The organism is Streptomyces sp. NPDC020681, from assembly GCF_044334895.1.
GTDB lineage: Bacteria > Actinomycetota > Actinomycetes > Streptomycetales > Streptomycetaceae > Streptomyces.
The window spans coordinates 1-226043 of record NZ_JBIRTX010000002.1; the positions used below are offsets into that span (position 1 = coordinate 1).

General features: G+C 70.0%; 216 protein-coding genes, 2 tRNA genes and 5 pseudogenes (1 of these 223 running past the window's edge). 85 read left to right on the forward strand and 138 right to left on the reverse strand.

What is annotated here, in order from left to right; all coding sequences use genetic code 11:
* Positions 1-198: 198 nt before the first annotated feature.
* A complete protein-coding gene (locus ACH4YL_RS03435; RefSeq protein ID WP_398505573.1) occupies positions 199-1320 on the forward strand; it encodes a DUF5937 family protein in 1122 nt (373 codons plus the stop codon).
* Positions 1321-1371: 51 nt separating this feature from the next.
* Here the strand turns inward: ACH4YL_RS03435 and ACH4YL_RS03440 are convergent, their stop codons facing one another.
* The 3 genes from ACH4YL_RS03440 to ACH4YL_RS03450 form a co-directional block, all read right to left on the reverse strand.
* Positions 1372-2349, reverse strand: coding sequence for a zinc-binding alcohol dehydrogenase family protein (locus ACH4YL_RS03440; RefSeq protein ID WP_398504399.1), 978 nt, complete (start codon positions 2347-2349; stop codon positions 1372-1374).
* Positions 2350-2465: 116 nt separating this feature from the next.
* Positions 2466-3143, reverse strand: coding sequence for a response regulator (locus tag ACH4YL_RS03445; RefSeq protein WP_398504401.1), 678 nt, complete (start codon positions 3141-3143; stop codon positions 2466-2468).
* A 27-nt stretch (positions 3144-3170) separates the two neighbouring features.
* Positions 3171-4370, reverse strand: a complete 1200-nt coding sequence (locus ACH4YL_RS03450; protein ID WP_398504403.1) for a sensor histidine kinase — start codon at positions 4368-4370, stop codon at positions 3171-3173.
* A gap of 99 nt (positions 4371-4469) precedes the next feature.
* On the opposite strand from ACH4YL_RS03450, the gene ACH4YL_RS03455 reads away from it, so the two are divergent.
* Positions 4470-5444: an SAM-dependent methyltransferase gene (locus tag ACH4YL_RS03455; RefSeq protein ID WP_398505575.1), complete on the forward strand. Its 975-nt coding sequence runs from the start codon at positions 4470-4472 to the stop codon at positions 5442-5444.
* Between the two features lie 34 nt (positions 5445-5478).
* The gene (locus ACH4YL_RS03460) at positions 5479-6621 is read left to right on the forward strand and encodes an NADH-quinone oxidoreductase subunit D (RefSeq protein WP_398504405.1); all 1143 of its coding nucleotides are present in this window, start codon (positions 5479-5481) and stop codon (positions 6619-6621) included.
* Between the two features lie 52 nt (positions 6622-6673).
* On the opposite strand, the gene ACH4YL_RS03465 is transcribed toward ACH4YL_RS03460, so the two are convergent.
* The 4 genes from ACH4YL_RS03465 to ACH4YL_RS03480 form a co-directional block, all read right to left on the reverse strand.
* Positions 6674-7648, reverse strand: coding sequence for a hypothetical protein (locus tag ACH4YL_RS03465; protein ID WP_398504407.1), 975 nt, complete (start codon positions 7646-7648; stop codon positions 6674-6676).
* Between the two features lie 128 nt (positions 7649-7776).
* Entirely contained in the window at positions 7777-8748 is a 972-nt protein-coding gene (locus ACH4YL_RS03470; protein WP_398504409.1) for a glycine betaine ABC transporter substrate-binding protein, read from the reverse strand.
* A 24-nt stretch (positions 8749-8772) separates the two neighbouring features.
* A complete protein-coding gene (locus tag ACH4YL_RS03475) occupies positions 8773-9441 on the reverse strand; it encodes an ABC transporter permease (RefSeq protein WP_398504411.1) in 669 nt (222 codons plus the stop codon).
* Complete coding sequence (locus ACH4YL_RS03480) at positions 9441-10214, reverse strand: ABC transporter permease (RefSeq protein WP_398504413.1); 774 nt, start codon at positions 10212-10214, stop codon at positions 9441-9443. Before ACH4YL_RS03480 ends, ACH4YL_RS03475 begins: the two co-directional genes overlap by 1 nt.
* Before the next feature lie 128 nt (positions 10215-10342).
* On the opposite strand from ACH4YL_RS03480, the gene ACH4YL_RS03485 reads away from it, so the two are divergent.
* Positions 10343-11509 carry an ABC transporter ATP-binding protein gene (locus ACH4YL_RS03485; protein ID WP_398504415.1) on the forward strand — a complete coding sequence of 389 codons (1167 nt, stop codon included), beginning with the start codon at positions 10343-10345 and terminating at the stop codon, positions 11507-11509.
* Positions 11510-11564: 55 nt separating this feature from the next.
* Here ACH4YL_RS03485 and ACH4YL_RS03490 read toward each other — a convergent pair whose 3' ends face one another.
* Positions 11565-12674: an alpha/beta hydrolase gene (locus ACH4YL_RS03490; RefSeq protein ID WP_398504417.1), complete on the reverse strand. Its 1110-nt coding sequence runs from the start codon at positions 12672-12674 to the stop codon at positions 11565-11567.
* Positions 12675-12820: 146 nt separating this feature from the next.
* Here ACH4YL_RS03490 and ACH4YL_RS03495 point away from each other — a divergent pair, with 146 nt between their 5' ends.
* From ACH4YL_RS03495 to ACH4YL_RS03520, 6 genes are all read left to right on the forward strand, one after another.
* Positions 12821-14653, forward strand: a complete 1833-nt coding sequence (locus ACH4YL_RS03495; RefSeq protein ID WP_398504419.1) for a phosphatidylglycerol lysyltransferase domain-containing protein — start codon at positions 12821-12823, stop codon at positions 14651-14653.
* Between the two features lie 217 nt (positions 14654-14870).
* Positions 14871-15728 (forward strand): dihydropteroate synthase, encoded by an 858-nt coding sequence (folP, locus tag ACH4YL_RS03500; protein WP_398504421.1) that lies wholly within the window; start codon positions 14871-14873, stop codon positions 15726-15728.
* Entirely contained in the window at positions 15725-16171 is a 447-nt protein-coding gene (locus tag ACH4YL_RS03505; RefSeq protein WP_398504423.1) for a nuclear transport factor 2 family protein, read from the forward strand. The genes folP and ACH4YL_RS03505 overlap by 4 nt, the downstream gene beginning before the upstream one ends.
* 191 nt (positions 16172-16362) lie before the next feature.
* The gene (gene folB, locus ACH4YL_RS03510; RefSeq protein ID WP_398504424.1) at positions 16363-16722 is read left to right on the forward strand and encodes a dihydroneopterin aldolase; all 360 of its coding nucleotides are present in this window, start codon (positions 16363-16365) and stop codon (positions 16720-16722) included.
* Positions 16719-17330, forward strand: coding sequence for a 2-amino-4-hydroxy-6-hydroxymethyldihydropteridine diphosphokinase (gene folK, locus ACH4YL_RS03515; protein ID WP_398504426.1), 612 nt, complete (start codon positions 16719-16721; stop codon positions 17328-17330). Before folB ends, folK begins: the two co-directional genes overlap by 4 nt.
* Before the next feature lie 71 nt (positions 17331-17401).
* Positions 17402-17881 carry a DUF3180 domain-containing protein gene (locus ACH4YL_RS03520; protein ID WP_398504428.1) on the forward strand — a complete coding sequence of 160 codons (480 nt, stop codon included), beginning with the start codon at positions 17402-17404 and terminating at the stop codon, positions 17879-17881.
* Positions 17882-17891: 10 nt separating this feature from the next.
* On the opposite strand, the gene folE is transcribed toward ACH4YL_RS03520, so the two are convergent.
* The 6 genes from folE to dacB (ACH4YL_RS03550) all read right to left on the reverse strand — a co-directional run bounded on the left by folE (position 17892) and on the right by dacB (ACH4YL_RS03550) (position 25436).
* On the reverse strand, positions 17892-18497 hold the full coding sequence (gene folE / locus ACH4YL_RS03525) for a GTP cyclohydrolase I FolE (RefSeq protein ID WP_398504430.1): 606 nt from the start codon (positions 18495-18497) through the stop codon (positions 17892-17894).
* Between the two features lie 173 nt (positions 18498-18670).
* A complete protein-coding gene (gene ftsH / locus ACH4YL_RS03530; RefSeq protein ID WP_398504432.1) occupies positions 18671-20692 on the reverse strand; it encodes an ATP-dependent zinc metalloprotease FtsH in 2022 nt (673 codons plus the stop codon).
* A 187-nt stretch (positions 20693-20879) separates the two neighbouring features.
* Positions 20880-21419: a hypoxanthine phosphoribosyltransferase gene (hpt, locus tag ACH4YL_RS03535; protein ID WP_398505576.1), complete on the reverse strand. Its 540-nt coding sequence runs from the start codon at positions 21417-21419 to the stop codon at positions 20880-20882.
* A gap of 50 nt (positions 21420-21469) precedes the next feature.
* Complete coding sequence (gene tilS / locus ACH4YL_RS03540) at positions 21470-22561, reverse strand: tRNA lysidine(34) synthetase TilS (RefSeq protein ID WP_398504434.1); 1092 nt, start codon at positions 22559-22561, stop codon at positions 21470-21472.
* A gap of 198 nt (positions 22562-22759) precedes the next feature.
* On the reverse strand, positions 22760-23908 hold the full coding sequence (locus ACH4YL_RS03545; protein ID WP_398504435.1) for a zinc-dependent metalloprotease: 1149 nt from the start codon (positions 23906-23908) through the stop codon (positions 22760-22762).
* Between the two features lie 67 nt (positions 23909-23975).
* Positions 23976-25436 carry a D-alanyl-D-alanine carboxypeptidase/D-alanyl-D-alanine-endopeptidase gene (gene dacB / locus ACH4YL_RS03550; RefSeq protein ID WP_398504436.1) on the reverse strand — a complete coding sequence of 487 codons (1461 nt, stop codon included), beginning with the start codon at positions 25434-25436 and terminating at the stop codon, positions 23976-23978.
* A gap of 56 nt (positions 25437-25492) precedes the next feature.
* Here dacB (ACH4YL_RS03550) and ACH4YL_RS03555 point away from each other — a divergent pair, with 56 nt between their 5' ends.
* A complete protein-coding gene (locus ACH4YL_RS03555) occupies positions 25493-25987 on the forward strand; it encodes an inorganic diphosphatase (RefSeq protein ID WP_108151010.1) in 495 nt (164 codons plus the stop codon).
* A 144-nt stretch (positions 25988-26131) separates the two neighbouring features.
* The gene (locus ACH4YL_RS03560; protein WP_398504438.1) at positions 26132-27784 is read left to right on the forward strand and encodes a threonine/serine exporter ThrE family protein; all 1653 of its coding nucleotides are present in this window, start codon (positions 26132-26134) and stop codon (positions 27782-27784) included.
* A 63-nt stretch (positions 27785-27847) separates the two neighbouring features.
* Here the strand turns inward: ACH4YL_RS03560 and ACH4YL_RS03565 are convergent, their stop codons facing one another.
* Positions 27848-28543: a DedA family protein gene (locus tag ACH4YL_RS03565; RefSeq protein WP_398504440.1), complete on the reverse strand. Its 696-nt coding sequence runs from the start codon at positions 28541-28543 to the stop codon at positions 27848-27850.
* Positions 28544-28738: 195 nt separating this feature from the next.
* Between ACH4YL_RS03565 and ACH4YL_RS03570 the strand changes: the two genes are divergently transcribed.
* Together ACH4YL_RS03570 and ACH4YL_RS03575 are read left to right on the forward strand one after the other, a co-directional pair.
* Positions 28739-29104, forward strand: a complete 366-nt coding sequence (locus ACH4YL_RS03570) for a YbjQ family protein (RefSeq protein WP_398504442.1) — start codon at positions 28739-28741, stop codon at positions 29102-29104.
* Positions 29105-29212: 108 nt separating this feature from the next.
* Positions 29213-30631: a glutamate decarboxylase gene (locus ACH4YL_RS03575; protein WP_398504444.1), complete on the forward strand. Its 1419-nt coding sequence runs from the start codon at positions 29213-29215 to the stop codon at positions 30629-30631.
* 39 nt (positions 30632-30670) lie between these two features.
* On the opposite strand, the gene ACH4YL_RS03580 is transcribed toward ACH4YL_RS03575, so the two are convergent.
* The 3 genes from ACH4YL_RS03580 to ACH4YL_RS03590 all read right to left on the reverse strand — a co-directional run bounded on the left by ACH4YL_RS03580 (position 30671) and on the right by ACH4YL_RS03590 (position 33213).
* Positions 30671-31417 (reverse strand): ABC transporter permease, encoded by a 747-nt coding sequence (locus ACH4YL_RS03580; RefSeq protein ID WP_398505578.1) that lies wholly within the window; start codon positions 31415-31417, stop codon positions 30671-30673.
* Positions 31418-31446: 29 nt separating this feature from the next.
* Positions 31447-32448 (reverse strand): ATP-binding cassette domain-containing protein, encoded by a 1002-nt coding sequence (locus tag ACH4YL_RS03585; RefSeq protein WP_398504446.1) that lies wholly within the window; start codon positions 32446-32448, stop codon positions 31447-31449.
* A gap of 123 nt (positions 32449-32571) precedes the next feature.
* Positions 32572-33213, reverse strand: coding sequence for a PadR family transcriptional regulator (locus tag ACH4YL_RS03590; RefSeq protein ID WP_398504448.1), 642 nt, complete (start codon positions 33211-33213; stop codon positions 32572-32574).
* A gap of 40 nt (positions 33214-33253) precedes the next feature.
* Here ACH4YL_RS03590 and ACH4YL_RS03595 point away from each other — a divergent pair, with 40 nt between their 5' ends.
* Positions 33254-33904 carry a bleomycin resistance protein gene (locus ACH4YL_RS03595; RefSeq protein ID WP_398504450.1) on the forward strand — a complete coding sequence of 217 codons (651 nt, stop codon included), beginning with the start codon at positions 33254-33256 and terminating at the stop codon, positions 33902-33904.
* 17 nt (positions 33905-33921) lie between these two features.
* Here ACH4YL_RS03595 and ACH4YL_RS03600 read toward each other — a convergent pair whose 3' ends face one another.
* The 3 genes from ACH4YL_RS03600 to ACH4YL_RS03610 form a co-directional block, all read right to left on the reverse strand.
* A complete protein-coding gene (locus ACH4YL_RS03600; protein ID WP_398504452.1) occupies positions 33922-34470 on the reverse strand; it encodes a DinB family protein in 549 nt (182 codons plus the stop codon).
* Positions 34471-34580: 110 nt separating this feature from the next.
* Positions 34581-36038 carry an aldehyde dehydrogenase family protein gene (locus tag ACH4YL_RS03605; RefSeq protein ID WP_398504454.1) on the reverse strand — a complete coding sequence of 486 codons (1458 nt, stop codon included), beginning with the start codon at positions 36036-36038 and terminating at the stop codon, positions 34581-34583.
* Positions 36039-36096: 58 nt separating this feature from the next.
* Entirely contained in the window at positions 36097-36978 is an 882-nt protein-coding gene (locus ACH4YL_RS03610) for a helix-turn-helix domain-containing protein (RefSeq protein WP_398504456.1), read from the reverse strand.
* Positions 36979-37302: 324 nt separating this feature from the next.
* Between ACH4YL_RS03610 and ACH4YL_RS03615 the strand changes: the two genes are divergently transcribed.
* Positions 37303-37812 (forward strand): ATP-binding protein, encoded by a 510-nt coding sequence (locus tag ACH4YL_RS03615; protein WP_398504458.1) that lies wholly within the window; start codon positions 37303-37305, stop codon positions 37810-37812.
* 104 nt (positions 37813-37916) lie between these two features.
* Here the strand turns inward: ACH4YL_RS03615 and ACH4YL_RS03620 are convergent, their stop codons facing one another.
* The 4 genes from ACH4YL_RS03620 to ACH4YL_RS03635 form a co-directional block, all read right to left on the reverse strand.
* Entirely contained in the window at positions 37917-38159 is a 243-nt protein-coding gene (locus ACH4YL_RS03620) for a DUF397 domain-containing protein (RefSeq protein WP_398505580.1), read from the reverse strand.
* Between the two features lie 119 nt (positions 38160-38278).
* Positions 38279-38782 (reverse strand): SRPBCC domain-containing protein, encoded by a 504-nt coding sequence (locus tag ACH4YL_RS03625; protein ID WP_398504459.1) that lies wholly within the window; start codon positions 38780-38782, stop codon positions 38279-38281.
* Positions 38779-39141: an ArsR/SmtB family transcription factor gene (locus tag ACH4YL_RS03630; protein WP_398504461.1), complete on the reverse strand. Its 363-nt coding sequence runs from the start codon at positions 39139-39141 to the stop codon at positions 38779-38781. The genes ACH4YL_RS03625 and ACH4YL_RS03630 overlap by 4 nt, the downstream gene beginning before the upstream one ends.
* A gap of 36 nt (positions 39142-39177) precedes the next feature.
* A complete protein-coding gene (locus ACH4YL_RS03635; protein WP_398504463.1) occupies positions 39178-39480 on the reverse strand; it encodes a VOC family protein in 303 nt (100 codons plus the stop codon).
* 83 nt (positions 39481-39563) lie between these two features.
* On the opposite strand from ACH4YL_RS03635, the gene ACH4YL_RS03640 reads away from it, so the two are divergent.
* Entirely contained in the window at positions 39564-40046 is a 483-nt protein-coding gene (locus tag ACH4YL_RS03640) for a hypothetical protein (protein WP_398504465.1), read from the forward strand.
* Between the two features lie 100 nt (positions 40047-40146).
* Here ACH4YL_RS03640 and ACH4YL_RS03645 read toward each other — a convergent pair whose 3' ends face one another.
* The 4 genes from ACH4YL_RS03645 to ACH4YL_RS03660 form a co-directional block, all read right to left on the reverse strand.
* Positions 40147-41259: a DUF2786 domain-containing protein gene (locus ACH4YL_RS03645; protein ID WP_398504467.1), complete on the reverse strand. Its 1113-nt coding sequence runs from the start codon at positions 41257-41259 to the stop codon at positions 40147-40149.
* A 227-nt stretch (positions 41260-41486) separates the two neighbouring features.
* Complete coding sequence (locus tag ACH4YL_RS03650; RefSeq protein ID WP_398504469.1) at positions 41487-42326, reverse strand: nitrilase-related carbon-nitrogen hydrolase; 840 nt, start codon at positions 42324-42326, stop codon at positions 41487-41489.
* A gap of 91 nt (positions 42327-42417) precedes the next feature.
* Entirely contained in the window at positions 42418-43086 is a 669-nt protein-coding gene (locus ACH4YL_RS03655; RefSeq protein WP_398504471.1) for a lipoprotein, read from the reverse strand.
* Positions 43087-43142: 56 nt separating this feature from the next.
* The gene (locus tag ACH4YL_RS03660; RefSeq protein ID WP_398504473.1) at positions 43143-44051 is read right to left on the reverse strand and encodes an NADP-dependent oxidoreductase; all 909 of its coding nucleotides are present in this window, start codon (positions 44049-44051) and stop codon (positions 43143-43145) included.
* Between the two features lie 152 nt (positions 44052-44203).
* On the opposite strand from ACH4YL_RS03660, the gene ACH4YL_RS03665 reads away from it, so the two are divergent.
* The gene (locus tag ACH4YL_RS03665) at positions 44204-45493 is read left to right on the forward strand and encodes a LuxR C-terminal-related transcriptional regulator (protein ID WP_398504474.1); all 1290 of its coding nucleotides are present in this window, start codon (positions 44204-44206) and stop codon (positions 45491-45493) included.
* An 81-nt stretch (positions 45494-45574) separates the two neighbouring features.
* Positions 45575-47260 (forward strand): bifunctional 3'-5' exonuclease/DNA polymerase, encoded by a 1686-nt coding sequence (locus ACH4YL_RS03670; protein ID WP_398504476.1) that lies wholly within the window; start codon positions 45575-45577, stop codon positions 47258-47260.
* A gap of 12 nt (positions 47261-47272) precedes the next feature.
* Here ACH4YL_RS03670 and ACH4YL_RS03675 read toward each other — a convergent pair whose 3' ends face one another.
* The 3 genes from ACH4YL_RS03675 to ACH4YL_RS03685 form a co-directional block, all read right to left on the reverse strand.
* Positions 47273-48556, reverse strand: coding sequence for a hypothetical protein (locus ACH4YL_RS03675; RefSeq protein ID WP_398504478.1), 1284 nt, complete (start codon positions 48554-48556; stop codon positions 47273-47275).
* 73 nt (positions 48557-48629) lie between these two features.
* Positions 48630-49139 (reverse strand): SigE family RNA polymerase sigma factor, encoded by a 510-nt coding sequence (locus tag ACH4YL_RS03680; protein WP_398504480.1) that lies wholly within the window; start codon positions 49137-49139, stop codon positions 48630-48632.
* A gap of 110 nt (positions 49140-49249) precedes the next feature.
* The gene (locus tag ACH4YL_RS03685) at positions 49250-52117 is read right to left on the reverse strand and encodes a BTAD domain-containing putative transcriptional regulator (RefSeq protein WP_398504482.1); all 2868 of its coding nucleotides are present in this window, start codon (positions 52115-52117) and stop codon (positions 49250-49252) included.
* A 254-nt stretch (positions 52118-52371) separates the two neighbouring features.
* On the opposite strand from ACH4YL_RS03685, the gene ACH4YL_RS03690 reads away from it, so the two are divergent.
* Together ACH4YL_RS03690 and ACH4YL_RS03695 are read left to right on the forward strand one after the other, a co-directional pair.
* Positions 52372-53115 carry a hypothetical protein gene (locus ACH4YL_RS03690; protein ID WP_398504484.1) on the forward strand — a complete coding sequence of 248 codons (744 nt, stop codon included), beginning with the start codon at positions 52372-52374 and terminating at the stop codon, positions 53113-53115.
* A 46-nt stretch (positions 53116-53161) separates the two neighbouring features.
* Positions 53162-53881: a hypothetical protein gene (locus ACH4YL_RS03695; protein ID WP_398504486.1), complete on the forward strand. Its 720-nt coding sequence runs from the start codon at positions 53162-53164 to the stop codon at positions 53879-53881.
* Here ACH4YL_RS03695 and ACH4YL_RS03700 read toward each other — a convergent pair.
* The 4 genes from ACH4YL_RS03700 to tsaA all read right to left on the reverse strand — a co-directional run bounded on the left by ACH4YL_RS03700 (position 53843) and on the right by tsaA (position 56286).
* Positions 53843-54943 carry a hypothetical protein gene (locus ACH4YL_RS03700; RefSeq protein WP_398504487.1) on the reverse strand — a complete coding sequence of 367 codons (1101 nt, stop codon included), beginning with the start codon at positions 54941-54943 and terminating at the stop codon, positions 53843-53845. The two genes, ACH4YL_RS03695 and ACH4YL_RS03700, sit on opposite strands and share 39 nt — an antisense overlap.
* A 2-nt stretch (positions 54944-54945) precedes the next feature.
* On the reverse strand, positions 54946-55365 hold the full coding sequence (locus ACH4YL_RS03705; protein ID WP_398504488.1) for a hypothetical protein: 420 nt from the start codon (positions 55363-55365) through the stop codon (positions 54946-54948).
* Positions 55366-55429: 64 nt separating this feature from the next.
* Positions 55430-55873, reverse strand: a complete 444-nt coding sequence (locus ACH4YL_RS03710) for a pyridoxamine 5'-phosphate oxidase family protein (RefSeq protein ID WP_398504489.1) — start codon at positions 55871-55873, stop codon at positions 55430-55432.
* Positions 55870-56286, reverse strand: coding sequence for a tRNA (N6-threonylcarbamoyladenosine(37)-N6)-methyltransferase TrmO (gene tsaA, locus ACH4YL_RS03715; RefSeq protein WP_398504491.1), 417 nt, complete (start codon positions 56284-56286; stop codon positions 55870-55872). Before tsaA ends, ACH4YL_RS03710 begins: the two co-directional genes overlap by 4 nt.
* Before the next feature lie 202 nt (positions 56287-56488).
* Here tsaA and ACH4YL_RS03720 point away from each other — a divergent pair, with 202 nt between their 5' ends.
* The gene (locus tag ACH4YL_RS03720; protein ID WP_398504493.1) at positions 56489-57070 is read left to right on the forward strand and encodes a TetR/AcrR family transcriptional regulator; all 582 of its coding nucleotides are present in this window, start codon (positions 56489-56491) and stop codon (positions 57068-57070) included.
* 4 nt (positions 57071-57074) lie between these two features.
* Here the strand turns inward: ACH4YL_RS03720 and ACH4YL_RS03725 are convergent, their stop codons facing one another.
* The 4 genes from ACH4YL_RS03725 to ACH4YL_RS03740 form a co-directional block, all read right to left on the reverse strand.
* The gene (locus ACH4YL_RS03725) at positions 57075-58922 is read right to left on the reverse strand and encodes an FAD-dependent oxidoreductase (protein WP_398504494.1); all 1848 of its coding nucleotides are present in this window, start codon (positions 58920-58922) and stop codon (positions 57075-57077) included.
* Complete coding sequence (locus ACH4YL_RS03730) at positions 58919-60307, reverse strand: hypothetical protein (protein WP_398504496.1); 1389 nt, start codon at positions 60305-60307, stop codon at positions 58919-58921. Before ACH4YL_RS03730 ends, ACH4YL_RS03725 begins: the two co-directional genes overlap by 4 nt.
* Positions 60304-60990, reverse strand: coding sequence for a FadR/GntR family transcriptional regulator (locus tag ACH4YL_RS03735; RefSeq protein WP_398504498.1), 687 nt, complete (start codon positions 60988-60990; stop codon positions 60304-60306). The genes ACH4YL_RS03730 and ACH4YL_RS03735 overlap by 4 nt, the downstream gene beginning before the upstream one ends.
* 117 nt (positions 60991-61107) lie before the next feature.
* Positions 61108-62934: a helix-turn-helix domain-containing protein gene (locus ACH4YL_RS03740; protein ID WP_398504500.1), complete on the reverse strand. Its 1827-nt coding sequence runs from the start codon at positions 62932-62934 to the stop codon at positions 61108-61110.
* A gap of 208 nt (positions 62935-63142) precedes the next feature.
* Here ACH4YL_RS03740 and ACH4YL_RS03745 point away from each other — a divergent pair, with 208 nt between their 5' ends.
* From ACH4YL_RS03745 to ACH4YL_RS03755, 3 genes are all read left to right on the forward strand, one after another.
* Positions 63143-64021 carry an alpha/beta hydrolase gene (locus ACH4YL_RS03745; protein WP_398504502.1) on the forward strand — a complete coding sequence of 293 codons (879 nt, stop codon included), beginning with the start codon at positions 63143-63145 and terminating at the stop codon, positions 64019-64021.
* 72 nt (positions 64022-64093) lie between these two features.
* Positions 64094-64681 carry a TetR/AcrR family transcriptional regulator gene (locus ACH4YL_RS03750; RefSeq protein WP_398504504.1) on the forward strand — a complete coding sequence of 196 codons (588 nt, stop codon included), beginning with the start codon at positions 64094-64096 and terminating at the stop codon, positions 64679-64681.
* Complete coding sequence (locus ACH4YL_RS03755) at positions 64678-65520, forward strand: SDR family NAD(P)-dependent oxidoreductase (protein ID WP_398504506.1); 843 nt, start codon at positions 64678-64680, stop codon at positions 65518-65520. Before ACH4YL_RS03750 ends, ACH4YL_RS03755 begins: the two co-directional genes overlap by 4 nt.
* 14 nt (positions 65521-65534) lie before the next feature.
* On the opposite strand, the gene ACH4YL_RS03760 is transcribed toward ACH4YL_RS03755, so the two are convergent.
* Positions 65535-66110, reverse strand: coding sequence for a helix-turn-helix domain-containing protein (locus tag ACH4YL_RS03760; RefSeq protein ID WP_398504508.1), 576 nt, complete (start codon positions 66108-66110; stop codon positions 65535-65537).
* 81 nt (positions 66111-66191) lie between these two features.
* Complete coding sequence (locus ACH4YL_RS03765; RefSeq protein WP_398504510.1) at positions 66192-66836, reverse strand: dihydrofolate reductase family protein; 645 nt, start codon at positions 66834-66836, stop codon at positions 66192-66194.
* A gap of 385 nt (positions 66837-67221) precedes the next feature.
* Between ACH4YL_RS03765 and ACH4YL_RS03770 the strand changes: the two genes are divergently transcribed.
* Complete coding sequence (locus ACH4YL_RS03770) at positions 67222-67668, forward strand: SRPBCC family protein (RefSeq protein WP_398504511.1); 447 nt, start codon at positions 67222-67224, stop codon at positions 67666-67668.
* 76 nt (positions 67669-67744) lie between these two features.
* Here the strand turns inward: ACH4YL_RS03770 and ACH4YL_RS03775 are convergent.
* Positions 67745-67827: pseudogene (locus tag ACH4YL_RS03775) on the reverse strand (GntR family transcriptional regulator); the annotation flags it as partial.
* Between the two features lie 468 nt (positions 67828-68295).
* Between ACH4YL_RS03775 and ACH4YL_RS03780 the strand changes: the two are divergent.
* From ACH4YL_RS03780 to ACH4YL_RS03815, 8 genes are all read left to right on the forward strand, one after another.
* A complete protein-coding gene (locus tag ACH4YL_RS03780) occupies positions 68296-68700 on the forward strand; it encodes a WYL domain-containing protein (protein WP_398504513.1) in 405 nt (134 codons plus the stop codon).
* Positions 68701-68782: 82 nt separating this feature from the next.
* Positions 68783-69286, forward strand: a complete 504-nt coding sequence (locus ACH4YL_RS03785; RefSeq protein WP_398504515.1) for a DUF6907 domain-containing protein — start codon at positions 68783-68785, stop codon at positions 69284-69286.
* Positions 69283-69471 carry a hypothetical protein gene (locus ACH4YL_RS03790; protein ID WP_398504517.1) on the forward strand — a complete coding sequence of 63 codons (189 nt, stop codon included), beginning with the start codon at positions 69283-69285 and terminating at the stop codon, positions 69469-69471. Before ACH4YL_RS03785 ends, ACH4YL_RS03790 begins: the two co-directional genes overlap by 4 nt.
* Positions 69468-69683, forward strand: coding sequence for a hypothetical protein (locus tag ACH4YL_RS03795; protein ID WP_398504519.1), 216 nt, complete (start codon positions 69468-69470; stop codon positions 69681-69683). The genes ACH4YL_RS03790 and ACH4YL_RS03795 overlap by 4 nt, the downstream gene beginning before the upstream one ends.
* Complete coding sequence (locus ACH4YL_RS03800) at positions 69680-69877, forward strand: hypothetical protein (protein ID WP_398504521.1); 198 nt, start codon at positions 69680-69682, stop codon at positions 69875-69877. Before ACH4YL_RS03795 ends, ACH4YL_RS03800 begins: the two co-directional genes overlap by 4 nt.
* Positions 69871-70797, forward strand: a complete 927-nt coding sequence (locus ACH4YL_RS03805; protein WP_398504523.1) for a hypothetical protein — start codon at positions 69871-69873, stop codon at positions 70795-70797. Before ACH4YL_RS03800 ends, ACH4YL_RS03805 begins: the two co-directional genes overlap by 7 nt.
* A gap of 22 nt (positions 70798-70819) precedes the next feature.
* Positions 70820-70975: a hypothetical protein gene (locus ACH4YL_RS03810; protein ID WP_398504525.1), complete on the forward strand. Its 156-nt coding sequence runs from the start codon at positions 70820-70822 to the stop codon at positions 70973-70975.
* 86 nt (positions 70976-71061) lie between these two features.
* Positions 71062-73164: a zonular occludens toxin domain-containing protein gene (locus ACH4YL_RS03815; RefSeq protein WP_398504527.1), complete on the forward strand. Its 2103-nt coding sequence runs from the start codon at positions 71062-71064 to the stop codon at positions 73162-73164.
* Between the two features lie 152 nt (positions 73165-73316).
* Here the strand turns inward: ACH4YL_RS03815 and ACH4YL_RS03820 are convergent, their stop codons facing one another.
* From ACH4YL_RS03820 to ACH4YL_RS03860, 9 genes are all read right to left on the reverse strand, one after another.
* Positions 73317-75815, reverse strand: a complete 2499-nt coding sequence (locus ACH4YL_RS03820; protein ID WP_398504529.1) for a hypothetical protein — start codon at positions 75813-75815, stop codon at positions 73317-73319.
* Positions 75808-76155 carry a hypothetical protein gene (locus tag ACH4YL_RS03825; RefSeq protein ID WP_398504530.1) on the reverse strand — a complete coding sequence of 116 codons (348 nt, stop codon included), beginning with the start codon at positions 76153-76155 and terminating at the stop codon, positions 75808-75810. The genes ACH4YL_RS03820 and ACH4YL_RS03825 overlap by 8 nt, the downstream gene beginning before the upstream one ends.
* Positions 76152-76985, reverse strand: a complete 834-nt coding sequence (locus ACH4YL_RS03830) for a hypothetical protein (protein ID WP_398504532.1) — start codon at positions 76983-76985, stop codon at positions 76152-76154. Before ACH4YL_RS03830 ends, ACH4YL_RS03825 begins: the two co-directional genes overlap by 4 nt.
* Positions 76985-77206, reverse strand: coding sequence for a hypothetical protein (locus tag ACH4YL_RS03835; RefSeq protein ID WP_398504534.1), 222 nt, complete (start codon positions 77204-77206; stop codon positions 76985-76987). Before ACH4YL_RS03835 ends, ACH4YL_RS03830 begins: the two co-directional genes overlap by 1 nt.
* A gap of 11 nt (positions 77207-77217) precedes the next feature.
* Complete coding sequence (locus ACH4YL_RS03840; protein ID WP_398504536.1) at positions 77218-77922, reverse strand: head maturation protease, ClpP-related; 705 nt, start codon at positions 77920-77922, stop codon at positions 77218-77220.
* A 462-nt stretch (positions 77923-78384) separates the two neighbouring features.
* The gene (locus ACH4YL_RS03845) at positions 78385-78720 is read right to left on the reverse strand and encodes a hypothetical protein (RefSeq protein WP_398504538.1); all 336 of its coding nucleotides are present in this window, start codon (positions 78718-78720) and stop codon (positions 78385-78387) included.
* Positions 78721-78947: 227 nt separating this feature from the next.
* Entirely contained in the window at positions 78948-80033 is a 1086-nt protein-coding gene (locus ACH4YL_RS03850) for an AAA family ATPase (RefSeq protein ID WP_398504539.1), read from the reverse strand.
* Positions 80030-80563 (reverse strand): hypothetical protein, encoded by a 534-nt coding sequence (locus ACH4YL_RS03855; RefSeq protein ID WP_398504541.1) that lies wholly within the window; start codon positions 80561-80563, stop codon positions 80030-80032. The genes ACH4YL_RS03850 and ACH4YL_RS03855 overlap by 4 nt, the downstream gene beginning before the upstream one ends.
* Before the next feature lie 120 nt (positions 80564-80683).
* Complete coding sequence (locus ACH4YL_RS03860; RefSeq protein ID WP_398504543.1) at positions 80684-80878, reverse strand: helix-turn-helix transcriptional regulator; 195 nt, start codon at positions 80876-80878, stop codon at positions 80684-80686.
* A 120-nt stretch (positions 80879-80998) separates the two neighbouring features.
* Here ACH4YL_RS03860 and ACH4YL_RS03865 point away from each other — a divergent pair, with 120 nt between their 5' ends.
* Together ACH4YL_RS03865 and ACH4YL_RS03870 are read left to right on the forward strand one after the other, a co-directional pair.
* A complete protein-coding gene (locus ACH4YL_RS03865; protein WP_398504545.1) occupies positions 80999-81601 on the forward strand; it encodes a helix-turn-helix domain-containing protein in 603 nt (200 codons plus the stop codon).
* Positions 81601-82803 carry a tyrosine-type recombinase/integrase gene (locus ACH4YL_RS03870; protein ID WP_398504547.1) on the forward strand — a complete coding sequence of 401 codons (1203 nt, stop codon included), beginning with the start codon at positions 81601-81603 and terminating at the stop codon, positions 82801-82803. Before ACH4YL_RS03865 ends, ACH4YL_RS03870 begins: the two co-directional genes overlap by 1 nt.
* Before the next feature lie 93 nt (positions 82804-82896).
* On the opposite strand, the gene ACH4YL_RS03875 is transcribed toward ACH4YL_RS03870, so the two are convergent.
* From ACH4YL_RS03875 to ACH4YL_RS03925, 11 genes are all read right to left on the reverse strand, one after another.
* Positions 82897-82970 (reverse strand) — tRNA-Thr (locus ACH4YL_RS03875).
* A 132-nt stretch (positions 82971-83102) separates the two neighbouring features.
* The gene (locus ACH4YL_RS03880; RefSeq protein ID WP_398504548.1) at positions 83103-84656 is read right to left on the reverse strand and encodes an alpha/beta hydrolase; all 1554 of its coding nucleotides are present in this window, start codon (positions 84654-84656) and stop codon (positions 83103-83105) included.
* A gap of 95 nt (positions 84657-84751) precedes the next feature.
* Entirely contained in the window at positions 84752-85957 is a 1206-nt protein-coding gene (locus ACH4YL_RS03885) for a DNA polymerase III subunit delta' (protein WP_398504550.1), read from the reverse strand.
* A 210-nt stretch (positions 85958-86167) separates the two neighbouring features.
* Positions 86168-89173 (reverse strand): dTMP kinase, encoded by a 3006-nt coding sequence (gene tmk, locus ACH4YL_RS03890; RefSeq protein ID WP_398504552.1) that lies wholly within the window; start codon positions 89171-89173, stop codon positions 86168-86170.
* A 129-nt stretch (positions 89174-89302) separates the two neighbouring features.
* Positions 89303-92119 (reverse strand): type I DNA topoisomerase, encoded by a 2817-nt coding sequence (gene topA, locus ACH4YL_RS03895; protein WP_398504554.1) that lies wholly within the window; start codon positions 92117-92119, stop codon positions 89303-89305.
* 213 nt (positions 92120-92332) lie between these two features.
* Positions 92333-92530, reverse strand: coding sequence for a hypothetical protein (locus tag ACH4YL_RS03900; protein WP_398504556.1), 198 nt, complete (start codon positions 92528-92530; stop codon positions 92333-92335).
* A gap of 196 nt (positions 92531-92726) precedes the next feature.
* Positions 92727-94247: a methyltransferase gene (locus ACH4YL_RS03905; RefSeq protein WP_398504558.1), complete on the reverse strand. Its 1521-nt coding sequence runs from the start codon at positions 94245-94247 to the stop codon at positions 92727-92729.
* A 108-nt stretch (positions 94248-94355) separates the two neighbouring features.
* Entirely contained in the window at positions 94356-94922 is a 567-nt protein-coding gene (locus tag ACH4YL_RS03910) for a small secreted protein (RefSeq protein ID WP_398504560.1), read from the reverse strand.
* Positions 94923-95121: 199 nt separating this feature from the next.
* On the reverse strand, positions 95122-97527 hold the full coding sequence (locus ACH4YL_RS03915) for a sodium-translocating pyrophosphatase (RefSeq protein WP_398504562.1): 2406 nt from the start codon (positions 97525-97527) through the stop codon (positions 95122-95124).
* Positions 97528-97821: 294 nt separating this feature from the next.
* On the reverse strand, positions 97822-98268 hold the full coding sequence (locus tag ACH4YL_RS03920; protein WP_398504564.1) for an ATP-binding protein: 447 nt from the start codon (positions 98266-98268) through the stop codon (positions 97822-97824).
* 103 nt (positions 98269-98371) lie between these two features.
* On the reverse strand, positions 98372-98725 hold the full coding sequence (locus ACH4YL_RS03925; RefSeq protein WP_003967428.1) for an STAS domain-containing protein: 354 nt from the start codon (positions 98723-98725) through the stop codon (positions 98372-98374).
* Between the two features lie 79 nt (positions 98726-98804).
* Between ACH4YL_RS03925 and ACH4YL_RS03930 the strand changes: the two genes are divergently transcribed.
* On the forward strand, positions 98805-101471 hold the full coding sequence (locus ACH4YL_RS03930; protein WP_398504566.1) for a DEAD/DEAH box helicase: 2667 nt from the start codon (positions 98805-98807) through the stop codon (positions 101469-101471).
* Positions 101472-101511: 40 nt separating this feature from the next.
* Here the strand turns inward: ACH4YL_RS03930 and ACH4YL_RS03935 are convergent.
* The 7 genes and pseudogenes from ACH4YL_RS03935 to ssd form a co-directional block, all read right to left on the reverse strand.
* A pseudogene (locus ACH4YL_RS03935) lies at positions 101512-101856 on the reverse strand (Rv3654c family TadE-like protein); the annotation flags it as partial.
* Positions 101853-102281 carry a TadE family type IV pilus minor pilin gene (locus ACH4YL_RS03940; protein ID WP_398504568.1) on the reverse strand — a complete coding sequence of 143 codons (429 nt, stop codon included), beginning with the start codon at positions 102279-102281 and terminating at the stop codon, positions 101853-101855. The pseudogene ACH4YL_RS03935 and the gene ACH4YL_RS03940, both read right to left, overlap by 4 nt.
* On the reverse strand, positions 102268-102471 hold the full coding sequence (locus ACH4YL_RS03945) for a DUF4244 domain-containing protein (RefSeq protein ID WP_398505582.1): 204 nt from the start codon (positions 102469-102471) through the stop codon (positions 102268-102270). The genes ACH4YL_RS03940 and ACH4YL_RS03945 overlap by 14 nt, the downstream gene beginning before the upstream one ends.
* Positions 102472-102573: 102 nt before the next feature.
* Positions 102574-103344, reverse strand: coding sequence for a type II secretion system F family protein (locus ACH4YL_RS03950; protein WP_398504570.1), 771 nt, complete (start codon positions 103342-103344; stop codon positions 102574-102576).
* Positions 103341-104189: a type II secretion system F family protein gene (locus ACH4YL_RS03955; protein ID WP_398504572.1), complete on the reverse strand. Its 849-nt coding sequence runs from the start codon at positions 104187-104189 to the stop codon at positions 103341-103343. Before ACH4YL_RS03955 ends, ACH4YL_RS03950 begins: the two co-directional genes overlap by 4 nt.
* Positions 104189-105337 carry a TadA family conjugal transfer-associated ATPase gene (locus ACH4YL_RS03960; RefSeq protein WP_398504574.1) on the reverse strand — a complete coding sequence of 383 codons (1149 nt, stop codon included), beginning with the start codon at positions 105335-105337 and terminating at the stop codon, positions 104189-104191. Before ACH4YL_RS03960 ends, ACH4YL_RS03955 begins: the two co-directional genes overlap by 1 nt.
* On the reverse strand, positions 105334-106434 hold the full coding sequence (gene ssd, locus ACH4YL_RS03965; RefSeq protein WP_398504576.1) for a septum site-determining protein Ssd: 1101 nt from the start codon (positions 106432-106434) through the stop codon (positions 105334-105336). Before ssd ends, ACH4YL_RS03960 begins: the two co-directional genes overlap by 4 nt.
* A 466-nt stretch (positions 106435-106900) precedes the next feature.
* Here ssd and ACH4YL_RS03970 point away from each other — a divergent pair, with 466 nt between their 5' ends.
* On the forward strand, positions 106901-107800 hold the full coding sequence (locus ACH4YL_RS03970; protein WP_398504578.1) for an HAD family hydrolase: 900 nt from the start codon (positions 106901-106903) through the stop codon (positions 107798-107800).
* A gap of 325 nt (positions 107801-108125) precedes the next feature.
* Here ACH4YL_RS03970 and ACH4YL_RS03975 read toward each other — a convergent pair whose 3' ends face one another.
* Positions 108126-108956: an oxidoreductase gene (locus ACH4YL_RS03975; RefSeq protein ID WP_398504579.1), complete on the reverse strand. Its 831-nt coding sequence runs from the start codon at positions 108954-108956 to the stop codon at positions 108126-108128.
* Positions 108957-109058: 102 nt separating this feature from the next.
* Between ACH4YL_RS03975 and ACH4YL_RS03980 the strand changes: the two genes are divergently transcribed.
* Positions 109059-110054 carry an ATP-binding protein gene (locus tag ACH4YL_RS03980; RefSeq protein WP_398504581.1) on the forward strand — a complete coding sequence of 332 codons (996 nt, stop codon included), beginning with the start codon at positions 109059-109061 and terminating at the stop codon, positions 110052-110054.
* On the opposite strand, the gene ACH4YL_RS03985 is transcribed toward ACH4YL_RS03980, so the two are convergent.
* Positions 110032-111291, reverse strand: coding sequence for a hypothetical protein (locus ACH4YL_RS03985; RefSeq protein ID WP_398504583.1), 1260 nt, complete (start codon positions 111289-111291; stop codon positions 110032-110034). The two genes, ACH4YL_RS03980 and ACH4YL_RS03985, sit on opposite strands and share 23 nt — an antisense overlap.
* 284 nt (positions 111292-111575) lie before the next feature.
* Between ACH4YL_RS03985 and ACH4YL_RS03990 the strand changes: the two genes are divergently transcribed.
* From ACH4YL_RS03990 to ACH4YL_RS04015, 6 genes are all read left to right on the forward strand, one after another.
* Positions 111576-113891, forward strand: coding sequence for a bifunctional SulP family inorganic anion transporter/carbonic anhydrase (locus ACH4YL_RS03990; RefSeq protein ID WP_398504585.1), 2316 nt, complete (start codon positions 111576-111578; stop codon positions 113889-113891).
* Between the two features lie 199 nt (positions 113892-114090).
* On the forward strand, positions 114091-116046 hold the full coding sequence (gene acs, locus ACH4YL_RS03995; protein ID WP_398504587.1) for an acetate--CoA ligase: 1956 nt from the start codon (positions 114091-114093) through the stop codon (positions 116044-116046).
* A 219-nt stretch (positions 116047-116265) separates the two neighbouring features.
* Positions 116266-117666, forward strand: coding sequence for a Na+/H+ antiporter NhaA (gene nhaA / locus ACH4YL_RS04000; protein ID WP_398504588.1), 1401 nt, complete (start codon positions 116266-116268; stop codon positions 117664-117666).
* A gap of 39 nt (positions 117667-117705) precedes the next feature.
* Complete coding sequence (locus ACH4YL_RS04005; RefSeq protein ID WP_398504589.1) at positions 117706-118167, forward strand: phage holin family protein; 462 nt, start codon at positions 117706-117708, stop codon at positions 118165-118167.
* A gap of 99 nt (positions 118168-118266) precedes the next feature.
* Positions 118267-119196 carry an alpha/beta fold hydrolase gene (locus tag ACH4YL_RS04010; RefSeq protein WP_398504591.1) on the forward strand — a complete coding sequence of 310 codons (930 nt, stop codon included), beginning with the start codon at positions 118267-118269 and terminating at the stop codon, positions 119194-119196.
* Between the two features lie 152 nt (positions 119197-119348).
* Positions 119349-119537 carry a hypothetical protein gene (locus ACH4YL_RS04015; protein ID WP_398504593.1) on the forward strand — a complete coding sequence of 63 codons (189 nt, stop codon included), beginning with the start codon at positions 119349-119351 and terminating at the stop codon, positions 119535-119537.
* 37 nt (positions 119538-119574) lie between these two features.
* On the opposite strand, the gene ACH4YL_RS04020 is transcribed toward ACH4YL_RS04015, so the two are convergent.
* The 3 genes from ACH4YL_RS04020 to nth form a co-directional block, all read right to left on the reverse strand.
* Positions 119575-120774, reverse strand: coding sequence for a MarP family serine protease (locus ACH4YL_RS04020; protein ID WP_398504595.1), 1200 nt, complete (start codon positions 120772-120774; stop codon positions 119575-119577).
* A gap of 64 nt (positions 120775-120838) precedes the next feature.
* A complete protein-coding gene (locus tag ACH4YL_RS04025; RefSeq protein WP_398504597.1) occupies positions 120839-121555 on the reverse strand; it encodes an NUDIX hydrolase in 717 nt (238 codons plus the stop codon).
* A gap of 60 nt (positions 121556-121615) precedes the next feature.
* Positions 121616-122458 (reverse strand): endonuclease III, encoded by an 843-nt coding sequence (gene nth, locus ACH4YL_RS04030; RefSeq protein WP_398504599.1) that lies wholly within the window; start codon positions 122456-122458, stop codon positions 121616-121618.
* A 290-nt stretch (positions 122459-122748) separates the two neighbouring features.
* Here nth and ACH4YL_RS04035 point away from each other — a divergent pair, with 290 nt between their 5' ends.
* Complete coding sequence (locus ACH4YL_RS04035) at positions 122749-123423, forward strand: Crp/Fnr family transcriptional regulator (RefSeq protein ID WP_108150862.1); 675 nt, start codon at positions 122749-122751, stop codon at positions 123421-123423.
* 67 nt (positions 123424-123490) lie between these two features.
* Here ACH4YL_RS04035 and ACH4YL_RS04040 read toward each other — a convergent pair whose 3' ends face one another.
* The 6 genes from ACH4YL_RS04040 to ACH4YL_RS04065 form a co-directional block, all read right to left on the reverse strand.
* Positions 123491-124378: a prohibitin family protein gene (locus ACH4YL_RS04040; protein WP_398504601.1), complete on the reverse strand. Its 888-nt coding sequence runs from the start codon at positions 124376-124378 to the stop codon at positions 123491-123493.
* Between the two features lie 131 nt (positions 124379-124509).
* Positions 124510-125340 carry an MBL fold metallo-hydrolase gene (locus ACH4YL_RS04045; protein ID WP_398504602.1) on the reverse strand — a complete coding sequence of 277 codons (831 nt, stop codon included), beginning with the start codon at positions 125338-125340 and terminating at the stop codon, positions 124510-124512.
* A gap of 40 nt (positions 125341-125380) precedes the next feature.
* A complete protein-coding gene (locus ACH4YL_RS04050) occupies positions 125381-126244 on the reverse strand; it encodes an NUDIX hydrolase (RefSeq protein ID WP_398504604.1) in 864 nt (287 codons plus the stop codon).
* A 106-nt stretch (positions 126245-126350) separates the two neighbouring features.
* Positions 126351-129269, reverse strand: coding sequence for a PQQ-dependent sugar dehydrogenase (locus ACH4YL_RS04055; protein ID WP_398504606.1), 2919 nt, complete (start codon positions 129267-129269; stop codon positions 126351-126353).
* A 265-nt stretch (positions 129270-129534) separates the two neighbouring features.
* Positions 129535-130002: a RidA family protein gene (locus tag ACH4YL_RS04060; protein ID WP_398504607.1), complete on the reverse strand. Its 468-nt coding sequence runs from the start codon at positions 130000-130002 to the stop codon at positions 129535-129537.
* Positions 129999-130160: a DUF4177 domain-containing protein gene (locus ACH4YL_RS04065; protein WP_398504609.1), complete on the reverse strand. Its 162-nt coding sequence runs from the start codon at positions 130158-130160 to the stop codon at positions 129999-130001. Before ACH4YL_RS04065 ends, ACH4YL_RS04060 begins: the two co-directional genes overlap by 4 nt.
* 279 nt (positions 130161-130439) lie before the next feature.
* Between ACH4YL_RS04065 and ACH4YL_RS04070 the strand changes: the two genes are divergently transcribed.
* Entirely contained in the window at positions 130440-131402 is a 963-nt protein-coding gene (locus ACH4YL_RS04070; RefSeq protein WP_398504611.1) for an ArsA family ATPase, read from the forward strand.
* Positions 131399-132709 (forward strand): ArsA family ATPase, encoded by a 1311-nt coding sequence (locus ACH4YL_RS04075; RefSeq protein ID WP_398504612.1) that lies wholly within the window; start codon positions 131399-131401, stop codon positions 132707-132709. Before ACH4YL_RS04070 ends, ACH4YL_RS04075 begins: the two co-directional genes overlap by 4 nt.
* A gap of 17 nt (positions 132710-132726) precedes the next feature.
* Here the strand turns inward: ACH4YL_RS04075 and ACH4YL_RS04080 are convergent, their stop codons facing one another.
* The gene (locus ACH4YL_RS04080) at positions 132727-133071 is read right to left on the reverse strand and encodes a WhiB family transcriptional regulator (protein ID WP_177149633.1); all 345 of its coding nucleotides are present in this window, start codon (positions 133069-133071) and stop codon (positions 132727-132729) included.
* 408 nt (positions 133072-133479) lie between these two features.
* A complete protein-coding gene (locus ACH4YL_RS04085; RefSeq protein ID WP_398504614.1) occupies positions 133480-133788 on the reverse strand; it encodes a hypothetical protein in 309 nt (102 codons plus the stop codon).
* Positions 133789-133956: 168 nt separating this feature from the next.
* Between ACH4YL_RS04085 and ACH4YL_RS04090 the strand changes: the two genes are divergently transcribed.
* Positions 133957-136206 carry a transglycosylase domain-containing protein gene (locus tag ACH4YL_RS04090; protein WP_398504616.1) on the forward strand — a complete coding sequence of 750 codons (2250 nt, stop codon included), beginning with the start codon at positions 133957-133959 and terminating at the stop codon, positions 136204-136206.
* Positions 136207-136284: 78 nt separating this feature from the next.
* Here the strand turns inward: ACH4YL_RS04090 and ACH4YL_RS04095 are convergent, their stop codons facing one another.
* The gene (locus tag ACH4YL_RS04095; protein ID WP_398504618.1) at positions 136285-136749 is read right to left on the reverse strand and encodes a GatB/YqeY domain-containing protein; all 465 of its coding nucleotides are present in this window, start codon (positions 136747-136749) and stop codon (positions 136285-136287) included.
* A 233-nt stretch (positions 136750-136982) separates the two neighbouring features.
* Here ACH4YL_RS04095 and mptB point away from each other — a divergent pair, with 233 nt between their 5' ends.
* From mptB to ACH4YL_RS04115, 4 genes are all read left to right on the forward strand, one after another.
* On the forward strand, positions 136983-138440 hold the full coding sequence (gene mptB, locus ACH4YL_RS04100; RefSeq protein WP_398505584.1) for a polyprenol phosphomannose-dependent alpha 1,6 mannosyltransferase MptB: 1458 nt from the start codon (positions 136983-136985) through the stop codon (positions 138438-138440).
* On the forward strand, positions 138437-139708 hold the full coding sequence (locus ACH4YL_RS04105) for a glycosyltransferase 87 family protein (RefSeq protein WP_398504620.1): 1272 nt from the start codon (positions 138437-138439) through the stop codon (positions 139706-139708). Before mptB ends, ACH4YL_RS04105 begins: the two co-directional genes overlap by 4 nt.
* On the forward strand, positions 139681-140619 hold the full coding sequence (locus ACH4YL_RS04110; protein ID WP_398504622.1) for a metallophosphoesterase: 939 nt from the start codon (positions 139681-139683) through the stop codon (positions 140617-140619). Before ACH4YL_RS04105 ends, ACH4YL_RS04110 begins: the two co-directional genes overlap by 28 nt.
* 143 nt (positions 140620-140762) lie before the next feature.
* A tRNA-Pro gene (locus ACH4YL_RS04115) sits at positions 140763-140836 on the forward strand.
* 78 nt (positions 140837-140914) lie between these two features.
* Here the strand turns inward: ACH4YL_RS04115 and ACH4YL_RS04120 are convergent.
* The 3 genes and pseudogenes from ACH4YL_RS04120 to ACH4YL_RS04130 all read right to left on the reverse strand — a co-directional run.
* Positions 140915-141238: pseudogene (locus ACH4YL_RS04120) on the reverse strand (tyrosine-type recombinase/integrase); the annotation flags it as partial.
* Positions 141239-142078: 840 nt separating this feature from the next.
* A complete protein-coding gene (locus ACH4YL_RS04125) occupies positions 142079-142606 on the reverse strand; it encodes a hypothetical protein (RefSeq protein ID WP_398504624.1) in 528 nt (175 codons plus the stop codon).
* 432 nt (positions 142607-143038) lie between these two features.
* Positions 143039-143848, reverse strand: a complete 810-nt coding sequence (locus ACH4YL_RS04130; RefSeq protein WP_398504626.1) for a hypothetical protein — start codon at positions 143846-143848, stop codon at positions 143039-143041.
* Between the two features lie 710 nt (positions 143849-144558).
* Between ACH4YL_RS04130 and ACH4YL_RS04135 the strand changes: the two genes are divergently transcribed.
* Positions 144559-145131 (forward strand): GNAT family N-acetyltransferase, encoded by a 573-nt coding sequence (locus ACH4YL_RS04135; RefSeq protein WP_398504627.1) that lies wholly within the window; start codon positions 144559-144561, stop codon positions 145129-145131.
* A gap of 418 nt (positions 145132-145549) precedes the next feature.
* Here ACH4YL_RS04135 and ACH4YL_RS04140 read toward each other — a convergent pair whose 3' ends face one another.
* Positions 145550-145912 carry a hypothetical protein gene (locus tag ACH4YL_RS04140; RefSeq protein ID WP_398504629.1) on the reverse strand — a complete coding sequence of 121 codons (363 nt, stop codon included), beginning with the start codon at positions 145910-145912 and terminating at the stop codon, positions 145550-145552.
* A gap of 441 nt (positions 145913-146353) precedes the next feature.
* Between ACH4YL_RS04140 and ACH4YL_RS04145 the strand changes: the two genes are divergently transcribed.
* Together ACH4YL_RS04145 and ACH4YL_RS04150 are read left to right on the forward strand one after the other, a co-directional pair.
* Positions 146354-147838 carry an APC family permease gene (locus ACH4YL_RS04145; protein WP_398504631.1) on the forward strand — a complete coding sequence of 495 codons (1485 nt, stop codon included), beginning with the start codon at positions 146354-146356 and terminating at the stop codon, positions 147836-147838.
* A gap of 163 nt (positions 147839-148001) precedes the next feature.
* Positions 148002-148612, forward strand: a pseudogene (locus ACH4YL_RS04150) (DinB family protein).
* Between the two features lie 99 nt (positions 148613-148711).
* On the opposite strand, the gene ACH4YL_RS04155 reads toward ACH4YL_RS04150, so the two are convergent.
* Positions 148712-150916, reverse strand: a complete 2205-nt coding sequence (locus ACH4YL_RS04155) for an MMPL family transporter (RefSeq protein WP_398504633.1) — start codon at positions 150914-150916, stop codon at positions 148712-148714.
* 84 nt (positions 150917-151000) lie between these two features.
* On the opposite strand from ACH4YL_RS04155, the gene ACH4YL_RS04160 reads away from it, so the two are divergent.
* Positions 151001-151648 carry a TetR/AcrR family transcriptional regulator gene (locus tag ACH4YL_RS04160; RefSeq protein ID WP_398504635.1) on the forward strand — a complete coding sequence of 216 codons (648 nt, stop codon included), beginning with the start codon at positions 151001-151003 and terminating at the stop codon, positions 151646-151648.
* Positions 151649-151713: 65 nt separating this feature from the next.
* Here ACH4YL_RS04160 and ACH4YL_RS04165 read toward each other — a convergent pair whose 3' ends face one another.
* A complete protein-coding gene (locus ACH4YL_RS04165) occupies positions 151714-153315 on the reverse strand; it encodes an O-antigen ligase family protein (protein ID WP_398504637.1) in 1602 nt (533 codons plus the stop codon).
* 257 nt (positions 153316-153572) lie between these two features.
* On the opposite strand from ACH4YL_RS04165, the gene ACH4YL_RS04170 reads away from it, so the two are divergent.
* Positions 153573-154319 (forward strand): DJ-1/PfpI family protein, encoded by a 747-nt coding sequence (locus ACH4YL_RS04170; protein ID WP_398504639.1) that lies wholly within the window; start codon positions 153573-153575, stop codon positions 154317-154319.
* Positions 154320-154458: 139 nt separating this feature from the next.
* Here ACH4YL_RS04170 and ACH4YL_RS04175 read toward each other — a convergent pair whose 3' ends face one another.
* Together ACH4YL_RS04175 and ACH4YL_RS04180 are read right to left on the reverse strand one after the other, a co-directional pair.
* Positions 154459-155109, reverse strand: a complete 651-nt coding sequence (locus ACH4YL_RS04175) for an SRPBCC family protein (protein WP_398504641.1) — start codon at positions 155107-155109, stop codon at positions 154459-154461.
* Complete coding sequence (locus ACH4YL_RS04180; RefSeq protein WP_398504643.1) at positions 155109-155534, reverse strand: ArsR/SmtB family transcription factor; 426 nt, start codon at positions 155532-155534, stop codon at positions 155109-155111. The genes ACH4YL_RS04175 and ACH4YL_RS04180 overlap by 1 nt, the downstream gene beginning before the upstream one ends.
* A gap of 155 nt (positions 155535-155689) precedes the next feature.
* Here ACH4YL_RS04180 and ACH4YL_RS04185 point away from each other — a divergent pair, with 155 nt between their 5' ends.
* Positions 155690-156265, forward strand: a complete 576-nt coding sequence (locus ACH4YL_RS04185) for a TerD family protein (RefSeq protein ID WP_398504645.1) — start codon at positions 155690-155692, stop codon at positions 156263-156265.
* Positions 156266-156407: 142 nt separating this feature from the next.
* Complete coding sequence (locus tag ACH4YL_RS04190; RefSeq protein ID WP_398504647.1) at positions 156408-157091, forward strand: 4'-phosphopantetheinyl transferase family protein; 684 nt, start codon at positions 156408-156410, stop codon at positions 157089-157091.
* A 69-nt stretch (positions 157092-157160) separates the two neighbouring features.
* Here the strand turns inward: ACH4YL_RS04190 and ACH4YL_RS04195 are convergent, their stop codons facing one another.
* Both ACH4YL_RS04195 and ACH4YL_RS04200 read right to left on the reverse strand, forming a co-directional pair.
* The gene (locus ACH4YL_RS04195) at positions 157161-157535 is read right to left on the reverse strand and encodes a nuclear transport factor 2 family protein (protein ID WP_398504649.1); all 375 of its coding nucleotides are present in this window, start codon (positions 157533-157535) and stop codon (positions 157161-157163) included.
* A gap of 54 nt (positions 157536-157589) precedes the next feature.
* Entirely contained in the window at positions 157590-158426 is an 837-nt protein-coding gene (locus ACH4YL_RS04200) for a class I SAM-dependent methyltransferase (protein ID WP_398504651.1), read from the reverse strand.
* A 70-nt stretch (positions 158427-158496) separates the two neighbouring features.
* On the opposite strand from ACH4YL_RS04200, the gene ACH4YL_RS04205 reads away from it, so the two are divergent.
* Together ACH4YL_RS04205 and ACH4YL_RS04210 are read left to right on the forward strand one after the other, a co-directional pair.
* Positions 158497-160293, forward strand: coding sequence for a prolyl oligopeptidase family serine peptidase (locus ACH4YL_RS04205; RefSeq protein ID WP_398504653.1), 1797 nt, complete (start codon positions 158497-158499; stop codon positions 160291-160293).
* Positions 160294-160337: 44 nt separating this feature from the next.
* On the forward strand, positions 160338-161093 hold the full coding sequence (locus ACH4YL_RS04210; RefSeq protein ID WP_398504655.1) for an SURF1 family protein: 756 nt from the start codon (positions 160338-160340) through the stop codon (positions 161091-161093).
* Positions 161094-161282: 189 nt separating this feature from the next.
* On the opposite strand, the gene ACH4YL_RS04215 is transcribed toward ACH4YL_RS04210, so the two are convergent.
* The 6 genes from ACH4YL_RS04215 to ACH4YL_RS04240 all read right to left on the reverse strand — a co-directional run bounded on the left by ACH4YL_RS04215 (position 161283) and on the right by ACH4YL_RS04240 (position 166729).
* Positions 161283-162314: a hypothetical protein gene (locus ACH4YL_RS04215; RefSeq protein ID WP_398504657.1), complete on the reverse strand. Its 1032-nt coding sequence runs from the start codon at positions 162312-162314 to the stop codon at positions 161283-161285.
* Positions 162315-162385: 71 nt separating this feature from the next.
* A complete protein-coding gene (locus ACH4YL_RS04220) occupies positions 162386-163048 on the reverse strand; it encodes a SigE family RNA polymerase sigma factor (RefSeq protein WP_398504659.1) in 663 nt (220 codons plus the stop codon).
* Between the two features lie 253 nt (positions 163049-163301).
* A complete protein-coding gene (locus tag ACH4YL_RS04225) occupies positions 163302-164396 on the reverse strand; it encodes an aspartate-semialdehyde dehydrogenase (RefSeq protein WP_398504661.1) in 1095 nt (364 codons plus the stop codon).
* Positions 164393-165664 (reverse strand): aspartate kinase, encoded by a 1272-nt coding sequence (locus ACH4YL_RS04230; protein WP_398504663.1) that lies wholly within the window; start codon positions 165662-165664, stop codon positions 164393-164395. The genes ACH4YL_RS04225 and ACH4YL_RS04230 overlap by 4 nt, the downstream gene beginning before the upstream one ends.
* Before the next feature lie 265 nt (positions 165665-165929).
* Positions 165930-166262, reverse strand: coding sequence for a hypothetical protein (locus ACH4YL_RS04235; RefSeq protein ID WP_398504665.1), 333 nt, complete (start codon positions 166260-166262; stop codon positions 165930-165932).
* A 14-nt stretch (positions 166263-166276) separates the two neighbouring features.
* Positions 166277-166729 (reverse strand): hypothetical protein, encoded by a 453-nt coding sequence (locus ACH4YL_RS04240; RefSeq protein WP_398504667.1) that lies wholly within the window; start codon positions 166727-166729, stop codon positions 166277-166279.
* Between ACH4YL_RS04240 and ACH4YL_RS04245 the strand changes: the two genes are divergently transcribed.
* Positions 166728-167006, forward strand: a complete 279-nt coding sequence (locus tag ACH4YL_RS04245) for a hypothetical protein (RefSeq protein ID WP_398504669.1) — start codon at positions 166728-166730, stop codon at positions 167004-167006. The two genes, ACH4YL_RS04240 and ACH4YL_RS04245, sit on opposite strands and share 2 nt — an antisense overlap.
* Positions 167007-167016: 10 nt before the next feature.
* Here ACH4YL_RS04245 and ACH4YL_RS04250 read toward each other — a convergent pair whose 3' ends face one another.
* From ACH4YL_RS04250 to ACH4YL_RS04260, 3 genes are all read right to left on the reverse strand, one after another.
* A complete protein-coding gene (locus ACH4YL_RS04250) occupies positions 167017-167676 on the reverse strand; it encodes a DUF5063 domain-containing protein (RefSeq protein ID WP_398504671.1) in 660 nt (219 codons plus the stop codon).
* Positions 167669-168268 (reverse strand): recombination mediator RecR, encoded by a 600-nt coding sequence (gene recR / locus ACH4YL_RS04255; protein ID WP_398504673.1) that lies wholly within the window; start codon positions 168266-168268, stop codon positions 167669-167671. The genes ACH4YL_RS04250 and recR overlap by 8 nt, the downstream gene beginning before the upstream one ends.
* Positions 168269-168369: 101 nt before the next feature.
* Positions 168370-168705: a YbaB/EbfC family nucleoid-associated protein gene (locus ACH4YL_RS04260; protein WP_398505586.1), complete on the reverse strand. Its 336-nt coding sequence runs from the start codon at positions 168703-168705 to the stop codon at positions 168370-168372.
* A gap of 299 nt (positions 168706-169004) precedes the next feature.
* Between ACH4YL_RS04260 and ACH4YL_RS04265 the strand changes: the two genes are divergently transcribed.
* On the forward strand, positions 169005-169730 hold the full coding sequence (locus tag ACH4YL_RS04265) for an SLATT domain-containing protein (protein WP_398504675.1): 726 nt from the start codon (positions 169005-169007) through the stop codon (positions 169728-169730).
* A gap of 145 nt (positions 169731-169875) precedes the next feature.
* Here ACH4YL_RS04265 and ACH4YL_RS04270 read toward each other — a convergent pair whose 3' ends face one another.
* The 4 genes from ACH4YL_RS04270 to ACH4YL_RS04285 form a co-directional block, all read right to left on the reverse strand.
* The gene (locus ACH4YL_RS04270) at positions 169876-170820 is read right to left on the reverse strand and encodes a class I SAM-dependent methyltransferase (protein ID WP_398504677.1); all 945 of its coding nucleotides are present in this window, start codon (positions 170818-170820) and stop codon (positions 169876-169878) included.
* 105 nt (positions 170821-170925) lie between these two features.
* A complete protein-coding gene (locus ACH4YL_RS04275; RefSeq protein ID WP_398504679.1) occupies positions 170926-171576 on the reverse strand; it encodes a hypothetical protein in 651 nt (216 codons plus the stop codon).
* Between the two features lie 117 nt (positions 171577-171693).
* Positions 171694-174114 (reverse strand): dolichyl-phosphate beta-glucosyltransferase, encoded by a 2421-nt coding sequence (locus ACH4YL_RS04280; RefSeq protein ID WP_398504680.1) that lies wholly within the window; start codon positions 174112-174114, stop codon positions 171694-171696.
* Positions 174111-174791, reverse strand: coding sequence for a GntR family transcriptional regulator (locus ACH4YL_RS04285; protein ID WP_398504682.1), 681 nt, complete (start codon positions 174789-174791; stop codon positions 174111-174113). Before ACH4YL_RS04285 ends, ACH4YL_RS04280 begins: the two co-directional genes overlap by 4 nt.
* A gap of 138 nt (positions 174792-174929) precedes the next feature.
* On the opposite strand from ACH4YL_RS04285, the gene ACH4YL_RS04290 reads away from it, so the two are divergent.
* On the forward strand, positions 174930-175364 hold the full coding sequence (locus tag ACH4YL_RS04290; protein WP_398504684.1) for a hypothetical protein: 435 nt from the start codon (positions 174930-174932) through the stop codon (positions 175362-175364).
* Here the strand turns inward: ACH4YL_RS04290 and ACH4YL_RS04295 are convergent.
* Positions 175353-176348, reverse strand: coding sequence for a GlxA family transcriptional regulator (locus tag ACH4YL_RS04295; protein WP_398504686.1), 996 nt, complete (start codon positions 176346-176348; stop codon positions 175353-175355). The two genes, ACH4YL_RS04290 and ACH4YL_RS04295, sit on opposite strands and share 12 nt — an antisense overlap.
* A 121-nt stretch (positions 176349-176469) precedes the next feature.
* Between ACH4YL_RS04295 and ACH4YL_RS04300 the strand changes: the two genes are divergently transcribed.
* Entirely contained in the window at positions 176470-177408 is a 939-nt protein-coding gene (locus ACH4YL_RS04300; RefSeq protein WP_398504688.1) for an NADP-dependent oxidoreductase, read from the forward strand.
* Between the two features lie 53 nt (positions 177409-177461).
* On the opposite strand, the gene ACH4YL_RS04305 is transcribed toward ACH4YL_RS04300, so the two are convergent.
* Positions 177462-178811: an aspartate aminotransferase family protein gene (locus ACH4YL_RS04305; RefSeq protein ID WP_398504690.1), complete on the reverse strand. Its 1350-nt coding sequence runs from the start codon at positions 178809-178811 to the stop codon at positions 177462-177464.
* A gap of 182 nt (positions 178812-178993) precedes the next feature.
* On the opposite strand from ACH4YL_RS04305, the gene ACH4YL_RS04310 reads away from it, so the two are divergent.
* Positions 178994-179596: a type 1 glutamine amidotransferase family protein gene (locus ACH4YL_RS04310; protein WP_398504692.1), complete on the forward strand. Its 603-nt coding sequence runs from the start codon at positions 178994-178996 to the stop codon at positions 179594-179596.
* Positions 179593-180060: a MarR family winged helix-turn-helix transcriptional regulator gene (locus tag ACH4YL_RS04315; protein ID WP_398504694.1), complete on the forward strand. Its 468-nt coding sequence runs from the start codon at positions 179593-179595 to the stop codon at positions 180058-180060. The genes ACH4YL_RS04310 and ACH4YL_RS04315 overlap by 4 nt, the downstream gene beginning before the upstream one ends.
* Here ACH4YL_RS04315 and ACH4YL_RS04320 read toward each other — a convergent pair.
* Positions 180026-180514 carry a VOC family protein gene (locus tag ACH4YL_RS04320; RefSeq protein ID WP_398504696.1) on the reverse strand — a complete coding sequence of 163 codons (489 nt, stop codon included), beginning with the start codon at positions 180512-180514 and terminating at the stop codon, positions 180026-180028. The two genes, ACH4YL_RS04315 and ACH4YL_RS04320, sit on opposite strands and share 35 nt — an antisense overlap.
* Positions 180515-180658: 144 nt before the next feature.
* On the opposite strand from ACH4YL_RS04320, the gene ACH4YL_RS04325 reads away from it, so the two are divergent.
* Positions 180659-182299 carry a serine/threonine-protein kinase gene (locus ACH4YL_RS04325; protein ID WP_398504698.1) on the forward strand — a complete coding sequence of 547 codons (1641 nt, stop codon included), beginning with the start codon at positions 180659-180661 and terminating at the stop codon, positions 182297-182299.
* A 3-nt stretch (positions 182300-182302) separates the two neighbouring features.
* Here the strand turns inward: ACH4YL_RS04325 and ACH4YL_RS04330 are convergent, their stop codons facing one another.
* Positions 182303-182638, reverse strand: coding sequence for a hypothetical protein (locus ACH4YL_RS04330; RefSeq protein WP_398504700.1), 336 nt, complete (start codon positions 182636-182638; stop codon positions 182303-182305).
* A 229-nt stretch (positions 182639-182867) separates the two neighbouring features.
* Between ACH4YL_RS04330 and ACH4YL_RS04335 the strand changes: the two genes are divergently transcribed.
* The 3 genes from ACH4YL_RS04335 to ACH4YL_RS04345 are packed head-to-tail and all read left to right on the forward strand — an operon-like array spanning position 182868 to position 185319.
* The gene (locus tag ACH4YL_RS04335; RefSeq protein ID WP_398504701.1) at positions 182868-183704 is read left to right on the forward strand and encodes a Scr1 family TA system antitoxin-like transcriptional regulator; all 837 of its coding nucleotides are present in this window, start codon (positions 182868-182870) and stop codon (positions 183702-183704) included.
* Positions 183701-183934 (forward strand): DUF397 domain-containing protein, encoded by a 234-nt coding sequence (locus ACH4YL_RS04340; RefSeq protein ID WP_398504703.1) that lies wholly within the window; start codon positions 183701-183703, stop codon positions 183932-183934. Before ACH4YL_RS04335 ends, ACH4YL_RS04340 begins: the two co-directional genes overlap by 4 nt.
* Positions 183935-183951: 17 nt before the next feature.
* Positions 183952-185319 (forward strand): cytochrome P450, encoded by a 1368-nt coding sequence (locus ACH4YL_RS04345; RefSeq protein ID WP_398504705.1) that lies wholly within the window; start codon positions 183952-183954, stop codon positions 185317-185319.
* A 47-nt stretch (positions 185320-185366) separates the two neighbouring features.
* On the opposite strand, the gene ACH4YL_RS04350 is transcribed toward ACH4YL_RS04345, so the two are convergent.
* From ACH4YL_RS04350 to ACH4YL_RS04360, 3 genes are all read right to left on the reverse strand, one after another.
* Complete coding sequence (locus tag ACH4YL_RS04350; RefSeq protein WP_398504707.1) at positions 185367-185768, reverse strand: hypothetical protein; 402 nt, start codon at positions 185766-185768, stop codon at positions 185367-185369.
* Positions 185765-186028 carry a hypothetical protein gene (locus ACH4YL_RS04355; protein ID WP_398504708.1) on the reverse strand — a complete coding sequence of 88 codons (264 nt, stop codon included), beginning with the start codon at positions 186026-186028 and terminating at the stop codon, positions 185765-185767. Before ACH4YL_RS04355 ends, ACH4YL_RS04350 begins: the two co-directional genes overlap by 4 nt.
* A 249-nt stretch (positions 186029-186277) precedes the next feature.
* Positions 186278-187318, reverse strand: coding sequence for a glycoside hydrolase family 19 protein (locus ACH4YL_RS04360; RefSeq protein ID WP_398504710.1), 1041 nt, complete (start codon positions 187316-187318; stop codon positions 186278-186280).
* A 247-nt stretch (positions 187319-187565) separates the two neighbouring features.
* On the opposite strand from ACH4YL_RS04360, the gene ACH4YL_RS04365 reads away from it, so the two are divergent.
* From ACH4YL_RS04365 to ACH4YL_RS04390, 6 genes are all read left to right on the forward strand, one after another.
* Positions 187566-189104: a substrate-binding domain-containing protein gene (locus ACH4YL_RS04365; protein WP_398504712.1), complete on the forward strand. Its 1539-nt coding sequence runs from the start codon at positions 187566-187568 to the stop codon at positions 189102-189104.
* A gap of 376 nt (positions 189105-189480) precedes the next feature.
* Complete coding sequence (locus tag ACH4YL_RS04370; RefSeq protein WP_398504714.1) at positions 189481-189963, forward strand: hypothetical protein; 483 nt, start codon at positions 189481-189483, stop codon at positions 189961-189963.
* Positions 189964-190107: 144 nt separating this feature from the next.
* Positions 190108-190821, forward strand: a complete 714-nt coding sequence (locus tag ACH4YL_RS04375) for a hypothetical protein (protein WP_398504716.1) — start codon at positions 190108-190110, stop codon at positions 190819-190821.
* Positions 190818-191159 (forward strand): YbaY family lipoprotein, encoded by a 342-nt coding sequence (locus tag ACH4YL_RS04380; RefSeq protein WP_398504717.1) that lies wholly within the window; start codon positions 190818-190820, stop codon positions 191157-191159. Before ACH4YL_RS04375 ends, ACH4YL_RS04380 begins: the two co-directional genes overlap by 4 nt.
* A 188-nt stretch (positions 191160-191347) precedes the next feature.
* The gene (locus ACH4YL_RS04385; RefSeq protein WP_398504719.1) at positions 191348-191698 is read left to right on the forward strand and encodes a hypothetical protein; all 351 of its coding nucleotides are present in this window, start codon (positions 191348-191350) and stop codon (positions 191696-191698) included.
* Positions 191699-191756: 58 nt separating this feature from the next.
* Positions 191757-192074: a hypothetical protein gene (locus ACH4YL_RS04390; RefSeq protein ID WP_398504721.1), complete on the forward strand. Its 318-nt coding sequence runs from the start codon at positions 191757-191759 to the stop codon at positions 192072-192074.
* Between the two features lie 57 nt (positions 192075-192131).
* Here the strand turns inward: ACH4YL_RS04390 and ACH4YL_RS04395 are convergent.
* Both ACH4YL_RS04395 and ACH4YL_RS04400 read right to left on the reverse strand, forming a co-directional pair.
* Positions 192132-192356 (reverse strand): annotated as a pseudogene (locus ACH4YL_RS04395) (DinB family protein); the annotation flags it as partial.
* Between the two features lie 154 nt (positions 192357-192510).
* Positions 192511-194184, reverse strand: a complete 1674-nt coding sequence (locus tag ACH4YL_RS04400; RefSeq protein WP_398504723.1) for a serine/threonine-protein kinase — start codon at positions 194182-194184, stop codon at positions 192511-192513.
* A gap of 86 nt (positions 194185-194270) precedes the next feature.
* On the opposite strand from ACH4YL_RS04400, the gene ACH4YL_RS04405 reads away from it, so the two are divergent.
* On the forward strand, positions 194271-195107 hold the full coding sequence (locus ACH4YL_RS04405; protein WP_398504725.1) for a hypothetical protein: 837 nt from the start codon (positions 194271-194273) through the stop codon (positions 195105-195107).
* Between the two features lie 45 nt (positions 195108-195152).
* On the opposite strand, the gene ACH4YL_RS04410 is transcribed toward ACH4YL_RS04405, so the two are convergent.
* Positions 195153-196439 carry an adenylosuccinate synthase gene (locus tag ACH4YL_RS04410; protein ID WP_398504726.1) on the reverse strand — a complete coding sequence of 429 codons (1287 nt, stop codon included), beginning with the start codon at positions 196437-196439 and terminating at the stop codon, positions 195153-195155.
* 153 nt (positions 196440-196592) lie between these two features.
* Between ACH4YL_RS04410 and ACH4YL_RS04415 the strand changes: the two genes are divergently transcribed.
* Positions 196593-197411 (forward strand): diacylglycerol kinase, encoded by an 819-nt coding sequence (locus ACH4YL_RS04415; RefSeq protein ID WP_398504728.1) that lies wholly within the window; start codon positions 196593-196595, stop codon positions 197409-197411.
* Between the two features lie 31 nt (positions 197412-197442).
* Here the strand turns inward: ACH4YL_RS04415 and ACH4YL_RS04420 are convergent, their stop codons facing one another.
* Entirely contained in the window at positions 197443-197955 is a 513-nt protein-coding gene (locus ACH4YL_RS04420) for a GbsR/MarR family transcriptional regulator (protein ID WP_398504730.1), read from the reverse strand.
* A 93-nt stretch (positions 197956-198048) separates the two neighbouring features.
* On the opposite strand from ACH4YL_RS04420, the gene ACH4YL_RS04425 reads away from it, so the two are divergent.
* Together ACH4YL_RS04425 and ACH4YL_RS04430 are read left to right on the forward strand one after the other, a co-directional pair.
* Positions 198049-198999, forward strand: a complete 951-nt coding sequence (locus ACH4YL_RS04425) for an ATP-binding cassette domain-containing protein (protein WP_398504732.1) — start codon at positions 198049-198051, stop codon at positions 198997-198999.
* Positions 198996-200612 carry an ABC transporter permease gene (locus ACH4YL_RS04430; protein ID WP_398504734.1) on the forward strand — a complete coding sequence of 539 codons (1617 nt, stop codon included), beginning with the start codon at positions 198996-198998 and terminating at the stop codon, positions 200610-200612. The genes ACH4YL_RS04425 and ACH4YL_RS04430 overlap by 4 nt, the downstream gene beginning before the upstream one ends.
* A gap of 12 nt (positions 200613-200624) precedes the next feature.
* On the opposite strand, the gene ACH4YL_RS04435 is transcribed toward ACH4YL_RS04430, so the two are convergent.
* The 10 genes from ACH4YL_RS04435 to ACH4YL_RS04480 form a co-directional block, all read right to left on the reverse strand.
* Positions 200625-201830: a cytochrome P450 gene (locus tag ACH4YL_RS04435; RefSeq protein ID WP_398504736.1), complete on the reverse strand. Its 1206-nt coding sequence runs from the start codon at positions 201828-201830 to the stop codon at positions 200625-200627.
* 45 nt (positions 201831-201875) lie between these two features.
* Positions 201876-203480 (reverse strand): D-alanyl-D-alanine carboxypeptidase/D-alanyl-D-alanine-endopeptidase, encoded by a 1605-nt coding sequence (gene dacB, locus ACH4YL_RS04440; RefSeq protein ID WP_398505588.1) that lies wholly within the window; start codon positions 203478-203480, stop codon positions 201876-201878.
* A gap of 137 nt (positions 203481-203617) precedes the next feature.
* Positions 203618-204277 carry a response regulator gene (locus ACH4YL_RS04445; protein WP_398504738.1) on the reverse strand — a complete coding sequence of 220 codons (660 nt, stop codon included), beginning with the start codon at positions 204275-204277 and terminating at the stop codon, positions 203618-203620.
* Positions 204274-205635 carry a sensor histidine kinase gene (locus tag ACH4YL_RS04450; protein ID WP_398504740.1) on the reverse strand — a complete coding sequence of 454 codons (1362 nt, stop codon included), beginning with the start codon at positions 205633-205635 and terminating at the stop codon, positions 204274-204276. Before ACH4YL_RS04450 ends, ACH4YL_RS04445 begins: the two co-directional genes overlap by 4 nt.
* Before the next feature lie 76 nt (positions 205636-205711).
* A complete protein-coding gene (locus ACH4YL_RS04455; protein WP_398504742.1) occupies positions 205712-206533 on the reverse strand; it encodes an NAD(P)H-binding protein in 822 nt (273 codons plus the stop codon).
* 72 nt (positions 206534-206605) lie between these two features.
* Positions 206606-207472, reverse strand: a complete 867-nt coding sequence (locus ACH4YL_RS04460) for an alpha/beta hydrolase family protein (RefSeq protein WP_398504744.1) — start codon at positions 207470-207472, stop codon at positions 206606-206608.
* Positions 207473-207779: 307 nt separating this feature from the next.
* The gene (gene kynU, locus ACH4YL_RS04465; protein ID WP_398504746.1) at positions 207780-208982 is read right to left on the reverse strand and encodes a kynureninase; all 1203 of its coding nucleotides are present in this window, start codon (positions 208980-208982) and stop codon (positions 207780-207782) included.
* A complete protein-coding gene (locus ACH4YL_RS04470; RefSeq protein ID WP_398504748.1) occupies positions 208975-209796 on the reverse strand; it encodes a tryptophan 2,3-dioxygenase family protein in 822 nt (273 codons plus the stop codon). The genes kynU and ACH4YL_RS04470 overlap by 8 nt, the downstream gene beginning before the upstream one ends.
* An 89-nt stretch (positions 209797-209885) precedes the next feature.
* Positions 209886-210587, reverse strand: a complete 702-nt coding sequence (locus ACH4YL_RS04475; RefSeq protein WP_398504750.1) for a DUF3152 domain-containing protein — start codon at positions 210585-210587, stop codon at positions 209886-209888.
* A 170-nt stretch (positions 210588-210757) separates the two neighbouring features.
* Complete coding sequence (locus ACH4YL_RS04480) at positions 210758-211171, reverse strand: DUF3151 domain-containing protein (RefSeq protein WP_398504751.1); 414 nt, start codon at positions 211169-211171, stop codon at positions 210758-210760.
* 88 nt (positions 211172-211259) lie between these two features.
* On the opposite strand from ACH4YL_RS04480, the gene ACH4YL_RS04485 reads away from it, so the two are divergent.
* A complete protein-coding gene (locus tag ACH4YL_RS04485) occupies positions 211260-212024 on the forward strand; it encodes a hypothetical protein (protein ID WP_398504753.1) in 765 nt (254 codons plus the stop codon).
* Between the two features lie 19 nt (positions 212025-212043).
* Here ACH4YL_RS04485 and ACH4YL_RS04490 read toward each other — a convergent pair whose 3' ends face one another.
* The 8 genes from ACH4YL_RS04490 to ACH4YL_RS04525 all read right to left on the reverse strand — a co-directional run bounded on the left by ACH4YL_RS04490 (position 212044) and on the right by ACH4YL_RS04525 (position 220683).
* Positions 212044-213525, reverse strand: a complete 1482-nt coding sequence (locus tag ACH4YL_RS04490) for an MFS transporter (RefSeq protein WP_398504755.1) — start codon at positions 213523-213525, stop codon at positions 212044-212046.
* 50 nt (positions 213526-213575) lie between these two features.
* Positions 213576-214733 carry a MalY/PatB family protein gene (locus ACH4YL_RS04495; RefSeq protein WP_398504757.1) on the reverse strand — a complete coding sequence of 386 codons (1158 nt, stop codon included), beginning with the start codon at positions 214731-214733 and terminating at the stop codon, positions 213576-213578.
* Positions 214734-214856: 123 nt separating this feature from the next.
* Positions 214857-215879 (reverse strand): class II fructose-bisphosphate aldolase, encoded by a 1023-nt coding sequence (gene fbaA / locus ACH4YL_RS04500; RefSeq protein WP_398504759.1) that lies wholly within the window; start codon positions 215877-215879, stop codon positions 214857-214859.
* 219 nt (positions 215880-216098) lie between these two features.
* Entirely contained in the window at positions 216099-216647 is a 549-nt protein-coding gene (pyrE, locus tag ACH4YL_RS04505; protein WP_398504761.1) for an orotate phosphoribosyltransferase, read from the reverse strand.
* A gap of 9 nt (positions 216648-216656) precedes the next feature.
* Positions 216657-217448 carry an aldose 1-epimerase gene (locus tag ACH4YL_RS04510; protein ID WP_398504763.1) on the reverse strand — a complete coding sequence of 264 codons (792 nt, stop codon included), beginning with the start codon at positions 217446-217448 and terminating at the stop codon, positions 216657-216659.
* A gap of 9 nt (positions 217449-217457) precedes the next feature.
* Positions 217458-218435, reverse strand: a complete 978-nt coding sequence (locus ACH4YL_RS04515; RefSeq protein WP_398504765.1) for an SRPBCC domain-containing protein — start codon at positions 218433-218435, stop codon at positions 217458-217460.
* Positions 218436-218475: 40 nt separating this feature from the next.
* Positions 218476-220071: a polyamine aminopropyltransferase gene (locus tag ACH4YL_RS04520; RefSeq protein WP_398504767.1), complete on the reverse strand. Its 1596-nt coding sequence runs from the start codon at positions 220069-220071 to the stop codon at positions 218476-218478.
* A 63-nt stretch (positions 220072-220134) separates the two neighbouring features.
* Positions 220135-220683, reverse strand: a complete 549-nt coding sequence (locus tag ACH4YL_RS04525; RefSeq protein WP_398504769.1) for a DUF2617 family protein — start codon at positions 220681-220683, stop codon at positions 220135-220137.
* 780 nt (positions 220684-221463) lie between these two features.
* Between ACH4YL_RS04525 and ACH4YL_RS04530 the strand changes: the two genes are divergently transcribed.
* On the forward strand, positions 221464-222663 hold the full coding sequence (locus tag ACH4YL_RS04530; RefSeq protein ID WP_398504771.1) for a pyridoxal phosphate-dependent aminotransferase: 1200 nt from the start codon (positions 221464-221466) through the stop codon (positions 222661-222663).
* Positions 222664-222784: 121 nt separating this feature from the next.
* The gene (locus ACH4YL_RS04535) at positions 222785-224002 is read left to right on the forward strand and encodes a glycosyltransferase family 39 protein (protein ID WP_398504773.1); all 1218 of its coding nucleotides are present in this window, start codon (positions 222785-222787) and stop codon (positions 224000-224002) included.
* Between the two features lie 9 nt (positions 224003-224011).
* Here ACH4YL_RS04535 and ACH4YL_RS04540 read toward each other — a convergent pair whose 3' ends face one another.
* Together ACH4YL_RS04540 and clpB are read right to left on the reverse strand one after the other, a co-directional pair.
* Complete coding sequence (locus ACH4YL_RS04540; RefSeq protein WP_398504775.1) at positions 224012-224545, reverse strand: YbjN domain-containing protein; 534 nt, start codon at positions 224543-224545, stop codon at positions 224012-224014.
* 103 nt (positions 224546-224648) lie between these two features.
* Positions 224649-226043, reverse strand: partial view of an ATP-dependent chaperone ClpB gene (gene clpB / locus ACH4YL_RS04545; RefSeq protein WP_398504777.1) — the 3' portion only. 1215 nt of this gene lie beyond the right edge of the window; 1395 of the gene's 2610 nt are visible here — the last part of the coding sequence; its start codon lies off the right edge, out of view; the stop codon is at positions 224649-224651.

The window sequence follows — 226043 nt, forward strand, 5'->3', positions numbered from 1 at the left end:
CCCGGCCCACAACCTGACATCAGCAAGGTCCCCACCCATAACCACACCAACGACTGAACTGCCCAACCGTCACGGCAAACACCGTTGCAGTACTAGGGCCTGTCGTTTGGATCAGGCCCTGGGCGTCCTCCGATTGACGCGGGCCGTCAAGTGGTGGCGGGCTCGCCTCCCCGATCCCGCACCATGGAGCGCGTGAGCGTGACCATCGACATCGCAGGGCTCCCCCAGGAGCGCGTCGTCTTCGACATATCCCCACTCGCCGAGCTCGGCGTGGCGCTGCACGCGCTCGCCGAGCCCGCGCACCACCCGGGGCTGCACGGCTGGGCCACCGCGACCGCCGCCGCGCTCAAGCCCGATCTCGCCGACCGGATGCACGAGGCCGACTTCCTGTGGCGGTCGACGTTCTCGGACGTCTTCATGCCGTTCGCCGGACTGCCCGCGGGCGGAGCCGTGGGCGAGCGTGCGGGTGCCACGATCGCCGAGGAGCTGGATCTGCTCGACCGGCTCGACGACGAGCGGTTCGTCTCCGCCGCGCTGGAGTTCACCTGCGCCAGTAGGTACGGGACCGGCGCCCCCTCCGCCCTCAGCGACCCCGCCCGCCGCGAGCGGGCGCTCGAACTCGCCGCCAACCGAGGACCCACGCAGCTGGCCTTCACCCGGCGGCTGCTGGACGACCCCGCTTCCGTACGCGCCTGGGTGCGTCGCCTGTTCGAGGACTGCGACCAGGCCTTCTTCGCCGACACCTGGCGCCGGGTCGCCCCTGCGCTCGCGGCCGACGCCCGCCACAAGACCGATGTGCTGCACCGCAAGGGCCTGGCCGACGCCCTGCACGCCGTGTCGCCGGCGCTCACGGTGGACGAGGACGGGACCCGTATCAGCGCCGACAAGCTCGCGGACGGCCGGACGACGGCGGTCGACCCGGCCGTCGGCGCCGGGCTCACTCTCGTTCCGACGAGCTTCGGCTGGCCGCACCTGATGGTGCTGCACGCGCCCGGCTGGCGGCCGGTGATCCACTATCCGGTCGCCTCGCCCGGGCTGCCCGGACCCGCGCCCGTCGAGCTGCTGAAGCTGCGGATGGAGGCGCTGGCCCACCCCATGCGCATGCGCCTGTGCCGCAAACTCGCCCGCGCTGCGTTCACGACGAGCGAACTGGCCGACGTGTACAACCTCACCGCGCCCGAAGTCTCCCGTCATCTGGCCGTGCTGAAGAAGGCCGGGCTCATCTCCACGCGCCGGCGCGGCCGTTATGTACTGCACCAGCTGGACGTCGCCGCGGTGGCCCGCCTCGGCAGCGACTTCCTGGAGACGGTCCTGCGCTGAACGGTCCTGTGCTGAGCGGTCCTGCGCCAGGGCCTGTTCGGGACGAGAGGCCTAGGCGCCGATGCGCAGCAGGAGCTTGCCGGTCGTCGCGCGGCTCTCCATCAGCCGGTGCGCCTCCGCCGCCTCCGCGAGCGGCAGTTCGGCGGTGACGGGCAGTTCCACCTCGCCGTCGGCGACCAGCCGGAAGGCCCGCTCGGACAGCGTCCGCAGCGCCTGCGGCGCGGTCCCCGCAAGCGTCATGATCGAGAATGCGGTCACCGACCGTGCGCCGGGGGCGAGTTCGGCCGTGCCGAACTGCCAGGCAGCCTCGTCGCTCGTGTTGCCGAAGGACACCACCCGTCCGAACGGCGAAAGGCAGTCCAGCGCGTGGCGCAGTGCGTCACCGCCGATCGGGTCGAGCAGCAGGTCGACGCCGCGCCCGCCGGTGGCGTCCGCCAGCCGCGCCGCCCAGTCGTCGCCGACGAAGACCTGGTCGTAGCCGTGCTTCAGCGCGAACTCGGCCTTGGCGGGCGACGACACCACTCCGTACACCGTGACCTCGCCGACCCGCTTGGCCAGCTGTCCCGCGGCCGTGCCGACTCCGCCTGCCGCGCCGTGCACCAGCACGCTCTCGCCGGACCGCAGCCGGCCGGCCTCGTGGACGAGCGCGTGCGCGGTCGGCAGCACGGTCGGCAGGGTGGCGGCGGTACGCAGCGAGAGCCCGGCCGGTACGGCGAAGGTCTGCGCGGCCGGGGCGAGCGCGACCTCCGCATAGCCGCCGCCCACGGTGAAGGCGGCGACCTCCTGGCCGACGGCCAGGCCGGTGACGCCCTCGCCGAGCGTCCGGATGCGGCCCGAGACCTCAAGTCCCGGACGGAAAGGCAGGCTTGGCACGCGGTAGCCGGTGCGCCGTGCCTTGATCTCGGCGAAGTTCACTCCGGCGTACGCGACATCGACGGCGACCTCTCCGGGGCCGGGCTCGGGCGCATCCACCTCGGCCAGTCGCAGCACTTCGGGGCCGCCGTACTCCGTCACCTGGATTGCGCGCATGCCGGACTCCTCCGCCGGGAGCACTCAGAGAGTGTTCAATGAAAAGCGAACACTTTGAGTGTACGGGCGCCATCGAACACTGCGCAAGGAGGAAACGCTCCGGTCCGACGGTCGCGTCAGGACGCCGGCCCGCCGCCCGCCCGCACCAGGCCCGACTCGTACGCCAGCACCACCACCTGCACCCGGTCCCGCAGGTTCAGCTTCGTGAGGATGCGGCCCACATGGGTCTTGACCGTGGCTTCCGAGAGCACCAGACGGCCCGCGATCTCGCCGTTCGACAGGCCCTGCGCGACCAGCATCATCACCTCGCGCTCGCGCTCGGTGAGCCGCTCCAGCTCCTTGTTGCGGGGCTCGCTGCCGCTGCTCGGGAGCATCGGCGAGAAGCGGTCCAGGAGACGGCGCGTGGTGGACGGCGCGACGACCGCGTCGCCGCTGTGGACCGAGCGGATCGCGCCCAGCAGCTCGGCCGGCGGCACGTCCTTGAGCATGAAGCCGCTCGCGCCCGCCTTCAGCCCGGAGAAGGCGTACTCGTCCAGGTCGAAGGTGGTCAGGATCAGCACCTTCGGCGCGTCCGGCTCCGCACAGATGCGGCGGGTCGCCTCGACGCCGTCCAGCCGCGGCATGCGGACGTCCATCAGCACGACGTCGACGGCCGTCGAGCGGAGGATGTCGATCGCCTCCGCGCCGTCGCCCGCCTCCGCCACGACCTCCATGTCCGGCTGTGCGGCGAGCACCATCCGGAAGCCGGTGCGCAGCAGCACCTGATCGTCGACGAGCATCACGCGGATGGACATGTCAGTGGTGTCCTCGGTCTGTAGGGGCTAGTGGGCGGGCTTGAGCGGGAGCAGTGCGCTGATCCGGAATCCGCCGCCGGGCCGGGGCCCCGCGTCCAGCGTGCCGCCGACCATACCGACCCGTTCCCGCATGCCGATGAGCCCGTGGCCCTTGCCGTCGGCGCCGCCGTCCTCGTACAGCTCGTGCGCCGAGCCGCGGCCGTCGTCCTCGACCAGCAGGCCGAGGCCGTCGTCGAAGTAGACGAGCCGCACGCTGGCGCCGACCTCCGGGCCGCCGTGCTTGCGGGTGTTGGTCAGGGCCTCCTGCACGATGCGGTACGCGGTGAGCTCGACGCCGCTCGGCAGCTGCCGCGGCGTCCCCTCGATCTTGAAGTCCACGGTGAGACCCGCGCGGCGCACCTGCTCGACCAGGTCCTCGATCTGCTGCACGTCCGGCTGCGGGACGTACTCGCCGCCCTCCTGGACGTCGCCGGTGCGCAGCACGCCGAGCAGCCGCCGCATCTCCGCGAGCGCCTGGCGGCCGGTGCTGGAGATGGTCTCCAGCGCCTGCTTGGCCTGATCGGGCGCGGCGTCGAGCACATAGGCCGCGCCGTCGGCCTGGACGACCATCACCGAGACGTTGTGCGCGACGACATCGTGCAGCTCACGGGCGATCCGCGCCCGCTCGGCCGCAACCGCGACCTTCGACTGCGCCTCGCGCTCCCGCTCCAGCCGCGATGCGCGCTCCTCGAGCTGGGCGAAGTACGCCCTGCGGGTGCGTATCGAGTCGCCGAGCACCCAGGCCAGCGCGAACGGCACGCTCATCACGATCACTATGAAGACTCTGCCGGCGACGCCGGTGTTCTCCTCCGGCCAGCGCACCTGTGCCAGCGTCGCCGCCGAAAGACCTCCGAGCAGCGCGAAGCGGGCCGACCAGCGCGGCCCGTCGTGCGCCGCCACGGTGTAGATGATCACCAGCATCGCGAAGTCGGCCGGGTTGACCTCGATGTCCAGCACGAGCTGGGCCAGACCCAGCACACCGGCGAGGACCAGCATCTTCTCCGGCATCCGGCGGCGCAGCGCCACGACCAGACTCAGCAGCAGCGCGATCCCGGCCGCGATCCACTTGGCCTCGATCCCGACCGGAACCGTCGTGGCCCACAGCAGAGAGAACCCGAAGAGCACAACACCCCAGAAGGTGTCGACGCCCGTCGGGTGTCTGCGGAGGAAGTCATAGAGGAGCTGCACGTAACCCAGCGTAGGGAAGGCGGATAGGTGCAGGGGTCAACCGGGGGAGCGATCCTGCGGTCCGAAAGGTACTCCCCAAGGTGGAGACTTGGGCGCGTGATGGATGACGGGACGGCTGATACGTGTCAGTGGCGCGGCTGGCGGGAAGCCTCGGAGGCCGCGCTGTACGGGCCTGATGGCTTCTACCTGCGACCCGAAGGCCCTGCTGGACACTTCCGTACATCTGTCCACGCCTCGCCGCTGTTCGCCTCGGCCGTGGCGCGGCTGCTGCTCGCCACGGCCGAAAAGACGGAGAGTGAGATGGCTCTCGTCGACATGGGCGCGGGCCGCGGCGAACTGATCACCGGCGTGCTCGCGGCCCTGCCGTCCGGCTTTCCGGTACAGGCGTACGCCGTCGAACGGGCCGCCCGCCCTGCCGGTCTGGACCCGCGCATCGAGTGGACCCCTCAGCCGCCCGCCGGCGTCAGCGGACTCCTCTTCGCCAACGAGTGGCTGGACAACGTCCCGGTGGACGTCGCCGAAGTGGACCCGGACGGGGTGGTGCGCCGGGTCCTCGTACACGACGACGGCACGGAACGCCTGGGAGAGCCGGTCACCGGCGCGGACGCGGAGTGGCTGGCGCGCTGGTGGCCCCTGACGGAGCCGGGTGCCCGGGCGGAGATCGGCCGCCCGCGCGACGAGGCGTGGGCGCGGGCGGCAGGCACGCTGCGGTCGGGCCTCGCGGTCGCCGTCGACTACGCGCACACCGCCGGGTCGCGTCCGCCGTTCGGCACGCTGACGGGCTTCCGCGACGGCCGCGAGGTCCGCCCGGTCCCGGACGGCACGTGCGACATCACGGCGCATGTGGCACTGGACGCGTGCGCGCTGCCGGGCGCGGAGCTGGTCTCGCAGCGGGACGCGCTACGGAACCTGGGCATTTCGGGTACCCGCCCGCCGCTGGCCCTCGCGTCGACGGACCCCACGGGCTATGTCCGCGCGCTGTCCTCGGCGAGCGAGGCGTCGGAACTGACGGCCCTGGGCGGCCTCGGCGACTTCGGCTGGCTGTTCCAGAAGACCGGCCCCGGGACCGGGTAGCCGGGGCCTGGACCCGGCGAGAGATACTGGCGCCATGACGGAGACCACGGTCGGCATCGGCGGCGCGGCGGAGAGCACCGACATGGTGCTCAACATCGGCCCCCAGCACCCCTCCACCCACGGCGTCCTCCGCCTCCGCCTCGTCCTCGACGGAGAGCGCATCCAGCACGCCGAGCCGGTCATCGGCTATATGCACCGCGGCGCGGAGAAGCTCTTCGAGGCCCGCGACTACCGCCAGATCGTGATGCTGGCCAACCGCCACGACTGGCTCTCCGCCTTCTCCAACGAGCTCGGCGTCGTCATGGCCGTCGAGCGCATGCTCGGCATGGAGGTCCCGGAGCGCGCGGTCTGGACCCGTACGCTCCTCGCCGAGCTCAACCGCGTACTGAACCACCTGATGTTCCTCGGCTCGTACCCCCTCGAACTGGGCGGCATCACGCCGATCTTCCACGCCTTCCGCGAGCGGGAGGACCTCCAGCACGTCATGGAGGAGATCTCCGGCGGCCGGATGCACTACATGTTCAACCGGGTCGGCGGCCTCAAGGAGGACCTGCCGGCGGGCTGGCTCGGCCGTGCCCGGGCCGCCGTGGCCGAGGTCAACTCGCGGATGGACGTGTACGACCGCCTGGTGCTCGGCAACGAGATCTTCCGCGGCCGCACCCGCGGCGTCGGCACCCTCAAGGCGGAGACGGTGCATGCGTACGGAGTGAGCGGCCCCATCGCCCGTGCCTCCGGCGTCGACTTCGATCTGCGCCGCGACGAGCCGTATCTGGCGTACGGAGAGCTGCAGGACACCCTGAGGGTCGTCACGCGCTCGGAGGGCGACTGCCTGGCCCGCTTCGAGGTGCTGCTGGAGCAGACGCACAACGCGCTGGAGCTCGCGGACGCCTGCCTGGACCGGATCGCCGAGCTGCCGCCCGGCCCGATCAACCAGCGGCTGCCGAAGGTGCTCAAGGCGCCGGAGGGCCACACCTACGCCTGGACCGAGAATCCGCTCGGGATCAACGGCTACTACCTGGTCTCCAAGGGCGAGAAGACTCCGTACCGGCTGAAGCTCCGCTCGGCGTCGTACAACAACATCCAGGCCCTCGTCGAGCTGCTGCCGGGCACGCTGGTCGCGGACATGGTTGCGATCCTGGGCTCGCTGTTCTTCGTCGTCGGCGACATCGACAAGTAGCCGACGACGGCAGGCAGCCCCGGACGACAGGCAGTCCCGGGAACGGACCGTCCTAGGAGCTGACCGCGTTGCGCAGCTCGGCCACGTCGAGCTGCTCCGTCTCGTCGTGCGCCGTCAGGTCGATCACCTTGCCGACCGCGCGCGCATGGTCCGTACGCTCCTCGGCCAGTGCCTCCTCGCCCACCACATCGGCGAGGTCCTCCTCCTGCACGGCCTCGATCGCCTTCTGCGTGCCGAAGAAGTCGAAGCCGCCCTCAGGACGGCGCTTGGCGGGGCGGCACTGCGGCCCGTACGGAACGATCGCTGCCGCCGCCGGGACGGGACGCCTGGCGGGAACGGCGGACGTCGGGTGGCTGTGCTGCTCTCCCCCGGCGGCCGCCGCGTGCTTCCCCTGCGGCTCGTCCGCCTCCCGGGATCGCTCCGCGATATCGCGGCGCCGGGCTTCGTCGACGGTGCGCTGCGCCTCCTGCGCGGCCGCGTTGCGCGACAGGTTGTCCAGCGCCTTGTTGGCGCGCAGGAACGTGGCCGGGGTGGGCGTGGTCCCCGCCGGCGGCAGGGCCTTGGCCGGGGCGGCCGCTTCGAGCGCCAGCTGCCTGCGGTCCTCGAGCACGCCGGCCCGCTCGGTCTCGGCGGTCGCGTACCGCCGCAGCAGCGCGGCGTGCTCACCGCGCAGCGCGGCCAGCTCGACGCGCTTGGCGCGCAGCTTGGCGTCGAGCTTGACGCGCAGCTCGCGCGATTCGTCGATATCCGTTTCGAGTTCGGCTATGCGCTCCTCGGTCTTCCACGCGTCGCTGGCACGGGCGCGGGTGAGCTCGGCGACGGCTCGTCCGGCGGCCCGGTCCCAACTGCGCATCATGACCGCGCCGGTGACGGCGGCGGCTGTCGCGGCCGTGACCAGCGTGCGGAGCACTAGTGGCTCCGCCAGAAACCACGCGCCGGCGGCACACAAAACCGACGCTCCGGCGACCGCGGAAGGCGGCAGCAGCCTGTGAAGGGGCGGGGAATGGCGGTGGCGTCCACGTGGCATGGCCTGAAATTTACCGTGCGTAGACGCCGAATGGGGTGTCGGCCCGGCAAATCTCTGGTTCAAGAACGCCGGGCCGCACCTTAACCGCTCCGTGAGCACTTTCTTACTCCCCAGTACGCAGTCTCCGGCTACTTCGTGAGCAGGCTCTTGGACTCCAGATATGCCTTCGCCGCGTCCTCCGGCTTTGCCCGCTCGGCGTCCACCTTGCGGTTCAGCTCAGCGAGGTCCTCGGTGGTCAGCACCTTGGTGAGCTTGGCGAGGACATCGGCTATCTCCTTGCTGCCCGCGTCCTTCGCATTGACCACCGGCAGGACGTTGTCCGCGTTCTGGAGCTTCTTGTCGTCCTCCAGGAAGACCAGACCGTCGATCACGGCGTCGGTGGTCGTGGTCAGCACGAGCTGGTCCTTGCCGTCCTTGACCGCCTGCTTGGCCTGCGGAGTGCCGACGCCCAAGGGGTCGATGCCCGCCACATCGATGCCGTACGTCTTCTTCAGACCGGGCGCGCAGAAGGGCCGCACCTCGCACTCGTCACCCGCGGCGATCTTCACCTTGAGCTTCGACTTGCCGAGATCGGAGAGAGTCTTGAGCTTGTTCTTCTCGGCGAATTCCTTGCTCACCGCGAACGCGTTCTGGTCGACGGCCTCGCCGGCCGGCAGCACCTTCAGCCCGCGCGGCTCGGCGAGCTTGGTGAGCGCGGCGACCGTGGCGTCGACATCGCCGGACGCCACGGGCTTCTCCTCGGGCGCCTTCGGTCCGTTCGCCTTCGCGTTGAGGAATTCGGCGATCGTCGCGGCGTATTCCGGCACGACGTCTATCTCGCCCTTCTCCAGCGAGGGTTCGTAAAGCTCACGGTTCTTCACCGTGGTCACGGACGTCTTGTATCCGGCGTCGGCCAGGAGCTGGGCATACAGCTCGGCAAGCACCTTGGACTCGGTGAAGGACGCGGCGCCGACGACGAGCGAGCCCTTCTTGCCCGAGCCACCGGCCGGTGCCGGACCGCTCTTCTCCTTCTCCAGGCTGTCGCCGCCGCATGCGGCGAGAGAACCCGTCAGGGCCACCACACCGAGTACCGCACCCGCGATGCGCGAGGTCTTGCTCATCAGGTTCTCTCCGTCCAAGTGTTGTCACACGGTCTTACGGAGGGGGTTCAGCAGCCGGTCGGCCGCCACCAGCACCCCTTCCACGAGCAGCGCGAGCAGCGCCGCCAGCAACGCACCGGCCACGACCTGAGGTGTGTTGTACGTGTTGAAGCCCGCCGTGATGATGCGGCCGAGGCCGCCCTGGCCGACCATCGAGGCGATCGTGGCCGTGGCCACCACCTGGACGGCGGCCGACCTGAGCCCGGTCATCAGCAGCGGATACGCGAGTGGCAGTTCGACCCGGAAGAAGAGCTGCCCGCCCGACATCCCCATCCCCCGCGCGGCCTCCACCACGGCGTGGTCCACCTCCCGCATGCCGACATAGGCGTTCGTCAGCAGCGGCGGCACGGCGAACAGCACCAGCGCGATGATCGTCGGCGCATAGCCGGCGCTGCGCAGCGGCGTGAGCATGAAGAGGGCGAGGACCGCGAAGACCGGGATGGCCCGGCCCGCGTTCGAGACATTGATCGCGAGCGCGCCGCCCTTGCCGAGATGGCCCAGCCACAGTGCGATGGGCAGTGCGATCGCGCAGGCCAGGGCCAGCGACACCCCGCTGACGTAGACATGCTCGCCCAGCCGGTGCCAGGCGCCGCTCTCCCCCGACCAGTTGGACCCGGTGGTGAGCCAGGTCCACGCGTCGGCCACTACGCCCATCAGGCCGTCCCCTTCGCCGTGACGGTCGCCCCCGCACCGGGCGTACCGGTGCCGGTCGCCGCCGAGCCCGGCGTCCCCGTGCGCGTCGGCGACGTGCGTATTCGCGTCCAGGGCGTCAGCAGCCGCTGCACTCCGAGCAGGAGCAGATCCGCGACGGCGGCCAGCAGCACGCACAGCACGGACGCGGTCAGTACCTGCGCCTTGAAGGTGGTCTGCACGCCGTCGTCGATGAGATTGCCCAGACCGCCCTTGCCGACCAGCGCGCCGACCGTGGTCAGCGCAATCGTAGAGACGGTCGCGATGCGCAGGCCCGCCATCAACGCGGGCAGCGCCAGTGGCAGTTCGACCTCCCAGAGCAGCCGGCCCGGTCCGTAACCCATCCCGCGCGCGGCCTCCCGCGCGTCATCGGGCACCGCTTCGAGACCGGCCATGATGTTCCGCACGAGAATGGTGAGCGAGTACAGCACCAGGCCGGTCACGACCAGCGCCGCCGAGAGTCCGAAGACCGGCAGCAGCAGCGAGAACATCGCCAGCGACGGAATCGTGTAGAGCAGCGTCGTGAGGCCCAGCACGGGTCCCGCGAAGGCGGGCTTCGCGCGGGCCAGCAACGCCAGCGGGAACGCCACGGCCAGTCCGATCACCACCGACACCACGGTGATCCACACATGTTGGACGGTGGCGTCGGTCAACTCCTGGCTGCGGCTGCGGAGGTACTCGCCGCAGATCCAGTCATTGGCCGCCAGACAGCCCTGCGCAGCCTGCTGCAAGCTCATGCACTCCCACCTCCCCTGCCACGCCGAACGTATGTCTGGCGACCATATCCCTGGCCACTGACAATCGCCGAGAGCCGCCACATTGCAGCAACATGGCTTTCACACAACACCCGTCACAATGGGGAACCATGATCCGTTTCGAGCATGTGACCAAGCGATACCCGGACGGGACGACAGCGGTCGACGACCTGTCGTTCGAGGTCGCCGAGGGCGAGCTGGTGACGCTCGTCGGACCCTCCGGCTGCGGCAAGACCACCACGATGAAGATGGTCAACCGCCTCATCGAGCCGAGCGACGGCCGGATATTTCTCGACGGGGCCGACATATCCGCCATCGACCCCGTCCAACTGCGCCGCCGTATCGGCTATGTCATCCAGCAGGTCGGACTCTTCCCGCACAAAACGGTCCTGGAGAACACCGCGACCGTCCCTCATCTCCTCGGCTGGCAGCGCGGCAAGGCCCGTGAGCGCGCCGCCGAACTGCTCGATCTGGTCGGCCTCGACCCGAAGACGTACGGCTCGCGCTACCCCGAGCAGCTCTCCGGCGGCCAGCGCCAGCGCGTCGGCGTGGCCCGGGCGCTCGCGGCCGATCCGCCGGTGCTGCTGATGGACGAACCGTTCGGCGCGGTGGACCCGGTGGTGCGCGAGCATCTGCAGAACGAGTTCCTCAGGCTCCAGTCGCAGGTCCGCAAGACCGTGTTGTTCGTCACCCATGACATCGAGGAGGCCGTCCGCCTCGGCGACCGTATCGCCGTCTACGGACAGGGCCGGATCGAGCAGTTCGACCACCCGGCCGCGGTGCTCGGCACTCCGGCGACGCCGTACGTCGCGGACTTCGTCGGCGCGGACCGCGGCCTCAAGCGGCTCTCCGTCACTCCCATCGAGGAGGGCGACCTGGAGCAGCCGCCCGTCGTGCATCTCGACGACCCGCTGCCGCGCGAGCTCGGCTCCCGCTGGGCCGTGGTCCTGGACGCCGAGGACAACCTGCACGGCTGGATCTCCGAGGAACAGACGCGGGGCAGCGGCTCGGTGCGCGAGCACGCCCGCCGGATGGAGGCCTGGCTGCCGGTCGGCGCCACGCTCAAGCAGGCGTTCTCCACGATGCTCCAGCACGACGCGGGCTGGATCGCGGTGATCGACAAGGAGGAGACGGGCCGCTTCCTCGGCGTCCTCACGCCGGCCCGGCTGCACGAGGCGCTGCGCCGCTCGATCGACGCGGACGCCCAGGCCATCCCCCGTACGGAGGTCGACCTGGAGTCGATCGAGACGGTGGCGGGAGTCGCGAAGGGCCTTTAGGCCGCGGGGCTTTGGCCACAGGGCTTCAGGCCTCGGGGCTTTGGGCCTCGGGACTTCAGGCCTTGAGCCGGCCGGACATCCACACCAGCGCCGGCGGAATCTCGCGTCGCCAGGTGTTGAAGTTGTGCCCGCCGCTGTCGAGCATGATCGACGAGACGCGTGCGGGCGCCTTCACCTTCTTGATGAACTCCCGCGTGCCCTTGAGGTTGTGCTCGCCCGACTCGGAGCTGGTGACCAGGAAGGACGACTTCCCCTGCGGCAGGTGGTCCAGGCTCCAGAGCAGATTGGCGCGGCTCTTCGCCTTCTTGTCGCCGTGGAAGAGGTCGCCTGTGGTCGGGTCTTCGGCAGCCTTGTAGTACGCGGAGAGGCCCGCGGCCACCGAGAACTGCTCCGGGTGGTGCAGCCCGATCTTCAGGGCGCAGTAACCGCCGGTGGAGTTCCCGATGAAGCCCCAGTTCTCCGGCTTGGTCCCCACCCGGTACGTCTCCGAGATCGCCTTCGGCAGATCCTTGGCGAAGTACGTCTCGGTCTGCGGCCCGCCCGGTATGTCCACGCATTCGGTGTCCCGCGGCGGCGCGACGGTCGGCCGCAGCATGACCAGGATCATCGGCTGCATCTTGCCGTCCTTGGCCTGCTGATACGCCGTCTTCGGATACTTCAGCCCTTTGATCAGGTTCTCCGCGGTGCCGGGGTAGCCGGTCACCACCAGAGCCGCCGGAAAGTTGCTTTTCCGGTATTGGGGCTGGAAATACTCCGGCGGCAGATAGACATAGGCCGGGCTGTCGATCTTCGACTTCTCGCCGGCAATGACGACCTTCTGTATCTGGCCGCCCACCGCCCACCGCGCGCCGCCCGGCACGTCCAGCCGCTGCCGGTCGACGACCTTGATCCGCTTCCCGGCCGCGGAGTGGTCCACCACCACGCCCAGCTCCTGCTTCTGGCCGAAGAGGTCGGACCAGGAGCCGTAGAAGAGAAAGGAGTTGTTGGCCGCAAGGCCGACCGCCGCGAAGAGCGCGAACTGGGTCGCAAGCAGAAGGCCGATCCTTCCGGTGACGGCTCGCCAGCCGCGTTTCGCCAGCCGCGGCCAGAGCCAGACGGTGGCGGCGAACAGCACAACGGCCAGAAGGACGGCCAAGGCCAGAACTTTGTTACTGGTCAGACCCATGAGTCGCGTGAGCTTTCTTCCTTGAGAATTTCCTGTGAGTGAGTGAACCCGCCCCCCGGAAGTCCCGTCCTAGAGAGCGCAAATCGTCCAAAGTCCGCTGACTGCGGCCCACGGACACAGGATCTCTCGCGGAGTCACGGGAAGCGATGTCTGCAACGGTAGATGGGGACAAATCAGGGTTGGTTCCGGATCGGGTACGTCGCGTGCTGCGCGGCCCCAGCCCGGAGCGGGTCCCTTCGCTGGTCGGCACGGCATGCACACTCGTCGGCCTGATCGACATCGCCGCCGGGGTCTTCCCCCGGTTCCGGCACAGCCGTATGCACTCGATGGCCGAGGTGCTCCCAGGAGCCACCGGTCCATTCGCCGCGGCGCTCTCGCTGAGCGCCGGCGTACTGCTCCTGCTGCTGGCGCACGGCCTCAAGCGCCACAAGCGCCGGGCCTGGCGTGCCGCGGTGATTCTGCTGCCCGCCGGGGCCGTGGCGCAGTTCGTCTACCGGCACTCGGTCATCGGCGCGCTGGTCTCGCTGGTGCTGCTCGCGCTGCTGCTGCGTCACCGGAGGGAGTTCGCGGCGCTGCCCGATCCCCGCAGCCGCTGGCGGGCAGTGGCCAACTTCGTCCTCATGGGCGCCGGTTCCCTCGGCCTCGGACTGGTCATCGTCAGCGCGCATCCGGGCAAGGAGGTCGGCAGCCCCAGCCTGACCGACCGCCTGGAGCACGTGATGTTCGGGCTCTTCGGCTTCGAGGGCCCGGTCGACTATGCGGGCCGGGTTTCCTGGACCGTCGGCTACTCGCTCGGCGCGCTCGGCCTGCTGACCGCCGTCACCACCATCTACCTGGCCTTCCGGCCCGAACACCCGACCGCCCGCCTCACCGGCGACGACGAGCGCCGACTGCGCGATCTGCTCGCCCGGCACGGCGGCCGGGACTCTCTCGGCCACTTCGCGACCCGCCGCGACAAGGGCGTCGTCTTCTCGCCGAGCGGCAAGGCCGCGGTCACCTACCGCGTCGTCTCCGGCGTGATGCTCGCCAGCGGCGACCCGATCGGCGACGTCGAGGCGTGGCCGGGCGCGATCGAGCGCTTCATGGACGAGGCCAAGGCGCACTCCTGGACCCCTGCCGTCATGGGCTGCTCGGAGACCGGCGGCGAGGTGTGGACCCGGGAGCCCGGACTGGACGCGCTCGAACTCGGCGACGAGGCGGTGGTGGACGTCGCGGATTTCTCCCTCACCGGGCGCGCGATGCGCAACGTACGCCAGATGGTGAAGCGTATCGAGCGCAATGGCTACACGACCCGGGTGCGGCGCGCTCGTGACCTCTCCGGCGAGGAGCTGGAGGCCATCCGGCAGGCGGCGGAGGACTGGCGCGGCACGGACACCGAGCGGGGATTCTCCATGGCGCTCGGGCGGATAGGCGACCCGGCGGACGGTGACGCCGTCATCGCCACCGCGCACAAGGCGGACCCCGATTCTCCGTACGGCGACCTGAAGGCGATCATCCACTTCGTCCCGTGGGGCACGGACGGCATGTCGCTGGAGCTGATGCGCCGCGACCGCTCGGCCGACCCGGGCATGAACGAACTGCTGATCGTGGCCGCCCTGCAGGCCTCGCCCGCACTGAAGATCGAGCGGGTCTCGCTGAACTTCGCGATGTTCCGCTCGGCGCTCGCCCGCGGCGAGAAGATCGGCGCGGGCCCGGTGCTGCGGATGTGGCGCGGACTGCTGGTGTTCCTCTCCCGCTGGTTCCAGATCGAGTCGCTGTACAAGTTCAACGCGAAGTTCCAGCCGCGCTGGGAGCCGCGCTTCGTGGTCTTCCGCAACACCCGTGACCTGCCGCGCATCGGCTTCGCCGCGATGCAGGCCGAGGGCTTTGTCACGCTGGCCCTCCCGCGTCTCTTCGCGCGCCGCCGCCCGCCGCGCCAGGCCCGCCCGTGCGCCCACATCCTTCCCGCCACGGCGGAGCGCGAGGTCCGCGCTGCATAGGGCCTGTCGTTTGGATCAGGCCGGATCAGCGAGCGGGGTCTGGCGCGTGCAGCTGCAAGGCGGAGGAAGGAGCCACTGCGGAGCATTGGCGACTGACGACAACGCAGCAGGTGTGCGTGTCAGGGCACGCGAGCCCGGCAAGATCCGAACGACAGGCCCTAAGGGCCGGGCGGCTCCTGTGGGTGGGCATGACGCTGTGCGGGCCTAGGCTGGGCCTATGAGTACGTTGCGTGGACGCGGCACGGTCGGCGGCCTGCCCCAGTGGGATCGCTGTGCCGTCATGGGCGTCATCAATGTGACGCCGGATTCCTTCTCCGACGGCGGTCGCTGGTTCGACACCACCGCCGCCGTCAAGCACGGCCTCGAGCTCGTCACCGAGGGCGCGGACCTCGTGGACGTCGGCGGCGAGTCCACCAGGCCCGGTGCCAGCCGCGTCGACGAGGACGAGGAGCTGCGGCGCGTCATCCCGGTCGTACGCGGTCTCGCCGCCGAAGGCGTCACCGTCTCCGTGGACACCATGCGCGCCACCGTCGCCGACAAGGCCGTCGCGGCCGGTGCCGTACTCGTCAACGACGTCAGCGGAGGTCTCGCCGACCCCGCCATGGTCCCGGCCGTCGCCGCGGCCGGCGTCCCCTTTGTCGTCATGCACTGGCGCGGCTTCAGCCAGGACATGAACAGCCGCGCCGTCTACACCGACGTCGTCGCCGAGGTCGTCGCCGAGCTCCGCGACCGCATGGACGCCGTGATCGCCGGCGGCATCGCGCCCGAGCGTCTCGTCGTCGACCCCGGTCTCGGATTCGCCAAGCAGGCCGAGCACGATCTCGCGCTCGTCGCCCATCTCGCCGAGCTCCACGCCCTGGGCCGCCCGCTCCTCGTCGCCGCGTCCCGCAAGCGGTTCCTGGGCCATGTACTGGCCAGGGAGGGCGCGCCGCCACCGGCCAGGGAGCGGGATGCCGCCACCGCCGCGGTCTCCGCGATCGCGGCGCACGAGGGTGCGTGGGCCGTCCGCGTCCACGAGGTGCGCGCAACTGCCGATGCCGTCCGCGTCGCGCGCGCCGTCGAGGCCGCCCGGTGAGCCGTACCGACGTCGAGCTGGTCGAAGAGGCCAACACCACGTTCTACGAGACCATGGAGCGCGGTGACTTCGAGAGCCTGTCCGAGCTCTGGCTGGACGAGGGCATCTCCTGCATCCACCCGGGCTGGCCGGTGCTTTCGGGCCGCGGCGAGGTGCTCCGCTCGTACGCCCTGATCATGGCGAACACCGAGTACATCCAGTTCTTCCTGACGGATGTGAAGGTGAGCCTGGCGGGCGACACCGCGCTTGTGACCTGTACGGAGAACATCCTCAGCGGCGGTCCCGCCGAGGAGAGCGGCGAACTCGGCCCGCTCGTCGGACAGCTCGTGGTCGCCACGAACGTGTTCCGTCGCACATCGGACGGGTGGAAGATCTGGTCACATCACGGATCACCCGTACTGACGGAAAGCGACGAGGAAGAGGACGAGGAGAGCCCCTCGTAAGTGGGTACGCGACTTTGTGGGGATTGGAATCCGGCGCTCCGGGTAGGGGCTGCCACCAGCCTCCCTGGGTCCCGGACCCGGGCCCCGTCGGCAGGCGGTGTCGGTGCTCGCAGGTAGATTCGATTCGGGAGATGGGCCGCCCGCACGTGGCCCATGTGCCCGCAAGACCTACGACAGCAGGAGTGATTCGCGTGGATCGTGTCGCGCTGCGCGGCCTCAAGGCCCGCGGGCACCATGGCGTCTTCCCTCGGGAGCGCGAGGAGGGGCAGACCTTCATCGTGGACCTGGCGCTCGGCATCGACACCCGCCCCGCAGCGGCCGACGACGACCTGGCGAAGACCGTGCACTACGGCATCGTGGCGGAGGAGGTCGTCGCGGTCGTCGAGGGCGAGCCGGTCGACCTGATCGAGACACTGGCGGAGCGGATCGCGCAGCAGTGCCTCAAGCACGACGGCGTCGAGGAGGTCGAGGTGGTCGTGCACAAGCCGGACGCGCCGATCACGGTGCCCTTCGACGATGTGACCATCACGATCACCCGGAGCCGAGTATGACTGCGTTTTCTTCCTTCGGGGCGACGGACCCGACCGTGCAGCCGGTGCCCGCCTCCGTGGTGGAGCAGGTCGACGCGGCGGACGTCACGCTGTCCAATCCGAAACGGGCGGTGATCTCGCTCGGCTCGAACCTGGGCAACCGCCTGGAGACCCTGCAAGGCGCGATCGACGCGCTCGAGGACACTCCGGGACTGCGGGTCAAGGCGGTGTCGCCGGTGTACGAGACGGAGCCGTGGGGCGTCGAACCGGGCTCCCAGGCCTCGTACTTCAACGCGGTGGTCGTGATCAAGACGACCCTTCCGCCGTCCTCGCTGCTGGAGCGCGGCCAGGCCATCGAGGAGGCCTTCGACCGGGTGCGGGAGGAGCGCTGGGGTCCGCGGACGATCGACGTCGACATCGTGGCGTACGCGGATGTGGTCTCCGACGATCCGGCGCTGACGCTGCCCCATCCGCGGGCACATCAGCGGGCGTTCGTGCTCGCGCCCTGGTACGACGTGGAGCCGGAGGCTCAGCTTCCGGGCCGCGGGCCGGTCGTCGAGCTGCTGCGGGAGGTGGGCCAGGACGGCGTGCTTCCCCGGGCCGACCTGGAACTCCGTCTCCCCGAGTAGTCGTTGAACACTTGGGACACGGCCTCGGACACGGCCTCGGCAAGCAGGACAGGTGAAGGGCGGCTCACTCGGTGAAGCAACTACGGCTCGGTGTACTGGCCGGTCTCTTCATCGCGGCCGGGGTGCTGTCCTGGGGCGGCGCCCGCCTGTGGGAGTCGTTCGGCACACTCCCGAGCGTGCCGCTGGCCGCGCCGATCGTCCTGGCGGTGATCGCCGTCATCCTCACGGCGACGGCACTTTCGCTGCGCGCCCGTCTGAAGGCCCAGCGGGAGCGCCGCCCGGGAGCGAAGGGCGTGGAGCCGCTGATGGCGGCGCGCGCGGTGGTCTTCGGCCAGGCGAGCGCGCTGGTGGCGGCTCTGGTGAGCGGGATGTACGGCGGCACGGGCGTGTACCTGCTGGGCTCGCTCGACGTCCCGGCCCGCCGTGACCAGGCGATCTATGCGGGATTCGCGGTGGTTGCGGGGATCGCGGTGATAGCGGCGGCGTTCTTCCTGGAGCGGGTCTGCAAACTCCCCGAGGACGAGGACCAGGGCGGCACGGCGCACGTGTAGCGCCGTTCGGTCAGCGCGCCATGATCAGACTCATGGCCTCGTTGCGCGTCGCCGGGTGCCGCAGCTGGCCCCGGACCGCCGACGTGATCGTCTTCGCTCCCGGCTTCCGTACACCCCGCATCGTCATGCACATGTGCTCGCACTCCACGACCACGATCACACCGCGCGGCTCCAGGATCTCCATCAGCGAGTCCGCGATCTGCGTCGTCAGCCGCTCCTGGACCTGCGGCCGGCGCGCGAAGACGTCGACCAGGCGGGCCAGCTTGGACAGGCCGGTGATCTTCCCGTCGTTCGACGGGATGTAGCCGACGTGCGCGACGCCGTGGAACGGCACCAGGTGGTGCTCGCAGGAGCTCATCACCTCGATGTCCTTCACGAGCACCATCTCGTCGTGCCCGAGGTCGAACGTCGTGGTCAGGACCTCTTCCGGCTTCTGCCACAGCCCCGCGAATATTTCGCGGTAGGCCCGCGCAACCCGCGTCGGCGTCTCCCGCAGGCCCTCGCGGTCCGGGTCCTCCCCGACCGCGATGAGGAGCTCGCGCACGGCGTTCTCGGCCCGCTTCTCGTCGAACTCGCCGATCGTGCCTTCGCCGTCCAGCGTCACCGGGTCGGTCATTCTGTGCCTCGTTCCTCTTGCTTCAGGTCTTGCTCAGGCCGCTTTGGCCGACCTGCTGCGGTCTGCTCTGGCCTGCTGGCCTGCGGTCACACACGAATGCCGCGCCCTCCAGGCTAAAACCTGGGGGGCGCGGCATTCATTCCGGGCCCTGTGAACCAGAGCACGGGACGTGATCAGCTCTCCGGACGCTCCTCCGGGACCGCCTCGACGGCCGGAGTGGTGTCCGTAGGCACCGAGCCATTGGTACCGACGGCACCGTTGGTGAGCGCCAGTTCCTTCGGCGAGAGCACCGGCGGACGCGTGGAGGGCGTACGCCGCGTGGAGCCGGTCCACGCCGGGCGGGCCGGACGCTTCACGATCGGGGCGAAGATCTCGGCGATCTGCTCCTTGCCGAGGGTCTCCTTCTCAAGGAGCTGGAGAACCAGGTTGTCGAGAACGTCGCGGTTCTCGACCAGGATCTCCCAGGCCTCGTTGTGCGCCGTCTCGATGAGCTTCTTGACTTCTTCGTCGACCAGCGCCGCGACCTCTTCCGAGTAGTCCCGCTGGTGCCCCATCTCCCGGCCCAGGAAGGGCTCGGTGTTGTCGCCGCCGAACTTGATCGCGCCGAGCCGCTCGGTCATGCCGTACTGCGTGACCATCGCGCGGGCCGTGGTCGTGGCCTTCTCGATGTCGTTCGCGGCACCCGTGGTCGGGTCGTGGAAGACGAGCTCCTCGGCCGCGCGCCCGCCCAGCATGTAAGCAAGCTGGTCGAGCATCTCGTTGCGCGTCGTGGAGTACTTGTCCTCCTCCGGCAGCACCATGGTGTAGCCGAGCGCCCGGCCGCGGGACAGGATCGTGATCTTGTGGACCGGGTCGGAGTTCGGCGAAGCCGCCGCGACCAGGGCGTGTCCGCCCTCGTGGTACGCGGTGATCTTCTTCTCCTTGTCCGACATGATCCGGGTCCGCTTCTGCGGGCCCGCGACCACACGGTCGATCGCCTCGTCCAGGGCGTGGTTGTCGACCAGCTTCTTGTCGCTGCGCGCCGTGAGGAGCGCCGCTTCGTTCAGCACGTTCGACAGATCCGCGCCGGTGAAGCCGGGCGTACGACGGGCGACCGCGCCCAGGTCGACGTCCGGGGCGACCGGCTTGCCCTTCTGGTGGACCTTGAGGATCTCCAGACGGCCCTGCATGTCCGGCCGGTCGACCGCGATCTGCCGGTCGAAACGGCCCGGGCGCAGCAGCGCCGGGTCGAGGATGTCCGGCCGGTTCGTGGCGGCGATCAGGATCACGCCGCCCTTCACGTCGAAGCCGTCCATCTCGACGAGCAGCTGGTTGAGCGTCTGCTCGCGCTCGTCGTGGCCACCGCCGAGACCCGCACCACGGTGCCGGCCGACGGCGTCGATCTCGTCGACGAAGACGATCGCCGGAGCGTTCGCCTTGGCCTGCTCGAAGAGGTCACGCACCCGGGAGGCGCCGACACCGACGAACATCTCGACGAAGTCGGAGCCGGAGATCGAGTAGAACGGGACGCCCGCCTCGCCCGCGACGGCGCGTGCGAGCAGCGTCTTGCCGGTGCCGGGCGGGCCGTACAGCAGCACACCCTTCGGGATCTTGGCGCCGACGGCCTGGAACTTCGCCGGCTCCTGCAGGAATTCCTTGATCTCGTGGAGCTCCTCGACCGCCTCGTCGGCACCCGCCACATCGGAGAAGGTCGTTTTCGGAGTGTCCTTGGTAATCAGCTTGGCCTTGGACTTCCCGAAGTTCATGACTCGGGAGCCGCCGCCCTGCATCTGGTTCATCAGGAAGAGGAAGACCACGACGATGAGGACGAAGGGCAGCAGGGAAAGCAGCACCGAAACGAACGGGCTCTGCTTCGACGGCGAGACGGTGTAACCCTTCTCGATGTCACCGGCCTCGTACTTCGTCTGCAGCTTCTCGGCGAGGTCGGCGCCCTGGGTGCCGATGTAGCTCGCCTGAATCTTGTCGCTGCCCTTGACCTTCTGGCCGTCCTTGAGATCAACCTTGATGATCTGTTCGTCGCCAGTGGTCAGCTTGACCTGGTCGACCTGGTTTTTGTCGATCGCCTGGACGACCTCGCCGGTGTCCACCGTCTTGTAGCCGCCGGACGAGCCGACGACCTGCATCAACACGACCACGGCGAGGACGGCCAGCACGATCCACATGACCGGCCCACGGAAGTATCGCTTCACGTCCATCCATACGGAGCGGATTCGCCCCGTCCCTCCTGCCCGTAGTAAATGCTGCTGTGAGACTGCTCTGAATTTAAAGCTAACTGTTCTTCGGACGGTACCCCAGCATCGTCACCGCGACCGCACGGTACGGCTGACAAACCCGCCCTCCCATGCTCCAACGGCGGGAGAGCGGCTGTGGTTCCCGACAGGCTCAGCCGCCGTAAACGTGCGGCGCGAGCGTGCCGACGAAAGGCAGATTGCGGTACTTCTCCGCGTAATCCAGCCCATAGCCGACAACGAACTCATTCGGGATGTCGAACCCGATCCACTTCACGTCGATCGCGACCTTTGCGGCATCCGGCTTACGCAGCAGAGTGCACACCTCGAGGGACGCGGGTTCGCGCGATCCGAGGTTCGAGAGCAGCCACGAAAGCGTGAGTCCGGAGTCGATGATGTCCTCGACGATCAGGACGTGCCGGCCCTTGATGTCGGTGTCCAGGTCCTTGAGGATCCGTACGACACCGGAGGACTGGGTACCCGCGCCGTAGGACGACACCGCCATCCAGTCCATGGTGACGGGGGTGGACAGCGCACGCGCCAGGTCGGCCATCACCATCACGGCGCCCTTGAGGACACCGACGATGAGCAGATCCTTGTCCGCGTACTCCGCGTCGATCTTCGCGGCCAGCTCCGCCAGCTTCGCGTCGATCTCTTCCTTGGTGATGAGCACCGACTGGAGGTCGGTGCCCATGTCCTTCTCGTTCACGCGCCCGCTTTCTGTGTGCCTTGGGGGCGACTGCGTCAGCCTTGCCGAATGACCAGTCTGCCACCCTGCCGTACCGCCTCGACGCGGCCGGGCAGATTGATGGCCCCCTGGCCGCGCCAGCCGGTGATCAGCCGGTCGACCTCTTCGACGTGCCGGGCGAAGAGCGAACCGGCGGGCGCACCGGCCTTGATGACGGCCTTGCGCAGCACGCGGCGGCGGACGGCGGGAGGAAGCGCGTAGAGCTTGGCGCACTCGAGCCGGCCCGATTCGTCCCGTACGGTCGCGTCCGCGTCGGCGGCCCAGGTGTCCAGGGCATCGGCATCGTCGCGGGAGAGCTGTGCGGTGCGGGCCAGAGCCTCGACGACTCCTTTGCCGAGCGCCTTCTCCAGCGCGGGCAGGCCCTCGTGGCGCAGCCGGGAGCGGGTGTAGGCCGGGTCGGCGTTGTGCGGGTCGTCCCAGACGGGCAGCGACTGGGCCATGCACGCCTTGCGAGCGGTCTGCCGGTCGAGCTGGAGAAAGGGCCTGCGGTACCGGCCGGCCGCCCCCGAGACGGCCGCCATTCCGGACAGCGACCGGATCCCGGAGCCGCGGGCGAGACCCAGCAGGACGGTTTCCGCTTGGTCGTCGCGGGTGTGGCCGAGCAGCACGGAGCAGGCCCCGTGACGCTCCGCGGCGTCGTCCAGCGCTGCATAGCGGGCATCGCGTGCCGCGGCCTCGGGCCCGCCGTCGCGGCCGACCCGTACGGCGATGGCCTCGACAGGGTCCAGGCCGAGCGCGCCGAGGCGGGCGGCGACTTCGGTGGCGCGGAGGTCGGAGCCGTCCTGGAGGCCGTGGTCGACGGTGATGCCGCCGGCACGGACGGGCAGCTTGCGGGCCTCGAAGGCGAGGGCGGAGGCGAGGGCCATGGAGTCGGCGCCGCCGGAGCAGGCCACAAGCACGAGCGGCAGCTCATCGACGGGAGCGGCGGCGGAGGCGGAGGTCGTCGCGGAGAACTCGGCGGATGCGGAGTGCGCGAAGGCCGCGTGGCTCAGCGAGCGCGCGGCGCGTGCGGAGTGTTCGGTGAGTACGTCGTGGAGTACGCGGCGGACCGCCAGGCGTATCGCCGCGACCGCAGGATGGGGACCCATGTCCGGTGCCCTTCGTGAAGAGATTGGGGGGTGCCTCGGTCGGGAGTCGTAACGGAGGATCAGTCACAGCAGTCACTGAGAGTGCGTCGATGGTGACAGAACCGAGCCGTTACCCGAGCATTGCACGCCTACCCACCGCCTACGGTCCCTCGGATGGGTGATTACGGGGGCGTTCTCCTGCCGTCGTTCGCCCCTCGCTCACGACTCTGCTTTACGGTGCACCCTCGCGACCCAGTCCGCCGGTTTGGCGATCTCCGCCTTGGTGGGGAGTGTGTTCGGAGACGTCCAGACCCGGTTGAATCCATCCATACCGACCTCCTCCACGACCGAGCGAACAAAACGTTCGCCGTCGCGGTACTGCCTCAACTTGGCGTCCAGCCCCAGCAGCTTGCGCAGCGCCTGGTCGAGCCTGCTCGCCCCGCGCGCCCTGCGCTGCTGGAACTTCTCCCTGATCTCGGCGACCGACGGCACGACATCGGGTCCGACACCGTCCATCACAAAGTCGGCGTGCCCCTCCAGGAGCGACATCACCGCGGTCAGCCGGCCCAGGATCTCGCGCTGCGCCGGCGTCTGCACCAGCTCGACGATGGAGCGTCCGCTCTCGTCCTCCTCGCCCTCCGGACGGGCGCCGGACAGCGACTGCGCCGCCTCGCGGAAGCGTTCGAGCACCGTCATCGGGTCGACTTCGGTCTCGCCGAGAAATGACTGGATCTCGCCCTCGAGGTGGTCACGCAGCCACGGCACGCCGGTGAACTGCGTGCGGTGGGTCTCCTCGTGCAGACAGACCCAGAGCCTGAAGTCGTGCGGGTCGACTTCGAGTTCGCGCTCCACATGGACGATGTTCGGGGCCACCAGAAGCAGGCGTCCGCCGCCCCTGCCGTTCGTCTCGGACGGGTCCCCGGCCGGCATCTCCCGGGTGGCGGGCGCGAAAGTCTCGTACTGCCCGAGCACCCGCGAGGCCAGGAACGACAGCAGCATGCCCAGCTCCACGCCGGTGACCTTGCCGCCGACCGCGCCGAGCATCGCGCCGCCGGCGCCGCCCGGCCTGCGCTCCTGCATCTTCTCCAGCAGCGGTTTGAGCAGCTCGCGGAAGCCCGCGACGTTCGCCTTGACCCAGCCCGCCCGGTCCACGACGAGGACGGGGGTGTCCTGTGGCACATGGATTTCCGGGATCATCCGGGTGAAGCCCCGTACATGCTCTTCGGAGGCCTTGGCATGCCGGCGCAGCTCGGCGACGACGGCGCGCGCCTCGTCCCGGCTCACGTCGGGCCCGGGCCGCACAAAGCGGGTCGCGGTCGCCACTGCGAGGTTCCAGTCGACCATCTCGGCACCACCGATGCTCGTCATGCGTCAACCGTACGTGGTGGGCTCGCCAAGCGGTGAGGTGAAAACGACAGCCCTTTGGCCGGCCACCTCACGAGGCGAGCGCGGCGGCCAGCCTGTCCAGAGCCTGCTGCGCGGCTTCCTTGGACTGCGTGTTGCCGGTCAGAAAGGCAAAAGCGAGCAGGCGTCCGTCCGGGGTGACGACGGTGCCGGCCAGCGTGTTCACGCCGGAGAGCGTGCCGGTCTTGGCGCGTACGACACCGGTGCCGGGCGAGGTCTCCGTGTAGCGGGACTCGAGGGTGCCGCTGAATCCCGCGACCGGGAGGCCGGTGAGGACCGGGCGCAGTCCCGGGTGCGCGGGGTCGGCCGCGCGGGCCAGCAGGGCGGTGAGCAGCCGGGCGGAGAGCCGGTCGGCGCGGTCGAGTCCGCTGCCGTCGGCGAAGCGGGAACCCGCCAACGCCAGCTTCAGCCGCTTCAGTTGCCCGGTCACGGCCCGGCCGGCGCCCGCGAAGCTGGCCTCCTCGCCGTTCGCGATCGCGGTCTGGCGGGCGAGTGCCTCGGCGATGTCGTTGTCGCTGTCGGTCAGGGTCCGCTCGACCAGGGCCGAGAGCGGGGCCGAGAGGGCTGTGGCGACCGGGGCGGATCCGGCGGCGGGACGGCCGGCGGCGAGAGCGCCGGAGACCTTGATGCCGCGGTCGCCCAGCAGGCGTTCGAAGGCGCGGGCCGCGTCGCCCGCCGGGTCGAGGCTGCGGGCCGCGTAACCGGTGCTCTTGGGGTCGACCCTGCCCTCCGCGACCATCAGCGCGGTGACCGGCGCGAGGTTCGGGTTCCCCGCGCCGATGGGGTGGTGGGCCGGGCCCTTGTAGAGGGAGGTGTCGTACGCGAGACGTACGGCGGTGACTCCGCGGTCGCGCAGGGCGCGCGCCGTACGTTCGGCGAGCGCGCGCAGATCGGCCTCCTCCAGCGTCGGATCGCCGCCGCCGACCAAAGTGACCGTGCGGGCGTCCTTGGAGGCTACGACGGTGGTCGGGATGCGGTGGTCGGGGCCGAGTGCGGACAGGGCCGCGACCGAGGTGGCGATCTTGATGGTGGAGGCCGGGGTCATCAGGTCCACCGCGCCCCTCCCGTACAGCTCCCGGCCGGTCGCGAGGTCGACGACGGAGGCGGTGCGGACGGTGCCCAGCGCGCCGTCGCCGAGCAGTGGTTCGAGCTCGTCGGCGATTCGGCCGGCGAGCTCCTTGTCGACGTCGGCGGGCACGACCGCGGGCGCGGTGGCCGCGGCGGTCCGCGGAGCGCCGAGCGCGACGAGCACACCGGGGGCGCTGGGCGCGGGGGCCGGGCGCTTGGCCGCGGGCCTGTCGTGATGTGCGCCACCCACCGGCTCCTGTGCAGCGGCCCACTCTCTTTCGGCCTTACGCTGGCCGGAGTCCCAGGGACCGGCCGCGGCCACAGCCCCGGCAGCGAGGGCAAGGCCGACCACGGCGGAGCCTGCGGCGAGCTGCCACGTCCTGACCTCTGGCACCTCGCACCAGCCCCTTTCGCGATCACACATGTGCGTGAGGGACACTTAACCACCAGATGTATGTGTTGATCATGGAGGAGCCACCCGTGGAGTTCGACGTCACCATCGAGATCCCGAAGGGTTCGCGGAACAAGTACGAGGTGGACCACGAGACCGGTCGAATCCGCCTGGACCGTCGACTCTTCACCTCGACCAGCTACCCGGCCGACTACGGCTTCGTCGAGAACACCCTCGGTGAGGACGGCGACCCGCTGGACGCCCTGGTCATCCTTGACGAGCCCACTTTCCCCGGCTGCCTCATCAAGTGCCGCGCGATCGGCATGTTCCGGATGACCGACGAGGCGGGCGGCGACGACAAGCTGCTCTGCGTCCCGGCCTCCGACCCGCGCGTCGAGCACCTGCGCGACATCCACCATGTCTCCGAGTTCGACCGCCTGGAGATCCAGCACTTCTTCGAGGTCTACAAGGACCTGGAGCCCGGCAAGTCCGTCGAGGGCGCCAACTGGGTCGGCCGCACCGAGGCCGAGGCCGAGATCGAGGCCTCCTACAAGCGCCTCGAGGCGCAGGGCGGCGCTCACTGAGCTCCCGTCCGGTCGCGGCCGCCAGGCCGCTGAGCTGCTCTTACGGGCGGTGCACCCGCGGGTGCACCGCCCGTTGTGCGTGCGGTCACGCGGTCGTGCCCATACTGAGCTGACACGTCGACACAAGAGGGAGCGAGGCAGCACGTGGTGCCGGAAGCGGAGGGTCCGGAAGACCGGAAGCCTCAGTCCGACGAGGCGCACAGCGCCTTCACCCCGCCGCCCGGGGTCGGTCAGCCGGACGTTCCCGAAGAGGACCATCCGTCCTCGGAGTTCGCCGTTCCGGCCGGGATCGGCACCGAAGGGCCGGCCGAGCCGGAAGGTTCCGCTTTCGCACCGCCCCGCACCTACAGCGCCAAGAGCTCGCCGCCCGCCTTCACGCCCGCGCACGGCATCCCGGCGGTCCGGCTGACCAAGGACGCCCCGTGGCAGGACCGGATGCGGGCGATGCTGCGGATCCCGGTCGGCGAGCGGCCGGTGCCGGAGGCCGTGCAGCGGACCGAGGAAGGCGGGCCCGCCGTACCGCGCGTGCTGGACCTGACGCTGCGTATCGGCGAACTGCTGCTCGCCGGCGGCGAGGGCGCCGAGGACGTCGAGGCGGCCATGTTCGCCATCTCGCGCTCGTACGGCCTCGACCGCTGCGAACCGACCGTCACGTTCACGCTGCTGTCGATCACCTACCAGCCGTCGCTGGTCGACGACCCGGTCACGGCGAACCGGACCGTACGCCGCCGGGGCACCGACTACACCCGGCTCGCCGCCGTGTACCGGCTGGTGCAGGACATCAGCTCGGAAGAGATCGACGTCTCGCTGGAAGAGGCCTACCGGCGTCTCGCGGAGATCCGCCGCAACCGGCACCCCTACCCCGGCTGGACCCTGACCCTGGCCGGCGGACTGCTGGCGGGCGCGGCTTCCGTGCTGGTCGGCGGCGATGTGCTGGTGTTCCTTGCGGCGGCGGTCAGCGCGATGCTCGGCGACCGGCTGGCCTGGCTGTGCGCGGGCCGCGGGCTCCCGGAGTTCTACCAGTTCGTGGCGGCGGCCATGCCGTCGGCCGCGATGGGCGTGGCGCTGACGCTGTCGCCGCTGGACGTGCGCGCCTCCGCGGTGATCACCGGCGGCCTGTTCGCGCTGATCCCGGGGCGGGCGCTGGTCTCCGGCGTACAGGACGGTCTGACCGGCTTCTACATCACCGCCGCCGCCCGGCTGCTGGAGGTCGGCTATCTGGTCGTCGGCATCGTCATCGGCGTGCTGAGCGTGCTGTATCTGGGGCTGGCGCTGGACGCGGGCCTCAATCCGGAGACCGCCATCCACAGCGTGGAGCGGCCGGTCATCCAGACGCTGGCGGCGATGGCGCTGTCGCTGTGCTTCGCCGTGATGCTGCAGCAGGAGCGGGACACCGTGCTGCTGGTGACGCTGAACGGCGGAGTCGCCTGGGTGGTGTACGGCGCGCTCGCCGACACCGCGAACGTCCCGCCCGTCGCCGCCACGGCCGCGGCCGCCGGTCTGGTCGGCCTGTTCGGCCAGGTGCTCTCGCGCTACCGGTTCGCCTCGGCACTGCCGTATGTCACCGCCGCGATCGGACCGCTGCTGCCCGGCAGTGCGACGTACTTCGGGCTGCTCGAGATCGCCAGAAACGATCTGAACGCGGGACTCGCCTCACTGTCCAAGGCCGCCGCGCTGGCGCTGGCGATCGCGATCGGCGTGAACCTGGGCGGCGAGATCTCCCGGCTGTTCCTCAGGGTGCCGGGCGCCGAGGGCCCACCCGCCCGCCGCGCGGCCAAGCGGACCCGCGGCTTCTAGCGGTTCTGCCGTTTCCGCCGGTGTCCAGCGGTTTCTGCCGTACGCGTACGAGCGCGGGCGGGCTCAGCGCTTGGCGTGGCGGCCGCGCTGGGCCGGCGGGATCTCGGTGCCCGGCCCCTCGTCGGACGCTGCCTGCTTCTTGTTCTTCGAGCGGGCCCGCAGGAACTCGATCACGATCGGCAGCACCGAGATCAGCACGATCAGGATCAGGATCGACTCGATGTGCGCATGCACGAAGTCGATCTTGCCGAGCCCGGCGCCCAGCAGCGTGACGCCCGCGCCCCACAGCACGCCGCCGATGACGTTGAAGGTGATGAACGAGCGGTAGTTCATCCGGCTCACACCGGCGATGATCGGCGTGAACGTCCGGACGATGGGCACGAAGCGGGCCAGCACCAGCGACTTGGGACCGTACTTCTCGAAGAAGTCGTGCGCCTTCTCCACGTTCTCCTGCTTGAAGAGCCGGGAGTCGGGTCGCTTGAACAGCGCGGGGCCGACCTTGCGTCCGAAGAGATAGCCGACCTGGTCACCGATGATGGCCGCGAGTACGACGAGCAGACAGACCAGCCACAGGGGATAGTCCAGCTTGTTGGTCGTCACCAGCAGGCCAGTGGTGAACAGCAGCGAGTCACCCGGCAGGAAGAAGCCGATGAGCAGACCGGATTCGGCGAACACGATGACCAGGACCCCGATGAGGCCGAACGTCCCGATCAGATAGTCCGGGTCCAGCCAGCTCGGTCCGAGCGCAAGGGTATTCACGAGGTCCGGGCTCCTGAGTCGATAGGTCGGTCGATCGTCGATCGCCATGGTCGTCGGCGTGGTCGGCCGCCCAAAGTTATCAACGGATCGCGACGGTTCCACGTTCCACCGGTCTGCTCAGGATGCACTGTGCCCGCGCTGGGACAAAGCTGTGCGTCAAAGACCCCGGCTCAGCAGCACGGAAGGTGGATTCGGATGGGCATCGAGGAGTACGGCGGCGGACAGGGACCGCAGTCCAATGTGCTGGTCGTCACCACGAACGACGTACCCGGCTATCAGGTGCAACAGGTCATCGGCGAGGTCTTCGGGCTCACCGTGCGATCCCGGCATCTGGGCAGCCAGATCGGCGCGGGCCTGAAGTCGATGGTCGGCGGCGAGCTGAAGGGCCTCACCAAGACCCTCGTCGAGACCCGCAACCAGGCCATGAAGCGGCTGGTCGAACAGGCTCAGTCGCGTGGCGCCAATGCCGTGCTGATGTTCCGCTTCGACGTGTCGGAGGCGGCGGATATGGGCACGGAGGTCTGCGCATACGGCACGGCGGTCGTCATCGCGCGTACGTGAGGCAGCACACGTGAGGCGGACGGGCTCGCTCCCGTTGCAGGAGGTGCCAGCCGGTATGAGCCTGAGAGCTGGGCACCGACAGCCCCCGGCGAGGAAGGCGGCGAGTTGATGGCACTCCACAAAGGTGCGGAGGACGCATCCGCGGACCGGGAGCGGGAGCTCTCGGTCAACCCCTTCTACGCGGCTGCCGACCCGGTCAGCGGAATGACGACGGCCCCGCCGAAGCACCACCTCCCGGACGGCCCGATGCCGCCCATGCCTGCGTACCAGCTGGTCCATGACGAGCTGATGCTCGACGGCAACGCCCGGCTCAACCTCGCCACCTTCGTCACCACCTGGATGGAGCCGCAGGCGGGGGTGCTGATGGCGGAGTGCCGGGACAAGAACATGATCGACAAGGACGAGTACCCGCGCACCGCAGAGCTGGAGCGGCGCTGTGTGGCGATGATCGCCGACCTCTGGAACGCGCCGGACCCGTCCACCGCCGTCGGCTGCTCGACCACCGGCTCCAGTGAGGCCTGCATGCTCGCCGGGATGGCGCTCAAGCGCCGCTGGGCGCAGCGCAACGCGGACCGCTATCCGGCGAGCGCCCGGCCCAACCTCGTCATGGGCGTGAACGTGCAGGTCTGCTGGGAGAAGTTCTGCAATTTCTGGGAGGTCGAGGCGCGTCTTGTCCCGATGGAGGGCGAACGCTTCCACCTCGATCCGCAGGCGGCCGCCGATCTCTGCGACGAGAACACCATCGGAGTAGTGAGCGTGCTCGGGTCCACCTTCGACGGGTCGTACGAGCCCGTCTCCGAGGTCTGCGCCGCGCTGGACGCCCTTCAGGAGCGTACGGGCCTGGATATCCCCGTCCATGTGGACGGGGCGTCCGGTGCGATGGTCGCGCCCTTCCTCGACGAGGACCTCGTCTGGGACTTCCGGCTGCCGCGGGTCAAGTCGATCAACACCTCGGGGCACAAGTACGGCCTGGTCTTCCCCGGGGTCGGCTGGGCGCTGTGGCGCTCGCCCGAGGAACTGCCCGAGGAACTGGTCTTCCGGGTCAACTATCTGGGCGGTGACATGCCGACGTTCGCCCTGAACTTCTCCCGGCCCGGCGCTCAGGTCGTCGCGCAGTACTACACCTTCGTGCGGCTGGGCCGGGACGGCTACCGGGCCGTCCAGCAGGCCTCCCGGGACATCGCCTGCGGGCTCGCCGACCGGATCGGGGCGATGAACGAGTTCCAGCTCCTCACCCGTGGCAACGAGTTGCCCGTTTTCGCGTTCACCACCGCGCCGGACGTGAAGAGCTTTGACGTCTTCGACGTCTCACGACGCCTGCGCGAACGCGGCTGGCTGGTGCCCGCGTACACCTTCCCGGCCAACCGCGAGGATCTCTCCGTACTGCGTGTGGTGATCCGCAACGGCTTCTCCTCCGACCTCGGCGAGCTGCTGCTCCAGGACCTCACCCAGCTGCTGCCGGAACTGCACCGCCAGGATCACCCGTTGAGCGACGAGACGGGAAAGCCGACAGCGTTCCACCACTGACCGGCAGGACCGTCTCCATCGCTCACCGTGAGGACGTTCTCAGTGGTTGAGCCGCCTGAACCGGCCCACCGCCAGCGGGAAGAAGATCCCGACCAGCACCACCGGCCACACCACCGCCATCAGCTGCGCATGATCCGCCGCCCATGACCCGTCCGCCACGCCCGAGATGCCGGAAAGCTCCCGCACCGAAGTGGCCGTCGCCGAAATCGGGTTCCACTCGACCGCCGCGCCCAGCCAGTCCGGCATCGACGTCGGCGCGGCAAAGGCGTTGGAGAGAAAGCCGATCGGCCAGACCAGGATCTGCACCGCCTGCACCATCTCCGGCTTGCCCGCCACCATCGCCAGATGGATCCCGATCCACAGCATCGCGAACCTCAGCAGGAGCAGCAGCCCCACCGCCCCCAACAGCGCGCCGAATCCGCCGTTCCAGCGCCAGCCGATCGCATGGCCGACCGCGATCATCACGACCAGGCCGAGCGCCGACTGGAGCATGTCCGCCGCACTCCGGCCCACCAGCACCGCCGAGTCCGCCATCGGCATCGACCTGAACCTGTCGATGACACCCTTGCCCAGGTCCTGAGTGACCGCCAGCATCGTCGCCTCGAGCCCGAAGGCCATCGTCAGCGCGAGCATGCCCGGCACGAGGAAACCGACGTACGCACCTTCGACGCCGCGCCCGCCGCCGATCAGATAGCCGAACATCAGCAGCAGCATGACCGGGAAGACCAGGCCGACGACGACCTGCACGGGCTGCCGCGCCCAGTGGGCGAGTTCACGCCGCGTCATGGTCCATGAGTCGGTCAGTACGTACGTACTCACACCGCCACCTCCTCGGTGAACCCCGCGACAGCACCCTGGGCCGAATCCTCGGCCGCGCCTTCGGTCGCACCTTCGGCCGAATCCTTCGTCAGATGCAGAAAGACCTCGTCGAGCGTCGGCCGCCGCAGCGCGATGTCCTCCGCCTCGATCCCGGCCGCCTCCAGCGCCCGTACCGTCTCCGTCAGCGCCGCCATCCGGTCGCTGACCGGCGCGCTGACCAGCCGCCGGTCCTCGTCCACGGACGCGTCCCCGGGCAGCAGCGCGGCCGCCCGCGCCAGGTCCGACGCGGCGTGCACCACCACGTCGATCCGGTCGCCGCCGAGCTTCGCCTTCAGCTCGTCGGCGGTGCCGTCCGCGACGACCCGCCCGGAGTCGATCACCGAGATCCGGTCTGCCAGCTGGTCGGCCTCCTCCAGATACTGCGTGGTCAGCAGGACGGTCGTGCCGCCGCCGACCAGTGAGCGCACCGAGTTCCACACCTCGGCTCGCCCGCGCGGGTCCAGCCCGGTCGTCGGCTCGTCCAGGAACAGCACCTCCGGCTCCGTGATCAGCGAGGCGGCGAGATCCAGCCGCCGGCGCATGCCGCCGCTGTACTGCTTGACCGCCTTGCTTCCGGTGTCCGTGAGGCCGAACCGCTCCAGCAGTTCGTCCGCCCGCGCCCCGGCCCGCCGCGCGCCCAGATGGTGGAGCCGGCCGAACATCTCCAGGTTCTGCCGCCCGCCGAGCTCCTCGTCGACGGCCGCATGCTGCCCGAGCAGCCCGATCCGCTGCCGTACCTTGGCCGCCTCGGTCCGTACGTCGTGCCCGGCGACGCGCACCAGGCCTTCGTCGTGCCGCAGCAGCGTCGCCATGATGCGAACCGCGGTGGTCTTGCCGGCGCCGTTGGGCCCGAGCACTCCGTGCACGGTGCCGTGCGCCACCGCCAGGTCCAGTCCGTCCAGAGCCCGCTTCTCCCCGTACCGCTTCCGTGCGCCCTCGACGACGATCGCGTCCGTCATTCGTCTCCTCCAGCACCTTCGTGGCGGCCGCCGGGCCACCTTGTAGTCAAACTTGACTACAGGATCGAAAGTAATCCAGGCTCCGCGATTAGTCAAACTTGATTAGCGAGCGCGAAAGCCCGGCTAGCCCTGATCTCCCTCATGCGGCACACCGGTCGCGTACGGGTTCTCCTCGCCCTCGCCCAGCACGCCGACGAACGGTTCCCCCTCCCCCGCGAAGGTGTACGCCCCGCCCTCGATCCGCCGGATCAGGCCACGCGTCCACTCCGCGCCGAAGTCCGCGGAGCCGATCCACATGTCCATGATTTCGCCGATGTGGCCGATCGACTCGGGCCCCTCCTCCGGCGTGTAGTACTCGGTCACCGTGGACCGCCACTCCTCCAGGCCGCGTACCCGTTCCTTCAGCAGCGCCACGGCCTCCTCACGCGTCAGGTCGACGATGAAGCCGATGCCCGCCGAGAGCACATCCATCTTCTGGTCGTAGCCCGTCAGCGACTCCCGCAGGAGCTGGAAGAACTCCTCCGTGCCCTTCTCGGTGATCTCGTACTCGGTGCGCGGCGGCCCGCCGGCCGTGGACGGCGCGATCTCATGGGCGTGCAGCAGTCCCTGCTTCGCCATCTGCTTCAGCGCGTGATAGATCGAGCCGGGCTTGGCGTTGGACCACTCGTGCGCGCCCCAGAACTCCAGGTCGTTGCGGACCTGGTAGCCGTGTGCCCGCCCGTGCTGGCGCACGGCCCCGAGGACCAGCAGCCGGATCGCTGACATCCGCACACCTTTCTATTCAACTTTGACTAGAGTACCTGGCATGGCCGAGAAGACGATCCCGATCCTGCCGTGCCAGACCCTCCAGCCGGTGCTCGACTTCTACACCGCGCTCGGGTTCGACGTGACCTTCCAGCAAAAGAGCCCCAATCCCTACGCCGTCGTCGAGCGCGGCGGCATCGAGCTGCAGTTCTTCGGCAGCAAGCAGTACGACCCCGCCGCGTCGATCAGCACCTGCTACGTCGTCACGGACGACGTGGACACGCTGTACGAGACCTTCCGGACCGGACTGAAGGCAGCGTACGGAAGGATCCCGAACCGCGGTCTTCCGCGGATCGGGCCGCTCAAGGACATGTCGTACGGCGTGCGGCAGTTCCTGATGACCGATCCCGGCGGCAACTGCATCCGCGTCGGTCAGCCGACCAGCGACGACATGAGCCATCGACCGGCCCCCAAGGAGACCTTCGCCCGCGCCCTGCACATGGCGACGCTCTTCGCCGACTCGAAGGAGGACCTCCAGGGGGCCGCGAAGATCCTGGACCGTGCACTCGGCCTGGAGGACGAGCGGCCCACGCCCGAACAGCTCGTCCGGCTGCTGGAGTTGCGCGCGGAGGTCGCGGAGCGGCTCTACGACGACGAAACGGCGGCCCGTCTGCGTGCACGGGCCGCCGGTTCAAAAATCGAGGAGGCTTAGCCTCACCGGTCAGGGGTCTAGCCCCAACTCTCGCCGCGCTCCATCGCCACCAGCTCGAACGCGCCCTTGCCGTCCAGCGATTCGCGGATGATGTCCGCGTGGCCCGCGTGCCGGCCGATCTCCTCCACCAGGTGCAGCAGCAGCCAACGCATGGACACCGCACCGTCCTTGGGGAACCACGGCGCCTCGGGCAGCGGGAAGGTGTCGTCGAGACTGGGCACGGAGGCGATGAACGCCTCGGTCTCCTTGGCGACCGACTCCCAGAACGCCAGCATGTCCGGGATCGACTCGCCACCGACCAGGCGGAAACTGTCGGACCAGGTCGCTTCGGTGCGCGCCTTCTCGTTCGGCTGCTGCTGGGCCATCCGCAGCCAGTTCAGCTCGGCCTCGGCCACATGCTTGACCAGCCCGGAGAGCGTGAGCTCGCTGGCGCTCGGACGGCTCGCCGCCTGCTCCTCGGTCAGGCCGAGGACCGAGCGGCGGATCGCACCGCGCTGCGCCTCGACGAAGGAGAGGAGCGCGCCGCGCTCGTCGCCGTGGGCCTCTGCGGGAACGTGAGTGACCATGGTGTCTGCCTTCCGGGCCTGGGTGCCGCCGTCCTGACACCACTCAAACTACGGACCCTTGCGGTCAGGTTCTGTCCGCAAGGGTCCGGGAGCCGCACACTTTTCGGCTGTCAGAACGGGAACCTCGAGCGGCCGTGCTGCACCGAGATCCACTTCTGCGTGGTGAACGCCTCGATCATCGACTCGCCGTTCAGCCGTCCGCTGCCGGAGTGCTTCTCGCCGCCGAAGGGGACGATCGGCTCGTCGTGCACCGTGCTGTCATTGATGTGGATCATGCCGGTGTTGATCCGCTGCGCGACCCGCACACCCCGCTCGATGTCCGCGGTGTGCACCGCGCCGCTCAGACCGTACGGAGTGTCGTTGGCGATCCTGACCGCCTCGTCCTCCCCGTCGAACGGCACGATCAGCGCCACCGGGCCGAAGATCTCCTGGCCCAGCACCGGCGAGTCCGTCGCGATGCCGGTCAGCACCGACGGCGAGACGAGGTTGCCCTCGGAGCCGCCGTGCAGCAGCGCGGTCGCGCCGGCCTCCACCGTCTGGTCGACGAGCGAGGTGACGGCGTCCGCCTGCTGCGAGTTGATGAGCGGGCCGATGTGGGTCGTCGGGTCCGCCGGGTCGCCGACCTTGAGCGTGCGCACCTTGGCGACGAACTTCTCGGAGAACTCCTTCTCGACCTTCCGGTCCACCAGCACGCGGTTGGCGGCCATGCAGACCTGGCCCTGGTGCACGTACCGGCTGAAGACCGCGGCGTCCACCGCGTAGTCGATGTCCGCGTCCTCGAGCACGATCAGCGCGCTGTTGCCGCCCAGTTCGAGGATGGCGCGCTTGAAGTTGGCCGCGCAGACGGTGGCGACGTGCCGCCCGACCTTGTCGGAACCGGTGAAGGAGATCGCCTTCGGCACCGGGTGCTCGATCAGCGCGTCACCTATCTCGGCTATGTCCGTGATCACCACGTTCAGCAGCCCGGCGGGCAGTCCGGCTTCCTCGAAGATCTTGCCGACCAGCGCTCCGCCGCAGATCGGCGTGTTCTGGTGCGGCTTGAGCACCACCGCGTTGCCGAGCGCGAGCGCGGGCGCGACCGACTTGATCGACAGCAGGAACGGGAAGTTGAAGGGGCTGATGACACCGACGACGCCGACCGGCAGCCGGTAGACGCGGTTCTCCTTGCCGTCGACCGGCGAAGGAAGGATCCGGCCCTCGGGCCGCAGCGCCAGCTGCACCGCCTCGCGCAGGAACTCCTTGGCGAGGTGCAGCTCGAAGGCGGCCTTCAGACGCGTGCCGCCGAGCTCGGCGATGATCGCCTCGGTGATCTCCTGCTCACGGTCCTCGATGATCCGCAGCGCGCGCTCGAACACCACACGCCGGCTGTACGGATTGGTCTCGCCCCAGGCGACCTGCGCCCGCTCGGCGGCGCGGTAGGCCTGGTCGACCTCGGCCGCCGTGGCGACGGGTATGGAGGCCAGCTTCTCCCCGTCGTACGGGTTGAAATCGATGATGTCCCAGGAGCCGCTACCAGGCCTCCACTCGCCATCGATGTACTGGTGGGCCAGCTCGGTGAAGAAGGACATGTGATCCGATTCCTAACTCAGAAGCAGATGCCTGACGTCGCGTCATCGTACTTGTGTTTTATGTGAGTTGGAGCAGACCACGGAGAACGTCCCGGCTCTCGGCAGGATCCGGGCTGTCCTCCTGGAGGCGCTTCATCACCCTTTCGTACTGGGCGACTTCCTCCCGCTTGTCGAGGTACAGGGCGCTGGTGAGCTGCTCCAGATAGACGATGTCCGACAGGTCGGACTCCGGGAAGCGCAGCATGGTGAAGGCGCCGCTCTCGCCCGCGTGCCCGCCGAAGCTGAACGGCATCACCTGCAGGGTGATGTTGGACTGCTCGGAGACGTCGATCAGATGGCGCAGCTGACCCTGCATCACGGCCCGGTCGCCGTACGGCCGGCGCAGCGCGGCCTCGTCGAGGATCGCGTGCAGCTGCGGCGCGCGCTCCGAGACCAGGATCTTCTGCCGCTCCAGACGGAGCGCGACCCGGCGGTCGATCTCGGCCCGCGGCGCGTCGGGCATGCCCCGGGCGACGACCGCGTGGGCGTACGACTCGGTCTGCAGCAGGCCGTGTACGAACTGGACTTCATAGATCCGGATGAGCGAGGCCGCCCCCTCCAGACCTACATATGTCTGAAACCAGCCCGGCAGGACATCGCCATAGGTGTGCCACCAGCCGGCCACGTTCGACTCTTTGGCCAGGCCGAGCAAGGGTCCGCGCTCCGTGTCGTCGGAGACTCCGTAGAGAGTCAGCAGATCCTCGACGTCCCTGGCCTTGAAGCTCACCCGTCCCAACTCCATGCGGCTGATCTTGGATTCGGATGCGCGGATCGAGTAGCCGGCCGCCTCACGGGTGATGCCGCGCGATTCGCGCAGTCGCCTCAGCTGCGAGCCCAACAGGATGCGCCGCACTACGGACCCGCCTCCCGGCCCTTCGGCCCACGACTCGCCTGCAGTCACGACTCCAACCCTCCCTATCCATGGCCGTCCATACGTCTTCGCCTACAGCCTGAGGCACCCCCGCATCCTCAAGTGCCGGATTCTGCCACCAAAACGCTTCAGCCCGTACTCATTCGGTTACAGAAATGAGAAGCCCTTGGGAAGGGGCGCGAAAGAGATCGTGGGAAGAAATGAGCAAGAACCGTCGCGTGATCGGACAGAACCGGCGCGTGCACGTGCATCTGCCCTTGCATCTGCTCTACGCATTCGGAACCATGGTCCTCACGCACCTGCGTGCTCGTTCGTGTTGTAGCGTCACAGCCGCGATTCCTGGGAGTGCCTCGCATGGGGACGAATGGATCGACCATGCTCGAGCCGTTACGGCAGGGGCTTCCCCCCATCGAGCCCGCAGCGGTCTCCAGCTCGGCCTCGTGCTCTCTGCCCGCACGCTACGAAGCGGTGCGCGGGGCGCGCCAGTTCACCAAGTCGACGCTCACCCAGTGGGATCTCGGCGACCGCTTCGACGATGTCGCGCTGGTCGTCTCCGAACTCGTCACCAACGCTCTGCGGCACGCCCTGCCCGAGGACGCTCCGCGGGAGATACAGGAACCGCCCGTTCGGCTGCACTTGATGCGCTGGACGAACCGGCTCGTCTGTGCGGTGCGGGATCCGAGCCATGAAAGCCCCGGGGCGTCCGTCGACAGCGACGGCGCCCCTTTTCCTGACCCCTGTGGCACCGCCGAGTCGGGCCGGGGTCTGTTTCTGGTGGACTCCTTCAGCGACAGCTGGGGGTGGCACCCGCTCGCCGGATCGCTGCACGGCAAGGTCGTGTGGGCGTTGTTCCGGCTGAGCTAGGCCTTCGGGGGAAGGCCTACGGGTCGAGCAGGCCCGCCGGAAAACCGGCGGGCCGCTCCCCGGGAATGCGCTGTCGGGCGATCGGCCCACGCGCTCGAGGCGGGCTAGGCGCCCGCGATCAGATGGTCGAACTCGCCGTCCTTGACGCCCAGAAGCAACGCTTCTATCTCGGCAGGCGTATATACGAGTGCGGGACCGTCCGGGTGCCGCGAGTTGCGCATGGCGACGTTCCCGCTCGGCAGCTTGGCGAACTCCACACACGAACCCTGCGAGTTGCTGTGTCTGCTCTTCTGCCAGACGACCCCATGGAGCTCCGTGGCCGCCATGCCGTTGTACGCGTGGTGCACGAGCCGCTCCCGGGTGACAAGGTGCATGTGTCAACTGTCCCGGATCATAGCTCTGTTCAAATGCAGATGCATGAGCGATTGCACGGGCAGATGCACGTGCACGCGGTGTTGTCCCTTGGTTACAGCTTCGCCAGCGTTTCCTGCAGCGCGACGAGTACCTGTGAACGCCAGCCACCGCCCATGATCTTGTGCGCCATCAGCTGAGCCGGGTCGTCAGGATCGAATCCTTCGTGCACAAGGAAGAGACGTGTGCCGCGCCCTTCTGGCTCCAATGTCCAGGTGATTGTCCAATCCGCGCTGGTCGGACCGCCCATGGCATCGGCCCAGCGGACCTTGAGCATGCGCTCGGTCTCGTATCCGAGCACTTCGGCCTCGACGGCGCCGGAGAAGTTGGTGTTGGGCCGCGGCACCGAGGTCATCGTGTACCGATGGCCCACCAGGAGCCGGAAGTCGCCAGGCATCAGCCACTGGGCGATCAGCTCGGGCTCGGTCGGGGCGCGCCGGACTTTCGCGGGCGAATGGGGCAGGAAGTGGTCGACCCGGATGGTCGTGAGGTCTTCGTCACCTTCAAGATCGCGCCGGTGGTCAGGCCGCCGGTCATCGGGCTCGTACGGGAACGTCATGACTCATCGTCGGGCATACGGTCCAGAAGCTCGCCGAGCCCCTTGAACCTGTCGCGCCAGAACCGCTCGTACGGATGGAGCCAGTCCTGCACCTCGGCGAGCGGGGCGGCCTCCAGACGGTAGATCCGCTGCCGGCCCGAACGCTCCTCGGAGACCAGACCGGCCTCCCGCAGCACCTTGAGATGCTCCGAGAGGCTCGGCCGGCGCATGTCGAAGTGGTCGGCGATGGCCTGCACGGCCTGCGGGCCGTCCTCGCGCAGGAGCCGCAGCACTTCGCGTCGGGTGGTGTTCGCGAGCGCGGCGAAGACGCGGTCCTCTTCCGTCTCGCGTCCCACCTCGCGCACATCGGTGGCAGCCATCGCCGTTCTACCGGCCTTCCTACTCGGGTCGCTCGGTCACTCGGTCGCTTCCGTGAGCAGCATCAGACCGTTGCCGTCCGGGTCCTTGAAGGCGGCCATCCGCCCCCACGGGAGGTCGTCCGGCCCGTCCACGGCCACGCCGGCCGCGGCGAGTTTCGCGCAGTCCGCGTCGACATCGGTCGTCACCAGCATGATCCCCTGCGCTGAACCGGGGGTGAAGCCGCCCATACCGGGACCGGAAAGGGTGAACACGGTCTGGGCTCCGGCCGGGGCGACCTGCAGCCAGCGGCCGGGCGGCATCTGCCGGTCGACGGTGACGTCGAAGCCAGTGCTCGTCACCGCGGCCGCGGATCTTGCCGCGGCGTGCGGAAGTCCTCCTGGTAGCTTGGCGCGGTCTTGAAACCGACAAGGGGGACAGTCACGTGCACAAGCGCGTACGTACGGTGCGTACTTCGGCCGCCGCGGCCGCTCTGGCGGCCTTTTTCGTACTGACCGGCTGCGGCAGCGACGACAGCGGCGACACGTCGAAGGACTCGGCCACGACCGCGCCCACGGAAGCGGGCAAGGGCGACGCGGCCGCGAACGGCGACATCGAGGGCGCCTGGACCGGCGAGTCCGACGGCAAGAAGGTCGACCTGGCGGTCACCGGCAAGAAGGCGGTCCTCGTCGCCGACGGCCACGCCTGCACCGGCGATGTGACGGAGATGGGCGGCGAGCCGATGCTCTCGCTCAAGTGCGCCGACGGGAACACGGACCGGACGATGGGCTCGATCGAGTCCAACGACGGCAAGACGCTGGTGATCTCATGGGACGCGGGAGCGAAGGACACGCTCACGAAGTCGGCCTCGGGCAAGCTGCCGGAGGGCCTGCCGACGGGTCTGCCGACGGACCTCCCGACGCCCTGACACCTTGACAGCCTGACGCACGGCATCGCCAACGGGCCGCGGACCTCCAGGGGTTCGCGGCCCGCCGTCGTTCCAGAAACACTGGGCTTTCAGGTTCCCGTCAGGAAGGCAGCTTCTTGTGGCCGGGCAATTCGGCGCCGGCCGCCGCCGAGCGGCCGTGGGTCCAGCCGGATTCGTCGGTGGCTCCGCGGACGCGGGTGGTCGTCGTCTCGGGGAACATCTCGTCCGCGCGGGAGCTGACCGCGACGTCGCGGGAGGCGAGGACCGGGAGCAGGTCGTCCGGGGTCGGCACGCTCCGGGTCGCGGCGGCGAGGCGGTCGCCGAGGTGGCTCGCGTAGGCCATCAGGAAGGACTGGCGGAAGGTCTTCGTGCGCTTGCGGCCGGCCGCGCGCTGGGTCGCCTCCGCGCGCGTCATCGCCGTCGTGCCCTGGACCAGCAGTGACGTGTAGAGGAGCTCGACCGCCTCCAGGTCGCTCTCGAAGCCGACGACCGTGGAGAAGCCGAAGGCGCTGTTCCAGACCGCGCGGCAGCGGTTCGCGGAGGCCACGGCGTCGAGGAGGATCGCCTTCGCGGTCTCGTACGGCGCGTCCACGCCGATCCGGCAGGCGGCCGGCGCGTCCTTCGCGTGCGTGCGGTGTGCGAGTGCCGCCTCGTCGACGCTGTGGCGGGCCATCAGCTCCTGCGCCTTGGCGGTGAGCGCCTCCGCCTCCTCCGGGTAGCCGGTGGCCTCCGCCTTGGCGAGCAGCGCGCGTATCCGCGTGAGCATGCGCGGTTCGTGCGGGGACGGCGGGGCGCTGAGGGCTGTGCCCGGCGGCGGGCCGACCGGTTCGATCGCGGGCAGGCGGGCCAGCAGGCGGTAGAGCTCGAGTACGGCGGTGGCGTACGAGAAGCGGTCTGCGCGCCACTGTGGCGTCTCCAGCTCGTCGAGCTGCGCCCGCCAGCGCGGAGCGAGGTGCGTGTACTGCTTCGTCTCGGCGGAGATCAGGACGGAGACCAGCCGCACATGGTGTTCGTCGAGATCGCGCCGTACGAGCCGGACGACGTCGGCCGGCTGCCAGCCCCGCTCCCAGGCGCGGCGTACGAACTCCTCACCGCGCCGGGCCAGTTGACCGTCCGCTTCCGGGGCCGCGGCGAGGAGGGATGCCGCCGCGTCGAGCGCCGCGTCGTCCTCGGAGTACAGCACCCCCGCGAGCGCCTCATCGACCCTGCTCACGTCCGCTCTCCCTGTGCCGCCCGGGCCCCCGACGGGGGCGTACCTGCCTTGATCGACTCGCAGTCACTCTCGCGCACCCCTGCACGCCGGGGAGAAACCCGCTCTGCGCACACGGCACAGATTCATCATCGCCGTGCCGGTGCTCACGCCGACGCCGGGGGCGCCGGTCAGGGCGCGACGACAGCCGGCCGTCGTGTCCGGTGGGCTCCCGCCTCCGGACGCGGCCGTCAGCTGTCGCCGCCCTCGTCGATCAGGCGGCGCACCTCGCGGTCGACCAGGCCCAGGCGGGCCTCCGCGACCAGAGGGACCGAGCGGCGCTGGCGGCGGGCCTCGTGGGCGTCGATGTCGATCGTGACCAGGGCCGGTTCCCACTTCGGGGCCTGCGCCACCACGTTGCCGCGCGGGTCGACGACGCGTGAACCGCCCCAGAAGGACGCGCCGTTCTCGTTGCCGACCCGGTTCACGAACACGACCCAGCACTGCAGCATCCGGGCCGTGTAGGACAGCAGGCTGTCCCAGTACAGGCCGGTGTCCATTGCCTCCGGATCGAGGCTGGCCGCGCTGTTCGCGGGGACGAGCAGGACCTCGGCACCGTCCTGGACCGCGAGCCAGGGCAGCACCGGCTGCCATGCGTCGTTGCAGACGAGCGTGGCGGCCCGGCCGCGGCCGAGCGGCAGGTCGTAGGCGCGCAGCGACTGGCCCGGGCTGACGTGCTTGCGTTCCTCCCAGGCGAGGTAGTTGGGCAGGTACAGCTTCCGGTGCGCGTGCAGCAGTTCCCCGTCGCGGTAGTACGCGCTGGTGTTGTACGCCCGCAGGCGGGTGTGCTCGTGGAAGCCGACCACCACGTCCGTACCGAGCGTCCCCAGCTCCAGCAGCCGCGGATCGCGCGCCTCCACCGAGGCGTCCCGGTGCAGCGCGCCCAGGTGGTAGCCGTGCAGGTTCAGCTCCGGGAAGACGACGAGATCGGAGCCCTGTGCCGCGGCCTGCTCGATCTGCTCGCGGGCCGTCTCGAGATTCTGGTCCACCTCGCCCAGTACGCAGTCGGTCTGTGCCATTGCCACTCGCATGGACCAAGCCTCGCAGCGGCACGGCGACGGGGCACCCCGAGGCGGGCCCGTCCGGAGACGGGCCCGCCGGGCGACAGCCGGGCGACGGGTCCTAGGCGGCGCGGACGGTCTTCTTGGCGAGCTCGTACGCCGGGAGCATCTGCTCGTGCTCCCCGGTGTCGAAGCCGCCGAGGTGCAGGACGACCAGGCCCCGCGGCGTGGTGAAGGCGACGGCCCGCTCCTTCTTGGGCTCGTCCAGGAACTCGTTGGTGTTGAGGTAGGTCACCTCGGCCGCGGCGTACTCCCCCGCCTTGGTCGGCGTGTAGGCGACCTTGTCCCGGTCCTTCGCCTCGTCCGCGACAAACGCCTCGAGCGCCTTGCGGGGGTCGTCGCCGGCGGCGCCGCCGGTCCAGACGCGGATGAAGCCGATGTGCCCGGCGGGCTTCGCGTCGATCTCGCAGACGAGCTTCACCGGGCCCTGCTGGACGGTCCCGAAGGTGGGATCGTCCTTGACGGCCTCCGCCGTCCATGCGGCGGCGAGGTCGAAGGAGACGGGGAGCGGGCAGGGCGAGCCGGCGGCGCCGACGGAGCCGCCCTTCTGCACCGCCTCGGTGTCCGTGGCACCGGCAGTCGCCGAGGCCTTCTCGGCCTTCCCGGGCTCCGCCTCCGCGGCACAGCCGCTCAGCAGTCCCACCACCAGCGCCGCCGGGAGCACTCCCGCGCCCACGCCGCGCATCAGACCTCGCACCACGAATCCCCACCCCTGGTTCAGTTCGGACAAGCCCGACCGATCCTAGAGATGCCGGATGCGATCACCGCAGGTGGGATGCCGGATGCTCACGGAGTGAGCAGGACCTTCCCCCGTACATGGCCCGCCTCGCTCAGCGACTGCGCCTTCGCCGCCTGCGCCAGCGGGAGCACCTCCACGACCGGGACCCGCAGACCGCCCTCCGCCGCCAGCTTCGCGTGGTCGGCCAGCCGCGCCTCGGGGCGTTCGCCGCCGCCCGCCGAGAAGGTCACGCCGTGGGCCGCCGCCTCGGGGTCCGCGATCGTGATGATCCGGTCGGTGGTGCCGCCGCGGAGTTCGATCGAGGCGGGCAGTGCGCCCCGGCCCGCCGCGTCGAAGACCGCGTCCACGCCCTGGGGAGCGACCTCGCGCACCCGGGCGACGAGGCCTTCGCCGTACGTCACCGGGATCGCGCCGAGCTCCCGCAGATAAGCGTGGCTTGCCTCGGACGCCGTCCCGACGACCGTCACGCCCGCGGCCACCGCCAGCTGCACCGCCGCCGATCCGACCGCGCCCGCGGCCCCGTGCAGGAGCAGGGTCTCGCCGGACCGCACGCCGAGCATTCCGAGGACCCGCGATGCGGTGTCCGTCGCCACGGGCAGGGCCGCGGCCTCGGTGAAGTCCAGGTCCTGGGGCTTCGGCGCGAAGGACTCGGCCAGCGCGTACTGCGCGTACGCCCCGGTGACGGTCCAGCCGAGCACCTCGTCGCCGACCGCCGTCTGCGTCACGCCCTCGCCGAGCTCGTCGACGATCCCGGCGAACTCGATGCCGGGTGTCGCGGGCAGCGGAGTCGGAAAGACCTGCTGCATCCAGCCGTGGCGGATCTTGTAGTCCATCGGGTTGACCGCCGCCGCCTTGACTCTCACGCGGACCTGGCCCGGTCCCGGCTGCGGCTTCTCCGTGTCCGCCAGGTGCAGCACCTCGGGTCCGCCGAACTCCTCGAAGACGATCGCTTTCATATCTGTTCGACCTTCCATGTCTGGCATGTCTGGCTCCTGCGCCAGGATCAATCCTCCGTTCCCGGCCCGCCCGGTACGGCCCGTCTTTCGGACGGTTCGACCTGGCCGAAGGGACAGCCGCCGACGCGGACCGCGGTCGTACGCTGGCGGTCATGGAACTCACCGGATCCGCGCCCGTCGTGCCCGCGCTGGCCGCCGCCTACGAGGTGATCCGGCAGCCGCTCGGCAAGATCCTGCCGAAGCTGTCCGAGACCGTGGACACCCTCGTGCCGCATGTGGCAGCGGCGGAGCTGTCCACGCACTGCGCGCACTCGCCGTTCAAGACGTACGGGGACAGCGCCTTGGCAGGCCGGATCACTGTGCCGGAACTGCATCCGCTGGTCGCGTCGGTGCCCGCGGGACGGCCCTGGCAGGGCACGGTCAGGATCGGCGGGGCCGAGCGGCCGGTGCTCGCGGTGGCCAGCGACGCGACGCCGCGCGGTGCGCTGATCGTGTTCGTCAGGGATCCCGGGCGGGATTCCGTACGGGTCGGGGACGGCCCGATCGACGAGTCCGTCACCGGCGTCGTTCAGGCCATGTGGGACCTGGTGACCAGCCATTTCGACCGGCTCGCCGTCGAGGCTGTGCCGGGGCCGCTCGCCCAGTCGCGGGCCGCCGCCGGGGAGCGGGCCCGAGTGATCGCCGAGCTGACCGAGGCTCACGCCGCCACGTTGTCCGGGCTGCTGGGCGTGTTGCGGAGCCGCGGTCTGGACGACGTCGCCGCTCGTGCCGCCGCCGTCGATCTGGCCGCGACCGCGCTGATCGACCTGCGTTCCGAGCGCGAACTGGACCAGCAGATCGCCGAGGAACCGGCCGGGCAGGCGTTCGCCCGGCTCGCGGACTCACTGCGGCTGCTGCTGCACCACAGCCCGGTCCGGCTGGAGCTCGGCGCACCGGACTCGGCCCGTCCGCTGGCCGCCGACGTGGCGCACGCGGCGCGCGCGATCGTACGGTCCGTCCTGCTCACCGTCCTTGAGCAGGACGGCCTCGGCCGGATCCACGTCGGCTGGCAGCTCACCGAGAACGAACTGCGCGCGACCGTACGGGACGACGGCCCGGGCGAGCTCTCCTCCTGCGTGCTGAGCGCGAACCGGATCAAGGAGCGTCTGGAGGCGCTCGGCGGGCGGCTGGACCTGGATGCCGTGCCGGGCTGGGGCACGACGGTCACGGCGACGATCCCGCTCGGCACGGCGCAGGCGGCGCCCGCCGATCCGCTGGGTTCGCTCGGGGCGCGCGAGCTGGAGGTGCTGACGCATCTGGCGCGCGGGCACCGCAACCGCGCGATCGCTCAGGAGCTGCACATCAGCGAGTCGACGGTGAAGTTCCATGTCGCGAACATCCTGACCAAGCTCGGGGTCGCGTCGCGCGGGGAGGCGTCGGCGCTGTTCCACGCGGTCGCGTAGACAGCGGTCGCGCAGACAGGTTGCACCGTCGGGTCGCACAGACGGCGGCCGTTGTCAGACGCGGCTGCGACACTCGCAGTCATGGGCGAACGGTGGGCTCTGGCGGCGGCGGAGGGCGACGGGGCACGACTCGTCCCCCTCGGCCCCGACGGGCTGCCCTCCGGGCCCGTCCAGGAAGAACCGGACCTGGCCGAGGCCGTACGCTCCCGGCCCGATGCGGCGCGCTGGGTGTGGCGCTCCACCACCGAGATCTATCCGCGTCTGCTGGCGGCCGGCGTCCGGGTCGAGCGGTGTTACGACATCGAGGATGCCGAGCTGCTGCTGCTCGGCCACGAAGGACGGCTCGGCGAGCCGAGGTCGGCCGCGGCCGCGCTCGCCCGGCTGCGCAACGGTCCCGTACCGCCGGATCCGCCGCAGCGCCAGGCCGAGCCGGGCTCGCAGTCCTCGCTCTTCGAGCCGAAACCGGTGACGGTCCCCTTCGAGGGACTTCTCGAGGTCTACGCGGACCAGCAGCGAAGGCACCGGGCCGCCGAGCACCCGGGACGGATGCGGCTGCTGACGGCGGCCGAGTCCGCCGGGATGCTGGTGGCCGCGGAGATGAACCGCGCGGGACTGCCGTGGCGCGCGGACGTCCATCGCGACGTGCTGCACGAAATGCTCGGCGAGCGGTACGCGGGCGGCGGCGAGCCGCGCCGGCTCGCCGAGCTCGCGGACGAGGTGTCGGCGGCCTTCGGGCGACGGGTGCGGCCGGATCTGCCCGCGGATGTGGTGAAGGCGTTCGCGGGGGCCGGCATCAAGGTCAAGTCCACCCGCCGCTGGGAGCTGGAGGAGATCGACCACCCGGCGGTGCGGCCGCTGGTCCAGTACAAGAAGCTGTACCGGATCTGGACCGCGCACGGCTGGAGCTGGCTCCAGGACTGGGTGCGGGACGGCCGCTTCCGGCCCGAGTATCTGCCGGGCGGCACGGTCTCCGGGCGGTGGACGACCAATGGTGGCGGGGCACTTCAGATCCCGAAGGTGATCCGGCGCGCGGTGGTCGCGGACGACGGCTGGCGTCTGGTGGTCGCCGACGCCGACCAGATGGAGCCCCGTGTGCTGGCCGCGATCTCCCGCGACCGGGGCCTGATGGAGGTCGCCGGACACGACGGCGATCTGTACTCCGCGCTGTCCGACCGGGCGTTCTCCGGAGACCGCGACCACGCCAAGGTCGCGCTGCTGGGCGCGATCTACGGCCAGACGTCCGGCGACGGCCTGAAGAACCTGGCCATGCTGCGCCGCCGATTCCCGCTGGCCGTGGCGTATGTGGACGACGCGGCGCGCGCGGGCGAGGAGGGCCGGCTCGTACGGACCTGGCTCGGCCGCACCAGCCCGCAGGCGGCCGGGTCGGGCGACGACGACGAGGCGGGCCTCCCGCAGGAGAGCGACGAACCCGCCTCCTCCGAGAGCGAGTTCACGCCCGGCTATGCGTCGTCGAACGCGCGGGCGCGCGGCCGCTTCACCCGTAACTTCGTGGTGCAGGGCAGCGCGGCCGACTGGGCGCTGCTGCTGCTCGCGGCGCTGCGGCAGTCGCTCACGGGGATGCGCGCCGAGCTGGTGTTCTTCCAGCACGACGAGGTGATCGTGCACTGCCCGCAGGAGGAGGCCCAGGACGTCGTGAAGGCGATCCGCGAGGCCGGTGAGCTGGCCGGGCGGATCGCCTTCGGGGAGACGCCGGTGCGGTTTCCTTTCACCACGGCGGTGGTGGAGTGCTACGGCGACGCGAAATGAGGAAACCGGCGGCTACTTGAGCGTGCGCCACTTCGTGTCGAGCGCGATGGCCTTCAGCTGCGCCATGGTGAGGGCGGGCTCGGCGCGGGTGGCGTCCGTGCCCTGAGCGCCCGAGTTGAACGCCATGATCACCACACGGAAGCCGTCCTTGCGGATGGTGTCGACCGTCCACGCCACGGCGCCCTCTCCGCCCTTCTGGTCAGGGTCGGCCTCCTGCCGCTGGATGACCGTGGTGCCGTCCGGCAGGGTGGTGACATCGCCACCCGCGCCGATCAGATCGTCCTTGACGTCCGACATGTCGGGCTGCACGTTGATCCCGATCATGCTCTTGCCCTTGCCGTCGTTGACGACCACGAACGCGTACTCGCCCCCGCCACCCTTGTCGGCCACCTTGAGGTCCTTGGGCAGCAGGGAGATCAGCGCACGCTGGACGGAGTCGCCGGTGGCCGCGGGCGGGACGGCTCCCTTGTCCGTTCCCTTCCCGGCTCCCTTGTCGGCCCCCTTGTCGGCGTTCCTCGGCGCGCTCGCGAACTTCTGCCACTCCGGAGCCGTGACCAGGTCCTTCATCTGCGCCACCGTCAACGGCGGGGCGGGACGCGTGACTTCGGCGCCCTTCTCGGCGGCCGCGTTGAACTCGCTCGCGTCGACCATGATCCCCTTGGGCGTCACCAGCGTGGCCCGCCACTCCTTGGTCTCCTCACGGCGGTCCGGATACACGTACCCCTGGAAAATCATGAACCTCGACCCGTCGGCGAGCGTCTCCGCCTTGCAGGCGTCGTACTGCACCAGCGACTTGGACGGGCAGGTGGTGAGTTCCGCGGCCCCCTCGCCGCCCGGATCAACGCGGTTCAGGCTCAGGCCGATCGCTCCCGCGCCCTTGCCGTCGTCGAACACGACGGAGGCGTACGGCATCGACGGGACATCGTCCTCGCCGCCGCGACCCGTCTCCTGTGTGGTCTCCCCCTCCGGCAGCAGACTCTTGAGCGTCGAGATCATCTGCTCCTTGGTGACCGGCTCGGCGGTGGCGCCGCCGCGCGCGGTGGGCTTCGGCGGCGAGGCCACCGAGCCGGTGGTGCCGGAGCCGCCGGACCCGTCGAGCAGTCCGCCGCCGTACGCCCCGCCGACGCCGACCACCGCCAGCGCCAGCACGCTGCCGGTCACCGCCGCCGCGCGCCGCCGGGCCAGCCGGCGGCGGCCGCGCGTCAGGCCGCCCTCCACCAGTGCGGGCCGGTCGGCCGGGTGGATGGTGTCGCCGGTGCGGTGCAGCGCATCGCCGAGTTCGTCTTCGAAAGGCATGGGGAACCACACTCCCAGATCGAAAAGGTACGGAAAAGGTCTTGGTGTCCCGATCAGGGACAGGTCACGGGGATCAGCGGGCGGCGAACTCCGCGATGCTGCCGCCGAGTTGTTCGCGGAGCCTCGCGAGCGCCCGCACCGATCTGGTGCGTACCGCGGCCGAGCTGACGTTCATCGCGTCGGCGGTCTCCTCGATGCTGCGGTCCTCCCAGTACCGCAGCACCACCACCGCCCGGTCCTTCGGTGCGAGCTGCGCCAGCGCGTCCAGCAACGCGATGCGCAGCGCCGGGTCGTCGCCGGAGTGCAGGACGGTGTCGGGGAGTTCACCGACGGGCCGCTCGTCGGCTGAGCGCCGCCGCCGATGGGTGAGATAGGTGCGCACAAGAACGGTCTGGGCGTAGCCCGCCGGATTGTCGATCCGTGAGAGCCGGCCCCACAGCGCGTACATCCGGCCCAGCGTCTCCTGCACCAGATCCTCGGCGAGATGGACATCGCCGCTGGTCAGGAGAGTGGCGGAGCGGAAGAGATGACCGGCCCTGCCGGACGCGAACTCCCGGAACTCCTCTGCGCGGGAACTGCTCATCCCGTTCCTGCCCTCCCCCACTCTCGCGCCGCCGACGCTTACATCTCATTGACGCGATGGACAGCCCGGAATGTTTCACCGCACCGCCTCACCGACCCGGCTTCACCCGCTCAGGGACCGGCGGCGGCCAGCAGCGCACGCAGTTCGCCGAGGGTCGCGTCGAGCGCGCCGTCGAATCCCTGCAACGTCTCGACCGCCAGCCGCCACTGCGTGCGCGCCTCGGCCACGCGGCCCTGTGACCGCAGCAGCAGACCGCGCTGGTGACGGGCGAGACCGACGATGTACGCGTCGTTGCGCTCCTTGGCGCGTTCCAGCAGCAGCGCGCATTCGCGCACGGCCTCCTCGGTACGGTCGAGGCCGCGCAGCGCGCGGACCTTGCCGATCCGGGTCTGCGACTGGCCGTGCCAGTTGCCGTCGTCGCCGAGGATGCGCAGGCTCTCGTCGAAGTGCGCGGCAGCCGCGGCCGGTTCGCCGAGCGTGAGATACGCGTACCCGATGTTGCAGTGGGCGGTCTCCTGGAGCATCTCGCTGGCCAGCCGCACGCCCGCTTCGAGGCTGCGCTCGTGGTAGCCGATGGCGGCCCGCGCGTCGGTGTGCTCGTACAGATTGCCCAGGTGGCTGAGGACGATCGCCTCGGCGTACGCGTCGCCGAGCCGGCGCGCGAGCGCCAGGCTCGACTCCAGTGCGTCGGCGGCCTCCTCGTGGCGGCCGACGCTCTCCAGCAGCATGCCGCGGTTGCCGAGGCCGCGCTGGAGACGGCGTTCGTCGCCGAGCGCGCGCCAGACGGCGATGGCCTCCTCGATCAGCGGGAGGGCGCGCTCGGGCCTGCCGGCGAGGAAGTTCGTGCCGGCGAGATCGCTGAGGGCATGGCCTTCGGCCTCGGGGTCGCCGGAAGCGCGCGCGGCTTCCAGAGCGATGTGGTTGAGAGCGGCGAGTTCGCGCGGGCGGCCGCGGTGCTGGAGGTAGGTGAAGCAGGCCCGTACGAGCAGCAGCACGGTCCGGGACGTGTGCGCGTACCGCTCGGTGAGCGCGACCACATTGCACAGCTCCCGGTCGCCCCAGGCCAGCGCCGCCTCCACCGTCGCGAACGGCGTCGCTTCGCCGATCACCGGCGGCAGCCGCAGCTCGGCCTCCAGTCCGTGCGGCAGCAGGGCCACACCGGTCTGGCGCGCGGACTCGGCGTACCAGCGCAGCACGCGTTCGGCGGACTCCGGCCCGCCGTCGTCGCGTTCGGCGAGTTCGCGTGCGAAGTCGCGTACGAGGTCGTGCGGCACGAAGCGTCCGTACGAGACCTCCTCCAGCAGCGCCACATCGACGAGCCGCTCCAGCGCGGCGGCGGCCCGGCGTTCGTCGGAGTCCAGCAGCCGCGCGACGGCAGGCACGCCGTACTCGGGCAGGTCCACGGCGCCGAGGCGGCGCAGCGCGAGGGCTGCGTCCGCTTCGAGTCCGGCGTACGCGACGGCCAGCGAGCCGCGGACGCTCAGATCGTCGTAGTCGAGGTGGTCGAGTCGGCCCGCCTCCGCGTCCAGCAGTCCGGCGAGCACATCTGCGGTGAGCGCACGACGGGCGGCGAGCCGGGCCGCGACCACGCGCAACGCGAGCGGCAACCGCCCGCACCGCTCGACCAGCCGCTCAAGACCCTCGTCGAGACCGCGTCCCGACACGGCCCGCAACAGCGTCCGGCTGTCCTTCGCCGACAACGGCGCGAGCGGGAAACGGACCGCACCGTCGAGCGCGGTCAGCGGAGAACGGCTGGTCACGACGGTCGCGCAGCCGGGCCCGGCGGGCAGCAACGGCCGCACCTGCGCGGCGGACGCGGCGTCGTCGAGCACAAGAAGGGTGCGGGTGGGCGCCAGGGTGGAGCGCAGCAGAGCGGCCGCGGCGTCGGGGTCGTCGGGGATCTGCCGCGGCTCGACACCGAGATCGCGCAGCAGGACGGAGAGTGCGCGGCAGGGTTCGAGCGGGCTCATGCCGGGGGTCGCGCCGTGCAGATTGAGATAGAGCTGGCCGTCGGGGAAGTCGGCACGCAGGGCGTGGGCGACATGCAGGGCGACGGCGGACTTGCCGACGCCGGCCATGCCGGAGACGACGACGAGCGGGTTGCGGGCGGGATCTGCGCCTTCGGCCGTCAGGGCCGCGCGGAGTTCGGCGACGAGAGACCCGCGGCCCGTGAAGTGCCCTGGTGCGGGCGGCAGTTGGGCGGGGCTCGGGGCCCGGTGATCCGTCGGTGCGCGAAGAATGTCCTCGTACGCCTCCTGGACCGACGCGCCCGGGTCGACGCCCAGTTCGTCGACGAGCGTCACCCGCAGCGACTGGTACGCGGCGAGTGCTTCGGCCTGGCGGCCCGTGCGGTGCAAGGTCAGCATCAGCTGGCGGTGGAACGCCTCCCGCAACGGGAACTCCGCCACCAGCGCGGCCAGTTCGGGGCCGATCATGTGCTCGCGGCCCAGCGCGAGTTCCGCGTCGTACTTCCACTCCAGCATCAGCAGCCGAGACTCCCGCAGCCGCTGCACCAGCGCGGGCGTGCCGGCGTCGGGGTCGTGGACGCCGGAAAGCGGCGTGCCGCGCCAGAGCGCCAGGCCGGTGCGCGCCGCATCGGCGACGGCATGCCAGTCGCCCCGGGCGTGCGCGGCACGGGCCACGCGCACCTGCGCCTCGAAGACCTCGGCGTCCAGCTCACCCGGCTCCACCCGCAGCAGATAGCCCGGCGGCACGGCCCGCAGCCTGTCGTCCTCGGCGAGCAGCCGGCGCAGCCGGGTCACATGGTTGTGGAGCGAGGCATGGGCGGACGCGGGCGGTTCGTCGCCCCAGAGCGCGTCCTTCAACTCATCGACCGGAACGACGCGATTCGGCCGCAGCAGCAGCGCGGCGAGCAGGGCACGGATCTTGCCACTGCTCAGGGTCCGGGGCTCACCGGCGGCGTCGTGCAGCGCCGGAGGTCCGAGCAGCCCGAACCGCATCCGTATCGTCTCCAACATGGGGTCCAACAGTGGGGGGAGCCAAGCGTTGGCCACATGTTAGCGATCTGTTGGGGGCAACTGTTTGGATCGAGGGTATGGATCCGGCCACGGTGGTGCTCGGCACGTGCGGGCCACACTCGGGGGAGTGACACGGCCGCGGCCGGATCTGGCAGCTTGCGGACGTCGCGTCCATCGGCTACTTCGCACGTCGTACGGACGGTGTCTCCGCAGGTACGACGCGAACCGTCCCGTCCCGCGCCGATGCTTCGTCCATGACTTCCGTGACCACCCGGACCACCGTCCGACGGCCCCGCGCCCCCGAAACCCTCTCGTACGTGACCGGCGCGGTCCTCGTCGCCGCCGGTCTCTTTCACCTGGTGGTCTTCTTCGTCGACGGCGGCCCGTGGAACGGCCCGGTCTCCTGGCGCAAGCCCGTCACCTTCGGCCTCTCGTTCGGGCTGACGCTGATCGCGCTCGCCTGGGTGACCTCGTACCTGCGGATCGGCGACCGGGCCCGTACCGCACTGCTCGGCCTCTTCGCCGCCGACTGCGTGCTCGAAGTCGCCGGAATCACCGTCCAGGCGTGGCGCGGTGTCCCGTCCCACTTCAACCGTGAGACCCCGTTCGACAGCACGGTCGCGACGGCGCTCGCGGTCGGCGGTGTGCTGCTGGTGGTCATCCTGACGACATTCGCCGTCGCCTCCTTCCGGCACCGCCCCGACGGCGGACCGGGCATGGCCCTCGCGCTGCGAACGGGCTTCGCCATGCTGCTGATCGCCCTCGCGACGGGCGCGGCGATGATCGCGTACGGCGTGGTGATCACCGGTACGGACGGCCAGCAGGCGGCCTACCACTCCACCGAGGCGCTGAAGCCGCTGCACGGAGTGTCGCTGCACGCGATCCTGGTCCTGCCGGTGCTGGCACGGCTGTTCAGCCACCGGGTGGTGGTCGCGGCGTCGGCGGCGTATGTGACGGCGGTCGCCGGGGCCGGGGTGTGGGCGCTGCTGCAGCTCTGAGGCTCACCCTTCAGTACTCTTCAGCGCATCGCGGGAGGGGGCGCCGATGGACCGGCTGCGCATAGCGTTCGGCCTTGTCGTGGTGGTCATGGGCACCGCCTGGCTGCTCGGCGGCGGCTCGGCCCTCCGCTCCGGCGGCCGCTGGCTCCTCACGGCGCTCCCGTACGTCCTGATCGCCCTGGGCCTCCTGCTGGTCCTGCGCGCGGCCCTGCCGAGGGGCCTGCTGACCGGCCCGCTCGCACTGATCGCGGGCGGCGGGCTGTGGGCGGCGTACGACCTCGGGTATCTGGGCGGCACGGCGGGCGGCAAGGTGCTGCCCGCGCTGGTGATCGCGGTGGGAGCGGGGCTGGCGCTGGCGGGCGGGGGTTCCGGCCGGGCGGGCGAGGACTATCCGTTGAGGCGGTACCGGAGTGTGCTGCTGCCGGTGCGGCGGACGGTGATGCCGGGCTCGACCGAGCTGGTCAAGGTCGGCGTCGGGTCCTACTTCGGCGACGCGCGGATCGATCTGTCCAGCGCACCGTTCGCGCCGGACCCCAGAGCGAACGGACGGCATGTCCTGCAGGTCGATGTCAGCGTGCTGTTCGGCCGGGTCGAGTTGGTCGTCGACGCCGCGTGCGTCGTGGTGAAGGGCAATGTGGAGAACAGTCCGGCGGTCCACTTCGCCGAGCGGGTCCGCGTGCATGTGACGCCGCCGGCAGGATCGGACCGGCAGATCGTACTGAACGTCCTAGGAGTCGGCGGTTCGGTGGCGATCCGTTCGCTGTGACGTGTCCGGCCCGCTCACCGGATGCTTGAACTGCTTGTCGTGGAGGGTCTCGTGGTCGCGGAGAGGCGCTACCGAACCCGGGCCGAGGAAGTCGGTGATGTCCTTGTTGAGCTGGTACTCCTCCCTCGGCGTCTTGGGCAGTTCGTAGTGCATCGCCGCGGCCAGGTCGAACCGGTGGAGGTCGAAGACGGTGGCCAGCAGCCTGGCATGGCCGCGGGACGCGGCGACCGCACCTCTGTACGCGAGCACGGACAGCGCCGCCGCCAGGAAGGGCGCTGCTGACCAGGGGTCGAGGCGGGCCAGCAGCGGGGTCGTGGCCAGCGACAGAAGACCGAAGGAGATGCTCAAGGAGGCGGTGGAGGTGATGAGTTCGAACTGGCGGCCCACCGCGCCTTCGAGCCGGTCGGAGATGTACGGGTACAGCCGCGGGTACACGACCATCATGTCCAGGCCGTACCGGTCTCCCGCCACCCTCTCGCCGCGTCTGAGAACGTTCCCGAGCAGGGTCGGCATCACGTCCGTCGGGTGAGTCTCCGCCTCAACAGGCTCGTCCGCCAGCCTGTCGTCGTTCGGATACGCGTCACGCACGCTCTCGGCGCGCAGTTTCCTGCGCACCGCTCGCGATGCCCGGCGATCGTGGCGGGCAAGTTCCTGAAGGGTGGCGTCTGTTCGGGGCGGCGGCACGGAGTGACCGGACTCGGCCACGGTCTTGGCGTCGTCCCTGCGGCGCCGGTGCCGCTCCACGGCGGCAGGCACAAGCGGGGCAAGTGGAGACGGGTTGGCCCAGTAGCCCTCGAGCAGTTGGACCAGAGCCGTCTCGAAGGGACGGAGGAGTATCCCGCAGAGCAGGGCAGCCAGCCCGAAGAGGGCGATGGCGAGCGCGTCCCGCTTGCCCTCCGGGAGGACATGGTCGAACCGCACCTGTCCGTCGGGCGAGTACGCGCCCGCACGGACCAGCACGGCGACCGTGGTGACCACGACGGTCGCCGGAAGGATGTTCAGCAGGCTGAAGCGCGAGCCGCCGAGGGCTTTGGTACTCGCCGAGACCAGTCCACCGAGCATGCTCAGGGCTTCCTCGAGGTACCGAATTTCACCACGAGCCGCCGACGGCACGCGGGACACGACCGCCCGGGGTCCACGTTCGCCGCCTCAATGGCGAAGTTGGCACAGCCGACGCAGATGAAGACATCCAGATTCGTCGCGCCCGCGAGGGTGCCGAGCCGGCCGCTCACTTCGGCCGACCGGTACAGCGCCCGGTCCATCCTCCGGCCGCAGCACCACTGGTCCGCGTTCGAGGAGACCTTGCGAACACGCTTGGCACCGGCACGGCAGGCCGGGTCGGAGCACACGAAGATCCGCTGCCCGTTCTTCATCAGCCCGGCCGAGCCTTCCCAGGGCTGCGACTGGACCAACAGCAGCCGCCGCAGCATCAACAGCCGCACCCACAACCCCGGATACCGTTCCTCGCTCCGCACGCGTGCCACGGCGCCCTCCCCAAAGCGGTGCCCTGAGTATGCCGTTCGACCGGTCGCGCCGACCAGCGTTCCGTCAGTCCACCAGCCAGCGCCCCTCCGCCATCAGCTCCCGCCCCTCCAACTCGTCCGCCTCGCGCCAGGCTTGGAGCCGCTGCGGCGACACCCGGAAGTACCGGTACACCGTGCTGAGCCCGCGCGGATCGAAGCCGGTCTTCGCCTCGAACGCGTCGCCGAGTTCGTCCGTCAGCTCGCCGTCGCCGAGCGCCCGCACCGTTCCCTCGATGAGGACGAGGTCCCGCGTCGGCCCGATGCCGATCCGGGCCTTGCCGCTGGCGTGCAGATTGCGGCCGGTGGGGCTGGCGGCCGGGGTCGCGATCAGCAGCGTGCTGCCGTCCCAGAGGAAGGACAGCGGCACCATGTACGGCGTCCCGCCCGCATCCGCCGTGGCGACCCACGCGTCGGTGTCCTGCTCCAGCCGGTCCAGGCTGTCCTGCTTGCGCTGCTTCGGGGTTCTCACCGTTCAACTCCTGGGTCCAGGACGGGTTTCACATCGATGACGGGCGTGCCGTCCAGTGCTTCCAGATTCTGCACCTGCGCCCTCGTACCGTCGATCGACTTGATGGTGACGCGGTGCAGCCCGACCGGATTCGGGCGATCCGCCGACCGTGTGCAGAAGACGCCGGTCTCGGGCCGCGCCGGATCGTCCCGCGGGTGGACGGTCAGGACGTCGCGCCGCGCGCGGTCGAGCCAGGTCAGCACCAGGACGTCCGATCCGGCCCGCAGGCCGCGGAGTGCTTCGCTCATGCTCTCCTCGAACACGATCCAGGCGTCGGGCGCACCTTCGTCGCCCTGCTTCGGGGCGGTCTCGGGGTCGGTCAGCGGTGACTCGACCCGGCCAATGGGCCGCAGGACGTACGGGCTGCCATTCACGGTTCGGCTCCTTCCGGCGGGCGCGGTCGGCGCGGCTGTCGGACGCTGCGACCGCGCCCGCTCACAGCGTCCGTCCTCATAGGAAACCCGAGTGCCGTCAGAACCGCAGGCGGCTCCGCGCAGTAGGATTGCGGACCGACAGTCCGATTCTCCGCGCCGAGCGCGCACCGAAGCACCGAAGCACCGACCGCCAGGAGGAACCGTGCCCCCGGCCGTACGCAAGGAGCGCGCCGACGCCGCCCGCAACCGGGAAGCCGTGCTCGCCGCCGCCGCGCGGCTCTTCGAGGAGCGCGGCGATCCCGACCGTGTGTCGATGGACGACATCGCCGCGGCCGCCGGTGTCGGCAAGGGCACGCTCTTCCGGCGGTTCGGTGACCGTGTCGGCCTCATCAAGGCGCTGGTGGAGCGGCGTACGGAGGAGCTGAGGGCCGATCTCGTCGAGGGGCCTCCGCCGCTCGGCCCCGGCGCGCCGGCCGACGAACGGATTCTCGCGCTGCTCGATGCCGTGGTGCGGCTGAAGCTGGGCACCCGGCCGCTGATGCTCGCCCTGGAGAGCGCGGGCAGCGGCAGCCCGTACCAGAACGACTCGTACGAACTCTGGCACGGCCGGCTCACCGAGCTGCTCGTCGAGGTGCGCGGCAAGCAGGACGCCGACTTCCTCGCGCACGCGCTGCTCGCCGCCGTACGGAGCGATCTCATCGAGCATCTCGCCGCCGGCGGCACTCCTCCTCAGCGCATCCGCGGCGGAGTCGCCGCCCTCGCCCGCGCCGTCCTCTCGGCGTAGCCGCTCACCGCTTCAGATGTGCCTCGGCGACCGCCAGCGCCGCCGCCATGATGCTCAGCTGCGGATTGACCTCCGGGCATCCGGGCAGCACGGAGGCGTCAGCGATCAGCACGCCGTCGACGCCGCGCAGCCTGCCTTCCTCATCGGCCGGCGCGCGCTGCGGATCGGATCCGGCGGCGACCGTGCCGGTGGGGTGGTACGCGGACAGGTGCAGCTGACGTGATGTCACTCCCGCCAGGATCTCGTCCAGTTCGGGCAGGTTGCGGGCCCGGGGCGCCGCCGGGATTCCGGTGAGAACCTCCTCCGCACCCGCCGCGAACAGCAGCTCGCCCATGGCCCGTACGGCGCGCATCAGACAGCCCGAGTCGCGCGGGTCCAGGTCGTAGCGGAGCAGTGTCCGTTCGCGGCCGAGCACTCGTCCCGACGGGCGGTCGGCGATCATCGCGCCGAGGGTGGCGAGCCGGTCGGAGTCCTCAAGTTCGCGCCGCAGCTCGCTGCCGAGGCCGGGCAGCACGAAGGAGCCCATGCCCGGCGGGGTCGCGGTCGCCTCGATCAGTACGCCGCCGTCGTGCAGTTCCTCCACGCCGACGCTCTGCAGGACTCCTTCCCAGGCCGTGACGGGTTCGGCGAAGCGTCCGGCGACGCTGGTGGCCGGGTGGACGCTGAGGTTCCGGCCGAGGCGAGGATGAGAGCCGAGGCCCGAGCGGCGCAGCAGCGGCGGCGACTGCAACGCACCCGCGGCGAGAACGACCAGCGGCGCGAGGATCTCGAACTCGGCGCCGCTCTCGCGCCGTACGAGCACACCCGCCGCGCGCGGACCTCCGGGCCGGTCCCCGTCGACAAGGATCCGCCGCACCTGTGCGCCGGTGACGATCCGCGCGCCGGCGGCGCAGGCGTCCGGCAGCACGGACAGCTGCACACTCTGCTTCGCGCCGGTCGGGCAGCCCACCACGCACTGGCAGGAGCCCTTGCAGCCGGGCGCGTTGCGGCGCAGTGGCGCGGCCTGCCAGCCGAGGCGTTCGGCGCCGGCGAGCGCGAGGCGGCCGTTGTTGCCGAGGACGTCCAGTGGCTGGGTGGCGACTTGCAGGGTGCGTTCGGCCTCGTCGAGGTACGGGCCGAAGCGCTCGGCGAGTGAGAATCCGAAGTCGCCGGTCCACCGGGCCAGCACATGGTCCGGAGTGCGATAGCAGGTGCCGGAGTTGACGACGGTGGTGCCGCCGACGGCCCGGCCCACGGGCAGCAGCAGCGGCGGGTTGCCGACAGCGACAGTGGCACCGCCGTCCCGGTACAGCTCCGCGAACCGGTCGAGCGGGGTGCGCCGCCCGAAGGAGGCGGTGGAGTGGTGCTGTCCTTCCTCGAGCACGACGACATCGAGCCCGGCGCGTGCCAGCGTCCGCGCGGCCGTCGCGCCACCCGCGCCGGAGCCGATCACCACGGCGTCGGCGCTGGAACGCGCGGGCCAGGCGTCAGCGGGCGTGCAGTCGAGCGGCGGATCCTGGCGCGTCAACTGCGCCGTCCGTACGCCCTGTTGGAGCATCCGCTCCGTCCCGGCGGCCAGCAGCACCGGCACCTTGAGCACATCCAGCAGCGGCAACAGAGCGGGCCGCGCCCCGAGCGAGCCCAGGACCGCGTCCCGCTCGGGCCCGGTGAGCGCATCGAGCCTGCGTCCGGCGCGGGCGACGGCGTACGCGTCAAGGGCGGCCGCGGCGGCCCGCATCCCGGCGCGCGCGGGCAGCGGCATCGACGCGAGCACTCCGTCAAGCCGCCCGGGCACCCGGGCCGGCCACGTCTCGCTCCCGTCGTCGTCGATGAGCGCGGCGACGAGCCCGCCGAGGCTGCGAGACGGTGTCATCGCGTGCCGACCTCGGCGTGCGCCGTGCCCGACAGGGTCCACTCGGCCTCCGTGCGCCAGCCGCCCCACCAGCGTTCCAGCAGGACATGCGCGTCCGCGCTCTCGCTGTTGCGGCAGACCGCCTGCGCGCCGTCCGGGTCGGTGTAGTCGAGGGCGAGCGTGCGCTCGTCGGGCTGGGTCACCTCGACGCGGATGCGGCGCAGGCCCGCGCGGCCCGTCACCGTCCATGTCGGCAGGCCGACGTCGGCGCGGAAGCGTCCGAGTCCGGCCCAGCCGATCGCGGTGCGCTCCGGGCGGCGCGGCCAGGTGCGGCCACGCCGGCGCAGGCGCAGAAAGACCAGGGGCGGCAGTCTGCGCAGGCCCGGCCGCATGGAGACCGCCGCGACGATCTCCAGCACGTCCCCGCCGCCGAGGTCCGCGTGCAGCCATGCCCAGCGGCGCGCGTTGCCGTGCCCGTAGATCCGCGCGGACGCTCCGGGTGCGTCGGCGAGCTTGAGCGTCGTGCTGTCGTACGAGACCGTGCCGCCGTACGAGGCCGATGCGGCGGGCAGGATCTGCGCGGCCGGCAGCAGCGGACGGGCCCAGGACCAGCGGGGGAAGGTGAACAGCGGGGTGTCCGCGGCCCGTTCGGCCAGGTTCCAGCGCAGTTCTCCCGCCGTCCCGGTCAGCCGGCCGGGCGTGGCCCATACGCCGTCCGCGACGAACCCCTCCTCGTTGCGGGTCCACTTGGCGGGGCCGAAGCGGGCGTGACGTACCGGGCCGTCCTGGGGGAAGACCGCTGCCCAGCCGTGGGCATAGGGCTCGGATCCGTCGGCGGGCGCGGTGAGTTCATGGTGCAGCCACAGGCCGGTGCCGGTGGCCGGATCGGTCGCGGTGGTGTACCAGACCTCGGTACGGCCGGGCTCGCCGTTCCAGCGCGGAGCCATCAGCGGGGCCGCGTCCTCGCGGCGCGGGAAGCGGAAGCTGGCCAGGAACGGCACGAGTCCGGTCGTCACCGGGAAGCGCAGCGTGCCTTCGCCGGTGCGCGCGCCGTCCTCGTAGAGGGTGTACGGCAGCACGGTCATCGACGTCAGCGGCCTGCGCGGGGTCACGGACTTCCAGCCGTCGAGCGTGTACCGGCGGCCGTCGGCGGTGAAGGAGATCCGGTAGCGGATGCGCCGCCGGGCCAGCGGTGATATCTCCAACTCGCCTTCGGCGTCCGGGTCGTCGGCCCAGCCCGCGATCCGGATCCGGCCGGAGATCCGCGCCTCGGTCGTGCCGCGCAGACGCAGCACGCGGTCCGCGGACGCGGTGAGGTCGAGGCGCACCGGCCGGGTACGGGACTCGCCGTCGAGCCGGACCGTCCCGAGCATCGATTCGCGAAATGACGTGCCTCGTGTGCTCATGCGAGTCCCTCCAGCATGATTCGTTCGGTCGCCGTCAGATACGCGTCGGCCGCGCGCCGCGCACCGCTCTCGTCGCCCGCCGCCACGGCGTCGACCACCGGGGCCAGCCGGCCGTGCGCGATCGAGGCGTCGGTGAAGGGCCCGACGAGCGCGGACCGCACCGGCAGATAGGCATTGAAGAGCGTGTTGGTCAGCAGGACATAGACACGGTTGCCGGTGGCGCGGGCCAGCGCCCGGTGCACCTCGATGTCGGCGAGCTGCACCGCGTCCCCGTCGTCGGCCTCGCGCACCGCGTCCAGCAGGGTGCGCAGCTCGGCCCGGTGCTTCTCGGTCGCGCACGCCGCGGCCCGTGCGGCGATCAACGCGCCGACGCTGCGCCGCACTTCGAAGATCTCGCCGATCCAGTCCGGGCTGTGGCGCACCAGCATCGGCAGCAGATCGGCGCCGCCGAATCGCGCGTAGTCGCGCACCCGGGTGCCGACGCCGTGCCGGGTCTCCAGCAGTCCGGCCTGGACGAGCCGGCCGAAGGCGTGCTTGAGCGTCGTGCGGGTGACGCCGTATCCGTCGGCGAGCCGGCGCTCGGGCGGGAGATAGCTGCCGGCCGGGTGGCGTCCGGCGAGGATGTCCTCGCGCAGCCGGGTCTCCAGGACATCGACGATGGTTTCGCGGGGCAGTGCCTCCACGCCGTCCTCTTCCGTGAGTTGCTTGGCTCTTGCTGATGACTGACGGTGCTGTTGAGCGGCTCGTGCTGAATGAGTGGCTCAGTGGATGAGCCACTCAACCAACACGGTTGAATGAAGTCAATGCGACGTCATGTACGTCTTCAGCGCGAGATGCACCTGGAGCGCCTGGTCGCCGTGCCGCCACTGCTTGCCGAGCAGCGCGGAGATCCGGTCGATGCGCTGGTAGAGCGTGTTGACATGGACGTACAGCGCGGCCGCGGTCCGGGCCAGATTGCCGTCGCGGGCGAAGTACTCCAGTGCGGTGCGGGCCAGTTCGCTGCCGCGGGCGGCGTCGTGCTCCACCAGCGGACCGATGGTGCGGCGTACGAACCGGTCCAGCTCCTCGCGGTCCGCGCGGCCGAGCAGCAGGCCGTGGATGCCGAGCTCGTCACGGCACGCGCCGTCCCCCGCCCGCCCCAGCGCGAACAGCACGTCGAGACAGCGCGCGGCGTCCCGATGCGCCTCGACCACGGCCGCGGCTCCGGGCCCGGCCGCCTCGCCGCCGACGGTGACGGCCCCGCCGGCCCCGGCGGTCAGCATCTCCGCGAGCACCCGCGCGACAGCTCCAGGCCCTCCGGCGCCCGCACGCTCGGCCGGGCCCGGCAGCACCACCACCGTGTTGCCGCCGTACTCTCCTGCGATGCCGCCGGTCCGTGCCGCATGCACCCCCGCCAGTTCCGTGATCCTGCGCCGCCGGTCGCCGTCGTCGCCGCGGGCCACGAGTACGGTGTGGGCGCGTTCCAGGTCGAGGCCGACCAGCGCGGCCCTGCGGCGCAGGCCCTCCGGGTCGCGGTCCGGCGCGCCCAGCAGGTCGTCGAGGATTTCGCCGCGCAGCCGCTGCTCGGCCTCGGCGACGGTGCGTTCGCCGAGCAGCATCAACGCAACGGCCTGCGCGGCCCGTTCGAGGGCGTGCACGTCGGAGGCGTCGAGTCCGCCGCGCACGAAGAACAGCGTGCCGAAGTTCTCCCCGGCGGCGACGATCGGCGTCACGCAGCTGCCGCCCCGTGCCACCGACACCCGCCGCCGACGGGCCTCGCTCAACTCCCGTACCAGCTCCGCCGGTACGGGCGGAGCGTCACCGGCCCACGCCAGCGGCCGGTCGTTCGAGTCGAGCACCAGGACGCTGCCGCGCAGCACATCGGCGAGTGCGTGCGCCAGTTCCGCCGGGCCGCCGCCGTCGAGCGCGACCGCGGTGAGCCGTTCATGGACGGCCGAGGCCTTGCGCACCTGCTCGACGAGCGTGGCGTTCTCGATGGCCAGCGCGGCGAAGTCGGCGAGCGGGACGAGCAGTTCGACCTCGTCCGTGGAGAACGGCCGCGGCGCGCGGTCGGCGGCGAACAGCCCGCCGTACACCTGGTCGCCGGCCTTCAGCGGCACGCCCTGGATCGCCACCAGGCCTTCCGCGCCGACGACGCTGTCGGCTCTGTAGCCGTGGCCGGAGTGCGCGAAGCGGTCGTCGTTCGGATGGTCGGTGGTGCGGCACGGCTGCGCGGTCTCGGCCACCAGGCCACCGAGACCCGTACCGGCGGCGAACCGGCCGGTCCTGAAGGCCTCCGTGGTGATGCCGTCGGTGACCCGGACATAGGTGTCGCCCCGTTCCCGGTCGTGGAGCAGCAGATACGCGGCATCCGTCCCGACCAGCGCACGGGCCCGCCGGACGATCGCCTGGAGCACGTCTTGGAGGTCGGGCAGCGAGGCGAGGTCCGCGGCCGTCTCGCAGAGCGCGGCGAGCGCGGCCTCGCGGCGGCGGTGGGCGGCGAGCCGGGACCGTATCTCCAGCGCTTCGCCGACCAACGGCCCGTCCGCGCCCACGGCATGGAACTCCGCCTCGTCCGCCTCCTCCCGCAGGAGTCGCAGCAGGGACCCTGTGGCCGAGCCGGTGCCCGGTGTGTGCGTCTTGGTCACGCGGCCCTTGATACCTCACATCCGCTGCGCCCCGGTGATGGATGGGCTCTCCATTACTTCACCGTGCGCTGTGGAGGATTCCTCCGCAGACCGGTTTCGGCCTGGTCCGCGGCAACTCGCGGGGCTGGCGGGACTGGTGGGGCCGCACGGGCGGAAACTATGGGCCGGAAGTCCGCAACCCATGGCCGATCATTCGAGGGAGTCACAGATGACCAAGCCGGTGGAGCTCGACCTCCCCGTCGAGGGCGGCGCGAAGCTGCGCGTCCTGCGCTTCGGCGAGGGCCCGCGCGCGGCGGTCGCCGCACACGGCATCTCCGCGTCCGCGATGTCCTTCGCGGCCGTGGCGCGCCAACTGCCCCCGGGCTGGTCCCTGTTCGCCCTCGACCTGCGTGGCCGGGGCGGCAGTGACACCGTCCCCGGCCCGTACGGCGTCGACATCCACGCGGCGGACATCTGCACGGCCGCCGCCCGGCTCGGCGGTGGCCGGCCGGTCGCGCTCACCGGCCATTCGATGGGCGCGTACGTGGCACTGCGCGCCGCGGCCCGCCGGCCGGAGCTGTTCGACCGGCTGCTGCTCGTCGACGGAGGCATGCCACTGCCGCTGCCTCCGGGCGCCGACCCGGACGCGATCCTGGACGCCACGCTCGGCCCGTCGATCGCCCGCCTCTCGATGACGTACCCGAGTGACCAGGCGTACGTCGACTTCTTCCGCGCACACCCCGGGCTCGGCCCGTACTGGAACGAGGACATCGAGGAGTACGTCCGCTACGACCTCACCGGCCCTCAAGGCGCCCGCCGTTCTCGCGCCCAGCAGGAAGCCGTTCGCCAGGACGGCCGCGAACTGCTCACCTCGGCCGCCTCCTTCGGCGCGGACCTGACGGGCCTGACGGTCCCGGCCCGCCTGCTGTACGCGCCGAAAGGCCTGATGGACCAGACCCCTGCGATGAACCCGCCTGAACTGGTGGCGCACTGGAAGGCCCAGGCTCCGGAGCTGGCGGTGGAGGAGGTGCCGGACTGCAACCACTACACGATCGTGCTGGGCGCGGCGGCGAAGACGGTCGCGGCGCGGCTGGCGTCGCCGGCGTAGAGACCGGGCGAGCGGCGGGTCAGCGGGATCCGCGACCTTGACGTTCTGACACTCCATGCATAGATTGTCAGAATGTCGGAGGATGAACGGGTGAAACGGATCATGGACGCCGCGTACGCGTGCTTCACCAGGCACGGCGTGCGGCGCACGACGATGGACGACATCGCCCGTGAGGCCGGAATGTCCCGTCCGGCGGTCTACCAGTACGTACGCAACAAGGAAGACGCCTTCCGCCGGATGGCCGCGCGTCTGCTGGACGCGACACTGGCCGACGCACACCTCGCCGCGAAGTCCGGCGCGGGACTCACCGGCCAGCTGACGGCCATCCTGCAGGCGAAGCTCGATCTGGCGCTGAGGGTGTGGCGCGACAGCCCGGCGCACGCCGCCGAACTGCTGGGCGAGGACGCCCGGCTCTCGGCGGAGCACATCGACACCTACAACGCAGCGATGCGCGATCTGCTGGTGAAGGCCGTCGCCACGGCCGACACCGCCATGTCGCGAAACGAGGCCGCCGAGTTCGCCGACATCCTTCTCGCCTTCACCCGCGGCCTGGAGGCCGACCTGTCCGACCCGGACGCACCGACCCGGCGTCTGGGCCGAGGGGTCGCGCTGCTCGTCGCGGGCCTCCACCCGAAGAGCGACCACCAGGAGTCATCATGACCACAGCCGTCCTGATCACCGGTACGTCGTCGGGCATCGGCCGCGCCACCGTCGAACGACTGGCACGCCGCCCCGAACTGACCGTCTACGCCACCGCCCGTCGCGCCGAATCCATCGCGGACCTCGCCGACACCGGTGCCCGCGTCCTCGCACTGGACGTCACCGACCCGGCGTCGATGGCCGCCGCCGTCAAAACCGTCGAGGCGGAACACGGCGCGGTCGGCGCGCTGGTCAACAACGCGGGCTACGGCGAGTACGGGCCCGTCGAAGAGGTGCCACTCGACCGCATCCGCCGCCAGATGGACACCAATGTCATCGGCCTGGCCCATCTCGTGCAGCTCGTACTGCCCGGGATGCGACGGGCCGGACGGGGCCGCATCGTCAACATCAGCTCCATGGGCGGCAAGGTCACCTTCCCGCTCGGCGCGTTCTACCACGCCTCCAAGTTCGCGGTCGAAGGCTTCACCGACGTACTGCGGACCGAGGTCAAGCCGTTCGGCATCGGAGTGAGCCTCATCGAACCGGGCGTCATCCGCACCGGATTCGGCTCCACGATCACCTCGACCCTCTCCGAGAACACGGCCAAGAACACCGCCGGCGACTCGGGCCCGTACGCGGCCCTGAAGAAGGCACAGGACAGCCTCGTCAACTCCGGCGGCACCATGGAACGCATGGCCGGCTCCCCCGACGACGTCGCCCTCGCCGTCGAACGCGCCCTCACAGCCACCCGCCCGCGCCCGCGCTATGTCGTCACCGCCCACGCCAGGGCCCTGATCGCCACCCGCCGCCTCCTCGGCGACCGCGGCTGGGACGCCCTGGTCACCCGCATGTACCGCTGAACTCCCACCGCCACTCAGGTCGACCGGGCACGCAGATGCGCCCGCTCCCCCTGCTGCCCGAACAGCACCAGCAACTCGACGGGTTCGGCCCCCTCCGCCCCCAGCCAGTGCGGCACATGGGTGTCGAACTCCGCGACCTCACCGGGCTTCAGCACCAGCTCCCGCTCCCCGAGAACCAGCCGCAGCCGGCCGTTGAGCACATAGACCCACTCGTACCCCTCGTGCGTCTTCGGCTCGGGATCGGCGTCGCCGTCCTTGGCCGGGATCACCAGCTTGTACGCCTGCATCCCGCCGGGCCGGCGGGTCAGCGGCACAAACGTCAGCCCGTACCGGTGCACCGGCCGGAAGTGCACCCGCGGATCCCCGGTGTGCGGAGCCCCCACCAACTCGTCCAACGGCACGCCGTACACCCGCGCCAACGGCAACAACAACTCCAGATTCGGCCGCCGCCCACCACTCTCCAGCCGCGACAACGTACTCCCGGAGATCCCGGTCGCCTCCGCGACATGGGCCAGGGTCACGCCCCGCTGCCGACGGATCTCCCGCAGCCGGGGTCCTACAGCGGCCAGCACGTCGGTCAGCTCGTCCATACGGGCCACCTTGCCGAAACGGCACGAGAATCTGCAAGCGCGGAGCTGCACTGGGTGCAGTCGCTGAACGGACCGGCGGCTTCAGTCGTCGTGCCCGGCACCGCGGTCGGGTGCGCTCATGTCGCCGGTCCTGGGCGTGCCGTCGGCGAGTCCGTAGCGCAGGTACACGGTGCCTTTCGGGCCGGCTGCGGGCGGTTCGAGGAGTGTGAGGTTCGTGGGCACCCCGCCACCGTCGAAGACCTTCTTCCCGACGCCGAGCACGATCGGGTGCACCCAGAGGTCGAGACGGTCGAAGAGCTTCTCGCGCAGGAGGGTCTGCACCAGGTTCAGGCTCCCGACGACCTTCACGTGCTCGTGCCGGTCACGGATCTCGCGCACCGCGCCGGCCAGATCCGGGCCGAGCTGCGTGGACCCGGCCCACGAGAGGTCGGGCCTGCCGCGGGAGGCCACGTACTTCGGGACGCTGTTGAAGAGCGTGGCGATCTCGTTGTCCTCGCCGCCCTCCTGGTGCGGCCAGTAGGCGGCGAAGATGTCATACGTCCGCCGGCCGAGCAGGAGGGCGTCCGTGCCCTCGTACGCGGCACCGACCTGCGCCCCGGCGACCTCGTCCAGCAGGGGTGCCTGCCAGCCTCCGAACGGGAACCCCACCGGGTCCTCGTCGGGGCCGCCGGGCGCCTGGCCGACGAGGTCGAGGGTGGCGAACAGCTCGATGTGGATGAGGCCCATGCCTTACTCCCGATGAGTTGGTTGTCCCGGTCGGGAGGTAGACCTGTGGGCGTCGGCAGAACTCATCGCTGCGACGGCACCCGGCTTCGTACTCGTCGACCGCCTCGCCCGGTACATCGGCCACATGCCGACCGATCTTGAAGCGCGCAGCATGGTGCCCTGCCTTACGCCACCAGGCCGGGACGCCGCACCGGCACTCCCCGCTCACGATGGATCACAGGCCGCGCCCCAACTGGGTGGCTGCCCTGCGTCCAGCGTCACCGCAGGTCACCGGCGCGATCTACGGCCGTGGTCCTAGGTGGGCGGCCAGCAACCTGGGGATGCCCGTGTGCGCGGCGACCCGCCCGGTGGGACGATTTGTATAGAACGACGACAAGGGGCTGAAATGTCTGCCATCGAGGAAAGCATTGACATCTCGCGTCGTCCCGAGGACGTCTTCGCCTACATCACCGACCCCTCTCACCTGCCCGAGTGGCAGGAGAGCGCCGTGTCGGTCAGCCCGGCGGGCGGTGTGCCACACGCCGTGGGCGAGAAGGTTGTTGTGACGCGGCGGATCGGTCGTCGGGAGATGCCGATGACCATGGAGATGACCGAGCTGGATCCTCCGAGGAGCTGGCGGCTCGACGGGGTCGATGGGCCGGTCAGGGGCCATGTGAGGGGCACGGTCGAGCCGCTCGGCGACGGTGAGCGGTCGCGGGTGACGCTGTCCCTCGACTTCGAGTCGCACGGGATCGGCAAGCTGCTCGTCCCGCTCGTCGCACGTCCGCAGGTGCGGAAGGAGTTGCCGAGGAACGAGCAGAAGCTCAAGGGCGTGCTTGAGCGGAGCGCCTAGCCAGACCTCACAAGGCTGCCTTGCCCAAGGGAGTCGGTGAGCCACCGCGCGACCGTACGCAACCTGAGGGCTGCCGGTACCCCGCGTCGTACAGCACGCGGAAGCCACCATTTCGGCCCGCCGGCCCGGGAGTTGATCGACCAGCCTTGTGCCCTCGATTCAAAGAGCTGCTTGACCTCAGGCACACCCAGATCAGCCAAACCGCCGGCCGCGCCGAACCCCCAACTGAGACCAGGACTGAACCGCGGGCACGCAAGCAGCACGCACCCGCCGCCGCCGACGCATCCGCTGAACCAAAAAGCCCAGCTCAGACAGAGTCGGAGCTGGGCTTCAAAAGAGCCGCCTTCGGGATTCGAACCCGAGACCTACGCATTACGAGGTCTTTCAAGGGACCTGCCGGACCAGCGGTGACGCGCGATTGCCCCGCTGACCTGGCCTTTTATCATCTGCGACTGTCCCGTGCCATCTCTACCTTTCCCGCGCTCGCGTGTACGGCATGTGTACTGCGGCACTGCGGGAGGTCCCCAAGATTGTCCCCACTTCAGTGTTCACTTTGAACACCTGCCTGTGTATAGTGGACACCAGAAGCTCCAAAGAGAGGGGCTTCCGCTCAGCTAGGGGGCACGGATGTACAGCACTTCGAAGGTCGCGCAGGACGTCACTCTCGCCCGCCTGATCAAGGCGACGGACAACGAGCACCCGGTGACCATCACGTACACCAAGGCCGACGGGACCGAGACGATCCGGACCATCGAAATCTTCCAGATCCTCACCACCAAGGCCGGCGACATCATCATCAAGGCGATGGACCGCGACAGCTGGGAGTCCCGCACCTGGCGGCTGGACCGCATCCGGTTCTACACCGTCCACCGCACCGCGCCCCGCGTCGAGAAGACCGCCGACGTCGAGCCCATCGCGCCGGTCATCATCCGGACGCCGGAGGAGCTCACCGCCCGCGAGATCGCCCGCGATGACCGCGAGTACTACAGCGACCTGTACGACCGCGAGCCCGTCGAGCACGACGCGGCCTAAACGCACAACGGCCCCGGGCGGCGCTACCAACGCCGGCCCAGGGCCTACGACCCGACAACCCTCATCACCAGGGAGTCAGACCATGTACGAAACCGTATCGCCCACCGTCAACCCGTCCGACACGCTGCCCGGCCTCCCGCCCCAGCAGGCCGCGAAGCAGCACCCCGAGCAGCCGACCACGTGGACGTTCACCGAGCGCGGCACCGGCCAGCCGATGACCGTGACCTGCATGCCGGGCTGCATCCTCGACCACACGAACGACATCGCCACCCCGTCGTACCCGGGTGACATCTGGTGCCAGGCACCCCGCCAGGACGTGACGCTGCCCATCAACTCCAACGGGTCGCCCGAGGAGTACCGGGTCCTCAGCAGCACTCTCAACGTCCGCCCGTTCGACGAGATGGTGTCGGCCCGCCTGCCGTTCGTCTCGCTCGAAATCATCGACGACCACTGGATCGAAGACCTCGACCCGGACGGACTCGAGACCGTCATCCGCACCCTGGCCGAGCGGCTCGACGACCTACGCGAGGCGCACGCCGAGCTGGTCCGCACCCGCACCGAGTACGCCGCGCGGCGGCAGGCATGAGCGCGTCCGAGGCTTTGGCGCTGGTGCTGGCCCGCCGGATCCTGACCGACGCGGTTGGTGCACAGAGGACGCCGACGACCGCGGTGCGCATCCTCGCTGCCCGTGTCGGTGAGCTGGAGCAGGCCATCCGCGCTGCCGTGGCCGTCATCGACGAGCTGGCCACCGACAAGGAGGCCGGCCGGTGACGACTTCCTACAACCCGCTGCACGACCCGGCCAGCGACGCCCACGCCTGGACGCCGCCGCTGGACGTGGCCATCGACCGGGCCCGCAAGGTCCTCGACGAGAAGGCCGCGGCGAACATCCACGACCGGGACGAGATGATCCGCGCCGCGACCGGCCTGGAGATGGTGCTGCGCGACCTGCTGAACGCGCTCGACAAGGAGGCCGGCCGGTGAGCGCATCCATGGTGCGCCGGCCGACTGAGGACGCCGCTGTTGCGGCGGCGTCCTCGTCGTCCTGGCCGGACTTCTGCCTGACCCGCCTGATGGCGGCCCTCATCACTGCCAACCGTGCCGGTGACCGGCACGGCGTCAACTTGTGCGCGCACCGTGTGGTGCGCATCGCCGAAGGAGTCGAAGACTCATGCTGAAGTTCCGTACCGAGCAGCGGACGCGCACCGTTCCGCACACGGTCGAGGGCGTCACCCACCGGGTGACCGAGTCGTTCCCCGTGAAGACGCCGGTGCTGCCGCGCGACTGGGACAAGGCCGCCATCCGCGCGGCGTCCACGCTGGTGCTGGCTCTCACTGCTGTCGCGGTCGTCTGGTCCACGGTGAGCATCGGCTCGCTGCTGGGTGGTGGTGTCGGCTACGCCGCGGCCGTGGTGTTCGACGTGTCGTGGCTGGTCGTCCTGATCGTCGAGTGGATGGCCCGGTTCAACGCGAAGAAGCGGGAGGTCCCGCGCACGGTGGGGTGGCTGCTCGTCGCTGGCGCGGCCGGCGCCATCTTCTGGCATGGCATGGAGACCGGGACGGTAGCCCTGGCTGTCGTCGGTGCCGCGGTGTCGGTGGTGAGCAAGGTTCTGTGGCTGGTGGTCATGGGCTTCGTTCACCGTGACCTGTCTCCCGCTGATGCGCAGTGGGTCGCGGCGGAGATGAGCAAGTCGAACGCGAAGCTGGCGATTGCTGGTGTGCGGCGTCAGGCCGCGGCTGCTGAGGCGCGTGCACGGTTGGAGCTGCTGGCCGCCGAGCGGGTCCTGCGGGAGGTCGACGAGCTGGCCGAACAGCTGCCGAGCAAGCCCGAACTGGTCGCCGAGCCGGTGTCTGGAAGTCCAGACACGGCATCCGGGCCGGTGCCGCTGGCCAGCACGAACCCTGTTCGGACAGCAGGCGTGCAGATGCCGAGCATCGCCGAGTTGGCCCGTGAGCAGATCAAGGACGGCGCCACCAACAAGGACGCGGCCGAGGAGATCCTGCGCCGCATCCCGAACGCCAACGCCGAGAGCGTCGCCGCCACCGTTCGGCGCGAACGCCGCGGCCTGCAGACCAACGGAACCAACGGCTACCTGTAGCCCCGTCGAAGGAGATACCACCGTGACCAGTGCCGAATACCGGGCCCGCGCCGTCGAGCTGCTGACGCCCGAAGGCCGGCGCCTGCGGCCCACACCGGAGCAGGTGGCCGAGGCCGCCGTATGGGCCGAGCTCGCCACTTCCGCCGCGCTCGACGAGAGCAGCAGCAAGGGCGAGTAGTTCCGCCACGGGGCGGCCGTCTACCGACCAAGGACGCCGGCCGCCCCGTGTACCCCGCCACTCATCAGAGAGCAGGAGACACAAGCATGACGGATCTACAGGTACCCGTCGTACTCGACAAGGCAGGCACACCCGATACGCCCGTACCCGAACCGACCGAGACCGAGGCACGCCGGCCCCGGCGCCGCGTCCGTATCGACTCGCTGCGCCGGATGTTCGTCGACACCCGCCAGCACCCCGCCTACCGGTTCACCGTCCGCCACGGCGCCTACGTGTGGGGCGGCAGCCGGATCATCACCCGCCGCTCCTGGGAGGCCCGCACGACCGCGCTGCACGCGCGGATGATGCGGGTCGCCGAAGCGTCCGGCAACGAGGAGATGGTGCAGAAGTGGGAGCAGCGGGCCTACGCCTTCCGGTTCGCCCGGCACAAGCGGCGCATGGACCTGCTGCAGATGGCGATGAACGCCCCGCGGGCGCTCGCCTCCGCCCTCGTCGGCGTCGGCGGTGCGCTGCTGATGGTGGGCATCATGATGGCCGTCTACAACCACGACATGCGCGACGTCCTGGCCCCGACGAACGCAGTCATCGAGTTCGTCGGATGGGTGGCGTTCATCGCCGGGATCATCTGGGAGCCGCTGCTGTACTCCCTGCCGGCCCTGCTCCTGGCCGGCGCGTGGGCGGTCGGCAAGAACCAGAAGACCGCACCCGTGTGGGCGCTGCCCGCAGACGCGGGTGAGCTGGACGTGCTGCCCGACGAGAACGCGATCCTGCGGGCGCTGGGCAAGCTGTCGATCCCGCAACTCAACACGGCCATCAAGGAGGGCTGGAAGCCCCGTTGGGTGCAGCCCACGACCCGGCTCGGCAACGGCTACCACACGCAGGTGCAGCTGCCGCTGGGTGTCACCGTCGAAATGGTGAACGGCAAGAAGAATGTGCTGGCCCACAACCTGATGCGCAAGCCGGTCGAGACGTGGCCGACGGAGCCGCCCAACCAGCCTGGCGTCCTTGACCTGTGGGTGGCCGACCAGGGTTCGCTGAACGGGCCGGTGCCCGCCTGGCCGTTGCTGCACGAGGGCACGACCGACTACTTCAAGGGTGTGCCGGTCGCCGTGTCGCAGCGGGGTGAGCCGATCATCGGGAAGCTGATGGCGGCGAACTGGATCGTCGGCGGAATCATGGGCTCGGGTAAGACGTCCATCGTGGTGTCGCTGCTGCTCGGTGCGATCCTCGATCCGCTGGTTATCGCCGAGGTGTACGTGATGGCCGCGAACGTGGACTACGACCCGCTACGGCCGCGTCTGCGGAAGCTGGTCAAGGGCGACGACCCCGAAGACCTGCGGGCCGCACTGGACGCGCTGCGCGGCCTGTCCAACGAGGTCACCGTGCGCGGCAAGCTGCTCGAGGAACTGGGCGGCGAGTCGACCAAGCTGACGCGTGAGCTGGCACTGAAGGACCAGAGGATGCGCCCGAAGGTCGTCGTCTTCGACGAGTGCCACGAGCTGTTCATGAACAAGGAGTACGGCAAGGAAGCTGCCGAGCTGGCGATCCGCGTGATGAAGAAGGCCCGCAAGGTGGGCATCACCCTGATCTGGGTCACCGTCTCGCCGACCGCGGACAGCATCCCGCGGGACGTCACCCGCAACACGTCGCACCGTGTGGCGTTCGCGGTGGGCGACCAGGTCGCCAACGACGGTCTGCTCGGGTCGGGCAAGTACAAGGCCGGCGTCCGCGCGACGGAGCTGGTGCCCGGCCAGGACGTCGGTACCGCCGTGACCTACGGGTTCACCTCCAAGCCGTTCGAAATCATCCGGTCCCACTACGTCGCCCGCGACCCGGAGAAGGGCGTCGACGAGGTGACGCCGGTCGTCGAGCGGGCGATGGGCCTGTACGAGGGCGGGCCGGCTGACGCGCCCGCGTTCGCCCCGGTCGACCATCTCGCGGACATCGCGGCCGTCCTCGGGCACGAGCCGCGGATGCGGACACAGGACGTTCTGCATGGGCTCCAGGACCGCAACCCGGTCGTCTACGGCAGCTGGTCGTTCCGCGACCTGAAGGGCGTCCTCGACGACGCCGGGCACGGCGAGTACAAGACGAACGGCGGCAAGATGCACGTCAGTCTCGACCGGATTCTCGACGCCATCGCGGCCCGTGACGACGACGATCCTGACGAGGGAGGCACCGAAGAGTAGAGGGAGTTCTCCCTACCCGCCTCCTCACCCTGCCTCCCTGTACATGACCTGCGGAAATGGCCAGTCAGGGAGGCAAGGGAGGCACCCGCGAGGGGAGCCCGGAAGCCCGTATATGGGCCTCTGGGCTCCCCTTCGCTGCTTCCCTCCCCGCCTCAGAGCTTCCCGAGCGTGTTGACTACCCCGCCCCTGCTGCTGACCTCCCGGCGCAGCGGGTCGATGAGGACCTGGGCCACCTGCTTCCCTTCGAGGTGCAGGTTGACCTGGATCATCTCGACCTGACCGTCCGAGCCGGACATCATGCGGCGGGTGTCGGGGTTGGAGTGCACCCGTGACCCGGGGGCCAGGTCGACCAGTTCGGGGCCCTGCTCGCCGACCAGCGTCATGCGGGACCGGGGTCCGCCGCCCGCTGCACCGACGACGCCGCCGGTCGCGAGACGGCCGGTGAGGTCTTTCATCTTGCCGCTGTAGTTGTAGCGGACATTGATGTTCACGGACTTGTCGTGCAGCGACGCCAGGTCCCGCTTCGCCTTCGCGATCGCCGCTGTCAGCTGGTCGATCCTCGCCCGCACCGACGCCTTACGGCTGTCGGGCACCCGCGCCAACTGGTTCTTCGCGTGCGCCAGCTTCTGCTGCAGATCCTGCATGTTGCCCTTGATGAACGCCGTCTTGTTCGGCGTCTTCAAGATCTGATCCGCCAGCCGTGCCGCCGCCGCCTTGGTGAGGCCCATCTGCGTGGCGGACTTGATGAGTTCCCCACGGCCCCGGGCATAGATGGCGCTCGCGGTCTCCCACGACCCGCCGGAGTCCCGCACCGCCTCAACGGCTTTCATCGTCGCGCCAGCCAGATCATCCAGAGCCTGGTTGTTCGCGCGGCCCTTCTCCGTGTTGTTGTCGAGGGTCTTCCCGTTCTCCTTGAACGCCGCGGTCGCCGCATCAATGGCGGCCTCCATGCCGCGTACCCCGCCACGCGCAATCAGGTACGCCTCGTTCAGGGCGTGGATGGACTGCCGCAGGCCGTCGGTGCTCTGCTTCTGCAGCTCCAATTTGGATTGCACGGCCTGCGCCTGGGCGCCAAAGAGGCCCATCGCCTCGGCTGCCAATTGCTGCTCGAACTTCAGATCAGCGACAGCGGCCTTGTACTCGCCGAACTTCCCCTCGAGTCCCTTGGTGGAGTGCCCGGCAGCGGCCATCTCCTCCTTCATCCGCTTGAACACGACCGCGGCCATGTCGCCCTTGCCGCTGGACACCAGCTGCGCCAACGCCTTGTCGACGGCGTCGATGTCGCCCTTGGCCTTCTTCAGCGGATCCGTGTCCCAGCTGAACGTGTCGCTGATCCACCGGTCGATCTTCTGCCCGTTGCTCGGGGAGATCAGCAGGTTCAGCGATTCGGTCAGACCGCCCAGGTCCTTACCGAACGCGCGGGCCGCCTCGCCCGACACCTTGCCGGTACGGGCCAGGTTCCCGAGCGACGTCGTCAGCCGGTCGACATTCGGCGGCGTCGACCGGCCCATCTGCGACAGCTCCGACAGGGCGATCAGCAGCAGGCCGATACCGGTACCCGCGACCGCCAGCCGCACAGTGCGCGACAGGGCCATGAACGCCCCGCGGAGCGCCTGCAGCGATGTCCCGGACGCCGCTGCCGCCGTCCCCGCTGCTATCGCCTGAGTCCTGAATGCCGCGAGCGCTGTTGCTGCGACAGCCATGCCGGCGGACGCCATCTTCACTGCCTTGAACGCGATCGCGATCTGCAGCAGCGTGGAGATGAGGCCCACCGGGAGTGAAGCGACCAGCTTGGCAAAGGCGTTGACGACGGTGAGCAGGCCCACGCCGGTATCGGCTGCCGCCCTCACCATGTTCGTGAGAGCCGTAGCAACGTTCTTCAGCGTGTCGCCGACGAGGGGCCCGTTCTCCTTGGCGAAGGTCATGAACTCCGACAGGCCGCCGGCCACCTTGCCCGTGTCCAGCGTGCGGGTGAGGCGGATCAGACCGTCGTTCGCCTTGGCAAGGGCACCGGTCGCAAACGCGCTGAACGACTGCATGAACTTGTCGAAGCCCTGGGACTGGATCCCGCCCGCGACGATCGTCATGAACCGGTCGAGCTCGCCACTGGCGCCCTTCACGAGAGGCGTGAGCTTGGGGAACAGCGCGCCGAACACAGCGAACGACTTGGTGACCACGGGCATGGTGGTGTCGGCCAAGCCGTCCGACCACGCCTTGTACTCCTCCTTCAGGACAGACAGGCCGGCCGCTGCCTGCCGCGTGGCGGGCGGCAGCTGCTTCAGCGCCGCGAGGTACGCCACCTCCGCCTTGACCGCCTCCTGGGAGGTCTTGCCGTGCTGCTCGATCGCCTTGGTGTACTCCTCCTCCGCCTTGGCTGCCTCGCCCATCGCCACGACCTGAGGACCCACTGCCGCGCCGAACGCACCAACGGCTACCGTCGCCGCGCCGAGGCCGGCCGCGATCGGGGCGGCTGCGGAGGCGATCGGGATCAACGCCGGGGCGAGGCTGATGGCTGTACCGGCCGCGCTGCCAAACGACTTATCCATGCTGTTCGCGGACTGCACGAGCCGATTCAGCGAGGCGTTGATCGAGGCGATACCCGCCCGGGTCGAGTCGCGGACGCGGACGACGATGTTCACGTCATCAGCCATCGCTGACACCCCCGCTCGAGCGCAGCATCCCCGCGGCGAGGAGCCCCGTGAGCTCCACGTCCTCCGCCGATGACCACTCGTAGGGCGGCATGCCGAGCATCTCGAGGAGCTCCACGTACTCGCCGGCGCTCCACTGGTACGCGGACGGGTCCACGCCCAGCGCAACGAGCAGCGAGATGACGACGCGCAGCACGGCCATGCACCCGATGTCGCCGTCCCGTACCCGCTGCCGCGCCGTCTCGACGTCGTCGTCGGTGACGTTCAGGAGCAGTACCGGGAGTCCCTTGTTGTCGCCCTGGGCGATGCGCACCACGCTGTACGTGGACCCCTCGCCGCTCATGACGACCGCAGGATGACTTGCCCGGATGCGATGTCCTCCTCGAGCTGGCGGAGCCGCCGCTCAACACTCGCCCGGACGTTCGCCGGAACGTCGCGGCCCCAGTCGCGCAGTTCGCTGCTGGCCGCCTCCTCCGCCTCGTGCCTGTTGCGGAAGTACACGGGCGCGCCCAGTGCTTTGGCGCGCTTCGGCCGGGGCTCGGCCGGCGCGGGCGCGGGCAGCTTGGCCACCTTGCCGAGCAGCCCGTCGCTGCGACGCTCGAGGGCATGGCGACCCGTCGCCGACCTCATCCCGGTGCCGCGCGGCCAACACACAGCAGCCACCTGGTCCGTGACCCAAGTGAGCAGCGCCACCGACTGAACCGGCACCCACCAGACGCCGCGGATCCGCAGCCCGTCACGCCCGCCGCCGGTCTGATGGTCGCGACCCTCCTCGACAGCCAGGCCACGTACCGTCAGGGCGGCGCTGTGCCGGGCTATCAGCGCGTTGTGGGCCTCCGCTGCGCCGTACAGGTCCAACAGCGCCTGCTGCGCCGTGCTGGCCGCCGTGGCGAGCGCGTCGTGAGACGCCTCGAGTTCCTTCTTCGCCGCGCCGATCTCCTTCGCCGCTGCCTTCTCCACGTCCGGCCGGTCGGCCAACGCCTGCTGCTCCGCCTCGTACTGGACGTTGAGCCGCTCGAGCTCGCCGCGGACCAGCTCGATACGGCCCTTCGCGGCGGCGTAGGACGCGCCGGCTGCGCTGGTGATGTACCGCTTCAGCCGGAGCTTGGTGACGGTGTCCTCGGCCTGCTCGAGCTCGAGGGCGACGCGCGCAATGTCCTCCTGGGTGATCATCACGCCTCCTCGGTGTTCGCGGTGATGAGGTGCTGAACTGCCGTCGTGGTCCACGCCCCGACGCTCGGCACGCCACCGGGCGGGGTGTACGGGATGGCCCACCGGTTCAGCTGCACCTGGATCGCGGTGAGGCTGTCGCCGGCGGCGCGCATCTCGAGCACGTTGCGGATGACGGACGCGGGGACGGCGGCTGACGCGCCCGCCTTGTTGGTCTTCGGCATGGCTGGGTTCCTTACTGGTTGCGGGTGAGTCGGGCGACGACGGCAGCCCATTCGGCGGACTGCCGCTGCGGGCTGGTCAGGTTGGCGGCGAGCGCGGCGAAGTCCGTGCCCTCGTCGGGGTCGGTCTGCTCAGTGGCGAGGCCGGCCTCTACCGCCTCGGCGCCGACGAACCAGGTCTCGCCCTTCATCAGGGCGCGCCAGCTGGCGACGGTGCCGCGCCCGGAGCGCTTGGCGTACACGTCGGCGATGTTGTTGCTGGTCTTGTCGAGCAGGTCGGCGAGCTCGCGCATGTCCCTGCACTCGCCGATGCACACACCGTTCGCCTCGTGGATCATCATCGTGGCGTTCCGGCCGATGATCCGGCGGTCGCCGGCCATGGCAATCACGGAGGCGATCGAGGCGGCGAGGCCGTCGATGTACGTGGTCACCTTCGCCGGGTGCTGGCGCAGCGCCTCGTAGATCGCGATGCCGTCGAACACCTCGCCCCCGGGGGAGTTGAGGCGGACGTCGATGCTCGAGGCCGTGATGCCCTTCAGCTCGCGGGTGAAGTCCGCGGCGTTCGTGCCGAAGAACCCGACCTCGTCGTAGATGGCCACCTCTGCCGTTGCGGCGGTGGCGTTGCTGATGCGGTACCACTGCCGGCCGGACGGTTCGGCCAGGGTCTTGGCCTGGGGTGAGCGGCTGCTGATGCGCCAGCTGCGGGGGTACTGGGTCATTCGGTCACCTGCTGTCTGGTGGGTGGGCAATTGGCCCACTCCTATGGTCGCGGAATGTGCTGTCCGGTTGGGCCAATCGGGGTGGCGAATCTTTGTGGGCTTCCCGCATTCGGAGGTGGCCTCCGGTACCTCGTTGCTGTGGGCGGGCGTTGCGACAACGGAGCCCACCCCGGGGCAACACTGGCGCGTGTCATAGGCGCGCCCTATCCTGTAACGGAGGGTCCATCCGTTTCGGTTATGGGTCTGGGTGGTTGGGTGCGGCGGTCTGAAGGTCCCGGGAGTGGATGCCCCCGGGGCCTTCTTTCGTGTCCGGGGTGGGGCGTGGTCGCTGCTGGAGTTTGGCTGCGTGTCGGCGGGCCAGACCCTTGGAACGGGCAGCAGCAAAAGCGGCCCTGGCTTCTTTCGTTGCTGCGATCTTGCGGCGTGCTGCTTCGACCTTGGCGCGGACTATGTCGTCGACGTTCATGACTGACTCCTCTCGAGGGCGCGGCGCCGGCGGTCGGTTTCCTTCGCAACCTCGTCCGGTGTGGGCTCGAGCTGGCCGGGTCCGATGACGAGCCAGAAGCCGCCCACGTCGTCGATCGGCTGTAGGTCTCCGTCGACGCAGACGGATGCGACGATCTGCCGGAAGCCGGTGAGGCCGGTGTCCTCGAGGGTGTGGTCGTCGTACTCGACCTCTTCTTGTACGAGCCAGCCGGGCATGGGCTCGAGACTGAGGCCGTTCGGGGTGATGAGGGCGACGCGCCATCCGTCCGTGGGGCGGACGTCGATGACACGGAACTTGACGTCGGTGGCCATGGGTTCTCCGTTCGGGGTGGGGTGTCCCTGCGGGCTGTCCCCTGTCCCCTCCCTAGGTAGGGAGTAGGAGGGGACAGGTGTCTTGGTCGCCATGGGGACAGTTGGGGACAATCGCGGGGACAGTCTTGACCTGCTGTTCTTCTTGATCCGGGAACAGGTGGGGACAGGCGTGGGGACAGACAGTTCGGACAGTTCGGAAGGGGACAGACAGTTCGGGGCTATCCGGCTCACCGCTGATCCCCCTTTGCCGCGTAGTACGCCTTCACTCCGGCGGCGATCTGGCTGACGGTGCCCGTCTTGCCAGGCAGCGTGATCCCGCGGGAGGCAGCCCACTCCTTCAGCTTCTCTCTGCCGATTCCGGGCGGTACGTCCTTGGCCAGCAGCTCGTCGACGTAGCTCTGTACGAGCTGGTTGGCCTCGCGGACGGTGCCCTTGTCGGCGAGCTCATGGCGGGTCTGGCCGGTCAGCCACATGCCCGCCGAGCCTTTGCGGCCCCGGCGGGTGAGGTGCATCAGGTCGTCGCCGAGGCCGGTGCGGGTGTGGGTCCGCTTGAGCTTGATCTCGGTGGTGACGGTCTGGATTCCGTCGTCATCACGGCTGTGGTTCTCGTTGAGACGGGTCATCTCCCACACGTGGTCAACGTCTTGAGACTTGGCGGAGGAGCCGCGGCTCCCCTTCTCGGCGTCCTTGCCCATGTGGTCGAGGCGGACGCCGGCGACGCCCATGCCCTTGAGGGGGGCGTGCACGCGGCCGTAGAACTGCAGCCACGTGTCGGAGTCGTTCTCCTTTCCCGTGATGAACCGGCTCACGGTGTCGAAGATGACGACGTGGGGGTCGATCTCGCTGACGATGCGGAGCAGCTCCTGGACGGCGATCGGGGCGGCATCGAGCCCACCGCTGAAGCGGGGGAACATGCGGTAGTCGAAGCCCTCGAGCTCGTCGGGGGTGGCGCCGAGGGCTTGCATGCGGGTGACGACGTCGCGGAGCCCGTTCTCCCGGTCGAAGTACAAGACGCGCAACGGGTCTCGCCGCTCATCCCCGAGGAACGAGCGGCCGGTGACTGCCCGCCAGAGCCAGTCGTGGGCGAACAGGCTCTTGCCGACCTTGCCGTCGCCGACGATGGCGACCTGCTGGCCGCGCTCGATGAACCGACCGGGCAGCCAGTCGATGTGCGTGAAGTCGGTGGCGAATGCCTGCTTCCAGTCGAGGCTGGGGAACCGGTCCTCGGGCTGCTCGGCGGGGTCGCCCTGATCGCGCGGAGGCTCCGCCAAGGGGTCTTCCCTCGGCGGAGCCTCCACATGGTTCGTGGTCAAGCCGCCAGCTCCTGACGGTGGGTGAGGTACCGGCCGGGCTTGCCGGGGATCTGGATGGGTGGCCAGCCGGGGGTGGCCCGCAGCTGGTGCGGCGGCTGGGGGTGGGCGGCGGCGTCGCGTTCAGCGAGGGTTGGCCGTTGCCATACGGGTGCGTGGGGCGCGAACGCGTCCTTCAGCCACTGGGTGACGTCGTCGCCGTACTTGCGCCACATCTCCGCGGCCTCGAGGGCGGCGGCGAGCCGCTTGGGGTCGTCGGGGTGGAGCTCGCGCCATGCCGTGCTGGCGTAGGGCGGGAAGTCGCGGGCGTACCAGAGGCTGCGGGCGTCTGCCCACAGGCCGGCGATGTCGCCCGGGTCGAACTCTGGGGCCTCTGGTGAAACTTCCGTTTCACGCGTCTCGCCTGTGCATGAGGCTGTGCAGTCGAGGGGGTCGCGGTGTCCGCACTCGAGGGGCTCGAGGCGGGAGGCTGCTTCTCGGCGCGCCTGCAGTTGCTGACTGGTGGTCTTGGGTGGATCGGTCGTAGGCTTCAAGGGAAGCTCCTCGACGGCGGCGCATACGGGTTCTCGGCCCGCGCCGCCGTTTGGCTTGTCTGGTCAGTGGATGCTTCTGGCCCCTGCCTGGATTGCCGTCCTGGTGGGGGCCGCTCACGTTCAGGCGGCGGTGACGGTGCGCGCGTCGAGCCACGCCTCGATGCGGCTGCGCTTGTACCTGATGCGCCCACCGCGGCCGGGGCTCGTCTTGATGTAGTCGGGGCCGACTCCGGTCCAGCGCCAGTTGGCGAGCGTCTGCGGGTTGAAGCCGTACATCGCGTGTACCTGCCTCGGACTGAGGAGTTCTTCAGCCACCGTTATCTCTCCTTTGGTGTTCACATTGACCACCATCATAGCTACAGTGGACACATGACCGCAATGAAAGTAGCACCCCAGGTACAGGAATGGACACCGCGACCGCCTACGCTGTTGTTCATGACCGACGAGAAGCGCCGCCCGCGCCCCGCAGCCCAGTACGGACCGACCGGCGAGGCGGTCGCGCTCAACGTCAGGACCCTGCGCAATCGCCGGAACATGACGATCTACGCCCTGTCGGGCGTCCTCGCCCGGATCGGCCGGCCCATCACCCCGTCGGCCATCGCAAAGATCGAGAAGCAGCAGCGGCAAGTGACCGTCGACGACCTTGTTGCCCTGGCTGCAGCGCTCGACGTCAGCCCTCTGGCGCTCCTGCTGCCGACCGTCGGCAGTGGACAGGAGGGCGTGCGGCTCGCCGAAGACCTCGAGGTCACCGCTGCCGCGGCCTGGGAGTGGGCGGATGGCCAGAAGCCTCTGACCCGGTCCGAGGGCGACCCGCACGGCGACCTGCTGCGCTTCCGCCTGGACTCGAGGCCGGCCTGGGACCGCGACCCGATCCGGAAGATGTACAACGAGATGCTGTCGGGGGCGGCTCAGCGAGAGGCGCTGGTTGGCCAGACTGGCGAGTGGTCCAAGGAGGCGGACGGAACATGGGTGCTGCGCACTCCGGCCGGCGTTGAGATCTGGCGCGGCCCGACGCCGGACCAGTCGGAGGAGGATTGATGGCCCGTGTATGGATCGAGGACCGGGAGAACCACGCCGACTACCAGACGGCCATGGAGAAGTGGCAGGCAGCGAAGCGTGAGGGCTCCAAGCGCCAGCCGCCGGGCCGTTGGCGGGTCCGCTGGTACGGGCCGGACGGGAAGCCGAAGGCGCTGACGTTCGGCAAGCTGCCACAGGCCGAGGCCGAGGTGCACGCCATCACGGCCCGCCTCGACAAGGGCTCGTACCGGGACCCGAAGTCGGGCAAGGCCGCGGTGAAGCTGGTCGCCGAGGAGTGGTTCTCCTCGAAACGCAAGGTCGGGCGGACGACGCGCCACGACTACCGGGAGATCCTGGACCTGTACGTGATCCCGAAGTGGGGCGACTGGCAGGTGTCCGCGATCCAGTGGGAGGACGTGTCTGCCTGGCTCACGGAGCTGTGTACGAAGCCGGGGAAGTCGGGCCGGATCCTCGGCCCCGCCCGGATCGTCAAGACGTACCGCGTGTTCTCGATGGTCATGAAGCACGCGGTGTTCTCGAAGCGGATCTCGACCAGCCCCGCCCACGACCACGACCTGCCGCGGCCGGACGACGAGGACGAGCACGTCTACCTCACCTACGACCAGCTCGAGCAGCTGGCGTTGGCGGCCGGCGAGTACCGGCTGATGATCCTGACCCTCGGGTACTGCGGTATCCGGTGGGCCGAGGCGTCCGCCATCAAGGCCGGCCGCCTGCTCGTCCCGCAGCGGCGCATACGGATCGTGCAGAACTACACCGACGTCAAGGGCGAGTTGGCTCTGGGCCCGGTGAAGAACCACGAGAAGCGCTCTGTGCCCCTGCCGCGCTCGTTCGCCGACGAGCTGGGCACCTTGGCCAAGCCGAAGGCGCAGAGCGACCTTCTGTTCACTGCGCCCGAGGGCGGACCGCTGCGGTACAACAACTTCCGCAACAGGGTCTTTGATCCGGCGGTGCGGGAGGCAGGACTCGAGGGCATGGGCGTCACGCCGCACAAGCTGCGGCACACCGCGGCGTCCCTCGCCATCGCGGCCGGGGCGGATGTGAAGGTGATTCAGCTCATGCTCGGACACAAGGACGCGTCGATGACGCTGAACATCTACGGGCACCTGTTCCCCGACCGACTGGACGAGGTGGCCGACGCCCTCGACGTAGGCCGAAAGGTCGCACTGGCTATGGCTGGTGCGTCGCTCACTCAGCCTGGGTGATCAAACCAGGGTGTACGAAATGCGTATGGGCCCCTCGGAGTGATCTCCGGGGGGCCCATCTCATACGGCCGTTGACCAGCCGTTTTCCATCTGAGCCGCCTTCGGGATTCGAACCCGAGACCTACGCATTACGAGTGCGTTGCTCTGGCCAACTGAGCTAAGGCGGCAAGCTGCGGATATACCGGTCCTCGCAGGACACGTTCGCATCCGCAGCGGCGCCAAGTCTACAGGGTTGTTTCGGGTGCCCCGAACCAGGTCCCGGAGCAGGTCCGGGACCCTCCGCCGCGCCCCGTCGGCGGTCAGGAGCAGCGCTTGTCCTTCGGTGGGACCTTGCCCTCCAGCAGGTACGTGTTGATCGCCGTGTCGATGCAGTCGCTGCCGCGGCCGTACGCCGTGTGGCCGTCGCCCTCGTACGTCAGCAGCGTCCCGGACGACAGCTGCCCGGCCAGACCCTGTGCCCACTTGTACGGCGTGGCCGGGTCGCGGGTGGTGCCGACGACCAGGATCGGGGCCGCGCCCTTCGCCTCGATGCGGTGCGGCTTTCCGGTGGCGGGTGTCGGCCAGTACCCGCAGTTCAGTGAGGCCCACGCGAAGCCGCGACCGAAGACCGGCGCGGCCTTCTCGAACGCCGGGAGGGCCGACTCGACCGCCTTCGGATCGTTGAACGCCGGCGGCAGGTCGAGGCAGTTGACGGCCGCGTTGGCGAACATCAGGTTCGCGTACGAGCCGTCGTCCCCCCGCTCGTAGTAGCTGTCGGCGAGCGCGAGAAGCCCCGCACCGTCGCCGGCCATGGCGCTTGTGAGAGCCTCACGCAGCTGCGGCCAGGCCCCCTCGTCGTACATCGCGGCGACCACTCCGGTGGTGGCCAGCGACTCGCCGAGCGGACGGCTCTCGCCGGTCGGGACGGGCTTGGCGTCGAGCTCGGTGAAGAAGGCTTTGAGGCGGCGGGAGGCGTCGGCGACGGACGTGGTGCCGAGCGGACAGTCCGGCTGCCGGATGCAGTCGGCGGCGAAGGACTGGAAAGCGGTCTCGAAGCCCGCCGTCTGCTCGCGGTTCAGCTGGCGGGCCGGGAGCGAGGGATCCATCGCGCCGTCGAGCACGAGGCGGCCGGTGCGGCTCGGGAACAGCTCGGCGTACGTCGCGCCGAGGAACGTGCCGTAAGAAGCGCCGACGTAGTTCAGCTTCTCGTCGCCGAGCACCGCGCGCAGAATGTCCATGTCACGGGCCGCGTCGACGGTCGAGACATGCGGCAGCACCTCGCCGGAACGCCGCTCGCAGCCCGTCGCGAAGCCCTTGAACGACGTGGCGAGGCGGTTTGTCTCGGCCGTGTCGTCCGGGGTCTGGTCGACCTGCGTGTACGCGTCCATCTGCTTGCCGGTGAGGCATTCGACGGGCTCACTGCGGGCGACGCCGCGCGGGTCGACGGCCACCATGTCGTAGCGGGCGCGGACGGGCGCGGGGTAGCCGATGCCCGCGTAGCCCTGGAGGTACTCGACGGCCGAAGCGCCGGGACCGCCCGGGTTGACCTGTAGCGAGCCGAGCCGCTTGCCGGGGCCGGTGGCCTTCTTGCGGGCCACGGCCAGCTGGACGGACTCGCCGCCGGGCTTGGCGTAGTCGAGCGGAGCCTTCATCGTCGAGCACTCGAACCCGGGGACACCACAACCCCGCCACTTCAACTGCTGCGCGTAGTACGGCTCGAGCGCGGCGTCGGGAGAGGCGTCGGGCGCGGCGGCTCCGCCGGCGGTGGACGCGGTGGCGTCGGGCGACGAACTCCCGTCCGTACAGCCGGAGACCAGCAGGCCGGCGGCAGCCAGCGCGAGGGCGGAGGTGCGGAACAAGCGCCAGGTGTCCATGCCCGGAGCGTAGGCGACGGCGCGGAATGATGCCCGTCCGTCCCCGTACGGGTGAGCCGGTCAATCACGTCACGTCGCCGGGCGACGCGGGACGTTCAGCCCGCGCGCAGAGCCACCGTCATCGCTTCCACCGCCAGCAGCGGCGCCACATTCGCCTCCAGCGCCTCACGGCAGGCGACCACCGCCTCTATCTGGCGCAGCGTGCCCGCCGGCGTCGAGGCGCGGGCGATCCGGTCGAGTGAGTCCCGTACGTCGCCGTTGGCGAGCGCGATCTCCGAGCCCAGCTGGAGGGCCAGCACATCGCGGTAGAACCCGGTCAGATCGCTGAGCGCGAGATCCAGGCTGTCCCGCTGCGTACGCGTCTTGCGGCGCTTCTGCCGGTCCTCCAGCTCCTTCATCGCACCCGCGGTCCCGCGCGGCATCCGGCCGCCCTGCGACGCGCCGAGTGCCGCCTTGAGCTCGTCCGTCTCCTTCGCGTCGACCTCGTCCGCGGCCTGATTGGCGTCCTCGGCCGCGGCGTCGATCAGCTCCTGCGCGGCCTTGAGGCAGCCGCCGATGTCCTCGACGCGCAGCGGCAGCTTCAGCACGGTGGCACGGCGGGCCCGGGCCCGCTCGTCGGTGGCCAGGCGGCGGGCCCGGCCGATGTGGCCCTGCGTCGCGCGGGCGGCGGCGGCCGCGACATCGGGCTCGATCCCGTCGCGCCGGATCAGCACATCGGCGACGGCGGAGACCGGTGGCGTACGAAGGGTGAGGTGGCGGCAGCGCGAACGGATCGTCGGCAGCACATCCTCCAGCGACGGCGCGCACAACAGCCATACGGTGCGGGGCGCCGGCTCCTCGACGGCCTTCAGGAGCACATTGCCCGCGCCCTCGGTGAGGCGGTCGGCGTCCTCCAGGATGATCACCTGCCAGCGGCCGACGGCGGGCGACAGCTGCGCGCGGCGGACCAGCTCGCGCGTCTCCTTGACGCCGATGGACAGCAGGTCGGTGCGGATGACGTCCACGTCGGCGTGCGTACCGACGAGAGCGGTGTGACAGCCGTCGCAGAAGCCGCAGCCGGGTGCACCGCCGAGGGCACGGTCGGGACTGACGCACTGCAGGGCGGCGGCGAAGGACCTGGCGGCGGTGGCCCGGCCGGAACCTGGGGGTCCGGTGAAGAGCCACGCATGCGTCATCTTCGAGGTGTCCGGCAACGGCTCACCGAGGCTGCCCGCGGTGACGAGGGCATCGGCATCCCGGGCGGCGGCGCTGAGCTGCGCCTGGACCCGGTCCTGGCCGACGAGGTCGTCCCACACGGCCATGTGCCGTCACCTGCCCTTCCTACGGGATCTCCCATTGTGGGGCAGGGGTCTGACAGTCGGGGCCGCGCACCTGGACGCGTGGGTGTGAGGCGGGGGTTGAGGCGGGGGCGCACGCCCCCGAACCCCAGCGGCGCGGATGACCACGCCCGGTGCGGAGCCGACGATCCGGCGCGGCCGCCCCGGACCGGTGTCCGGGGCGAAGCCCCGGTGTCAGCGCCTCCTGCGGCGGTCGTCCTCGTCCTCGTGCGGACCCAGCAGTTCGTCCGCCAGCGTCGGGAGGTCGTCCAGCGGAGTCTCCTCCGCCCAGTCCGAGCGGCGGCGCGAGCGGTCCGACTCCTCGCCGACCTGGGGGAGCTCCCTCGTACGGTCGTCCGACTCCGTGACCGGCGGAAGCACCGCCGTCTCGTCCGCGTCCCGAGGAGCGACCGGCGGAAGCACCGCCGTCTCAGCGGCGTCCGCGGGAGCCGCCGGCTTCGGGACCTCCTGCGTCTCCTCGTCCGGCCTGACCACCGGCGTGGGCACGGTCACCTCGGAAGCCGAAGCAGCAGACGCCTTGGACTCAGCGGCAGCCGAAGCAGACGCGGCAGCGGCAGCCGCTTCCGCCTGCCTCCTCGCCTCCTCCGCCCTCAGCAGCGCCTCCTCCGCCTTGCGCTGCTTCTCCAGGCGCCGTTCCTCCGCCTCGGCCCGCAGCCGGGCCTCCTCCTCGGCCTGCTTGCGCCGTCGCTCCTGCTCCGCCGCGGCCGCCTTCTCCTCCGCGAGGCGGCGCGCCCGCTCCTCCTCCGCGAGCCGCCGTGCCTCCTCGGCCCGCTGCCGGGCCTCCTCCGCCTGCCGTTCGGCCTCGCGCTGCCGCGCCTCCTCCAGCTCGCGGCGCTTGCGCTCCTCCTCCTCGGCACGGAGCTTGGCGAGCTGCGCCTGGCGCTCGCGTTCGATCCGCTCTTCCTCCGCCTTCCGCGCGGCTTCGGCCTCCGCGCGCCGGCGGGCCTCCTCCTCGGCTGCCTTCCGGGCCTCTTCCTGGGCCTTGACCTCGGCGTCGGAGAGCGGCAGGAGCTGGTCGAGCCGGTGTCGTACGACGGTCGTGACGGCCTGCGGGTCCTGGCCCGCGTCGACCACCAGGTACCGGCCGGGGTCGGCCGCGGCCAGCGTCAGGAACCCGGCCCGTACGCGCTGGTGGAACTCCACCGGCTCCGACTCCAGCCGGTCCGGCGCCTCGGTGAACCGTTCCCGGGCCGTCTCCGGCGCGACGTCCAGCAGCACGGTGAGATGCGGTACGAGCCCGTCCGTCGCCCACCGGTTGACACGGGCGATCTCGGTCGGCGACAGATCGCGGCCGGCGCCCTGGTAGGCGACCGACGAGTCGATGTAGCGGTCGGAGATGACGATCGCGCCGCGCTCCAGCGCGGGCCGTACGACCGATCCGACGTGCTCGGCGCGGTCGGCCGCGTACAGCAGTGCCTCCGCGCGGTTCGACAGACCGGCCGACGAGACGTCGAGCAGGATCGACCGCAGCCGCTTCCCGACCGGGGTCGCGCCCGGCTCGCGCGTGACGACGACCTCGTGCCCCTTCGCGCGGATCCACTCCGCGAGCGCCTCGACCTGCGTGGACTTCCCGGCCCCGTCGCCGCCCTCTATGGCGATGAAGAAACCGGTCGCGGCCGGTGCCGTCGCCTGGTCGGCCCCGCCGCGCAGCGCGTCGCCGAGGTCGCGGCGCAGCGGCACGCCCGCCCGGTCGTCCGTCTTCGCGAGGACGATCGCCGCGACGGGCAGCAGCAACGCGCCGACCAGCATCAGCGTGAAGGCCGCGCCGCCGTGCGCGAACACGAAGTCGCCGTTGGCCAGCCGGTGCGGCCCGATCGCCGCGGCGAGCAGCGGCGCGGCGATGGCACCGAGGCCGATGGAGACGCGGACGACGGCCTGGAGGTGCTCGGTGATGCGGGCCCGTCGGAAGTCCTCGGACTCCTGGTCGATGAGCGCGTGCCCGGTGGCCGCGGCGACGCCCGCCGCGAGGCCCGCGAGCAGCGCGATGAAGAGCACGGTCGCCGTGTCCGGGACCAGCCCCATGGCGAGCAGCGCGACTCCGGTGACCGCCAGCGCCAGGGCGAGCAGCCGCCGGCGCGACAGCGTGGGCAGTACGGACGCCGCGCCGCGGATGCCGATGGCGGTGCCGCCGGTCAGCGCGAGCACGAGGAGAGCGAAGGCGGCGGGACCGCCGCGCAGGTCGAAGGCGTGCAGTACGGCGACGGCGACGGCCGAGGAGATCGCCGCGGCGACCGCGGCGCAGCCGAGGACGAACAGCGGTATGGCGCCCGTACGTCCCTTGTCCAGGCCGCCTCCGGCGGCCGAGGTGGACGGCCGGCGCAGGCCTTCGAGCGGCGAACGCGGCCGCGCTGTCTGCGTACTGGGCAGTTCGACGAAGTACAGCGTCGACACGGAGGCGGCGAAGAGACCGGCCGCGACATACGACCCGAGGGCCGCCTGGTGCAGCGAGAACCATTCGATGCCCGAGCCCAGCAGATTGCCGACGAGCGTGGCTGCCAGCAGAACAGCGGCCCCGAGCGGGATCACGGCGAAGCTGGTGCGCAGCCAGAGCCTGCGGAGCGCGTCGAGGTGGTCGGGCAGCGGCCGCACGGCCGCGCCCTCCAGCGGCGGCGCGGGCAGCAGCGCGGGGGCCGCGCCGTCCCGCGCGACGGTCCAGAAACGCTCGGCGGCACCGGTGACGAAGACGGTGACCAGCAGGATCGCGGGCGCGTTGCCCGGCGTCCAGTCGATCCACAGCGGTGCGACGACGAGCAGGGCGACCCGCAGCCCGTCCGCGCCGATCATGGTCCAGCGCCGGTCGAGCGGACCCTTGGCCGAGGTGAGTGCCGTGAGCGGGCCGAGCAGTACGGCTCCGAAGAGCAGGGTGGCAAGTACGCGCACGCCGAGCACAGCGGCGACGGAGAAGGCCGCCCCGCGGTAACCGGCCCCGAACGTGCCGTCCGCCACCGCCGCCTGCAGGGTCAGCAGCAGCAGGACGAATACGGCGACCGCGTCCCCGATACCGCCGACCATCTGTGCGTTCCACAGCCGCCGGAGCGGAGGGAAGCGCAAGAGGGCGCGCAGGGCGCGCTCACGGGAGTCCGCGACAAGGGCCTCGGAATGGGCGCTGGAGTCTGAGGCAGTCTCTGAGGCGGTTCTCAGGACCGCCTGCTGCTCGGCTGGCTGCTCGGCTCGCGTCATCCGCCCAGCCTATCCGGAGCGAACCACTCCCCGGAGGGCTGTCCGAACACATGGGCGCTTTGTGCAAAGCGTCGGAGAACTCCCCCAACACACCCCGCACAAAGCGCCGTAAAGCGACGGCGAAACCGACTACTCGTCGGTGGAAGCCGGCGTGGCAGCCTTCTTCGCCGCGGCCGTCGTCTTCTTGGCAGCCGTCTTCTTGGCGGTGGTCTTCTTCGCCACCGTCTTCTTGGCGGCCGCCTTCTTGGCCGGGGCCTTCTTCGCGGGAGCCTTCTTCGCCGTCTTCTTGGCGGGTCCCTTGGCGCGCTTCTCGGCGAGCAGCTCGTAGCCGCGCTCCGGCGTGATGTCCTCGACGCTGTCGCCGGTGCGCAGGGTCGCGTTCGTCTCGCCGTCGGTGACGTACGGACCGAAGCGGCCGTCCTTGACGACCACCGGCTGCTCGCTGACCGGGTCCGTGCCGAGCTCCTTCAGCGGCGGCTTGGCGGCCGCCCGCCCGCGCTGCTTCGGCTGTGCGTAGATCGCCAGCGCCGCTTCCAGCGTGATGCTGAAGAGCTGGTCCTCGGTCTCCAGCGAGCGCGAGTCCGTGCCCTTCTTCAGGTACGGGCCGTACCGGCCGTTCTGCGCGGTGATCTCCACGCCCTCGGCGTCGGTGCCGACGACCCGCGGGAGGGACATCAGCTTGAGCGCGTCCTCGAGCGTGACCGTGTCCAGCGACATCGACTTGAAGAGCGAGGCGGTACGCGGCTTGACCGCGTTCTTGCCGGTCTTCGGGGTGCCCTCGGGCAGGATCTCGGTGACATACGGGCCGTACCGGCCGTCCTTCGCCACGATCTCGTGCCCGGACACCGGGTCCGTGCCGAGCGCGAAGTCGCCGCTCGGCTTGGCCAGCAGCTCCTCCGCGTACTCCACCGTCAGCTCGTCGGGCGCGAGATCGGTCGAGACGTCGGCGCGCTGATGGCCTTCCGAGTCCTTCTCGCCGCGCTCGATGTACGGGCCGTACCGGCCGACGCGCAGCACGATGCCTTCGCCGACCGGGAAGCTGGAGATCTCCCGGGCGTCGATCGCGCCGAGGTCGGTCACCAGTTCCTTCAGACCGCCGAGGTGGTCGCCGTCGCCGTTGCCCGCACCGGAGGCCGCGCCGCGGTCGTCGCCCGCGCCGAAGTAGAAGCGCTTCAGCCACGGCACGGCCTGCGCCTCGCCCCGCGCGATGCGGTCGAGGTCGTCCTCCATGCGGGCGGTGAAGTCGTAGTCGACGAGCCGGCCGAAGTGCTTCTCCAGCAGGTTGACCACGGCGAAGCTCAGGAAGGAGGGGACCAGTGCGGTGCCCTTCTTGAAGACATAGCCGCGGTCGAGGATGGTGCCGATGATCGAGGCGTACGTCGACGGGCGGCCGATCTCGCGCTCTTCCAGCTCCTTGACCAGCGAGGCCTCGGTGTAGCGGGCCGGCGGCTTGGTCGCGTGGCCGTCGACCGAGATCTCCTCGGCGGCGAGCGCGTCGCCCTCGGCGACCTGCGGCAGCCGCCGCTCGCGGTCGTCGAGCTCGGCGTTCGGGTCGTCGGCGCCTTCCACGTACGCCTTCATGAAGCCGTGGAAAGTGATCGTCTTGCCGGACGCGGTGAATTCGGCGTCACGGCCGTCGCTCGCCCGCCCGCCGATCTTCACGGTGACGGAGTTTCCGACGGCGTCCTTCATCTGGGAAGCGACGGTCCGCTTCCAGATCAGTTCGTAGAGCCGGAACTGGTCGCCGCTCAGGCCCGTCTCGGCCGGGGTGCGGAAACGATCACCCGAAGGGCGGATCGCCTCGTGCGCCTCCTGCGCGTTCTTGACCTTCCCGGCGTACACACGGGGCTTCTCGGGCAGGTAGTTGGCCCCGTACAGCTGCGTGACCTGCGCCCGGGCCGCCGATACCGCGGTGTCGGAGAGCGTGGTGGAGTCCGTACGCATGTAGGTGATGAAGCCGTTCTCGTACAGCTTCTGCGCGACCTGCATGGTGGCCTTGGCCCCGAAGCCCAGCTTGCGCGAGGCCTCCTGCTGCAGCGTCGTCGTACGGAAAGGTGCGTACGGAGAGCGGCGGTACGGCTTCGACTCGACCGAGCGGACGGCGAACGAGGCGTTCTCGAGCGCGGCGGCCAGCGCCCGGGCGTTCGCCTCGTCCAGGTGCAGCACCTGGTCGGACTTGAGCCGGCCGTCCGAACCGAAGTCACGGCCCTGGGCGACGCGCCGTCCGTCGACGGTGTTCAGGCGGGCCGTGAGGGTCGAGGGGTCGGAGGCGTCACCGGTGCGGCCGGTGGAGAACGTGCCGGTCAGATCCCAGTACTCGGCGGAACGGAAGGCGATGCGCTCGCGCTCCCGCTCGACGACGAGCCTGGTCGCGACGGACTGCACGCGGCCCGCGGACAGCCGCGGCATGACCTTCTTCCACAGGACCGGCGAGACCTCGTAGCCGTAGAGACGGTCGAGGATACGGCGGGTTTCCTGGGCGTCGACCATGCGCTGGTTGAGCTCGCGCGGGTTGGCGACGGCGTCGCGGATCGCGTCCTTGGTGATCTCGTGGAAGACCATCCGGTGGACCGGGACCTTGGGCTTGAGGACTTCCAGCAGGTGCCAGGCGATGGCCTCGCCCTCGCGGTCCTCATCGGTGGCGAGGTAGAGCTCGTCGGATTCGGCGAGCTGCTCCTTGAGCTTTCTGACCTGGGCCTTCTTGTCGGCATTGACGACATAGATCGGCTGGAAGTCGTTCTCGACATCGACACCCAGGCGCCGCACCTCACCGGTGTACTTCTCGGGCACCTCGGCGGCGCCGTTCGGGAGGTCGCGGATGTGCCCGACGCTCGCCTCGACGACATAGCCGGGGCCGAGGTAGCCCTTGATCGTCTTCGCCTTGGCAGGCGACTCGACGATCACGAGTCGGCGGCCGCCCTGTGCGGTCTCGCTGGTCGGGGACAACTTCGCTCTTCTCTCCGGTCGACGCTCGGTGTGCGTACACGGCAGTGCGGCACGGGGTGGCGCACTGCTGTGGCGCTGCTGTCGCTGCGGAGTGTGACGGTACAACCCGCCCCCGTGTCAAACGGCAAAAGCCCGCAACGGCCACTCGAACGGTAACCCGAGTCCGGGCATTCCTGCCGCCCGGACCGGCACGAAGACGCTCAGGGCCCCCGGTCAGACCCGGCCGAAGCACCAGACGCCGGCGGCGAGGAACACCGCGCCGAAGAGTGTGGCGAGAGCGACCGCCGTGGCGGGACTCACTCCGTGGGCGACCGGTGCGCGGTGCAGCACGCGCACTCCGGTCCACAGCAGCAGCGCGGCTCCGAACAGCGTGAACGCCGCTCCCGCGAAGATCGCCGGCCCGCTCTCCATGCCCTGTCCCGTCTTCCGTCCTCAGTGACGCCGAGGCTGGCAGCTCCCGGCGTCGTGGGCGCGAATTCCGGGTGAACGTGGCGTGGGTTCACCCGCGCGGATCCGGACGCTCCCCTTCTATACGGTCGGCGCGGCACGACACCACGCGGCCGCCCGGAAACCGAACATTGGCCGGATCCGCCTCTTGGCGTGGCAGCTACCGTCCGAGTGGAGCCACCGGCTCCAGAAAACCTTCCTCCACCAGGAGCCGGAGCGCCTGCGGCGTGCGGTCGCGCAGCAGCACCGGATCCTCGTCGAGGAGCTGAGCGATGGCGTCCAGGATCCGGCCCGCGCTCAGCGTCCCGTCGCACGCCCCGGCGAACCCGGCGCCCACCGTGTCCACCTTGGTCGCGCGCCGCATGCCCCGGTTCTGACGCAGCACCACATGCTCCGGGTCCTCCGCGCCCGCCAGCCCGACCTGCTCCTGCACGACCTCCGCCGCCAGCGCGAAGTGGTCGGCGAGCAGGGCCGCGTCGTCGTGCGTCCGCAGGTAGTCCTGCCGCTCGAAGTGCGCCTGAACGCCGGCCCCCAGCGGCTGTTCGACCGGGTGCGGCCACTCCTCGGCGACGATCGACGGACGGTCCGAACCGGACCTGCGCAGCGTGATCCAGCCGAAGCCGACTGCCCTGGTCTTACGCCTCTCGAACTCGTCCAGCCATGCGTCGTACCGCGCCGCGTACTGCTCGGGGTCGCCGCGGTGGTCGCCGCTGTCGCGCAGCCACAACTCGGCGTACTGCGTCACGTCCTGGACCTCGCGCTGCACGATCCAGGCGTCGCAGCCGCGCGGCACCCAGGAACGCAGCCGCTCCTGCCACTCCTCGCCCTCCACGTGCTGCCAGTTGGCGAGGAACTGGGCGTATCCACCGTCGTTCAGCCGGTCGCCGGCCTGCTGGACGAGCGTGCGGCACAGATCGTCGCCGCCCATCCCGCCGTCGCGGTAGGTCAGCCGGGCGCCGGGAGAGATCACGAACGGCGGGTTCGACACGATCAGGTCATACGTGTCGTCCCGCACCGGCTCGAAGAGCGAGCCCTCGCGCAGCTCGGCCTCCGGCGCGCCGGAGAGCGCCAGTGTGAGGCGGGCGAAGTGCAGGGCACGGGGGTTGAGATCGGTGGCCGTGACCCTGGTGGCGTGCTGCGCGGCGTGCAGCACCTGGATGCCGGACCCGGTGCCCAGGTCGAGCGCGGAGGCCACCGGCGTACGCACGGTGATTCCGGCGAGCGTGGTGGACGCGCCGCCGACGCCGAGGACGACGCCTTCGCCCTGTCCGCCCGCGCCCGCGGCGCCGCCGACGGCACAGCCGAGGTCGGAGACGATGAACCAGTCCTGCCCCTCGGGCCCGCCGTACGGCCGGAGATCCACGGCGGCCCGGATCTCGTCCCCGTCGCGCGCCACCCAGCCGTCGGCCAGGCACTCCTCCAGCGGCAGAGCGGCCACCGCCTGCCTGTACGGAGTGGGCTGCTGGAGCAGGAACAGCCGCACGAGCGTGTCCAGTACGCCGTCCCCGCGGGTGGCGCGCAGAGCGGGCACGGTCTCGCTGCGGGCCAGCGCGGCGTACGCGGAAGCGCCGAGCCGGTCGAGCAGCCCGTCGACGGTGAAGGCGCCGGAGAGAAGCGCCTCACGCAGCCGGGGCGCGTGGTCGGGCGAGGGAAGGCCTGAGGCGGGACTGGTCGTACTCACCTGCCCATTGTGGCGGCCGCCACTGACAATCGCCGCACCGCGGCGCGTACTACGCGGGTCTGCGGCCCTGCGGCCCAGCGAGCGGCCCTGCGAGCGGCCCTGCGACCGTCAGGCGGCGGGCGGGCTGGACACGACCGGAGCCTTGCAGCCCGGCTGCTTGGCGATCGCCTCGCCCGTGTCGCCCTGGTTGAGCCGCTTCCGCGCGGCCTCGTTCTTCTCGATCTTGCCCAGCCCGGTCGCGACAGGCTGCAGCCCGTCCGCGAACTTCTGCTGGTTCTTGGCGTCGAGCGCGTCGATCTGCTTCTTCAGATCGAGGTAGGACTTGGAGTTGGCGTCGAGTTCGGCGGCCGCGTCCTGCACCAGCTTCTCGCCGTTGTCGACCGGCGGCGTTCCGGCGCCGCGCAGGGCGGCCGCAAGCGCCTTGTTCACGTCCGAGAGGTCCTGGAAGGCCTTGGAGTCCGCGGCCTGGATCTGGGCCGGCTTACTGTCCACGGCGGTCTGCCGGATGGTCTGCTCGGCGTCGGTCTTCTTCTTCAGCTGCGGCTGAGCCTGGTCGCAGTACTTCTTGGCCCAGTCGTCGGCCGTGAACTTGTCCGCGTCGTCACTGGTGCAGCTCGAAAGCGCGAGTACCAGTACCGCAGCGCCGGACACTGCGACCGCAAGCTTCTTCTTCACCGGTTTGGTCCCTTCCAAGGCTTCTCGGCCCCGGAACATACACGCCATGTGCGCGACATTCGCACCTCGTACGTCCGAAATACTACTCATTGGAGCGATTTGCACCAGGAGAGACAAGGCTCACGACAGCGGGCGCGGCGGCATGCAAACGGGCGGACGGCGCACAACGTGCGCCGTCCGCCCACCTGTTGAGCAGGAGCTACGAAACCACCGCGGGATCCGGTGACGCCGCGCTTCGCTCCGCCGCATTGGGTTCGTCACCCATAGCGATGCCCCTCCGCTTGGAGATGTACACGGCGCCGACGATCACGAGGATCGAGAGCACCGCCACCACCGCCCGGATTCCGGGGCTCGCGTCGTCTCCGTAGCTGAACTGGATCACCGCCGGCGCAATCAGCAGCGCCACCAGGTTCATCACCTTGAGTAGCGGGTTGATCGCGGGACCCGCGGTGTCCTTGAACGGGTCGCCGACGGTGTCGCCGATCACGGTCGCCGCATGGGCCTCGCTGCCCTTTCCGCCGTGATGGCCGTCCTCGACGAGTTTCTTGGCGTTGTCCCACGCACCACCGGAGTTGGCGAGGAAGACCGCCATCAGCGTGCCGGTGCCGATCGCACCCGCGAGGAACGAGCCAAGGGCTCCGACGCCGAGCGAGAAACCGACCGCGATCGGCGTCAGCACGGCGAGCAGACCCGGTGTGGCGAGCTCGCGCAGCGCATCCTTGGTGCAGATGTCGACGACGCGCCCGTACTCCGGCTTCTCCGTGTAGTCCATGATCCCGGGGTGCTCGCGGAACTGCCGCCGCACCTCGTAGACCACCGCGCCCGCCGACCGGGACACAGCGCTGATCGCCAGCCCGGAGAAGAGGAAGACGACCGCGGCGCCGAGGATCAGGCCCACCAGGTTGTTGGGCTGCGAGATGTCCATCACGAGGTTCATCGGAGCGCCGTCGCCGAGCTTCGCGCCCACTTCGCCGGCCGCCGTCGCGATGGCATCGCGGTACGAGCCGAAGAGCGCCGCCGCCGCCAGTACGGCGGTGGCGATGGCGATTCCCTTGGTGATGGCCTTGGTGGTGTTGCCGACGGCGTCCAGGTCGGTGAGCACCTGCGCGCCCGCGCCCGTGACGTCGCCGGACATCTCGGCGATGCCCTGGGCGTTGTCGGAGACGGGCCCGAAGGTGTCCATGGCGACGATGACGCCGACCGTGGTGAGCAGACCGGTGCCGGCCAGCGCCACCGCGAACAGGGCGAGCATGATCGACGTACCGCCGAGCAGGAACGCGCCGTACACGCCGAGGCCGATCAACAGCGCGGTGTAGACGGCGGATTCCAGACCGATGGAGATGCCGGCCAGCACGACCGTGGCGGGCCCGGTCAGCGAGGACTTGCCGATGTCCCGCACGGGACGCCGGGTGGTCTCGGTGAAGTACCCGGTCAACTGCTGGATCAGAGCCGCCAGCACGATGCCGATGGCGACGGCGACGAGCGCGAAAATCCGCGGGTCTCCGGCGTGCGTCTTGATCGCCGCATCGGTGACACCTTCCAACTCGGCGTACGAGGACGGCAGATAGACGAACACCGCCACCGCAACCAGGCCGAGCGAGATCAGGGCCGAGATGAAGAATCCGCGGTTGATGGCAGTCATCCCGCTGCGGTCGGCGCGCCGCGGGGCGACCGCGAAGATGCCGATCATCGCGGTGACCACGCCGATCGCCGGAACGATCAGCGGAAAGGCGAGTCCGGCGTCGCCGAATGCCGCCATGCCGAGGATGAGCGCCGCAACCAGCGTGACGGCGTACGACTCGAAGAGGTCGGCCGCCATGCCCGCGCAGTCGCCGACGTTGTCGCCCACGTTGTCCGCGATGGTCGCGGCATTGCGCGGGTCGTCCTCCGGGATGCCCTGCTCGACCTTGCCGACGAGGTCGGCGCCGACGTCGGCGGCCTTGGTGAAGATGCCGCCGCCGACACGCATGAACATGGCGATCAACGCGGCGCCGAGGCCGAAGCCCTCGAGCACCTTGGGCGCGTCGGCCGCGTAGACGAGAACGACGCAGGAGGCACCGAGCAGGCCGAGGCCCACCGTGAACATGCCGACCACGCCTCCCGTCCGGAAAGCGATCTTCATGGCCTTGTGCGAGACGGCCGTCAGATCCTTTTCGGGCTCGCCCTCCGCCGGTGTCGCTTCACGCGCGGCCGCGGCCACGCGCACATTGGCCCGTACGGCAAGACGCATGCCGATGTATCCGGTGGCCGCCGAGAAAAGCGCACCGACCAGGAAGAACACCGAACGGCCGCCACGCTGCGACCAGTCGTCCGCGGGCAGCAGCATCAGCAGGAAGAACACCACGACGGCGAAGACGCCAAGGGTGCGCAACTGCCGTGCCAGATAGGCGTTTGCTCCTTCTTGGACCGCCGCCGCGATCTTCTTCATGGAATCGGTGCCCTCGCCGGCGGCCAGTACCTGGCGCACCAGCAGCTGGGCGACGACCAGCGCCGCCAGCGCTACCGCAGCGATGACGATCACGATCAGTCGGTTGTCGTCGGTGAGTACCGCGGCAGCCAGGGAAATGGGTCGGTCGGACAGTTCTGGGTTGACGAGCCCCGCCATTCGTCCTCCTTGACGCTCAGAGCTCAAGATGTGGACGGATTGTAGGGAGCGGAACCTGATCAAAACAGTGGGCGGCAATTGAAATTGACCTTGAGTTGCTACTCAGCAAATGATCGAGTTCCGAAAGTCCCCCCGAAAGAGGTAACGGGACAAAGGCATTGACTCTTGATCAATGATCTAGAAAATGTGCCGGAAAAAGCAAAGAGGCCCTGCTCAGCAGGGCCTCTTATGTGCGTGCCAGGCGGCAGACCGTCAACCTGCCGGTGTTCCCGGCGCGTTGACGATCAACCTGCGTCAGGGCAACACGGTGACGGGCGTCGTCGGCCAACTCATCCGGATCACGCCGCCTTCCTCGGTGGAGCTGACCTCCACGTCGTCGACGAGACCACTGATGACCGCGAGACCCATCCCGTCCTCGCCCTCGGAGTCCATGTCCTCGTCCGCGACGCCGCGCGCTCCGTGAGCCCCTTCGGACCCCTCGGCGCCCGCGGTCGGGATCTCGTCCACGACCTCGATGGAGAACGTCTTCTCCTCCTCGGACAGCACGACCCTGACCGGGGCGGTGATGCCATAGCTGCGGTGCAGCCCGACGGCACGGCTGCATGCCTCGCCGACCGCGAGCCGGACCTCGTCCAGCACGGCCTCGTCGACCCCCGCACGGCGAGCGACGGCAGCGGCCACCAGCCGGGCAGTTCTGACGTGCTCCGGCTGGGCGCTGAAGCGGAGTTCAACGGTGGCCATGGCGATCCCCCTCGGACGTACGGGCGCGTACGGGCGTGCATCTCAAGGGCCCGGGCTGGATGCCCGGTACCCCTCTCCTTCTTCCGGCAGTCTCGGCCGACCGTCAGTCGGTGGCCGCGACGGCCTCGTCGACCGTGGTGTGGATGGGGAACACCTTGGTCAGGCCCGTGATCCGGAAGATCTTGAGAATGCGCTCCTGGTTGCAGACCAGGCGCAGCGATCCCTCGTGCGCGCGCACGCGCTTCAGGCCGCCCACCAGCACACCCAGGCCGGTGGAGTCGAGGAAGTCCACGCCCTCCATGTCGACAACCAGGTGGTAGCTGCCGTCGTTCACCAACTCGACCAACTGCTCGCGCAGCTTGGGCGCGGTATACACATCAATCTCGCCACCGACCTCGACGACCGTACGGTCGCCACCAGGGCCGGACACATTGCGAGTCGACAGGGACAGGTCCACGGATCCTCCAGCACCTTGCTATCGAGCGGCCGCCCCCGCAGGTCTCCCCGGCGGAGCCGGAGGACGGTCGCCAGCCGCGATGGCATTCAATCACTTACCAGCAGCCATGCACGACGCCTTGGGACCATTGTCCGTCACGCCAGTGACACACTCGGTGCCGATGGCCATGAATCACCGTCCCAGACGACCACCCGAGAGCGGGGAAACCCGCCCCTCCCCCGGTACGGTCCTCGACCGGCTCGCCGCGGGGGCAGGCCGGGCTACGCGCATCACTCATACGGAGCACTTGCCCCCAAGGCCGGGCCGCCATGCCGTCTGGCCCGACCGCATCCGCGCCGAAGTGATCAACGCCATTCAGCAGGCCGGCATCGAGCACCCCTGGGCCCACCAGGCGGCCGCCGCCGAGCACGCCCTGGACGGCGAATCGGTGGTCATCGCCACCGGAACCGCGTCGGGCAAGTCGCTGGCCTATCTGGCCCCCGTGCTCACCGCCCTCCTCGACGGCGCCGAGGCCCCCAACGGCCGCGGCGCGACGGCCCTCTACCTCGCGCCGACCAAGGCCCTGGCAGCCGACCAGTGCCGCGCGGTCAAGGAGCTCTCCGCACCGCTCGGCAACCGCGTCCGACCTGCGGTCTACGACGGCGACACACCCGTCGAGGAACGCGAATGGGTGCGCCAGTACGCCACGTACGTCCTGACCAACCCCGACATGCTGCACCGCGGAATACTTCCCTCACATCCCCGCTGGTCCTCCTTCCTGCGCGCCCTGCGCTACGTCGTGATCGACGAGTGCCACACCTACCGGGGTGTCTTCGGCTCCCATGTCGCCCAGGTGCTCCGCCGCCTTCGCCGACTGTGCGCCCGCTACGGTGCGAACCCCGTCTTCCTCCTCGCCTCGGCCACCGCCGCGGAACCCTCCGTGGCCGCCGGACGCCTCACCGGTCTCCCGGTCCAGGAGGTGTCCGACGACGCCTCACCGCGCGGCGAGCTCGTCTTCGCGCTGTGGGAGCCGCCGCTCACCGAGCTCCACGGCGAGCGGGGCGCGCCGGTCCGCCGCACCGCCACCGCCGAGACCGCGGACCTCCTCACCGATCTGACCGTGCAGGGTGTCCGCAGCGTCGCGTTCGTACGCTCCCGGCGTGGCGCCGAGCTCATCTCCGTGATCGCCAAGGAACGCCTGGCCGAGGTGGACCGCTCGCTGCCCGCGCGTGTCGCCGCGTACCGCGGCGGCTACCTCCCGGAGGAGCGCCGGGCCCTGGAGCGTGCCCTGCACTCCGGCGAGCTCCTCGGCCTCGCCGCCACCACCGCCCTGGAACTGGGCGTCGACGTCTCCGGGCTCGACGCCGTGGTGATAGCCGGCTATCCCGGCACCAGAGCCTCGCTGTGGCAGCAGGCCGGCCGCGCCGGACGCTCCGGCCAGGGCGCGCTGGCCGTCCTCGTCGCCCGTGACGACCCGCTGGACACCTTCCTCGTCCATCACCCCGAGGCGCTGTTCCAGCAGCCGGTGGAGTCCACCGTCCTCGACCCGGACAACCCGTACGTCCTCGCCCCGCATCTGTGCGCCGCCGCTGCCGAGCTCCCGCTCACCGAGGCCGACCTGGAGCTCTTCGGCCCGGCGACCGGTGAACTCATGCCCCAGCTGGAATCCGCCAAGCTCCTGCGCCGCCGGGCATCGGGCTGGCACTGGACCCGCCGGGAGCGGGCCGCCGACCTCACCGACATCCGGGGCGAAGGCGGCCGCCCGGTCCAGATCGTCGAGGCCGCCACCGGCCGGCTGCTCGGCACGGTCGACGAATCGGCTGCGCACACCGCGGTCCACGACGGCGCGGTCCACCTCCACCAGGGCCGTACGTACCTGGTGAAACACCTGGACCTGGAGGACTCGGCCGCCCTCGTCGAGGAGGCCAACCCGCCGTACTCCACCACCGCCCGCGACACCACCTCCGTCTCCGTACTCGAAACCGACACCGAGATCCCGTGGGGCGACGGACGCCTCTGCTACGGCTCCGTCGAGGTCACCAACCAGGTCGTCTCCTTCCTGCGTCGCAAACTCATCACCGGCGAGGTGCTCGGCGAGACCAAACTCGACCTGCCGCCGCGCACCCTGCGCACCCGGGCCGTGTGGTGGACGGTCACCGAGGACCAGCTGGACGCCGCCCGGGTGAACCCGGAGCAGCTGGGCGGCGCCCTGCACGCCGCCGAGCACGCCTCCATCGGGATGCTGCCGCTGTTCGCCACCTGCGACCGCTGGGACATCGGCGGCGTATCCGTGCCGCTGCATCCGGACACGCTGCTGCCGACGGTCTTCGTGTACGACGGCCACCCCGGCGGCGCGGGCTTCGCCGAACGGGCCTTCCACACCGCGCGCGCCTGGCTCACCGCCACGCGGGAGGCGATCGCCTCCTGCGAGTGCGAGGCGGGCTGCCCGTCGTGCATCCAGTCCCCCAAGTGCGGCAACGGCAACGACCCACTGCACAAGCGCGGCGCGGTGCGGCTCCTCACGGAGCTGCTGCGGGGAGCGCCGGAGGGGGCCGTGGACGGGATTGGGGAGGTCCTGGAGGGCCGCGGGGCACCGGGCCGGGAGCCCGCGCCCCGAGAGGTGTCCCAGGGACAGGAGGCCCCGTCCCAGGAGGTTCCCGGAGGGGAGCAGGAGGCTCCGTCCCAGGAGGTCCCGGAGGGCCGGGAGGCTCCGCCGGCGGGGGTGCCGGAGGTCCCGGAGGGCCAGGAGGTCCCGCCCGGGACCTGACCGTTGGGCCGTACGGGCCGAATCGGGCCCGTGCCGTCACCTCCGCGATCTCTCCGCGCACCGCGCATCGGACCACCTCCGCGCCCTGCGTCCCGGCCACAGCGGCCGCCTTCGCGCAGGCGGTGGCCGCGCCCCGCAGCGCGTGGTCCGCCGCGGCCAGCGCTGCCAGGTCCGCCGCGGAGCCGGCGCGATGTCGGGCCACCACCGCCTGCCCCATCGCCAGCACGGCCGCGAAGACCACACACAGCACGGTCGTCGCCATGGCCACCCAAACGGTCGCCGAGCCACGATCCCGATCCTGGCGGGAGCGGGAGTCGCGACGCCCGTCCCGGCCCTGGTGGGTTCGGGACTCTCGACGCCGGCCTCTACCTCGGTCCCGGTTCATGGCGCTGCCTCCCCCGCGCCCTCATCGTCGGGACCGGCCGGATCCTCCCGGCCCACCGTGTCCTCGGCCAGGGCCGCCGCCTCCGCGCTCAGGGTCAGCGTCAGAGCGCCCGGTCCCGGAGCCTCCGCCTCGACCCGCACCCGCCACAGGTCCCCGGCACGCGCCAGCGTCACCCGGGCGTCGTCCGGGGCGGCCGAGCGGGCAGCGGCCACGGCAGCTGCCTGTGGCTCGGATCTGGCCGCGGCCCGGGCACCCGCCCGCGCCGCGTCGACGCACTGGATCTGCGCCGAGGCCGCCATCAGAGCCCAGACCAAGGCCATGGCGAACACCACCAGAGCCGGTATCGCGACGGCCGCCTCCGCTGTCACCGACCCCCGGTCCCGCCCCGGGCCACCCGACTCGCAACACGCCTCAGAACTGGGCACTGAGCGCCTTGCCGATCACCTTCTGGAGCGCCCCTGAGACAGCCCCACTGGTGACGACCTTGTACAGAACCGCCGCGAAGGCGCAGGCGGCGATCGTCCCCATCGCGTACTCCGAAGTGGTCATGCCCGAGTCCTCGCGCATCCTGCGCGACAGCCCGCGCACCCATCGCCGCATCGAACTCCACAGCATCGGATTCCGCAGACAAACCTGTACCCGCATTTCAACCCCCAAGAGATTTCGTTCACTTGAGCCCGTGAGCGTGTGAGCGTGTGAGCACACGGGCACGGCAGCTCAGTTGCCGTTCAGAAGCCCGTCCGCCAGACCGATCACGACCGGGGCCACCCCGATCGCCAAGAAGGCGGGCAGGAAGCACAGCCCCACAGGTGCGGTGATCAGAACCTGGGCCTTGCGGCCCCGGGCCGCGGCGGTACGTGACCGGTCCGCCCGGAGGCGTTCCGCCAGTCGCGACACCGGCTCCGCCGCCGGCGCGCCCGTGGAGTCGGCCCGCTCCAGACAGCGAGCCAGCTCCGCCGCGCCCGGTATCCGCGCGAACCAGCTCCAGGCCTGTGCCGGTTCACCGCCGAGCCGCAGCTCGGCCGCCGCCCGCACCAGTCGCTCGCCGACCGGCCCGCCGAGGGACTCGCCGACCGCATCGGCCGCCTCGCGCGGCCCTGCCCCGGCCGAGATGCAGGCCGCCAGCAGGTCGGCTGCGAGCGGTAGTTGACGCGCCTCGTCCCGGTCCGCCGAACCGGTGTCCGGCTCGCGGGTCAGCTGCCAGCGCCGTACGCCATACGCCGCGCCGAGCCCGACGGCCCAGCCGATCACCCCTCCGACGAGGACACAGCCCGTGACCAGCGCGCCCAGCGGAGCCGCCCAGCGCCTCCCCCACGCCCCGAACTCCGGCCGCCACCTCCGCCGGTCGCGCTCCATCGCCAACAGCGCCTGGATGCGCTTGCGCACCCTGCGCTGGTGCCGTCGGCGCGCGATCGTGAGGCCGAGGCATGCCACCACGGCCAGCGCGAACACCACGGCCCACAGCCTGTGGACAACGAAGTCGGTCATCCCTCCTTCCCCCTTGACACGATCCGCCCGGCCCAGCAGAGCCCGGCGGTCTCCAACAGCCCGCCGACCACCAGGCAGCCCAGGCCTGCCGGGGTGTGCAGCAGAACCCTCAGCGGGTCCGCGCCCAGTGCCCAGCCCATCGCCAGGCCCACCACCGGAAGCCCCGCCAGCAGCCCGATCGTCGACCGGGCACCCGCCAACTGGGCTGCGAGCTCCTGACGTTGCTCATGCTCCGCCCGCAAGGCGGCCTCCAGCCGGTCGAGCCCCGCGGCCAGACCCGCCCCGCTGTCCACAGCCACCCGCCAGCAGGCCGCGACTCCGGCCAGCCCGCCCGCACCCGGCTCCCCGGCCGCTTGCCGTAGCGCCTGGGGCACATCGCCGCCGAACCTCGCCGCCGCCAGCACCGCCGACTCCGCGCCGCCGAGTGCCTCGGTGGACCTTGCGGCGAACAGCAGCGCCTGTCCCGGCTGCAGGCCCGCCCGCAGCTCCCCGGCGACCGCCCCGCACAAGGTGATCACCGCCTCGGCCCGCTGCTCCTGTTCCCGCATCCGCTTCCGGGCCTGGAGCCGCCTTTGCACCAGCGGCACCGCCAGCGCCCCCGCGATCAGCGGAAGCATCGACTCCCCCAGCACGGCCAGCACCAGTCCCACCGGCAGACACAGCCACTCCGGCCGTAACCGGACCGCTGCCCGCAGCCGCTCCCACGACCACCGCGGGGCCGTCTGCACCGCACCGCCGCCCGCGAGCAACAGCCGTGCCCGCGCCAGGCCTTGGTCCCGGCCCACCGTCAGCCATGCCGCGGCCCCGGCACACACCGCCGCCGCGTACGCAGGCTCCCCGGCCATCACAGGGCGCCTCCGATCAGTGACCGCAGCCGATCCCAGCCCCGCTCGTACGCGAAGGCGTCCGCGCCCCACCGCAGCGCCGGAACGGTCATCACCAGTCCGGCCGCGTCCCGTTCCAGCACATGCACCTCGGCGATCCGCCGCCGCCCGCCCCGGTCCCGTACGAGATGGATCACCACCGATAGCGCCGCGGCCAACTGGCTGTGCAGCGCCGCCCGATCGAGACCGGCGGCCGTCCCCAGCGCCTCCAGCCGTGCCGGGACGTCCGCCGCCGCGTTCGCGTGGACGGTGCCGCAGCCGCCCTCGTGCCCGGTGTTCAGCGCGGCCAGGAGCTCGGTGACCTCCGCTCCTCGCACCTCGCCGACGACCAACCGGTCCGGCCGCATGCGCAGCGCCTGCCGCACCAGATCCCGCAGGGTCACCAGACCCGCGCCCTCCTGGTTCGCCGTGCGCGACTCCAGCCGCACCACATGCGGATGTTCGGGCCGGAGCTCCGCCGAGTCCTCCGCCAGCACGATCCGCTCGCGCTCCCCGACGAGCCCGAGCAGACTCGACAGCAAGGTCGTCTTGCCCGATCCCGTGCCACCGCTGATGAGATACGACAGCCGCGCGTCGATCAGCGCCCGCAGCACCCGATCCCCGCCCGGCGGCACCGTCCCCGCGGCGACGAGCTCGTCCATCGAGAAGGCCCGGGGCCGAACCACCCGCAGGGACAGGCAGGTCGAGCCGACTGCCACCGGAGGGATCACCGCGTGCATACGCGTCCCGTCCGGCAGCCGGGCGTCCACCCACGGCCTCGCGTCGTCCAGCCGCCGCTCCGCCACCGCGGCGAGCCGCTGGGCCAGCCTGCGCACGGATGCCGCGTCCGCGAAGGTGATCCCGGTGAGCTCGAGGCCGCCGCCCCGGTCGACCCACACCCGGTCCGGCGCGGACACCAGCACATCCGTCACGGACGGATCGGCCAACAGCGGCTCCAGCGGTCCCGTCCCCACCAGTTCGCAGCGCAACTCCTCGGTGCCGCCGAGCACTTCGGCGTCTCCCAACAGCCGTCCCTGTGCCCGCAGAGCGGCCGCGACCCGTGCCGGTGTGGGCTCGGCGCCGCTCTCCGCGAGCCGCTGCCGTACGGCGTCCAGCAGTCCGGCGCTCATGAGACCGCACCTCCGGCCAGCGCCCGGTCCCAGAAGGCCGTGCAGAACCTCGCCAGTGGCCCGCGGGCCCTGCCCGGTGGTGCGCCCTCGTCCAGGGTCGCGAGCAGCCCTGCCTCCAGCGGCAGTTCTCCCGCGAGCGGCAGGCCCAGCGCGTCCGCGACCCACTGGTCGTCCAACCCTGCCGCGTACGGACCGCGCACCACCACGCGCAGGTCCTGGAGCACCATGCCGACGGTCGACGCCACCCGGTTGGCCGCCGCGACCGCGCGCAGCTCGCCCGGGACCACCAGCAGCCCGAGATCCAGCTGGGCCAGCGCCTCGGCCACGCCCTCGTCGACCCGCCGCGGCAGATCCACGACGACCACGCCGCCGCGCCTGCGTGCCGCGGCCAGAACCGACCGCATTGCCTCGGGCGGGATCACCACCGAGTCGCCGCGATCCCAGCTGAGAACGCGCAGCGCGTGGAGCTCGGGGAGCGACTCCTCGAGCGCGCCGCCGGCGACCCGTCCCTTGGAAGCGGCGAAATCCGGCCATCTCCGTCCTTCTGTCTGCTCCCCGCCGAGCAGCACGTCGATGCCGCCGCCGAGCGGGTCGCCGTCGACCAGCATGGTGCGCCGACCGGTGCGGGCCGCGGTCACCGCCAGCGCGCAGGCCAGCGTCGACGCCCCGGCCCCGCCTCTGCCGCCGATCACTCCGACGGTCAGCGCAGGCTGTCCGACGCCCTCGACCACATCGGCGAGCCGGTCGACGAGCCAGCTCTCCGCGTCGGGCAGCCGCAGCACGCAGTCGGCCCCGATCTCCACAGCGCGCCGCCATACGTCCGGGTCGTCCTGGTCATGGCCGACGAGCAGCACCCCTCGCCGGCGGGTGGCTCCCCGGCACCGCGCGGCGGCATCGTCTCCGACAAGGACCAGTGGCGCGCCTTCCCAGCTGCCCCTGCGCTCCGGCACCGAGTGATGGACGTCCGGCTCGGCTCCCGCCGCGGCACACAGCCTCAGCAGATCGTCGAGCAGTTCCATGTCCTCGGTGACGATCAGAGGCCCGTCCCGCCGCCCTTCGACGACCGGCGGCCGCTGCGATGTGATGGATCCAGCCACGATCTCCACCCCCTACTACTTCGATCTCGCGTCGTAACGAGATCTGTGATTCCTGCGGTGCGCGAACTACGCGAGTGGAATCACGGTGCAACGCACCTAAAAATCGTGTGGATCTTGCTGAAAAACTGTGGACAACTAGCCACTTGTGAATAACCCGCTCGCTCATACCGGTGACTCCCGGAGAGCACCTCTTCCGCTACGCACGGTGACGATGCAGAGTGGTGGAAGGCCGCAGCCCGTGCGGCGCACGCGAAGAGGGAAGGAGCGAAATGGATCTCGGCCCAGGGACGAAAACACGTCCGGACATGCGACGACCCCCGCCGGGGGGGAGAGCGGGGGTCGTCTCTCCGGCCGACTCGGGGGGGGAGGAGCCGGACCGGGTTAGCACGGTCGCGAACGATCCGTGACTTCCATGGTGTACCCGAGAGCCTTCTCAGGCAAACCCACGCGCCACAGCGTACGCCGAATGGCGGGCACCTATGCTCGGCTCGTGGAAAACCACTCCTTGCCTCGAACAGCGGCGTTCTTTGACCTGGACAAGACGGTCATTGCGAAGTCTTCGACTCTGACCTTCAGCAAGTCCTTCTACCAAGGCGGCCTGATCAACCGACGGGCCGTACTGCGGACCGCCTATGCCCAGTTCGTCTTTCTTGCCGGCGGCGCCGACCACGACCAGATGGAGCGGATGCGGGAGTACCTCTCCGCCCTCTGCAAGGGGTGGAACGTCCGGCAGGTCAAGGAGATCGTCGCCGAGACGCTCCACGACCTGATCGACCCGATCATCTACGACGAGGCCGCCTCGCTGATTGAGGAACATCACACGGCCGGCCGTGATGTGGTCATCGTCTCCACCTCCGGCGCGGAGGTGGTCGAGCCGATCGGCGAGCTCCTCGGCGCGGACCGCGTGGTGGCCACCCGCATGGTGGTGGGCGACGACGGCTGCTTCACGGGCGAGGTGGAGTACTACGCGTACGGGCCGACGAAGGCGGAGGCGGTCCAGGAGCTCGCCGAGTCCGAGGGCTACGACCTGGCGCGCTGCTTCGCCTACAGCGACTCCGCCACCGACGTCCCGATGCTGGCGTCGGTCGGCAATCCGTATGCGGTGAATCCGGATCGCGCGCTGCGCCGTGAGGCAATCGCGCGCGGCTGGCCGATTCTTGTCTTCAACCGCCCGGTCCGGCTGAAACAGCGGCTGCCCGCCTTTTCCATGCCGCCGCGCCCCGCACTGGTCGCGGCGGCCGCGGTGGGCGCCGCGGCGGCGACGGCCGGCCTTGTCTGGTACGCCACTCGACGGCGCAGCGCCGCAGCTCAGGCCCTGGCGACACGCACCACAACCGCCGCCATTGACCAATTCGCCCGTATTTGAACCCAAAAGTAAAGAAGTGCAGCCAGGCCTTCCGCTTATCTCTGCGCTGGAGTACAAAGGAGTCAACGGCCCGCGAGACCAAGGACGTCCGAGAGGATCACCTAGAAACGCATTAAGGCCCCACGGACCGAGCATGAAAACGGAGTACCCACGCGACGTCGACCCGTCGATTACGGGCCAGCCGCACCAGGTTACGGGCAGAAGTTCCCGACCTGATGGGCAATATTTCGAGGACGCATGGTAACTCGGTGGACGTGCCAGCGGCGGTACCAATTCCGGTACCGCCGCAACCCTGTTCAGGCAGCGCTTCCCAGCTCAGCTCCGGTCAGGCAGCTCCGCGCTGGAGCGCCTCGCAGACCGCCGTCGACTCCCTGACACCCAGTTCCACCGCGCGCCCGCAGTGCGCGATCCAGGCGGCCATCCCCTCCGGCGTCCCGGACAGATACCCCTCGAAGGCGGCGACATAGGCCGCGCGCCCCTGCTCCGCGTGCCCGACCTCCGCCGGGCAGATGGACTTCGGGTCGAGCCCGCTGCCGATCAGCACGATCCGCTGCGCGGTGCGCGCGACAAGGCCGTTGTACGAGCCGAAGGGGCGCAGCGCCAGCAGTTCACCGTGCACCACGGCCGCGGTCACCAGAGCCGGCGCCGAACTGCCCGCGATGATCAGCCCGGCCAGTCCGTCCAGTCGGCCGTTCACCTCGGCGGCGTCCGGCAGCGCGGCCTCGATCAGCGGCTCGTCGACCGCTTCACCGGCCAGCCGCGGACGGCCGACCGTCTCGTCGTCGCCCGCGCCGCTCGCCGCGACCAGATGCAGCCGTGCCAGCACCCGAAGCGGCGACTGCCGCCAGACGGACAGGAGTTGACCGGCCTCGGCGGTCAGTCGCAGTGCCGCACCGACCGTGCGGGCCTCCGGCTCGCCGCTGAAGTCGGTGCGTCTGCGGACCTCTTCCAGTGCCCAGTCCGCGCCGGAGAGCGCGGCTGAACCACGCGCTCCGCGCAGTGCCGCCTCCGCGGTGACCTCGGTGCTGCGCCGCCGCATGACCCGGTGCCCGTAGACCCGGTCCACAGCTTTGCGTACGGAGTCCACGGAGTCGGCGACGCCCGGCAGGGAGCCGAGAGCGGCAAGAGGGTCGACCGACGAGGCATTCGTACTCATAGGTAGCGAGGCTACGCGCCCGCGGCGCGCACCCCACCTTTGAGTGGTCTTCTTCACGGAGCCTGCCGACTCTCGGTGGTCCAGCCATTAGCCTTCGTGAACATGAAGATCGCTTTCGTAGGGAAGGGCGGCAGCGGCAAGACCACGCTGTCCTCGCTCTTCATCCGCCACCTGGCCGCCAATGAAGCCCCCGTCGTCGCGGTGGACGCCGACATCAACCAGCACCTGGGGGCGGCGCTCGGTCTCGATGAGTCCGAGACCGCCGCGCTGCCCGCGATGGGCGCACATCTGCCGCTGATCAAGGACTATCTGCGGGGCTCGAACCCGCGGATCGCCTCCGCCGAGACGATGATCAAGACCACTCCGCCGGGCGAGGGCTCACGACTGCTGCGCATCTGCGAAGACAACCCGGTCTACGACGCCTGCGCCCGTACCGTCCACCTCGACGACGGTGACATCCGGCTGATGGCCACCGGCCCCTTCACCGAGTCGGACCTCGGAGTGGCCTGCTACCACTCCAAGGTCGGCGCCGTGGAGCTCTGCCTCAACCACCTGGTCGACGGGGCCGACGAGTATGTGGTCGTCGACATGACCGCCGGGTCGGACTCCTTCGCCTCCGGGATGTTCACCCGCTTCGACATGACGTTCCTGGTGGCCGAGCCGACCCGCAAGGGAGTGTCCGTCTACCGCCAGTACAAGGAGTACGCACGGGACTTCGGCGTCGCACTGAAGGTCGTCGGCAACAAGGTGCAGGGCCCGGACGACGTGGACTTCCTGCGCGAGGAGGTCGGCGAAGATCTGCTGGTCACCGTCGGCCACTCGGACTGGGTGCGGTCGATGGAGAAGGGCCGGCCGCAGCGCTTCGACGGGCTCGAGGCCGAGAACCGGATGTCCCTGCAGGCCCTGCAGAACGCCGCAGAGGACTCGTACGAACTCCGCGACTGGGAGCGCTACACGCGCCAGATGGTGCACTTCCATCTGAAGAACGCGGAGAGCTGGGGCAACGCGAAGACGGGGGCCGACCTGGCAGCGCAGGTCGACCCCGCCTTCGTGCTCGGGGAGCGTTGGGCCGACGTCAGGGCCGCGCTTCCCGCTTGACCACGGGTGAGGCGGCCGGCGCGGCGGGCTGGGTGGCGAGGAAGGCCGCCCAGCCGCCCTTCGGCGCCTGACCGACCCCGAGCGTGCGCATCTTCGCGATGGCCTGCGGGTCCTGGACGTCCAGCCAGTCGGCGAGCTGCTTGAAGGACACGCACTTCACATCCCGCTTCACGCACACCGTGGCGATCGTCTGCTCGACGGCCCGCATGTAGGTGCCGCCGTTCCAGGATTCGAAGTGGTTGCCGATGATCAGCGGGGCGCGGTTGCCGTTGTAGGCGCGGTTGAAGGCCTGCACCAGGCCGTTCCGCATCTGGTCGCCCCAGCGCTCGTGCATCGACCGGGCGCCCTTGGCGGTCCCGGACTGGTTGACCATGAAGTTGTAGTCCATGGACAGCGTTTCGAAGGCACGGCCGGGCACCGGGACCATCTGCAGCGAGAGGTCCCACAGACCGAGGTCCTTCTTGGGCCAGAGCTGGTCGTTGATGCCACTGGTGTCGTAGCGCCAGCCGAGTTGGCTCGCGGCGCGCACAAAGTTCGTGCGGCCCTCCAGGCAGGGGGTGCGGGCGCCGATGAGCTCCTCGTCGTAGTCGAAGGGCAGCGGCTTCTCGTCCTTCAGGCCGGAGTTCGTCCGCCAGTTCTTCACAAAGGACTTGGCCTGGCTGATCTCGCTCTTCCACTCGGCGACCGACCAGTTGTCGACGCCGTTCTTGCCGCAGAAGTGGCCGTTGAAGTGGGTGCCTACTTCGTTGCCCTCCAGCCAGGCGCCGCGCAGTTCGCGCACGGTGTCCTTGATGCCCTGCGTGTCATTGAAGCCGATGTCGCTGCGCCCGGCCGCGTGCTGCGGCGGGTCGTACAGGCTCGCCTTCTCCTCGGGCAGGAGATAGACGCCGCTGAGGAAGTAGGTCATCGTCGCGTCGTACTTCTTGGCGACCTTACGGAAGTGGGAGAAGAGCTTCTGGCTGTCCTCACCCGCTCCGTCCCAGGAGAACACCACGAACTGCGGCGGCTGTTGACCGGGCTTCAGGCGCTCCGGCTTGAGCAGCCCCGGCTGGACTCCGGTGAACGCGGTGGAGCCGTCGCCGATCAGGCGGACGGCGCCGTGGGGGGCGGGGGCGGCCTTCTTCGGCGCCGGTGCGCCCAGTGTGCCCGGGCCGTCGGAGCCGGAGCAGCCCGCTAGTCCCGCGATCAGTGCCGTGGCCACTGAGCCGACGGCGACCCTCCTCGTGGCGGCTTTCATCCGCCCACCCTCTTTCGTATGACTAAATGCTTTTACGACCGGTTTGGATGGCTGCGCCAAGGTCGCATCGCGGTGTCGCGGAGGGGCGCGCGACGAGCCGCATTCAAAGCACTAATCACCCGACTGGGTGAAGGATTGCCCTATTTGCGCCGAAAATCATGCCAGAGTCTTTACTCTGGATTACGATCCATTTACTGAGAGTTGAGAATCCCGCCGTAGTACGCCGTGCCCACGGCCGCGCCCCACATTCCGCGACCGCGTCGCCCCGGAGGAGACGGGAAACCATGTCTGCCTGCGTCCCCACTCGCACCGACACCGCTCATCACCCGCACAGCCCGCCGCCGCACAAGGACGGCAGCCGCCGCTTCCGCATCGCCGGGGCCGACCTGTCCGCATCGGTCGCCGTCTTCCTGATCGCACTGCCGCTCTCCCTCGGCATCGCACTCGCCACCGGCGCCCCGATCCAGGCCGGACTGGTGGCCGCCGCCGTCGGCGGCATCGTCGCCGGACGGCTCGGCGGGTCACCGCTCCAGGTCAGCGGCCCCGCCGCCGGACTGACCGTCGTCACCGCCGCTCTGATCCAGCAGTACGGCTGGCGCACCACCTGCGCCATCAGCGTCCTCGCCGGACTCGCCCAACTCGGGCTGGCCGCCCTGCGGGTGGCCCGCTCGGCACTTGCCGTCAGCCCTGCGATCGTGCACGGCATGCTCGCCGGCATCGGCGTCACGATCGCCCTCGCGCAACTGCACATCGTGCTCGGCGGCACCCCGCAGAGCTCAGCGATCTCCAACGTCCGTGCCCTGCCTGCCCAGTTGGCCGATCTCCATCCGGCCGCGCTCTCGGTGAGCGTCCTCACCATTGCCGTACTGCTGCTGTGGCCGCGGATTCCCGGGCGGCCGGGCCGGATCGTACGGAAGGTCCCGGCCGCTCTCGCCTCGGTGGCGGGCGCGACCACATGCGCCGTGCTCGCCGGACTGCACCTGCCGCGGGTCGATCTGCCGTCCTGGAGCAGCCACGCCCTGCCCGAGCTGCCGCAGGGGCCGGTCCTCGGCCTCCTCGCGGCCGTGCTCACCATCACGCTGGTTGGCAGCGTGGAGTCGCTGCTGTCGGCGGTCGCGGTCGACAGGCTGGTCGCCGCCCGCAAGGAGCCGGACGTCCGCATTCCGCGCGCCCGGCTCGACCGCGAGCTGGCCGGCCAGGGCGCGGCGAATGTCGTCTCCGGCGCGCTCGGAGGTCTGCCGATCACCGGGGTCGCGGTGCGCAGCGTCGCCAATGTGTCGGCCGGCGCGGTGAGCCGTAACTCCACCATGCTGCACGGACTGTGGATCGTGCTCGCGGCGCTGCTCCTGGTGCCCGTGCTCGATCTGATCCCGCTGGCCGCGCTCGCCGCGCTGGTCATGGTCGTCGGCGTCCAGATGGTCAGCATCACGCATCTGCGCAACGTGAAGCGGAACCGCGAGATGCTGGTGTACGCGGCGACGCTGGCCTCGGTCGTGCTCACCGGTGTGCTGGAAGGCGTGGTGATCGGGGTCGCGGTGTCAGTCGCGGTCGCGCTGCACCGGCTGACCAGGACCCGGATCACCGTGGAGGAGGAGCGCGACGCGCCGTACCGGGTGCGCGTGCGAGTACGTGGCCAGTTGACCTTCCTGGCCGTGCCACGGCTGAGCCGGATGCTGGGCCAGGTGCCTCATGGCACCGACTGCGTCGTCGAGTTGGACGGCTCCTTCATGGATCACGCCGCGCACGAGGCGCTGCACGACTGGCGGACCTCGCATGCCACGCACGGCGGGACGGCGGAGTTCACCGGCCGGGCAGGAGCCAGGATCAGCGAGCCCGCCTCCGAGACACACGGCTGCTGCCGGCCGTGGACACCGTGGCGCAACCACCACTGCGGCGAGCCGCCGCACCGCGCCACCGCACACCAACTGGCCAGCGGGCTCAGCTCGTTCCAGCGCAATACGGCCCCGCTGGTGCGTGACGAGCTGTCGCGGCTGGCACGCGAGGGCCAGCAGCCTTCGCAGCTCTTCCTCACCTGCGCCGACTCCCGCCTGGTCACCAGCATGATCACGGCGAGCGGTCCCGGCGATCTGTTCACCGTACGGAATGTGGGCAATCTGGTCCCGCTGCCCGGTAAGGAGAGCGGCGACGACTCGGTGGCCGCCGCGATCGAGTACGCCGTCGAGGTGCTGCAGGTGAACTCGATCACCGTCTGCGGGCACTCCGGCTGCGGGGCGATGCAGGCGCTGCTGACCCCCGGCGGCGGCCAGAGTCCGCTGCGGCGCTGGCTGCGGCACGGGCTGCCGAGCCTGGAGCGGATGCGGAGCAGGCACCGTTCCTGGGCGAGGATCTCCGGGCGGCTGCCCGCCGACGTGATGGAGCAGCTGTGCCTGACCAACGTGGTGCAGCAGTTGGAGCATCTGCGCGCCCATGAGTCGGTGGCCAGGCGGCTCGCCGAGGGAACGCTGGAGCTGCACGGCATGTACTTCCATGTCGGAGAGGCCCAGGCGTATCTGCTGGCGAACACCGAGGAGCACGCGATCGACGCGGTCTTCGACCGGGTCGCGCCGGCCCCTTCGGCCCTGGAGAAAGCGCGCGTCTGAACCGAGGGGCCGCCGCGTCCGTGAGAACGTATGGCCCCTCCTTCCCGCCGCCCGGGGAGGAGGGGCCGTTCCACAGGACGCAATTTACCCAATAGGTCTAAACCAATTTCCGGAAGGCTCTTGTCACCCGGCCATCTGGCTGATGAGCTATGGCCTGGGACACATAGGCACATAGGACGCCCTGGGAAAGGGAGATGTCGTGAGCAACGAAAGCCTGGCCAACCTGCTCAAGGAAGAGCGGCGGTTCGCGCCGCCGGCCGAGGTGGCCGCGAACGCCAACGTGACGGCGGAGGCGTACGAGCAGGCCAAGACGGACAGGCTTGGCTTCTGGGCCGAGCAGGCACGGCGGCTCACCTGGGCCACCGAGCCGACGGAGACCCTCGACTGGACCAACCCGCCCTTCGCGAAATGGTTCGCGGACGGCAAGCTGAACGTCGCGTACAACTGCGTGGACCGCCATGTCGAGGCGGGCAACGGCGATCGCGTCGCCATCCACTTCGAGGGCGAGCCCGGCGACAGCCGCGCCGTCACGTACGCGGAACTCAAGGACGAGGTGTCGCGCGCCGCAAACGCGCTGACGGAGCTCGGAGTTACCAAGGGCGACCGGGTCGCCATCTACCTCCCGATGATCCCCGAGGCGGCCGTGGCCATGCTGGCCTGCGCCCGTATCGGCGCCGCGCACTCGGTGGTCTTCGGCGGGTTCTCCGCGGACGCGCTGGCCACCCGTATCCAGGACGCCGACGCCAAGGTGGTCATCACCGCCGACGGCGGTTACCGCCGCGGCAAGCCCACCGCGCTCAAGCCGGCGGTGGACGACGCGATCGACAAGGTCGACAACATCCAGCACGTCCTCGTCGTGCGCCGTACGGGCCAGGACGTCGCCTGGACCGAGGGCCGCGACGTGTGGTGGCACGACATCGTCGCCCGCCAGTCCGCCGAGCACACGCCGGAGGCCTTCGACGCGGAGCACCCGCTCTTCATCCTCTACACGTCCGGTACGACGGGAAAGCCGAAGGGCATCCTGCACACCTCCGGCGGCTTTCTGACGCAGACCGCGTACACCCATCACGCGGTGTTCGACCTCAAGCCAGAGTCGGACGTCTACTGGTGCACCGCCGACGTCGGCTGGGTGACCGGCCACTCGTACATCGTGTACGGGCCGCTGGCCAACGGCGCGACCCAGGTGATGTACGAAGGCACGCCCGACACCCCGCACCAGGGCCGGTTCTGGGAGATCGTGCAGAAGTACGGCGTCACGATCCTCTACACCGCGCCGACCGCGATCCGCACGTTCATGAAGTGGGGCGACGACATCCCCGCCAAGTTCGACCTGTCGTCGCTGCGCGTCCTCGGCTCGGTCGGTGAGCCGATCAACCCGGAGGCGTGGATCTGGTACCGCGAGCACATCGGCGCGGGCAAGACGCCGATCGTGGACACCTGGTGGCAGACCGAGACCGGCGCGATGATGATCTCGCCGCTGCCGGGCGTCACCGAGACCAAGCCCGGCTCGGCCCAGCGCGCGCTGCCCGGCATCTCCGCGACCGTCGTCGACGACGAGGCCAACGAAGTGCCGAACGGCGGGGGCGGCTATCTCGTCCTCACCGAGCCGTGGCCGTCGATGCTGCGCACCATCTGGGGCGACGACCAGCGGTTCCTCGACACGTACTGGTCCCGCTTCGAAGGCAAGTACTTCGCGGGCGACGGCGCGAAGAAGGACGACGACGGCGACATCTGGCTGCTGGGCCGGGTCGACGACGTGATGCTGGTCTCCGGCCACAACATCTCGACCACCGAGGTCGAGTCCGCGCTCGTCTCGCACCCGAAGGTCGCCGAGGCGGCGGTCGTCGGCGCGACCGACGAGACGACCGGCCAGGCGATCGTGGCCTTCGTCATCCTGCGCGGCACGGCGTCCGAGGACGAGAACCTGGTCGCCGACCTGCGCAATCACGTCGGCGCGACGCTCGGCCCGATCGCCAAGCCGAAGCGGATCCTGCCGGTGGCGGAGCTGCCGAAGACCCGTTCCGGCAAGATCATGCGGCGGCTGCTGCGCGATGTCGCCGAGAACCGTCAGCTGGGCGATGTCACCACGCTGACCGACTCCTCGGTGATGGACCTGATCCAGTCGCGGCTGCCGAGCGCACCGTCCGAGGACTGATCACCCGCCGTACGCGGCACAGGCAGGGGCACCCGGCAGCCATCACGATGGCGCGCCGGGTGCCCTCTTTGCACTTAAAGTAAAGATCGCCGGATATCACCCTTGCGCCGTTAGGTAGAGTAAGGATCGCGTCAACGACGCGACAAGAAGACCTAGGTGCGCCGGGAAGTCTGGTCGGCATGTGCTTCGCCCTGCCTACCCGACCGGAGGTCCCCCGCCGTGGCCGCGCCCAGCCCCACCACTCCCCGCAAGTTCCTCGGACGACTCTCACTGCCCGAGCGGACGTTTGTGACGGACGCGCTGCGGACCGAGACCGTTGGCGGCGTCCTCCTCCTCCTGGCCGCCGTCGCCGCGCTGATCTGGGCGAACACCCCGGTCGGCGCCAGCTATGAAACCGTCACCGACTTCCACATAGGCCCCAGTTCCCTCGGCCTGGACCTGTCCCTGGAGCACTGGGCCGCGGACGGGCTGCTCGCCATCTTCTTCTTCGTCGCCGGCATCGAGCTCAAGCGTGAGCTGGTGGCCGGTGAGCTGCGCGAGCCCAAGGCCGCCGCCCTCCCGGTGATCGCCGCGATCTGCGGCATGGCGGTGCCCGCGCTCGTCTACTTGGTGGTCGTCGTCATGGGCGACGGTTCCACCGACGGCTGGGCGGTCCCGACGGCCACCGACATCGCCTTCGCGCTCGCCGTCCTCGCGGTCATCGGCACCTCGCTGCCGTCCGCGCTGCGCGCGTTCCTGCTGACTCTCGCCGTCGTCGACGACCTGTTCGCGATCCTGATCATCGCGGTCTTCTTCACCAGCGACCTGAACTTCGCGGCGCTCGGCGGCGCCGTGATCGGCCTCGCCGTCTTCTGGCTGCTGCTGCGCATGGACGTGCACGGCTGGTACGTGTACGTGCCGCTGGCCCTGGTCATCTGGGGCCTGATGTACAACAGCGGCGTCCACGCCACCGTCGCCGGTGTCGCGATGGGCCTGATGCTCCGCTGCACGCGCAGGGAGGGCGAGGAGCAGTCGCCGGGCGAGCACATCGAGCACCTCGTGCGACCGCTGTCGGCCGGGCTCGCCGTACCGCTGTTCGCGCTGTTCTCGGCGGGCGTCACCGTCACCGGCGACTCGCTCACCGATGTCTTCACCAAGCCCGAGACCCTCGGTGTCGTTCTCGGCCTGGTGGTCGGCAAGACGCTCGGCATCTTCGGCGGCACCTGGCTCGCGGCCCGCTTCACCAGGGCGGAGCTCAACGACGATCTGTCGTGGCCGGACGTCTTCGCCGTCGCCGCGCTCGCCGGCATCGGCTTCACGGTCTCGCTGCTGATCGGTGAACTGGCCTTCGCCGGGAACGCGGTGCTGACCGACGAGGTCAAGGCGGCCGTTCTGATGGGCTCGCTGATCGCCGCCATCCTTGCCACAACCCTGCTCAAGCTGCGGGTACGCAAGTACAGGGCACTGATCGACGAGGAGGAGCGCGACGACGACCTGGACGGCATCCCCGACATCTACGAACAGGACAACCCCGCCTACCACTTGCGCATGGCGGAGATCTACGAGAAGAAGGCCGCCGAGCACCGTCGCCGTGCCGAACTGGCGGGTGCGTCGCGCGGTGACGGCGACAGTCCGGCATGATCAGAGGCCGGACCACAGGAGAGATGTGAGGGAGCAGCGATGAGCGACCCCGGCAGCACTGCCGAGCGCAGCCTCGGCCAGCTGGTCGCCTCGGCGACCGCCGAGATGTCCGCGCTCGTGCACGACGAGATCGCGCTGGCCAAGGCGGAGCTGCGGCAGGACGTCAAGCGCGGTGTGACTGGCGGCGCGGCGATTTCGATCGCGGCGGTGTTCGCGCTCTTCTCGCTGCCGGTGCTGAGCTTCGCGGCGGCGTACGGAATCCACAATCTGGGCCTCGGTCTCGCCTGGTCGTTCCTGATCGTGGGCGTGGCGTTCCTGCTGCTGGCGGCGCTGCTCGGACTGCTGGCCGTCGCCAAGTTCAAGAAGGTCAAGCCGCCGGAGAAGACCATCGCCTCGACCAAGCAGACGGCTGCCGTACTGCAGAACGTCAAGCCGCATACGCGTACACCTCAGGACAAAGTCCTGACCCCGGCGGGAACGGCCGCGGAGCTGGAAGCCTGACGTCAGCCTCGGCTGAGCGACCGTTTCGGACGGCCCGCCGCCGCTTCCGGTGGCGGGCATGGCGTCCGCGAGGTGTTCCGGTGTGGCACGCTCGTCTGCATGACGGCCCCTGATACCGGTTCTGGCAGCCCCGTACGCATCGATGGTCCCTGGACACATCGCGACGTGGCGGCCAATGGTGCGCGCTTCCACATCGCTGAGATGGGTGACGGGCCGCTGGTGTTGCTGCTGCATGGCTTCCCGCAGTTCTGGTGGACCTGGCGGCATCAGCTGACCGCGCTCGCCGACGCGGGTTTCCGCGCGGTGGCGATGGACCTGCGGGGCGTGGGCGGCAGCGACCGTACGCCCCGGGGCTACGACCCCGCGAACCTCGCGCTCGACATCACCGGAGTCGTACGGTCCCTCGGCGAGCCGGACGCGGCGCTCGTCGGGCACGACCTGGGCGGGTATCTGGCGTGGACGGCGGCGGTGATGCGGCCGAAGCTGGTGCGCCGTCTCGCGGTCTCCTCGATGCCGCATCCACGGCGTTGGCGCTCGGCGATGCTCTCCGACTTCGCGCAGAGCCGGGCCGGCTCGTACATCTGGGGATTCCAGCGCCCGTGGCTGCCGGAGCGTCAGCTCGTCGCGGACGACGCGGCCTTGGTCGGCAAGCTGATCCAGGACTGGTCCGGGCCCCAACTGCCGGACGAGGACGCCGTCAACGTCTACCGGCGGGCCATGTGCATCCCGTCCACGGCGCACTGCTCGGTCGAGCCGTACCGGTGGATGGTGCGGTCGATGGCGCGGCCGGACGGAATCCAGTTCAACCGCCGGATGAAGCGGCCGGTGCGGGTGCCGACGCTGCATCTGCACGGCTCGCTGGACCCGGCGATGCGGACGCGCAGCGCGGCGGGCTCGGGTGTGTATGTGGAAGCGCCGTACCGCTGGCGGCTGTTCGACGGTCTCGGCCACTTCCCGCACGAGGAAGACCCGGCCGGTTTCTCGAAAGAACTGATCAGCTGGCTCAAGGACCCGGAGCCGGACCGCTAGGGCCTGAATCCGGGCGACAGGTTCAGGTCTTCGCCGTGCCTCTCCCTCCCCAAGGAACACTTGTCCTACGAACGGCCAAATGCCTGACGCATAGGCCAATTGGCCGCCCCTGACACGGTTACCGACCTTGGGCCACGGGCACACGTCCCCGTATGGGCTGGACGCACGACTACGGTGACACAGCACGCAACCGTCGCTCGGCCAATGGGCCGATCTCCCACAACAGGGGTGGCCCCGAAGGCCAGGGCCAAGAACATACGGGCCAAGGGATCGGCATTCCACGGATCCTGAGGCGCCGCGCACGCTGGATGTCCGCGCGCCTGCGGCATACCCGCGACTGACGGCCGAGCGCCGCACGAGCACTCGGCACACCCGGCTCTACAGCGCGCACCCCTGGCTGTCGACCTGCTGATTGGCCGCCAGGCCGGCTGAGATGTCCTCGGTGATCTCGTCGACCGTCAGGGCGTAACCGGTGTCCGGGTCGTCCAGCGAGCGGGCGAAGATGACGCCGTACACCCTGCCGTCGGGCGTGAGCAGCGGGCCGCCGGAGTTGCCCTGACGGACCGTCGTGAACAGCGAGTACACATCGCGCTGCACGGTGCCCCGGCGGTAGATGTCGGGACCGTTCGCGTTGATCCGGCCGCGCACGCGCGCCGAGCGCACGTCGTACGAGCCGTTCTCCGGGAAGCCCGCGACGATCGCGCTGTTTCCGCTGCGCGCGTCCGCGTCGGCGAACTGCAGCGGCCGCGCCCGCAGATCCGGTACGTCCAGTACGGCGATGTCGCGCTGCCAGTCGTAGAGCACGACCTTCGCGTCGTACAGCTTGCCCTCGCCGCCTATCTGCACGGTCGGCTCGTCGACGCCGCCGACCACATGCGCGTTGGTCATGACCCGGCGCTCGGCGAAGACGAAGCCGGTGCCTTCCAGGACCTTGCCGCAGCTCTCGGCAGTGCCGACCACCTTGACGATGGACTGCTTGGCGCGGGCGGCGACCGGGCTGCCCGCCAGGGCCGGGTCCGGGGCCTTGACCTCGGTGATGGGCTCGTTGGCGAACGGGCTGAAGACCTGCGGGAAGCCGTTCTGCGCGAGGACGGAGGAGAAGTCCGCGAACCAGGTGGAGGCCTGAGTGGGCATCACGCGCGAGACGCCCAGCAGCACCTTGGAGTTGCGTACTTCCTTGCCGAGCGTGGGCAGCGAGGTCCCGGCGAGCGCGGAGCCGATCAGCCAGGCGACCAGCAGCATCGCGACCACATTGACCAGCGCGCCGCCGGTGGCGTCCAGAGCGCGGGCCGGGGACCAGGTGATGAACCGGCGCAGTTTGTTGCCGAGGTGGGTGGTGAAGGCCTGGCCGACGGAGGCGCAGACGATCACGATCACGACGGCGACGACCGCGGCCGTGGTGGACACGTCGGAGTCGTTCGTCAGCTGGCCCCAGATCACGGGCAGCAGATACACCGCGACGAGTCCGCCGCCGAGGAAACCGATGACGGACAGGATGCCGACGACGAAGCCCTGCCGATAGCCGACGATCGCGAACCACACGGCGGCGACCAGCAAGAGGATGTCCAGCACGTTCACCGTCTTTTGCCTCGCAGTTTCTTCGCCGGGTGCTCGTCCGGCCCGGTTTCCGGGGGTCAGCCTGTCATGAGCGCCAGTCGAGCGGCACCTGCCTGGCGCGGTCCCATGGGCGCTCCCAGTCGGCGAAGTGCAGGATGCGGTCGATCACGCCGGCTGTGAAACCCCAGACCAGAGCTCCCTCGACCATAAAGGCCGGACCGTGGTGACCGCTGGGGTGTACGGCCGTCGCGCGGTTGGCCGGGTCCGTGAGATCTGCCACGGGCACGGTGAAAACGCGCGCCGTCTCCGCGGGGTCCACCGCGCCGACAGGGCTCGGGATGCGCCACCAACCCAGTACGGGCGTCACGACAAAACTGCTCACCGGGATGTAGAGCTTCGGCAGGACGCCGAAGAGCTGGACACCCGCAGGATCGAGCCCGGTCTCCTCCTCGGCCTCGCGCAGCGCCGCGCGCAGCGGACCCGTGCTGTCCGGGTCGCCGTCCTCGGCGTCGAGCGCGCCGCCCGGGAAGGACGGCTGGCCCGCGTGGGAACGCAGGCTGCCGGCCCGCTCCATCAACAGCAGTTCGGGCCCGCGCGCGCCCTCGCCGAACAGGATCAGCACGGCGGACTGCCGGCCGCGGCCGCTCTCCGGCGGCAGAAAGCGGCTGAGCTGCTCGGGCTCGACGGTGTCCGCGGCGCGCACGACGGGTGCCAGCCACCCGGGCAGGCCGTCGGTCGTGACGGTCACCTCACCGTCGTACGACTCTCCGTGCTTCTCGTACGTCTCTTCTCCAGCGCGCATGGGCACCCCCTCGTTCACAACGCCTCGGGGCGCGTGGATCGTTCCGCTGTCGCGTGAGCGTCACCCGGCCGCGCCCAGGGCGGGCGCGGGCTTGCCCGGATAGTCCGGAGGCGGGTTCAGACGCTGGCCGGGCTGGCCGCCCATCTCGTACTTCAGGAGCTTCTTCGCCTTCTCCGGGTCGGTCTCGCCCTCGCCGTACGCCGGGCACAGCTCCGCGATCGGGCAGGCACCGCAGGCCGGTTTGCGGGCGTGGCAGATGCGGCGGCCGTGGAAGATGATCCGGTGCGAGAGCATCGTCCACTCGGACTTCGGGAAGATCGCGGCGATCTCCGCCTCGACCTTCTCCGGGTCCTCCTGCTCGGTCCACTTCCAGCGGCGCACCAGGCGGCCGAAGTGCGTGTCGACCGTGAGGCCGGGGACTCCGAAGGCATTGCCGAGCACCACGAACGCCGTCTTGCGGCCCACGCCGGGCAGCGTGACCAGGTCCCTCAGGCTGCCGGGCACTTCGCCGCCGAAGTTGTCCCGCAGGGCGGCGGACAGGCCTATCAGCGACCTGGCCTTGGCCCGGAAGAAGCCGGTCGGGCGGATGACCGCCTCCAGCTCCTCGGGCACTGCCCCCGCCATGTCCTCGGGCGTCGGGTACTTCGCGAAGAGGGCGGGCGTCGTCTGGTTCACCCGCAGGTCCGTCGTCTGGGCCGACAGCACCGTGGCGACGAGCAGCTCGAAGGGGTTGGTGAAATCCAGCTCCGGATGGGCGTACGGATAAACCTCGGCCAGCTCGCGGTTGATCCGGCGCGCACGGCGGACCATCGCGAGCCTTGATTCCGGTTTGGGTCGTTTTGCGGCTTTTCGCACGCGAGCAGGGGGCTGTTCGCCCACAGCGGAATTCTGCTCTCCGGACACTCTTCCAGCCCCCTTGGCCTGCGCTCTCACCGGCGAATTGGACACCCGGCCAGCCTACGGGCCACCACTGACATCCGCCCCGGTCACCAGTAATCAGGACCCAATCGGGCCCCAGGCGCACGAACAGGCGCTCCAGTGCGTCAAACTTGTTGTGATTGATCGCACGAATATTTACTTGCCAGGGACCGGCCGCGACAAAGGTCTGTACGCGGTGTCCCCCGGGCGGGCACAGTGCGGTCCGGCATCATGGGGGGCCATGGTCCCTGAGCAGGTCGACAAGGAGTGAACTCGTGGACGACGTTCTGCGGCGCGCCCCGCTCTTCGCGGCGCTCGATGACGAGCAGGCCGCGGAGCTCCGCGCCTCGATGAGTGAAGTGACGCTCGCCCGCGGCGACGCGCTCTTCCACGAGGGCGACCCCGGCGACCGCCTCTACGTGGTCACCGAGGGCAAGGTCAAGCTCCACCGCACGTCCCCGGACGGCCGCGAGAACATGCTCGCCGTCCTGGGCCCCGGCGAGCTGATCGGCGAGCTCTCGCTGTTCGACCCGGGCCCGCGCACCGCGACCGCCAGTGCGCTCACCGAGGTCAAGCTCCTCGGTCTCGGGCACGGCGATCTGCAGCCCTGGCTGAACGCGCGGCCGGAGGTGGCCACGGCCCTTCTGCGCGCCGTCGCCCGCAGGCTGCGCAAGACCAATGACCAGATGTCCGACCTGGTCTTCTCCGATGTGCCGGGCCGCGTGGCCCGCGCGCTCCTCGACCTGTCGCGCCGCTTCGGCGTGCAGTCGGAGGAGGGCATCCACGTGGTGCACGACCTGACCCAGGAAGAGCTGGCCCAGCTGGTCGGCGCCTCCCGCGAGACGGTGAACAAGGCACTGGCGGACTTCGCCCAGCGCGGCTGGCTGCGCCTGGAGGCGCGGGCCGTGATCCTGTTGGACGTGGAGCGCCTGGCCAAGCGTTCGCGCTGAGCCTCGGACGTACGAGAAGGGCCGCCCCGGATCCCTCCGGGGCGGCCCTTCTTGCTTGGCGTGGGCGTCAGTTCTTCGATGTGCCGTCCACGATCAGCGGGTTCGCGCTGCCGCCGCCGCACGGAACCGCGTACACCGGGTGCTTGGCCGATGCCTCCTTGAAGGCGTCGATGCACTGGTTGGCCAGCACCTTGTCGCTGAGCGAGTCGTTCAGGATCTTGTTGGCCTTGGCGATGCCCTCAGCCTCGATGCGGCGCCGTTCGGCCTCGGCCTTGGCCGTGCGGGCCGCCTCGGTCGCGCGCTCGGTGGCCTGCTGCTGCTGGATCTTGCGGTCGATCTGGTCCTGCAGGCGGTCGGACGGCTTCACATTGCGCAGGTTGACCGTGGTGACGGCGATGCCGCGCGGGGCCAGCCGCTCCTTGATCAGGTCGCCGATCTCGGTGTTGATCTTCTCGCGGGCCGAGCTGTAGCCCTGCTCGCTGGTGTGGCGGGCGAAGACATTGCGGATGATCTCCCGGCTGTCCGGGTAGACCAGGCGCTGCTGGATGGCGTCCTCGCTGCCCGCGAGCCGGTAGAGCTCGACGGCCCTGGCGGGTGTGACCGCCCACTTCACGGTGAGTTCGACGTACATCACGCCGCCCTGCGACGAGCGGACCTCGACGACGTCCTTGTCGGAGAGGTTGAGGTCGACGGGGCGGGTGGAGAAGGTGGTGATGTTGGTGAACGGCGAGGTGATGTTCATTCCCGGCGTCATCGGCGTGCCGACTTTGCCGAAGGTGACCGGGACGCCGACCTCGTAGGCGCTGATGACATGCACGCAGCTGGCGATACCGGCGAACAGGCCGGCCAGCAGCGCGCCGAGCGAGCCGAGCTTGAAGCCGCGGCGCTCGTTGCTACGGCCGACGAAGAACAGCACGGCCGCCGCTATGACGAGCAGGATGCAGAGGACAAACACGCTGGTTCCCCCCAGGAACGTGTGCCAGAAGTAAGCGGAGCGTAAAACACGGGTCAATGGACCCGACGCCCGGGGGCGTACCAGCGGTTTCAGCCGCAGGACGGGAAAACAGGAAGGGCAAAAAGGCCTGGTCAGATCAGGCCGTGCTCGCGCAGGTACTCCAGTTGCGCCCGCACCGACAGCTCCGCCGCGGGCCACAGCGACCTGTCCACATCCGCGTACACCTGCGCCACCACTTCGGACGCGCTCACATGCCCGGCCTCAACCGCCGTCTCCACCTGTGCCAGGCGGTGCGCGCGATGGGCCAGATAGAACTCCACGGCCCCCTGCGCGTCCTCCAGCACCGGGCCGTGGCCCGGCAGCACCGTGTGCACGCCGTCGTCGACCGTGAGCGAACGCAGCCTGCGCAGCGAGTCGAGGTAGTCGCCGAGACGACCGTCCGGATGCGCGACGAGCGTGGTGCCGCGGCCCAGGATCGTGTCGCCGGTCAGCACGGCACGGTCGGCGGGCAGATGGAAGCAGAGCGAGTCGGCGGTGTGGCCGGGCGTCGGGACGACCCGCAGCTCCAGGCCGCCGGCCCGGATCACGTCGCCCGCCGCCAGCCCCTCGTCGCCGAGCCGCAGCGCGGGATCGAGCGCGCGGACCTTCGTGCGCGTCAGCTCCGCGAAGCGGCCCGCGCCCTCGGCGTGGTCGGGATGGCCGTGCGTGAGCAGGGTCAGCGCGATCCGCTTGCCCGCCTTCTCCGCCGTGGCCATGACCTGGCGCAGGTGGGCGTCGTCGAGCGGGCCCGGGTCGATGACGACGGCGAGCTCGGAGTCCGGCTCGGAGACGATCCAGGTGTTGGTGCCGTCCAGGGTCATCGCGGAGGCGTTGGGCGCGAGGACGTTCACGGCCCGTGCGGTGGCGGGCCCGGAGAGCACGCCGCCACGGGGCTGCCCGGGCAGAGCGGCTGCCTCGGTCATCGCCCACCTCCGCTTTGCCGGTGTGCCGCGGCGGCCTCGGTCATCGCGAGCCCTCCGTCGGCACGTGCTTGGTGAATTCCTCGTGGCCCGGCCAGCTGAGCACCAGCTCGCCGTCCTCGAACCGGGCCTTGGCCAGTACGGGCGTCATGTCCTGCTCGGCGGCCGCGGCGAGCGCGTCCGCGGCCGTGGCGTACGCCTGAAGCACCCGCAGGGTGGCGACCGTCGGCGGCATCATCAGCAGGTCGCCCTTGTCGTAGCCCGCGGTCGCCTCCGCCGGGCGGATCCAGACCGTACGGTCGGCCTCCGTCGACGCGTTCCGCGTCCGCTGGCCCTCGGGCAGGTCGGCCACGAAGAACCAGGTGTCGTAGCGCCGCGGCTCGAATTCCGGTGTGATCCAGCGCGCCCAGGCGCCGAGCAGATCCGAGCGCAGCACCAGGCCGCGCCGGTCCAGGAAGTCGGCGAAGGACAGCTCCCGGTCCACCAGCGCCTGCCGGTCCGCCTCCCAGTCGTCGCCCGTCGTGTCGCCGACGACGCTGTCCGGCGTGAGGCCCGCGAGCAGGACACCCGCCTCCTCGTACGTCTCACGAACCGCCGCGCACACGACCGCCTGCGCGGACTGCTCGTCGACGCCGAGCCGGTCGGCCCAGGCGTCCAGCGGCGGTCCGGCCCAGCGGATCGGCCGCGAGTCACGCGCGTCCACGCCGCCGCCGGGATACACGTACGCGCCCGACGCGAAGGCCATCGAGGCGCGTCGGCGCAGCATGTGCACGGCGGGACCGTCCGCCGTGTCGCGCAGCAGCATCACGGTCGCGGCCCGCTTGGGCTCCACGGGGCTGAGCTCGCCGCTCGCGAGCGCGCGGATGCGGTCCGGCCACTCCGGCGGGTACCACTGACCATTGGACATGGGCGGATGCTATGCGCTCACGGGCGGATGTTCGAGGGGTGGCCGGATCACCGGCCACCCCTCTCCCCCGGTCAGCTCCCCCCGTGAGCCGCCGGTCCGTCCGCGCCTATGTGCCGGCGCTGGAGTTGCCGCGCAGCTTCACATTCGCCGTGCTCGCGTTCTTGACGGCCGTTTCGATCTGGGCCATCGACGAGCTCGAGGTGAGCCCCGGCACGGTCGCCGAGTTCACCGCGTACAGCGTGAAGGTGTACGGATGCGAGGAGCCGCCCGGGCACGGTCCGAAGAACTTCTGTGAGTTCGCACCGCTGCCCATGGCTTTCTGTTTCGCGCCGTCCTGGCCCGGGACGTCGAAGCCGGAGCCCAGCCCTTCGGGCAGCGCCAGCTTGGCGGCTGGAATGTCCCAGATCGCCCAGTGCAGCTTGTTGCCGCCATTGGCGACGTCGGCGAAGACGACCGCATAGCTCTTGGCCGCGGTGCTGCCCGCGCCCCAGGCCAGCGGCGGCGACGGATCCTGACCCGCCGTGCCGTCACCGGCGCAGGTGTACTTGTTGGGAATGGTCGCGTTGTCGTTGAAGGCGCTGCTGGTCAGCTTGAAGTCGCCGGGCGACGGATTGCCGCCCGAGTAGTTGATGTCGATCAGCAGGATCCGGTCGTTGCCGTTCGTGCCGTCCTTGTCGGTGGAGGTGGTGAGCCAGATGTCGCCGTCGGGGTCGACCTCGACGGTGCGCAGCCGGTTGTACGTCCCCTGGAAGTAGGTCTTCTGCTCGACCAGGTTCGAGGAGGAGTCGATCCGCATGCGGTAGACGCGCTCGCCGCGGGTCGTGGCGACGAAGACATGGTCGTTGATGATCGTCAGTCCGCTCGGCGAGGCCGACGCGGTGGACCAGGTCTTCTTGGGCGCGATGTAGCCGGAGCAACTGCCGCTGGTGCCCTCGCAGTTGGGCCAGCCGTAGTTGCCGCCCTTCTGGATCAGGTTGACCTCGTCCATGACGCTGTTGCCGAACTCGGCCTGCCACAGCCGGCCCTTGGAGTCGAAGTCGAGGCCCTGCGGGTTGCGGTGTCCGAGCGACCAGACGGCGTTGCCGAAGGGGTTGTCGGACGGGATGGTGCCGTCGGCGTTGATCCGAAGGATCTTGCCGTTGAGCGAGTTCTTGTCCTGCGCCCGCGACTCGGTCTGCGCGTCGCCCATGGACGCGTAGAGCTTGCCGTCCGGACCGAAGCGCAGCCGGCCGCCGTTGTGGAAGCGGCTCTTCTCCATGCCCTGCAGGAGCACCTTGTAGCCGCTGAGCGTGTTGTTCTCCAGCGTCATCCGCGCGAGGCGGTTGCCCTCGGACGAGGTGTGCAGGAAGTACAGGTAGTGGTCGGTGGTGAAGGTCGGCGAGATCTCGATGCCCATCAGGCCGCCTTCGCCGCCCGTGGTCTGCGAGTTGGGCACCTTGCCGACGAGCGTCTTCTGACCGGACTTGGTCAGCTTGTAGACGTTGAAGGTGTTCCGCTCGGTGAAGATGCCGGTGCCGTCGGGCAGGAAGCCCAGGCCCCAGGCCACGTCCACGCCGCTGGCGATGGTGGAGACCGTGCCCGGATCGGGTGTGCCGCCGGGCTGGGTGCCGGACGTGGTGACCGTGATCTCCGGGGTGAAGGCGGACTTGTTGCCCTTCAGGTCGTACGCCCTGACCTTGAACTTGTACGCGGTGTTGGCGGTCAGGCCCGCGACGGTGGTGGTCGTGGAATCGGCGGTGCCGGACAGCGCGCCGTCGCGGTAGATCTCGTACCCGGTGACCTTCACATTGTCGGTGGAGGCGTCCCAGGCGAGGTCGACGGTGGTCGCCGTCTTGCCCGGCGAGCGCAGGTTGCCCGGGACCGTCGGCGGCTGGTCGTCCGGCGGTGCGGGCAGGGTGGCGATGGTGACGGCATTGCTCGCGACGGAGGCGTTTCCGGCCGCGTCGCGGGCGAAGACGGTCCAGTCGTACGAGGTCTCCGGGTCGAGGTTCTCGACCGTCGCGGCGAGCGTGGTGCCGCCGACCTTCTTCATCAACTGGCCGTGCTGGTAGATGTCGTAGCCGGTGACGCCGACGTTGTCGGTGGCCGCGTCCCAGGCGAGCGAGACGGTGCTGGCGGTCGGTTCCTTGTCCTTGCGCAGGTTCCCGGGCGCGCTCGGCCGCTCGGTGTCGGCGGGCCCGGTCGCGGTGACGGTCAGCTTGTCGAGGTTCGGGCCGTCGGCGCCGGAGGTGGTCGCGCGGACCTTGTTGCTGCCGGCCTTCAGCGCGGCGTTGACCGAGACCGTGTTCCAGGTGGTCCAGGCGCCGGAGGCCGGGAAGGAGAGGTCGTCCGCGACGGTGACGCCGTTGACGGCGATGTCGAGCGGGCGGTTGGCGGTGGCGCTGGCGTAGCGGAAGTCGAGTTTGCTGTCGGACGCCTGCGTCGAGTCGACGGTGAACTCGACGTACGCGCCGCTGACGGCCGCGAAGTTGACGAAGCCGGTGCCGGAGTGACCGGCGTGGTTGGACTCGACGGCGCCCTGCGAGATCGTCGCGGACTCTGCCTCGTAGTCCGTGCCGGCCTGGCCGTCGGCCGAAGTGACGTCGATGTAGTCGAGGTTGGGGCCGCCCTCGGCCGCGGTCGCGGTGGCGCGGATGGTGTTCGATCCGGCCTTGAGTGTGACCGTGCTGGTCACGGACGACCAGGCGGTCCAGGCGCCGGTGGGCTGGAAGGCGACATTGCCGGCGGCGACGGCCCCGTTGACGGATATGTCCAGCGGGCGGTTGCCCGTGGTGCCGTTGGCGAAGCCGAGTGCGAGGGTGGCGTTGCCGGCGGCAGTGGCGTTCACGGTGAACTCCACATAGCCGCCGCTGACATTCGTGTAGTTGACGAAGCCGGTGCCGGAGAAACCGGTGTGGTTGGACTCCACCGCGCCCTGCGAGACGGTCGCCGCCTCGGCTTCGTACCGTACGGGCGCGGCGGCTCTGGTCTGTGCGGTGCTGGTCTCTGCGGCGGGCTGGGCGTTGCTCAGGGTCGGCAGGGCCACGGATAACGCTGCGGTGGCCGCGGCCACGAGGGCGGCGCAGACCGATCTGCGCGCCCGGCGGGGGGTTGGTGCCACGGATCCCTCCTGCGTTCAGATGGTTAGGAAACATTCCTAACCATGGACAGGTCACACCCGTAGGCGCGTCCACGTCAAGAGAGATGCAAGCGTTTGCCACAGACGGGCAAGGCCCCTTGTCCGCCGCGGAATCGGCAGGCAAGGGGCCTTATGGGTGCTGACCGGCAGTTCAGTGCCGGACATGCTCGTGTCAACTCTGGACGAGCTCCACCTGGACCTCGACCTCGACCGGCGCGTCCAGCGGCAGCACTGCGACGCCAACCGCGCTGCGCGCGTGCACGCCCTTCTCGCCGAACACCTCGCCGAGCAGTTCACTCGCGCCGTTGAGCACGGCGGGCTGACCGGTGAAGTCCGAGGCCGAGGCGACAAAGCCGACGACCTTCACAACACGCGCAATCTTGTCCAGATCGCCGATGACCGACTTCACGGCGGCCAGCGCGTTCAGGGCGCAGGTGCGGGCGAGTTCCTTGGCCTCTTCGGGAGTGACCTCTGCGCCCACCTTGCCGGTGACCGGAAGCTTGCCCTCCACCATCGGCAGCTGGCCGGCGGTGTAGACGTACGCGCCGGAGACCACGGCCGGCTGGTACGCGGCCAGCGGCGGCACGACCGCCGGAAGCGTCAGCCCGAGTTCGGCGAGCTTCTCCTCGACGGCGCTCACAGGGATTTCTCCCGCTTCAGATACGCCACGAGCTGCTCGGGGTTGTTCGGCCCGGGAACGACCTGGACGAGCTCCCAGCCGTCCTCGCCCCAGGTGTCCAGAATCTGCTTGGTCGCGTGCACGAGAAGGGGCACGGTCGCGTATTCCCACTTGGTCATGGAGCCGACTGTAGCCGCACCGGAATGCGCCCCCGCGCGGGGACCACGCGTGCTGCGTGACGCAGCCCGCACGCGACCTCGTGCTTGGGCGACCCTGGGTGGGTCTGGGCGGCGTCGCGAGCCGATGGCTGTCGCCCGGCTGCGTTGTCGCCAGTCGCCGACGCTCCGCGTGGACTCCTTCCTCCGCCTTGCCGGACTCGGCCCTCGACCCGCTCCTTTTCCCGCCCAGACCTACCCAGGGTCGCCTACTACGCAGCCCGACTGGTTAGGCTCGAATACGTGAGCAGGTTCCAGGTCGTCAGCGGCAAGGGTGGTACCGGTAAGACCACGGTCGCCGCCGCCCTCGCGCTCGCCCTCGCGACCGAGGGAAAGCGGACTCTTCTCGTCGAGGTCGAGGGGAGGCAGGGCATCGCACAGCTCTTCGAGACGGAGGCACTCCCTTACGAGGAGCGGAAAATCGCTGTCGCCTCAGGCGGCGGCGAAGTCTTCGCGCTGGCCATCGACGTCGAACGGGCGCTTCTGGACTACCTCCAGATGTTCTACAAACTCGGCACCGCCGGCCGCGCGCTCAAGAAGCTCGGCGCGATCGACTTCGCGACGACCATCGCGCCCGGCGTCCGGGACGTGCTGCTGACCGGCAAGGCGTGCGAAGCCGTACGCCGCAAGACGAAGCAGGGGACCTTCGCGTACGACTACGTGGTGATGGACGCCCCGCCCACCGGCCGCATCACGCGCTTCCTCAATGTGAACGACGAGGTGGCCGGTCTCGCCAAGTTCGGCCCGATATACAACCAGGCCCAGGCCGTGATGCGGGTGCTCAAGTCCCCGGAGACCGCGGTCCATCTGGTGACGCTGCTCGAGGAGATGCCGGTCCAGGAGACCGCGGACGGCGTCGCCGAGCTGCGCGCCGCCGAACTCCCGGTCGGCAAGGTGATCGTGAACATGGTGCGCCCGCACGTCCTCGACGACGAGGCGGTGCGCAGCGCGGCCGGCGACCGGCGCGCGGACATCGCGAAGGCGCTCACTGCGGCCGGCGTCAGCGGCTCGGCCAAGCTCGTCGCTCCGCTCCTGGAGCAGGCCTCCGACCACGCGCAGCGCGTCGAGCTGGAGCGCGAGCAGCGGGCCGTCCTGAGCGGCCTGGAGCTGCCCTCGTACGAACTCCCGCTGCTGAGCGAGGGAGTCGACCTGGCCGGGCTCTACCGGCTGTCCAAGGAACTGCGGAAGCAAGGGACCGGCTCATGACCCTGGACGCGTCGGCCCTTCTGGAAGTCGACCCGCTCATCGACGACCCGGCCACCCGCATCATCGTGTGCTGCGGCGCGGGCGGCGTCGGAAAGACCACCACCGCGGCGGCGCTCGGGGTACGGGCGGCGGAGCGCGGCCGCAAGGTTGTCGTGCTGACCATCGACCCGGCCCGCCGGCTGGCCCAGTCCATGGGCATCGACTCGCTCGACAACGTGCCCCGCAGGGTCAAGGGCATCGAGGACGCGGCGGGAGGTGAACTGCACGCCATGATGCTCGACATGAAGCGCACCTTCGACGAGATCGTCGAGGCGCACGCGGACGCCGAGCGGGCCCGCGCGATCCTGGAGAACCCCTTCTACCAGTCCCTTTCGGCAGGCTTCGCGGGCACGCAGGAGTACATGGCGATGGAGAAGCTGGGCCAGCTGCGGGCCCGCGAGGAGTGGGACCTGATCGTCGTCGACACTCCGCCGTCGCGCTCTGCGCTGGACTTCCTGGACGCGCCCAAGCGCCTCGGGTCGTTCCTGGACGGCAAGTTCATCAAGCTGCTGATGGCCCCGGCGAAGATGGGCGGCCGGGCAGGGATGAAGTTCCTCAATGTCGGTATGTCGATGATGACCGGCACGCTGGGCAAGCTGCTCGGCGGGCAGCTGCTGCGTGACGTGCAGACCTTCGTCACCGCGATGGACACCATGTTCGGCGGCTTCCGCACCCGGGCCGACGCCACCTACCGGCTGCTCCAGGCGCCCGGCACCGCCTTTCTGGTGGTGGCGGCGCCGGAGACGGACGCACTGCGTGAGGCGGCGTACTTCGTGGAACGGCTGGCGGCGGAGGAGATGCCGCTGGCCGGTCTGGTCCTGAACCGGGTCCATGGCAGCGGCGCCGCCCGGCTCTCCGCGGAGCGGGCTCTTGCCGCCGCAGAAAATCTTGACGAGGGCCGCATTGTGGATCAGGGGTCCGGGAAGGCTGGTGTTCGTGACGCCACGGCCGCCTCTCCCGAATCCCCGCCCGTGGATCACACCCCAGCGGACGATCAAGCCCCAGTGGATGACCGGGCCCCGGCGGATCCGGCACCTGCGGACGACACCACCCAGCAGCTGACGGCCGGTCTGCTGCGTCTGCATGCCGAACGGATGCAAGTGCTCGCGCGTGAACAGCGAACGCGCGACCGATTCACAGCGCTCCACCCCGAAGTGGCGGTGGCCCAAGTGGCCGCTCTGCCCGGCGACGTGCACGATCTCGCCGGCCTGCGGGCCATCGGTGACCGGCTCGCGACCGGTGGTGCTGCTCCGGCCGGAGCTGTGTAGACAACAACAGCGGTGGGCTAGCCCACCGCTGCGTACGTCTCGTATGTCTCGTCGTCGTCGAGGCCCACAGGCAGGATGCCCGCGCTGCGCTCGTACTCCGTGCGTGCGGTCTCGAGCAGTCGGCGCCAGGAGGTGACCGTGGGACGCCTGCGCAGCAAAGCGCGCCGTTCCCGCTCGGTCATTCCGCCCCACACACCGAACTCCACGCGGTTGTCGAGGGCATCGGCCAGACACTCGGTCCGCACCGGGCAACCGGTGCACACCGCCTTGGCCCTGTTCTGCGCTGCCCCTTGTACAAACAGTTCATCCGGATCGGTAGTGCGGCAGGCTGCCTGCGCACTCCAGTCGGTTACCCAGCCCATGCCGGCGCCGTCCTCTCCCGAATCGAGGCTCCCCCACGGCGGCAGAGGCATATTCACCGCTGCCAGTTGAGGACGTTACGGAAGGTGGGCACAGCGCAACACCCCCTTCGGGCCCAATCTTGAATGGCCCGAACGGACTATGCGTACGCGGCAGATCACCCAGGGGAGTGAGCTGGGGGCATACATCGCAATCCCGGTCAAACCGGGGCATTTCAGTTGGGTCACAACGGACGCCGCCCGACGCATGAGGCGGATTCGGGCAGGGCCATGCCGGAATCCCGCAACCGCGGGTTTCTGGGGAGTGCTTGATGCAGAACCGCACTGCTGTGACAGTTGAGAGCAGCTTAGGCCAAGGCCTATACGCGTGTCCGGCGAATGAGAACGTAGACACCTCACGTTGCTATGCGGTCAAGTTCTCGGGATGAGTCCTCCGAACACGGCGCGGTCGTAGAGCCGCTGGTGCCACTCGTTGGCGCCTGGTCCGAGCTCGGTTGTGAGCACGGGATTCGGGCCGGTCTCGATGAGGTGCAGGAGCGTCCAGGCGACGCCGTAGCAGTCGTCCGGGCCGAAGCAGGAGACAAGCGCCTTCGCTTCTTCTCCCGTGACCGGCCCTTGGATCGCGCGGAGCTGCTGGTCACGCCTGTCAATCTCTTCTTCGCTCGCGTCCCAGTCGGGAAGCGGGCCGTCGGCGACGAACGTCTGCACTTCGGGTCTCATGGGCGAATGATCGGCTGCTTTCGTCACCGCCAGCAAGGCGTCTTCGCCGGTCAGGCTGCCGCCGCCTCGACGGCCCGGCTGCACCTGGATGTCACGGTCTGGTACTCGAACATCCCGAGAAGCACCTGCCCCTGCGGGATGCCGCTAACTACGGATTAGGCTGCCCCCATGTCAAAGAAGCGTTCGGGCGGAGGTCTGACCGGGACCCAGCAGGCCGCCAAGTTCCTCGGCGTCAGCGTGCTCGCAGGAGCAGTGCTGGCGGGCATCGCGCTGCCCGCGGCCGGAGTACTGGGACTTGCCGCCAAGGGAACGGTCAAGGGATTCGACGAGATCCCTGCCAACCTCAAGACGCCCCCGCTCAGCCAGCGCACCACCATCCTCGACGCGAAGGGCGGGCAGATCGCGACGGTCTACTCCCGCGACCGCACGGTGGTCACGCTCAAGGACGTCTCGCCGTACATGCAGAAGGCGATCGTCGCCATCGAGGACTCGCGCTTCTACGAGCACGGCGCGGTCGACCTCAAGGGCGTGCTGCGGGCACTGAACCGCAACGCCCAGTCGGGCGGCGTCTCCCAGGGCGCGTCCACGCTGACCCAGCAGTACGTGAAGAACGTCTTCGTCGAGGAGGCCGGCGACGACCCGGACAAGGTCGCCCAGGCCACCCAGCAGACGCTCGGCCGCAAGATCCAGGAGCTGAAGTACGCGATCCAGGTCGAGGAGGAGCTCGGGAAGAAGAAGATCCTCGAGAACTACCTCAACATCACGTTCTTCGGTCAGCAGGCGTACGGCGTCGAGGCGGCGGCCCAGCGCTACTTCTCCAAGTCGGCCAAGGACCTGAAGCTGGAGGAGGCGGCGCTGCTCGCGGGCATCGTCCAGTCGCCCAGCCGCTACGACCCGGTCAATGACACGGAAGAGGCGACCAAGCGCCGCAACATCGTGCTGCAGCGCATGGTTCAGGTGCGCGACGTCTCGCAGGCCGAGGCCGACAAGGCGATGGCGGCGCCGCTCAAGCTCAAGGTGAGCCAGCCGAAGAACGGCTGCATCACGGCCGTGAACGGCTCGGGCTTCTTCTGCGACTACGTACGCGAGGTGTTCCTCTCCGACCCGGTCTTCGGCAAGAGCAAGGAGGACCGGGCCAAGGTCTGGAACCAGGGCGGCCTGACGATCAAGACGACGCTGGACCCGCAGGCCCAGAAGTCGACTCAGCAGTCGCTGAAGGACCACGTCTACAAGACGGACGACGTCGCCTCCGCGGTGACGATGGTCCAGCCGGGCACGGGCAAGATCATGGCGATGGGCCAGTCGCGGCCGTACGGCTTCGGGAAGAACGAGACGCAGATCAACTACTCGGTCAACCAGAAGATGGGCGGCTCGAACTACGGCTTCCCGGTCGGTTCGACCTTCAAGCCGTACGTGGCCGCCGCGGCCATAGAGCAGGGCAAGCCGCCGACGCAGGTGTATCCGGCGCCGTACCAGATGCCGTACCCCGACTCGATCCAGACGTGCAGCGGCCAGCCGTGGCGCAACCAGGGCTTCACGCTCGAGAACGAGGACGAGTCCGAGGTCGGCCCGTACCCGCTCAGGACGGCGATGGAGAAGTCGGTCAACACCTACTTCGTCCAGATGATCGCCGACGTCGGCATGTGCCCGGTCGTCGACATGACCAACAAGCTCGGCGTGGTCCAGGGCAACGGCAAGAAGCTGCCCGAGGAGCCGTCGGCGCTCACGCTCGGCTCCACCGGCATCTCGCCGCTGACCATGGCCGGCGCGTACGCGACCTTCGCCAACCGCGGCACGTACTGCACGCCGACCGCGATCGAGTCGATCCGCACGGCCGACGGCAAGAGCCTCGAGGTGCCGCAGAGCACCTGCAACAAGGCGATGAGCGAGCGGACGGCCGACACCATCAACACGCTGCTGCGTGGCGTGGTCGACTCCGGTACGGGTCAGCAGGCCGGGCTCACCAGCCGTGACAACGCGGGCAAGACGGGTACGACGGACGAGCGGAGGAACGCCTGGTTCGTCGGCTACACACCGAACCTGTCCGCCGCGGTGTGGGTCGGCAGTCCGTCGCAGCAGGTGAAGATGGTGAACATCACCATCGGCGGCCAGTACCACGGCAAGGTCTTCGGTGGACAGGTCCCGGGACCGATCTGGAAGGACGCGATGACCGGCGCGCTGGAGGGCGTGGAGGCACCGCCGTTCAACACCGTGGTGATCCCCGACCCGCCGAAGGAGAAGCCGGAGAAGCCCGGGGACGGAAAGCCCGGTGACGACCGCGGTCAGGGCAACGGCGGACAGGAGCCGTGGCCCGGGATCTCGATCCCGCCGGACCTGATCGGCGGCGGCAACAACTCCGGCCAGTCCAACGGCGGGCAGGACAGCGGCGGCGTGATCGGCGGCAGGACGCGGGACTGAGCGGTTGTACTGAGCGGTTGTACGAAGGAGGGGCCCGGGTCGCTGGACGACCCGGGCCCCTCCTTCTTCTTGCTTCGCTCAGCCGGCGAGCAGCTTCTTCACCGCGGCGGCCACCCGGCCGCCCTCGGCCAGGCCCGCCACCTTCGGGTTCACGATCTTCATGACGGCACCCATGGCGCGCGGCCCCTCGGCACCGGCGGCCTTCGCCTCGTCCACGGCCTGCGCCACGATCTTGTTCAGCTCGTCGTCCGTCAGCTGCTTCGGCAGATACGCGTCGAGCAGCACGCCCTCCGCCAGCTCACGCTCGGCCTGCTCGGGACGCCCGCCCTGGGTGAACGCCTCCGCGGCCTCACGGCGCTTCTTCGCCTCCTTGGCGATCACCTTCTGCACCTCGTCGTCGGAGAGCTCACGGGCCGTCTTGCCCGAGACCTCCTCCTTGGAGATCGCGGCCAGGGTCAGCCGGAGCGTGGCGGAGCGCAGTTCGTCGCGCGCCCTGATCGCCTCGGTGAGGTCGTCCTTCAGCTGGGACTTGAGCGTGGTCATGGGCCCAGTGTCGCAGGTACGGCGCGTTACTCGCCCACGCATTTCGCGGCACGGGGCCTACAGGTCCTCGGATTTACGGCGGGGCCGAAAGCGGTGGCGCGGGCTCCGGGCGTTGCGTACGGGGTCGGGCGCGTCCGACGTGGCGTCCGTAATACTGCCGACATACTGCGGCCGCTCGGCGGCGATGACCGCGTCGCCTCGCGGACACCGCCCGTTGACAGTCTGCTCAGATGCTGGCCCTCCCCGTCGCCCTCGACACCCGTCGCTGCCAACTGCTGGGACTGGTGGGATCGGCAGCGCTGGCCGCGGGTGGCGTTACCGCGGGCGCGCTGCCCGTGCGGGATGTCCTCGCACCGGAGTCGGGGCTCGCGGCGGTCGGTCTGGTCGGCGCGTACTTCGGGCTCGTACTGCTGGTGGCGGCCTGGGCGTTGCTGGGGCGCGCGGTGCGCGGGCCGCGGCCGCCGACGCGGCGGACGCTGCTGCTCACGCTCGGACTGTGGGCCGCGCCGCTGCTCGTCGCGCCGCCGCTGTTCAGTCGTGACGTCTACAGCTATCTCGCGCAGGGCGCGATGGTCGACGCGCAGATCGACGTGTACACGCATGGTCCGTCCCGGCTCGGCGGGCCGCTGACCGACGAGGTCGCGCCGCTGTGGCAGCACACCCCGACTCCGTACGGCCCGCTCTTCCTCGCCTGCGCGACGGCCATAACGGACTTCTCCCGCACCGAGGTGTTCACCGGAGTGCTCGGCATGCGCCTGGTCGCGCTGCTCGGCGTCGCGGCGATGGTGTACTGCCTGCCGATACTGGCCAAGCGCTGCGGCGCCGACCCGGCCACCGCGCTCTGGCTCGGTGCGCTCAACCCGCTGGTCCTGCTCCATCTCGTCGGCGGCGCCCACAACGACGCGATCATGCTCGGCCTGCTGGGTGCGGGACTGGTGGCCGCGCTGGGCCGCTGGCCGGTACTCGCCGTCGTACTGATCACCCTCGCCGCGCTGGTCAAAGCGCCGGCCGCGATGGGTCTGCTCGCCGTCGCGCTGCTCTGGGGGCAACAACTCGCCTCCCGTGAGCCACCGTTGAGAGCACCCCGGCTGACGGCCGCACTGGCCGTACTCGGCGTCTCGGCCGGGACCACCGCGGCGACGACCGCGGTGACCGGCACCGGATACGGCTGGATAGCCGCGCTGGACACTCCGGTCTCCCCGCAGAACTGGTCTCTTACCTCCTCGCTCGGCCGGATGACCGGCGCGCTGCTGGAGAGCACCGGCAACGGCCTCGCCGACTTCGCCCAATTCGCCGCGCCCGCCTGGCACTTGGCCGGACTCGCGGCGACCGCGCTGGTGATACTGCTCGCCTGGAAGAAGCACCATCTGAGCCGTCCGGTCTACGCACTCGGCCTGAGCCTGACGGCGGTGGCCGTGCTCGGACCGGCGATCCGGCCCTGGTACGTGCTGTGGGGGCTGTTCCTGATAGCGGCGGCCGGACCCGGCCGATCCGTACGCCGCGCGGTGATAGCGGGCAGCGCGGTCCTGGCCCTGGCCGTCCTGCCCAACGGTTTCGCGCCCGAGGGACCGCAGGTGGCGCTGGCGACGTTCGGCGGAGTACTCGCGGTGCTTGCGCTGTGGTGCGCACACCGCATCGCGGGCCGTACGGACTCCCGCGCCGGTTCCGACCCCTTGGGGAGTACGGCATGAGCCTTGTGGAGCAGGGCACGAGATGGCGATGGCCGACGACCACCCGGGGGCGGGTGCTGCTCGTGGTGGGCCTGGCCGCCGCGACCGCGCTCTTCCTGGCGACGGTCCCGCTGCACCGCGACTGGTTCGACCTCGGCGTCTACTACGGCACGGTCGAGCACTGGCGGGACACCGGCCGCATCTACGACTACCTGGTGCCGGGCACCCACTACGGCTTCACCTACCCGCCGTTCGCCGCCGTGTGCATGCTGCCGATGACGCTCGTCGGCTTCAACAGCGCGGTCGCGATCAGCGTGCTGGCCAATGTCGCGGCCGGGCTCGTGGTGCTGTACTGGTGCGCCGGCGCGGTGGTGCGGCGGCAGGGGTGGAGCCGCTGGTACACCTTCGCCGTCGCGTTCTGCCTGTTCGCGCTGCTGGAACCGGTCCGCGACACGTTCAGTTTCGGCCAGGTCAATCTGCTGCTGCTGGCGCTGGTGCTGGCGGACGCGTGGCTGCTGTCGACGGGCCGCACGCGGTACGCGGGCCTCGGCATCGGCCTCGCCGCCGCGATCAAACTCACCCCCGCAATCTTCATCGGCTACCTCCTGGTCACCCGCCGCTGGCGGGCCGCCGCCACCGCATCGGGCGTCGCGGCCGGCGCCACGCTCCTCGCGATGTGGGTGGCGCCGGCCGCGTCACGTACGTACTGGACCGAGGCGATGTGGAACACGGACCGCGTCGGCTCGCTCGCGTATGTCTCCAACCAGTCCTGGCAGGGCGTACTGGCGCGGCTCTCCGAACCCGGTCAGCCGAGCCGCCTGGTGTGGGCGATCGGCGTCCTGGTGATCCTCGCGGTCTGGGCGAAGCGGGCCCGCCGGGCGGCCACCGCCGGCGACGAACTCGCCGGCTTCGCGCTGACCGGCCTCACCGCGTGCCTGATCAGCCCGGTCACCTGGGTGCACCACCTGGTGTGGGTCTTCCCGGCCCTCGCGGTCCTCGTCTCCGCCGGCCTCGACCACGACAAGGACGACCCGCGCCGACGCCGCCTGCTGCGCTGGGCTGCCGCGATCTACGTCCTGCTGTGCAGCAGCGTCGTATGGCTGTGGAGCTGGGACGCCACCGGCGTCGACGGCTTCCTCGGCAGCAATACGTACGTGTGGATATCGCTCGGCCTGCTGCTCACGCTCCCGGTGCGCGGCGTCGCGGTCGAGGCTGCCGCCCACCCGTCTCTGACCCCGGCGGGGTCTGCAACGATGGGCGCATGCGCAAGCGATACGGGATCCCCCTGAAAGTAACGGCAGGCATCACGGCAGTCGGCGCAGCCGGCATCGCATACGCCGCCGCCTTCGAGGCCCGCTCCTTCCGCCTCCGCCGGCTGACCGTCCCGGTCCTGCCGCGGGGCATGCGGCCGCTGCGCGTACTACAGGTCTCGGACGTCCACATGGTCAGAGGCCAGCACAAGAAGCGCGCCTGGCTGCAGTCCCTGGCGGGCCTGCGCCCGGACTTCGTGGTCAACACCGGCGACAACCTGTCGGACCCGGAGGGCGTGCCCGAACTCCTCGACGCGCTGGGCCCGTTGATGGGATTCCCCGGCGTCTACGTCTTCGGCTCGAACGACTACTACGGCGGCAAATTCCGCAACCCCGCGCGCTACCTGATCGAGAAGGCCCAGGGCAAGCACGGCCTGAACGGCAACGCACCCGCAGTGGGAGTCGTCCACAACCCGTGGCAGGACCTGCGGGACGCGTTCGACGCGGCGGGCTGGGTCGGCCTGAACAACACCCGCGGACACCTGAAGCTGGACGGCTACGACCTGGCGTTCACCGGCCTCGACGACCCGCACATCAAGCGCGACCGCTACGAAAAAGTCGCAGGCGGCCCGGCCCCCGACGCCGACCTCTCCCTGGCCGTGGTCCACGCCCCGTACCTGCGCACCCTGGACGCCTTCACGTCCGACGGCTACCCCCTGATCCTGGCGGGCCACACCCACGGCGGCCAGCTGTGCATCCCCTTCTACGGCGCCCTGGTCACCAACTGCGACCTGGACACGGACCGCGTGAAGGGCCTCTCAACCCACGACTCGGCGGGCCGGACCTCCTACCTCCACGTCTCGGCGGGCTGCGGCACGAGCCGGTACACGCCGGTGCGGTTCGCCTGTCCGCCGGAGGCGACGCTGCTGACGTTGGTGGGGCGGGACTGAGGCGGTTCCGGGGGCGGTCGCGAGGCCGCTGGTGGGGCCCTGGTCGGCCTTGGCGAGGCCGCTGCTGGGGCGGCGAAAACCGGATTTCGTCTGGGAGCGCGGGTGGGCTAAAGTAATCGATGTCGCCGCGACGTCGGGGACATCGGGGTGTAGCGCAGCTTGGCAGCGCGCTTCGTTCGGGACGAAGAGGTCGTGGGTTCAAATCCCGCCACCCCGACAGCTAAGTAGCAGGTCAGAGGGCACCTACTGAAATGAGTAGGTGCCCTCTGACGTTGCTGCGTGTCTATCTGCGTGACTAGCGCTCCGGATCGCGCTTGAAGATGCCGTCCATGACCACAGCGCCGGTCTGGATCACAGGCCGGATCTGCTTCCGGTACACCTCCTCGGTCACGGCCGTGCCGGAGTGGCCGACGAGACGGGAGATCTCCTCCAGCGGCACCCCGCGGTCCGAGAGCAGGGACACGAAGCTGTGCCGGAGCTCCCGAGGCGTCCGCTCGTCGGCATTGACGTCCTCGGCATCCTTGAGCGCCTGGCGGAAGGCCCGCCGAACGTTGGTCGCGTCAAGGCTCGCTGCGCTCGCTGGCCCGACCGGGGTTCGGGCAGCGAGGCAGTGCCAGCCAGCCGCCGCGCAGCACAACGGCCCCGGGTTTCTCCCCATGCAGCCATGAGCCCGAGTGGCCCCAGAAGGCAGCAACAACAGCAGGCCACCAGCACCGGAATACCGCGGTGGAAGCTCGGGAGTACACCACAGTTGACGCTCAGGCGTCTGCTTTCCCGGCCTCCTGAACTGCGGTAGCAGTCTGATGCTGAGATCAGAGGTGCCGCGCACAGCGCGGCGGCGCCGGCCGGGGGCGGGGACGGACGGCTCCACGGCTTTACCCACCTCCCCGATCCGGGACCCGCGTCGAGCAAGACCAGGGGGCCACTCGGACACATTGCGGGCAGGGGACAAGACTGCCCGAGCAGCCAGCAAGCGTACGGCCGCCTGATCATGCACGACCCCAAACCGGGCAGGAGACCGGCCAAAGCCGTTCCACCGACCTCGATGTACCGTGCGGCGCGGGCCATCGCGGCACAAGGAGGAGATGTGCAAGGGGGAGCGCAGCGTGAGTAGAAGGCGATACGTGGCCAGGGGCGTCCCAGGCGGTTACCGCATCTGGGACAACAAGGGACGTCGATGGTGGGGCGACCACTACGAGCTCTGCCCTGATGATCTTCTGACTGAACTGAATGGCGCTGCCGACTACGAGAAGATCACCGCTCTCCTCAATCGGTACCGGGCCAGAAACGTTGATCGTCGTGCCCCATGCGTGCCCGATCAGTCGGGGCCGAGCGGGGAACCACGGGGAATCGGAGCGATGTAGCCGCTGTGTCCCAGGTCAGTGTCTCCGCAGCTCAGCAGGACTCCGCATCCGGCGTCTTCCAAACTGGTGCTCTAGACGAGGGCCGGCCACGCTTGTCAGGTGCAGAGGTCCTCGATGATCTCGCTCACCTGGCGACGTGTCGAGGGGGCCCAGCGTGCAGGCAACGGTGCCAGCCGCGCGACCGCCGCGCCCAGCCAGTCCGCGTCACCGAGGCGGTACAGTGCCTTCGCGTCGGACACCTCGCGGAACAGGGCTTTCACCAGGAAGACGTGGGCGCCCGTGTAGCGGTGCTTGTGGTGGGTGTAGTTCACCGACCAGGGCTCGTACGGATGGCGAAGGAGTCCGCTCACCGAGCATCCGCCGCGCCCTGCCGGGATATGGCTCGGGCCGAACGCGCCAACGAAGCCCCAGGCACGGGTGGCCTCCCACGCCGAAAAGGTGGCCGTCACCCCCACCCCCGTGAACCTGGCCCATGGGACGACGGCCTGGGGTTCCGGCACTCCGCGCATGTGGTGCTCGATGCCAGCGGCGGTGAGCACCAGGCAGGAGCCGTCCTTGCGCTTCGGGTCCCCGATGACCCAGCGGTCCCCCACCAGTTCCAGCGGCCCCAGGTGTTGCGCCATGATCCCCCGTAGGTCGAATGTCCCTGCGATCCGGAACACTACTTGCCTGTGCCGTCCCGGGGCTGTCCTAAGCCAAGTGGAAGCAGCCGCCGACCGACGCGGCCAACGAGACTCTCCGTAGGCGTACAGCAGCCGCGTACCGCAACCTCAGCAACCGCCCCTGTCCGGTAGCGTCTTTCCGGGGCCTCCTAGCGGCTGGTATGACCGTCGCTGACCGATCCGGCTAGAGCTACGGATCAGATGTTCCCCGTGCCACAACCGCGCCAGATCGAGCGGGGAGCCACGGGGAACTGCGGTCGCCGACTGTGCGCGCAACCCGCGTTCGTCGAAGTCGACATGCCGCAGGTCAGGCATCAACTCGCCCCACCTCGCTCCTAAAGCGGGGGTACCCGGGGCCGATGTCGTCTGTGCTGGAACATCGACCGGTCTTGCTCATGGGGCCAGTCTGAGGAACTCGTTCATGGCGTGCGGGTACAGCCATGGGCTATGGCCACCGGCTTGGAGTCGGTCGATCGCGATCAGCGCGTCCGCCGCGGTCTTGCAGCGCGGGTGCTGTGTGGCGAAGGTGGCGATGCGGGAGCGCTGGGTGGGCAGCCAGGCAGCGATCACCTGGGGGTCGCCGTCGTACCACCAGGTGAACTGAAGCTCTTCCCAGAGAAGGTCGGTGGCCCAGTCGAAGGCGAGGCGGACGAGGCCGGCGTCCGCCTCGGAGCCGGAGAGCCCGGCGATGTGCTCCAACCACCGCTCCAGATCACCCGTTGCGTGGGCGATTCCTTCCAAGAGTTCAGCGATGTCCCCGGGAGTGCCATCAACCAGGGCGAGGGCCAGCAGCGCTCGGAAGGCCTGCTCTACCACGGCACGTTCGGGCGCGGGCCAGTCAACGAACTTAGCCCCGTGTTGGCCGAGATGACCGATTTCCCGGGATGGATCGACGCCATGGCCCTCGGGCCCCCAATAGCGCAGCGCATGGGGCATGAGGCGACGCCACAGGACGGGGTATTGGTCCGCGTCCCAGTGGCTGACGACTTCGCGCATGAAATGCCCGAGGAGATCATCCGGTACGGCAGCGGGATCGCCACCGAGAATGTGCAGCTCCGGCTCCGGGGTGCAGTACGTGCAGCCGTCCACCGGGCGGTCGAGTTCGGGAGGTGACGCGAAGACCCGGTCAGCCTCGGCGAGCGCGTGCCGCCACATTGCGTACAGATCGAGGTCAAGAGGATCGGACATGGCACGACCTACCACGGGGACTCCGCACAGGGAGAGCCTGGCGAAGAGCGTGACCCTACCACTGGCGATCCGGGGACCGACCGGTAGTCACGTGCCAGATGCGTGCCAGATCGTGCGGTCGTTCACGGTCAGTTGGGCGCGGGAAGGTGCAAGCACCCGCCGGCAGGTTCAGCACCCCTGCGGGCCTGCTGACCTGGCACGACCGCTTTGAGGTCGGCGCCACGCTTGCAAAGCAGTGGTCCGCGCACCCAGCCGACGGCCATGCTTTGCACGTGTCCAGTGAGCCCATAGAAGACCTCGTATATCTCCAACTCATCGAACGGTTGGCACACCTCGTGGCCGAAGCAGCCGCGACAGAAGGATGGCTTTCGTTCCTGCCCAACCCACCCGAGGCCACGCCGTCACAACGTGCCGTCAACGAGTTGGCGCGCCACCTTCGCTTCGTTCATTTGACCGCTGGGGCAAGCTCCACCGGCGCTGTCTGGAGATGACCGTTGCCGAAGGCGGCGAGGCCGGCGAGGCGTTCGAGGCGGCTGCGGGTGACGTTCATGTCTGGGTCGTCGGTGGGCAGGTCAAGGAGTCGTCCCGTTCGCGGACCCCGAATGCCTGGTCGGGGTGCTGGTTGAAGGCGTGCATGCTGGTAGGCGGTGCCTTGGTCGTGAGGGCCGGACCGTGATCGGATATTCGGTGTTCTGCCCGCCCCCTGAGGACGCAGGATGGTGCGCATGAGTCTGGCCTCCCCCGTACTGCACACCGCTCGCCTGCGACTGCGGCCCTTCACCGACGCCGACGCGGACTCCCTCTTCGCGCTGCACAGCAGCACCTACGTGCTGCGCTACTGGGACTCCCCGCCGTGGACGGAACGGGCCCGCGCCGAGCGCTTCATCGCGATGTGCCGGACGATGGCGGACGAAGGCACCGGGGCGCGGGTGGCCATCGACCGTGCTTCTGACGGAGCCTTCGTCGGCTGGTGCGGTCTGACCGGATGGAACCCGGACTACCGCAGCGCGTCGTTGGGCTACGTCCTCAACGATGCGATGTGGGGCCACGGCTTCGCGACGGAGGCCGCGCACGCCGTGCTGCAGTGGGCATTCGACACACTGGATCTGAATCGAGTTCAGGCCGAGACCGATACGCGCAACGTGGCATCTGCCCGGGTCCTGGAGAAGATCGGATTCGTGCGCGAAGGGACGTTGCGGGAAGACTGCGTGGTGAACGGCGAGGTATCCGACTCATGGGTGTTCGGGTTGATCAAGCGAGAGTGGCGGCCGTCGGCTCTGCCGACTCCAGCCCGCTAAGAGTCGTGACGGTCGGCCCTGGGGAGTGAGCGGTGAGTGGATCAAGAAAGCCGTGCGGATCGCCACCCACCGGAACCAACTCATACCAACGCCTTGACCTGCACAGGAGTCAAGTGCCCCTGACCAGCGAACCTTCCGCGCATTATTCGGGACGAAGAGGTCGTGGGTTCAAGTCCCGCCACCCCGACAGCCGTGCCCTGCCCGCTCGCCGGCTCTCGGCATGTTCACGGCACCGCATCCCGTACGGCCGCGGCTCCGCCTCGCCCTACGCCCGGCCAGCGTGGTCTTGCGATGCACCTTCCACGAACCCAAACTGTGGCCAACTTTCCGGGATGGCAGCCGTTCGACGCTCATCTGCCCAGGTCAGGTGCCTGAAAGGCCGAGGGATGGGCTGGTCTTGAAAGGCGATCCGCTCGATTCAACGCCTCTTATCGGCTGGCAAGACATCCAGTCCCCCAACATCATCCAAGGCCGACCGTGCTGCCGCAGCGAACTCGCCTATCCGCTCAGAGAGTCGAGCCACTTCAACGGCATGGCGTTCCAGAAAGCCGACGTTACGGTCCGGGGCGTCCGCCGGGGAGTCGCGCAATACGAGGAGGGTCGTCTGCATGGACTTAAGCGTTGTATAGACGCTCCGAGCGGCCTGCTCCACTGACTCCGGCCCTTCAACAGCCAGATTGGCCCAAGCGGCCTGCGCCAAGGCCAGTTGGTCTTGGGCCTGCTGCAGTTTGCGATCGCCTTCCGCCGTGTCCCGCTCCCCTACGAACGCACGTCCGGCCATCTTCAGAGCGTTCCGCGACTCACTGGCTGGAGCGAGGAAGGCGCTGTATGCATCACGGCGCACCTGTCTACGCCAATGAGCATGCTCGGCCCTCGCCTGTGCTTGCACCTGTTGGCGTGTTGACCAACCCGTGATCGCCGATGCGAGGACGGTGCCTGCCACTCCAACCGTCGCCCCGAGTAATGCTGCTACTCCCTGATCCACAAGGGATGTGTCTACCGCACACGTCAGCGGCTGACCATGCGGCCGCAGTGCGAGCAACGACCTCGGCGATCCACCACAGTGATCACGAAACGCTCGGCCTGAGCGACCATCGCGCGTGCGCAGCTCTCATACCTCGTGTCGCATACGAACAAGACGTGACACAGATGGTGAAGATGGGGCATTGGCCGTGAAACGTGCAGGGGTACGGGTGGTCGGACGGCCCCATAGGAAGGTGTGGTGGCTGAGGTGGTGGAAGCTCCGACGGACAGTCAGGCCGGCGAGAGTGGCGACAGTTCCGTCGAGCTCGGCGGCTACCAGCAAGAGCTGAAACGGACGCTCGGCTCCTTTCAGGTGTTCGCGATCTCGTTCGCGTTCATCTCGGTGGCGGTCGGCATCTTCGCGACATACGACGAAGTGCTGCTGACCTCGGGGCCGGTCGGGATCTGGCTCTGGATTGTCGCGGCAGTGGGGCAGACCCTGGTGGCGCTGGTGGTCGCGCAGTTCGCCGCCCGCATCCCGCTCAGCGGCTCCTCCTATCAATGGGCCTCGCGGCTGGCCAACCCGAAGATCGGCTGGGGGTTCGGGTGGCTGACCTTCTGTTACCTGGCGATCGGCGTGGTTGCGGTCGACAATGCGCTTGCGAGCCAGGCGTTCATGCCGCTCGTCGGCATCGAGCCGGACGAGGGCACCGCGCGCCTGATCACCATCGTGGTGCTGCTCGTCCAGGCCCTGCTCGCCATCGCCTCCACGCGCATCGTCAGCTTGATCAACTCGGTCGCGGTCGGGCTCGAACTGGCACTCGTCGTGGTGGTGGCGATCGCGCTCGTCATTGCCGTGGCGGTCACGGGCGACGGCGCAGCCGGCAACCTCACCTCGCGCGGCGTCACAGAGAACGCCTCCGACTACTTCGCGGTCGGCGGCGGGGTGATGCTTGCAATGATCATGGGCCTCGCCACACTCGTCGGCTTCGACTCCGCGGCGAACCTGGCCGAGGAGGCCAAGGATCCCCAACGCAGCGTCCCACGCGCGATCGTGGGATCGGTCGTGGCGGCCGGACTGCTGGGCATGCTGTTCCTGATCACGCTCACGATCGCGATCGACGACATCCCGCGGATCACCGCCAGCGGATCACCGGTCGCGGCGATCATGCGCGATCAGCTCGGTCCGGCGGTGGAGAGGACGCTGCTGGTCGCGATCACGATCGCGTTCTTCGGCGCCGGGATCGTGGTGATGGTGGCGTGCTCGCGGATCATCTTCGCGATGTCGCGCGACTCGCGCTTCCCGGCCCACCAGCTGATGCGGCGGGTCGATCCGCGCACTCAGACGCCGATCCCGGCGACGATCCTGATCTTCGCCATCGGGGTCATCCTGATGGTCGTGCTGCCGGGTGCCGCACTGCTGGAGCTGGTCACGGCGTCCACGATCCTCCCGGCGATCACCTATGGCTCGACGATCGTCCTCTACTTGGCGGTGCGTAAACGATTGGCTCGCAAGAAGGGCGCGTTCGACCTCGGGCGTTTCGAGCTGCCGGTCGCGATCTGCGCGCTGGTGTGGACGGTCGTCGCGCTGTTCGTTCTTGCGGCACCCCGGGAGGCGCTCGTTTCCGTCGTGATCGTGGTCGGCCTGCTCGGCGCGGGCGGGCTGTTCTTCCTTCTCATGCTGAAGTTCAACCGTGAGGCGCTGGAGACCGAGCCCGGAGAGGTGAGCGCCTTCAAGGATTGATCTGCAAGCGGCCACCGAAGTTCGACCGGCCCGAAACGCGTCCTGCGTGCACCGCAGGCGCCACGGTTGCGTGAGGAATGGGTGCCGGCGTGGCCGACCGGCGGTCGACGCAGTTGCCGAATATTCAGTGGCGGGCCGTTCCGGCGCTGTCCACCATGCTCATATGATCTCAGGTGAGCAGTCCGGTGACACGTCGGTGACTCGGTGGACGCAGTCAACCATCATCCCGACATGTGGGTTGATCCGGGCGACGACCCGCGCGAGACCGACGCCGAGGTCGTCGATGAACGCGGCATGCTCCTCGACTACCTGCGCAACTACCGCCTCACCATGGAAATGAAATGCGCCGGCCTGGACGCCGAACATATGGCCCGGCGCTCCGTACCCCCGTCCACGATGTCCCTGCTCGGGCTGGTGCGGCACATGGCCGAGGAGGAACGGCACTTTCGCCGGGTGATGGCCGGCGAGAACACGCCGAGGCTGTACCGCACCGAGGAAGACCGCGACGGCGACTGGAACGGCGCGATCGCCGACCCGGCGGTCGCGGAGGACGCCTGGCAGCAGTGGCGGACAGAGATGGAACTCACCGACCAGTACCTGGCCGGCGTCACCGACCTCAGCACCCGCAACGCCGGCTTCTCCGACCTCGGCGCCGAACCCGGTGGGGACATGGAGCTTCGCGATCTCCTGGTGGCGCAGATCGCGGAGTACGCGCGACACTGCGGCCACGCCGACCTCCTGCGCGAGCGGATCGACGGGCGAGTGGGCCAGTGACCACCAGAACCGGCTGAAGCACCGGCTCTGGCCCGGTCATCCGTTGAGGATGACCGGGCCAGAGCCGTTCCCGGAGCCGTTCCCAGAGCCGTTCCCGGGTCAGACCTTGGCGGGCGTTCGCTCCTGCTCGGTGGGCGGCGTCTCGCCCTCGGTGAGGCCCAGTCGACCGTGCATCGCGCGCAGCGGCTTCGGTGCGTACCAGGCCGTGGGCCCCAGCAGCTTCATGGCCGCCGGCACGAGCACTCCGCGAACGGCCACCGCGTCGATCAGGATCGCCAGACCGCTGCCGAGCCCGAACATCTGGATGAAGCTGACATTGGCCGTGCCGAAGGCGAAGAAGCTCACCGCGAGCAGACCGGCTGCCATGGTCACGATCCGTCCGGTGTGCGAGAGCCCGCTGGTGACGGCGGTCTCCGTGTCGGCACCCGCGTCGTGCAGTTCCTTGATCCGGCTGGTCACGAAGACCTCGTAGTCCATCGACAGACCGAAGGCGATGCAGAACATGAGCACCGTCATCGAGGTGTCCATCGGCTGTGGCGTGAAGCCGAGCAGCGAGGACAGATGGCCGTCCTGGAAGATCCACACCATGACGCCGATGGCCGCGCTGAGGCTGATGGCGTTGAGGACCAGCGCCCGCAGTGGCTGGATCAAGCTGCCGGTGAAGAGGAAGAGGATCACGAACGTGGTGCCCGCGACGAGGCCGATGGCGGCCGGGAGCCGGTCGGCGATCGAAGTCTTGGAGTCGACGAGTCGCGCGTCCGTGCCACCGACCAGTGCCTCGGTTCCGGCGGGTGGATCCATCTCCCGTACGTCCTTGACCAGGTTCTGAGCCTCGTCGGACTTGGGCGTGAGGTCGGTGATGACGGCGATCCGCTGGGCGTCGGGCCGGCCCAGTGCGGCGTTCGCGGGCCCGGGCGGGGTGGACCGGCCGTCGCTGAACGTGCCGGCGGAGGTCTCGACCCGTACCGCGCCGTCCAGCCGCGAGATGTCGGTCGCGTACGAACGCAGTTCGGCCGGCGCGACGGGCCCGGTCGTCACGATCTGCACCGCCGACTCGTCGCTGCCGGCGAAGTCGCGCTGGACCGCGGTGGCGACCTGCCGGCTCTGGGCGCTCTCCGGCAGCACCCGCTCGTCCGGTGTGCCGAAGGTGACGCCGAGCAGTGGACTCGCGGCGAGCAGCAGGATCCCGAGGACCGGCAGTGCGGTCAGGGCGGGCCTGCGCATGACCGTGCGGGCGAGCCGGCCCCAGAAGGGGGCTTCGGCGCTGCGCACGGTCTTCGCCCAGGGCAGTCGGCCGTTGTTGACCCGGTGGCCCAGCACGGCGAGCAGCGCCGGAACGACGATCAGGGCGCTGACGGCGGCGATGGCCACGACGCCGATGCCCGCGTAGGCGAAGGATCGCAGGAAGTACTGCGGGAAGACGAGCAGCGCGGCGAGTGCGGCGGCCACGGTCGCGGCGGAGAAGGTGATGGTCCGCCCGGCGGTTCGTACCGTGTGCCGGAGCGCTTCAGGGACCTCGGCGCCCTCCGCGAGGTGTTCGCGGAACCGGCTGATCATGAGCAGGGCGTAGTCGATGCCGAGGCCCAGGCCCAGGGCGGTGGTGAGGTTGATCGAGAACACCGACACGCTGGTGAGACTGCCGAGCACATACAGCTCGGCGAAGGTGCCGACGATCGCGATCAGTCCGATGACCAGGGGCAGCAGTGCCGCGACGACGCTGCCGAAGGCGATCACGAGCAGGATGAGGATCAGGGGCACAGCGATCATTTCGGCCAGCGCGAGGTCCTTGGCGACCTGGGTGGGCACTTCGTCGCCGACCGCGGCCGCTCCGCCGGCCTGCACGGTGAGCCCGCTCCGGTCGCCGGTGTACTCGTCGATGATCACCGAGGCGTTGTCGGCCTGCTCGGTCTCGTCGCCCTTGACGTGGGCCAGGACCAGCGCCTCGTTCCCGTCCCGGGAGGTCAGCGCGGAGGCGCCGGTGTCCCAGTACGAGATCACGTTCGCCACGGTGGGCTCCCCCTTGAGCTCCGCGGTGAGGGCGCGTCCGGCGCTTTCGGCGGCGGGGGTGCTGATGGTGCCGTCGTCGGACCGGACCAGCAGGACCAGATTGCTCTCGCCGCCGAACTTCTCGTCGATGAGCTCCTGCGCCTGGGCCGAGGGCGCGCTCGGATCCTCGAAACCGCCGCCCAGGAGCTTGCCGAACGCCCCGAAGCCGATGGCCGCCATGGCGACCACGGCCACCGCGGCGAGTGTCAGTACAAGCCGGCCCCGGTGGAGGGCCAGCTCCGAAATTCGGCCGAACATGGTCATCACCTCTGGATGTTTACGCCATTAACATCGAAGGTGGCACACAATGTTAATGGCGTCAACATCGGGCAGGATGGACTCATGGGACCGACCACGGGCGGCAAGCCCCGCTACCACCACGGCGACCTGCGCAACGCGCTGATCGAGGCCGCCGTCGGACTCGCGGCAGAAGGCGGCCCCGAACGGGTCGTACTGCGTGAGGCGGCCCGCAGCGTGGGCGTGTCACCCACCGCCGCGTACCGCCACTTCACCGGCCAGGGAGATCTCCTCGAGGCGGTGAAGATCCGCGGCCAGCAGGCGCTCGCCGACTCGATGGGCGGGGCCACGCACATACGCCCGGAGCTCGACGACCCGGGTGAGGAGGCCGTTCGCAGGGTCAAGGCGATCGGGCGAGGATATGTCCGGTTCGCGATGGAGAACCCGGGGCTCTACCGCACCGCCTTCTGCCGCACAGCCATGATGCAGAACAGCGACTTCACCGGCCTCGAAGCCCCCGAGGGACCGCAGTTCGCGGCGTTCGTGCTGCTCTCGGAGACGCTCGACACGCTCGTGGCCACGGGCCGGATGCGGCCGGAGAACCGGCCCGGGGCCGAGGTCGCCGCCTGGTCGGCCGTCCACGGCCTCTCCCTGCTCATCCTCGACGGCCCGCTCGCCCGCCTCCCCGCCGAGCAGCGCGACGCGGTCATCGAGCAGACCCTGGCCACCATCTCGGCCGGGCTCACCCGCTAGTCCTCCGTGAGCCCACCGTGCCCGGGGGCGGCGGGTGTTGGCGTGTCCGCCGTGGAACGGATCGTCTACGCCGTACGTCGTGGGAGGTAGTCGCACACGGGGAGAGGCATGGCCGAGGAACCATCCTGGTGGGAACTCATCGTGATTTTCCTCGTAACCGGAGGCGGCGTCGCGGTCGTGGGAGGTGCGGTGGTGCTGTCGGTGGTCGGTGTCGTCATGTGGGCGACCGCACCCCTGCGGAGGCGGCGGCGCGCGGCGCGGGAGTCGGGCCAGGACGACGAGACGGCCGGGGACGGCGCCGGAGACGGCGCCGGGCCCGGGGCTGGGACGGGGACCGGGACCGGCTTGCGGTGATGCGGGCCGTGCCGGGGACGGACGGTACGCGGAGGCGCGGGTTCGGAGCTGCGCCATGAGGCCGGGGCCTCCGCCATCACCAGACCCAGGACGAGCCAGAACAGAATCTCGATCCGGTCCAGATTGGCCGGATGATCCATCATGCCCATCAGGAAGAACCCGGTCAGCGCGGCGAGCCCGGCGGTGCCGATGACCGACTTCTCGCGGGCGGCGCGGGCCGCGGACGTCCACGCGATCACGGTCACGAGGACAAGGGCGAGCAGGCCGAGCGGACCGGTCTCGACGAGCCAGTTCAGCCAGAGGTTGTGGGAGTGGGCGAAGACCCGGTCTCCGGGCGCGGCAGCGGACACGGCCGCGCCCGCCCGGCTGAGTCCAACGCCCAGCGGATGGTCGGCGGCCAGCCCGAGGGCCGCCTCCCACGCCTGGCCGCGAACACCGAGCGAATTGCCGGCCCGCGACACCGCCCAGATCACCGCTGCCCCGGCGGTCAGGCAGACCAGTCCCAGCGTCCCCACGAGGCGGCGCTGGGCTCGGTCGACGATCCGGGGAGCCAGCCAGTACGCGGTGCCGAGCACGAGGAGACCCGCCGCGGCGGCGACGTACACGGCCCGGGAGAAGGTGGTGAGCACCGCGCCGTACGCGATGACCGCCGCGCAGGCCACGGTGATCCGGGCCGATCGCTCGTCGACGGAGACAGCGGCCAGCAGCGTGAACGGGATCAGCAGGACGAGGAACACGGCCAGCAGATTGGGGTTGGAGAACGTGCCGATGGCCCGTATCAGGGTGCCCGGGGCACCGGCGTCGCAGGACACGTCGGTGAGGAACCCGGTGCGGCAGAATCCGGTCGGAGTCTGGTTCGTCACCTGGGAAAACGCCGATGTGCTCGCGGCTGTCACGGCGACCAGCACGAGCAGCCCGATCGACCGCCAGGACTCGGGCCGGCTGCGCCGGAGCCCGACGATCAGGTAGTAGCAGGCGACTGCGGTCAGCAGTCCGCGCAGCGGCGAGGTGGGGTGCCCGCCGACGTAGGTGGTTGCCACCGACGCGAACAGCAGCAGTGCGATGGGGAGATCGAGGCGGGTGCGGAAGTCCCCGAGCCGCGGGCGGGACAGACCCCGCACCGGTATCAGCAGCGCGGCCACCCCGGCGAAAAGGGCGAGCCGCAGCGGCGTCACGACCGCGAACAGCGGGTCGTCGGGAAAGAAGTCGGTCGCGGTGTCCAGCAGCACGACGGCTGTTGCCGCGAGCGGCGTGACCTGAGCGATGGCGTACGGCAGCCCTGGGCTCGCCGACGTGGTCCGGTCGGATGCCATGACACCCGAGCGTGTCCGCCCGGCGCATCGGGTGGGTGTCAGGGACGCAAACGGCGGAGAGCAACTGTGCGATGGGCGGCCGACCGTCCACTCAAGGCGAGCCGAGGCGGGCCAAGACGGGCCGAAGCGGCCGGAGCCTCGGCCGAGGCATCCGGCCAACCCGGTCGTTTTTGGTCGACGAGCACCGGCTGCGGAACCTGCACTCCGGCCCCTCCGACCACATGGCGGTAACGGTCGTACGACGGAGGGCTCCAGACATGACACCGATCAATCGCAGAGGTCTGCTCAAGTCGACGGCGGCGGCCGGAGCCGGAGCCGCGGGCGCCTGGGGCAGTGGCGGCGGGAGCGCCGCAGCCGAGGAGTCCGAGCGCGAGAATCCTGTGCGGCCGAAGCCCCTGCGCGTGCACGTCATCGCGTTCGACGGGGTTGAGGAGTTGGACTTCATCGGGCCACTCGAAGTCTTCGGCGCGGCCGCCGGGATGGGGCACCCCGTCACGGCCCACCTCGTGACCAGCGGCGAACCGGCGCGCGTGACCGGGCGGTTCGGGACCGAAGTGGTGGTGGGCGGGGACTGGGACCCGTCGGGCGCGGATGTGATCGTGGTGCCCGGTGGCGGGTTCGGAAGGCGGGACGGGGCCGGGATCTGGGCCGAGATCAAGAAGGGCGTACTCACCCGGGAACTGCGGCGGGCCGTGCGGCCGTCGCTCACACTGCTCGGAGTGTGCACCGGCGTCGTCGTGCTGCAGGCCGCCGGCGTGATCGGTGACCGGCCCTGCACCACCCATCACGGTGCCAAGCAGTATCTGAAGGATCAAGGCGCCGATGTGCGCGATGCCCGTGTGGTGGACGACGGGAATCTGGTGTGTGCGGGTGGGGTCAGTTCGGGGATCGACGGTGCGCTGTGGCTGCTGGAGCGTGAAATCGGGTCCAGGGCCGCGACTCAGGTGGAGTCCCTCATGGAGTTCGAGCGGCGCGGTTCCGTGCTTCGGACCAGGCGGGGGTGAGGGGCATGCGCGAGCCTGCTCGCCGAGTGCCGGGTCCTCGACGAGCAGGCCGCGGAGAAGACGCCCAGCGCCGCACCGTGACGTTCGGGCCGTGAAGCCGGTCCCTGACGGTCAGTCCGTGATGGCCCGTCCCTGACGGTCATGCGCCTTCCGTATCCGGCCGTTCCGGTACGTAGAACGCGGTCGTGGCGCTTACCGCCACCGCGACGACATCGGCCGGCGCGCCCGAAGCCGCGAACGCCGCGCCCCACGCCTCGCTGCTGCGCGTCATGAACTCCCGTGCCTCGTCCGAGGACTGCCAGGCCGCACCGTCTCTGGGGTCGATCGGACTGCCGCTCAGATACAGGCCGAGGCCGAGCAGCGTCAGGTCCCAGCCGACGCCGACCGCGCCGGGCCCGAAGTCGCCCATCTCCGGCGGCACCACAGCGACATGCTCGAGCTCGAAGACGGTCCGCTCGTCGCCCTCCGGCGTCAGCCGCACCTCGACCTCGCTGAAGCCCGGGTTCTCACCGAAGAGCCAGCTCACCTTGAGCAGCTCGGGCGGCTCGCAGCGCAGGATCTCGCCGCCGGCGTTGCCCTCCAGTTGGTAGCGGCCGCCGAGCTTCAAGTCACCGGTCACCGGCAGGAACCAGCGCCGGATCCGTTCGGGGTCGGTACATGCGTCCCAGACGTCCTCGATGGCGGCGTCGTAGGTGCGCCGTGTCACGAGCGTGCTGGCCTGCTCCCCCGCGACCTGGCGGCTGCCGACTTCCCGATGGATGTCGTTGATCTGGTCGACGATGTCGCTCATCACTGCTCCTTGTCGGTTGCGCTGTCGGATGCGCCGTCGGCAGCGCTGCTGGTTGCGCTGTTGGTTGCGCTGTTGGTGTGGTTTGCCTGCTCGTCCCGTCTGCGGCGCTCACGCTTGCCGCGCGCGAGTTCGGTGCCGAGCGCGTCCAGCCGCTGCTCCCAGAAGCCGCGGAACCGCTCGAGCCACTGGTCCACCTCGCGCAAGGGCCCGGCATCGACGGCATAGAGCCGCCGGGTGCCCTCGGCTCGTACGGAGGCGAAGCCTGCCTCCCGCAGGACCCGCAGATGCTGCGAAACAGCGGGCTGCGAGATCCCGAACTCGGCCTGGATCACCGAGCTGACCACGCCGGACGGCTGCTCGCCGTCGGCAAGCAGCTCCAAGATCCGGCGCCGTACCGGATCTCCCAGAACATCGAATGCGTGCACGTCATCCACTGTGCAACGTTCGCTTATATAAGTCAAAGCTTAGATAGTTCGAGGATGCGATACGGGAACCGATGTGGGCCATCACTCGTTGGGCCCGTGGGCAAAGGAATCGTCAAGAGAGGCGCGGCCCGCGCCGGATTGCGCAGGGGATTTCCATGGGTGTCAGCCTGTCCAAGGGCGGCAACGTTTCGCTCAGCAAGGAGGCGCCGGGTCTGACTGCGGTCGTCGTGGGCCTTGGCTGGGACGTACGCAGCACCACCGGGACCGATTTCGACCTGGACGCCAGCGCCCTGCTGGTGGACGCCGGCGGCAAGGTCCTGACGGATCAGCACTTCGTCTTCTTCAACAACCTGAAGAGCCCGGACGGTTCCGTCGAGCACACCGGTGACAACCTCACGGGTGAAGGCGAAGGCGACGACGAGCAGCTCAAGGTCAACCTGGCGGGCGTGCCGGCCGAGGTCGACAAGATCGTGTTCCCGGTCTCGATCCACGAGGGCGAGAGCCGTCAGCAGTCCTTCGGCCAGGTGCGCAACGCGTTCATCCGCGTCGTCAACCAGGCCGGCGGCGCCGAGCTCGCGCGCTACGACCTGAGTGAGGACGCCTCGACGGAGACGGCCATGGTCTTCGGTGAGCTCTACCGCAACGCGGCCGAGTGGAAGTTCCGCGCGGTCGGTCAGGGGTACGCCTCGGGTCTGCGCGGCATCGCGCAGGACTTCGGCGTCAACATCTGATCCGCGCCGGCTGATCCGCACCGCCGTACGTGACGCACACGGGCCCGATCCCCGGCAGGGGGTCGGGCCCGTGCCGCGTTCCGGTGCGAAGCCGGGTGATGTCCGTTGACTACCCTTGCTGACCTGAGGAGGAGGCCGAACGGTGACCGGAACACCCATCGACCGCGACCGGGTCGCACCGCCGCCGGGCGTGGAGCTCCTGTGGTCCGGCAAGGTCTCGGACCACGCCGAGGACGCCATCGCCCATCGGCACGTCCTGGACGCCGAGGAGTCCGCCCGCCTCGACGGCTTCTTCCGGCCCGCGGACCGTGACGCCTATGCCGTCGCGCATGTGGCCCTGCGCCGACTGCTCGGCGAGCGCCTCGGGCAGGCTCCCGAGGCCATCACCTTGGAGCGCCTGCCGTGCAGCCACTGCGGCGGCCCGCACGGGCGGCCCGTGGTGCCCGGCAACGCCGTGCACTTCTCGCTGTCGCACACCAGCGGCCTGGTGCTGATCGCGCTGGCCGCGACACCGGTCGGCGTGGACGTCGAGGCCGTGCCCGACGCCGGTACGATCTCCGATGTCGCGACGCAGCTGCACCCGAAGGAGCGCACGGAACTGGCGGCACTGCCCGCCGCTCAGCGCGCCACCGCGTTCACCCGCTGCTGGACCCGCAAGGAAGCCCTGCTGAAGGCGACCGGGGTGGGACTCAACGAGGATCTGTCCCTCACCTATGTGGGCGCGGGGGCCCAACCGGCAGCGAACACCGGCTGGTTGCTGACGGATCTGCCCGTCGACACCGGTTTCGCGGCGGCGGCGGCCGTGGCGGTGGCCGTCGGCGTCTAGTCGGTGCCACGGCATCTCGCGGCGCGCAGCACCTGCTGCGTACGTCCGTGCGTCCGGCGGTAACAAAGGTCAGTAACGCTCGACCAAGTGCTCGCGGCCCTGCGGGGGTTCGTACTCCTCCGGCCAGAAGTCGGTGACCGTCGTGATCCGGCCCTCCTCGTCGCCGGTGAAGAACGTGATCGCGTACATCTCCTCCAGGCCGACGGTGAAATGGATCCACGTGACGACCTGGTCGCCGTCGGCGACGACGCGCTGGATGCGTATGTGCCAGTCGCCCGGATACTCGCGATTGAACTGGACGTACCTGTCCCGGCCGCGGATTCGCTCGCGGGTCTGCGGCAGGTCGTAGAGCACGCCCTCGGCGAGCGTGGAAGCGAACGCGGACCAGTCGCGGGCCTCCGCCGTCGACCAGTAGCTCTCAACTGTCTTGCGCAGTTCGGTCATACGGAAAGTCTGCACCCCGCCACTGACAATCGGTCCTGACCAGGCTCTTTGCCCTTAGGCCTGGGCAGCTTTCGAGGCGCGGAGCGAGTACATCAGCGGGATCCGCGGCCGGTCCGCCGGGAACCGGTAGTAGCCGTCGTCGTGCCGCGTGAGCTGCCCGAAGCGCTGGAAGAGCGAGACGTCGTGCTCGTGGAGAAGGTCGAGGCGCAGTCCCGCGGCGATCAGCGCGGAGACGACATCCCCGACCGGATGCTGCCATTCGACGCTGCGGTTGTGGACGGTCGGGGCGTCGAAGTCGGCGTAGCTGCCCGGCGTCTGGTCGATCCAGGCGTCGCGCGCGAAATAGTCGTGGACGACCCGCGAGCCCGTCTCGTTGTCGAGAACGTCGGTGAGCGGATGGAACTCCGCGAGATAGAGGAAGCCGCCGGGCGCGACGAGCGCGGCCGCGGTCTCGGCCCAGCGCGTGATGTCCGGCAGCCAGTTCAGCGCGCCGACGCCCGTGTAGACGATGTCGTACGAGGAGTCGGGGACGGCTTCCGCCGCGTCGTACACATCGGCGGCGACGAACGCCGCACGGTCCGGGCCGAAACCGAGATCCTGCGCGAGCCCGCGGGCCGTCTCGACGGCGGGTTCGGAGAAGTCGAGTCCGACGACGTGCGCCGCGCCACGACGGGCCCAGCTCAGCGTGTCGAGACCGATGTGGCATTGAAGGTGAAGGAGCGTGCGGCCGGTGACGTCGCCGACCTCGGCGACCTCGAAGTCGCGCAGCACGTCCTTGCCCGCGCAGAAGGCGTCGAGTTCGTAATAGTCGCCCGCCACGTGTATCGGCACACGTTCGTCCCAGCGGGAGCGGTTGGCCTCGCGCCAGTCCGCGGGCGTCGGAGAGTACATGAAGACGAAGTTATCCACAGGCTGCGGACAGCGCGAACGGATTGTCGTCGGCGCGGCGCAGAATGGGGTCATGACTGAGATCACCGACTCGATGCCCGACTGGGAGAAGCGCTTCCGCGCGCCGCGCGTCTCCCTCCCCGACTGGGCGGAGGACGCGCCCGCCCGCTCGCTCTTCGTCTCGAACGCCACCGGGACGTACGAGCTGTACGCGTGGGACCGGGCGACCGGCGAGCAGCGGCAGGCAACCGACCGGCCGAACGGCACGACGGACGGAGTGCTGTCGCCCGACGGCGCGTCGATCTGGTGGTTCTCGGACAAGGACGGCGACGAGTTCGGGATATGGATGCGGCAGCCGTTCGGCGGCGGCGAGGACGAGCCGGCCGCGCCCGGTCTCGAGCCGTCGTATCCGGCGGGTCTGGCGATCGGCCGGGACGGCACCTCGGTGGTCGGCCGGTCGACCGACGACGACGGCACGACGCTCCATGTCGTACGGGACGGGGGCGAGCCGGTCGAGATCTACCGGCACCGGGAGTCGGCCGGAGTCGGCGATCTGTCGCACGACGGGACGCTGATCGCGATCGAGCACACCGAGCACGGCGACGCGATGCACTCGGCGCTGCGCGTGGTGCGTCTCGACGGCAGCCCGGTGGCCGAGCTGGACGACACCAAGGGAGGCACGCAGGAGCTGGGTCTGGAGGTCCTCGGCTTCGCTCCGGTGGACGGCGACACGCGACTGCTCATCGGGCATCAGCGGCGCGGCCGCTGGGAGCCGGTCATCTGGGACGTCGCCTCCGGCGAGGAGACGGAGCTCGCGATCGACCTGCCCGGCGATGTGAATGCCGAGTGGTATCCGGACGGGTCCGGGCTGCTGGTCGCGCACAGCTTCGAGGCGCGCGGCGAGCTGTGGCGGTACGACCTGGCGACGCGCGAGCTGGTGCGCGTCGAGACGCCCGCCGGTTCGGTCTCGGGCGCGACGGCCAGGCCGGACGGGGAGGGGGAGTATCTGTGGTCGTCCGCCGCGCTACCGCCGCAGGTGCGCTCGACCGCCGGCGGTGTCGTGCTCGATCCGCCCGGGATGAAGGCGCCGGAGTCGGTGCCGGTGGAGGACGCCTGGGTGGACGGGCCCGGGGGCCGTATCCATGCGCTGGTGCAGCGGCCCGCCGGGACGACAGGTCCGCTGCCGACAGTGTTCGAGATACACGGCGGCCCGACGTGGCACGACAGCGACGCGTTCGCCGCGGGACCGGCCGCCTGGATCGACCACGGGTACGCGGTGGTGCGGGTCAACTACCGCGGTTCGACGGGATACGGCCGGGAGTGGACGGACGCGCTCAAGCACCGCGTCGGGCTGATCGAGCTGGAGGACATCGCGGCGGTTCGCGAGTGGGCGGTGGCGTCCGGGCTGGCGGACCCTAAGAAGCTGATCCTGGCGGGCGGCTCCTGGGGCGGCTATCTGACCCTGCTCGGTCTCGGCACCCAGCCCGAGGCCTGGGCGCTGGGTCTGGCGGCGGTGCCGGTCGCGGACTATGTCACGGCGTACCACGACGAGATGGAGGCGCTGAAGGCGATGGACCGCACGCTGCTCGGCGGCACGCCGGAGGAGGTCCCGGAGCGGTTCGAGGCCTCGTCGCCGCTGACCTATGTGGACGCGGTGCGGGCCCCGGTCTACATCTCGGCGGGCGTCAATGACCCGCGCTGCCCGATCCGTCAGGTGGAGAACTATGTGGACAGGCTCGCGGCGCGGGGCGCGGTCCATGAGGTGTACCGGTACGACGCGGGTCATGGCTCGCTGGTGGTGGAGGAGCGGATCAAGCAGGTCGGCCTGGAGATCGCGTTCGCGGCGGCGCACCTGGGAGGACAGGAATAGGGGGCGGACCGGAGCGGCCGGTTCGCGTTCCGTACCGTGGAGGGGTGTACCGGTTCCTGCTGACTCCCCGCTGGTGGGGGATCAATGTCTTCGTCGTACTGGCGATCCCGTTCTGCGTCTTCATGGGCTCGTGGCAGCTCGGCAAGTTCGAGGACCGGGTCGACACGCACCAGGAGGCGGAGCGGCGACCCGCACCCGGTGAGCAGCAGGCGGTCCCGCTCGACGAGCTACTGCCCGTCGACCAGGAGACGTCGGGGCGGCAGGCGACGGCCACCGGGCAGTACGGCAAGCAGTTCGTCGTGCCCGACCGCGAGTTGGACGGGAAGCGCGGCTCCTATGTGCTGTCGCTGCTGAAGACCGACGGCGGCCGGACGCTGCCGGTGGTCCGCGGCTGGCTGGCCGCCGGCGAGCCGGTGCCGGCGCCGCCGGCGGGCCGGGTCACGGTGACCGGCGCGCTCCAGGCCTCCGAGACGGCGGGCACGGACGGCGTGCACACGGCGGGCGGGCTGCCGAGCGGGCAGCTGGGGATGATCAGCGCGGCGTCGCTGGTGAACCTCGTGCCGGACGACGTGTACGACGCGTGGGTCACGGTCGCTGAGGCGGACCGCGGCCTGCGGGCGGTGCCGGCGACCACGCCGGAGGGCACGGGGCTGGACCTTAAGGCGTTCCAGAACCTGGGCTACACCGGGGAGTGGTTCGTCTTCGCCGGGTTCGTGCTGTTCATGTGGTTCCGGCTGCTGCGGCGCGAGGCGGAGGCGGCACGGGACCGCGAGCTGGGCCTGGAGCCCGAGCCGGTGTAACCAGCGCGGGCCCGGTACGGCCTGGCACGGTCCCGGTACGGGCCTGGTGTTCAACGCCCTCGGCGCGCGCTCAACCCACCGGGGCCCGGCGCTCAACCCACCCGAGCCTGGCGCTCAACGCCCTCGGGCGCGGCACTCAACCCACCAGGACCCGGAAGCCCGCGGCCCCGGCCCCGGCCCGTCCCTCAACTACCCGCTCAGCACACCCGTGCGGTAAATCGTGCCCGAGCAGGCATTCGGGATCGTCGTCTCCGCGGCCGGGGCGCCCGGTTCCGCGGTGTGGGTGACCGCGATGCTGCCGTCCGCCGGGGTGTCCTCGGTGACGAGCTGGGTCTCGGTGGTGTCCGAGCCGGTGCCGCTGTTCGCGCCGGACGAGCCGCCGTCGGACGGCGTCGGGTCGGGCGAGGTGTTGTTGGTCGGACAGGTGTCGCTCGGCACCCAGGCGAACTTCACCTCGTACGCCGTGTCCGGCTTCAGGAGCAGCGTGCCGGCCTCCTGCGAGGGGTCCGGCAGACCGGTCGCCGCGTCGCCCGCGCTGTGGGCGACCACGCTGATCTTGGCGGGGTCGGCCGCGCCGAGCGCCTGGAAGCCGATCGACCCGCCGCCGTTGACCGCGCAATCGGTCCCGGAGACATTGGCGATGCGGAAGGTGCCGTACACCTTGCCTTCGGAGTCGGGCGAGGCCGCCTGTGCGGAGGCGACGCCGAGTTGGCCGGCGTCGCAGACCGGAGTGTTCGCGGCGACGGTGCCCGACGGGTTGGCTGTGCCGCCGGACGCGCCGTCATCGGCACCCGCGCCGGGCTCGTCACCCGCTGACGGGGTCGCGCCGCCCTGGTCCATTGCGGTGCCCCGGCCGCCGGCGGAGGGCGTGTCCGTGCCCGTGTCGCCGCCGATCTCGCCCGTCTCGGACCCGGTGCCGCCCTGCGCCTGCTCGCCGTGTCCGGCGTTCGCGGTGCGGGCGTCGTCACCGCTGCCCGAGTTCGCCACATGGACGAAGGCGGGGACCGCGGTGCCCATCAGCAGTGCCGCAGCGGCCACGCCGACGAGCGCCTGCCTCTTGCGGGCGCGCCGCGCGGGGACCGCCCTCCGCAGATGGTCGAGCGCCCCGTCGGACGGTTGGAGGTCCTGGACGGCGCCCTGCAGCAGTCGGCGCAGGGCCAGTTCGTCTGCGTCCGGCGCCTCGCCGAGGCCGCTCAGCTCATTTTCCGGCCCGTTGTTCACAATTTCGTTCCCAGTCCGGTCGTCAAACGGCCCGTCCGGCCCGTACCGCTCAAACCTGTTCCTCTGCCCGCTCATGTCGTGGCCTCCATGGCGACGCGCAGCGCCGCGATGCCCCGCGAGCCGTACGCCTTCACCGAGCCAAGCGATATCCCCAGCGTCTCGGCGACCTGGGCCTCGGTCATATCGGCAAAGTACCGAAGGACGAGCACTTCGCGCTGACGGCGTTGCAGTCCGCGCATCGCCTTGATGAGGGCGTCCCGCTCCAGTTGGTCGTACGCGCCTTCCTCGGCGCTCGCCATGTCGGGCATCGGCTTGGAGAGCAGCTTCAGCCCGAGTATCCGGCGGCGCAGCGCGGACCTGGAGAGATTGACCACGGTCTGGCGCAGATACGCCAGGGTCTTCTCCGGGTCGCGCACGCGGTTGCGCGCCGAGTGGACGCGGATGAACGCCTCCTGGACCACATCCTCACAGGAGGCCGTGTCGTCGAGGAGGAGCGCGGCGAGACCGAGCAGCGACCGGTAGTGGGCGCGGTAGGTCTCGGTGAGGTGATCGACGGTGGTGCCCGCAGCCATCGTCTCCTCAGCGCCCTCGCGCTGGGACGTGATGCGGTTGGTGCGTGACGCAGGCATGGGGGCGATCACCGGCATGCCGCCGGACGGGCGGGGTCTGCGGAGCGGGCGCACTGTTGCGCCGCGGACCGGGACCACCCCTGCGATGTCGAGAACCTCTGCCACGCCTGTTGGACACGCTTCCCCCCGTCAGGGTTGTACGCGTACGCCACCGCTTTTGACGGTGATCCGTTTGCCCTCATGCGTATTCGCTCTTCCCCAATGCCCCAATTGTCGCGACACCGTTCCGGGGCGACCGCAAAGACGCTTCCCGCCCAACTGCCGGTTGCAGCTAGGCGGGAAGCGAATCGTCGAACATCCTTGCACCCCAGTTCAAGTGGTACAGACCTTCGACTTGCTCACAGGGCGTACACAGATCCTACAAAGCCCTCAGCCCTGGTCCGATTTCGGCCGCTACGGCCTCCGCGATCTGTGCCGAGTTCAGCGCCGCGCCCTTGCGGAGGTTGTCGCCGCAGACGAACAGGTCCAGCGCGCACGGGTCGTCCGGCGCCCGCCGCACCCGCCCGACCCATGTCGGATCCGTCCCCACCACATCGGCGGGCGTCGGAAAGTCGCCGACCGCCGGATTGTCGAAGAGCACCACGCCCGGCGAGGTCGCCAGGATCTCGTGCGCCCGCTCCACGGTGACCTCGCTCTCGAAGCGCGCGTGCACCGCGAGCGAGTGCGTCGTGATGACCGGCACGCGCACGAACGTCGCCGCCACCCGGAGCCCCGGCAGGTCAAGGATCTTGCGCAACTCGGCCCGCAGCCCGAGCTCCTCCGACGACCAGCCGCCGTCCTGGAGCGTCCCGGACCACGGCACGACATTGAGCGCGAGCGGTGCCGCGAACGGCCCCAGATCGTCACCCACGGCCCGGCGTACGTCTCCGGGCCTGGCCCCCAGTTCCGTGCCGGCCACCAGCGACAGCTGCGCACGCAGCGCGGCGACGGCGTCCCGGCCCGCGCCGCTGACGGCCTGGTACGCGGAGACGACCAGTTCCCGCAGCCCGAACTCGGCGTGCAGCGCGCCAACCGTCGGAATCATCGCGAGCGTGGTGTCGTGCGGAGAGGCGACGATGCCGCGCGGACGGACCCGTACGGCATGCGGATTGACCTCGGGAACGACCAGTGGAACGTCCTGGTCCAGCCGGAAAGCGGCTGAATTGTCCACGACCACCGCGCCCTTGGCGGCCGCGATCGGCGCCCACTGCGCGGACACCTCGTGCGGCACCAGGAACAGCGCGACGTCGACGCCCGTCAGAGCCTCTTCGCCGAGCGCGAGGACCTCGATCTCCTCTCCGCGCACGGCCAGCTTGCGGCCGGCCGAGCGCGGAGAAGCAACGAGTCGTATGTCGCCCCAGACGTCCGCGTGCTGAGACAGGATTTGGAGCATCACCGAGCCGACGGCCCCGGTCGCTCCGACAACCGCGAGCGTCGGCTTGGGCGGTCCGTCGACGGACCGCATGGGCGTCATCGCCCGGTGCCTCCGTAGACAACCGCTTCGTCGGAGTCGGAGTCGAGCCCGAAGGCGGTGTGCACGGCGCGCACGGCCTCGTTGACGTCGTCGGCGCGCGTGACCACCGAGATGCGGATCTCCGAGGTGGAGATCAGCTCGATGTTGACGCCCGCGTCGGAGAGCGCCTCGAAGAAGGAGGCGGTGACGCCGGGGTTGGTCTTCATGCCCGCGCCGACGAGCGAGATCTTGCCGATCTGGTCGTCGTAGCGCAGCGAGTCGAAGCCGATCCGGGCCTTCTGCTTCTCCAGGGCGTCGATGGCCTTGCGGCCGTCGGTCTTCGGGAGGGTGAAGGAGATGTCCGTCAGGGCGGTGGTGGCGGCAGAGACGTTCTGCACGACCATGTCGATGTTGATCTCGGCGTCGGCGATCGCACGGAAGATGGCCGCGGCCTCGCCCGGCTTGTCCGGCACTCCGACGACCGTGACCTTCGCCTCGGAGACGTCGTGAGCGACTCCGGAGATGATCGCGTGCTCCATCGGCTGGTCCCCTTGCGGCTCGTTGCTGACCCAGGTGCCGCGCAGCCCGGAGAAGGACGAGCGGACGTGGATCGGAATGTTGTATCGGCGTGCGTACTCGACGCAGCGGTGCAGCAGCACCTTGGAGCCGGAGGCGGCGAGCTCCAGCATGTCCTCGAAGGCGATCCAGTCGATCTTCTTCGCCTTCTTGACCACCCGCGGGTCGGCGGTGAACACGCCGTCCACATCGGTGTAGATCTCGCAGACCTCGGCGTCCAGCGCGGCCGCGAGCGCGACGGCGGTGGTGTCGGAGCCGCCGCGGCCGAGCGTGGTGATGTCCTTCTTGTCCTGGGACACACCCTGGAAACCGGCGACGATGGCGATGTTGCCCTCGTCGAGCGCGGTCCGGATCCGGCCCGGCGTCACATCGATGATGCGCGCTTTGTTGTGGACCGAGTCGGTGATGACGCCTGCCTGACTGCCGGTGAACGACTGGGCCTCGTGGCCCAGGTTTTTGATCGCCATCGCCAGCAGGGCCATGGAGATCCGCTCTCCCGCGGTCAGCAGCATGTCGAATTCGCGCCCGGCAGGGATCGGGGATACCTGCTCGGCGAGATCGATCAGCTCATCCGTCGTGTCGCCCATCGCGGATACCACGACGACCACCTGGTGGCCGTTCTTCTTGGCATCGACGATTCGCTTGGCGACGCGCTTGATGCCTTCGGCATCGGCAACGGAGGAGCCTCCGTACTTCTGCACGACAAGGCCCACGTGCGCTCCTCGCTCGGTCTTTACGGCAGCCATGAATGCTGCGGTCGGCTCAGTCTAACGAGCGGCCGGGCTCCGGCCCGGGGCTGTCACATCGTGAGATGTCCCGCTCAGTCCGTGATCACCGGGCAGTCGGCTCGGCCGCTCGGTGGTGACTCCTGCCCCGACCCATGCGGCATACGCGGAGTGTGGGACGGGTCACAGGGCGCATGATCCAGGGCGCCCGCTGTGGCCTGCTGCCAGGAATGCCCAGGTGATCAGCGGCGCCCTACGGTCCCGGAGCGAACACCATCCGTACAACTGCCGTCAGGATCAACGCAGCGGTGATCGCGTACCACCATCGCCGCAGGAGTCCGATCGCGATGAACGCCGCAGTGAAAGCTGCGGCCACAAGCTCCGTCACCACGGCGAGGACAGCCACCAGCCGCACGGTGTCGGTGACGGTGGAGTCCCACGGGCCCTCGGACTCGGTGAGCAGCGCGATGAGCAGAAAGTAGCCTCCGACGGTGTGCAGCGCCATCAGAACCGCGGCGCACAGGGCTGTCGCGAACACCGACGTCGCCGGCCTTCGCGCGCGCTCCCTCGTCTCCTGCTCAGTCACTCAGAGCCCCTCGGTCAGTCCCTGAGCGCGGTGACCATCAGCGACGTACGCGCCGGAACACCGCGCTCGTCGCTCGCGCTCTGCGGCGCCGCCGTGTCGACCAGGCGGATCATCAGCGGCGTGGAGCCCGCAGGGCCGGTCGCCTCGGACCGGATGCGGTAGCGCTCGGTGCGGGCGGCGTCCTCGGCCAGCGGTGTGCCGCCGGTGAACAGCCAGTGCGGCTGGACGTCGTTGGCGACCCGCAGTTCGACGGCGCGCCAGGCGCCGGTGGCCGGGTCGCGGCGCTCGAGTACGAAGCCGTTCTGGGCCGGGGTGCGGCCCTCGCCGGCGGTCATCATCTCCATCTGGAAAACGACGCTCAGCGCGCTGTACGCACGGGTGTTGCCGTTGTGGATCACGACCTGGAACTCCCGCGCCGGGCCGCCGCGGACCAGGTCGAGCCGACCGCTCGCGGTCTGGGCGTACATGGCGAGCACGGTCGGCCTGGCGGGCCGCGTGGGTGTGGGCGTGGGCCGGGCAGTGGGCGTGACCGGCGCGGCGGAGGTGCGGGAAGGAGTCGCCGACGGCGAGGCAGCGGGCGTCGGCGAAGCGGAGACGGTCGGCGAAGGGGTCGCGCTCGGTTCGGGGACGGTGCGCACCTTGGCCGGGGCGTCCGGGGAGCACGCGGTCAGCAACAGTCCGGCGGTCGCCACGGCGAGCCCCGTCCCCATCCGTATCCGGCCATGCCTCATGGCCGGAAATTAGCAGAGCAGGATCAGGTGACCGTACGCAGGCCCAGCGGACCAGCGATCTCCTCCGCCATCACCTTGCCCGCCTCCTCCGCCAGCGCGTCCTCCGCCAGGTCCTCGTCCGTGTCCAGGCCGTCCAGCTCCTCCAGCGGCTGGTCGAGGCGGACATGGGCGACCAGGGACTGCAGGGCGCGCAGGGTCGCGGAAGCGGTGGGGCCCCAGTTCGAGAAGTACGAGAACTGCCACCACCACAGCGCCTCGCTGATGCGGCCCGCGCGGTAGTGGGCCAGGCCGTGGCGCAGGTCGGTGACGATGTCGGCGAGGTTGTCGGAGATCCGGCAGGCGACCGGGGCCTTGCGCGGCTCGTACGGGTCGAAGACCTCGGAGAAGACGTCGACCGGGTCCAGCAGCACGGCGAACCGCTCGCGCAGGTCGTCGACGTCCAGGTCGGGTCCGGTGTCCGGTTCGTACCGCTCGTCCGGGACGATGTCCTCGTGCGCGCCCAGCCGGCCGCCCGTCAGCAGGAGTTGGGAGACCTCCAGCAGCAGGAAGGGCACTGCACTGTCGGGCTCGTCGCCCTTCGCGACCTCGGTGGTCGCGACGATGAAGGATTCGATCGAGTCGGAGATCTGGACCGCGAAATCGTCCGGGTCCTGATTCACGGCGTGCAGGTTGGCGTCAGACATCGAGAAGTCGTCTCCCCTCGAAGGCACGCCCCAGCGTGACCTCGTCGGCGTATTCCAAGTCTCCCCCCACGGGCAGACCGCTGGCCAGCCGTGTGACCTTGAGTCCCATCGGCTTGACCATGCGTGCCAGGTACGTGGCGGTGGCCTCGCCCTCCAGGTTGGGGTCCGTGGCCAGGATCAGCTCGGTGATCGTGCCGTCCGCGAGGCGGGCCAGCAGTTCACGGATCCGCAGGTCGTCGGGGCCGACGCCCTCGATGGGGCTGATGGCCCCGCCGAGCACGTGGTAGCGGCCCCGGAACTCCCGGGTCCGCTCGATCGCCACAACGTCCTTCGGCTCCTCCACCACGCAGATGACCGAGAGGTCCCGGCGTGGATCACGGCAGATGTTGCACTGTTCCTGCTGTGCGACGTTGCCGCACACCGCGCAGAAACGGACCTTGTCCTTCACCTCGAGGAGGGCGTGTGCGAGGCGGCGGACGTCGGTCGGCTCGGCCTGGAGGATGTGAAAAGCGATCCGCTGCGCGCTCTTGGGACCGACGCCGGGCAGCCTGCCCAATTCGTCGATGAGGTCCTGAACCACGCCTTCGTACAACGGAACGCCTCTCGTGGAGCTCTGGAGTTCTAGAGTTCTGGAGTTCTTTGCTGCTTACGGTAGTTGGTGGGCCCCGGCCTTAGAAGGGCAGGCCCGGCTTGTCAGAAGGGCAGGCCCGGCATGCCGCCCAGACCCTGGGTCAGCGGGCCAAGCTTCTCCTGCTGGAGCTGCTGCGCGTTCTCCGTCGCGGCCTGTACGGCGGCGACCACGAGGTCCGCGAGCGTCTCCGTGTCGTCCGGGTCCACGGCCTTCGGGTCGATCACCAGGCCGCGCAGATCGCCCGAGCCGGTCACGGTGGCCTTCACCAGACCGCCGCCCGCCTGGCCGTCGACCTCGGTCTGCGCCAGCTCCTCCTGGGCCTTCGCGAGGTCCTGTTGCATCTTCTGGGCCTGCTGAAGGAGCTGCTGCATGTTGGGCTGGCCACCACCGGGAATCACGGTCACTCCAGGCAATTCGACGACGATTGTTCGGTAAGCCGAGCCTACGTGGTCGGCGAGCGGCGCGCCCCACCCTGCGGTGACCAACTCTTTCGAGTGACTGGACAGCGCGGCCTCTACCTGATCAAGACCTTCTTGTGGGCGGAAATACCGGGATTTCCGTCGCAGGGCCCACCATTCGGCGGTAGGAAGGGCATGCGCACCAGAGTGCACGTGTTGCCCGCGATGCACTTGCATACACACTCGCACCTTGCGTCACGCAGTGTCACGTCGTACTCACGTCGTAGAGGAGTGCCCCGGTGAGCCAGCCGGAGATGCAGCCCGGGGGGCCGGCCCGGGAAGAACGCAGCGAGGTTCCGCGCGGTGACCTGACCGGACGGCCGTTTCCGCTCGGCGACTGGGGAGAGCCGGCGGAACGCCTCGACGAGCTGTACCGGTGGGTCGAGGCGGATGCGCTGCGCACGGCGGAGTGGTACCTGGCGGACCGCCGGTGGAAGCGCCGCGCGGCGCGCGTCCTGCGGCTCGGTACGGCCCTGGGGGCGATCGCCGGAGCCGCGCTTCCGCTCCTCGACCTGACGGGCGCGCTGGCGGGGGCCGCGGGCTGGGGCTATCTGTCGCTGCTGCTCGGCGCGGCCTGCCTGGCGTGCGACCGGTATTTCGGCGTGACGTCGGGCTGGATAAGGAACGTCGCGACGGCGCAGGCGGTGCAGCGGCGGCTGCAGGCACTGCAGTTCGACTGGGCGTCGGAGAGCGTACGAGAGGTGCTGGGGCCGGCGGAGGGGACGGCGAGCGAGGCGGCGGAGCGGTGCTTGGGGGTGTTGCGGCGGTTCTCGGAGGATGTGACGGAGCTGGTCCGCACGGAGACGGCGGACTGGATGGTGGAGTTCCGGGCGGGTCCGACGCCGGTCGGACATGCGGTGACGGTGCCTCGTCCCGACCCGGGACCGATCCCGGGCCGCGTCCCGCTCCCGCCGAGCACACGCCCGAACATGCCGCGCCAGCGCCCGCCGGAGGCGCCGCGCTGAGGGAGGTTGTCTCCCCTTCTCGCCCCCTCCCCGCCCCTTCCCGTAACTGGGAGCGCTGCGCCGCCCCCAGGCCCCTCTACGGCCTTCTGCCGTGCCCGCACTTCCCCCTGCGCCCTGGCGGCGCGGGGGAAGCACCCGAGGGACGTCAGGCGCGTGCGCGCGAGCGCAGGGCCCGCGTCACGATCGGGGGCAGCAGGTCCTTCGCCAGGCGGCGGGCGCGTGAGGGCCTGCGGCGGAGGGCCGGGGCCACCGGCTGCGGCGCAGGCGCGACGACCGCCGGCTCGGCGGCGGGTTCCGGCTTGTGGCGGGACGGAGGGTGCTCGGGGGACTTCGCCTTGTTGCCCTTGATGCGGATCATCGGCACGCCCGCCACCTCCTCCACGCCGTGCCACATGTCGTCGCGGTCCGCGAGGAACTCCAGCAGCGCCTCGCGGAAAGGCGCCGGGTCGCCCCAGGTCCCGTACAGCTTCGTGCCGGTGATCACGATCGGCTTCAGGCCCGTGGTCGCCACCGCGCCCCACACCGCCGCCGATACGCCGGGGCAGTGCTCGGCGCGGAAGTCGTCGAAGGACACGATGCCTTCCGGCTGCAACAGCTCCTTGGCCGCCGCGATGTCGCCGTGCACATGCTCGTAGAGATGCGAGGCGTCGACATGGACGAACCGGCAGCTTCCCGGCTTCACCTTGGAGGTGATCACCGAGGTCGGCGCCTGCACCATCAGCGGCAGTTCGTCGTGGAATGACAGATAGTTGGCCTCGAACCCGCGCCGGGTGAGCGTCGAGTACGAGCGGTTCATCTCCGCGCTGTTGGGGTCGTCCGGAGCTGGTGAGTCCCACAGGTCGCAGACCGTGAACTCCTCCCCCTCACGCAGATACAGACCCGTGAAGATCGCGCTCTTGCCGAGGTACGCGCCGAGTTCGAGCAGATCACCTCTGCCCTCCGGGTCCGTGTCCCGCTGGTAACTCAGAAACCAGTCGAAAAGAAGCTGGTCCACGGGCCAGAACCAGCCCTTGACGTCCGCGAAGCGCGTCGGGCGGGGGAGCGCCTCGTCCGCGATCTCCCCCGTCACCGGGGTACTCGTCTGTGACATGCACCGGTCCTACAGGTCCGAGATGTCCGGGAGTTTAAGCCTGCGCAAGCATCTCGTGCGGCCAGTGCCTGTCTCCCGGATCAGGCCCGATCCAGACGAAAGGCCCTAGCTGAAAATGATCATCGAACCCTGGCCCAGGCTGCGCGTCGCCGCCGCGTGCAGTCCCAGCCACACGTGCCGCTCGCGTGCGAAGGGACTCTCGTCGTACGGAATCGGTCCCGCCGGCTCCTCCAGGGAGGTCGGCCGGTCCGGCGGCTGCGGCGCGGCCGGCGGGTTCGCCGGGTCGATGCCGATCGACGGCGCGACATACTCCAGCTCCCGCAGCAGGCCCTGCGTGGAGCCCAACGGTCCGCCGCCGGCGAGCAGTTCGTCGTTGAACAGCGGAGCGCCGAAGTCCACCGGGACGTACGCGCCCGCGTGGTCGTAGTGCCACACCAGATGCGACTGCTGCGCCGTCGACTCGAACATCTCCAGCAACTGCTCGTAGTCGCCGCCCAGTTCGTCCACCGGCGTCACCGCGAGCCCGCAGAGCTGCAGCAGATACGCCCGCCGCAGGAAGTGCAGCGCGTCGTAGTCGAAGCCCGCTACCGGGGCCACGTCGCCCGACAATCCCGGCATATAGGCGAAAACCGGCACCGTCGGCAGTCCGGCGCCGGTCAGCGCCTTGTCGTAGGACGCGATCTCTTCTGCGAAGGGGTTGTCGGGGCTGTGGCACAGCACATCGACGAGGGGGACCAGCCACAGGTCACAGGCCAAGGGAAGGCTCGCTCTCCGGTCGCATACAAGGGGGCGTTGGACGGTCGGGACAGAGTAGTGGCACGGGCAGCTTCGGCGAAGAGCGCCGGTCGTCAACGGGACGCCGTGGACGCCAGGTCAACGGGACTCCGTCTGCACGTCCCATACCCATACGCCGCCCACTCGCCTGCCCGGCTCCCCGAGCAGTTTCTCCACCGTCGCATACAGCGCCTCGGCGTTGTACTGCGGCTCCAGGACCACCACGCCCGCCCGCCAGGCCGCGAGGTCGGCGCGCGCCTGAGCCTGCCAGTTCGGGCCGATGTTCGGCTTGCGGCCGGTGTTGCGGACATCGTTGAAAAGGTTGGAGGTGTGGCGCGGAGTCGCACCGTAGATGCCGATACGGTCCGGACCCCAGGGCCCGTTGAAGTACCCGCCGGCCACCGAGAATCCGAGGCCGGTGGCCGACTGCCAGTGCAGGGCCTCCGCGCTGCCCGGGTACGGCAGTGGCACCGTGACCACGGATTCGCCGTCGGAGAGGTACGAGCGGTACATGCCCTTCGTGATGAACTCGGGAACGTCGGGCCGCTCCCGCACCGGATACGGCGTCGGCAGCACCGGCACCAGGGCCGCGGCCACCGCCGCCAGCCCCACCACCTGATTGACCCGATCCCTGGTGACCGCGAGCCGGTCGACGGCCAGCGCGACCAGCACGCCGAGCGCCGGCGCGCAGATCATCGCGACGCGCGACTCGATGACTGATTCGAAGAGCGGCTGATGGGCCAGCCCTCGCCACGGTCCGGTGAGCACGATGTCGGTGTACGGGATGCGGAACTCCGCGCCGAGCGAGAGGAACGCGGCCGCGAAGGCCGTGAACGCCAGTGCCTTGACCACTGCGAGCCGCCACAGCCGCACCACGATCGCCGTCGCGAGCGCGACCAGCGGCCAGCCGAAGAAGGCGTTCTGCTCGGTGCGGTTCATGGCGAACCGGTCGGCGCGCTCGTCCGTGCCCATCAGCGAGCGGCCGGCGAACTCCAGGAAGGCGCGTGGCCCGTTGCCGGTGTTGTCGCCGTGCAGCACGTTCGTATAGCTCTGCGGGCCGAAGAACTGCCAGCCCAGCGGAAAGGCGATCAGCGGCAGACAGACCGCCATCGCGATGGCGAGCCCGCGCAGCAGCGGCCGCCGGGCGGCCCGCGCGACATCGCGGCGCACCAGCGCGTACGAGAGGGCGAAGAGCAGCATGCCCATCGCCGCGAGCAGCAGCGGCTCTTCGCCGAGGAAGATCTGGTACGTGGCGAACAGGCCGAGCAGCACCCCGTCGCGTACGACATTGCGGCCCTCGCAGAGCCGCAGCGCACGGTCGATGATCACCGGGATCATGAACAGCACAAGGAAGTTGGGGTGCGCGTTGCCGTGCGAGATCATCGGCGGCGCGAAGGCGGCGACGGCCGCGCCCAGTGCCGCGGCCCAGGGGTTGTCGACCAGTCGTCGCGCGATCAGCCAGTACCAGGCGGTCGCGGTCGCCGCGAGGCCGCCGGTGAGGACCAGCGCCCAGGTGACCGTCGGACCGAGCAGCAGCGTCACCGGTGTGAGCGGCACGGAGAGGCCCAGCATCACGGTGTTCGCCATCAGGTTCACGCCGTCGGGATAGCCCTGGAGGGTCGTGAACAGCGGATTGCGCAGATGCACCACATTGTCGGCGGTGACCGCGAAGAACCACTCCCACTGGTTCTGGTCCTGCCCGGCGTCGGTGAGGTAGCCGCTGTCGAGGTCGGTCCACAGGCCCTTGTAGAGCAGTACGGACGCGAGCAGGAAGAGCCCGGTGACGACGAGGTCCACCCGCCGCACCGCCCGCGCGCGCAGCCGGACCAGCTCCACCAGCACCTTGCCGTAGTCCAGCGGTCTGACCTTGGAGCCCGCCTGGTGCGACCAGCGCACTGGGACCTCCGTCACCGGCCAGCCCTCGCGCCGGAAGAACCGCAGCACCTCGACATCGATCCCCCACCCGTCGAGCCGCGAGTCGGCGAAGGCGGCGCGCGCCCTGTCGCCGTCGAAGAGCTTGAATCCGCACTGGGTGTCGTAGATGCCGGGCACCGCCACGGCGCGTATGAGCCGGTTGCCCATCCGGCCGAGCCATTCGCGGATCGCGCGCTGATGCACTTCGATGCGGGACTCGGGGTGCGCGCGCGAGCCGATCGCGGCGGCGCTGTCCTCGGCGGCGAGCTGCTTGTCGAGGCGGTCCAGCTCCTCGATCGGGGTCGCGAGGTCGGCGTCGGTGATCAGGACGCGGCGGCCGTAGGAGGCGAGTACGCCCCGCCGCAGCGCGTTGCCCTTGCCGCGGTTGTCCTCGCCTCCGACGAGGTGGATCCGCGGCTCCTCGGCCGCGGCCTCCTTGGCTATCTTGGCGGTGGAGTCGGTGGAGCCGTCGTCGACGACGATCAGCTCCCAGTCGCCCCAGCGGCCCGGATCCGCGCGCAGATGTGCACAGATCGCGTCCAGCGTGGGTCGCAGCCGGCTCTCCTCGTTGTACGCCGGGACGACGACGCTCAGGTCCACGCTCACCGCTCCAGCCGATCCGCCCACGCGAGCGAGTGGTCGTTGTACGCGCAGATGACGGTCCGCGCCGCCTCGATGTCGCCGAGAGTCACGGCGTCCACCAGCTCCTCGTGCCCGCTCCACAGCCAGTCGCGCAGTTCGGCGTCGGCGCGCAGATACGGCACGGCGAACACCCAGGCCTGGACGCGCAGCCGGTGCAGGAAGTCGCAGATATAGCTGTTGGTGACGACCGAAGCGAGCTCGCGCCAGAAGCGCAGGTCGTAGCCGATGAGGATGTCGAGGTCGCCGCCGCGGGCGGCGCGGGCCGCCTCCTCGGCGCGGCGGCGCACGGAGACCAGCGCCTTGCCGTGCAGTCCGCCGCGGGTGCCGCGGCGCTCCGCCTGACGGAAGATGCCGTCGATGATGAGCGTGCGGGCCTCGACCATGCCGCGGTAGTCGTCCACGGTGAACTGGTGCACCTTGAAGCCCCGGTGCTGGTCCGAGTCGAGGAGCCCCTGCGCGGAGAGATCGACGAGCGCTTCCCGTACGGGCGTCGCGGACACCCCGTACTGGTCGGCGATCTGCTTGACGGTGAACTCGTGCCCGGGCTGGAGCCGGCCCGCCAGAACCTCGTCACGCAGCGCGTCGGCGATCTGCTGCCGCAGGGTGCTGCGGGTGACAGCGGTACTGCCGTTGCCGCGCATCGTGGCCTTCTCCTTCTCCGGGGGTCCCGGACACGATAGGCCAGGGGCGGACAGGTGGTGGCAGGGTGTGAGGTTCGCCGCTAGGTAGACGTATTCCGGGCGCGGAACGTTGCGCCGTACGCCGGTACGGTGAGGGACGTGTTCGAGGTCGCGACGGGTGACGGTCCGCCGGTATCCGTGCCTGCCGAGCGGCGGGCCGCGGAGGTGCGGGCGGCGTACGAGGGCCTGCTCCAGATCCGCCGCGTCACCGGCTCGCGCGGCCCGGCCTCCTGGGAGCTCAACCAGATGGTGCGCGCGGTGGCGCTGGCACTGGAGGCGGCCGGTGTTCCACCGTCCGCAGTGGAGGCCTCGGGAACCCGAACGGTGACGGGTTTCCGCGTACGCCTCTCGGAATCGCCCGGCATGGTCCGCGTCGACTGGCTGGGCCCCACGGGCAGCGGCGCGGCGCAGGAGGAGGAGCGGCGGCTGTCGGAGTGCGCCTCGGCGCTGGAGACGGCGGGCTGGGAGGCGCTGCTGTACCGGGGCCCGCGGAAGCGGCGTTTCCTGGAGGTCGAGCCTCTTTCAGGCACCTAGGGCGGCCGAAGAGGAACGGAAGGTCTGCCGGTACGCCATCGGCGACACTCCCATCGCCGCCGACATCCGCAGCCGCAAGGACGCGGCCGTGCCGAAGCCCGCCTCACCCGCCACCCGGTCCACCGGCCAGTCCGTCGTCTCCAGCAACCTGCGTGCGTGCTCGACGCGTTGCTGGGTCAGCCACTGGCCGGGCGTCATGCCCACCTCGTCGCGGAACCGGCGGGAGAACGTGCGGACGCTCATCCGGGCGTGCGCCGCCAACTCCGCGAGCGTGAGCGGCCGTTGGAGCCGTTCGAGCGCCCACTCGCGCGTCGCGGATGTCGTCGCCGCTTCGGGCTCCGGCACCGGGCGTTCGATGAACTGCGCCTGTCCGCCCTCCCGCCAGGGCGGTACGACACACAGCCGCGCCACCTTGTTCGCGATCTCGCTGCCGTGGTCCCGGCGTACGAGATGCAGGCACAGGTCGACACCGGCCGCCACGCCCGCCGCCGTGAGGACGTCGCCGTCGTCCACGAACAGCACGCCCGCATCGACCTTGATCCGCGGGAACTTCCGCTGGAAGGCGGCGGCTTCGTTCCAGTGCGTGGTCGCCGGGCGGCCGTCGAGGAGACCGGCGGCGGCGAGTACGTACGACGCGGTGCAGATCGACACGGTGCGGGTGCCCGGCCGCAGCCGCGCGAGCGCGTCGGCGAGCGGTTCCGGCAGCCAGTCGCGCCGCTCGTCCGGGCCGCAGTCGAACGGCGGGATCACCAGGGTGTCCGCGCTCGCGATCACGTCGGCGGCGCGGTGCGCGACGGTGACGGAGAAGTCGGCGCTGGTACGAACGGGGCCGCCGTCGATGCTGCACGTGATGACCTCGTAGAGCCGCCGGCCGCCGGGCCCTTCCGCGGTGCCGAAGATCCGGACCGGGATGCTCATCTCGAAGGGATAGACGCCGTCGAGGGCGAGTACGACCACGCGGTGGAGAGAGTGCGCGAAGCTCATGGCCAGATCCTTGCACACCATGGCCATCAGGCCACTCGATGATCTTCTCCGTGTCGCGCAGGGTGGAGACGACACGGAGACACACCACGGCGAACTGCCGCCGCACAAAGGAGCATCACGCATGCGCGCCATCGGCCAGGACACCCTCGGCGGACCCGAGGTCCTGAAGATCGTCGAGATCGACCGCCCGCAGCCCGGCCCCTCGGAGGTCCTGGTCCGCGTCCACGCGGCGGGCGTCAACCCGACGGACTGGTGGCATCGCGCGAGCGGCGGCCTGCTGAACCCGGGACAGCCCATCCCGCTCGGCTGGGACGTGTCCGGCGTGGTCGAGGAGGTGGGACTCGGCGTGACGATGTACCGGCCTGGCGACGAGGTCTTCGGCATGCCGCGGCTGCCCGAACCGGCCGGTGCGTACGCCGAGTTCATGACCTCTCCGGCCCGCCATCTGGCCCGCAAGCCCGCCGGTCTCCCGCATGTCGAGGCCGCCGCGCTGCCGATCGCCGCCCTCACCGCCTGGCAGTCGCTGGTCGACACCGCGGACGTACGCCCCGGTCAGCGCGTCCTGGTCCACGCGGCGGCAGGCGGCGTCGGTCATCTCGCGGTCCAGATCGCCAAGGCCCGCGGCGGGTATGTGATCGGCACGGCGAGCGGGCCGAAGCACGCGTTCGTCCGCGGGCTCGGCGCGGACGAGGTCATCGACTACACCCGTACGGACTTCGTCACGGCGGCCCAGGACATCGACGTCGTCCTCGACACCATCGGCGGCGACTACGGCCCGCGCTCGCTCAAGACGCTGCGTCCCGGCGGCATCGTCGTCTCGCTCGCCTCACCGGCGGAGGCCCCGCTGGCGGCAATCGCCGAACGGCAGGGCCTGCGGGCCGGGTTCACCATCGTCGAGCCGGACAACGGCGGCCTGAAGGAGATCGCGGCGCTGATCGAGGCGGGAGAGCTGCGGGTCGAGGTCGAGACGGTGCTGCCGCTGGAACAGGCGTCGAAGGCACATGAGTTGGGCGAGTCGGGCCGGACGAAGGGCAAGATCGTCCTCTCGGTCGCCGCGTGAGGAAATGGCGAGGGCCCGCCACGCGCATGCGTGACGGGCCCTTCCCGTACTGGTCAGACCGTGTGCTCGTCCGCGACCGCCAGCGCCGCGTCCAGCGCCGCAAGGCCCTCCTTGGCCTCCGCCTCGCTCACATTGCACGGCGGCACCGCATGCGTGCGGTTCATGTTCACGAAGGGCCACAGGCCGTTCTGCTTGCACGCCGCCGCGAACGCGGCCATCGGCGCGGCCGCCGCGCCGCTCGCGTTGTACGGCACCAGCGGCTCGCGGGTCTCCTTGTCCCGGACCAGGTCCAGCGCCCAGAACACGCCCGTGCCACGCACCTCGCCCACGCTCGGGTGCCGTTCCGCCAGCTCCCGCAGGCCCGGCCCCAGCACCGTCTCGCCGATGTGCGCCGCCTGCTCGACGACCCGCTCCTCCTCCATGACCTGAATCGTCGCGACCGCGGCGGCGCAGGCGAGCGGGTGGCCGGAGTACGTCAGTCCGCCGGGGTACGGCCGGGTCTCGAAGGTCGCGGCGATCTCCGCGGAGATCGCGACGCCGCCGAGCGGTACGTACCCGGAGTTGACGCCCTTCGCGAAGGTCAGCAGGTCCGGCACCACGTCGAAGTGGTCGGCCGCGAACCACTTGCCCGTACGCCCGAAGCCCGCCATCACCTCGTCCAGGACGAACACGATGCCGTAGCGGTCGCAGATCTCGCGGACGCCCGCGAGATAGCCCGGCGGCGGCGTCATGATGCCCGCGGTGCCCGGGATCGTCTCCAGCACGATCGCGGCGATCGTCGCCGGCCCCTCGAAGGCGATGGTGTCCTCGAGGTGCGTCAGGGCCCGCGCGCACTCCTCCGCCTCGTTCGACGAGTAGAACGGCGAGCGGTAGAGGAACGGGCCCCAGAAGTGCACGACACCCGACGTGCCGTTGTCGGAGGGCCAGCGCCGCGGGTCGCCGGTCATGTTGATCGCCGTCGCCGTGCCGCCGTGGTACGAGCGGTACGCCGAGAGCACCTTCGGACGGCCGGTGTGCAGCCGGGCCATCCGTACGGCGTTCTCGACGGCCTCCGCGCCGCCGTTCGTGAAGAAGATCTTGTCCAGGTCGCCGGGCGTGCGCTCGGCGATGAGGCGTGCGGCCTCGGAGCGCGCCTCGACGGCGAACGCGGGCGCGAAGGTCGTCAGGCGTCCCGCCTGCTCCTGGATCGCGGCGACGACCTTCGGGTGCTGGTACCCGATGTTGGTGTAGACGAGGCCGCTGGTGAAGTCGAGGTAGCGGTTGCCGTCGTAGTCCCAGAAGTACGAACCCTCGGCGCCGGCGACGGCGAGCGGATCGATCAGGCCCTGCGCGGACCAGGAGTGGAAGACATGGGCGCGGTCGGCGGCCTTGACCTCGGCGCCGGTCTGGGGATGAGGGGTCATGCGGGCCAGCGTAAGGAGACGCAGGTGGGAGGCGACATGGCCATCCTGTATGGCCTCGGCCACGTTCTTGGGCAGTGTGTCGCGGCCGGCCCGCACCTGGACCCTGCGGCGCCATTGACAGCATCCTGTCGATATGACAGGCTGCTGTCATCAGCCAGGGAGCGCCACACCAGGAGGACACGATGAACAGCACCCGTACCGTCCACCTCGCGGTCTACGACACCTTCGCCGACTGGGAGACGGGCCACACCACCGCCCATCTCCGGCAGAACGGGTTCGACGTCCGCACCGTCGGTCCCACCACCGACCCTGTCACCACCATGGGCGGCGTCCGCATCCAGCCCGATCTCGCGCTCGCCGACCTCGACCAGGAGGACTCGGCACTGCTGATCCTCACCGGCGCGAACCTCTGGGACGCCGGCGACGATCTCGCGCCGTTCGCCGCCAAGGCGCGGACCTTCCTCGACGCGGGTGTGCCGGTCGCCGCCATCTGCGGAGCGACCGCCGGGATCGCCCGCGAGGGGCTGCTCGACGACCGCGACCACACCAGCGCGGTCTCGTTCTATCTGGCCGCCACCGGCTACAAGGGCGGCGAGCGCTACCGCGAGGCCGACGCCGTCACCGACGGCGATCTGATCACCGCGGGCCCGACCGAGCCGGTCGCCTTCGCGCGCGAGGTCTTCGCGAAGCTCGGCGTGTACGAGGGCGAGAAGCTGGACGCCTGGTACCGCCTCTTCCACGACTCGGACGCGTCCGCCTTCGAGATCCTGAACGCCGAGTCATGACGCGCACCGAACAGGACCTGCTCAGCCGCACGGCCCTGAGCGTCTTCCGGCTGAACGGCCAGTTCCTCGCCGTCTCCGAGGAGTTGGCCAAGCCCGCCGGCCTGACCGCCGCCTGGTGGCAGGTCCTCGGCGCCGTACTGCGCGAGCCGCTGCCCGTCGCCGGGATCGCCCGTGACATGGGCATCACCCGGCAGAGCGTGCAGCGGATCGCCGATCTGCTCGTCGAGCGGGGCCTGGCGGCGTACGAGCCCAATCCGGCACACCGCCGCGCCAAGCTGCTGCGCCCCACCGACGAGGGCCGGGCCGCCATCGAGCGCATCGTGCCCGGTCACGCGGACTTCGCGGCCCGCCTCGTCGAGGCTCTGGGCCACGACCAGTTCGCCGAGACCGTGCGGATCCTGGAGCAGCTCTCCAAGGCGCTGGACGCGATCAGCTCCGGCCGGGATGAAAGTCCGCACCCGTGACGTAGTCCATCGCCTTGGCGAAGACGGGGTCGGAGAGCCGGCGCTCCATCTCCTCCTCGCTCACGTCCTCGATGTGCGTCTGGATCCAGTACAGGTTCCCGAACGGATCCCGCACGCGCCCCACCCGGTCACCGAAGAACAGATGCGTCACCTCGGTCACCGACTGACCGCCCGCCTCCACCGCCATGCGGTGCACGGCCTCCGCGTCCTCCACGTACAGCCGCAGGAAGGCCGGGGTCGGCGGCCAGTCGGCGTCCGGCGCGTCGAAGAGCATGACGATCGCGTTCCCGATCCGTACCTCCGCATGGCCGATCCGGCCGTCCGGGCCGGTCATCCGGCCCAGTTCGACCGCCTCGAAGGCGGCCTTCAGGAACTCGATGACACCAGCCGTGTCCGAGCCGATGATCCACGGCGTGACGGAGGTGTAGCCCTCGGGAACCGGCTTGACGCCCATGACAGTCTCCTCGCGTACGAGTTGGTACGAGTTCGTCTTCGGTGGAACCGACCGTAGAGGGCGAATAGGCCAGAACTTGGCCTACATGGCCGTCGCTATCCTCGGTCCGTCCGCAGGAACATTTCGGGGGAGGGACGAGCGGCGATGGAGCAGCTTGCACCAGGGGACCCACGGCACATAGGCGAGTACCGCCTGCTGGCCCGGCTCGGCGCGGGCGGCATGGGCCAGGTCTATCTCGCACGCAACGACCGCGGCCGCACGGTCGCCGTCAAGCTGGTGCGCCATCAGCTCGCCGAGCAGGAGGAGTTCCGCAACCGCTTCCGCCAGGAGGTGCGCGCCGCGCTGCGGGTCGGCGGCCAGTGGACCGCGCCGGTACTCGACGCCGACACCGAGGCGCCGGTGCCCTGGGTCGCCACCGGCTACATCGCGGGCCCGGCGCTGCACAGCGTCGTCTCCGGCGACCACGGCCCGCTGCCCGAGCGCTCGGTCCGCATCCTCGCCTCCGGCCTCGCGCACGCGCTGCAGAACATCCACGCGGCCGATCTGATCCACCGTGACCTCAAGCCGTCGAACATCCTGATCACCATCGACGGCCCGCGCGTCATCGACTTCGGCATAGCCCGCGCGCTGGAGACGGTCACCGACGGCGGACTCACGCGCACCGGCGCGCTCGTCGGCTCACCGGGCTTCATGGCCCCCGAGCAGGTGCGCGGCGACCGGGTCACTGCGGCGTGCGACATCTTCTGCCTCGGCTCGGTCCTCGCGTACGCGTCGACCGGCCGCTACCCGTTCGGCTCGGCGGACAGCGGCGTGCACGCGCTGATGTTCCGCATCGCGCAGGAGGAGCCGGATCTGACGGACGTCCCGCAGGAGATGGCCCATCTCGTACGGGACTGTCTCCAGAAGGACCCCGACGAACGGCCGACGCTCACGCAGATCCTGGAGCGCACGGCGGTGGACCCTAGCGACGAGCCCTGGCTGCCGGGTGCGCTGATCGCCCAGCTCGGCCGCCATGCCGTCCAGCTGCTGGAGGTCGAACAGCCGGCCGCGCGCCCCGCCCCGCTCCAGGACCAGCCCCACACGGTGACGGCTCCCTCGCCGACCCCGCCTCCGGCGCTGATGCCACCACCGCCGCCGCCGTCGTACGGCTACCCGCAGCAGCCGTACCACCAGACCCCGCCGGCCCCGTACTCGATCGCGCCCTACCAGCCTCAGCCCGAGCCACAGAGCAGCAACCGCGGCACGATCGCACTGGTCGCGGTCGCGCTGCTGGTCGCGGTCGCCGCGGGCGGCTCGGTCTATGCCTTCATGGGCGGCGACGACGACAAGAAGTCCTCGTCGTCACCGTCGCCGTCGGTGACCGCGGACGGCACGCCGGGCCCCAAGTCCTCGTCTCCGACGACGCCGTCGGCTTCTCAGACGCCGTCGACCACGCCGTCACCGGATTCCGGCGGCGTCCCGGAGGCGTACGTCGGCACCTGGAAGTCCACGTTCGACACCGCCGACGGCACGAACACGCGCGTCATGACGATCACCCAGGGCACGACCGGCGACCAGGTCATGACGCTCTCCGGCATCGGCCCGAACTACGACTGCCGCTGGTCGGCCACGCTCCGCGCCTCGGGCCCACCGCTCGAACTCGGCCCGACCCAGGTCACGTTCGGCGACGCGACGAAGTGCTCGCCGGGTCAGTGGAGCCGGCTGGACATGCCGGACGGCTCGACGATCGTCCGCGAACTGGTGGGCTCGGGCGGCGCGCCGCTCACGTACACGAAGACGAGCTGAGGCTCAGCCGAGCAGCGCGGACACGGCGTTGCGCAGGAGCAGCGGGTGCACGAACCGGTCCGGGCCGGTCGGCGGAAACCGCCAGGACAGCGGCCAGGTGCGGCCGCGGAGGGCCGGGATCGGGACGAAGCTCACGTGTGACGGGCCCGAATTGAGGCGGGTGACTCCGCGCGGCCAGGGACGGTGGGACGTGCTGCCCGGCGGGACGAGGAAGTAGACGGACCGCCGTCCGTACGCCTCGATGACGACGGGGCCGGGATCGCCTGTCGTCATGCGCTCCATGAGGTCCGCGAGCCGGCGGCCGTCTTCGTCGTCGACGCGTACGGCGTCGAATTGCACGCCCGCCTTACGGAGTTGGAATCCGGAAGCCGGAATCCAATCGAGGTTTAGTTGGCGACTTTGCGTATCCACAAGGACAGTCTGGGTGAGCCTGGCTAGCGTTTTCCATGGCTGCGGTGAGGGCGTCGCGTAGGGGTTGACCTGCGCGGACTCCCTTGATCGTGGGTCGAATTCGGCGGGGACTGGTTGAGACCGGTTGAGTCCGGTTGAGTCGAAATGGTGATCGCTCATGGCACGTGCGGAAAACAAGGAAACGGCGGGTCCGGCGACGCGGCTGGTGGCCCGAGTAGCCCGGGACTGCCGCCTCCGGAGGCAGTGGACGCAGGACCAATTGGGCGCGGAAATCGGGTTCTCCGGGGCGGCGGTGAGCGCGATGGAGACGTGTGCGCAGCCCGCGAGCGACGAGATGCTGGTGGCGCTGGAGAGGGTGCTCGGGGAGGGGATGGGGGTCTTCGAGCAGGCGCGGGAGTTTGTGCGGCTGGACAAGCTGCCCGCGCAGTTCAAGGACTACGCCTTACTGGAGCAGCGGGTGCTGGCGCTGCACCTGTACGCCACGCTCGTGGTGCATGGCCTGTTCCAGACGGAGGCGTATGCGCGGGCGCTGATCGGTGGCGGGTATCCGCCGCTCTCGGAGCAACGGGTTGAAGAGTTGGTCGAGGTCAGGATGTCCCGCAAGGCGCTCTTCGACCGTGAGCCGGTGGCGCTGATCGAACTGGTGCTGGACGAGTCCGTACTGCGCCGCCCGATCGGCAGCGGGGAGATCATGCGCGAGCAACTGCAGCACCTCGCCGAGTGCGCGAAACGGCGCAATGTCACGCTTCAGGTGCTGCCCCTGGACTGTGGGCTGGCAGGCGAATGCGCGGGTGCTCACGGCGAGTTGAACCTGGTGGAAACGCCGGAGCACGACCACCTGATCTACCTGGAGCCACAGGACGAAAGCCTGCTGATCAAGGACCCAGGAAAGGTGAGTACATATGCCCAGCGATATGCGAAGATCCGGGCACAGGCCCTGGGTCCTCGTGAATCGCTGGGCCTCATCGAGCGGTTGGCAGGAGATCAGCAATGAGCACCCTTCGGTGGTTCAAGTCCAGCTACAGCAGCCCCAGCGGCGGCGACTGCATCGAAGTGGCCTTCGACTGGCACAAGTCCTCGTACAGCAGCGACGCTGGCGGCCAGTGCATCGAGGTCGCCCTCTGCCCGCACACCGTCCACGTACGCGACTCCAAGAACCCCGACGGCCCGACCTTCACCGTCGACTCCGCCGCCTGGACGGACTTCCTCGCCTGGGCCCACTGACGTACTCCGGAGGCGCCATGACGATCACTGACGTACCGGGTCCCGCAGGTCTCCCGTTACTTGGCTCGATGTTCGAGCTGAAGCGGGACTCTCTCGGCACCTTCCTCAACGCACATCGCGAGCACGGCGACATCGTCCGCATCACCGCCGGCCCGCCCGGACTGCGGACCGAGCTGTACGCGGTGTTCTCCGCAGACGGAGCTCAGCAGATCCTGGCGACGGAATCCGCCAACTTCCGCAAGGACAACGCCTTTTACCAAGAGGTCCGGGAGTCGTTCGGCAACGGTCTGCTGACCAGCCAGGACGACGACTACCTCCGGCAGCGGCGACTGGTGCAGCCGCTGTTCACACGCCGACGGGTCGACGGGTACGCCGAGGCCGTCACCGCCGAGACCGCGGCGATGCTGTCGACCTGGGCCGAGGCCCCGCACGCCACCGTCGACGTGGTCAACGAGACGACGCGGCTCACGCTGCGGGCCGTCGCCCGCATCCTGTTCGGTACGGACGTCGAGGCCGCCGTCGACGTCGTGGAGCGCTGCTTCCCGGTCATCGGGAGCTACGCGCTCAGCCGCGGCTTCTCCCCCGCCAACCTCCCGCGCAGCTGGCCGACACCGGCCAACCGGCGGGCCGCCGCCGCGACGCAGGAGCTGTACGCGGTGTGCGACCGGATCATTGAACAGCGGCGCGCGGAGGGCGAGTCGGCGAAGGGCGAGGATCTGCTGACGCTCCTCTCGCAGGCCGACAGCGCGGAGGACCGGAGCCTGGACGCGTCCGAGATACGGGACCAGGTACTGGTGTTCCTGCTGGCCGGGCACGAGACGACGGCGACCTCACTGGCGTTCGCGCTGCATCTGCTGGCCCGGCATCCGGAACAGCAGACGCGGGCGCGGGAGGAGGCCGTACGCGTACTGGCCGACCGGTCTCCGGAGGCCGCGGACCTCGATGCGCTGCCGTATCTGACGCAGGTGCTGAAAGAGGCGATGCGGCTCTATCCGGCGGGCCCGGTCATCGGCCGCCGCGCGGTCGCCGCGGCGGAGGTCGGCGGGCACACGATCCCGGCGGGCGCGGACGTGATCGTCGCGCCGTGGGTGACGCACCGGCATCCGGCGTACTGGGACGACCCGGAGCGCTTCGACCCGGAACGCTTCACACCGGAACGGGAGAAGGAACGCCCGCGGTATGCGTGGTTCCCGTTCGGCGGCGGCCCGCGGGCGTGCATCGGCCAGCACTTCTCGATGCTGGAGTCGGTGCTGGCGCTCGGGATGGTCCTGCGGGAGTACGAGCTGACGGCGGTGGACGTCGAGGTCCCGGTCGACACGGGAATCACGCTCAGGGCGGCGGGTCCGACGAGGTGCGTGGTGCGGCGGGTGGACGATCCTGCGTGACGCGGGGGCGCGGGGCCCGGGCGCGATCCGGGCCCCGCGCCGTTCGTTCAGCGCTGTTCGGGCAGCCTGATCGTCCGCACCAGTGGCATGTCCGCGTACAGCTCGGGTTCCACCGTCACCACGGGACGGCCATCCGGCCAGTCCAGGGTCGGGCGGGACAAATGGACTGCGTGACCGAGGCGCCACTCGACCCCGTCACGGATCAGAGCGCCGACCGCGCACACCCCTGAGAAGTCGAGTTCCACGATCTCGGCGGCCGGCAGCGCGCCTACATGCTCCGCGAGGCCCTTGCGCATGCCGTCGGCCGCCGTCAGGCAGAGCGCCGGAACGTACACGTGCCGGGTCGGGCCGTGCTCGGTGTTGGCCATGAACTGCGAGGCCAGCCGGTTTCCCGAGCCCAGGGCAAGGAGTGCGGTCTCGTCGTAGATCACCGCGGTGGATCCGCTCACAGGCTGTCCACGGGCCGACCGGCCTCAAGCTCCTGCCAGACCTTCTCGGCCCTGTCGTGGTCCTCGTCCGTGAGCGTCACGCCGAAGTGCGTCTCGCAGTAGGCCTTGGTCTCCTCGTATCGCTTCCGGAGCTCTTCCTTGGTCGGGGTGGCCTCAGCCAGCTCCGCGAGCAGATCGCGCATCGTCATTCCTCGCTCGCGAGCGAGCACCATGAGCCGGTCACGGACAGCGGGGTCAACCTTGACGGTGGTGTCAGCCATGACGGCAGTATACCTGCGGTATACCACGTCGGGCCGGTCTAACTGGTGGTCACAACGACCTTCTTCCGTTGGGGGGATGTGCCAACTGACTATGCCAGTACCGCGGTTCACTCACTGAGTGGATCGAGAGGGTTCACCCTCCAGGGTGAGCGCCACAGTCATACCCGCGCGTTCACGGCAGCGGGCGGTCGCGTGACACGCGACCGCCCCTTCACCGCGCAAGGCGGTTCGCCCGCCCCGGTGGTGGTGTCAGCAGTACAGGTTGGCGCCTGTCGGGACGCCGAGGATCTGGGTGAAGCGGGTGTAGTTGTTCACGCGGCTCTGTACCTGTGCCGGGTTCTTGCCGTCGCATTCGAGTGAGCCGTTGATGGAGCGGATGGTCTGGCCGAAGCCGGCCTGGTTGACCATGGCGTTGTGCGGGGTCATGGTGCCGGGGCCGTTTTGGGTGTTCCAGTACCAGAGGCCGGTCTTCCAGGCCACGGCCGCGTCCTGCTCGACTCGCCAGGGGTTGTTGAGCAGGTCGATGCCGAGGGCGTCGCCGGCGGCCTTGTAGTTGAAGTTCCAGCTGAGCTGGATGGGCCCGCGGCCGTAGTACGCGGCCTGACCGGCCGGGCAGCCGTAGGGCTGGCTCCAGTCGCAGTAGTGCGGGTAGTTCGCCGTGTTCTGCTCCACGACGTGGACCAGACCGCCCGTCTCGTGGCTGACGTTGGCGAGGAAGGCCGCGGCCTCCTGCTTCTTGACCGTGTCACTGCCGGTGTTCGCGAAGCCCGGGTACGCGCTCAGCGCCGCGGTCAGCCCGCTGTACGTGTAGAACGAATTCCGGCTCGGGAACATCTGGTTGAACTGCGACTCGCTCACCACAAAGCCGGACGGGTTCGGGTCTCCGCCGCCGCTGCAGGTGTGCGGGTTCCAGTACCAGGTGCTGATCGTCGGGTCGTAACCCGGGTTGTCGTGCTCGGCGATGTAGTACTTGCCGTCGGTGTACTTCACGATGTCGCCGGTCCGGTACTGCGTGCCCGCGGCCCAGTTCGGGTGGTTGCAGGTGCCGGGGCCAGGGGTCGAACCGCCGCTGCAGCCGCCTTGGTCGGCCCAGACGTCGGAGGAACCAGGGGTCTCGTTCTGGGTCCACCACTTCGCCGACCAGTTGTGGCCGTTGTACGAGGCCGTCATGCCGCCCGTATAGACGGACGAGGAGTTCCACGCGGTCGCGCAGTCGGCGGCCCGTGCGGTGCCGGGGATTAAGACGGCCAGCCCGATGGCCATCGCGAGTGCGGCGAGCAGAGTGGTCATACGTCTCAGGGTTGTTGCCCGTCTCAGCATGGTGCCCGTCCTTCCGTGGGGGTCGTAGCCCCCTCACGGAAGCGGGATTGGCCTAGACCTGTCAAGGTCTAGACCAAGTACCGTTACGCGATACCGCCACGGAGTGCCCGGCCGGTCCTTCACCGACCTCGTCAAGTGCTGAATAACCGGCGAACGTTGAGCGGCGGAAAGCCCCAACTCCGCGCCCCCGAAGGGAAACCCGCTTACCTTGGCCGCCGTGGAATGGGTCAGCGCCGAAAACATCGTGGCCGTGCTCACCGCCGTGCTCGGCATCCTGGCCTCCGTGGCCGTGCTCTGGTACGAGCGCCGGGTACCGCGGCGTAAACGCATCGGATACCGCGTCCAGTTGGACACTCCCATCGGCAGCGACGTCCGCGCCGGGCGGCCCAACTTCCGGCTCGGGCTGTTCAATGAGGCTCCGGAGATGTCCGACGCCACGCTCGTACTGCTGCGCGTCGAGAACGACGGCTCGCAGAGCATCGCGGGCGACGACTACACCGGACGTGAAGTCCACGGCCTGACCGCGGAGTTCGTCGGACGGACCGTACGAGGCATCGCCGTCACTCAGCCGCCGGGCGCCGAGCATCTGATGGACCACTTCACGCCGGCCGCCGGCATGCGGCACACCGGCAGCACCATCCACATCCCGCGCGTCCCGCTCAACACCGGCCATCACTTCAAACTCCTGGTGCTTCTCAGCGGCGGGCCGGTGGGCGGTGAGGTCAAGGTCACCGGCGGCATACGGGACGGCGAGGTGATGCCGAACCGTGCCATCACGCCGGACGACAAGCCTCCGCTGTTCAGCCGCGCGGCCCGCTGGATCACCGTGCTGCTGACCGTCTGTGTCGTCACGCTCTCCACGATCATCGTCGTACGGGACGACACCCGGCCGCCCATAGGGTGCGCCAGGGGCACGCTCACGCTGACCGGTTCGACGGCCTTCGCGCCGGTCGTGAAGGAGCTGGCGAAGAAGTACGAGAAGGACTGCGACGGCGCCACCGTCATCGTCGACGCACACGGCAGCACCGCGGGCATAAGAGAGCTCGCGAACGCCGGCGAGAACGCTGACGCGGACGACGGCAAGGGCTCACCCGCGCTGATCGCGTTCGCCGACGGACCCAAGCCCGGCGGCTTCCCGCTGCTGCGCGAGAACCGCATCGCCGTCTCCGTCTTCGCCCTTGTCGTCAACGACAAGGTGCCGGTGAAGAACCTGAAGACCGCGGACATACACCGGCTCTACCGCGGCGAGATCAACAACTGGAACCAGCTCGGCGGTCCCAACCTCCCGGTCCTGCTGATCAGCCGGGACGCCAACTCCGGCACGCGCGAGGTCTTCCAGCGCCAGGTGCTGCTGCGGAACGAGCCCGCGAACTCCTCGCGCGACTGCGAGCACAAGGACGACGGCGAGGCGAAGGTCGTCCGCTGCGAACTCGACAGCACGGAACAGGTGCTGAGCACGGTGGCACGGCTGCCCGGAGCGCTCGGCTACAGCGAACTGCGGGCAGGCTCGGGTCTGAAGGGCCTGCACCGCCTGAGCATCGACGGAGCGGCCCCGTCGGTCGACGACATCGGCGAGAGCACGTACCCGTACCGAGGCATCGAGTACGCGTACACGTACGGCCAACCGCCGCTGAACTCACTGGCGTCGAGCTTCCTCGGCTACATGCGGCAGGGCAGCGGCCAGGACGTGATGACGACGCACGGGCACTTGCCGTGCCAGACCCCGAAGGGCTTGAGGATCTGCGGCGAGGGCTGACTGAATGGAGCGCCTGTGGTCGTTCACTCGTTGTCGCCGGACGGCGGCATGCGGGGTGACGATCCGTGGCGAGGCGGTGGGCACTGCGTACAACCTGTCCGATCTGCTGGAGTACTTGCGCCGCGCGTAGCTGCCCGAGGTCGATACTGCGATCGATGATCCGGACCTGATCGAGTGGCGGGGTGGCGGCCCGGACGTATGGCCCGAGCCGACTGGCTGACCGTGCGGCGCTGCTTGTGCTGCTGGTGCGCTGGCAGGAGCGGCTAAAACCTGCCGCTCGGCTGGTCCTGGTGTATATGATCACGCCGCTCGTGTGCGCCTGGCTAGGGGAAACGAATCACCGCGCACCGTGGATCAGCGAACTGGGAGGGGTTACATGCGCATGCGACGTGTCGGTCGGGCACTCATGGTGGCTGCGGCAGCGATCGGAGCAACGGTGTTCGCCAGTGGGCCGGCTTCGGCCTACAACAACGTGAACTGGAACAGCCCGGTGAACACAAACAGCCTGTGGAAGTGCCATACCACCAAGAAACATGGGGAATACGATGTCTACTTCCAGCCCTGCCTCGTGTTCGACGGGCCTGGTAGCACTCATGCTTGGCCGGCCGTTATCGTGTCCAACCGGGACATTGGTCCGGTCTATATCCACGCCACGCTGAACGATAACTTCACCAAGGACGGGCGCGTCGGCTGCAACGGTTCTACCCTGAATTCGGGCCGCGAGGCGGTTTGCTTCGGACAATGGGGACGTATCGTGATTTGCGGCCGCACCACGGTCTACGCAGACCTTTGGGTGGAGTTCCTCCAGCAGCGCAGCACTTCCAAGCATCACGACTACTACCCAGCGGGCGTCTGCTGACCTGACTCACCGTCGCCCCGCCCCGGGTGGGGCGCCGGTGCCGGTCATCGGGAGGCACCGCCGTTCTCGTAGGCGTCGATCAGATGGCGTGCGCCCCTTCACCGTTGACCCGCGCTGGGCACCTCCCGGGACCAGAACTTCGCGTTGAGCGAGACAGGACAGGCGCTGAACGGCCTGTTCCACTCGCCCGACTGCACATGGGTCAATCCGCCCGCCCTCGACTGGATCGCCCACCACAAGCCCTACCAGTGGGAGATGGCGCGCCGCATCGGGCTCACCCTGCCGCGGACCCTGGTCACCAACCGGACAGAGATCGCCCGCCGGTTCATCCAGGAGACGGGCGTCGGCCGCACCGTCTTCAAGGCGTTCATCGCTTCCCCCGACGCCTGGCGGGAGACCCGGCTCGTCCGCACGGAGGACCTGGCATCCCTGGGCGCCGTGCGCTACGCCCCGGTGATCTTCCAGGAGTTCGTGCCGGGGGCCGATCTGCGGGTGACGGTCGTGGGCGACCGTGTCTTCGCTGCCGAGATCGACTCCTCGGAGACCAGCTACCCGGTGGACATGCGGATGGTCGTCCACGAAGCACCCGTACGGCCGGTGACCCTCCCTGCCGCCCTCACCGACTCGCTGCTGCGGTTCATGCGCAGCCTCGGCTTGGTGTACGGCGCCATTGATCTGCGCCGGCGCCCCGACGGGGAGTACGTGTTCTTCGAAGTCAACCCCGCCGGACAGTGGCTGTTCGTGGAGGAGCGGACGGGACTGCCCATCACCGAGGAAGTCGCCTCGCTCCTGTCGCGGCTCGACGGGCGGGAGCCGGAGTCGGCGGCGGTGCGTTCCCTGACGGGCCGGGCGGCATGACCCGTACCGTCGCGGGTTACGTGACCCTGCCACCGGACACACCAACAGGCCCGGCCGCCCGAATTCTTGTGGAGGTCCGCGACGTGTCCCGGGCCGACGCACCCTCGAAAGTGGTGGGGGAGCAGGTCCAGTGGGACGTCCCGTTGGCTCCGGGCGGCCGTGTCGCCTTCAGCGTGGAGGTGCCCGATCTCGACCCCACCGCCTCCTACGGGCTCCGCGTCCACGTCGACGTCACCGGGACGGGAAAGGTGGGAGCGGGGGACCTGCTCAGTACGCAGGCCACCCCGGTCGCGGCGGGGTCAACGGAGGGATTGATCGCCCCCGTGACGGTCGTGTGACATGGCCTGTGAGGGCGCGGTGGCTTCCGTCGTGCGGCGAGGGCGAGTTGCCCGTACGGTGGCTGAGGGGCATTGAGGGACATTCGGCCCACTGGTTGCCGAATTCAACTGCACCGGCATTCCCGTCACGTCAGACGTATGCCGCTGTGCGCGCTCGCACCCGACTCCGAGGGGCTTGAGGAGACACCATGGCCACGTACACCAAGCCTGTCCTTACCACGCAGAGCTTCGCCGAGCTCGTCGACCGGCTGAAGCAGGACGAGAAAGAGCGCCAGAGGGCGATTGAGATCGTGCAGACCCGCGGTCTCCTGGCGTTCGCGGAGGAGTTCTTCCAGCTCAATGAGAAGCAGCGGCAGCGGCTTCTCGGGGTGGCGTCGGACCCGGCGGACGAATTCCGCTGGAAGGCAATCCTGAGCCAGGGCCTCACCGACGGAACACCCATGGCCGTCCAACCTTCGACCCTTGAAATCGACTGCAGCATCGACGTCGTTGTCGATTCCAACGGCACTGTCGAAGTCGACATCAGTTGCGAGATCTAGTCGACCAGCCGTCGAGTCCAGGATCAGCAATCCATAGCCAGAGAGCGGAGGGAACACCGTGACAACCAAAGCCGAAGCACGTAGCCCTGAGGTCGCGACCGAGGACATCCAGCGCCTGACCCGCCTGTCGGAGGAAATCCGCAGCCGACTCGCCGAAATCGCGCTGATCACGGCTCGTGCAGCAGGAGCCGAGCCCCTCAAGGGCCCTGTCCACAAGTACGTTTCCCGCGACGGAGCCAGGAAGCCCGGTGTCCGTGCGGACGCCGGGTCCGGCGACTGGGTGGAGATCATTGACGTGGACGGGTTCGAAGCCTGTTACGGCGTCATCGGTGGAAAGGCTTTCGCAGAGAGCCCGTGCGGCGCGGCCTTGATGTAGCGCAGGCCCGCACCCACGGAGCAAGCGGCACTGAACACCCGCGCGGCGTGCCCGGGCCTACCCGGGAGTGGTGAAGCGGGCCCGCCATAGGTCGCGGAGCAACGCGATCTCGGCCATGTGGTGGATGAGTTCGAGGTTGGCCCCCGACAGCACGGCGATGAATGGCTCGTCGGGGTCGGAGCCGTACGGGTACTGCGAGAAGCCGACCGTGTCGAGCTGCTCGTCGGTGATGGCGGCGACGCTGTCGCGCCAGCGGTCGATCAGCGCCCAGAACCGCTCGAGCCCCGGGTTTGGTGTGCAGCTCGGTGTGCTGCACGTAGACGGTCCCGCTGTATTGGTTGACCGTGTGGTCCGGCAGGGCGGAGGCTCCGTCGCGAAAGGCTCGCCCGATCAGCCGGGCGGCAGCGCCGACCGCGATGAACACCTCAGGCTGCGTTCAGCCCTCGGCCGGCATGACCCGGGTCACCTTGCCCTTGGGGTCGGCGTCCAGGTAGCCGGAGTCGTACTCGTCGCCGATGTAGACGCCGATACCCGCCGGAGTGTCGAACACGTCGTTGGGCTGCCGGATCACGAGGTAGCGCGTGGTCGGCTTCTTCACGTTCAGTTCCTTCTCCGCCTTGGTCAGCAAGGCGGGCAGGACGTCCCAGTCGAAGGCGTCCATGCTGACCGGGAGATCGCCTCCCGACAGCGTGCCCTTCATCGAGTCCTGCGTGACGCCCTGGCCGACCCGGTAGCTGTAGCTGTCGTACTTCGTCCTGCTGCCCTTGACCATCACTTCGGCGGAGATGTACTCCGGGTACACGACGAAGCGGCCCACCTGGTCGGTGCCTGTCTCCGCCTTCAGTTCCTTGATGGCCGCGCGGATGCCGTCCGGTGTCAGCAGGTCTCCCTTGGCCACCGTCTTCGACGGCGTGGGAGTCGGTGTCGGGGTCGGAGCCGACGTCTGCGAGCCGGTGGACGAGGAGCCAGTCGGTGAGTTCGACGCCGCGTCGCCGCCCTTCTTACCGCCGTCCGGCAGCAGGGTCCACACCAGGACGCCGGTCAGCACCATCCCGAGCACGGCCGCCGCAATCGCGGCCTTGCGCCGAGCCGGGCCGGGAGACGGCGTCTGCCGCGTAGGGCCCGCCGGGTACGGCGTCGGGTACGGCGTCGACGTGTAGGGCGTCGCAGGGCCGAACCCGGCCGGAACGGGCGGCGCGGTCGCCGGTGCCTGCGGCGGTGTCAGCGGGTACGACGTGGTCCCGGCAGGACCGCTCGGCGCGGTCGACCTGCCCTGAGCCGCCTGCGCGAGCATCCGGTCGACGGTCTCCGGGTCCGGCCGCGCGGCCGGGTCCTTCACGAGTACGGCGGCCAGCACACCGGCCAGCGCACCGGCATGGCGAGGAGGCGGAAGCTCCTCCCTGAGGACGGCGGCCAAGGTCGCCAGCGTCGTCCCCCGGCGCAGCGGATGGTGCCCCTCGACCGCGACGTACAGCATCATCGCCAGCGACCACAGGTCCGAACCCGGGCCGCCGTCTTCGCCGGAGATGCGCTCGGGCGCCATGTAGTCGGGCGTGCCGATGAGCGAACCGGTCGCGGTCAGCGCGGTCGACTCACGGATCGCCGCGATGCCGAAGTCGGTGAGGACGGGCCGCCCGTCGGGCCGCATCAGGACGTTGGCGGGCTTCACGTCGCGGTGCTGGATGCCGACGTCGTGCGCGGCCCGCAGCGCGGCCAGCACGTCGCGCCCGATCCTGGCAGCCTCGTCGGGCGCCATCGGCCCCTTCTCCAGGCGGTCCTGGAGCGATCCGCCGGTCACCAGCTCCATGACGAGCCACGGGTAGGTGTGCTCGCCGCCGTCCACCACGTGGTGGATGGTCACCACGTTGGGATGCTCGACGCGGGCGAGCGCCTGCGCCTCCCGCAGCACTCTGGCCCGCAGCATCGCCGCGGCCTGCGGGTCGTACTCGGCGAGCCCGGGATCGGGCGGCCGCACCTCCTTGAGAGCCACGGCCCGGTCCAGCACCAGATCGCGCGCTCGCCACACCATGCCCATACCGCCGCCACCGAGCCGCGCCTCCAGCTCGAAGCGCCCGTCGATGACCCGTCTGCCGGATTCCCCGTCGCTCATGGGCGGGAGCCTACGAGGCGCCGCTGACACGGCCCAGCGCAGGTACCTCCCTGGGTTCCCGGCCCGCGCGTCCTACGCTGGCGCGCGTGGATCGCACCGAGGAGCTCGCCGAAGGCGCCGGGCCGTTCACCACCAAGCTGACCTGGCGCAATGCCGACGGCGGGATCGCGGTCTGGGAGTCGCGCGCGGTCCGCAAGCTGGGCGCGCTCACCGTGCGGGCCGAGGAGGACGCCGAGGCCGTCCGGCATCCGGCGGACCGGGAGTCCCTGCGGCGGCTGGCGAGGCTCAACACCGTCGCCGCCGTGGCGTTCACGACCGGCGGCACGCTGTTCGCGCTCGGCGCCGCGTTCGCTCTCACGTCGAGCAGTCCGACGGCAGGCGTGTCGATCTACTTCGCGGGAGGGCTGTTCTTCAACACCGGCGGCTACGCCTCCCTGCTCCAGGCCATCAACGCGCCTCGCCGGCGCGGCGGTTCCGACACGCTGGAGCCCGTCCCGTGGCGGTGGTGGAGCTACGAACCGATGCGGATCGACTGGGTCGGCACGTTCCTGCTGTTCGCCGGGACGCTCGTGTTCGGCGTCAACCTGCTCGACTCGTTCCTTCAGGGGCTGACCTCCCAGCAGACGAACCGGCTGGTCTGGGCGCCCGACGTCGTCGGCTGCGTGCTCTTCCTGATCTCCGGTCAGCTGGCCCTGGCAGAGGTGAACCACGGACGGGTACGCCTGCGCGTGCACGACCTCGGCTGGTGGATCGTGGCCGTCAACCAGCTGGGGTCCGTGCTCTTCATGGTCTCGGCACTGGCGGACTTCACCGTGCCGGGAACAGGCAATCCGGTGAGCGCCGAAGTGGGCAGCTGGGGGACCCTCACGGGCGCGGTGTGCTTTGCCGTCGGCGGCGTACTACAGGCCTTCGAGCACCCCTGAGCGGGCGCGGCACCCGATAAAAGGCCGCCGCGCCCACAACGTGGGTCAGTCCAGGAACGAGTTGATCTCGATCGTCTCCGTACGGCCCGGGCCGACGCCGATCGCCGAGATCGGCGCTCCCGACATCTCCTCCAGCGTCTTCACATAGTCCTGCGCGTTCTTCGGCAGGTCCGCGAAGGTCTTCGCCTTGGTGATGTCCTCCGACCAGCCCGGCAGCATCTCGTAGACCGGCTTCGCGTGGTGGAAGTCGGTCTGCGAGTACGGCAGCTCCTCGACCCGCCTGCCGTCGATCTCGTACGCGACGCAGACCGGGATCTGCTCCCAGCCGGTCAGCACGTCCAGCTTGGTGAGGAAGAAGTCCGTCAGGCCGTTGACCCGGGTCGCGTACCGCGCGATGACCGCGTCGAACCAGCCGCAGCGGCGGTCGCGGCCGGTGGTCACGCCACGCTCGCCGCCGATGCGGCGCAGCGCCTCGCCGTCCTCGTCGAACAGCTCCGTGGGGAACGGGCCGGCGCCGACGCGCGTCGTGTACGCCTTGAGAATGCCGATGACCCGGCTGATCTTCGTCGGGCCGACGCCCGCGCCGGTGCAGGCGCCGCCGGCGGTCGGGTTCGACGACGTCACGAACGGATAGGTGCCGTGGTCGACGTCGAGGAGCGTGCCCTGGCCGCCCTCGAAGAGGACGACCTTGCCCTCGTCGATCGCGTTGTTCAGGATCAGCGTGGTGTCGGCGACGAACGGCTTGATCTGCTCCGCGTACTGGAGCATCTCCTCGACGATCTTGCCGGCCTCGATGGCGCGGCGGTTGTAGACCTTGGCGAGCAGCTGGTTCTTGGACTCCAGCGCCGCCTCGACCTTCTGCTCCAGGATCGACTCGTCGTAGAGGTCCTGGACGCGGATGCCGACGCGGTTGATCTTGTCGGCGTAGGTCGGCCCGATGCCGCGGCCGGTGGTGCCGATCTTCCGCTTGCCGAGGAACCGTTCCGTCACCTTGTCGAGGGTGACGTTGTACGGGGTGATCAAGTGGGCGTTTCCGCTGATCAGCAGCTTGGACGTGTCCACACCCCGCTCGTTGAGCCCGCTCAGCTCGGAGAGCAGGACGGCCGGGTCGACCACCACGCCGTTGCCGATGACCGGGATACATCCCGGCGAGAGGATTCCGGAAGGGAGGAGGTGGAGCGCATACTTCTGGTCGCCGACGACGACCGTGTGGCCGGCGTTGTTGCCGCCCTGATAGCGCACCACATAATCCACGGATCCACCGAGGAGGTCGGTGGCCTTTCCCTTGCCCTCGTCACCCCACTGAGCACCGAGCAGCACAAGTGCGGGCACAGGCGTACACCCCTTCCGGGCGGGGCATGTCCAAGGTCAGGGGGCGTCTGCCGTGCCTGAGTCTGCGGACCGGGTGCCCCGGAATAGACGAAGCCCCTGGCGCAATAGCGCAAGGGGCTCTTGCACAAAGATGCTACCCGAGGAAGGACCGAGGTGTCGGCTCACGACCAGCTGCTGGTGGTCATCGACCCGGTCGCCCGCCGAAGTGACGGCGAGTCCGTGCGGATCGCGAAAGATGTGCTGTGCGGCGGGTCGGAGGCGAAAATCTGTCTTCCGGAGGGACCCGAGGAATTTGCCCGGGCGCTGGCCCGCAGGGGCTCGCGGCGGCCGGTTGTGGTCGGCGACGACCGGGCGCTGCTGCGTGCGGTGATGCTGCTGCACCGGGACCGGTGGCTCGGGGACGGCGCGCTGGGGCTGGTGCCGGTGGGGCCGTCGGTGGACCTCGCGCACTCGCTCGGCGTGCCGCGCGGCGCGGTCGCGGCGGCGCGGGCGGTGCTGGACGGGGTCGTACGCCGACTCGATCTGCTGGAGGACGAGAGCGACGGAGTGGTGCTGGGAGATCTGTCGATCCCGGCGACTCCGCTGCCGGCGAACGGCCACGCGGGCACGTCGGTGTGGGACACCTGCCGCTCGCTGGTCCGCACGCTGGTCCGCCCGGTCCCGCCTGCGGTGATCCGTACGCACCGGCTGCGGGTGGAGGCGGACGGAGTGCTGCTCGCCGACCTGGACCGGGTGGTGGAGGGCGTGACGGTCCGGGCGGACGGGGGCCGCGCGGAGGTCACGGTCCATCCGGGCGCCTCGGCGAGCCCGCTGACGGCCAAGGCCCTCACGGTCACGGTCTCGGGCCCGGACTTCCGCTACCGCGCGGACACACAGATCACGGGCCCGGTCCACACGAGGACCTGGACGCTGCGGCCGGGTGCGTGGGGCCTGACGTTGCCGGCCACGGGAGGGGTGGCCTCGGGCGGCTAGCAAGGCGGCGGCCCGGCCACCGGCCCGGGGGTCAGCCGGGGCCGAAGAGCTTTTCGCGGTGGGTCGTCCAGCGGACCATCATCGCGGCCAGTTCACCCTGGATGAACTCGAAGAACGCGACCGTCTCCGCCAGCCGCCGGCCCGCCGGAGTCTCCGGTCCGAGGGTCACGACGCCCTCGCGCAGAGCGTCGCCCCAGCGCTTGATGATCGCGTCGCGATTGGTCAGCGCCTCGTACCACTGGTTGCTGTGCACGCGATAGCGCTCCCGGCGCGAACCGGGCTCGCGCTCGCGCGAGACCATGTGCTGCTGGGACAGGTAACGCACGGCGCCGGAGACCGCGGCCGGGCTGACCTGGAGCTGTTCGCCGAGTTCGGCGGAGGTCAGCGCTCCGGAGTCGGAGGCGAGCAGGGCCGCGAACACCCGCGCGGGCATGCGCGTCATACCGGCTTCGACGAGCTGCGCGGCAAAGCGCTCCACGAACCGCGAGACCGCCTCGTCGTCCCTCGCCGCGCCGCCGCTCGCCTTCTCGGCCATCTCCGTCATCCCCTGATCATCTCCCCTGCTCACGGCCTCCGGGTCGACTTTATACGCTTCCTTAACTTCACAAGTTTCTGAAAGAAGCGTACGTTCTGAACCATGACGAAGGCAATCACCGTCGCCGGACTGCACAAGTCGTTCGGCCGGACACACGCCCTGGACGGCCTCGACCTCGCCGTCGAGACCGGTGAAGTACACGGCTTCCTCGGCCCCAACGGCGCCGGGAAGTCCACCACCATCCGGGTCCTCCTCGGACTGCTGCGCGCCGACTCCGGCGCCGCACAACTCCTCGGCCGTGACCCGTGGAACGACGCGGTCGAGCTGCACCGCCGTATCGCCTACGTGCCCGGCGACGTCACTCTGTGGCGCAACCTCTCCGGAGGCGAGGTCATCGATCTGTACGGGCGGCTCCATGATGGGGGCCGCGCGAAGCGCGTCAGGCAGGGTGGTGGTGGGCGACGGGCGGGAGGCCTGGACAAGGCCCGGCGCGCGGATCTCGTCGAGCGCTTCGAGCTCGACCCGACGAAGAAGGGGCGCACCTACTCCAAGGGCAACCGCCAGAAGGTCGCCCTGGTCGCCGCCTTCGCCTCCGACGTCGATCTGCTGATCCTCGACGAGCCCACCTCCGGACTCGACCCGCTGATGGAAGAGGTCTTCCAGAGCTGCGTCGATCAGGAGCGCGACCGCGGCCGCACCGTCCTGCTCTCCAGCCATGTGCTCAGCGAGGTCGAGGCGCTGTGCGACCGGGTGAGCATCATTCGCAAGGGCCGGACCGTGGAGACCGGTTCGCTCGCGGACCTGCGGCATCTGACCCGTACGAGCGTCACCGCCGAGCTCGCCGGGACGCCGAACGGCCTCGCGCACCTGCCCGGCGTGTACGACGTCGAGGTGCAGGGCAGGCGCGTCAGGCTCCAGGTCGACACGGACAAGCTGGACGCGGTGCTGCGGTCGCTCACCGAGTCCGGCGTGCGGTCGCTGACCAGCACGCCGCCCACTCTGGAGGAGCTGTTCCTCCGGCACTACGCACCCGACGAGGCGATGTCCCGATGACCGCCGTCGCCACGACCGCGGCGTACGCACCGCGGACCGGCGGCTCCCGTCCGCTGGCCGGCACCGGCGCGCTGCTCAGGCTCGCGCTGCGCCGCGACCGGGTCATGATGCCGATCTGGGTTCTGGTCGTCGGCGGCACGATCGCCGCGGCCCCGAACTCCCTCAAGACCCTGTACGAAACCGCGGCGGACCGCTCCGAGCTCGCCCGGTCGATGTCCTCCAACGGCTCGCTGCGCGCCCTGTACGGGCCGGTGTTCAGCGACTCCATCGGCGGCATCACGGCCTGGCGGTACGTCACCTTCGGCGCGCTGCTGGCCGCGATCATGAGCCTGATCATCGTGATCCGGCACACCCGCGAGGAGGAGGAGACCGGCCGCCAGGAACTGCTGTCCGCGGCCATGGTGGGCCGCAGGGCCCCGCTGACCGCGGCGCTGCTCGCGGCGTTCGTCGCCAACGCCGGGCTCGCCCTGGTCATCGCTGCCGGACTCGGCGGCGAGGGCGGCAGTGGCGCGCTCGCGCTCGGCCTCGTCATCGGCGGCGTCGGCATGCTCTTCGCCACCATGGCGGGCATCGTCGCCCAGCTCACCGAGAGCGCCCGGCTCGCCAAGGGACTGACGGGCGGGGTGCTCGGCCTCGCGTTCGTACTGCGTGCGGCGGGCGACGCCGGCGCCAACGACGGCTCCTCCGTGCTGACCTGGATCTCGCCGGTCGGCTGGGCCGAGAACATGCGGTCCTTCGCCGACGAACGCTGGTGGGTGCTGCTGCTGTTCGCCACAGCGATCGTCGCCCAGGGCGCCGTCGCCTTCACGCTCGCCGGACGGCGCGACATCGGCATGAGCTTCCTGCCGACCCGGCCCGGCCCGGCGGCGGGCAGGCTGGCAACGGCCGGAGGGCTCGCCTGGCGGCTCCAGCGCGGCAGCGTGCTGGGCTGGGGCATCGGCTTCTTCGCCTCCGGCGTGATGTTCGGCGGCATGGCGGAGGCCGCGACCGACCTCGTCGGCGACAGCGAGAACACCCGCGAGATCTTCGAGCGCATGGGCGGACAGTCCGGCCTCACCCAGGCCTTCCTGGCGGCGATGGTCGGCATGCTCGGCATGGTCGCGGCGCTGTACATCGTCCAGGCGGTGCTCCGGCTCAACAGCGAGGAGACCAGCCAGCGCGCCGAACCGATCCTGGCCAACGCGGTCGGCCGGATCCGCTGGGCGGCCGGCCACCTGGTCATCGCCTTCGGCGGCGCGGCCGTGCTGATGCTGCTCGGCGGCCTCGGCCTCACCATCGGCTACGGCAAGGAACTCGGCCCCATCCTCGGCGGCTCGCTGGTCCAGCTGGCGGCGGTCTGGGTGATCGGCGGTCTGGCGGTGCTGCTGCACGGCGCCTTCCCAAAGGCCGCGGTGGCGGCGTGGGCGGTCGCGGGCATCTCGCTCGGACTCGGCTGGATCGGTCCGGCGCTGGACCTGCCGCAGTCGGTGATGAACCTGTCGCCGTTCGAGCACCTGCCGTCGCTGCCGGGCACCCAGATGCAGTGGGGGCCGGTGCTGCTGCTGACGGCAGTGGCGGGGGTGCTGGTGGCGGCGGGTCTTGCGGGCCTGCGCAGGCGGGACCTCCAGACCTGACCGGAGCGGGTCTCAGAGCTCGACGATGAGCTCCTGGAGCCCGCGGATCACGAAGTTCGGCTTGCGCTCCGGCTCCTCGGCGAGCCGGAGCGTCGGCGCGCGGTCCAGCAACGCGCCCAGGGACGCGGCCAGTTCGATCCGCGCGAGTGGTGCGCCGATGCAGTAGTGGATGCCCGCGCTGAAGGAGATGTGCGGGTTGTCCTGCCGGGACAGGTCGAGCGTGTCCGGGCGGTCGAAGACGTCGGGGTCGCGGTTGGCGGAGCCGAAGAGGAGGGCCACCTCGGAGCCGCGGGGGACGTTTGTCCCGTCGATCTCGATGTCGTCGAGGACCCAGCGTTCGAAGAGCTGGAGCGGGGTGTCGTACCGCATCAGCTCCTCCACAGCTGTGGACAGCATCGAGCGGTCGGCGCGCAGGGCGGCGAGCTGCCCGGGGTGGCGGAAGAGCGCGTACCAGCCGTTCACGGTGGCGTTGACGGTCGCCTCGTGCCCGGCGTTCAGCAGCAGCACACAGGTGGAGATCATCTCCTGCTCGGAGAGCCGCTCGCCTTCGTCGTACGCGGCGATCAGACCCGAGATCAGGTCGTCGCCGGGTTCCTTGCGGCGGGCGGCGATCAACTCGCGCAGATACGCGGAGAATTCGACCGACGCGGTGACTGCCTTCGCCGCGGTCTCCTCCGGAGGGTTCAGCTCGTACATCCCGCAGATGTCCGCGGACCAGGGCCGCAGCTGGGCACGGTCGGACTCGGGAATCCCGAGCATCTCGGCGATCACGGCGACGGGCAGCGGCTCGGCGACGGTGCTCAGCAGATCACCGCCGCCGTCCGCGACCAGCCGGCCCACAAGCTCGCCGGCCAGCCCGTGGACGTACGGCCGCAGCCTGTCGACGGTGCGCGGAGTGAACGCCTTCGACACGAGCCGCCGGATACGGGGGTGGTCCGGCGGCTCCATGTCCAGCATCCCGTGGTCATTGAGCACATGAAACGGCTCGTGCGCGGGAGGCGGGGCGGTGCGTCCGAACTCCTCGTGCGTGAACCGATGCAGATAGGTCCGTCCCAGCCGACGGTCCCGCAGGAGCGCGGAGACATCCACGTGGTGCGGGACCAGCCACTGGCGGGTGGGCTCGAACCAGTGGACCCGGCCGCGGGCACGGAGCTCGGCGTACGCGGGGTACGGGTCGGCGAGGAAGCCGGGTGACCAGGGGTCGAACGTCTCTGCCATAGCTGGACGCTACCTGCAGGAGCGCTCTCGCCCCACCCCTCGGTGTCAGTCCTCCCGCCGCGCGGCCGCGTCCTCCTGCAAGTACGCGGAGATCATCGCGAGGTCGTTGGCGATGTCCAGGACGCCGTTGACATCGGTCGTCGGTGTGGAGGCCCCGTTGACTCCGGCGAAGAAGACGTCGAAACGGCCGTTGCCCTTGTCCAGATAGCCGGCGATCGTGATGGCGCCGACGGCCAGCCGGTTGTTGAGCGCGTCCAGCCCGACGGCCGCGCCGGTCTTGGCGAACACCTTGCCGCGCGCGGGGCAGTCGGTGCAGTTGTCGGCCAGCAGTCCGTCGACGCCGAGGATGGGCAGCGCGTTCCGGAAGACCTCCGCCTCGGGCGTGCGATGCCAGTACGTCAGCATCTGCACCACGGCCTTGGGTGTGGTCCGGTCGACGGGGTTGCCGCCACGGCCGTCCAGGAGCTGCACCTGCTTGCGGTCGACGCCCGCGCGGTCCAGGAAGTCGGCCAGCACCGGGAAGCCGTCCATGCAGTCCTTGCTGCCCTTCGCGACCGCCATCAGGCAGATGGCGAGGTTGCCGCCCAGGTTGTGGCTGACCTTGAAGATGAGCTTGGCGTACTGGGCGTACGGCGGAGAGGTGAACAGAGCCACGCGCGGCCGGCCCCGGTACGAGCCGGGGAGCTGACCGACCGGGTTGGCACCGGTCGGATTCGCGGTCACCGCCACGCCGGCCCGCCCCAGCGCCTCGATCAGCGCGGTGCGACCGAAGGCCGCCGGATCGGTGATGGGCGACACCTTCAGGGCCGATTCGGAGCCGGCCGCGATGGTGCCGGACAACTGGATCCGCGTGCCGTTCTCGGAGGTCGTCACCTCGATGTCGGTCGGCTCCCCCGCCGCCACGGTCCGCACGGTCGACGTGACGCGGTACGGGGCCACCTGCGGCCGCCAGTCCAGCCGCGCGAGCGCGCCCGGGCGGGCGCCGGGCGTGGTCAGCAGGTCGATGAGATTGTCGTTGATGATCAGCGGGGTCGGGACGGGGTCGAAGACCGGCTCGGGCTGGAAGAGCCGGTTGTCGACGATCACGTTCCCGTCGACGCGGGTGATGCCGGAGTTCCGAACCTGCCGGGCGATCTGGTTGATCCCGGCGAGCGGGTTCTCCGGGGTGAGCGTGGCTCCGGGGAAGGAGTTGGCGTACGTGTGGTCGAGGTCGGTGTAGTCGACCGTGCCGTCGGGGCGGGTCCTGCCACCCATGGTCAGGTCGCCCTGTGCGACGAGGTCGAGATCGCCGTCCAGGGTGCTCCCGCGCCGCTCGCCGACCGCGTAGACCGGCGTCCGGAAACGGTGGTCGCCGCCGAGGGTGTTCCACGCTCCGGAGGTGCCGAACAGCTTGGCCACCGACCCGGGAATGAAGAACTGCTCCGCGAACTGGCTGTGGACGACCCGCCCGCTGTCCGGGTCCTGCTGGAGCAGGCCCCACTGGGCGTTGGGGTAGTCGGGCTTCTGCATGATCTGCGTGATGCGCGGGTCGAGCCGCTCCGAACCGCCGTCCTCGGACGCTGCCGTGCCCGCCGTGAGGGGCACGAGCAGCAGGGCGGTGATTCCGGCGACAACGCGGCGCCGGAACGATCCGGAGTTCTTTCCTCGCATCACGCAATGCCCCGTTCGTCGCACCGGTGTCCTGCCCATGCGTCAGGTATGAACCGGGTGCGGCTGCGGGTGTGCCCGGCGCGGACGGTTGTCGCCCGATCGGCACAGCGCATTCCCCGGAATGCGCTGTGAGAACGTCAGCCGGGTGTCACCAGGCGTGCCTCGTACGCGAAGACCGCGGCCTGCGTCCTGTCCCGCAGGCCCAGCTTCACCAGCACCCGGCTCACATGCGTCTTGATCGTCGACTCCGCCACCACCAGGTGCGACGCGATCTCCGCGTTCGACAGGCCCTGGGCGATCAGCACCAGCACCTCCGTCTCACGCTCCGTCAGGTCGCCGATCTGAGCCAGCGCCGGCTGCCTCGGGTTCTGGGAGAGCTTGGAGAACTCCGTGATCAGGCGGCGCGTCACCGTCGGGGCCAGGAGCGCCTCGCCCGCGGCCACCACCCGGACCCCGTCCGCCAGTTGGCGCGCCGACGCATCCTTCAGGAGGAAGCCGGACGCTCCCGCCCGCAGCGCCTGGTAGACGTACTCGTCCAGGTCGAAGGTGGTCAGCACCAGCACCTTCGAGTCGCCGTGCGACGCGACGATCTCCCGCGTCGCCTCGATGCCGTTGAGTTCCGGCATGCGGATGTCCATCAGGACCACGTCCGGCGCGAGTTCGGCGACCTTGGTGACCGCCTCGCGGCCGTTCACCGCCTCGCCGATGACCTCGATGTCGGGCATCGCGTTCAGCAGGACCGAGAAGCCCTCGCGGACCATGACCTGGTCGTCGACGACAAGAACGCGGATCGTCATGACGGCTCCTCCGTGGTGGTGACGGTCTCGGTGGCGGCGGCCACCGGGATGAACGCGGTCACCTCGTACCCGCCGTCCGCCGTCGGCTCCGCCGTCATCTCGCCGTTGAGCATCGTCACCCGCTCCCGCATGCCCGTGATGCCGTGGCCCGCGCCCGGTGACGGCTTGACCAGGCCCTGCGGCGGCGTGTTCACGATCCGCAGGCCGAGTCCGCCGAGCACGTACGAGACCTCGACCTTCGCCGACGCGCCCGGCGCATGGCGCAGTGCGTTGCTGAGCGCCTCCTGGACGATCCGGTACGCCGAGAGCTCGACGCCCTGCGGCAGCGGCCGGACCGCGCCGGTGATCGTCTTCTCCGCCTGCAGGCCCGCGTCGCGGACGTTGCCGAGCAGGTTGTCGAGGTCGTCGAGCACCGGCTGCGGAGCGTCCGGGGCCTGGTAGTCCTCGGCCCGTACGACTCCGAGGATGCGGCGCAACTCGGTCAGCGCGGCCACCGCGTTCTCCCGGATCGTGGCGAACGCCCGCTCCAGCTCCGGTGGCGGGTTCTCGACCCGGTACGGCGCGGCCTCCGCCTGGATCGCCACCACCGACATGTGGTGGGCCACCACATCGTGGAGTTCACGGGCGATCGTGGTGCGCTCCTCCAGCAGCGTGCGCTTGTCGCGCTCGACGGCCGTGACGGTCTGCTGGGCCGCGACCTCCTCCTTGGCCTCGCGGCGCACCTGCCACACGGTCACCACGAGCAGGACCAGCGCGGAAACGAAGAGCATCTCGGGAACGTTGGCGCTGCTGCCCTGGGAGAGCATGACCTCCGCGAGCAGGCCGTACGCGGCGGTGAGCAGCCACATCCAGGCCGCGGTGCGCGGCCGGGTCCGCATCGCCACCAGGGTCATCACCGCCAGGTGCGACACAAAACTGCTGGGCGCCCATGGCCAGTCGTCCGAGTAGCCCGAAGCGACGCTGACGACCGGCGTCGACGCCATCGAGAGCCACCAGGCACCGACGGGCCTGAGCAGCGTCATCAGCACGGCCGCCGCCGGCGCGAACCCGAGCAGCACCAACGCCGCGCCGGCGCCCACGTCGCCGGCGGCGGTCGCCAGAAGCATCGTGAACAGCGCCAGGACGACGACCGCGGCGTGCGGCATCCAGGCCGCCCAGTCGCGTATCCGGCCCGGGAGCCGCCGGGTGATCGGCCCGTCAGTGCGCCTCCGCGGCAGCGGCCGGTAGGCGAAGGCATCGGTGAACAGGTCCTCGCGGAGGCCGCTCAGGGCGCCCACGGCCAGGCGGTACTCAGGGCTGCGGTTCATCTCGGTCACGTACAGAACGGTAAGCGGACGGACGGACGCGGTCGTCAGCATCGCTGCGGATCCTGCCGCGTCCGTCCTGAGTACTACCTGCCGCTACCTGCGGTACTTCCTGGTCGGGCCGCACTTCTCAGGGGCGGAAAGCGTCCCCGTGCTCCGCCGCCCACTCCGTGAAACTCCGCGCCGGCCGTCCGGTGACCTTCCGCACGGTGTCCGCGACGGTCCGGCCGACGAGCGGCGTGTTTCCGTACGCCTCCAGCAGGAAGCCGATCACGTCCTCCTGCAGGCCCGAGGCCCGCCACTGCTCCACCGCCTCGGCCTCGGTCAGCTCGACGAGCGCGATGTCCTTGCCCCGGGCCTTCGCGAGGGTGCCGACCTTGTCCTGCATGGTCAGCACCTCGGGCCCGGTGATCACATACGCCTGGCCGCCGTGACCGTCCTCGGTGAGCGCGACCGCGGTGACCGCGCCGATGTCCGCTTCGTGGACCATCGCGCTGAGCCGGCCGACAAACGGCTCGCGCACCTCGTCGGCGATGCGGATGCCGTCCGCCCACTCCAGCGCGTTCGACATGAACTCGACCGGCATGACCACGGTCCACGCGATGTCACCTGCTCGTACGGCGTCCTCCAGCGCACTCGGGCCGCCGCCGTGCAGCACGGTGATCCTGCGTACGCCCGCCTCCCGCGCGAGCTGAACGATCCGCGGTCCGCTCTCCAGCGGCGCGAAGTACGGGCCGCCGAAGGTGATCAGATGCAGACCGGTGACGCCTTCGAGTGCGGCGGCGAGCGTGTCGGGCTCGGTGAGATCGCCCTGGACGACCTCGACGCCGGCGGGGAAGTCCGCCTTGGCGGGGTCACGGGTGAGGGCACGGACGGAGTGTCCACGGCGGAGAAGCTCCGCGACTACCTGGCGGCCAACGGTTCCGGTTGCTCCGGTCACGAGATTCGTCATGGGAAGAACGTAGAAGGGCTTGCGGTCAGCTTCTGTCCGCAAGCCGGAGCCTCTTCAGGACGCGAGCCGCCTTCAGAACGCGAGCTGCGCGATCTCCTCCGCCACCACCGCGCAGGCGTCCGCCGCCGGGTCGATCAGCGGAAAGTGCCCGACTTCTTCGAGGAGGGTCAGCCCGACGGTCTCTCCGGCCTTCGCCGCGGCGTCGACGTACGCCTCCGAGACGGCGTACGGCACGACGATGTCGTCACGTCCCTGAACCACCGCCGTCGCGATACCGGTCGGCAGCAGCGCCGCCGGATCCGTGTGCGCGCTGCGCGCCGAGAACTCCGCCTCCGGGCCGAGGAGTTGGCGCACCGCGCCGCCGCACACGTCGAGCTCCACGGCCTGCGCGAAGTCCGCGATCGGCGCGAGCGCGACCACGCCGCGCAGCGCGGGCGGCGCGGGCAGCCGCCACGGCGAGCCGACGGGCAGGACATGTCGGGCCGAGGCCCACAGCGCGAGATGGCCGCCGGCGGAGTGGCCGGTCACCACCATGCGCCGTACGTCGGCCGCCGGCAGCGCCTCCCGCGCAAGACCCGGCAGCGCGTCCATGACGGCGGCGATGTCGTCGAAGGTCTCCGGCCACCGGCCGGCGGGCTGCCCGCCGCCCTGCTGCGGAATCTCGGTGCCGCGCCGGTACTCGACATTGGCGACCGCGAGCCCGCGCCTGGCCAGGAAGTCCGCGAAGGGAGTCACATGCCGCCGGTCGTAGGCCGCGCGCCAGGCGCCGCCGTGCAGCAGGACGACCAGCGGCACACCGGTCTGTCCGCCGCGCGGCGCGTAGAAGTCGACGACCTGGTCCGGATGCTCGCCGTACGCGGCCGATGCGTCCGGCGCGACGGCGGGATGCGAAAAAGCCGACTCGGCCTCGGCGGCATCACGGGCGACGGGGTCCGGCATGCGGTTCCAACCTTCCTTGGGGCCTGTCCGGCCGGTCCTGCCGGGCTCGCGTGCCCTGGCACGCACATCTGCCGCGTTGTCGTCGGTCGCCATGGCTCCGCCATGACTCCCTCCTCCGCCTTGCAGCTGCACGCACCAGACCCCGCTCACTGATCCGGCCTGTCCGGCCGGACAGGCCCTCACAGTCGCGTAGTTGACCTGACCAGCGGGGACGGTACCAGTCCCCGCAGGTGCGGCCTTCGGCCGCGTGGCCTCGAACTCCCTGGTGCAGTCCGGGGAGTCCGAGGCACGCGTCCGGCCGGAGGCCCTACGCGGTGTCCGGCGCCAGGACGGCCGCCAGTACCGCCGCCGCGCGCTCCGCGTCCGCGAAGCCCACATACAGCGGTGTGAATCCGAAGCGCAGCACGTCCGGCCTGCGCAGATCCCCGACCACGCCCTGCTTGATCAGCTTCTCCATCACGGCCGGAGCGTCCGCGCACCGCAGCGCGACCTGGCTGCCGCGCTCGGCATGCTCCGCGGGCGTCAGCGAAGTGACGCTGCCGCGAGGCACATACGCCTCGACGCACTCCAGGAAGAAGTCCGTCAGCGCCAGGCTCTTCGCCCGTACGGAGTCGACCGAGACCCCGTCCCAGACGTCGAGCGCCGCCTCCAGCGCGAGCATGGACAGGATGTCCGGCGTGCCGACCCGGCCCCGGATCGCGCCGTCGGCCGCCGCAAACCCGCCGGTCATCGCGAACGGGTCCACATGCGAGTTCCAGCCCGGCAGCGGGGAGTCGAACGCCTGCTGATGGCGCTCGGCCACGTACAGATACGCCGGTGAACCCGGGCCGCCGTTCAGGTACTTGTAGGTGCAGCCGACCGCCAGGTCCACGCCGTGCCCGTCCACGCCGACCGGCAGCGCGCCCGCGCTGTGGCACAGGTCCCAGACCGCGAGCGCGCCGGCCTCGTGGATCGCCGCCGTCAGCGACGGCAGGTCGTGGAGCCGGCCCGTGCGGTAGTCGACATGGTTGACCAGCGCGACGGCGGTCTGCGGGCCGAGCGCGGACGGCAGGTCGGCCGGCGCGACCGGGACCAGCCTGCGGCCGGTCATCCGGGCCGCGGACTCGGCGATGTAGCCGTCCGTCGGGAACGTCGTGGCGTCGACCACGATGTCCGTACGCGACTCGTCCGCGTTCAGCCGGACCGCGCCGACAACCGCCTTGAACACATTGACGCTGGTGGAGTCGCCGACCACCACCTGGCCCGGCGCGGCGCCGATCAGCGGTGCGATCCGGTCGCCGATCCGCTCCGGCGCGGTCCACCAGCCGCTCTCGTCCCAGGAACGGATCCGCAGCTCGCCCCACTGCCGGTTCACCACGTCGGCGACCCGGCCCGGCACATGCGCGGGCAGCGCGCCCAGCGAGTTCCCGTCCAGGTAAACAGTGTCATCGAGGGCGAACAGCTTGCGCAGTCCGGCCAGTTCGTCTGCGGCGTCCAGCGCCGCGGCCCGTGCGGCCAGGGACTCAGACATGGCTGCGCGCCGTCCACAGCTCGGGGAAGACGTTCTTACGGGCCCGCTTCTCCAGCCAGGCCACGCCCGCCGAACCACCGGTGCCCGACTTCGAGCCCATGGCCCGCCGGGTCGCCGACAGATGGTCGTTGCGCCATCGCCACACCAGCTCGCCGACATCGGTCAACGCCTCGCCGAGCCGCACCAGTTCGGAGTTCTGGTCCTTCTCGCCGTAGACCGCGGCCCAGACCTGCTCGATCTCGGCCGACGGCTCGTACCGCTGCGAGAGATCGCGGTCGAGCACCGCCTGCGGGACGGCAAGACCGCGGCGTGCCAGCAGCCGCAGCACCTCGTCGTACAGGCTCGGCTCCTGCAGCGCCTTCTCCAGCTCCGCGTACACGCGCGGCGCACCGCGGTGCGGCACCAGCATCGACGCCGACTTCTCGCCGAGCAGGAACTCCATCCGGCGGTACATCGCGGACTGGAATCCGGAGCCCTCGCCGAGCGCGCTGCGGTACGAGTTGAACTGCGCGGGCGTCAGATGGGCGAGCGGCTTCCACGAGGCGTTCAGCGCCTCCAGCTCCCGCACCGACCGCTTCAGTGCGTCCATCGCCACCTGCACCTTGTCCTCGCGCAGGGCGCTGGTCGCGGTCTCCCACTCGTGGACGATGACCGTGAACCACAGCTCCATCACCTGCGTGGTGACCAGGAAGACCATCTCGCCCGGGTCGTCCGAGAGCGGATGCTGGAGATGGGTCAGGACGTCCGCCTGGACGTAGTCCTCGTACGGAGTGGTGCCCGCGAAATCAAAGTTCGGGGCCGCGTCATCAGACATTGCTGTCTCCTCAGACGTGTCCGGGTAGCGGTCCGCCCCTTCCTGTTGGTGTGGGAGCCCCGGTCCCCACCCGCATCATAAGCCGCGGATCAGCCGACGGCCGGACCTGTGAGATACGTCCCGTCCTTGCCGTACGGCCAGGCATTGGAACGGCAGCCGTCGAGCCCCTTGATCTGCTGCATCATCACCGGCGCGGGCCTTCCGGGACCCGGACAGCCCAGGTGCTCGCGGATGCCGATCTCGTGGCCGATCTCGTGGTTGATGATCAGGTGCCGGTACTCGGCGGGCGTCCCGTCGAACGTCGGCGAGCCCAGCGTCCAGCGGCGCAGATTCACCACGACACCTTCGCCCGTCTCGCAGTTCAGCTCGCCGCCGGTGTCGAGGCCCTGCTTGCGGCAGAGCGCGTCCGCGGTGTCCGGAGTGGCGATCCTGATCACGAAGTCGGCGTCGCCCGGACCGCCGGAGCCGCCGGTGTCGCCGGTGTCGCCGGAGACCAGCTGGAAGGTGCCGCGGCCGTGCGCGGCCCAGCTCTGCGGATGCGCGAGGATCTTGTGGATCTCGGCCGCCGCGGTGTTCGCGGAGAGGCCGGTGCCGTCCTCGACCTGGACGCGGTAGCGGCGCAGAGGGCCGGAGCCGACCGGATCGCGGGAGGTCTCGGCGGTGGTGAAGGTGCGGTCACCGGAGGAAGGGACGCCGTCGTCCGGCGCGGACTTGTCCGAAGACCCGTGCCATTGCGCGAGCGCACCGCCGACGAGCAGGAGTGCGGCAACTGCCGTGCCGAAAAGCACCATTGGGTTCCGGGCCGGCTGCTTGCGGCCCGCGTGTTTCCGGGCCTGTTTTCGTGCTTCTTTCAGGGCCACACGACTCTCCTGTTGCTCCAGTGACGGCCGAAGGCCCGTACCGCTCGTACAGACGAGCGATACGGGCCTCAGGTTCAGTCCTGGATCAAGTGAGCCCTGGATCAGCTGAGCGTGTCCGCGGCGGTCTCGGAGGAGTCGCGGAGGAACTTCGAGCAGCGCTCGTACTCCTCCTGCTCGCCGATGGACTGCGCGGCGCGGGCGAGCGCGTGCAGGGCGCGCAGGAAGCCGCGGTTCGGCTCGTGCTCCCACGGCACCGGGCCGTGGCCCTTCCAGCCGCTGCGGCGCAGCGCGTCGAGGCCGCGGTGGTAGCCGGTTCGCGCATAGGCGTACGACTCCACGACACGGCCGTTCTCGAAGGCGTCGTCGGCGAGCCGGGCCCAGGCCAGGGAGGAGGTCGGGTACTTGGCGGCGACATCGGCCGGAGCCGTCCCGGCCGCGAGCAGCTCACGCGGCTCGGGGTCGTCGGGCAGGTGGGTCGGGGGCGGTCCCCCCAGCAGATTTTCATGGATGGCCATGGGTTCCAGTGTCACAGGTCGGTGCGGAATCCGTGGAAGCGGTACGGGGGGTGTACGCCGGAGGCGATCATCCTTTTTCATGGGGAGGATGAGGGGTGCGGGGAAGGCTGCGGTGGCGGGGGCGGTGCTCTTAGCGGGCCTGCTGGCGGGTTGCGGCGACCGGGGAGAGTCCGGCCGAGACGAGTCCTGGCGTGCGCCGACGACGCCACCGTCGCTCTCGCCGCCGGCCACACCGTCGGCCACGTCCACCAGCGCCTCTCCGTCCGCGTCCGCTTCCGCTTCCGCTTCCGTTTCCGGGACGGCCTCGCCGTCGGGCAGCGCGACGGCCACAGGTCCGGCGACGACGCCGGGCCGCCCCACCGCCACCGGCGGCTCCGGCGGCTCCGGCGGCGGCCACGGGAGTGGCGGTGCAGGCGGGACCGGCGGCGAGCCGGAGCCGCCCGTCGCGCCCCCGCCGCCTTCCCAGGAGGCGCCCGCCGGCGGCACGGACGGCTTCCCGTACGACGGCAACCTCTGCTCGTCCGCCGACCACGGCCCGTACCTCCAGGTCCTCGGCGGCTCCGGCTCCGGCAGCACGGCCAAGGTCACCGCGCGGGAGGGCCGCTTCAGCTGCGACGGGGACGAGCCGCGCTGGAAGGCAACGGGCGGGACGACGACGTACCCGCTGAACCCGCAGGCGCACATCACGGTGACGACGCCGTTTGTGAAGGCGGGGCAGCGGAAGGCGATCGGCTCTGCCGAGTTCCTGTCGAAGGTGAACGCGGCCGCCAAGAACCGGGTCCTGGTCTTCCACTACCAGACGGACCCGGAACAGCTCTGGATCTTCAACCAGATCGACCCGGCGCAGTACTAGCGGTACGGGGAGGGGAGGACTAGGCCGTACTGGGCCCGGGCCGCGGCTCGCCGGCCGGCCCCGCCCGTTCCGGCGCAGTCTCCAGCGGTGGCGCGACCACCCCGCAGTTCACCCTGCACTCCGGCCGCGGCCGTCCGACCTCCAGGGCCGGGCGGCGGACCGACGACCACGCGATCAGCGACCCGAGCAGCAGAATCCCCGCACACATCGGCATCGCCCGGCGGAACGTCTCGTTGAACTCCGTCGCCGAGCGGTACGCCTCCGGGCCCATTCCGGCCAGCAGCGGCAGCGCCGCCACCGCGATCAGACCGGCCGCGCGGGCCGCCGCGTTGTTGATGCCGCTCGCGAGACCCGCCCGCGCGGTCTCCACCGACGCGAGCACCGTCGCGGTCAGCGGCGCGACCAGGGTCACCATGCCGAGGCCCATCACCAGCAGCGCGGGCAGCACATCGGCCAGATACGACGCGTCCTCGCCGACGCGCAGCATCAGCAGCATGCCCGCGGCGCAGAACAACGGCCCCACCGTGAGAGGAATCCGTGGCCCGATCCGCTCACCCAGCTCTCCCGACTTCGCCGAGAACAGCAGCATCAGCACGGTCGTCGGCAGCAGCGCCGTACCTGCCTGGAGCGCCGAATACCCCGCCACGACCTGCAGTTGCAGCGCCGCCAGGAAGAAGAACCCGCTGAACGCGGCATACACGCACACCGTCACCAGATTGACCGCGGTGAACTGCCGGGACTTGAAGATCGACGGCGGCAGCATCGGAGCGGGCCGCCGTCGCTCGACCACCACGAAGGCCACGCCGACAGCAACGCCGGCGATCCCGGCCCACCATGACTCGTCGATCAGGCCGTAGGTCACCAGCGCCAGGCTCAGCGCGCCCAGCGTCGCGCCCAGTACGTCGAAGCGGCCGTGCGCGGACGGGTCGCGCGACTCGGGGACATGGCGCAGGGCCACCGGCACGCACAGCGCGGCCACCGGCACATTGAGCAGGAACACCCAGCGCCAGCCGGGCCCGTCGACCAGCCAGCCGCCGACGAACGGGCCGATCGCCGCGCCGATGCCGCCGAAGCCGGACCACAGTCCGACGGCCTTCGCCCGGTCGTCCGGATGGAAGCTCGCCTGGATCAGCGCCAGCGACCCGGGTGTGAGCAGCGCACCGCCGACACCCTGTAGAGCGCGGGCGACAATCAGTACGGAGGCGTTGGGCGCCAGTCCGCACAACAGCGAGGCGAGCGCGAACCAGACCACGCCGAGCACAAAGATCCGCCGCCGCCCGTACCGGTCGCCGAGCGCACCGCCGAGCAGGATCAGTCCGGCCAGCGTGAGCGTGTACGCGTTCACGATCCACTGGAGAGCGGCGAGGTCGGCGTTGAGATCGTCACCGATGTGCGGCAGCGCCACGTTGACGACGGTCGAGTCGAGGAGCGCCATGCTGGACCCGAGGACGGTCGTCAGCACCACCCATCGCCCAGTGCGCGAGGCCAGCCGGATGTCCATACTGCGCATCCTCCCCGTACCGGGGTCGGCAGGCCAGCGCACGGCCGCGGTCAGGTCAGCCGCGTCAGCGCCCGCACCAGCGCGTCGACGCCCGCCTCCGCCTTGCTCCTCGGACAGCCCACGTTGAGGCGGACGAAGCCCTCCGCGCCGTACACCGTGCCCGGCATGATCGCGACCTTCTCGCGCTCGATCAGCTCCCGCTGCAACGCCGCGTCGTCGACGCCGAGCGGCCGCAGATCGATCCAGGCGAGGTAGCCGGCCTCCGGCGGGCTCCAGTTCAGGCCGAAGGCGGAGTCGAGCTTCTCGGCGACCATCCGCAGATTCCCGGCCACATACGCGCCGAGGGCGTCCAGCCACGGCCCGCCTTCGCGGTACGCGGCGATGTGCGCGGTCAGCGACAGCACCGCGGGCGAGGCCAGGCCCTCGCCGGTCTGCATCCGGCGCAGAAACTCCGCATGGTCCTCCGGATCGCCGATGATCCCGTACGAGCCGCTCAGCGCCGGGAAGTTGAAGGCCTTGGTGGCCGAGGTGACCAGCGCCCAGCGCCCGGACCCGAACCGCGTCCACGGCAGATGCCGCTGCCCGCCGGCCACGAACTCCGGGTGCACGAAGTCCGCGTGTATCTCGTCGCTGACCACCGCCACGTCGTACGCCGCCGCCAGCCGGGCCGTCTCGGTCAGCTCGGCCTCGGTCCACACCCTGCCGGTCGGGTTGTGCGGCGAACAGAGCACCAGCACCTTGCTGTCCGGCCTGGCGAGCTGCCGCTCGAGCGCGGCCATGTCACCGGCCGGCGCGCCGCGCAGATCCCGCCCAAGGCCGGATATCGCCTTCAGGAAGCCGTCGTACGTGGGCGTGTGGACGACCACGCCGTCACCGGGTCCTGTCCACATCCGCAGCAGCTGCGAGAGCTGGTTGAGCACGGACGGCGCGTACACGATCCGCTCGGTGTCGATGTCCGTGCCGTACCGGCTGCCGAACCAATGGCTCACCGCGGACAGGAAGTCCTCCTGCCGCCAGTCCGTATAGCCGAACACACCGTGGGCGACCCGGCGCTGGAGCGCGTCGAGCACCTCCGGCGGGGACGGGAAGTCCATGTCGGAGATGGTGAAGGGCAGCAGCCCGTCCGCGCCGAAACGCCTCGCGGCCCCGTCCCACTGCACGCACCAGGTGCCGCGCCGGTCGACGAGCATGTCGAAGTCGTACGTCATCGTTGCCTCCGTGCATGCGGAGCGGGCATCCGGACAGCGGGCATTCGGCCAGCCCGCTTTGGGGCAGCCGGACAGAACGAAGGCCCGGCACCTGGAGGGGTGCCGGGCCGTCGTGTGTATCGCTTACTTGAGCTTGGTGCCGGTGGAGCGCAGGGCCGCACAGGCCTCGGTGACGCGCTTGGCCATGCCGGCCTCGGCCGCCTTGCCCCAGGTACGCGGGTCGTAGGTCTTCTTGGAGCCGACCTCGCCGTCGACCTTCAGCACGCCGTCGTAGTTCTTGAACATGTGGTCCGCGACGGGGCGGGTGAAGGCGTACTGGGTGTCGGTGTCGAGGTTCATCTTCACGACGCCGTTCTCCAGCGCGGTGGCGATCTCCTCGGCGGTCGAGCCGGAGCCGCCGTGGAAGACGAAGTCGAACGGGTCGGCCTTGCCGAACTTGGCGGCGACGCCGGCCTGCAGGTCCTTCAGCAGCTCGGGGCGGAGCACGACATTGCCCGGCTTGTAGACGCCGTGGACATTGCCGAAGGAGGCGGCCAGCAGGTAGCGGCCCTTCTCGCCCAGGCCGAGGGCCTCGGCGGTGCGGATGGCGTCGTCGACGGTGGTGTACAGCTCGTCGTTGATCTCGTGCGTGACACCGTCCTCCTCGCCGCCGGTCGGGGTGATCTCGACCTCGAGGATGATCTTCGCGGCGGCGGCCAGCGCGAGCAGCTCCTGGCCGATGGCCAGGTTGTCGGCGAGGGTCTCGGCCGAGCCGTCCCACATGTGCGACTGGAACAGCGGGTTCCGACCGGCCGCGACACGCTCGGCGGAGACCGCGAGCAGCGGACGTACATAGCCGTCCAGCTTGTCCTTCGGGCAGTGGTCCGTGTGCAGCGCGACGGTGACGTCGTACTTGGCGGCCACGATGTGCGCGAACTCGGCGAGCGCGACCGCGCCGGTGACCATGTCCTTGTTGTGCTGGCCGCCCAGGAACTCGGCGCCCCCGGTCGAGATCTGGATGATGCCGTCGCTCTCGGCCTCCGCGAAGCCGCGCAGCGCAGCGTGCAGGGTCTGGGAGGAGGTCACATTGATGGCCGGGTAGGCGAACTTGCCTGCCTTCGCCCGGTCGAGCATCTCGGTGTAGACCTCGGGGGTTGCGATGGGCATCTGTCCGCTCCTTGTGATGTGCGGGTGGGCGATATGGGTGGCCCTGACCTGGGGGGCGACGTCATCGTCGGCGCCCATCTTTCCAGACTCTCGGCCCGGCTCCACCCCGCCCGGTCTGCGGGCATGCGAGAGGGGTTGACTGTTTCACGTGAAACGATCAACCCCTCACCATTTTCGCAGGTCAGACCCCTCAGAAAAGGATCAAGCCGACGATCGGGATCAGCCGAGACCGAGCTCGTCCAGCGAGTACGCGTAGAGATACGGCACCCCGGCCGTGCCGCTGATCTTCTCGCCCGCGCCGGTCGCCCGGTCCACGATCGTCGCCACCGCGACGACCTCGCCGCCGGCCTCGCGCACGGCCTCCACCGCGGTCAGCGGCGAGCCACCGGTCGTGGAGGTGTCCTCGACGACCAGGCAGCGGCGGCCCTTGATGTCCGGGCCCTCGACGCGGCGCTGCATGCCGTGCTCCTTGGCCGCCTTGCGTACGACAAAGGCGTCCACCCGCTGACCTCGCGCCGCGGCCGCGTGCAGGATCGACGTCGCGACCGGGTCGGCGCCGAGCGTCAGCCCGCCCACACAGTCGAAGTCCAGCTCCGCCGTCAGATCGGACATCACCTGGCCGACCAGCGGCGCGGCCGCGCCGTCGAGCGTGATCCGGCGAAGGTCCACGTAGTAGTCGGCCTCAAGACCCGAGGAGAGGGTCACCTTGCCGTGCACCACGGCCTTGTCCTTGATCTGCTGCAGCAGATCGGCGCGTACGTCAGTCATGCCATGAGCTTAAAGGCGACGCCACGCCCAGGTGGTCGCGATCTCCAGGGGCTCGATCGGGGTGACGAGGACAGGGTGGGTGTTGAGTCCGTTCGGCGGGCCCGACTGCGGCTCCACGCACACGGCCTCGTCCTGCTCGTCATAGACCACGACCCACTCGGCGCGGCTGCTGACGGTGAGCTCCAGCTGCTGCGGCCAGGTGAGCGTCACCGAGACGCCGTCGGGCATCCCGAAGCAGTCGTCCCACGGGCTGGGACGCATCGGAATGCGCCGCCCGGTCGGCAGATGGTTCTCGCCGCGCTCCTCCTGCCACTCGGGCGTGAAGTCGATGCGTACGTCCTCGCCGCCGAGGCTGCGCCGGAACCAGGGGTGCCAGCCTGCCTGGGCCGGGAAGGAGGTGTCGTACGTCTCGATGCCCATGGTCAGCGTCAGCGAGTCCTCGGCGAGCGCGAAGGTCTGCGTGACGAGCCCGCTGTACGGCCAGGGCTCGGCGAGGTCGTAGGTGAACGCCGCCTCGTCCTTGCCGGCCCGGGCGGTGCGCCAGGCGCTGTCGCGGCCGGTGCCGTGGATGGCGTGCGGCGGTGAGTCGAGCGGGAGTTGATGTTCCACGTCGCCGTTGCGGAACCGGCCGTTCTCGACCCGGCCGCACCAGGGGACCATCGGGAACGAGCCGTACCGCTCGCCCTGGCGGAGCACCTCGGTGCCGCCGATGGTCAGGCTCGCGACACGGCAGCCGTTGTGCGGGTGGACGGTCAACTCGATGTCGCCGGCGGCCAGCCGGACGCTCTCTTCGCTACTCACACGACGACATTACTTGCGACGGCGCAGTACTCGCCCCACGACCACTGCGGAGGCGATCGCCAGCGCCGCGGCGGGCGCGATCCAGCGCAGGGTCACACCCGCGGAACCCGCTTCGGCGGCGGGCACCGGCGCGTAACGGCCGCGCGGAGGGGCGTGGTCGACCTCTTCGGCGCTGCGGCCGATCATGGTGCGCCGGGCATGGGCGGCCTCGGCGGGCGGCTCGTCGGGAACCGCGGGCAGTTCGTCGACGTCCTCGACATCCTCGGCGTCGAGGGCGTCGAACTCCTCCTCGGCCAGCTCCCCGAGAGGCGGCGGCGGCACGGGCGCGTCGAAGACGCCGGAGCCCGAGGCTTCGTCCTCCTGATCGTCTCCGTCCGCAGCGTCGGCATCGGCATCGGCACTCACGGAACCCGGTCCTTCGGTCCCTGCGGGCTCCTCCTCCGCGTCCACCAGCCCGAGCCGCTCGGCGTCGTCCACGCTCACCGGCCCCGGGCCCTCGCTCCCGGCCCGGCCCTCAGGCTCAGGCTCGGCGGCGGCCGGCTCCGGCTGCGGCTCCGGCTCCTCCACCGTGGCCACCAGCGCCCCCGCGAAACGATCCAGCAGACGGTGGGCCGCCAGCTCCGTGGACTCCGGGGCCAGCTCCGCCGCGCGGCCGTCAGCCTGGCTCGTGGCACTGAAGGTGAGCGTCGTGCCGCCCTCCGACTCCACCGGCCGGATCGTCAGCGACACCTTCGCCGAGCCCGAACCGCGGGCCTCGACTCCCTCGCTCTCGACCGCGAAGACCTCGTCCTGCTCCACGATCCGCAGCGCGCCGCGGTAGGTGATCGTATGTCCACCGATGCGGACCTTCAGGCGGCCGGAGAGCGGGCCCGCGGACTCGTCCGCGTCCTGCTGGAACCCGGGGATGCAGCGGGCGACCCGCGCGGGGTCCCGTAGCGCCTGGCGGACTGTCTCGGACGGAACCGGAACGAACACCTCATGCTCCATGGGATCGAGCCTACTCAGACCCGCCGCTCCCGTCTGCGATTCAGTCCGTGTAGCGCGGATGCACCAGAGTGGAGGCCGGCAGGCCGAGCAGTCTCGTACGCTCCGCCCCCCACGCGTCCTCGGCGAGCACCGCCCGGGTCAGCGACCGCAGCCGCGGAGCGCGAGGGTCGAGGGCCAGCTCCGGCGGCCGGCGGGGCGCGGCGAGCAGGAAGCCCCAGTCCGGCGGCGCGGACGCGGTCCCGATGGAGCGGTCCGGGCCGGCGGAGAAACCGGCGAGCCGCCCGGTCGCGCGGTACGGCGTCGTGCCGAAGCCGGCCGCCCGCAGCGTCGCGTCCACCGTCCAGTACGTCCGCGGCCGCGCCGCCACCGGCCCCGCGTGCACCACCAGCCGTCCGCCGCGGGCAAGGACCCGCGCGCCGAGCGCGTAGAACTCCTGCGAGTAGAGCTTGGTGCTCGGTGTGATGCCGGGATCGGGCAGGTCCGAGATCACCACGTCGTACGAGTCGCGGGGCGCGCGCAGCCAGGAGAAGGCGTCCGACGTCGCCACCCGCACGCGGGGATCGCGGTACGCCTGTCCGTTGAGCCGGGCCAGCGCCGGATCGCCGCGGGCGAGCCGGACCACGCCCGGGTCCCGTTCGACGACGGTGACCGTGCGCACGTCCGGGTAGCGCAGCACCTCGCGGGCGGCGAGCCCGTCGCCACCACCGAGGATCAGCACCCGCGCATGCGGACCTCGCATCGCGGGATGGACCAGCGCCTCGTGGTAGCGGTACTCGTCACGGCCGCTGACCCGCAGCCGCCCGTCCAGGAAGAGGTCCGGCGGCCCGGACGGGGCGCCGGTGAGAACGATTTCCTGGACGTCGGTGTGGATGGCGACGCGCACCTGGTCGCCGTAGACCGCGCGGCGGGCGGCCCGTTCGAAGTCGTCGACGAGCACGGTCGCGGTGGCCAGCACCACGAGGACCATGACATTGGCGACGAGCAGCCAGCCTCGCGAACGTGCCGTCAGATCGCGGCGGAAGAGCCACAGCACAAGCGATCCGCCGGCCACCGCGTTGACCGCGCCCGTCAGCAGTCCGCCGGTGAGCTGCCCGAACAAGGGCAGCAGCAGAAACGGGAACGCGAGCCCGCCGACGAGCGCGCCCACATAGTCCGCGGCGAACAGATCGGCGACAGTGCCTTCCGCGTCCCGCCGCGAGATCCGCTGGATCAGCGTCAGCAGCAGCGGGATCTCCGCACCGATCAGCACGCCGATGGCGAGCGAGAAGGCCACCAGCACAAAACTGGAGTCGCCGATCCAGGCGAAGGCCGCGTACAGCACCATCGCGGAGCAGCCGCCGACCAGTGCCAGCAGCGATTCCAGCAGACCGAAGCCGACCGCGGCCCGGCAGCGCAGCCGCTTGGCGAGGAGCGAGCCGATGCCCATCGCGAAGACCATCACCGACAGGACGACGGACGCCTGGGTGACGGAGTCGCCGATCAAGTACGAGGCGAGCGCGACCAGTTCGAGCTCGTACACCAGTCCGCAGGCGGCGCAGACGAAGACCGCCGTCAGCACGAGGAACCGGCCTGCGTCGGGGCGCACGGGCAGCAGCACCGCACCTTGGGGCGGTGACAGCGGCGGCCGGTCAATCATGCCCGTAACGCTACGTCACGAGCCGCATGCACCCTGTCACCCACAAGGGTTCTCACCACGGAATCACAGCGCCGCGCGCTCCACAGACCGCTCCGGACGGGCGTTGTGGGAGAGCGCGCCGACCCTCGTACGGGTGACGACAAGGCGGCCCTCCTGCGGATAGGCGTGCCAGGTCCGCCAGCGCACCTGGCCGTCGAGCCGCTGCGCCATCATCGCCGTGAACGCGTGTGGGGAGCCGGGAAATGTGCCGGCAAGTCCGTTCGGATGGTCGGCGACCAGTGCGAGCAACTCCTGCGCCCGCCCGGCGAACGAGCCCTGCGAGAGCGTCTCCACGCGCGCGGCGAACTCGTACTCCCAGTCACCGAGACGCTTGGCCACGCCGAGCGGCAGCGGAGTGCTGGAGCCGGGCATGCAGGCGACGGTCTCCGAGCAACTGCCCTCGTCCTCCTCGAGCAGCACCTGATGGGAGGCACCGAGCAGCCTCAACTGCAGCTTCGACCCCGACAGTTCGAGATCGAGCACGGCCAGAGCGGGCAGCGGCTCCCGGCCCAACGCCCATGCGAGGTCGTCGGCGCGGGTGTCGGTGTACGCGGTATGGAGGGTCGTGAGCATGGGTCGGCTCCGCAAGCACGCTTCGGCGGGTGGACACGTGGACCGGGGGCGCCCCTGAGAGACGAGTTCAAGATGATCCGGGGACTGCCTGCTCGGGTCCACGACTGGTCCGAGGGCTGGATGGTTCCAACAGGTTCCAACAGCGAGGGAATCATGAAGTACGCGGGGCTCACAGCCCTTTTACCCAACTTGCAGGGGTTTCCATCCCCTAGGGGGCCCCACGGTTCATCTGTTCAACAAAACACGCCGGGCCGGCCGGGGCGGTGAAGGTGAACGACGGCCTACACAACGGCCAACACGCCGGTGGCGCGTCAACGCCGAGGCACCCGGCGGGAGTTAACCGCCGGGTGCCTTCCGTGGTCGCGGACCAGCTGCCCCGTGTCAGCTGCCTCCGCCACCGCATCCCCCGCCGCCCCCGCAGGATGAGGAGCTTCCGCAGGACGAGCCACCGCCGCACGACGAACCCCCGCCGCCGCTGTCACCCGCCCACCAGCTGCCGCCCCCGCCGCCGCCGGCCGCGCCGCTGCGCCGCCGCCCGCGGCGCCTGCCGCGCTTCCCCAAGGCCCTCACGATGCCGATGAGCGCGAAGAAGACAAGCGCAATCAGCACAATCTCGAAGAAAGCCATTGCTTCTCACCGTCCTTACTTTTCCCCCGAAGCGAGACCCCCGCGTCATCGCGTGACCGCTTCTTGCGTGACCGCTTTCTTGCGTGAAATGGGGATGCCCCCGGCCTCGCGGGCCCAAAGCAGACTTGAGCAACTCCAGAGCTTCGGCACAGGATGGCCGACATGGACGCACACGCACCCGGACGACGACCGCTGCTCAACCGCCGGCTCGCGGAATTCGGCACGACGATCTTCGCGGAGATGTCGGCGCTGGCCGCCGCGACCGGGTCGATCAACCTCGGCCAGGGCTTCCCCGACACCGACGGCCCGGACGAGGTCAGAGAGGCGGCGGTACGGGCCCTGCGCGACGGCCGCGGCAATCAGTACCCGCCGGGCACCGGCGTCCCCGAACTGCGCACCGCGATCGTCGAGCACCAGCTCAAGCGGTACGGCCTGGCGCTCGACGCGGACACCCAGGTGCTGGTCACCGCCGGTGCGACCGAGGCGATCGCGGCCTCACTGCTCGCGCTTGTCGAGCCCGGCGACGAGGTCATCGCACTGGAGCCGTACTACGACTCGTACGCGGCGAGCATCGCGATGGCGGGCGGACGGCGGGTGCCGGTGACCCTGCGGCCGCGGGACGGCGCGTACCACCTCGACCTCGACGAACTGCGCGACGCCGTTACCGACCGCACGCGGCTGATCCTGCTGAACACACCGCACAATCCCACCGGCACGGTGCTGACCCACGAAGAGCTGGGCGCGATCGCCGAGCTCGCCGTCGAGCGCGATCTGCTCGTCGTCACCGACGAGGTGTACGAGCACCTGGTCTTCGACGGCGAACACACGCCACTGGCGACCTTCCCCGGGATGGGCGAACGCACGGTCACCATCAGCTCGGCGGGCAAGACGTTCTCCTTCACCGGCTGGAAGGTCGGCTGGGTGACGTCGTCGCCGGAACTGGTGACGGCGGTCCGCTCCGCCAAGCAGTTCCTCACCTATGTGGCCTCAGGGCCCTTCCAGTACGCCATCGCCGAGGCACTGCGGCTGCCTCAGGCGTACTTCGACGGGCTGCGCGACGATCTGCGTGCCAAGCGCGATCTGCTGAGCGCGGGGCTCGCGGACGCCGGTTTCGAGGTCTACCGGCCCGCCGGGACGTACTTCGTCACCACCGACATCCGGCCGCTCGGCGAGGACGACGGCTTCGCCTTCTGCCGTGCGCTGCCCGAGCGGTGCGGTGTGGTCGCCATCCCGAACGCCGTCTTCTACGACCACCGCGAGCAGGGCGCCCCGTTCGTACGCTTCGCCTTCTGCAAGCAAGAGGCGGTCCTGCAGGAGGCGGTGACCCGGCTCAAGGGGCTGGCTAGCGGGTAAGGCGCCCGCTGTCACGGGCGACACGCGCTCCTTCAGCCGACCGGGTAGGAACAAGGCCTGTCGGCTGGTCAGCGCTCGCATGGACGGCCCCGGCCGCTCATCGTCGGGTTGACCGACACTTGTGCGCGCCCGGAGGTGCCCCCTGTCCGCCGAGACTCTCGAGAGAGCAGACAGAGCAGCCGCGGCGGCGGGTACGACCCGGCCCGTCCCCCGCTGGCGTGCCGCGCTGCTGCGGGCGGCCCCCGCGCTGGGCCTGTTCGCGGCGGCACGGCTGACCGGGCTGCTCGTGATGGCCGGCTGGGCCTGGCACATCGGCCGCTCACCGCGGGCGATCCTCGCGCGGGCCTGGGACTCCGACTGGTACATGCTCATCGCCGAGCACGGCTACGGCCGCATCCTCTACTGGCCGGACGGCGCGGTCCAGAGCGATCTGGCGTTCTTCCCGCTCTACCCGGCGCTGGTACGCGCGGTGACGACGGTGGTCCCGGTGACCAGCGGCAGCGCCGGGCTGCTGATCTCGTGGACGGCGGCGGGCGCGGCGGCCTGGGGCATCTACGCGGTCGGCGAGCGGCTCCACGGGCGGCGCACGGCGACGCTGCTGGTGCTGCTGTGGGGGCTGCTGCCGCACTCGATCGTGCTGTCCATGGCGTACACCGAGCCGGTGCTCACGGCCTTCGCGGCCTGGTCGCTGTACGCGCTGCTCACCCGGCGCTGGCTGTGGGCGGGCGTCCTGGCGTCGCTGGCTGGGCTTTCCCGGCCCAACGGGATCGCGGTGGCCGCCGCGGTGCTCGCGGTGGCCGCCTGCGAGGTGATCCGGGCTCTTGGGCGGCGCGAGCGCGTGGACCGGCGGATCTGGGCGGGCGCGGCGCTCGCGCCGGTCGGCTGGTGCGGCTATGTGCTCTCCGTCGGCATCCGTACCGGCGATCCGCTCGGCGGCTACTTCTCCGTGCAGCGCGGCTGGACCTCGACGTTCGACTTCGGGATCGGGGCGCTGAAGGTGGTGCGGGACATCGTGCTGCGCCCCGCGCTGTTCTCGTTGCTGGTGGCGCTGCTGATCGTCGCCGCCGCGGTGCTGCTGTTCGCGCTGAGCGCGCTGGAGAAGCCGCCGCCGGCGCTGCTCGTCTACTCCGGGGTGCTGCTGCTGATCACGGTCGGCGGATCGGGGTTCTTCGAGTCGAAGCCGCGTTTTCTGCTGCCCGCGTTCCCGCTGCTGCTGCCGCTGGCCCGGGCCATGGCAAAAGCCCGGCCCAAAGCGGCGGTCGTGGTGACCGTCGCCCTGGCCGGGCTTTCCTTTGCCTATGGGACGTATCTGCTGACGCTGTCCCCGATCGCGCTGTAGGGCTGAGCCTCAGGCGTCGTCGGCGGGCTTCTCGTCCGCCGGCTCCAGGCCGAGTTGCTCGACGAGCCACTTGTCGAACTCGATGGCCGCGCGGACCCAGCTGACCGTGGAGGACACGAAGTGCTCCAGGCTGACGCCGGTGCCGGTGAGCATCTGTGCCTCACCGATGAGCCGGATCGTCGGGGCCGCGTCCTGGTCCTCGTCGTGCAGGTGCGTGTAGACCTTCGGCCACAGCGTGCGGCGGTTCCAGTCGTCGATCACGTCGAGGATCTTCTGCTTGTCCTCGACCGGGAGCGGACGGTCGTAGAAGGTCCGGACCGAGAAGACCTGCTGGTCGTCCTCGCCACGGAACATGAAGTACGTGCGGAATTCCTCCCACGGCGCGGCGAGGTCGCCCTCGTCGTCGACGACGTACTTCAGCTCCATCTGGTCGAGGAGCTGCTTGACCAGGTCCTGGTCGGGAACGACGGGGCCCGCCGGTCCTGCGGCCTGAGGCTTGGGCTGGCCCCCGAAATTCGGAATCGAGGACGGATCGATGGTCACCGTGGATTTCCCTTCGTACGGATGCGGCCATCCTCCCCCATGCCGGGCGGTCGGGCGCAACCCCTGAAGGCCGCGCCCGGCCGTCACGGCGACTTTGCGGCCGTCACAGCGCCTTCTCGGCCGCCGGCGCCGACGCCGGGCCGACCAGCAGCTCGTTCTCGAAGCGGTCGACACGGATCGTGTCACCGTCCGTGACCTCGCCCGCCAGGATCTCCTTGGCCAGCCGGTCGCCGATCGCCGTCTGCACCAGGCGGCGCAGCGGCCGGGCTCCGTACGCCGGGTCGTTGCCCTCGTCGGCCAGCCACTCCAGGGCCTCGGGCGTGACCTCCAGCGTGAGCCGGCGCTCGGCGAGACGCTTCGCGAGCCGGTCGATCTGGAGCCTGGCGATCCGCGTCAGCTCGCCCTTGGTCAGGGCCGAGAAGACCACCAGGTCGTCGAGCCGGTTCAGGAACTCCGGCTTGAAGGAGGCCCGGACGACCTCCAGGACCTGCTCCTTCTTCTCCGCCTCCGAGGTCAGCGGCTCGACCAGATACTGGCTGCCCAGGTTCGACGTCAGGATCAGGATCGCGTTCCGGAAGTCGACCGTGCGGCCCTGGCCGTCCGTGAGCCGGCCGTCGTCGAGGACCTGGAGCAGGATGTCGAAGACCTCGGGATGCGCCTTCTCGACCTCGTCCAGCAGGACGACGGAGTACGGACGGCGGCGTACGGCCTCGGTGAGCTGGCCGCCCTCCTCGTAGCCGACATAGCCGGGCGGCGCGCCGACCAGCCGGGCGACGCTGTGCTTCTCGCTGTACTCCGACATGTCGATGCGGACCATCGCCCGCTCGTCGTCGAAGAGGAAGTCCGCGAGAGCCTTCGCCAGCTCGGTCTTGCCGACACCCGTCGGGCCGAGGAAGAGGAACGAGCCCGTCGGCCGGTCGGGATCGGCGATCCCGGCCCTCGTACGGCGTACCGCGTCGGAGACGGCCTGCACGGCCTCCGACTGGCCGATCAGCCGCCGTCCCAGCTCCTCCTCCATCCGCAGCAGCTTCTGCGTCTCGCCCTCGAGGAGCCGGCCCGCGGGAATGCCGGTCCAGGAGCCGACCACGTCCGCGATGTCGTCCGGGCCGACCTCGTCCTTGACCATGGTGTCCTTGGCAGCCTCCTGCTCGGCCTCGGACGCCTCCTCCAACTCCCGCTCCAGCGCCGGGATCTCGCCGTACAGCAGCTTGGACGCGGTGTCGAAGTCGCCGTCGCGCTGGGCGCGCTCGGCCTGGCCGCGCAGTTCGTCGAGCTTCTCCTTGAGCTCACCGACGCGGTTGAGGCCCTCCTTCTCCTTCTCCCAGCGGGCGGTGAGGCCGCGCAGCTCCTCCTCCCGGTCGGCGAGGTCGCGGCGCAGCTTCTCCAGGCGCTGCCTGGATCCGGGGTCGGTCTCGTTCTTGAGGGCCAGCTCCTCCATCTTCAGCCGGTCCACGGAGCGCTGGAGCTCGTCGATCTCGACCGGCGAGGAGTCGATCTC

Bases quoted from the DNA above. Each gene is read 5' to 3' on its own strand.
- ACH4YL_RS03440 (WP_398504399.1), bottom strand. From the start codon at position 2,349: ATGCGCGCAATCCAGGTGACGGAGTACGGCGGCCCCGAAGTGCTGCGA.
- ACH4YL_RS03445 (WP_398504401.1), bottom strand. From the start codon at position 3,143: ATGTCCATCCGCGTGATGCTCGTCGACGATCAGGTGCTGCTGCGCACC.
- ACH4YL_RS03455 (WP_398505575.1), top strand. From the start codon at position 4,470: ATGGATGACGGGACGGCTGATACGTGTCAGTGGCGCGGCTGGCGGGAA.
- ACH4YL_RS03460 (WP_398504405.1), top strand. From the start codon at position 5,479: ATGACGGAGACCACGGTCGGCATCGGCGGCGCGGCGGAGAGCACCGAC.
- ACH4YL_RS03465 (WP_398504407.1), bottom strand. From the start codon at position 7,648: ATGCCACGTGGACGCCACCGCCATTCCCCGCCCCTTCACAGGCTGCTG.
- ACH4YL_RS03470 (WP_398504409.1), bottom strand. From the start codon at position 8,748: ATGAGCAAGACCTCGCGCATCGCGGGTGCGGTACTCGGTGTGGTGGCC.
- ACH4YL_RS03475 (WP_398504411.1), bottom strand. From the start codon at position 9,441: ATGGGCGTAGTGGCCGACGCGTGGACCTGGCTCACCACCGGGTCCAAC.
- ACH4YL_RS03480 (WP_398504413.1), bottom strand. From the start codon at position 10,214: ATGAGCTTGCAGCAGGCTGCGCAGGGCTGTCTGGCGGCCAATGACTGG.
- ACH4YL_RS03485 (WP_398504415.1), top strand. From the start codon at position 10,343: ATGATCCGTTTCGAGCATGTGACCAAGCGATACCCGGACGGGACGACA.
- ACH4YL_RS03490 (WP_398504417.1), bottom strand. From the start codon at position 12,674: ATGGGTCTGACCAGTAACAAAGTTCTGGCCTTGGCCGTCCTTCTGGCC.
- ACH4YL_RS03495 (WP_398504419.1), top strand. From the start codon at position 12,821: ATGTCTGCAACGGTAGATGGGGACAAATCAGGGTTGGTTCCGGATCGG.
- folP (WP_398504421.1), top strand. From the start codon at position 14,871: ATGAGTACGTTGCGTGGACGCGGCACGGTCGGCGGCCTGCCCCAGTGG.
- folK (WP_398504426.1), top strand. From the start codon at position 16,719: ATGACTGCGTTTTCTTCCTTCGGGGCGACGGACCCGACCGTGCAGCCG.
- folE (WP_398504430.1), bottom strand. From the start codon at position 18,497: ATGACCGACCCGGTGACGCTGGACGGCGAAGGCACGATCGGCGAGTTC.
- ftsH (WP_398504432.1), bottom strand. From the start codon at position 20,692: ATGGACGTGAAGCGATACTTCCGTGGGCCGGTCATGTGGATCGTGCTG.
- hpt (WP_398505576.1), bottom strand. From the start codon at position 21,419: ATGGGCACCGACCTCCAGTCGGTGCTCATCACCAAGGAAGAGATCGAC.
- tilS (WP_398504434.1), bottom strand. From the start codon at position 22,561: ATGGGTCCCCATCCTGCGGTCGCGGCGATACGCCTGGCGGTCCGCCGC.
- ACH4YL_RS03545 (WP_398504435.1), bottom strand. From the start codon at position 23,908: ATGACGAGCATCGGTGGTGCCGAGATGGTCGACTGGAACCTCGCAGTG.
- dacB (WP_398504436.1), bottom strand. From the start codon at position 25,436: ATGTGTGATCGCGAAAGGGGCTGGTGCGAGGTGCCAGAGGTCAGGACG.
- ACH4YL_RS03570 (WP_398504442.1), top strand. From the start codon at position 28,739: ATGGGCATCGAGGAGTACGGCGGCGGACAGGGACCGCAGTCCAATGTG.
- ACH4YL_RS03575 (WP_398504444.1), top strand. From the start codon at position 29,213: ATGGCACTCCACAAAGGTGCGGAGGACGCATCCGCGGACCGGGAGCGG.
- ACH4YL_RS03580 (WP_398505578.1), bottom strand. From the start codon at position 31,417: ATGACGCGGCGTGAACTCGCCCACTGGGCGCGGCAGCCCGTGCAGGTC.
- ACH4YL_RS03585 (WP_398504446.1), bottom strand. From the start codon at position 32,448: ATGACGGACGCGATCGTCGTCGAGGGCGCACGGAAGCGGTACGGGGAG.
- ACH4YL_RS03590 (WP_398504448.1), bottom strand. From the start codon at position 33,213: ATGTCAGCGATCCGGCTGCTGGTCCTCGGGGCCGTGCGCCAGCACGGG.
- ACH4YL_RS03595 (WP_398504450.1), top strand. From the start codon at position 33,254: ATGGCCGAGAAGACGATCCCGATCCTGCCGTGCCAGACCCTCCAGCCG.
- ACH4YL_RS03600 (WP_398504452.1), bottom strand. From the start codon at position 34,470: ATGGTCACTCACGTTCCCGCAGAGGCCCACGGCGACGAGCGCGGCGCG.
- ACH4YL_RS03605 (WP_398504454.1), bottom strand. From the start codon at position 36,038: ATGTCCTTCTTCACCGAGCTGGCCCACCAGTACATCGATGGCGAGTGG.
- ACH4YL_RS03615 (WP_398504458.1), top strand. From the start codon at position 37,303: ATGGGGACGAATGGATCGACCATGCTCGAGCCGTTACGGCAGGGGCTT.
- ACH4YL_RS03625 (WP_398504459.1), bottom strand. From the start codon at position 38,782: ATGACGTTCCCGTACGAGCCCGATGACCGGCGGCCTGACCACCGGCGC.
- ACH4YL_RS03630 (WP_398504461.1), bottom strand. From the start codon at position 39,141: ATGGCTGCCACCGATGTGCGCGAGGTGGGACGCGAGACGGAAGAGGAC.
- ACH4YL_RS03650 (WP_398504469.1), bottom strand. From the start codon at position 42,326: ATGCGAGTGGCAATGGCACAGACCGACTGCGTACTGGGCGAGGTGGAC.
- ACH4YL_RS03660 (WP_398504473.1), bottom strand. From the start codon at position 44,051: ATGAAAGCGATCGTCTTCGAGGAGTTCGGCGGACCCGAGGTGCTGCAC.
- ACH4YL_RS03665 (WP_398504474.1), top strand. From the start codon at position 44,204: ATGGAACTCACCGGATCCGCGCCCGTCGTGCCCGCGCTGGCCGCCGCC.
- ACH4YL_RS03670 (WP_398504476.1), top strand. From the start codon at position 45,575: ATGGGCGAACGGTGGGCTCTGGCGGCGGCGGAGGGCGACGGGGCACGA.
- ACH4YL_RS03675 (WP_398504478.1), bottom strand. From the start codon at position 48,556: ATGCCTTTCGAAGACGAACTCGGCGATGCGCTGCACCGCACCGGCGAC.
- ACH4YL_RS03680 (WP_398504480.1), bottom strand. From the start codon at position 49,139: ATGAGCAGTTCCCGCGCAGAGGAGTTCCGGGAGTTCGCGTCCGGCAGG.
- ACH4YL_RS03685 (WP_398504482.1), bottom strand. From the start codon at position 52,117: ATGTTGGAGACGATACGGATGCGGTTCGGGCTGCTCGGACCTCCGGCG.
- ACH4YL_RS03690 (WP_398504484.1), top strand. From the start codon at position 52,372: ATGACTTCCGTGACCACCCGGACCACCGTCCGACGGCCCCGCGCCCCC.
- ACH4YL_RS03695 (WP_398504486.1), top strand. From the start codon at position 53,162: ATGGACCGGCTGCGCATAGCGTTCGGCCTTGTCGTGGTGGTCATGGGC.
- ACH4YL_RS03700 (WP_398504487.1), bottom strand. From the start codon at position 54,943: ATGCTCGGTGGACTGGTCTCGGCGAGTACCAAAGCCCTCGGCGGCTCG.
- ACH4YL_RS03725 (WP_398504494.1), bottom strand. From the start codon at position 58,922: ATGACACCGTCTCGCAGCCTCGGCGGGCTCGTCGCCGCGCTCATCGAC.
- ACH4YL_RS03730 (WP_398504496.1), bottom strand. From the start codon at position 60,307: ATGAGCACACGAGGCACGTCATTTCGCGAATCGATGCTCGGGACGGTC.
- ACH4YL_RS03745 (WP_398504502.1), top strand. From the start codon at position 63,143: ATGACCAAGCCGGTGGAGCTCGACCTCCCCGTCGAGGGCGGCGCGAAG.
- ACH4YL_RS03750 (WP_398504504.1), top strand. From the start codon at position 64,094: ATGTCGGAGGATGAACGGGTGAAACGGATCATGGACGCCGCGTACGCG.
- ACH4YL_RS03755 (WP_398504506.1), top strand. From the start codon at position 64,678: ATGACCACAGCCGTCCTGATCACCGGTACGTCGTCGGGCATCGGCCGC.
- ACH4YL_RS03760 (WP_398504508.1), bottom strand. From the start codon at position 66,110: ATGGACGAGCTGACCGACGTGCTGGCCGCTGTAGGACCCCGGCTGCGG.
- ACH4YL_RS03765 (WP_398504510.1), bottom strand. From the start codon at position 66,836: ATGGGCCTCATCCACATCGAGCTGTTCGCCACCCTCGACCTCGTCGGC.
- ACH4YL_RS03770 (WP_398504511.1), top strand. From the start codon at position 67,222: ATGTCTGCCATCGAGGAAAGCATTGACATCTCGCGTCGTCCCGAGGAC.
- ACH4YL_RS03780 (WP_398504513.1), top strand. From the start codon at position 68,296: ATGTACAGCACTTCGAAGGTCGCGCAGGACGTCACTCTCGCCCGCCTG.
- ACH4YL_RS03785 (WP_398504515.1), top strand. From the start codon at position 68,783: ATGTACGAAACCGTATCGCCCACCGTCAACCCGTCCGACACGCTGCCC.
- ACH4YL_RS03790 (WP_398504517.1), top strand. From the start codon at position 69,283: ATGAGCGCGTCCGAGGCTTTGGCGCTGGTGCTGGCCCGCCGGATCCTG.
- ACH4YL_RS03805 (WP_398504523.1), top strand. From the start codon at position 69,871: ATGCTGAAGTTCCGTACCGAGCAGCGGACGCGCACCGTTCCGCACACG.
- ACH4YL_RS03815 (WP_398504527.1), top strand. From the start codon at position 71,062: ATGACGGATCTACAGGTACCCGTCGTACTCGACAAGGCAGGCACACCC.
- ACH4YL_RS03820 (WP_398504529.1), bottom strand. From the start codon at position 75,815: ATGGCTGATGACGTGAACATCGTCGTCCGCGTCCGCGACTCGACCCGG.
- ACH4YL_RS03825 (WP_398504530.1), bottom strand. From the start codon at position 76,155: ATGAGCGGCGAGGGGTCCACGTACAGCGTGGTGCGCATCGCCCAGGGC.
- ACH4YL_RS03830 (WP_398504532.1), bottom strand. From the start codon at position 76,985: ATGATCACCCAGGAGGACATTGCGCGCGTCGCCCTCGAGCTCGAGCAG.
- ACH4YL_RS03835 (WP_398504534.1), bottom strand. From the start codon at position 77,206: ATGCCGAAGACCAACAAGGCGGGCGCGTCAGCCGCCGTCCCCGCGTCC.
- ACH4YL_RS03840 (WP_398504536.1), bottom strand. From the start codon at position 77,922: ATGACCCAGTACCCCCGCAGCTGGCGCATCAGCAGCCGCTCACCCCAG.
- ACH4YL_RS03845 (WP_398504538.1), bottom strand. From the start codon at position 78,720: ATGGCCACCGACGTCAAGTTCCGTGTCATCGACGTCCGCCCCACGGAC.
- ACH4YL_RS03865 (WP_398504545.1), top strand. From the start codon at position 80,999: ATGACCGACGAGAAGCGCCGCCCGCGCCCCGCAGCCCAGTACGGACCG.
- ACH4YL_RS03870 (WP_398504547.1), top strand. From the start codon at position 81,601: ATGGCCCGTGTATGGATCGAGGACCGGGAGAACCACGCCGACTACCAG.
- ACH4YL_RS03880 (WP_398504548.1), bottom strand. From the start codon at position 84,656: ATGGACACCTGGCGCTTGTTCCGCACCTCCGCCCTCGCGCTGGCTGCC.
- ACH4YL_RS03885 (WP_398504550.1), bottom strand. From the start codon at position 85,957: ATGGCCGTGTGGGACGACCTCGTCGGCCAGGACCGGGTCCAGGCGCAG.
- tmk (WP_398504552.1), bottom strand. From the start codon at position 89,173: ATGACGCGAGCCGAGCAGCCAGCCGAGCAGCAGGCGGTCCTGAGAACC.
- ACH4YL_RS03900 (WP_398504556.1), bottom strand. From the start codon at position 92,530: ATGGAGAGCGGGCCGGCGATCTTCGCGGGAGCGGCGTTCACGCTGTTC.
- ACH4YL_RS03915 (WP_398504562.1), bottom strand. From the start codon at position 97,527: ATGGCGGGGCTCGTCAACCCAGAACTGTCCGACCGACCCATTTCCCTG.
- ACH4YL_RS03920 (WP_398504564.1), bottom strand. From the start codon at position 98,268: ATGGCCACCGTTGAACTCCGCTTCAGCGCCCAGCCGGAGCACGTCAGA.
- ACH4YL_RS03930 (WP_398504566.1), top strand. From the start codon at position 98,805: ATGGCATTCAATCACTTACCAGCAGCCATGCACGACGCCTTGGGACCA.
- ACH4YL_RS03945 (WP_398505582.1), bottom strand. From the start codon at position 102,471: ATGCTGTGGAGTTCGATGCGGCGATGGGTGCGCGGGCTGTCGCGCAGG.
- ACH4YL_RS03950 (WP_398504570.1), bottom strand. From the start codon at position 103,344: ATGACCGACTTCGTTGTCCACAGGCTGTGGGCCGTGGTGTTCGCGCTG.
- ACH4YL_RS03955 (WP_398504572.1), bottom strand. From the start codon at position 104,189: ATGGCCGGGGAGCCTGCGTACGCGGCGGCGGTGTGTGCCGGGGCCGCG.
- ACH4YL_RS03960 (WP_398504574.1), bottom strand. From the start codon at position 105,337: ATGAGCGCCGGACTGCTGGACGCCGTACGGCAGCGGCTCGCGGAGAGC.
- ACH4YL_RS03970 (WP_398504578.1), top strand. From the start codon at position 106,901: ATGGCGGGCACCTATGCTCGGCTCGTGGAAAACCACTCCTTGCCTCGA.
- ACH4YL_RS03975 (WP_398504579.1), bottom strand. From the start codon at position 108,956: ATGAGTACGAATGCCTCGTCGGTCGACCCTCTTGCCGCTCTCGGCTCC.
- ACH4YL_RS03980 (WP_398504581.1), top strand. From the start codon at position 109,059: ATGAAGATCGCTTTCGTAGGGAAGGGCGGCAGCGGCAAGACCACGCTG.
- ACH4YL_RS03985 (WP_398504583.1), bottom strand. From the start codon at position 111,291: ATGAAAGCCGCCACGAGGAGGGTCGCCGTCGGCTCAGTGGCCACGGCA.
- ACH4YL_RS03990 (WP_398504585.1), top strand. From the start codon at position 111,576: ATGTCTGCCTGCGTCCCCACTCGCACCGACACCGCTCATCACCCGCAC.
- ACH4YL_RS04005 (WP_398504589.1), top strand. From the start codon at position 117,706: ATGAGCGACCCCGGCAGCACTGCCGAGCGCAGCCTCGGCCAGCTGGTC.
- ACH4YL_RS04010 (WP_398504591.1), top strand. From the start codon at position 118,267: ATGACGGCCCCTGATACCGGTTCTGGCAGCCCCGTACGCATCGATGGT.
- ACH4YL_RS04015 (WP_398504593.1), top strand. From the start codon at position 119,349: ATGGGCTGGACGCACGACTACGGTGACACAGCACGCAACCGTCGCTCG.
- ACH4YL_RS04025 (WP_398504597.1), bottom strand. From the start codon at position 121,555: ATGCGCGCTGGAGAAGAGACGTACGAGAAGCACGGAGAGTCGTACGAC.
- ACH4YL_RS04045 (WP_398504602.1), bottom strand. From the start codon at position 125,340: ATGACCGAGGCAGCCGCTCTGCCCGGGCAGCCCCGTGGCGGCGTGCTC.
- ACH4YL_RS04050 (WP_398504604.1), bottom strand. From the start codon at position 126,244: ATGTCCAATGGTCAGTGGTACCCGCCGGAGTGGCCGGACCGCATCCGC.
- ACH4YL_RS04065 (WP_398504609.1), bottom strand. From the start codon at position 130,160: ATGACCAAGTGGGAATACGCGACCGTGCCCCTTCTCGTGCACGCGACC.
- ACH4YL_RS04075 (WP_398504612.1), top strand. From the start codon at position 131,399: ATGACCCTGGACGCGTCGGCCCTTCTGGAAGTCGACCCGCTCATCGAC.
- ACH4YL_RS04080 (WP_177149633.1), bottom strand. From the start codon at position 133,071: ATGGGCTGGGTAACCGACTGGAGTGCGCAGGCAGCCTGCCGCACTACC.
- ACH4YL_RS04085 (WP_398504614.1), bottom strand. From the start codon at position 133,788: ATGAGACCCGAAGTGCAGACGTTCGTCGCCGACGGCCCGCTTCCCGAC.
- ACH4YL_RS04090 (WP_398504616.1), top strand. From the start codon at position 133,957: ATGTCAAAGAAGCGTTCGGGCGGAGGTCTGACCGGGACCCAGCAGGCC.
- ACH4YL_RS04095 (WP_398504618.1), bottom strand. From the start codon at position 136,749: ATGACCACGCTCAAGTCCCAGCTGAAGGACGACCTCACCGAGGCGATC.
- ACH4YL_RS04105 (WP_398504620.1), top strand. From the start codon at position 138,437: ATGAGCCTTGTGGAGCAGGGCACGAGATGGCGATGGCCGACGACCACC.
- ACH4YL_RS04110 (WP_398504622.1), top strand. From the start codon at position 139,681: ATGCGCAAGCGATACGGGATCCCCCTGAAAGTAACGGCAGGCATCACG.
- ACH4YL_RS04125 (WP_398504624.1), bottom strand. From the start codon at position 142,606: ATGGCGCAACACCTGGGGCCGCTGGAACTGGTGGGGGACCGCTGGGTC.
- ACH4YL_RS04135 (WP_398504627.1), top strand. From the start codon at position 144,559: ATGAGTCTGGCCTCCCCCGTACTGCACACCGCTCGCCTGCGACTGCGG.
- ACH4YL_RS04140 (WP_398504629.1), bottom strand. From the start codon at position 145,912: ATGGCCGGACGTGCGTTCGTAGGGGAGCGGGACACGGCGGAAGGCGAT.
- ACH4YL_RS04155 (WP_398504633.1), bottom strand. From the start codon at position 150,916: ATGTTCGGCCGAATTTCGGAGCTGGCCCTCCACCGGGGCCGGCTTGTA.
- ACH4YL_RS04160 (WP_398504635.1), top strand. From the start codon at position 151,001: ATGGGACCGACCACGGGCGGCAAGCCCCGCTACCACCACGGCGACCTG.
- ACH4YL_RS04165 (WP_398504637.1), bottom strand. From the start codon at position 153,315: ATGGCATCCGACCGGACCACGTCGGCGAGCCCAGGGCTGCCGTACGCC.
- ACH4YL_RS04170 (WP_398504639.1), top strand. From the start codon at position 153,573: ATGACACCGATCAATCGCAGAGGTCTGCTCAAGTCGACGGCGGCGGCC.
- ACH4YL_RS04175 (WP_398504641.1), bottom strand. From the start codon at position 155,109: ATGAGCGACATCGTCGACCAGATCAACGACATCCATCGGGAAGTCGGC.
- ACH4YL_RS04185 (WP_398504645.1), top strand. From the start codon at position 155,690: ATGGGTGTCAGCCTGTCCAAGGGCGGCAACGTTTCGCTCAGCAAGGAG.
- ACH4YL_RS04195 (WP_398504649.1), bottom strand. From the start codon at position 157,535: ATGACCGAACTGCGCAAGACAGTTGAGAGCTACTGGTCGACGGCGGAG.
- ACH4YL_RS04200 (WP_398504651.1), bottom strand. From the start codon at position 158,426: ATGTACTCTCCGACGCCCGCGGACTGGCGCGAGGCCAACCGCTCCCGC.
- ACH4YL_RS04205 (WP_398504653.1), top strand. From the start codon at position 158,497: ATGACTGAGATCACCGACTCGATGCCCGACTGGGAGAAGCGCTTCCGC.
- ACH4YL_RS04225 (WP_398504661.1), bottom strand. From the start codon at position 164,396: ATGACGCCCATGCGGTCCGTCGACGGACCGCCCAAGCCGACGCTCGCG.
- ACH4YL_RS04245 (WP_398504669.1), top strand. From the start codon at position 166,728: ATGGCGAGCACGGTCGGCCTGGCGGGCCGCGTGGGTGTGGGCGTGGGC.
- ACH4YL_RS04240 (WP_398504667.1), bottom strand. From the start codon at position 166,729: ATGTACGCCCAGACCGCGAGCGGTCGGCTCGACCTGGTCCGCGGCGGC.
- ACH4YL_RS04250 (WP_398504671.1), bottom strand. From the start codon at position 167,676: ATGTCTGACGCCAACCTGCACGCCGTGAATCAGGACCCGGACGATTTC.
- ACH4YL_RS04270 (WP_398504677.1), bottom strand. From the start codon at position 170,820: ATGTCACAGACGAGTACCCCGGTGACGGGGGAGATCGCGGACGAGGCG.
- ACH4YL_RS04285 (WP_398504682.1), bottom strand. From the start codon at position 174,791: ATGCGCGGCAACGGCAGTACCGCTGTCACCCGCAGCACCCTGCGGCAG.
- ACH4YL_RS04295 (WP_398504686.1), bottom strand. From the start codon at position 176,348: ATGAGCTTCGCGCACTCTCTCCACCGCGTGGTCGTACTCGCCCTCGAC.
- ACH4YL_RS04300 (WP_398504688.1), top strand. From the start codon at position 176,470: ATGCGCGCCATCGGCCAGGACACCCTCGGCGGACCCGAGGTCCTGAAG.
- ACH4YL_RS04305 (WP_398504690.1), bottom strand. From the start codon at position 178,811: ATGACCCCTCATCCCCAGACCGGCGCCGAGGTCAAGGCCGCCGACCGC.
- ACH4YL_RS04310 (WP_398504692.1), top strand. From the start codon at position 178,994: ATGAACAGCACCCGTACCGTCCACCTCGCGGTCTACGACACCTTCGCC.
- ACH4YL_RS04315 (WP_398504694.1), top strand. From the start codon at position 179,593: ATGACGCGCACCGAACAGGACCTGCTCAGCCGCACGGCCCTGAGCGTC.
- ACH4YL_RS04320 (WP_398504696.1), bottom strand. From the start codon at position 180,514: ATGGGCGTCAAGCCGGTTCCCGAGGGCTACACCTCCGTCACGCCGTGG.
- ACH4YL_RS04325 (WP_398504698.1), top strand. From the start codon at position 180,659: ATGGAGCAGCTTGCACCAGGGGACCCACGGCACATAGGCGAGTACCGC.
- ACH4YL_RS04335 (WP_398504701.1), top strand. From the start codon at position 182,868: ATGGCACGTGCGGAAAACAAGGAAACGGCGGGTCCGGCGACGCGGCTG.
- ACH4YL_RS04340 (WP_398504703.1), top strand. From the start codon at position 183,701: ATGAGCACCCTTCGGTGGTTCAAGTCCAGCTACAGCAGCCCCAGCGGC.
- ACH4YL_RS04345 (WP_398504705.1), top strand. From the start codon at position 183,952: ATGACGATCACTGACGTACCGGGTCCCGCAGGTCTCCCGTTACTTGGC.
- ACH4YL_RS04355 (WP_398504708.1), bottom strand. From the start codon at position 186,028: ATGGCTGACACCACCGTCAAGGTTGACCCCGCTGTCCGTGACCGGCTC.
- ACH4YL_RS04360 (WP_398504710.1), bottom strand. From the start codon at position 187,318: ATGACCACTCTGCTCGCCGCACTCGCGATGGCCATCGGGCTGGCCGTC.
- ACH4YL_RS04370 (WP_398504714.1), top strand. From the start codon at position 189,481: ATGCGCATGCGACGTGTCGGTCGGGCACTCATGGTGGCTGCGGCAGCG.
- ACH4YL_RS04380 (WP_398504717.1), top strand. From the start codon at position 190,818: ATGACCCGTACCGTCGCGGGTTACGTGACCCTGCCACCGGACACACCA.
- ACH4YL_RS04385 (WP_398504719.1), top strand. From the start codon at position 191,348: ATGGCCACGTACACCAAGCCTGTCCTTACCACGCAGAGCTTCGCCGAG.
- ACH4YL_RS04400 (WP_398504723.1), bottom strand. From the start codon at position 194,184: ATGAGCGACGGGGAATCCGGCAGACGGGTCATCGACGGGCGCTTCGAG.
- ACH4YL_RS04420 (WP_398504730.1), bottom strand. From the start codon at position 197,955: ATGACGGAGATGGCCGAGAAGGCGAGCGGCGGCGCGGCGAGGGACGAC.
- ACH4YL_RS04425 (WP_398504732.1), top strand. From the start codon at position 198,049: ATGACGAAGGCAATCACCGTCGCCGGACTGCACAAGTCGTTCGGCCGG.
- ACH4YL_RS04430 (WP_398504734.1), top strand. From the start codon at position 198,996: ATGACCGCCGTCGCCACGACCGCGGCGTACGCACCGCGGACCGGCGGC.
- ACH4YL_RS04435 (WP_398504736.1), bottom strand. From the start codon at position 201,830: ATGGCAGAGACGTTCGACCCCTGGTCACCCGGCTTCCTCGCCGACCCG.
- dacB (WP_398505588.1), bottom strand. From the start codon at position 203,480: ATGCGAGGAAAGAACTCCGGATCGTTCCGGCGCCGCGTTGTCGCCGGA.
- ACH4YL_RS04445 (WP_398504738.1), bottom strand. From the start codon at position 204,277: ATGACGATCCGCGTTCTTGTCGTCGACGACCAGGTCATGGTCCGCGAG.
- ACH4YL_RS04450 (WP_398504740.1), bottom strand. From the start codon at position 205,635: ATGCTGACGACCGCGTCCGTCCGTCCGCTTACCGTTCTGTACGTGACC.
- ACH4YL_RS04455 (WP_398504742.1), bottom strand. From the start codon at position 206,533: ATGACGAATCTCGTGACCGGAGCAACCGGAACCGTTGGCCGCCAGGTA.
- ACH4YL_RS04460 (WP_398504744.1), bottom strand. From the start codon at position 207,472: ATGCCGGACCCCGTCGCCCGTGATGCCGCCGAGGCCGAGTCGGCTTTT.
- kynU (WP_398504746.1), bottom strand. From the start codon at position 208,982: ATGTCTGAGTCCCTGGCCGCACGGGCCGCGGCGCTGGACGCCGCAGAC.
- ACH4YL_RS04470 (WP_398504748.1), bottom strand. From the start codon at position 209,796: ATGTCTGATGACGCGGCCCCGAACTTTGATTTCGCGGGCACCACTCCG.
- ACH4YL_RS04475 (WP_398504750.1), bottom strand. From the start codon at position 210,587: ATGGTGCTTTTCGGCACGGCAGTTGCCGCACTCCTGCTCGTCGGCGGT.
- ACH4YL_RS04480 (WP_398504751.1), bottom strand. From the start codon at position 211,171: ATGGCCATCCATGAAAATCTGCTGGGGGGACCGCCCCCGACCCACCTG.
- ACH4YL_RS04485 (WP_398504753.1), top strand. From the start codon at position 211,260: ATGAGGGGTGCGGGGAAGGCTGCGGTGGCGGGGGCGGTGCTCTTAGCG.
- ACH4YL_RS04490 (WP_398504755.1), bottom strand. From the start codon at position 213,525: ATGGACATCCGGCTGGCCTCGCGCACTGGGCGATGGGTGGTGCTGACG.
- ACH4YL_RS04495 (WP_398504757.1), bottom strand. From the start codon at position 214,733: ATGACGTACGACTTCGACATGCTCGTCGACCGGCGCGGCACCTGGTGC.
- fbaA (WP_398504759.1), bottom strand. From the start codon at position 215,879: ATGCCCATCGCAACCCCCGAGGTCTACACCGAGATGCTCGACCGGGCG.
- pyrE (WP_398504761.1), bottom strand. From the start codon at position 216,647: ATGACTGACGTACGCGCCGATCTGCTGCAGCAGATCAAGGACAAGGCC.
- ACH4YL_RS04515 (WP_398504765.1), bottom strand. From the start codon at position 218,435: ATGGAGCATGAGGTGTTCGTTCCGGTTCCGTCCGAGACAGTCCGCCAG.
- ACH4YL_RS04520 (WP_398504767.1), bottom strand. From the start codon at position 220,071: ATGATTGACCGGCCGCCGCTGTCACCGCCCCAAGGTGCGGTGCTGCTG.
- ACH4YL_RS04525 (WP_398504769.1), bottom strand. From the start codon at position 220,683: ATGCTCACGACCCTCCATACCGCGTACACCGACACCCGCGCCGACGAC.
- ACH4YL_RS04530 (WP_398504771.1), top strand. From the start codon at position 221,464: ATGGCCGACATGGACGCACACGCACCCGGACGACGACCGCTGCTCAAC.